Source organism: Sphingomonas abietis (assembly GCF_027625475.1).
Lineage (GTDB): Bacteria > Pseudomonadota > Alphaproteobacteria > Sphingomonadales > Sphingomonadaceae > Solisphingomonas > Solisphingomonas abietis.
Map to the genome: position 1 here is coordinate 3,673,187 of NZ_CP115174.1, position 230,686 is coordinate 3,903,872.

The window sequence follows — 230,686 nt, forward strand, 5'->3', positions numbered from 1 at the left end:
ATCGAGCGTATCGGCGAGGCGATCCTCCTCCACCGGCTTCATCAGATAATCCATCGCCTGCGCCTCGAAGGCGCGGATGGCGTGATCCTGATAGGCGGTGACGAACACGAACAGCGGCGGTTCGACCTCCATCAGCCCCTGGATCACCGAGAAGCCATCGAAGCCGGGCATCTGGATATCGAGAAAGACGAGGTCGGGCTTGTGCGTCTTGATGGCGCGGATCGCTTCCCGGCCATTCAGGCAGGTGTCGATGATCTCGACATCCTCATGGCGCTGCAATCGCAGTTGCAGGCCCTGGATCGCCAGCGGCTCGTCGTCCACCAGGATCGTGCGTATCGTCATGCCAACTCCTTGGGCTCCGTGTCGTATGGAACCTCTATCGTCACCGCAAAGCCACCAGCCGTACCCGGCTGAGCCTCGAAGCGCTGGCGCGGGCCATAAGCCTGCACCAGACGATCGCGAATGTTCGCGAGGCCCACACCCGTGGAAAAGGTGGTCCTAGGCTGCACCTCGTTCAACCCCGGCCCGGTATCGGTCACGCTGATCTGCACGCGATCCCCGACCAGACGAGCGGAAACGGCGATATCCGCGCCTTGTTCCTGGGGCGTAACGGCATATTTGATCGCATTCTCGACCAAGGGCTGCAGCAGCAGCGACGGAATCCGCGTGCCCGCGGCCGCCGGCTCGATGTCGAAATGGGGCCTCAGCCGCTCCTCGAATCGCATCTTCTCGATCTCGAGATAGAGTTTCAGCGTCTCCACCTCCTGTGCCAGCGTCACCTGCGCCGTCGGTTCGTTGACCAGCGTATAGCGCAGAAAGCCCGACAGGCGCGAGAGCATGAAATTGGCCCGCTCGGTCTGCTTGAGCAGCACCAGGGTCGAGATCGAGTTCAGCGTGTTGAACAGGAAATGCGGATTGAGCTGATAGCGCAGCATCGCCAACTGGGCGGCCGAGGCCTGCCCCTCCAGCCTTTGCAGCTGGTCATTCTGCTGTTCCAGCTTGAGATAGAAGTTGATCGCGTAATAGAGCGCGCTCCACGCCCCCAGCACCGCGAAATCGAGCAGGATCGCGCCCAGGAACTGCGCGCCCTCGGGCCGCGTGCCGGGGTGGTAGAAGGTGGCGTTGGACCAGACCTCGATCGTCGAGAAGGCGGCCGAGGCGAACAGCAGCAGCATGATCGAGATCGACCATGTCCAGAAGGGTTTGACGGTCATCAGCTTGCGGAACATCGCGCCCATCAGCAGGGTCAGCGAATAGCCCGTCGCCGTCGCCAGCGCGCTCGGCACGATGAACAGCAGGCCCATATTGTTGGCCACGCCGCCCAGCGAGCGCAGCAGGAAATAGCCCAGCCACCCCGCCGACTGCAGCAGCCAGAAAGCACGATTCTTGTCGTCGAAGAAGGGCCGCGGCGGGCGGGTCGGTCTCGCCATGCGGGCAGTCCTAGCCGGAATGGCGGCAAGAATGAAGCCGCCACAACGACACTTTGACCGAGACATGTCCGCATCAGGGGGGTGTTCGCTTCACCGGCGCGATCCGCTCCGCTCGCCGCACGCCGATGGTGTCACATCGCAAGCGGATACTGGTGCGATACATGCTTAACCGTTTATTTACCTACTAAAGTCTCAACCTTTTCATTCCGCTTCGCTATTCGCGGGCGGTGGTGAGAGGCTCCGATGTCACAGGTGACCCATGATCTCGTGACATTTACAGCGCTTCCGTTCGCCATCGCGGCAACGGGGATCCTGGCGGCCGCGGCGATCCTCATCCTCATCTTCAACAGCAGGATCCTGGCCGGGCTGAAGCGCGACGCCCGCCAGGTGCTGTCCGGCCTGTCCGACGGCATCGTGATCCTCTCCGAAAAGCCGGATCGGGCCTATTGCAACCCTGCCGCGGCGGCGATGCTCGGCCTGTCGCCGGACCCCGACCTGCCGATCGGCTATCATCGCATCCTCGGATCGCGGCTGCTCCGCGACGTCTGCGCCGGGGCGACGGCGGCGCGGCGCGGGGAAATCCTGCCGCCGATCGAGCTGGTCGACGCGTCCGGCCGCTTCCGGTCGTGGCGCCAGTCGCTAATTCATGCCCATGTCGCCGGCACCGCCGTGGTCGGCGTCGTCCTGCAGGACCGTACCGAGGTCCACACCCTCTCTCACCTGCTCGAGGAGAGCCGACGGCGCGATCCGCTGACCGGCCTGGCCACGCCCGAACTGCTGCACGATCGCACCGGGCAGGCGCTGGAGACGGCGGCGCGCACGATGATGGCGGTGGCGATGATCGTCATCGAGGTCGACCAGTTCGAGAAGATCTTCGAGGAGCGCGGCTGGGCGGCGGCCTCGGAACTGCTGATCGAGGCGGCGATGCACGTCTCGGCCTCAGTTCGCGCGATGGACCTGATCGCCCGCGTCGGCCAGAGCCGCTTCGCCGTGGTGGTGACATTGGGCGACTCGGCCAGCCTGCCCGGCGCGGCGGAGCGGTTCCTGAACGCCATGCGCTTCGCCTTCCAGAGTGCCGCGGCAGCCCCCATGGCGATCACCGGCTCGGTCGGCCTGGCCCGCGCGGGCCTGGACGGCTCGACCTCGCTCCGCCTGCTCGAACGCGCCGGCCAGGCCTGTTCGCGCGCACGCTCCGAGGGGGGCGATCGCTGCCGCTTCTACGATCCGCAATCCGATCTCGACACCACGCCGTCCGATCAGGGCCTGATCGCCGAAATTCGCGGCGGCCTCGAACAGGGGCGCTTCGTGATGCGCTACCAGCCGATCGTGACGCTGCGCACCCGCCAGATCGTCGGCTTCGAGGCGCTGATGCGCTGGAACCACCCGCTGCGCGGCGAGCTTTCGCCCCATGAATTCATTCCGACCGCCGAGAAATCGGGCCTCATCCATGCGCTCGGCGATTTCGCGCTGATCCAGTCCTGCCTCGATGCCGCGACCTGGTCGCCGACGATGCAGGTGTCGGTCAACATGTCGGTGGTCGAACTGCTCGAAAGCGACGCCCCGCGCCGGATCATGGCCGCCCTCGCCGGCGCCGAGCTCGCCCCCCATCGCGTCCGCATCGAGATCACCGAGACGGCGCGGATCCCGGATCTCGGCCGGCTGCGCACCGCGATCGACGAGATCCGCACGCTCGGCGTCACCGTCGCGCTCGACGATTTCGGCACCGGCCATTCCAGCCTCACCCATCTCCAGTCGCTGTCGTTCGACTGCCTGAAGATCGATCACCGTTTCGTGCAGGATCTCGCCACGCCCCGCACCGCCTCGATGATCGCCATGCTGGTCAGCTATGCGCGCCAGATCGGCGTCATGGTGGTGGCGGAAGGGGTCGAGACCGAGGCCCAGGCCACCCAACTCGCCGCCATGGGCTGCACCCACGCCCAGGGCTGGCTGTTCGGCCACCCGATGCTCGCCGAAGACCTGCCGGGGCGCGAAGCCGTCAAGGGCTGACCGGCTCGGCGGCACGCCCCGGAGCGTCGGCCGATCCCCCTCTTCCCGCATGAACCCGCGAACGCGGCCGAGGGAACTTGGCCGCGTTTTTTTGCGTGCCGGCGCGAAATTCCACCAAAGTCTTAGTCGATATCCTGCCGGCGCGATAACCTTCTTAGCGCCCGAAGCCCCTCATCCGGGGCCGATCATCGCCTCGCCGATGCCCGAAACGGGCCGCCGGCCGGCATCGGAAAAAGCCGGAAATTCATCACCATATCATTGATATAGAATGACAATTTCCCCGCTCAACATCCATTGCCGCGACGACGGTTGCCACCCGTGGGGAAGGATAACGGCAGCTTCGGCAAAAGCTTTAGGGCCGAATCGCCATGTTAACCATCAAATAACCAAATCCATTTAGGCCTGAGGGGGATCGGGTTACTCGATCGCTGAAGATCGGTACTGGAGACAACCAATGACGGTGATCAATTCCAACTCGGCCGCGTTACGCGCCCAGAACGGCACGCGACTAGCCAACCAGCAATTGCAGACGGCAATGGCGCGCCTGTCCTCGGGCAACCGCATCAACTCCGCGTCGGACGACGCGGCCGGCCTCGCCATCTCGAATTCGATGACGTCGCAGATCAACGGCATGAGCCAGGCGATCAGCAACGCCAATGACGGCGTGTCGATGGCGCAGACCGCCGACGGCTCGCTCGACGAAGTCACCAACATGCTCCAGCGCATCCGCGAGCTGGCGGTGCAGTCCGCTTCGGGCACCTATTCCGATGACGACCGCACCAACATGCAGGCGGAGGTGGGGCTGCTCACCCAGCAGATCACCAGCACGCTGACCAACAGCGATTTCAACGGCGTGAAGATGTTCGACGGATCGGCCGGCGGCGGCACCGGCATCGTCTCGATCCAGGTCGGCGCCAATGCCGGCGATACCATCGACATGGATTTCGGCGCGATCGCCGACACCACCTCGGCCACGTCGGTCGGCACCGTGACGGACGCCAACGCCGCGATGACCACGGTCGATGCCCAGCTCAAGATCGTCAACACCGCGCGCGCCAAGCTCGGTGCCGCCGAGAGCCGCATGAACTCGGTGGTCAACAGCCTGACCGACAATGTCACCAACCTCACCGATGCCCGTTCGCGCATCGCCGACACGGACTTCTCGTCCGAGACGACCAATCTCGCCAAGGCCCAGATCCTGTCGCAGGCCGCGACCGCGATGCTGGCCCAGGCCAACCAGACGCCACAGGGCGTCATGAAGCTGCTGCAGGGCTAAACACCATCGGTGTGATGCCAGTACCGATCGGCTGACACGGTCCCTCCAGGCCGTGTCGGCCACTTCAGCGTTTGCGGCGCCCGTCGCCCAGGCCGGTACACGATCCTTTCTTCCCCCCCGATCCGGCTGCCCAGCGCCCTCGCCATGCCCCGCGCACCGGCGACGAGAAATGCCCGGCAGGCCGCACCGCCGGCCAAGGCGCCGAAATCAGCGCGCGCAGCCCCGAAGCGGGCTTACAGCAGCGCCAGCGTCATGCTCCCCGCGACCAGCGCCAGCACCACCGCGAGCACCGCGACGCCGACCGCGCGCATCACCGCCGCGCGCTCGGCCGCCAAGGCGAGCCAGGCATCGCGTTCGGACGGCGGCCCGCTCATCGCCGGACCACCATGATCCCGATATCGGTCCATGCCTTCATCGGCTTGCACGCGACATAAGGCGGACGCACGCCACTCACGGCGTCGAAGGCGATGCAATAGCGCCCCGTCGGCTCGTCATAGCGGATCACCGCGCCAGCGGTCCGGTCGATCCGCTGGGGTTCGGCGGCGGCCGCCGCGCTGCTCACCGCCGCGATCGACAGCGCGGCGCATAAAAAAGTGGTCGTAAGCATGACTTCCTCTCTCCGGGCGACGGCGACATGGGCCGCGGTCCCCGTGAGTGCATTAGTCATGCCATACAGCCGCCGCCCTGCAATATCAGGATGATGCCCGCCTCATTGTCGTTTCCGGCGCGAAAGGATTGCCAATCCTTGGTCTGTCGCGCCGAAGCTCGGCCCGCACATCGCCGGCGGAACATTCTTCTGCCAGCACCATCTTCTGCCGGCACCATGTCCAGGCTCGTCAGCGCGCACCAGGGCAGCCTGTCGCCGCGCGCCGATGCCGGCTTGACAGCTTTCCCCACCCGAACGATTGGTAGCGCTATCAAATAACAGAGGTGAGGCATGTCGGAAAATTCGTTCTCGGTGGCGGAAGCGCTGCCTGCCGATTGGCGTGAAGGTCTGTGGCTCGGCCGCATCGATCTGGGCGACGGCCCCCTCCCCCTTCTCGTCGCCGGCGGCATCGCGCACGACATGAGCCGCGTCGCCCCGACCGTCTCCGATCTGGTCGCCGCCCGCGCCTTCGATCCCGCCGCCGGCCGGCCGATCGGCGCTCTCGACACGCTCGGCCTGAGCGCGACCGGCACGCCGCGCCTGCTCAGCCCGGTCGATCTGCAATGCGTCAAGGCCGCCGGCGTCACCTTCGCCGTCTCGGCGCTGGAGCGGGTGATCGAGGAGCGCGCGCGCGGCGATTCCACCGCCGCCGCCGCCGTGCGCGGCCGGCTGGAGGAGCGCATCGGCGGATCGATCCGCGGCCTCAAGCCCGGCTCGCCCGAAGCCGACGCGCTCAAGGCGACGCTGATCGAGGAGGGCATGTGGTCCCAATATCTCGAGGTCGCGATCGGCCCGGATGCAGAGATCTTCACCAAGTCCCCGGTGCTCTCCACCGTCGGCTGGGGCGCCGAGATCGGCATCCGTTCGGATTCGACCTGGAACAACCCCGAGCCGGAGATCGTGCTGCTCGCCGGTGCCGACGGCCAGGCGGTCGGCGCGACGCTCGGCAACGACGTCAACCTGCGCGATTTCGAGGGGCGCTCGGCGCTGCTGCTGAGCAAGGCCAAGGACAATAACGCCTCCTGCGCGATCGGCCCGCTGGTGCGGCTGTTCGATGCCGGCTTCACGATGGACGATGTCCGCGCCGCCACCGTCGACCTGCATATTGCCGGCGAGGACGGCTATGTGCTGACCGGCGCCAGCTCGATGGACCAGATCAGCCGCGATCCCGAGGATCTGCTCGCCCAGGCGCTGAGCGAGCATCATTATCCCGATGGCTATACCCTGTTCCTCGGCACCCTGTTCGCGCCGATCCAGGATCGCGACGAACCGGGCCGCGGCTTCACCCACAAGATCGGCGACGTGGTGACGATCTCGTCGGCCCGCCTCGGCCGCCTCGTCAATCGCGTCACCACGTCCAAGGCGGCCCCGCCCTGGCAGCTCGGCATTTCCGGGCTGATGCGCAACCTCGCCGCGCGCGGCCTGATCGGAGTCAATTAAGGTGGTCCAGCCTCTCGTCAGCGGCGATCGCGCCGCCATCTATCCGAGCCTCTCCGGCAAGCGCGTCCTCATCACCGGTGGCGGATCGGGCATCGGCGCCGGGCTGGTCGAGGCGTTCGTGGCGCAGGGCGCCCGCGTCGCCTTCGTCGACATCGCCGAGGCGCCGTCGCGGGCGCTGGTGGAGCGTCTGTCCGGCGCCCGGCACGCGCCGCTGTTCCGGCTGTGCGATCTCACCGACCTCGCCGCCCTGAAAGACGCCATCGCCGGCTTCGAGGCCGAGCTCGGCGGCATCGACATCCTCGTCAACAACGCCGCCAACGACGACCGCCACACCGTCGCCGAGGTAACCCCGGAATATTGGGACAACCGCATCGCGGTGAACCTGCGCCATCTGTTCTTCGCGGCGCAGGCAGTGGTGCCGTCGATGCAACGCGCGGGCGGCGGCGCGATCATCAACTTCGGATCGATCAGCTGGCATCTCGCGCTGCCCGATATCGTGCTCTATCAGACCTCCAAGGCCGGCATCGAGGGCATGACGCGCGCGCTTGCCCGCGATCTCGGCATCCACGACATCCGGGTCAACACGATCATTCCCGGCGGCATCAAGACGCCGCGCCAGGAAGAATTGTGGCATGATCCGAAGGAAGAGGCCCGCATCCTCGAGAATCAATGCCTCAAGCAGCGCGTGCTGCCCGCCGACGTCGCCGCGATGACCCTGTTCCTCGCCTCCGACGATGCCCGGCTCTGCACCGGCCACGATTATTTCGTGGACGCCGGCTGGCGCTGACCGCCGCCATCACCCGTCGTCAGCATATCCACGCCCCCGGATGATCCGATCCGGGGACGGCTGGCGTCAGGCAGCGGCGAACCGCCACGCGATGCGGTGCCGATAGACCTCGCCCGGATCGAGCCGCACGGACGGGAAGTCGGGCCGGTTCGGGCTGTCGGGAAAGGGCTGCGGCTCCAGACACAGCCCGTCCGACTGGCGATAGGCGCGGCCGCCCTTGCCGATCGCCGTGCCGCGCAGATGGTTGCCGGTGTAGAATTGCAGGCCCGGCGCATCGGTGAACAGATCGAGCGTGCGGCCGCTGCCCGGATGGTGCAGCGTCGCGGCATGGCGCGGTGCCGCCATGGCGGTATCGCCATCGCGCAGCACGAAATTATGATCATAGCCGAGCGCGAACGCCAGTTGCGGCTCGTCGCGCGCATCCCGGATGCGGCGGCCGACTTCGGCCGGCGTGCGGAAATCGAACGGACTGCCCGCCACCGGGCGCCGCTCGCCGGTCGGGATCGAGCCCTCGTCGGTCGGCAGATAGGCGTCCGCCGCGATCGTCAGGACATGGCCGAGCGCATTCTCCGCCCCGCCCGCCCCGGCGAGGTTGAAATAGGCATGGTTGGTGATGCCCACCACCGTCGGCCGATCGGTCGTCGCGCTATAGGTGATCGCGAGTTGCCCCGGTGACAGCATATAGAGCACCTCGATCTGCAGCGCGCCGGGATAGCCCTGATCGCCATCCGGGCTGTCCAGCACCATCCGGCACCATGCCGTGTCACCGCCGCCGCTGCCGGCAATCCGCCAAGACTTGCGGTGAAAGCCATCGGCTCCGCCATGAAGATGGTGCGCGCCATCATTGGTCGCCAGCACGTAGTCTCGTTCATCGAGCGTAAATCGCCCCGACGCGATACGATTGGCGTAACGACCTATGGTCGAGCCGAAATAATGCGGGTCGCTTTCGTAAATGCGGCCATCGTCAAAGCCCAGGACGACGTCGTCAATCCGCCCGTCGCGATCGGGAATTTCCAACGCCTGCAAGCTGGCGCCCATGGTCAGGATCCGGGCTCTCGTGCCCGCCATGTCGGCAAGTTCCACGGCCTCGATAGTACCACCATCGGAGCGCTCGCCGAAATATAGAATGTCCGCGGAAAAATGCGGGTCCGGTTGATTGGTTACGTTATCATTCATAACTCGGGCATGTCATTTTGAACGGTGACGGGCAAGTGCCCCAACCTCTCGCAAACGAGAACCTCCAGCATCTTATTGCAAGCCGTTCGCGCTCGATTATCTGGACGAAAATATAGCATTTGGTAATATTTCCGCATATTTCAGGAATCATGACTTGATTCGATCAACAAAATGCGTAGAGACCCCCGCGTTGACGGCGTAGCGCACGAAACGCCGCTGAAAAACCTACCAAAGGAGGACCGCTCCGTGTCCGAAGAACTGAACAACGAAATCCTGAGCCTCACCGCAGACATCGTGGCGGCCCATGTCGCCAACAATCGCGTCGCGACCACGGAGGTTTCCGATCTCATCGCTCAGGTTCATGCGGCACTGACCGGCCTTACCGAACCGAAGAAGGTGGAAGAGCCCGAATTGCAGCCGGCAGTTCCGGTGCGCTCCTCTATCAAGCATGATTACATCGTCTGCCTCGAAGACGGTAAGAAGCTGAAGATGCTGAAGCGCTATCTGCGCACCAACTACGACATGACGCCGGACGAATATCGCACCAAGTGGAAGCTGCCGCGCGATTACCCGATGGTCGCGCCGGCCTATGCCGAGCAGCGTCGCGGCCTGGCCCAGCAGATCGGCCTCGGCCGCAAGAAGACCGAGCCCGGCGCCGCATCGGCCGCCTCCAAAAAGGCCGCGATCACCGACGCCCCGGCGAAGGTGCCGGCCAAGCGCGGACGCAAGCCCAAGGCTGCGGTGCCCGTCGAGGCATGATAAAGCCCCGGTCATGATGATCGGGGACTCGAAGAAGAAGGCCGCCGAGGCTGCCATTGCCGAAGTGACCGACGACATGCTCGTCGGCCTCGGCACCGGCAGCACGGCGGCCTTCGCCATTGCCGGCCTGGGCCGGCGCATCCGCGAGGAGGGGCTGCGGATCACCGCCGCCGGCACCTCGCTCGCCACCGAAGCCGCCGCCCGCGCCGCCGGCATTCCCGTCCTCGCCTTCGACGATCTGGCCGCCGTCGATCTGTGCATCGATGGCGCCGACGAGATCGATCCGGCGTTCCGCGCGATCAAGGGCGGCGGCGGGGCGATGCTGCGCGAGAAGATCGTGGCCAGCGCCGCCCGCCGGATGATCTGCATCGTCGATGCCTCCAAGCAGGTGCCGCAACTGATCCGCCCGCTGCCGATCGAGGTGCTGCCCTTCGCCCACGCCTTCGTCGCCCGCGAGATCCGCGCGCTCGGCGGCGAGCCCGTCGCCCGCCCGACACTGAGCGATCAGCATAACCTGCTGATCGATTGCGATTTCGGGCCGATCGGCGATCCGCAGGCGCTTGCCCGCATACTCGACATGATCCCCGGCCTGCTCGGCCACGGGCTTTTCCTCAGCGAGATCGACACCATCTATGTCGGCGACGAGGCGGGAGTCGAACGCCATGAACGGTGACAATAAACCGTAACGGCTACGGAACCTGTCCTTGCGCCGAACCGTTCCTCGCGGCAGAGCGCACCCATATTTACGAACCTCCGGGGACTCGATTCCATGAGCGATACCGATACCGCAACCCACCCTTCCAAAAACGTGGTGGAGGACGGTTCCATCGATCGTCTCGCCATCGATACCATCCGCACCCTCTCGATGGACGCCGTCCAGAAGGCCAATAGCGGCCATCCCGGCACCGCGATGTCGCTGGCGCCGATCGCCGAGACGCTGTGGACCCAGTTCCTGCGCTACGACCCCAAGAAGCCATTGTGGCCCAACCGCGATCGCTTCATCCTGTCGTGCGGCCACGCGTCGATGCTGCTCTACTCGCTGCTCCATCTCTCGGGCACGATCGAGGTCGACGAGCATGGCCAGCCGACCGGCAAGCCCGCGGTCGGGCTGGACGACATCAAGCAGTTCCGCCAGTCCGGCAGCAAGACGCCGGGCCACCCGGAATATCGCGACACCACCGGCGTCGAGACGACGACCGGCCCGCTCGGCGCCGGCTGCGGCAATTCGGTCGGCTTCGCGATCGCCGAGCGCTGGCTCGCCGCCCACTTCAACAAGCCCGGCTTCGACATCTTCGACCACGACACCTATGTCTTCTCGTCCGATGGCGACATGATGGAGGGCGTGGCGTCCGAGGCGGCGTCGATCGCGGGCCACCTCAAGCTCAGCAACCTCTGCTGGGTCTATGACTCGAACGACATCACCATCGAGGGCGACACCAATCTCGCCTTCGACGAGAATGTGATCGAGCGCTTCAAGGCCTATGGCTGGAACACCATCCTGATCGAGGATGCCGAGGACACCGCCGCCTTCGCGCAGGCGATCGAGACCTTCAAGGCGACCACCGACAAGCCGACCTTCATCGAGGTCCGCTCGATCATCGGCATCGGCTTCCCGACCCGCGCCGGCACCCACAAGGCGCATAGCGACGCCCCCGGCGAGGACGAAATTCGCGGCGCCAAGAAGAGCTATGGCTGGCCCGAGGACGAACAGTTCCTCGTCCCCGAAAAGGCCAAGGCCCATTTCGAGCAGGCGATCGGCCGCAACACCGCGACCCGCGAAGCCTGGGAGAAGTTGGTCGGCGACTATCGCGACCAGTATCCCGATCTCGGCAAGGAACTCGATCTGATGCTCGCGGGCACGCTGCCCGAGGGCTGGGACGCCGCGCTCCCGCATTTCGAGCCCGACGCCAAGGGCATGGCCAGCCGCGAAGCGGGCGGCAAGGTGCTCAATGCGATCGCGCCCGCCATTCCCTGGCTGGTCGGCGGCGCCGCCGATCTCGCGCCTTCGACCAAGACCGACATCAAGGATGGCGGTTCGTTCGAGGCGGGCAGCTATGGCGGCCGCAACCTCCATTTCGGCATCCGCGAGCATGGCATGGGCGCCGCCGCCAACGGCATGGCGCTGAGCTATCTGCGCTCCTACACCGGCACCTTCTTCGTGTTCTCGGACTATATGCGCCCGACGCTGCGGCTCGCGGCGATCATGCAGGTGCCGACGATCTTCGTGTTCACGCATGATTCGATCGGCGTCGGCGAGGATGGCCCGACCCACCAGCCAATCGAGCAGCTCGCCTCGCTGCGCGCCGTCCCCGGCCTCGACACGATCCGCCCGGGCGACGCCAATGAGACCGCTTATGCCTGGAAGGCCGCGCTCGACAGCCAGAAGACGCCCAGCGTGCTGGTCTTCTCGCGCCAGCCGATGCCGACGCTCGACCGCACCAAGTACAATTCGGCCGAGGGGCTGCTCAAGGGCGGCTATGTCGTGACCAAGGACGAGGGCACGCCCGATATCATCCTGATCGCCACCGGCACCGAGCTCGGCCTCGCCGTCGCCGCCGCCGAGAAGCTCGCCGAGGGCGGCACCAAGGCGCGCGTCGTCTCGCTGCCGAGCTTCCACCGCTTTGAGGTGCAGGACCAGGCCTATAAGGACAGCGTGCTGCCCCCGTCTGTCACCGCGCGCGTCGCGATTGAGCAGGGCAGCGAGTTCGGCTGGGATCGCTATGTCGGCTTCGCCGGCAAGACGGTCACCATGTCGACCTTCGGCGCCTCCGCCCCGATCGAGAAGCTCCAGGCCAAGTTCGGCTTTACTCTCGATAACGTCGTCAAGGTCGCCCGCGAGGTGATGGGGAAGTAATTCCCACGTCTGACTTTATGCCCGACCATCGCGATGCCGTCCGCACCAATGAAAGTGGATTCATGACCAGTCGTTTGAAAACTCTTGGCGAGGCCGGACAGGCCGTCTGGCTCGATTTCGTCGATCGCAAGTTCATGGATGCGGGCGGCCTCAAGAAGCTGGTCGAGGAGGATGGCCTGACCGGCGTCACCTCCAACCCCTCGATCTTCGAGAAGGCGATCGGCCATTCGGACGCCTATGACGATCAGCTCCAGGCCGATCTCGCGGCCGCCGACACCACGGTCGAGAGCGCCTACGAAGCGCTGGCGATCAAGGACATCGAGGATGCCTGCGATACGCTGCGTCCGGTCTATGACCGGCTCGACGCCAAGGACGGCTATGTCTCGATCGAGGTCTCGCCCTATCTGGCGATGGACACCGCGCCCACGATCGCGGCGGCCAAGCGGTTGTGGGCGACGGTCGACCGCCCGAACCTGATGGTCAAGATCCCCGGCACCGATCCGGGCGTCCCCGCCATTGAGGAGGCGTTGACCGCCGGCATCAACATCAACGTCACTTTGCTGTTCTCGATCGACGCCTACAAGAAGGTGCTCGAGGCCTATATCGCGGCACTCGAAGCGCGTGTCGCCAAGGGTGAGCCGATCGACCGGATCGCCTCGGTCGCGAGCTTCTTCGTCAGCCGCATCGACGGCGTGATCGACAAGAAGATCGACGCGCTCGGCACCGATGAGGCCAAGGCGGTGCGCGGCAAGGTCGCGATCGCCAACGCCAAGCTGGCCTATCAGCATTATCTGGAGGTTTCGGCCTCGGCCCGCTGGCAGGCGCTGGCCGAGAAGGGCGCGCAGCCTCAGCGGCTGCTGTGGGCCTCCACCGGCACCAAGGACAAGGCCTATTCGGACGTCCTCTATGTCGAGACGCTGATCGGCCGCGACACCGTCAACACCATGCCGCCGGCGACGATGGATGCGTTCCGCGACCATGGCGAGACCAGCAACAGCCTGGTCTCCGACATCGACGACGCCGAGAAGGTGATGAACGAAGCCGAGCGGCTCGGCCTCGATCTCGCCGGCGTCACCGCGCAGCTGGTGGTCGACGGGGTGAAGTCCTTCGCCGATGCCGCCGACTCGCTCTACGGCGCGGTCGCCGACAAGCGCATCAAGTTCCTCGGCGACAAGATCGACGGCTTCAGCGCCGATCTGCCCGCCGATCTGGACGCCGCCGTGAAGGACGCCATCGAGAAGGCGCGCAAGGATGGCTGGTCGCGCAAGCTCTGGGCCGGCGACGCCTCGATGTGGACCGGCGGCGACGAGGGCAAGTGGCTCGGCTGGCTGGCCGCCGCGCGCGGCGAGCAGGTCGATTTCGACGCGCTGGCCGCGCTCGGCCAGGAAGCCCGGAAATATAAGGACGTCGTGCTGCTCGGCATGGGCGGCTCCAGCCTCGGGCCGGAGGTGATCGGCCTGATCCTGGGTTCGGCCTCGGGTTCGCCGAAGCTGCACGCGCTCGACAGCACCGATCCGGGCCAGGTCGCCACCGTCGCCGATGCGATCGATCCGGCCAACACCCTGTTCATCGTCTCGTCCAAATCGGGGTCGACGATGGAGCCCGAACTGCTCCGCGCCTATTTCTTCGCGCGCTGCGCGCAGGCGGTGGGCGAAGGCCAGGCGGGCAGCCGCTTCGTCGCGGTCACCGATCCCGGCTCCAAGCTGGAGGCGGCCGCCAAGCAGGATGGCTTCGCGCACATCTTCTACGGCGATAAGACGATCGGCGGGCGCTATTCGGTGCTCTCGGTGTTCGGCATGGTGCCCGCCGCCGCGATCGGGATCGACGTCGCCGGTTTCTTCGAGACCGTGAAGACGATGGCCCATTCAGTCGGCCCCGATGCGCCACCCGCCTCCAACCCCGGCTTCCAGCTCGGCGCGATCATGGGTGCGGCGGCGGTGGCAGGCCGCGACAAGCTGACTTTGGTCCCCTCGCCCACCCTCAAGCCGTTCGGTTCGTGGCTGGAGCAGCTGCTCGCGGAGAGCACCGGCAAGCAGGGCAAGGGCATCGTCCCGGTCGATCTCGAGCCGCTCGGCGATCCGGCCGACTATGGCAATGATCGCGTGTTCGTGCATCTCCACCTCGAAGGCGACGAGATGTCGGCGGACCACGCCAAGCTCGATGCGCTCAAGGCGGTCGGCCAGCCGATCGTGACGATCACGCTCGCCGACAAGGCCGATATCGGCCAGGAGTTCGTCCGCTGGGAGATCGCCACCGCGGTTGCCGGCGCGGTGATCGGCATCGATCCGTTCGACCAGCCCGACGTCGAGGATGCCAAGATCCAGACCCGCCAGCTGATCGAGGCCTATGAGCAGTCCGGCCATCTCGATCCCGAGACGGCGTTCTTCGAGGATGGCGATTTCGCCTTCTTCGCGCCCAAGCCGGTCGCGGGCGGCGATGCCGTCGCCATCCTGAAGGCCCATTTCGCTACCGCCAAGCCGGGCGATTATGCCGGTTTCCTCGCCTATATCGAACGCGAGGAAAAGCATGAGGCGCTGATCGAGCAGATCCGCGTCGACGTCCGCGACGCCCACAAGATCGCGACAGTCGCCGGCTTCGGCCCGCGCTTCCTGCACTCCACCGGGCAGGCCTATAAGGGTGGCCCCAAGGACGGCATCTTCCTGGAGATCACCCGCGAGCCGGCACAGGATATCGCCATCCCCGGCAATCGCGCCTCGTTCGGCACGGTGCAGCTGGCGCAGGCGCGCGGCGATCTCGATGTCCTCGCCTCGCGTGGGCAGCGGGTGCTGCGGGTGCATCTGAAAGATGAAAAATCCGGGCTCCAAGCGCTGGCCAGCGCGTTGAAGGTTGCAACTCAAGACTAATCTGGAGCAATTTCCTATGCAGATCGGCATCATCGGCCTCGGCCGGATGGGCGGCGGCATCGCCAAGCGGCTGATGAAGCACGGCCACACCACGGTCGTCTATGATCAGGCCGAGAAGGCCGTGTCCGACCTGGCGAGCGCGGGTGCCACCGGCGCCGGCTCGCTGGCGGACCTGGTCGCCAAGCTCGACAAGCCGCGCGCGGTGTGGGTGATGCTGCCGGCCGGCAAGATCACCGAGGAGACGATCGAGACGCTCTCCGGCCTGCTCGAAGCCGACGACATCATCATCGATGGCGGCAACACCTTCTACAAGGACGACATCCGCCGCGCCAAGGCGCTCAAGGACAAGAGCATCCACTATGTCGACGTCGGCACGTCCGGCGGTGTCTGGGGGCTCGATCGCGGCTTCTGCATGATGATCGGCGGCGACAAGGAGACGGTCGATCACATCGATCCGATCCTCGAGGCGCTGGCGCCGGGCCTCGGCAAGATCGAGCGCACGCTCGGCCGCGAGGGCGATCCGATCCGCCCCGAAAAGGGCTACATCCACGCCGGCCCTCCGGGCGCGGGCCACTTCGTCAAGATGGTCCACAACGGCATCGAATATGGCATCATGGCCGCCTATGCCGAGGGCTTCGACGTGCTGAAGAGCAAGAATTCGGAGCGTCTGCCGGAAGACGAGCGGTTCGAGCTCAACCTGCCCGACATCGCGGAGGTCTGGCGCCGCGGCAGCGTGATCTCGTCCTGGCTGCTCGACCTCTCGGCCGACGCGCTCTACGAAAATCACGACCTCACCCAATATAGCGGGCAGGTCGCGGACTCGGGCGAAGGCCAGTGGACGATCGACGCGGCGATGGAGGAGGCGGTGCCCGCCTATGTCCTCTCCGCCGCGCTGTTCGCGCGCTACCGTTCGCGCAGCGACAACACGTTCGGCGACAAATTGCTCTCGGCGATGCGCCACGGCTTCGGCGGCCACGTCGAAATGCCGCAATAATGGCGAAGCAGCCCAAGATCACCCCGGGTGATCCCGCGCCGGCTGCGACATTGGTGATCTTCGGCGGCGCGGGGGATCTCTCGCGCCGCCTGCTCACCCCGGCCCTCGTCAACCTCACCCGCGAGGGTCTGATCGGCGAGGCCCTCGACCTCCTCGTCGTCAGCCGCGGGCCGGACGAGGGCATCCAGCAGCAGCTTTCCGAACATCTCGATCTCGCCGACAAGGCGACCAAGGCGGCCTGGGCCAAGCGCTGCAAGAAACTCTCCTATTTCCAGGGCGAGTTCGACGATCCCGCCAACTTCGAAGGCCTCGCCCAGCAGCTGAGCGGCAACATCGCCTTCTACTTCGCCACCGCTGCCAGCTTCTTCGGCCCGATCGCGCAGAATCTTGCGAAGGTCGGCCTGCTCACCGAGACGGACGGCTTCCGCCGTGTCGTGGTCGAAAAGCCATTCGGCCACGATCTCCCCACCGCCCGCGCGCTCAACAAGACGTTGCTCGGCGTGATGGAAGAAAGCCAGATCTTCCGCATCGATCATTTCCTCGGCAAGGAAACGGTGCAGAACATCATGATCGCGCGCTTCGGCAACGCCTTCTTCGAGGCGATGTGGAATTCGCGCTATATCGATCATATCCAGATCACCGCCGCCGAGACGGTCGATGTCGGCACCCGCGGGGCCTTCTACGACGCCACCGGCGCGCTGCGCGACATGCTGCCGAACCACCTGTTCCAGCTGCTCGCGATGGTCGGCATGGAACCGCCGAACAGCTTCGATGCCGAACGTGTCCGCGACGAGAAGGTCAAGCTGCTCCAGGCCGTCCGCATCCCCACCGCCGACGAGGCGAAGACCGATGCGGTGCGCGGCCGCTACACCGGCGGCACCGCGGGCGGCAAGAAGATCGGCGCCTATCTGAAGGCGGCGGACGTCGCCAAGGGCAGCAAGACCGAGACCTATGCGGCGATCAGGCTGATGGTCGACAGCTGGCGCTGGGCCGGCGTGCCCTTCTATCTGCGCACCGGCAAGGCGATGGCGGCCCGCGACACCGAGATCGTCATCCAGTTCAAGCCGATCGCCCTGGCGCTGTTCCGCAACACCGACATCTCGAAGATTCCGGCCAACAAGCTGGTCATCCAGATCCAGCCCAATGAGGGACTGGACCTGCACTTCGTCGCCAAGACGCCGGGGCCGGTGATCGACACCGCGCCGGTCGAAATGAAGTTCCGCTATGCCGACAGCTTCGATCTCGGCCACCGCACCGGCTACGAGACCCTGCTCTACGACGTGCTGATCGGCGACCAGTCGCTGTTCCAGCGGGCCGATCAGGTCGAGCGCGGGTGGGAGATCGTGCAGCCGATCCTGCGCCAATGGGCCAAGAGCGGTTCACCCGAAGACTATAAGGCCGGCTCGCAGGGGCCTGCCGGCGCCGACGAGCTGATCGAGCGCGACGGCCGCCGCTGGCATCCAGTAGATTGAGATGAACATGGACAAACCCATTCGCCTTTTCGTTTCCGATGTCGACGGCACCCTGGTCCGCAATGACAAGACGCTGGCCAATGCCACGATCGAGGCCGCCCGCCGGCTGGAACATGCCAGCGTCCACATGACGCTGATCAGCGCGCGGCCGCCCTCGGGCATCCTGCCAATGGCCCGCGCGCTGGGGCTGACCGCGCCGTTCGGTGCGTTCAACGGCGGCACGCTGGTGATGCCGTCCGGCGATATCCTGACCGCCCGCCATCTTTCGGCCGAAGCCAGCCGCACCGCGATCGATATCGTCACGGCAAGCGGCGCCGCGATCTGGGTGTTCGCCGACGGCAAATGGTTCGCCTCCGACGACACCAACCCGCACGTGCCCAACGAGAAGCGCGCGGCGATGGTCGATCCGGTGGTCGGCACCGATTTCGAGGCGCTGCACGGGCGCATCGACAAGATCGTCGGCGTCAGCGACGATACCGCGCTGATCGCCAAGCTGGAGGCGGACGAGAAGGCCGCGCTCGGCGAGACGGCCGAGGTCAGCTGCTCGCAGACCTATTATTGCGACATCACCCACCCGCTCGCCAACAAGGGCGACGGCATCATCGCATTGTGCGCCGCGATCGGCGTGCCGCTCGAAGAGACGGCGGCGATCGGCGACATGCCGAACGACATCCCGATGCTCAAGCGCGCCGCCGTGGCGATCGCGATGGGCCAGGCGCCGGCCGAGGTGAAGGCGGCAGCCGGCTGGGTCAGCGCCAGCAACAACGACGATGGCGTCGCCAAGGCGATCGAACGCATCCTGCTGCCCGAAGTGGCGCGGCATCGGCTGTGAGGCCAAGCGGCCGGCCATGAGGCAAGGCCCCCCTTTCCCGCCTTTGCGGGAGAGGGTTGGGCGAGGATCTTCCGCTTCGACGCATCTTCTGCTTCGACGCATCTTCTGCTTCGACACATCTTCTGCTTCGACACAGGCGCCGCAAGGCGAACAGGTACATATACGCCGCCCCATCCGTTCTCCTGCGAAAGCAGGAGCCCAGGGTTACAGGTGGCGCCGCTCTTCACCTGGGCTCCTGCCTACGCAGGAGCACGGCGGATCAGGCTTACTCCGCCGTCACTCCGCCAGCGGCAGGCTGAGCCGCACCAGCAGGCCGCCGAGATCCTCGCTCTCCTCCAGCGCGACCTTGCCGCCATAGATCTCGGCGACGTCGCGCACGATGGCGAGGCCGAGGCCGGTGCCGGGCTTGCCGGTATCGAGCCGGGCGCCGCGCTCGAAGATCTTCTCGCGCTCGGCCTCGGGAATGCCCCGGCCGTCATCCTCGGTGATGATCTCCGCCATCTCGCCGACCTTCTCGACCGTCACGAACACGCGGCCGCCGCCATATTTGGCGGCATTCTCCATCAGGTTGCCGAGCAGTTCGTCGAGATCCTGCCGCTCGACGCGGACGGCGAGGCCACGCGTGCCGTCGAGATCGATCACCGTATCGGGGAACAGGCGATCGACGGCCCGCTCCACCGCCTCCAGCGACGCCCAGACGTCCGCCCGGCTCTGCGCCGATCCGCGCCGCCCGACGGCGCGCGCGCGCGCCAAATGATGGTCGACCTGTCGCCGCATCGTCCGCGCCTCGCGCATCACCGTCTGCGGCAGCTCCGGCGATTGCGCCGTCACCTCGTTCATGATCACGGTCAGCGGCGTCTTGAGCGCATGGGCGAGGTTGCCGGCATGGGTGCGCGCCTCCTCCGCCTGCTTCTCGTTATGGGCGAGAAGGTCGTTCAGTTCCTCCACCATCGGGCGAATCTCGATCGGCAGCTTGACGTCGACGCGGGAGGAACGCCCCGATCGCACCCCGGCGATGGCCAGCCTCACCCGCCGCAGCGGCCATAGCCCATAGACGGTCTGCACCGCCGACATCAGGATCAGGCCGAGGCCGAGGATCGCGAAGCTGCGCAGCATCGTCTTGCGCAGCACCCCGATCTGGTCGTCGAGATCGTCGCGGCTGGCGGCGACCTGGAAACGCCACACGGTGCTCGATCCGGGAATCTTCACGTCGCGCTCGACCACCCGCAGCGGCTCGTCCTTGAACTGCTTGCTGTCGTAATAATGCTCCTGCGACGTGGGCTGGTTGAGGTTCACCGCCAGCGTCTGATCCCAGAGCGAGCGCGACGGAAAAGCATCATGCCCCTTGCCGGAGACCTGCCAGTAGAGGCCCGAATAGGGCTCCAGAAAGCGTTGGTCGGCGAGCGGGCGCAGGAAACGGACTTCGCCATCCGATCCGATGTCGGCCTGCACGATCATCGCGTTCAGCACATAATCGAGATTGCCGTCAAAATTGTTGGTGATCGCGCCGACCAGCACCCGATCGAGCAGGTAGCCGCCGGCCGACAGCAGCAGCAGGATCCACAGCGCCGCGATCCCGATCATGCGCCGGGTCAGCGATCCGGTGGTGCGCGATCCCGGCCCCCACTCCCAGCCCTTGGGCCGCAGGAAGGCAAGGATGCGCAGCGTGTTGAGCAGCGGCCGCCACCAGCGATCGCGCCGACTGGCGGCGGGCGCGGTGGCGGACGGCTCAGGCGGTGGCGGCGTCGGGCTCTTCAAGGCTGTAGCCCAACCCCCGGATCGTGGTGATGATATCCTGGCCGAGCTTCTTGCGGATGCGCGTGACGAACACCTCGATCGTGTTCGAGTCGCGATCGAAATCCTGGTCGTAGATATGCTCGATCAGCTCGGTGCGGCTCACCACCTTGCCCTTGTGGTGCATCAGGTAGCTGAGCAGCTTATATTCCTGCGCGGTAAGCTTCACCGGCTCGCCGGCGCGGGTCACCTTGCCGGAGCGGATATCGAGGCGCACGTCGCCCGCGATCAGCTCGGACGAGGCGTTGCCCGAGGCGCGGCGGATCAGCGCGCGCAGGCGGGCGATCAGCTCCTCGGTCTGGAACGGCTTGGCGAGATAGTCATCGGCGCCGGCATCGAGCCCCGCCACCTTGTCGGACCAGCTGTCGCGCGCGGTCAGCACGAGGACGGGCATGTCCTTGCCTTCCTTGCGCCAGCGATCGAGCACGGTCAGCCCGTCGACCTCGGGCAGGCCGAGATCGAGGATGATCGCATCGTAATTCTCGGTCGATCCGAGATAATGGCCGTCCTCGCCATCGGTGGCGAGATCGACGGCATAGCCCGCGCCTTCCAGCGTGGCACGCAGCTGGCGTCCCAGCGTGGGTTCGTCCTCTACGACGAGAATGCGCATGGCGTGTGGGCCCTTTCCTTGATCGGTCGTCCCATTGTGGCGGGACGAAGCTGAACGGGCAAGCAACGGAACGGTTGCGATATCGTCGGACGGCCGGATTCGGCCGACTTATTGCGGCGAGCGGCCGACCTCGCGGCCGGTGCGGCCATCGACATCCACCCAGGATACCGAGCCGTCGCGCATATATTTGAGGCGATAGCTGCCCTGCCCCGGATCATAATCCGATCCGAGATAATCATAGCCCGGCATCCGGCTATGCCATTGGCGCTGGATATCGCGGAGCGGTGGACCGCCTTCCCGGCGCATTTCGCGGGCGCGGGACTGGTCCGGCGCGCGGCGCTGACCAGCATTCACGGCCGTGGGCACGACCGCGAGCAGGGACAGACACAGGAGGACGCGCTTCATGACCATCGGAGGCTGACATAGCCGATCGGCGTTGAACAACCCGTGAATGTAGGAGCGCTACCGCTTTGCCCCGCCATGTGGCAGCGCTGCATCGGTCGGCGCGTCGCCCGGGGTTACATTTCGGGCCGGCATCTTCTAGCTGCACGATCATGGCTGCACCTGTCCTTTCCTACGAAAATCTCGGCGTCATCCAGGGCTCGGGCTGGCTGTTCCGCCATCTCGACATCCATGTCGGCGCGCGCGACCGGCTGGCGCTGATCGGCCGCAACGGCGCCGGCAAAACGACCCTGCTCAAGCTGATCGCCGGCACGATCGATTCGGACGAGGGCCGCCGCACCATCCAGCCCGGCACCCGCGTCATCGTTCTGGAGCAGGAGCCGGCGATGGCGGGCTTCGCGACGCTGCGCGACTATGCCCTGTCCGCCCCCGACGCGCCCGCCCCGCACGAGGTCGAGGCGATCGCCGACCAGCTCGGCATCGATCTCGATCGCCCAGCCGACACCGCGAGCGGAGGCGAGCGCCGCCGCGCCGCGATCTGCCGCGCGCTGGCGCAGGATCCCGACGTGCTGCTGCTCGACGAGCCGACCAACCATCTCGATCTCGGCGCGATCGAATGGCTGGAGGACTGGCTGTCGCGCTTCACCGGCGCCTTCGTGGTGATCAGCCATGATCGCGCCTTCCTCACCCGCCTCACCAAGCAGACATTGTGGCTCGATCGCGGCGGCATCAAGCGCGCCGAGATCGGCTATGGCGGCTTCGATGCCTGGACCGAGCAGGTCTATGCCGAGGAGGAGCGCAACGCCCAGAAGCTCGACGCCAAGCTGCGTCTGGAGGAGCATTGGCTGCTGCGCGGCGTCACCGCGCGGCGCAAGCGCAACCAGGGCCGCCTCTCCAAGCTGATCGAGATGCGTGCCGAGCGCAAGGCGATGGTCGGGCCGCAAGGCACCGCCGCGCTCAGCACCGGCACCGACGATGCCCGCTCCAAGACGGTGATCGACGCCAAGCATGTCACCAAGCGCTTCGGGGCCGGAGAATCGTGCCGCACGATCATCAACGACCTCACCTTGCGGGTGCAGCGCAAGGACCGGATCGGCATCGTCGGCAGCAACGGCGCGGGCAAGTCGACTTTGCTCAAGCTGCTCACCGGCGAGATCGCGCCCGACGAGGGCAGCGTGACGCTTGCCAAGACGCTCAACGCGGTGATCATCGACCAGCAGCGCAAATTGATGGCGCCCGAAAAGCGCGTCCGCGACGTGCTCGCCGACGGCGGCGACTGGATCGACGTGCTCGGCGTCAAGAAGCACGTCCAGGGCTATCTCAAGGAGTTCCTGTTCGATCCCTCGATCGCCGAGGCGCGGATCGGCACGCTGTCCGGCGGCGAGCGATCGCGGCTGCTGCTGGCGCGCGAGTTCGCAAGGCCGTCCAACCTGCTGGTGCTCGACGAGCCGACCAACGATCTCGACATGGAGACGCTCGACCTGCTGGAGGAGGTGATCTCCGACTATGACGGCACCGTGCTGCTGGTCAGCCATGATCGCGACTTTCTCGATCGCACCGTGACGATCACGCTCGGCCTCGACGGCTCGGGCAAGGTCGATGTCGTCGCCGGCGGCTATGAGGACTGGGTCCGCCAGCGCGCGCCCAAGGCGGCGCCGAAGAAGGCCACCAAGGCCGAGACCGCCATCGCCGCGCCACCGCCGCCCAAAAAGGCCAAGCTCAGCTACAAGGACCAGCGCGACCTCGATCTGCTGCCCAAGGAGATCGAGACGCTGGAAGCGGCGATTGCACGCGACGAGGCGGCGCTGGCCGATCCCGAGCTGTTCGTGAAGAACCCCGCCCGCTTCGATCAGTTGATGAAGGCGATCGAGGCCGCACGCGACCGGAAGGACGCCGCCGAGATGCGCTGGCTCGAACTCGCCGAACTGGCCGACGGACTGAGCTAACGCCTTATACCAACGGCGAAAGGTCGTCAGACCTTGGTGGAAGCACCTCGTCTCGAACCGCCGCCGTTAAGATTCTGGCAACTCTGATTAACGATGCCGGTGAGGCCCGGGGGGGCCGGGAGCCGGTCATGCTACAATCGTTCGACGACTATCGCGATAAAATGCTGTCGATCATGGCGAATGCGGAGGCGCGGTTGGGCCATCATGTCCCGGCCGATACCGCCGCCCTCGATCTCGGCCGTGCCCGCATGTCGCGCATCCTCACCGCCTATCACATGTTCGCCGATCGCGAGCTGTTCGGCCCCTGTATCGGGCGCGACGCCGCACAAGGCCTGCGGATCAAGGCGGTGGCGGCGGAATGTGCGACGCTCACCAGCGATTTCCGGGCGTTCACGCGGGATTGCGCGGCGCGGCCGGTGATCGCCCGCTGGGCGACCTATCGACTCGATTCGCTGGCGATGATCGGCCGTGTCCGCCAGCATCTCGTCAATGCCGAGGCCGAGGCGCGGGTCTGCGAAGTCCAGTCGACCGCCACCCGGCTCGGCTATCGCAGCGCCGCCTGAGGCCGGTATCGCATCGCCACGTCGCAGCGCGCATAACGGCTGCCATGATCCCGCATGATCCCGGCATCATGCACGAAGCCCAGTTTCTCATAGAGATGGATCGCCGAAGCGCATTTGACGCTGGTCAGCAGATAGAGGGTTTCGGCGGCCATCGCCCCGGCGCGCTCCAGCATCGCCGCCAGCAGATACTCGCCGGCCTTGCGGCCCCGCGCGCTTTCCAGGACGCCCATCTTGGTCAGCTCGAACACGCCGTCGGCGATACGGATCAGCGCGCAGGTGCCGACGATGCCGAGCCCTTCGGCCTCGACGAACAGGATCAGGCCGCCACGATCGACGATGAGTTCGCGCGGACGGGTCAGGATCTGGACGTCGTTATCCTCCAGCGCGAACATCGATGAGATCCATTCGGCGTTGATCCGATGGAAATCCTCGGCGAGGCTGTCGTCATATTCCCGGATCGCCAGGCCGGGCATCCTCGCCTCCGGCAAGCCGGAGCCTGATCCCGGTGTCCAGCGCCGCGCCCGCGCCTCCAGCGGCATCGCATCCAGCCCCGCCTCGATCTGTGCGATCTGCGCGAGGAAACTGCCCGAGACCGGCCCGCACAGCTCGCGCACCGCGCCATCCAGTTGCGGCCACATCGCGGTCTTGGCGCGCTGCATCGCGGCCGTACCCGCGGCTGTCAGGACCAGCCTCTTCTGGCGCAGATCGCTGCCCGATCGCTCGGCCGCGAGCAGGCCGATCTCGATCAGCCCCGTCGCCGTGCGCGTGACCGCCGGCTGGCTGATCCCCAGCGCCTCCACCGCGTCGCCCACCGTCAGCGGTCCATAGCGATCGATCGCGGCGAGCAGGGGAAATTGCGCCGGCTGGATATCGATCCCCGCCGCTTGCGCCACCCGCGCCGCATCCCCCTGCAGCCGCTCTGCCAGCCGCTTGAGCCTGCTGCCCAGGAACAATTCGCCAAGATCGGCCAGGATGTCATGCGCCACAGGAAAATCCATACCCTGTTATATTACAGGCTATATATCTCCGAGCGACGCGGAAGGAAAGCCGTGAAACGCTACAGCGTCTTGCCCTCGCGCCCGGCCAGTTCGATCACATAATGCCAGGCCACCCGGCCGGATCGGCCGCCGCGCCCGGTCGCCCAGGCGATCGCGTCGGCGCCGTCGAAGGGCAGTCCAAGCTTGATCGCATAGGCTTCGACCATCGCCAGATAGGTCGGCTGGTCGACATTATGAAAGCCCACCGACAGCCCGAAGCGATCGGCGAGCGCGAGGCGATCGTCCATCACGTCGCGGGCGTTGATCGCGCGCTCCTCCTCGCCATGCTCGCGCGCGACGATGTGGCGGCGGTTGGCGGTGACGTGGAGCCGGGCATTGTCGGGCCGCGCCTCCGCCCCGCCCTCCAGCAGCGAGCGCAGGGTGCGCGGGCCGGCGGTGCCCTCCTCGAAGCCGAGATCGTCCACGAACAGCGCGAAGGCCCGGTCCAGCGGCGCGATCAGATCGAACAGATGCGGCAGGCTGTCGAGCGAATCCGGTGCGACCTCGATCAGCGCGATATCCTTGCCGCCGGCCTGCAAGGCCCCGACGACGGATTTCACCAGCGAGGACTTGCCGGTGCCGCGCGCGCCCCACAGCAACACGTCATGCGCGGGCAGGCGATCGGCGAGGCGATGCGCGTTCCGCAGGATCGCCGCCTTCTGCGCCTCCACCCCGGTCAGCAGATCGAGCGCCAGCGGGCGGAAGGCGCGCGTCGCGACCAGCCCCCCCTCGCGCCATACATAAGCGGGGTGGGTGAGCGGGTCGGCGGCGGGCGGCGGCGGCGGTGCCATCCGCTCCAGCGCGGCGGCGATACGGGCGAGATCGGAAACGTCGGTCATGCCGCGGCCATAGCGGCGCGCGCGCGACACGTCATCCGGGGCTGGCGGGGAGCGGCGCCGTCGGGAGACCGGCGCGCCTTCGCTCGCCACGCAACCGCCCGGCGAGCAGCAGCAGGTCGCGGCCGCAACCGACCGCCAGAAAAACCTGCAATCCGAATATGATGTAGCTGTAGCGCGGCACCGGCTGGACGACCGCATAGACCAGGCCCGCGGCGACATAGTAGATCGCGATCCAGCCATAGCCCCTTCGCCGACGCAGCAGCGACCAGATCAGGCCGATCGCACCCAATATCGCCACGATCTGCGCTTCATAGGCCGGCCCGGCTTCGGGGCTGGTCCACGTCATCGCGCCGAACTCCCACAGATCGGGGAAATAGAATTGGCGGTAATGGCGCAGGCATAGCCGCGCGAAATCGAACGGGTGCCGGCGTATCCAGCTGCGGGTTTCGTCCAACAGGCCGGCCGAATAAGCATATTCGCCGCCGGCCGCGCGCAGCGCGACCAAGCCCGGGCCGCGCAACGTGGGATGCAAGGCCGACAGACGCTTCTCGAATGTCTCGAACGGCGCCGCGCCCGAAACCGCGCCGTCATGATTGGCGAGCGCGATCTCCAGGCCGAAATCGTCCCGCAGCAGGATCCTGTGGCCGAGCTGGCGGTCGTTGCGGATCGCCCAAGGGGTGATCAGAAGCGCCAGCGCCGCTACACAGAGCATGGCGAAGCCGGCCGCCCGGCGCAGCGGCAGCCGCCGCAACGCGCATAGCGCCCAGCACAGATCCACGGCGAGGCCGGCGGACGGGCTGACGAAGAAGGTCGCCGCCGACAGGAGGGCGATGCTGCCCAGCGCCGCCCAACTCCATGCGGGCTTCCGCTCCATGCGCAGCAGGCACAGCAGATTGGCACTGGCGAGGGTCGCCGCCAGTCCGCCCTCCCAATAGCGGAAATCGCCGACTTCCTGCGGCACGAACACCGGCAATATCGCGAGTGCCAGCAGGCCGGCGTTCAGCACCCGCAGATCCTGCCGCAACTCCGTGAAAATGGCCCGCAGCAGGGTGTAGCCGACGATCGTCACGGCCAGCGCCCAGCCGACCAGCGCGAGGTTGGCCAGCGCGCTGCCGATCCCGAACAGCCGCTGGATCGAGCCGGCGATGATGATCGGCACGGGCAGCAGATGGGCGGTCGGCCCCTGCCCGGGAAACAGCGCGTCGGCGATCGTGCCGGTGCGGGCGTAGGCGATGGCGGCGTTCGACGCCTCCTGGAAACCATAAGGCTGCCACAACGCGCCGACCCGCCATAGCCACCACAGGCGAAACACCACCGCCACGACCAGCAGGACCGCCACCGTCCGTCGTGCGGACGACGGGTTTCCGTCATGGCGCCGCCCCGGCAGACCCGACCCGACCATGTTCATCCCGGCGTCGCTCCCCGCTGATCGCAGCGCCAGATTATGGCGGATGCTTAAATATTCGGTGACCACGTCAGGTGTTTTCGCGGCGATGCCCGGCGGAACGGATCGGGGCTGCCCGGCATTGGAGGATCGACCATCTGGAGATATCCCATGAACATCGCCATCCCGCTCGCCTTGCTCGCCGCCACGTCCGGAGCGGGCATGGCCGCTGCCGCCGTGACCGCGACGCCCGCCGATCGCGCCTTCGTCGCCAAGGTCTCGCAGGGCGGCATGTTTGAGGTCGCCGCCGGCAAGCTCGCCGAAACCAGGGGCTCGACCCAGGATATCCGCGATTTCGCCGCTGCCGAAGTCCATGACCACAATCTCGTCGGCGATAAGCTCAAGGCGATCTCGTCGCGCGAGGGCGTGACCTTCCCGGCCCGGCCCAATGCCGAGTTCGCCGCCAAGTTCAGCCACCTCTCCGGGCTTTCCGGCCCCGCCTTCGATGCCGCCTATCTAAGCGAGATGGCCGCGCTCCACGATGCCGACGGCGCCGCCTTCCTGAAGGAATCGCAGGATGGCGGCAGCGCCGCCTATCGTGCATTCGGCACCGAGACCCACCGCATCGTGCAGCGGCACATCGGCGCGATCCACGGGGCGCCGCTTCCGCGCTGACCCCAGCGCCGTCAGCCGGCCGCGGTCAGCCCATAGGCCTTGAGCAGGTCGTAGAGCGTCGGCCGGCTGATGCCGAGCAGGCGTGCGGTCGCCGAGATATTGCCGTCGGCCCGGGCCAGCGCCTCGCCGATCGCCCGCCGGTCGGCGGCCTCGCGCACGGCGCGCAGATTGAGCGCCTCCGGCGCGGCACTGCCGCCGAGATCGAGATCGGCGGCGGTCACCGCCTTGCCTTCCGCCATGATGATCGCGCGCTTCACCCGGTTTTCGAGTTCGCGGACATTGCCCGGCCAGCCCCAGCCGGCGATCGCGTCGGCGGCATCGGGGGCGAGCCCCTTGACCTGCGGGTTGATCGCGGGCGCGTGGCGGCGCAGGAAATGGCGCGCGAGCAGCACCGCATCGCCGGGCCGCTCGGCCAGCGTCGGCAGCGTCACCACCATCTCGGCGAGCCGATACCAGAGATCCTCGCGGAAGCCGCCGTCGGCGACCATGTTGGGCAGGTCGCGGTGCGTCGCGCAGACGATGCGGACGTCGACCGGGATCGCCTTGCGCCCCCCGATCCGCTCGATCACGCGCTCCTGCAGGAAGCGCAGCAGCTTGACCTGGAGCGGCAGCGGCACGTCGCCGATCTCGTCGAGGAACAAGGTGCCGCCCTGCGCCTGCTCGATCTTGCCCTCGACGGTGCGCACCGCGCCGGTGAACGCGCCCTTCTCGTGCCCGAACAGCTCGGATTCGAGCAATGTCTCGGGGATCGCCGCGCAGTTGATCGCGACGAACGGGCCGCGCGATCGCCGGCTGGCAACGTGCAGCCCCCGCGCGACGAGCTCCTTGCCGGTGCCGCTGGCGCCGAGCACGAGCAGCGACACGTCGGTCTGCGCGACGCGCTCGACGGTGCGCGCGACCTTGAGCATGTCGGGCGCGCCGGTGACGATGCTGCCGAGCACGGTGTCGCCGCCCGCCAGCGCCGCGAGCCGCGCATTCTCGGCCTCGAGCGCATGGACGTGGAAGGCGCGCGCGACGATCAGCCCGAGCGTGTCGATGTCGACGGGCTTGGCGTAGAAATCCCAGGCGCCGCGCGCGATCGCCTCGCGCGCACTCTCGCGCGCCTCGTGCCCGGATGCGACGATGATCTTGGTGTCGGGCTTGAGCGCCAGCATCTCGGCCAGCGTGGCGAATCCCTCGGTAGTGCCGTCCGGATCGGGGGGCAGGCCGAGATCGAGCGTCACCACCGCGGGCTCGTGCGTCCGCAGCGCCTCGATCGCGGCCGCGCGGTCGCCCGCGACGATCACCTCATAGGCTTCGTAGGCCCAGCGCAGCTGGCGCGCGAGGCCGGCATCGTCCTCCACCACCAGCAGCCTGGGCTTGGCATCCTCGCTCATGCCGACAGCCTGTCCGCCGACGCATCGGCGATCGGCATGATGATCGCGAAGCGCGTCCCCTCGCCTTCCCGGCTTTCCACCTCCAGCCGCCCGCCCATGCCGGCGATCAGCGCGCGCGCCTCGAAGGCGCCGATGCCGAAGCCGCCGGGCTTGGTCGATTCGAACGGCACGAACAGGCCGTGGCGGACGAAATCGGCCGCCATACCGCGCCCCCGATCGAGCACCGCGACCTCGACGTCCAATCCGCGCCGCTCCACCGACAGCCACACCGGCTCGTCCGGCCCGCTTGCCTCGATCGCATTCTGGACGAGGTGGCCGAGTGCCATCTCCAACCGTGCCGGATCGAACAGCGCATGGACGTCCGCGCGCCCGGCGACCCGGATCGGATGCTGGGCGCGGCGGCGCTCCGCGATCGACTCGAGTACCGCCATCGGTGCGGCCGGATGCGGGGCATCGGCGCGCACCGCCTGCGGCGACAGGCGCTGGAGCAACCCGTCGAGCCGCGCCACCGAATCCTTGAGGGTCGCGACCATGTCGGCGCGGAAATCGGGGTTGTCGGCATGACGCTCCGCATTGCGCGCGACGAGGCCGAGCTGGCTGGCGAGATTCTTCACGTCATGGACGATGAAGGCGAAGCGGCGGTTGAATTCGTGGAAGCGGCGCGCCTCGCTCAGCGCATCCTGGCCCTGCGCCTCGGCCAGATGGCTCGCCGCCTGTCGGCCGGCGACCGCGAGCACATCATAATCCTCCCAGTCCAGCCGCCGATCGGCCGGCGGACAGCCCAGCAGCACCAGCCCCACCAGCCTTTCGCCATGGACCAGCGGGATGCCGGCCCAGATCGTGGCGTCCGCGATCAGCCACGCCGGCGACAATGCGCGTTCCTCCGCGGTGGCGGCGGCACTGGCCGCCGGCGCGCGCAGCGCCGCGCCATCGAGGATACGCGGGGCGCGGCCGATCATCCGGGCGAAATCGCTGGAGGCACCGCCGGACGCGCCATCGGGCCACTCCCCCGCCCCCGCCGGCTCCAGCCGCCCCGAGGCTCCCGGCACCAGCAGCCGCGCCGCCGGCGACGCGGTGATGCCGGCCACCGCCTGCTCGATACGGACGGCCAATTCCTCGCCGGGGCGCACATCGCCCAGCCGATGCGTGAAGCGCAGCCATTCCCCCCGATAATCATAGCGATGCCGGAACAGATGCTTGGCCAGCTGAAGCTTGAGCCAACTGCGCGCACGCCCATGCGGCATCAGCGTCATCGCCGCGAAGGTGGCGCCGAATACCGCGAGCAGGCGCGCCGCCCAGACATAGGCGAGCCCGAGCGGCTCGACCGCCATCATCAGCATCGCGGTCGCCGCGAGATAGAGAAACGCCGCCACGATCGCGAGCGAACGCACCACCACCGCGCGCGACGGGCTCACCACGCCGGAGGCCATAGGCCCGGACGCCATCGAGCCATGCCCCAGGAGGGATGGCGGGCGCGAGATCATCGCGCGCCCGATGGCCAGAGCAGCACGCGCACCGTCTGCAACAGGATCAGCAGATCGAGGAAGGGCGTGTAGTTCTTGGCATAATAGAGGTCATATTCGAGCTTGTTGCGCGCATCCTCCAGGCTCGCGCCATAGGGATAGTTGATCTGCGCCCAGCCGGTGATGCCGGGCTTCACCATATGGCGTTCGGCATAGAAGGGCAGCTGCTGGGTGAGATCGGTGACGAACTGCATCCGTTCCGGCCGTGGGCCGACGAAACTCATCTTGCCGAGCAGCACCACCCACACCTGCGGCAACTCGTCGATGCGGACCATGCGGATGAAGCGGCCGATCCGGGTGACGCGCGGATCATTCTCCTGCGCCCACACCGCCACACCGGCGACCTCGGCATCCTGCCGCATCGAGCGCAGCTTGATGACGTCGAACTCCTCACCGAACAGGCCGACGCGCTTCTGCCGGTAGAAAGCCGGCCCCCGGCTCTCGAGCTTGATCGCGATCGCGGTCAGCACGATCACCGGCAAGGCGAGGATCAGCAGCAACAGGCTCGCCAGGATATCGAACAGTCGCTTGGCGATGGTCGACAGGAAATGGCCGGACGAGAAACCGTCCGAAAAGATCAGCCAGCTGTGGCTGGCGGTGGCGAGATCGACCCGCCCGGTCTCGCGTTCCAGGAAGCTGGACAGTTCGTTGACGTGGACGCCGGTGGTCTTGATGCGCAGCAGATCCTGCAAGGGCAGCGCGTTGCGCCGTTCCTCCAGCGCCAGCACCACTTCGGACGCCTTGAGGTTGACGACATGGTCGGACAGGCTGTCGATCGCGTCGCGATGGATCGCACCCCGCACGACGGCCTCGGCATTGTTCATGCCGACGAAGCCGCACACCACGAAACCGGCGCCGGGCTTGTCGGCGAGCGCCTTGATTCGCGCCGCCCGCGCGCCGGCGCCCAAGACCAGCACCCGGCGCTTGAACGCCTCCGATCCCAGCGCCGAGCCGAGCAGCAGCCGTGCCAGCGTCAGCATCGTCGGCGCGAGCAGCGCGGCATAGAGGGCGTTGGACCGCCACAGCGTCAGCCCCGGCGCGACGAACGCGGCGACCGACATGAAAATCAGCCCGAGCGCGGTCGCCACCATGATCCGGACGCTGGCGAAACGCACCGATTGCAGTGCATCGAGACCATAGACCCCGACCGCGATCATCGCGATCTCGACCGAACAGGCAAAAGTGATGATCGGCCCGATGCGGGTGGTGATCGAGGTGATCGCCATGCCGATCTGCCAGGCGCGCAGCACCCAGCTGGCCTCCGCCGCGCACAGCAGCAGCACGACGTCCACGAAGCCGAGCAGCAGCACGGCGTGGGGTACATAATGCTTGAACAGCCTGATCACGCCGGCGCCAATCCCTCTCGACCGGGCAAACCTAGCCCGCGCGAGAGGGGGTGTCGCCGAAATTGACAAATATTTCCTGAAACCGTTGCGCAACGGTGCGGGATTAAGCGAATACGGCTTATCGCCGCTCGGCGGAAAAACAGCCAGGAAACGCGCAATCATGTCGGAACGCAAACGGATCACGCCTGTCATTTTGTCGGGCGGTTCAGGCACTCGTCTGTGGCCATTGTCCCGCAGCGGGCGACCCAAGCAATTGCTGGCGCTGACCCATGACGACACGATGCTCCAGTTGACCGCGCGACGCGCCTCCGGTGATCGCTTCACGGCGCCGATGGTGGTGGCGAACGCCGCCCATGCCGCGGAGATCGAAACCCAGATGGCCGGCGCCGGTGTCGCAGATTCGACGCTGATCCTCGAGCCTGCCGCCCGCAACACCGCGCCGGCGATCGCGCTCGCCGCCGTGCTGGCCGCGCCGGACGACATCCTGCTGGTGATGCCGTCCGATCATGTCATCACCGATGTCGAAGCCTTCCACGGCGCGATCGAGCGCGCCGTGCCGCTGGTCGAAGATGGCTGGCTCGTCACCTTCGGCATCCAGCCGACCGCGCCCGAAGTCGGCTATGGCTATATCTGCCGGGGCAAGGAGATCGCCATCGGCGTGCAGCGCGTCGAACGCTTCGTCGAAAAGCCGGATCGCGCGACCGCCGAAGCCTATGTGGCCGAAGGGCGCTATAGCTGGAACGGCGGCATCTTCCTGTTCACCGCCGGCGCCTATCTGGCGGCGCTCGACGCCTCCGCGCCCGGCATGGCCGCCGCCGCCCGCGATGCGATCGCGGACAGCCGCCGCGACGGGTTGCGGGTCCACCCCGATGGCATCGCCTTCGGCCGATCGCCGTCCGATTCGATCGACTATGCGGTGATGGAGAAGGCCGAGCGGGTCGCGGTCGTGCCGGTCGACATGGGCTGGTCCGATGTCGGCAGCTGGGATGCCCTGCACGATCTGGCGCTGAAGGACGAGACCGGCAACGCCCACCATGGCGAGGTGATCGCGATCGACACCGAGAATTGCCTGATCCGCAGCGAAGGCCCGCTGGTCGCCGCCGTCGGCGTGAAGGACGTGATCGTGATCGCCACCCATGATGCGGTGCTGGTGGTGCCGCGCGGCGACAGCCAGCAGGTGAAGCGTGCCATCGACGCGCTGAAAAAGGCCAATCACATCACGCTCGACAGACCTTTCTGATCGCCCGTCCGTTGGGACCGGCAACATCAAGGAGACAGTCCATGAAGGAAGTGCGCACGATCGGTCGTTCGGATCTCGAAACCCCACCGCTGATCCTCGGCGGCAACGTCTTCGGCTGGACGATCGATCGCGAGACGAGCTTCGCCGTGCTCGACGCCTTCGTGGCCGGCGGCGGCACGATGATCGACACCGCCGATGTCTATTCGGCCTGGGCGGATGGGCATCAGGGCGGCGAATCGGAGACGCTGATCGGCGAATGGCTCCAGCGCCCCGGCCGGCGCGACGACGTGATGATCACCACCAAGGTCGGCATGCTGCCGATCGACGGGGTAAAGGGCCTGTCGCCCGATCATATCGCGCGCGCGCTCGATGCCTCGCTGAAGCGGCTCGGCACCGATCATGTCGATCTCTACCTCGCCCATCAGGATGATCCCGATACCGATCAGGCGGCCGTGGCGGAGGCGTTCGACGCGGCGGTGAAGGCCGGCAAGGTCCGCTTCGTCGGCGCCTCCAACTTCGATGCCGGCCGGCTCGCCTCGGCGGTCGGCGCGCAGGAAAATGCCGGCACCGCGCGCTACCAGGCCCTGCAGAACCAGTATAACCTACTCGAACGGGCCGATTATGAGGGCGCCGTGCAGGATTTCTGCGTGGCGCACGGCATCGGTATGACGCCCTATTACGGCCTCGCCTCCGGCTATCTGACCGGCAAATATCGCACGCCGGCAGACCTCAAGGGCACGCGCAGCGGCGCCGCGAAGAAATATATGGAGGGCAACGGCCCACGGGTGCTGGCCGCGCTGGACGAGGTGGCGGAGGCGACCGGCGCATCGCACGCGCAAATCGCGCTGGCGTGGATCGCCGCCCAGCCCGGTATCGCTGCCCCGATCGCCAGCGCGACGAGCGTGAAGCAGGTCGAGGAATTGCTCGGTGCGACGACGCTGACGCTTGCCGACGATCAGCTGGCGACGCTGGATGCCGCCAGCCGCGAAACCGAAGCGGCCTGATCGGATTGGTCTGATCGGATCGGTCTGATCGGATCGGCATGGCCCCCGGAAAGCGTGCGAAACGCGTTCCGGGGCGCCGATTCAGTCGGCCAGCGTCAGATCCAGAACGTCCATGTTCGATTCCCATGCGGGATTGGGCAGCAGCATCCGCCAATGCTTGTCGCCGACGCGCTGAACGATGCCGACCATGTCGCGATCGGCATCCCGCCCATAGGCGATCGGCTTCTGCTCATCGCCGAGGATCATCGTCCCCAGGAACACCATCCGCGACGCGCCATCCTGATAGAGCCGGCCCGACGGCTTTTGCAGCCCGTCCAGTTGCACCAGGCGGGTGATGTCGTCGGACGGGCGGACCTGGCAGCGATGCGCGGGATAGGCGATGTAATCGGCGTGGCCCGCCTCCTTCGCGCCGAGCTTGATCACGCGACAGCTATAGAATCCCACGGGCAGCGCCGGATGGTCGAGCGCGGTATCGGGATCGAGCAGCTTGCCCTGCGCGTCGATCTCGGCGCCATGGCCGCTCCCTCGCGCCTTGGTCAGCGCATCGACAAACGCCTTGCGCCATGCCCGCAGCCGCAGATGATCGGGATCGGTGATGACGTCGTGCCAGTCCGGCTGCAGCACCGCGCTGCCGGGCGCGGCCGGCGGGCAGGCCTTGTTATGCGCGCAGCCGGCCAGCCCGGCGATCAGCGGCCCGGAGATCAGCGTCAGGGCGAGCAGGCGGGCGGACATGGTGCGCATGACCGTCCTTTAGCCAGCGATCGCCCGCCCGCGCCAGCGCTTTCGGACAAGGCCGGCCGGGATCGGGATCACTCCGCCGTCCAGCCGCCGTCGATCGAGTAGTTGGAGCCGGTGATCTGCGCCGCCTCGTCCCGGCACAGGAACAGCGCCAGCGCGGCGACCTGCTCGGGCGTGACGAACTGCTTGGTCGGCTGGGTATCGAGCAGCACTTCGTTGATCACCTGCTCGCGGGTCAGGCCGCGCGCCTTCATGGTATCGGGGATCTGGTTCTCGACCAGCGGCGTCCAGACATAGCCGGGCGAAATGCAGTTCACCGTCACGCCGAAGGTGGCGAGTTCCAGCGCCGCCGTCTTGGTCAGGCCGGCGATGCCGTGCTTGGCGGTGACATAGGCCGACTTGAACGGCGAGGCGACGAGCGAATGGGCGGACGCGGTCGAGATGATCCGCCCCCATTTCCGCTCCTTCATGAACGGGATCGCGGCGCGCATCAGCAGGAAGGCCGAGGTGAGGTTGATCGCGATGATCTGGTCCCATTTCTCGATCGGGAAGCTCTCGATCGGCTCGACATGCTGGATGCCGGCATTGGCGATCACGATGTCCGGCCCGCCCAGCTCGTCGTGGCAGCGCTGCACCATCGCGGCGACGGCATCGGGCTTGGTCATGTCGGCATCGCTGTAGAGCGCCTTGCCGCTGGTCGCCTCGAGCGCGGCGCGCTCGGTCTCGATCGCATCGGCATTGCCGAAGCCGTTGATCATCACCTGCGCGCCTTCGGCCGCCAGCGCCTTGGCGTAAGCGAGGCCGATGCCCGAGGTGGAGCCGGTGACGATCGCGGTCTTGCCCTTGAGGAACATGCGAATTCTCCTTTCAGGAAATGCAGGCCAGGAACGGGTTCAGCTGTCGGCGCGGTTGGTGTCGAAGACGACGGTATGGCGGCCGACGATGTCGTGCGCGATCACGCCCGCCTTGCCGATCGTGCGCAGGATCGCCTCGCGCCCCGCGTCCCAATGCTCGATCCGGGTGCGTTCGGAAAATTCATAGTCGCGCGATCCGCCTTCCCAGTCGGTCGCGCGGTAGATCAGCTGGACCAGCGCCACCGCATTCTCATGCGCGATCGCGGTCAGTTCCTTCACGTCGGGATCGTCATGCCATTCGGGGGGCAGCTTGGCGAGCACGCGGGCGGCGACCTCGCGCCGCTTGCGGGTCCGCATCGCCTGATCCGAGATCGCCCGCGTGCGGCTGCTATACTGGATTTCCTTGGCCCGGGCCGCGACATCCATGATCGTGCGCGGCATGACCCCCTTCGACGAAAACAGATCGACCTGGAAGATCAGCATGTCCTCGGTCTGGTTGTCGAGCACATGGCTGAGCGGCGTGTTGGAGACGACGCCGCCGTCCCACCACCATTTGCCGTCGATCTCGACCGGCGGCAGCCCCGGCGGCAGCGCACCGGACGCCATGATGTGGCGATGGTCGATCCGCTCCTTGGTGGTGTCGAAGAAATAGAAATTGCCGCTCTCGATCTCGACCGCGCCGACCGACAGGCGGATCGGCCCGTCATTGAGCAGATCCCAGTCGACCAGCGCGTTCAGCGTCTCGACCAGCGGCGTCGTGTCGTAGAAGCTCAGCGCCTCGATCGTGCCCGGCACCGCCATCATCGGCGGCCAGGCGCGGGGCGAGAAGAACCCCGGAACGCCGGCGGTCGCCACCGCCGTCGCCGACCATTCGTTGAGCAGCTCGCGCATCTGGTCGGTCGCGAAGGGGAAGGGAAAGCTCGGCAGCGCGGAGGTCACCGTCGCCCAGAACGCCTTGAGCCGCTCGACCCGCCGCTCGGGCGGGTTGCCGGCGATCAGCGCCGCGTTGACCGCGCCGATCGAGATCCCGGCCACCCAGTCGATCGGGATGCTCGCATCATGCAACGCCTCGGCGATGCCGCCCTGGAACGAACCCAGCGCGCCGCCGCCCTGGAGCACCAGCGCGACATGCGCGGGCAACGGGAGTGGCGCATTCCTGTCGCGGAGATCGGCGTCCGACATGGCGGCAATCTGTCCCTTCTGCTGCGATGCATCAAGCACAGGTTCATGACCATTTTGCAACGAAGCCTGCGTCGGCGCATTGTCGCTGCGGGCCATCTTGGCGGGGACAGGCGATGAAGCTCGACGATTACCGGACCAGCGACAATGTCGGCGACGAGCGCGACCAGAATTACGGCGGCGGCGGCGGCGGCTTCGGTGGCGGCGGCGGACTGTTCCCGCTGCTGTTCGGCTTCGTCGCCAGCCGCTTCGGCATCGGCGGTATCGTCGTTCTGATCATCGGCGCGCTGATCTTCGGCGGCAACCCGATGGCGCTGATGGGCGGCGGTCAGAATGCGCTGCCCACCGGCAACCAGCCGACGATCAGCCATGACGGCGCCGCCAAGGCCTGCGCCGCCAACGCCGCCAGCAAATTCTCCTGCCAGGTGCTCGCCAGCACCGAGGATACGTGGAGCGCGATCTTCCAGCAGGAGGGCCGCCAATACACCCCCACCGCGCTGATCTTCTACAGCCGCGAGGGCAGTTCCGGCTGCGGCGCCGCGCAATCGGCGATGGGGCCATTCTATTGCCCCAACGACAAGCGCGTCTATCTCGACACCGAATTCTACGACGAGCTGCAGAACAAGTTCGGCGTCTCCGGCAATTTCGCCCAGGCCTATGTGATCGCCCACGAGGTCGGCCACCATGTCCAGGACGAATTGGGCACGCTCGCCCAGGCGACGGCGCAGCAACGCGATGAGTCGACCAAGCAGGGCAATGCCACCCAGGTGCTGATCGAGCTTCAGGCGGATTGCTATGCCGGCGTGTGGGCGGCGCACAATCGCGACCGGATCGAGCCGGGCGACGTCGAGGGCGGCCTGAAGGCGGCGCACGCAATCGGCGACGACACCCTCCAGCAGGAAGCGCAGGGCCGCGTCGTGCCGGACAGCTTCACCCACGGCACCTCCGCCGAGCGGATGAAGTGGCTGAAGCGCGGCATCGACTCCGGCGATCCCGCCCAATGCGATACGTTCAAGGTCGGCGCCGACGGCTGATGGCGGGTGCGGCCGGGGCGGATCGCCATTCAGGGGATTGAAGCGGATCGCCCCGCCTCCATGGACCTACAACCCCGCTCCCCACCCCCGTTCGGCCTGAGCGCAGTCGAAGGCCAAGCCCCACGGTCGCCCCACGCACCTCGCCGCCCGCAACTCGCCCAAAAAAGCGGCATCGAAATCGTCCTGCCGGCATGACGATGACGCGATGACGCCCTATCTCTTGGCCCAGGCACCCAGCCTATTCCCCCCGGCATGTGGCATTGCCGCACCGCCGGTTCGCGTCGCAAGGAGACCCTCATGGATTATCGCAAGCTCGGCAACACCGGGCTCGACATCTCGCCGCTCTGCCTCGGCTGCATGACCTTCGGCGTGGCGGATCGCGGCACCCACGAATGGACGCTCGACGAAGAGAAGAGCCGGCCGCTGATCCGCCAGGCGGTGGAAGCCGGGATCAACTTCTTCGATACCGCCAACGTCTATTCGGACGGCACCTCGGAAGAGATTGTCGGCCGCGCGCTCAAGGATTTCATCCCCCGCGACGAGGTGGTGATCGCCACCAAGGTGCATGGCCGGATGCACAAGGGGCCGAACGGCGCCGGGCTTTCGCGCAAGGCGATCATGAGCGAGATCGACGCCAGCCTGAAGCGGCTCGGCACCGACTATGTCGATCTCTACCAGATCCACCGCTTCGATTACGACGTGCCGATCGAGGAGACGCTGGAGGCGCTCCACGATGTCGTGAAGGCCGGCAAGGCCCGCTATATCGGCGCCTCGTCGATGTATGCCTGGCAGTTCGCCACCCTGCTCCACGTCGCCGAGCAGAATGGCTGGACGCGCTTCGTCACCATGCAGAACTACGTCAACCTGCTCTATCGCGAGGAGGAGCGCGAGATGCTGCCTTTGTGCGAGGCAGAAGGCGTCGGCGTGATCCCGTGGAGCCCGCTCGCGCGGGGCCGCCTGACCCGCGACTGGGACGAGACCACCGGGCGATCCGAGACCGACCAGTTCGGCAAGACGCTCTACGCCCACACCGCCGATGCCGATCGCAAGGTGGTGGAGACGGTGGCCGCGATCGCGCAGGAGCGCGGCGTGCCCCGCGCGCAGGTCGCGCTCGCCTGGGTGCTGGACAAGCCCGAGGTCTCCGCGCCGATCGTCGGCGCCTCCAAGCCCGGTCATCTCGACGATGCGATCGCGGCGCTCGATCTGGAGCTGAGCGACGACGAGATCGCGCGGCTGGAGGCGCCCTACGTGCCCCACGCCGTCGTCGGCTTCGACTGACGCGCCGTCCTGGGCTCCCGCACAGGCAGGAGCCCAGGCGGCATTCCGGCCGTTCATGGACCTCTCTGGCCGGGATTGCGTTGCATTCCCAAAGAGAGAGGATCGCCGATGACCGCCACCACGCTGCGCCGCGATATCGTCACCCGCCCGGTCTTCCAGGCCGTGGAAGGGGTGATGCCCGCTTTGTCGACAACCGAGGCGGAGGCGATCGACGCCGGCGACACCTGGCTCGACGCCGCGCTGTTCACCGGCAATCCGGACTGGAACCAGCTGCTCGCGGTGCCGCCCGCCGCCCTCTCGGACGAAGAGCGCGCCTTTCTCGACGGGCCGGTGGAGGAACTCTGCGCGCTGGTCGACGACTGGAAGGCGACCTTCGAGGATCATGACCTGCCGCCCGCCGCCTGGGATCTGCTCAAGCGCGCGCGCTTCTTCGGCATGATCATCCCCCAGCGCTATGGCGGCCTCGGCTTCTCGGCGCTCGGCCACAGCGAGGTGGTGCGCAAGCTCTCGACCCGCTCGTCCGCCGCCGCGGTCACCGCGATGGTGCCCAATTCGCTCGGGCCGGGCGAGCTGATCATGACCTTCGGCACCGACGCGCAGAAGGATTATTGGCTGCCGCGGCTGGCCGACGGACGCGAAATCCCCTGCTTCGGGCTGACCTCGCCCGAGGCCGGATCGGATGCCGCGGCGATGGTCGATAGCGGCGTCGTCGCCCATGGCGAATGGCAGGGCGAGACGGTGCTCGGCATCCGCCTCAACTGGCACAAGCGCTACATCACGCTCGGCCCGGTCGCGACCATCCTCGGCCTCGCCTTCAAGCTCTCCGATCCCGATCGGCTGCTGGGCGGCGAGGCGGAGATCGGCATCACCGTCGGCCTCGTCCCCACCGATCTGCCCGGCGTCGAGATCGGCCGCCGCCATCTGCCCGCGATGCAGGCGTTCATGAACGGCCCCAACGAAGGCCATGACGTATTCATCCCGCTCGATCACATCATCGGCGGGCGCGAGCGCGTCGGCCAGGGCTGGCGGATGCTGATGTCGGCGCTGGCCGCCGGGCGCGGCATCTCGCTGCCCTCGCAATCGGCCGCCGCCGCCGCCTTCGCCGCCTACACCACCGGCGCCTATGCCCGCGTCCGCTCGCAGTTCAACGTCGCCATCGCCGAGTTCGAAGGCGTGCAGGAGCGGCTCGCGCGGATCGCCGCCAACGCCTATCTGCTCGATGCCGCGCGCCGGCTGACCTGCGCCGGGCTCGACCAGGGCCATCACCCCGCCGTGATCTCCTCGGTGATGAAGCTGCACGCCACCGAGCGGATGCGGATCGTCGTCAACGATGCGATGGACGTCCATGGCGGCAAGGCGATCATCGACGGGCCGAGCAACTATCTCGGCAATTCGTACCGCTCGGTGCCGGTCGCGATCACGGTGGAGGGGGCGAATATCCTCACCCGCTCGCTGATGGTGTTCGGCCAGGGCGCGATCCGCTCGCACCCCTATCTGCTCGACGAGGTGCGCGCGATCGGCGAGCAGGATCGCGCCTTGGCGCTCACCCGGTTCGATGCGGTGGTGTGGAAGCATGTCGCCCATGCGCTCAAGACCGCGATCCGGGCCTTCGCGCGCAGCTGGACCGGCGGCGCCTTCGCGCCTGCCCCCGAAGCCGGGCGTGCCAAGCGCTTCTATCGCCAGCTCTCCCGCTACTCCGCCGCCTTCGCCTTCGTGTCGGACATCGCCTTCCTGTCGCTCGGCGGCGAGCTCAAGCGCCGCGAATTGCTGTCGGCGCGGCTCGGCGACATCCTGTCCGAACTCTATCTGCTCTCCGCCGCGCTCAAGCGCTGGGAGGATGAGGGCCGGCAGGACAGCGACTGGGTGCTGCTGCGCTATTGCATGGAGGCCGGCTTCCTGACGATCGAGCAGCGCTTCGACGAACTGATCGCCAACATGCCGAGCCGCGCGGTGCGCTGGATGCTGAGGATCTTCATCATGCCGTTCGGTCGCCGTCGCCACGGCCCGTCCGACTGGCTGATCCGCAAGACCGCCGCGGTCATCACCACGCCCTCCGCGGCGCGCGACCGGCTCACCGCCGACATCTATCGCGGCCGGGGCGACGATGCGGTGGCGAAGCTCGAACAGGCCTTCACGCTCGTCACCGAGACCCAGCCGATCCGCGATCGCCTGCGCAAGGCGCGCATCAAGGATTGGCACGCGGCCGGCCCCGACCGGCTGTCGGACGACGACCGTGCCCGGCTCGAGGAGGCCGACGCCGCCATCGCCACCGTCATCGCCGTCGACGATTTCGCGGCGGACGAACTGGCGCCGGCAAAGAGCTGACACCCTGTCCTTCGCCGCGCGCCTGCGCTATCAGCCCGCCAAAATAATATCGGAGAGCATATGCAGGCGTTCGATTTCGCCCTCGGCGAACATGCGGACATGATCCGCGACACCACCGCGCGCTTCGCGGCCGATCGGATCGCGCCGATCGCCGCGAGGATCGATGCGGAGGACAGCTTCCCGCGCGAACTGTGGCCGGAGATGGGCGCGCTCGGCCTCCACGGCATCACCGTCGAGGAGGAGTATGGCGGCCTCGGCCTCGGCTATCTCGAACATGTCGTCGCCTGCGAGGAGGTGAGCCGCGCCTCGGCCTCGGTCGGCCTCTCCTACGGCGCGCACAGCAATCTGTGCGTCAACCAGATCCGCCGCTGGGGTTCCCCCGAGCAGAAGGCGAAATATCTGCCCAAGCTGATCTCCGGCGATCATGTCGGCAGCCTTGCCATGTCCGAGGCCGGCGCCGGATCGGACGTGGTCAGCATGAAGCTGCGCGCCGATGCGGTGGAGGGCGGCTATCGGCTCAACGGCACCAAATTCTGGATCACCAACGCGCCTTATGCCGATACTCTGGTGGTCTATGCCAAGACCGCGCCGGACGCCGGATCGAAGGGCATTACCGCCTTCCTGATCGAGAAGGATTTCGCCGGTTTCTCCATCGGCCAGACAATCGACAAGATGGGGATGCGCGGCAGCCCCACGGCCGAGCTGGTGTTCGACGATTGCTTCGTGCCGGGCGAGAATGTGATGGGGCCGCTGAACGGCGGCGCCAAGGTGCTGATGTCCGGCCTCGATTATGAGCGCGTGGTGCTCTCCGGCATCCAGCTCGGCATCATGGCGGCCTGCCTCGATACCGTCATCCCCTATGTGCGGGAACGCAAACAGTTCGGGCAGGCGATCGGCACCTTCCAGCTGATGCAGGGCAAGGTCGCCGACATGGTCGTCGCGCTCAATTCGTCGCGCGCCTATGTCTATGCGGTGGCGCGCGCCTGTGATGCCGGCAGGACGACGCGCTACGATGCCGCTGGCGCGATCCTGCTCGCCTCGGAGAATGCGGTGAAGGTGGCGAACGAGGCGATTCAGGCGCTCGGCGGCGCGGGTTACACGAAGGACTGGCCGGTCGAGCGCTATGCCCGCGACGCCAAGCTGCTCGATATCGGCGCGGGGACCAACGAGGTGAGACGGATGTTGATCGGCCGCGAACTGATCGGCCACGACGCCCCGAGGGCGCAGTGATGGCGGCTGGTCCCCCTCCCCGTGCCGGGGAGGTATCTTTCTGATGGGCGCGCCTCTCACCACTCTTGTCGATCCCTCCTCGGAGGATTTCCGCCGCCGCGCCGCGCACAACCGCGCGCTCGCCGACAGGCTGCGCGCCGACGTCGCCACTGCCGCGCTGGGCGGCCCGGAGGCCTCGCGTGAGCGCCATGTCGCGCGCGGCAAGCTGTTGCCGCGCGATCGCGTCGGCCATCTGCTCGATCCGGGCTCGCCCTTTCTCGAGATCGGCCAGCTCGCCGCGCATGGCGAATATGGCGGCGAGGTGCCCGGCGCCGGCATGATCGCCGGTATCGGCCGCGTCTCCGGCCGGATGTGCATGATCGTCTGCAACGACGCGACGGTGAAGGGCGGCACCTATTATCCGCTGACCGTGAAGAAGCATCTGCGCGCGCAGGAGATCGCTCGCGAGAACCGGCTGCCCTGCCTCTATCTGGTCGATTCGGGCGGCGCCAACCTGCCCCACCAGGCCGAGGTCTTCCCCGACAAGGAGCATTTCGGCCGCATCTTCTTCAACCAGGCGCAGATGTCGGCGCTCGGCATCCCGCAGATCGCCTGCGTGATGGGCAGCTGCACCGCGGGCGGCGCCTATGTGCCGGCGATGTCCGACGAGAGCGTGATCGTGCGCGAGCAGGGCACGATCTTCCTGGCAGGCCCGCCGCTGGTGAAGGCGGCGACCGGCGAGGTGATCTCGGCCGAGGATCTCGGCGGCGGCGATCTCCATGCCCGGAAATCAGGCGTGGTCGATCATCTCGCCGAGAATGACGAGCATGCGCTGACCATCATCCGCGATATCGTCGCCACCCTGCCCGCCGATCGCACGCCCGACATCGCGCTGAAGGAGCCGCGCGCCCCGAAATTCGCTGCCGAGGAGCTGTACGGGCTGATCCCCGAGGATGTCCGCGCGCCCTACGACGTCCATGAGGTGATCGCCCGGATCGTCGACGGGTCCGAATTCCACGCGTTCAAGCCGCTCTACGGCACTACGCTGGTCTGCGGCTTCGCCCATATCTGGGGGATGCCGGTGGCGATCCTCGCCAATAACGGCGTGCTGTTCTCCGAAGCGGCGGTGAAGGGCGCGCATTTCATCGAGCTCGCCTGCCAGCGCCGCGTGCCGCTGCTGTTCCTGCAGAACATCTCGGGCTTCATGGTCGGCGGCAGGTACGAGGCCGAGGGCATCGCCAAGCATGGCGCCAAGCTGGTGACGGCGGTGGCCACCGCCAGCGTGCCCAAGATCACGGTGCTGATCGGCGGCAGCTTCGGCGCCGGCAATTACGGCATGGCGGGGCGCGCTTATTCGCCGCGCTTCCTGTTCAGCTGGCCCAACAGCCGCATCTCGGTGATGGGCGGCGAGCAGGCGGCGAGCGTGCTGGCGACGGTCCACCGCGACGCCGAGAGCTGGACGCCCGAGCAGGCCGAGGCGTTCAAGGCCCCGATCCGCGCAAAATATGAGGACGAGGGCAATCCCTGGCACGCCACGGCGCGATTGTGGGACGACGGCATCATCGACCCGGCCCAGACCCGCGACGTGCTGGGACTGAGCCTCGCCGCCTGCCTCAACGCCCCCGTTGCCGAACGCCCGGCCTTCGGCGTGTTCCGGATGTGAGCGCGCGCACGGTCCACTCAGTCCTCCCCGAGCTTGCCTCGGGGAGGGGGACCGCCCGGCGCAGCCGGGTGGTGGAGGGGCAGGCGCGACCAGAGAATGGCAGCCTCCACCTGCTCCCCCCTCTTCGTCACCCTGAACTTGTTTCAGGGTTCCGCATCAACGCGCCCTTCACGCGGAAGCGGAGGAAGGCCCAGCCCCACGGCCAGGTCTTCCCAATGCGGGTTATGTTGCTCGATCAGGTTGAGTTTCCAGTCGCGATGCCAGCGTTTCAGCTGCTTCTCGCGCAGGATCGCGGCCTCCATGGTGTCGGCCATCTCATAATGGACGAGACGTCGCACGCCGTAGCGCGTCGTGAAGCCCGGCACGCTGCCGCTGCGGTGTTGGTGAAGCCGCGCGATCAGCGCCGAGGTGACGCCGACATACAGCGTGCCACGCGCCTTGTTGGCGAGGATATAGACGCAAGGTTGGCGATCCACCGCAGGTCTCCGGGAAAACCGTCTGGCGGGATGCTGAAACAAGTTCAGCATGACGGAAAGAGGCAACCCAATCCCCTTCCTCGTCATCCTGAACTTGTTTCAGGATCTCGGCTCCAGCGCCCCCTCAGCGTCGACGCCAGGAAAGCCCAGCCCCACGGCAACGGACCATTGCACCCATGATCACCTCCCTCCTCATCGCCAATCGCGGCGAGATCGCCTGCCGGATCATCCGCACCGCGCGGCGGCTCGGCATCCGCACCGTGGCGGTCTATTCGGAGGCCGATGCCGGCGCTCTCCATGTCCGCTCGGCCGACGAGGCGGTGCTGATCGGGCCGGCGCCGGTGCGCGAAAGCTATCTGGTCGGCGCGCGGATCATCGCCGCCGCCCAGGCCAGCGGCGCGCAGGCGATCCACCCCGGCTATGGCTTCCTCTCCGAGAATGCGGATTTCGCGGCGGACGTGATCGCGGCCGGGCTGGTCTGGGTCGGCCCCCATCCGGACAGCATCCGCGCGATGGGCCTCAAGGATGCCGCCAAGCAGCGGATGATCGCCGCCGGCGTGCCGGTCACGCCCGGCTATCTTGGGCCGGACCAGTCGCCGGAACGGCTGCAGGCGGAGGCCGATGCGATCGGCTATCCGGTGCTGATCAAGGCGGTCGCCGGTGGCGGCGGCAAGGGCATGCGGCGGGTCGATGCTGCGCAGCATTTCGCCGATGCGCTGGCCTCCTGCCAGCGCGAGGCGGCTTCCTCCTTCGGCGACGATCGCGTGCTGATCGAGAAATATATCCTGAGCCCGCGCCATATCGAGGTGCAGGTGTTCGGGGACAGCCACGGCCAGGTCGTCCACCTGTTCGAGCGCGACTGCTCGCTCCAGCGCCGCCACCAGAAGGTGATCGAGGAGGCCCCCGCCCCCGGCATGGATGCGGCCACGCGCGACGCGGTGTGCGCGGCGGCGGTGAAGGCGGCGCAGGCGGTCGACTATGTCGGCGCCGGCACCATCGAGTTCATCGCCGACGCCTCCGAAGGCCTGCGTGCCGACCGCATCTGGTTCATGGAGATGAACACGCGGCTGCAGGTCGAGCATCCGGTGACCGAGGCGATCACCGGGCAGGATCTGGTCGAATGGCAACTCCGCGTGGCATCGGGCGAGCCGCTGCCCAAGCGCCAGCACGAACTCGCGATCGACGGCTGGGCGATCGAGGCGCGGCTCTATGCGGAGGATCCGGCCAGGGGGTTCCTGCCGAGCGCTGGTCGAATCGACCATTGGATTATCCCGAGCCCCAGCAGCATCGATGTGCGGATCGAAAGCAGTCTCAACCGTACCGACGTGATCCAGACATTCTATGACCCGATGATCGCCAAGATCATCGTGCATGCCAGCACGCGCACGGCGGCGGTTGATGGGCTGGCAGAGGTATGTGCGGGCACTGAAGTAGCCCCGATCGCAACCAACGCCGGCTTCCTCGCACGGTTGCTCCGTCGCGCCGAGTTTCGATCGGGCGGAGTGACGACAGGCTTCATCGGGAACGAGGAGCGGTCGCTGACGGATCTCACGCCCGTGACAGACAAGCTGAAACGCCAAGCGGGTATCGCCCTGCTCATTCAGAGCGTTCGATCTTTAAACGGCCGAAGCTACGGAACGATTGCCAGCGAATTGGCGGCCCCTTGCGCCGGCAACATATGGCGCGAATGCCTTGGTTTCCGTGTCAATGCCGATCCCGAACTTTCAGCGTCGTTCTTCCTCGACAACAAGCGAGAGACGGTCCCCATGACGGGTGATTGGACGGAGGAATGGATCTCCACGGAACCGGCCGAGGCCGGACTGTATGTTTTCGATGACGGCGAGAAAATTGCCATCAAGACGCGCTACGATGCGAGCGCGGGCGCCTCGCTCTCCGACGGCACCCTCACCGCCCCGATGCCCGGCCGCATCGTCGCGGTCGAGGTCGCGGCGGGCGATGCGGTCGCCAAAGGCCAGCGCGTCGTCGTGATCGAGGCGATGAAGATGGAGCAGGCGCTGCTCGCGCCGTTCGATGGCATCGTCGCGGAGCTCGGCCCGGCGGCCGGCGCGCAGGTCTCCGAAGGCACATTGCTCGCCCGGATCGAGCCGATCGAGCCGGCGGCATAATCCCGCCCGTTCGCCCTGAGCCTGTCGAAGGGCCGCCCTTCGCACAGGAAGAAGGACAGGGCCTCGACAGGCTCAGCCCGAACGGGATCAGGGTCATCGGGATCGAGATCGGGACAATAAGGACGGGAGCCAGGCATGACCGGCAGATATTATGACGAATGGCAGATCGGCGACCGGGTCGAGCACCCGATCCGCCGCACCGTCACCGAGACCGACAATCTGCTCTTCTCGGTGATGACCCACAATCCGCAGCCGCTCCACATCGATGCGGAGGCCGCCAAGGCCAGCGAGTTCGGCCAGATCCTCGTCAACGGCACCTTCACCTTCGCGCTGATGATCGGGCTGTCGGTCGGCGAGACGACGCTCGGCACGCTGGTCGCCAATCTCGGCTATGATGCGCTGGTCATGCCGCAGCCGGTGTTCCTCGGCGACACGATGCGCGCCACCTCGGAGGTGATCGCGCTCAAGGACAGCCGGTCGCGCCCGCAGGCCGGTGTCGTCACCTTCCAGCATGAGCTGATCAACCAGCGCGGCGATGTGGTATGCCGCTGCACGCGATCCGCACTGCTGCACAGGAAACCCGCATGAGGCTCCGCTCCCTGCTCTTCGTCCCCGGCGACCGCCCCGAGCGGATGGAAAAGGCGCTCGGCTTCGGCGCCGATGCGCTGATCCTCGATCTGGAGGATGCCGTGGCGGCCGATAACCGCCCGAGGGCGCGCGACGAGGTCGCCCGCTTCCTGGCCACGGCGGAGCGGCGCGCGACGCTGTTCGTCCGCGTCAATCCGCTCGACGGCAAGGACGTCGACCTCGACCTGAACGTCATCGCCGCCGGCAAGCCGGACGGCATCGTGCTGCCCAAGGCGGAGGGCGCCGTCTCGGTCGAGGCGCTGGCCAATCGCATGGCGGCGCGCGACCTCTTCGTGCCGATCCTGCCGATCGCGACCGAAACGCCCGCCGCGATCTTCCAGCTCGGCAGCTATGGCCCGGTCGCGCATCGCCTCGCCGGGCTGACCTGGGGCGCGGAGGATCTGCCCGCCGCGATCGGCGCCACCACCAGCCGCGAGGAGGATGGCCGCTATACGGCGCCCTATGAGATGGCCCGTGCGTTCACCTTGTTCGGCGCCCATGCGGCCGGCGTGCCGGCGATCGAGACGGTGTTCCCCGCTTTCCACGACGGCGACGGGCTGGCCCGCTATGCCGCGCGGGCGGCGCGGGACGGCTTCACCGGCATGATGGCGATCCACCCCGCCCAGATCGAGACGATCAACGCCGCCTTCACCCCGTCGGCCGCCGCGATCGCCCAGGCCCGCCGGGTGGTGGAGGCGTTCGCCGCCAACCCCGATGCCGGCGTGCTCCCGCTCGACGGCCGGATGATCGACGCGCCGCATCTCAAGCAGGCGCGGCATGTCCTGACGCAGGCCGGCGGGTAAAATCCGGAACATTTTGAGCCCCGGGCGGATTTCCCCCGATAGGTATCACCAGCGGGAGATAGATGTCATGACCGAAGATGGACGCGCACCACGCAAGGCCAACCGGCCGTTCCTGGCCCTGATCGTCGGTGCGATCATTCTGGCGATCGCCGGGATCGTCGTCGCCGGCGGCATCCTGAGCCGCCAGCACCCGACCACCGACACCGCGCCGCAAAAATAGCCGGCGCCATGTCCCGTGCAACGTCTCACCCGGTGCCCCGTGCAGCGCCCGAAGCGCATCGCCGATGTCCTGAAGGGTATCGCCCCGGCGAAGTGGTGGAAGGGACTGGATTCGAACCAGTGTACGCTTGCACGGGCAGATTTACAGTCTGCTGCCTTTAACCACTCGGCCACCCTTCCGCGTTTCCGCCGGGGCGAGGCGCGCCTATTGGCGAATGAGTCCTTGCCTGTCAACGCACGTCCGTGGAAAAGCGCCCACATTATGCGCAAAGGTCATCGTCCATCCGCCGTCTCCTCCGGTCGCGTCCGTCTCTGGGGGCGCCACGCCGTCACCGCGGCGCTCGCCAATCCGGAGCGGACCGTCCGCAAACTCTGGGGAACCCACGAGGCGATCGCCGCGCTGGGCCTCTCCCCCTCCCATTTTCCGGTGCAATATGCCGAAGGCGCCGATCTCGGCCGCATGGTGCCGAACGACGCCCCCCACCAGGGGCTGGTGCTGGAATGCGATCCGCTGCCCGACAAATGGCTGGACGAACTGTTCGAGCTGGCCGCCGGGCCGGACGATCGCCGGCCGATCGTGGTGCTCGACCAGGTGACCGACCCGCACAATGTCGGGGCGGTGCTGCGCTCGGCGGTGGCGTTCGATGCGCTCGGCATCGTCACGCAGGATCGCCATGCCCCCCCCGAATCGGGCGCGCTCGCCCGTGCCGCTTCCGGCGCGCTGGAGACGATGCCCTGGATACGCGTGGTCAATCTCGCCCGCGCGCTCGATGAGATGGCGGACGCCGGCTATTGGCGCGTCGGCCTCACCGGGCATACCGACGTGCTGCTCGGCGAGGCGCTGGTGCCCGGCAAGATCGCGCTGGTGCTGGGGGCGGAAGGCGAAGGCATGCGCCAGAACACCGAGGCGCATTGCGACGTGCTCGCCAAGCTGCCGATCTCGCCGAAGATAGAGAGCCTCAATATCTCCAACGCCGCCGCGATTGCGCTCTACGCCGCGGCGACACGGGGCTGACTCCAGCCCCTCCCTGCGAAGGGAGGGGCCAGTGGGCGCTCAATCCTCTTCGGCGATCGTGACCTTGAGGCCATCGAGCGAGTCGCCGAACGGGATCTGGCAGGACAGGCGCGACGTCGCCGTCCGATAATCGGAACTGTCGAGCAGGTCGTTCTCGTCCTCGCTCATCGGCGGCAACCTGTCGGCGAACGCCGGATCGACATGGATATGGCAGGTCGCGCAGGAGCAGCAGCCGCCGCACAGCGCCAGCAGTTCATCGAATCCGGCATCGCGGATCACTTCCATCACGCTCAGCCCGGCTTCGCCTTCGACGGTGGATTCCTGGCCTTCGCGGGTGACGACGATCAATTTCGGCATAAGTCCCTCGGGATGACGGATGTTTCGGCTGCGGCTATGGGGAAAGCCTGCAATCAAGACAAGAGGACAACCCTTGGGCATCGCCGCCGAACAGCTTCACGCCTCCATGATCGCGCTGGCAGCGATCGAACCGGCGTTTGCGCGCGGGATCGAGCGGGTCGGGCTGCCGCAACCCCGCCTGTCCGAGCGCGGCTACGCGACCTTGCTGCGCACGATCGTGGGGCAACAGGTCAGCGTCCACGCCGCGCGTGCGGTCTGGAACCGCCTGGAGGCGGCGCTCGGCGACCTGACCGACCATGCCCCGCTGCTCGCCGCCACCGACGAGGAACTGCGCGCCTGCGGCCTGTCCCGCCAGAAAACCGGCTATGCGCGCAGCCTTGCCGGTCTGGTCGGATCGGGCGAGCTCGATCTCGCCACCCTCGATGCCAGCGACGAACAGGCGATCACCGATCTCACCCGAATCAAGGGCATCGGCCGGTGGTCGGCCGAAATCTATCTGCTGTTCGCCGAAGGGCGCGCCGACATCTGGCCGGCCGGAGACCTGGCGGTGCAGATCGAGGTCGGCCGCCTGCTCGGGCTGGACGAGCGCCCCAGCGAGAAGCTGACCCGCGAACTGGCCGAGGCCTGGCGCCCGCATCGCGGCGCGGCGGCGATCTTCGCCTGGCATCATTATGCGATGAACGGCAAATCCGGCGCACCGATATGAGCCGCCGCTCCATCCGGGTCGTCGTCAGGCGGCGATCGGCGTCGCGTCGTAGGACAGCGGCAGCCTGAGCCGCGCCGAAAACCCCTCTTCCGAACGGATCAACAGCACGTCGCCGCCATGCGCGCGGGCGATCGAGCGACAGACGGCGAGGCCCAGCCCGCTCCCGCCCCGACCGGATGCCTCGGCGTTCGACGCCCGATAGAAAGGCTCAAACGCGCGTTCCAGCTCGGCTTCGGGCACGCCCGGGCCATCGTCCCGAATGTCGGCGATCGCCGCATCCTCCTCCACCGCCAGACGGATACGCGCGCAGTCGCCATATTTGACCGCATTCTCCACGAGGTTGGCGAGCAGCCGCCGCATCCCCAGCACATCGACCTCGACCGGCGCCGACGCGATCTCCTCCAGCGTCACCCTGCCGCCGATCATCGCCGCGTCCTGCGCCACATCCTCCACCAGCAGCCCCAGATCGAGGCGCTCCCGGACATTGGGGGTGGAGGCATCGCGGATGAAGTTCAGCACGGAGGTGATCATGTCCTCCATCTCCGTCACCTCGCCGGTCATGCCTTCCCGAATCGCATCGTCGTCCACCTCCTCGATGCGGAAGCGCATCCGGGTGAGCGGGGTGCGGAGATCATGGCTGATCGCCCCCACCATCGCGGTGCGATCGTCGACGAAGCTCTGCAGCCGATTCTGCATCACGTTGAAGGCGTGCGCGGCGCGGCCGATCTCGGCCGGCCCCTCCAGCGCGACCAGCGCCGCCGAAGGATCACGACCGAGCTGTTCCGCAGCGGCCGTGAAGCGGGCCAGCGGCCGCACGATGCGGCGCGCGAACAGCCAGCCGAGCGGCGCCACGAGCAGAAAGGCGATCGCGAACCACAGCATCACGCGCCGCTGCCACGCATTGGGAAAGCCCGCCGCGATCGGCTGGACGACCACCCAGCGGCCATCCGCCTGCCGGAGCGCCGCCACGAAATCGCCTTCGACAAAGGGAGCGGGCGCGAGGCCGAACAGCGCACGCGACGGGGGCACGATCGGCAGCGGATTGGCCGTGACGTCTGCCGTGTTTCGGCCACGCCTCGACACTGCCAGCGGCGCCGAGGACGAGGTGGCGGCGGTGGCGCCGTCCCTCGATTGAGCAGGCGCCATGGTGGCGGGCATATCCTGTACCGGGCGCGGTGCCGGGGGCTTCACCGCCGGCACATGGGCGGGCAGGTCGCTGACCGCCCGCTCGACCGACTGGGGTGGAAGCTCCGCTGGCATCCGGCTGGGATCAAAGCCTTCGGTGGGAACCGGCCGAGCCGCGAAGCCGCGCCGGTCCTGCGGCGCCGCGGCGCCCGGCGCCGTGCCATTCGCCCGCCCGCCCGGCTGCCCGCCGGCCTGCCCGAAGGGAGAGACCGGCTGGGGCGAGGGCATGGGCTGACGATCGAGGTCGGAGGGTGACGGCGCACTGCCGCTACCACTACCGGCGCGATCCGGCCGCGTGCCATCGCCCCGCCCGCCGAATCCCGGATCGCCGGCTTGGCCGCCGCGCTCCCGCCCACGATCTGGAAGCCCGCCGCCGGCACCGAAACCCGGGAAGCTGCTGCCCGGAAACACACCGCCCGAAAAACCGCCGCCGGGCGCGCCGCCGCCGGGAAAGCCGCCCCCACCGCCACCCGCCGGCGGGCCGGCCTGATCGACCAGCAGGAGACTGGCCGGCATCATCCGCGCCGCCCGCGAACCGAGCGGATCGGAAGACACCTGCCAGTCGATCGGCCTGAGCAGCGGCCGGATCGGTGACGGCGCCGGCATCTGGCTCGCCGGATGCATCGGCACCAGCGGCAGCGATGGCGGCGCCGTAATCCCGGCGAAGGGCAGCGGCGCGTAGAAAGCCAGCCGCACATCCCGATCCTCCGCCCCCATCCGCATCGCGAGATCATGGCGCGATTGTTCGGAGGTAAACCAGCCGCCGCCCGTCACGTCCGGCGGGCCGGACTGGACGACGCGTGACAGCCTGGCCAGCCCCCCCTCCTGCCGCAACGCCGCGACGATATCGCTCATGCTATGCTGCACCGGGGGCGCAGGCGGCAGCACCAGCGTCAACAGCAAGGTCACCAGCTGCGCGACGATCAGGCCGCCGAACAGCAGCGCCAAGATCTGGAAGACGATCGGCGGCTCCCGCCACGCCCGCCGGCGGACCATGGTGGTCATGACCACCTGCCAGGCGACGAACGGGCAGCCGAGACCATGCCCCGTCCCGATCTCGGCCGGCGCCCTGCCGCATCTGCCCGGTATCGCGAATCTGCCGCCCGTTCCGCCATCCACCGCCGCCCTCTTCGGATTGACCGCCCCTCGTGCCGCATATGCCTTGCCCGCTGATGTCGAAAAATGACGGCCCGGCGGCCGATTATGTTTCAGTATGTGTCGGGAGGTAGCATATTGCCCACATCCTGCGATTTTACAGCAAAACCGGGCTGGCAATAGCCGTCCATGAACGCCACTCTCCTCCACATGGATCTCGCGACCCGCATTCTCATCGTCGACGACGATGCCGGCATCCGCACGCTGATCTCCGCTTTCCTCGACAAGCATGGCTATCAGACCGACGTTGCCGGCAACCCGAACGAAATGCGCGAACAGATGCGCCGCCAGCGTTACGATCTGATCGTGCTGGACGTGATGATGCCCGGCGAAGATGGCCTGTCCGCGCTGCGCCAGTTGCAGCGCGGGGACGGCGCGCCGCCGGTGATCATGCTGTCCGCAGTGGGCACCGACATCGATCGTATCGTCGGGCTGGAGATGGGCGCCGAGGACTATCTCGCGAAACCCTGCAATCCGCGCGAATTGCTGGCGCGCATCCGCACCGTCCTGCGCCGCCGCGAGGGCACCGCCCTAGGCATCGCGGCCCATATCGTCACGATGGACGCCGCCGAAGGGCTCACCCGCTTCGCAGGCTGGACGATCGATCTCGTCGGGCGGACGCTGGCCGATCCCGCTGGCGATCTGGTCGCCTTGTCGGACGCCGAATTCCGCCTGATCCGCGCCTTCGTCGAACATCCCCGCCGCGTGCTGAGCCGGGACCAGATCCTCGATTATTCGACCGGGCATGAAAGCGAACTTTATGATCGCGCGATCGACGTGCAGGTCAGCCGGCTGCGGCGCAAGCTCGCCAGCCATGAGGGTGGCGCCGAACTGATCCGCACCGTCCGCAACGAAGGCTATATGTTCGTCCCCGTCGTCACCAGGGGCTGATCGCCAGCCTGGGAAGGCGCCCTGCCGGCCGCGCGGCGACGCCGGGCCGTGGCACATGATCGCTGGTCGGGATCAGGGGCCGGTGTCGAACACCGTCTCCATCGCGACGAAGGTGGAGGTGCTGGCGACGTGCGGCAGGCTCGATATCTTCTCGCCCAGCACATAGCGGTAACGGCGGATATCGGCGGTGCGGACCTTGAGCAGATAATCGAAACTGCTCGCGATCATGTGGCACTCCTCGACCTCGCGAATCTTGCGGACGGCGGCGTTGAACTCGCGCAATGCCGCCTCGCGGGTATCGGACAGCTTTACCTCGGCGAAGGCGATGTGATCGAGGCCGAGCTTCACAGGATCGACGATCGCGCGGAAGCCCAGAATATAACCCTCCGCGATCAGCCGGCGCATCCGCACCTGCGCCGGGGTCTTGGACAGGCCGACCCGCTGCGCCAGTTCGGTGACGGTCATCCGCCCGTCCTCGGCCAGCGCATCGAGGATCAGCCGATCGAAGCGGTCGATCTGACTGATATTCGCGCCCGGATCATCCATTCTTCCTGCCATGCCCGCATAATATAGGCGATCATCTCCTCGTGGAAGCCAGCAAAGGTCTGATCGCCGCCCCATTTCGCGCTATGACGACTCAGCCCACTCAGGATCGCAGCGAGCCCGCCATGCCAGACACGCCCGTCACGTCCGCCACGCCAGACGCCCCCTTCGCCCGCTTCGCGCCCGCGGTTCGGCCCGCCGATCCGCTCCGCCGTGCGATCACCGCAGCCGCGCGCTGCCCGGAAACCGCGTGCGTGCCCGCCCTCGTCGCCGCGGCCACCCTGCCCGACGCGCTGCGCACCGCCGCCGCCGGCACCGCGCGCATGCTGATCGAGCGGCTGCGCGCCAAGGGGACGCGCGGCGGCGTCCAGGCGCTGGTCCGCGAATATGCGCTGAGCAGCCAGGAGGGGGTGGCGCTGATGTGCCTCGCCGAAGCGCTGCTGCGCATTCCCGATACCGCGACCCGCGACGCGCTGATCCGCGACAAGGTCGGCGGCGGCGACTGGTCCTCGCATCTGGGGGACGGCCGGTCGCTGTTCGTCAATGCCGCGACCTGGGGCCTCGTCGTCACCGGCAAGCTCACCACCGGCGCCGACGATCGCGGCCTCGCGTCCGCACTGGCCCGGCTGGTCGCGCGGGTCGGCGAGCCGGTGATCCGGCGCGGCGTCGATCTGGCGATGCGGATGATGGGCGAGCAGTTCGTCACCGGCCAGACCATCGAGGAGGCGCTCAAGCGCTCGCGCCCACTGGAGACGCGCGGCTTCGCTTATTCCTACGACATGCTCGGCGAAGCCGCCGCCACCGCGGCCGACGCGGCGCGCTATTATGCCGATTACGAGCAGGCGATCCACGCGATCGGCAAGGCATCGGCCGGCCGCGGCATCCATGCCGGCCCCGGTATCTCGATCAAGCTGTCGGCGCTCCACCCGCGCTATTCCCGTGCCCAGGCCGATCGGGTGATGACCGAGCTGCTGCCCGACGTGCGCGCGCTGGCCGCCCTCGCCTCGTCCTACGATATCGGCTTCAACATCGACGCCGAGGAGGCCGATCGGCTCGAGCTGTCGCTCGATATCCTGCAGTCGCTCGCCGAAGACCCCGCGCTCGCCGGCTGGAACGGGCTGGGCTTCGTCGTGCAGGCCTATGGCAAGCGCTGCCCGTTCGTGATCGATTTCGTGATCGCGCTCGCGCGGCGCACCGGGCGGCGGATCATGGTGCGGCTGGTCAAGGGCGCCTATTGGGACGCGGAGATCAAGCGCGCGCAGGTCGACGGGCAGGCCGACTTCCCGGTCTACACCCGCAAGATCTACACCGACGTCTCCTACATCGCCTGCGCGCGCAAGCTGCTCGACGCGCGCGACGCGGTGTTCCCCCAGTTCGCGACCCACAATGCGCAGACGCTAGCGACGATCTACCAGCTCGCCGGGCCGGACTTCACTATCGGCGACTATGAATTCCAGTGCCTGCACGGCATGGGCGAGCCGCTCTATGACGAGGTGGTCGGCCGCGAGAAGCTGGACCGGCCGTGCCGTATCTATGCGCCGGTCGGCACCCACGAGACCTTGCTCGCCTATCTGGTCCGCCGCCTGCTGGAGAACGGCGCCAACTCCTCCTTCGTCAACCGCATCGGCGATCCCGCGGTGCCGATCGAGGCGCTGGTCGCCGATCCGATCGAGGAGGTCGCCGCGATGGCGGTGCCGGGCCTGCCGCACGACCAGATCGCGCTGCCGGCCGACATCTACGGTGCGCGCCGCAACTCCGCCGGCCTCGATCTCGCCGACGAGGCGACGCTGGCGATGCTGGCCGAGGCGCTGACCGAGAGCGCCGGCGCGGCCTGGACCGCCGCGCCTACCGATGGAGAGAGCGAACCGCAGCCGGTGCGCAACCCGGCCGATCATCGCGATATCGTCGGCACCGTCGTCGAGGCGAGCGAGGCCGAGGCACGGGCGGCGATGGCGCGCGCCGCCCTCGCCGCGCCGGGCTGGGCGGCGACCGATGTCGCCGATCGCGCCGCCTGCCTCGATCGCGCCGCCGATCTGATGCAGGCCAGGATGCCGGCGCTGATCGGTCTCGCGATCCGCGAGGCCGGCAAGTCGGCCGCCAACGCGATCGCCGAGGTCCGCGAGGCGATCGACTTCCTGCGTTATTATGCCGCCGAAGCCCGCCGCACGATCGGCCACGAGCAGCGCCCGCTCGGCCCGATCGTCTGCATCAGCCCGTGGAACTTCCCGCTGGCGATCTTCAGCGGGCAGGTCGCGGCGGCGCTGGTCGCCGGCAATAGCGTGCTGGCCAAGCCGGCCGAGGAGACGCCGCTGATCGCGGCCGAAGCGATCCGCATCCTGCTGGCGGCGGGCGTACCGGCCGGCGCAGTCCAGCTCGTCCCCGGGGCCGGCGCGATCGGCGCCGCGCTGGTCGGCGATCCGCGCACCGCCGGCGTGATGTTCACCGGATCGACCGAGGTCGCCCGGCTGATCCAGAAGCAGCTCGCGACACGGGTGTCTGCCGATGGCCGCCCGATCCCGCTGATCGCCGAGACCGGCGGCCAGAATGCGATGATCGTGGATTCCTCCGCGCTGGCCGAACAGGTGGTCGCCGACGTGATCGCCTCCGCCTTCGACAGCGCCGGCCAGCGCTGCTCGGCGCTGCGCCTGCTCTGCCTGCAGGAGGAGGTCGCCGATCGCACGCTGGCGATGCTGCGCGGCGCGGTGCAGGAGACGCGGATCGGCCGCCCCGACCGCCTCGCCGTCGATATCGGCCCGGTGATCACCGCCGAGGCGCAGGCCAACATCGTCCGCCACGTCGAGGCGATGCGCACCGCCGGCCGGCCGGTCGAGCAGGCGGAACTCGGTGACGACGCGACGCACGGCACCTTCGTGCCGCCGACGATCATCGAGATCGGATCGATCAAGGATCTCGGCCGCGAGGTGTTCGGCCCGGTGCTGCACGTCATCCGCTACCGGAGCGGCGACCTCGACGCGCTGGTCGCCGCGATCAACGCCACCGGCTACGGCCTGACCTTCGGCCTCCATACCCGGCTGGACGACACGATCGAGCAGGTTACGCGGCGGATCGAGGCGGGCAATCTCTACGTCAACCGCAACATCATCGGCGCGGTGGTCGGCGTGCAGCCGTTCGGCGGGCGCGGCCTGTCGGGCACCGGCCCCAAGGCCGGCGGCCCGCTCTATCTGACCAGGCTGGTGGCCAATCCGGCGCGGCCGGAACGGGCGGCGCCGGCACCGCGCCCAATACTCGCGGCTTTCGCGGAATGGCTGGACGCGCAAGGCCGCCCCGAGACGGCAGAGACGGTGCGAGCCTTCGGGCGCCAGTCGCGCTTCGGCGAACAGGTCGAGCTTCCCGGCCCGGTCGGCGAACGCAATCTCTACGCGATCCACCCGCGCGGACGGGTCGCGCTTTCCGCCCACAGCGAGCGCGGATTGTGGACGCAGATCGGTGCCGTGCTGGCGACGGGCAATCATGCCGTCATCGACGCCACGCGGGCGCAGCGCGCGTGGCTGGACGGTCTTCCCGCGACCGTGGCCCAGCATCTCACCTGGTCGGACCATGCACTGGGCGAGGCGGGCATTGCTGCCGCGCTGGTGGAAGGCGATGCGAGCGATATCCTGCTGGCATCCCGCACATTGGCCGATCGCGACGGTGCGATCGTGACGATGCAGGCAGGCGATCCGGCAGGGCCGGTGCTCGACTGGCTGATCGAGGAGGTCTCGACGTCGATCAACACCACCGCCGCCGGCGGCAATGCGAGCCTGATGGCCGTCTCCTGATGCCGTGCCCCGAGCCGCTTCCCGCCAGATGACGGGAAACGGCTCGCGACGTGGCGGTTATGCGTTCGGCACGTCCCGCGCCGGGCGGTTCGCCGCGTACAGGCCGAATGCCGCGATGATCAGGTAGCACAGCGCCGGCACGAACAGCGCCAGACGCAGGCCGATATGATCGGCGAATTCGCCGGTCAGCGGCGGGATGATCGCGCCGCCCACGATCGCCATGCAGATGATCCCCGATCCTTCCGCCGCACGCTTGCCGAGGCCTTCGCAGCCGAGCGTGAAGATGGTCGGGAACATGATCGAATTGACCAGGCCGATCGCCAGCAGCGCATAGCCCGAGATGAAGCCGTGGCCGCCCATCGAGATCAGGATCAGCGCGATCGCGGCCGACGCCACGCCGGCCAGCACCTTGCCCGGCGAGATCACGCGCAGGATGTAGGAGCCGATGAAGCGACCGACCATCGCGCCGCCCCAATAGAGCGCGACATGCTTGCCGGCCGAGGCCTGCGGCAGTGCCAGCGTATCGGCCTGCATCAGATAGTTCACGATCAGCGAGCCGATCGACACTTCGGCACCGACATAGAGGAAGATGCACAGCGTGCCGAAGCTGAAGCGCGGCAGCTTGAGCAGGGTGAAGGCCTGGAGGATGCTCTCCTCGGCCGGGGCCGCCTTCAGGCGGTTGCGCTGGGTCCACACCACGCCGGCGAGCAGCGTCAGTGCGATGGCGAGGCCGATATAGGTGTGGGTGACGACGCGCGCTTCGGCCGCGCGGAAGGCATCGAGCGCAGCGCCGGTCAGCGAGGCCGGATCGACCTTCGACAGGCTGCCGAGGATGATGATCGAGCCGATGATCGGGAAGATCGTGGTGCCGAGCGAGTTGAACGCCTGCGCGAAGGTCAGCCGGCTACTGGCTGTCCGCGACGGCCCGAGCAGCGAGATCAGCGGGTTGGACACCACCTGCACGGTGGTGATGCCGGCGCCGAGCACGAACATCGCAGCGAGGAAATAGGCATATTGGCTGGACGCCGCCGCCGGAATGAACAGCAGGCAGCCCACCGTCATGATCAGCAGGCCGATCGAGGCAGCCCGCATATAGCCGGCCCGGGCGACGATCGCCGCGGCCGGGATCGAGCAGATCAGATAGGCCCCGAAAAAGGCCGACTGGACCAGCATCGCCTGGCCGTAGCTGAGCGTGAACAGATCCTTCAGCTTCGGGATCACCACGTCGTTCAGGCTGGTGATGCCGCCGAACACGAAGAACAGCGCGAACACGAAGGTCCGCAATTCCGGCGCATCGATCGCCCCGCCATCCTGTCCCTGTCCGGCGGCCTGACCGGCCCCCTGATTATGATTAAACTGAACCACCACATCGTCCCTTCGAGAAAATGAGGGGGTGCGTCAGCCGGATTGCCGCCGTCCCCTCAAGCCGCGGTGATGCTTCCGTAGCCGATCGAAGCCGTGGCGAGAATGGAAATGACAACGCCGGACCACGGCATCTCGCGGGCGCGCGCGGCAACCCCGCCGCCCGCGCCCGCCCGATCGCGAGAAAGAGCAGAAAAGCCGGGCTGTGGAAGCAAGCGCTGCCACGAACGGGCGCTGCGGGTTCGACGCGCCGCTCGGGGGAGCGAGTGAGCGGCGCGTCACCACCAGTAACGACCGATCGCAGGCTTTCCTAAGCCTTGAGGCGATGCGACTTTAGTAGAAGCCGATCGATCGGCGCTGCCCTATAGGTTGCCTCTATAGTGTCGATTAGCCGGCACCGGACGGTTCGCGCACGCCGGCGTTCATCCTGAGTCCTGCTACCGCAGGGCAAAAGCACGGGCCGATGGATCAACCAGCGTCGAGCAACGTATCATCCCCATGCACAAGCCGCTCCTCTCCTTGGCCTTGGCCGCCCTGCTCGGCGGGCCGGCGCTTGCCGACACCGCGCCCTTCGACCTGGCAGGGCCGGCGCTGCGCGTCAGCGTGACGCATGGCGGCCAGACGCTGCCGATCGCCGAAGTACCGCAGCTGGCGACCGGGGACGGCATTTCGGTGATCGCGGATCTGCCCGACGACCAGTCCGCCCATTATGTGCTGATCGCCGCCTTCCTGCGCGGCTCGACCAATCCGCCGCCGGACAAATGGTTCTTCGACACCGAAACCTGGACGAAGAAGGGCCGCAAGGGCCTGTCGCTCACGGTGCCGGACGGCGCGCAACAGGTCGTGCTGTTCCTGGCGCCGGCCACCGGCGGCGATGTCTCGACGCTGCGCAATGCCGTGCAGGGCCGCCCCGGCGCCTTCGTGCGCGCCGCGCAGGAGTTGGCCCAGGCCTCGCTCGATCACGGCCGGCTGGCGACCTATCTGGATGCCGTCCGCAGGACCGAGCCGGACGATCCCGGCCGCCTCGCGCGGATCACCCCGCTGCTCGCCCGCAGCCTGCAGGTGAAGATCAATGCCGATTGTCTGACCAAGCTGCCTGCGCTCCAGGCCGCCTGCCTGCTCCAGAACCAGGAATCGCTGGTTTTGAACGATGGCCACAGCAATGCGATCACCGATGCGGTCGGCGGGCCGGGCGCCGATCTCGCGCTCCAGCTCAGCGCCACGCCGCAGGGCGGGCTCGGCTATTACAGCCCCTATATCGCCGCGATCCGCGACGTGATCGGCATCTTCAGCTCGATCCACACCGCCAAATATCAATATATCCCGGCGCTGGCGACGCTGGACGGCGACCATATGGGGCTGCTGCTCAACGCGCCGCCCTCCTTCCACAATCCCAAGTCGGTGCTAGTCACCGCCCTGCCGATCGTCGCGCCGGTGCATGTGCCGCCGCTCCAGCTGGTCGATCCCTCGCCCTCGCTGTGCGGGCAGGCGAGCACGCCGCTGCTGCCGATGGATGGCGCGCCGCTGGTCTACGCCACCCGCTACGCGCATGATCTCAGCCTGCGCGTGGCGCTTCCCGATGGCCGCACCGTCGATCTTCCGGCCACGCCCGACGCCGAGCAGGGCGGGCTCGTCATCCATGTCGATGGCCGCCTCCCCGCCGGCTTCAAGACGCCGCTCGACGCCACCGTGCATGGCATCTGGGGCTTCCAGCCGTTCGACGGGCCGAAGGTCACGATCCAGCCGTCACAGGGCGGTCAATGGCGTGTGCCGGCGGATGCGGGGAGCGCGCACGCCGGCAGCATCACGATCAGCGGCGGGGCATCGGCCTGCGTCACCGGCATCACCACGCAAGCGAATGGCGCCGCGCCGCAACCGGCGAAATGGAACGCGACCAGCCCCACCACGCTCAGCGTCACCCTGTCGGCACCGCCTGCGAAGGAGGGCGCCGCCAGGAACGGGCCGCTGACGATCGCCATCGCCGGCCCGGCCGGCAGCCCGACCGATCGGCTGACGCTGTCGCCCCCCGCCCCGCCCGAGGGCATGGCGGTGAGCCTGATCGCCCATGCCATCCAGCGCCCGCAGGCGGCGCCGCCGGTTCCCATCACGCTCGGCAGCGACACCGAGATTCCGGGTGACGCAACCTTCACCTTCTCGCTCCGCGCCGACAAGGGCGGACGGTTCACCGGCAAGGAGACGGTGGAGATCGCCGCCGATTCGGGCGGCGGCACCGCCACGCTGTCCACCGCCAGCGGCCTCAGGCTGGCGGATCGGCAGGTGATGCTGGCGACGATCGAACCGGCCAAGGCGCTCGGCGTCTCCGCCTTCGGCCCGTTGCGCGCGCGCATCGTGCGGGACGGCGCGGCCGGCGACTGGATTCCGCTCGGCACTTTGGTCCGCCTGCCCCGCCTCCGGCAGCTCGACTGTCCGTCCAGTCCCGCGCCAGCGCCATCGGCCCCGGCATCCCCCGCCGCGCCGGTGCCGACGCCGGCACAGACCTGCACATTATCGGGTGACGATCTGTTCCTGATCGCCGCCGTCTCGACCACGCCCGGATTCGAGCAGCCGGCCGAGGTGCCCGATGGCTATCCCGGCACGACGATCGCGATCCCGCATCCCGCCAACGGCGCATTATATCTGCGCCTGCGGGACGATCCGGCCACGGTGAGCAAGATCGGCGGCTGAGCCGGTTCGGAACGACGGATCGCATCGCGACACCGCGCAACAGGCCGTCATTGCAGGCTTTCACGAATCGAATTACGCCTCCGTCATGACCATGACCGCCCTGCCGCTCCTCGCCCTCGCTCTTGCCACCCTGCCCCAGGGGGCCGCCGCCGCGCCGGTCACGCCGATGACGCCCGATGTGGTGGCGAGCTACGATGCCGTCCGCCCGGACGCCGACTATATCAAGCGCGTGGTGATGATCCCGATGCGCGACGGGGTGAAGCTCTACACCGTCATCGTCATGAGGAAGGGCACCGCCAACGGCCCGATCCTGCTGTCGCGCACGCCCTATGACGCCAAGGGATCGACCGAGCGCACCGCCAGCCAGAAGATCACCGAGATCCTGCCGGCGATGGACGCCGACTTCGTCAATGACGGCTATATCCGCGTCTATCAGGATATTCGCGGCCTCTATCATTCCGAAGGCCAGTTCGTGATGACCCGGCCGATCATCGGCCCGCTCAACCATACGAAGGTCGATGAATCGACCGACGCCTACGATACGATCGACTGGCTGGTGAAGCATGTGCCGGAGAGCAACGGCAAGGTCGGCGTGGTCGGCAGCTCCTATCTCGGCTTCACCACGCTGATGGCGGAGATCAATCCGCATCCCGCGCTCAAGGCGGCCGTGCCGCAAAGCCCGATGGTCGATACCTGGATCGGCGACGACGATTTCCACAACGGCGCCTTCCGCGTTCCCAGCCTCGATTATTTCCTCGGCCAGAGCACCGACAAGGCCAATGCCGGCGCCAAGATCGCGCGCGGCGCGGGCGACGACTACGCCACCTATCTCGCCGCCGGCTCGGTCGGCGATTTCGCCCGCCAATGGGGCATCGAGAACGTCCCGTCCGTCCGCAAGGTGATGGAAAATCCGGCCTACACCGATTTCTGGTCGCTCCAGGCGGTCGACAAGTGGATGGCGGCGCGACCGCTGACCGTGCCGACGATGCTGGTCGTCGGCCAGTGGGACCAGGAGGACAGCTATGGCGCGCCGGCGGTCTATCGCGCGCTGGAGCCCAAGGACAAGAATAACGACATGGTGTCGCTGGTGATCGGGCCGTGGCGCCACTCGGGCGTCAACCATTATGGCTATGATCTCGGCGCGCTGACCTTCACCGGCGACACTGCGGAAGAGTTCCGCGCCCACACCATGAAGCCCTTCTTCGATCACTGGCTGAAGGGCGCGCCCGATCCGCACACCCCGCCGGTGCTCACCTATGCGACCGGCGTGAACCATTGGGACGTCTCGCCGAAATGGCCGATGGGCACGCCGACGCCGCTCTATCTCGACGCCGGCCTACGCGCGGGGTTCGCCGCGCCCGGTGCGGAGGGGCATGACGAATATGTCGCGGATCCGTCCAAGCCGGTGCCGTTCCTGCCCCGCCCGGTCGACATGGCGGCCGGCAGCCAGTGGAAGACGTGGCTGGTCCACGACCAGCGCTTCGTCGATGGCCGGCCCGACGTGATCAGCTACCGGACCGGCGCGCTCGACAAGCCGGTCCACATCATGGGGGCGCCGCAGGTCGATCTGTTCGCGGCGACGTCGGGCACCGATAGCGACTGGGTGGTCAAGCTGATCGACGTCGCGCCGGACAGCACGCCGGAGGGGCCGGATCAGGGATCGAAGCCGGCCAATCCCGGCTACGAACTGCCGATCGGCATCGAGATCTTCCGCGGCCGCTACGTCCATAGCCTGTCGCAGCCGGCGGCGCTGACGCCGGGCCAGCCCGAAAATTACCGCTTCGCCCTGCCCAATGTCGATCACGTCTTCCTGCCGGGCCACAGGATCATGGTCCAGATCCAGTCGAGCCTGTTCCCGCTCTACGATCGCAACCCACAGACCTATGTCGACAATATCTTCAACGCCAAGCCGCAGGATTATCGCGCGGCGACGCAGAGCATCTATCACGGTGGCGCCCATGCCAGCGCGATCCTGCTGCCGATCGTCGCCGACACGGGGTCGGCCTCGGTTCCGGCGCCCCTCGGCGTCTCCGCGCCCTGAGGCCAATGGTCATGCCTCCGGCGGACCTATGATCGGGGCGACCGCTCCGTTGTCGCCGGAACGGTCGCCCCTCATGGACCAGGATATCGGGCCGTGCAGCGACTCTCGCTGCACGGCTGACGGTCAGCGCTGCGCCAGATGCGCCTCGATCCGGGCAAGCGTCTCCTCGCCGGTATGGATGCCGATCTTGCTGCGGCGCCACAGGATATCTTCCGCAGTGCGCGCCCATTCATGCTCGACCAGATAGTCGATCTCGAGCGTCGACAGCCCGCCACCCAGATCTTCGAGCTCGGTCGCGTCGCCCAGCACCATGGCGATGCGGGTGCCATAGGCCCGCGCCATGCGCTCGGCATTGTCGGGGGACAGGAACGGCCAGCGATCGCGGACCATCAGCAGGAACGCCTCGAAATCGCCGCCGGGCAGATCGCCGCCGGGCAGCGGCACGTCGCCGGTCCAGCCCTTGCCCATCTTGGGCAGGAACGGCTCCAGCTTCTCCAGCGCATGTTCGGAGAGGCGGCGATAGGTGGTGATCTTGCCGCCGAAGGCGGACAGCACCTGCGGCCCCTCGCTGGTGCCGAGCTTCAGCACATAATCGCGCGTCACCGCCGAGGCGCTTTCGGCCCCGTCGTCGAACAGCGGCCGGACGCCCGAATAGCTGCGGACGATGTCCTTCTCGGAGATCGGCTTGGTGAAGTAGCGGTTCACCGAGGCGCAGAGATAGTCGATCTCGTCCTGGTCGATCTTCGGCGCCGAGGGATCGCCCTCGAACGGCTTGTCGGTGGTGCCGATCACGGTGAAATCGCGCTCATAGGGGATCGTGAAGATGATCCGCTTGTCGTCATTTTGCAGGATATAGGCGTGGTCGCCCTCATACATGCGCGGCACGATGATGTGGCTGCCCTTGACCAGACGCGGCGGCAGTTCGGCATGGGCGCCCGCCAGTTCGCCGAGCACGCGCGACACCCACGGCCCCGCCGTGTTGACGATCGCCCGGGCCGAGACCTCCGTGCCATCGTCGAGCGTCGCGATCCAGCGGTCGCCATCCCGCTTCGCGCCCGTGAAGCCGACGCGGGTGCGGATCGTCGCGCCCTTCTCGGCCGCCGCGATGGCGTTCAGCGCGACCAGTCGCGCATCGTCCACCCAGGCATCCGAATAGACGAAGCCGCGCGCGATATCCTTGAGGCCGGCGCCCCACGGCGTGCCCTCCAGCTTGACGCCTTCGGACTTGGGCAGGCTCGTCTTGCCGCCGATATGATCGTAGAGGAACAGGCCGGTGCGGATCATCCACGCCGGGCGCATATCCTCGACCAGCGGCATCACGAAGCGCAGCGGCTTGACCAGATGCGGTGCGATGCCGAGGATCACCTCGCGCTCGGCCAGCGCCTCGCGGACCAGCCGGAACTCGTAATATTCGAGGTAGCGCAGGCCGCCATGGATCAGCTTGGTGCTGGCCGACGAGGTGTGCGCGGCGAGATCGTCGCGCTCCACCAACAGCACCGACAGGCCGCGCCCCGCGGCGTCGCGGGCGATGCCGCAGCCGTTGACGCCGCCGCCGATGATCAGCAGGTCGATTTCACTCATCTGGGTCATCATCAATCCTCAGGCAGGAATCTTCGAACGGCTGCGCGCGAGCGCGTCCAGCCAGCCTTTCTTGAGATCCTCCCGCTTGCCCTTCTTCATCTGGGGCTCGAACGCACGCTCCTCCTTCCAGGATGCAGCGACGTCCTCCAATTTATCCCACACTCCCACGGCAAGGCCGGCGAGATAGGCGGCGCCGGCCACCGTCGTCTCGATATTGGCGGGACGTTCCACTTTCGTGTCGAGCATGTCGGCGAGGAACTGGCAGAACCAGTCGTTCGCCGCCATGCCGCCATCGACGCGGATCGTGCGCGTCTCCTTGGCGCCGTCCGCCACCATCGCATCGACCAGGTCGGCGGTCTGGTAGGCGACCGATTCCAGCGCGGCGCGGGCGATATGCGCGCCGGTCGCATCGAAGGTCAGCCCGGTGATCGTCGCGCGCGCGTCCGGATCCCAATGCGGCGCGCCGAGGCCGACGAAGCCCGGCACCATGTAGACGCCGTGATTGTCGTCCAGCTTGTTGGCGAGATCGTTGGTGTCGGCGGCGCGATGGATCAGGCCGAGCCCGTCGCGCAGCCACTTCACCGCCGCGCCGGCGACGAAGATCGAGCCTTCGAGCGCATAGGTGGTCTTGCCACCGATCGAATAAGCGATCGTGGTGAGCAGGCCGTTGTCGGACTTGAGCGCCTTGTCGCCGGTGTTGAGCAGCACGAAGCAGCCGGTGCCATAGGTCGACTTGGCGTCGCCGCGCTTGAAGCAGGCCTGGCCGACGACGGCCGCCTGCTGGTCACCGGCCATGCCGCCGATCGGGATCGCCCTGCCGAGCAGCTTCTTGTCGGTTTCGCCGAAGATCGTGCTGTTGTCCTTGACCTCGGGCAGCAGGCTCTCGGGGATGTCGAGCATCTTGCACAGATCGGCGTCCCACTGGCCCTTGTGGATATCGTAGAGCAGGGTGCGCGAGGCGTTGGAGGCATCGGTGGCGTGGACCTTGCCGCCGGTCAGCCGCCACAGCAGGAAGCTGTCGATCGTCCCGAACGCCAACTCGCCCTTGTCGGCGCGCTTGCGGGCGCCCTTCACATTGTCGAGGATCCACTTGAGCTTGGTGCCCGAGAAATAGGGATCGAGGATCAGGCCGGTCTTGGCGCGGACCTCGTCCTCATAGCCCTGCGCCTTCAGCTCGGCGCAGAATTTGGCGGTGCGGCGATCCTGCCAGACGATCGCATTATGAACCGCCTCGCCGGTCTCGCGGTCCCACACCACCACCGTCTCGCGCTGGTTTGTGATGCCGATCGCCTGGATGTCGCCGCCATCCTCCTCGGCGACATCGCCGAGCGTCTTCTTCACGTCCTTCCAGATATCCTCGACGTCATGCTCCACCCAGCCATGCTCCGGATAATGCTGGGCGAATTCCTGGCGGGACACCTTGCGCGGCTTGCCGGCGGTGTCGAAGCTCATCGATCGGGTCGACGTCGTGCCCTGGTCGATCGCCAGCAGAATCTTCTTGGCCATAACAGGCTCCTATCAACACTATGAGATCAGTAGGCGGATCAGTTCGGCCCCGCGACGGGCTTGTTGCGCGGCAGGAAAGGCCGGATCAGCAGATGCTGCAAGCCGCCGCCGATGACGCCGCCGATCAACGGCCCCAGGATCGGGCCCCACCAGTAGCTCGGCAGGCCGGGAAAGGCGGAAGGCCCCCAGCCGAACAGCCAGGCGAAGGTACGCGGGCCGAGGTCGCGCGCCGGATTGATCGCCCATGCCTCCAGATTGCCCGCCGAGGCGCCGATGATCGCCACCAGCAGGCCGATGATCAGCGCGCCGAAATTCGCCTGCGGGGCCATCGTGTTATATTCGTCGGTCACCGCGAAGATGCCGAACATCAGGAAGGCGGTGAGGATGATCTCGTCCAGGAACGCCTTGAACGGCGTGACGGCCAGCCCCGGCGACGTGAAGAAGATGCCGGCCCCGCCGCCGCCCGCCCGCGTGAGATGCTGGGTGGCGGTGAAATGATCGATCACGTTCCAGTAGAGCGCATAGACGATCGCCGCACCCAGAAAGGCGCCGACGAGCTGCGCGGCCCAGTAGGGCACGACCTTCCACCACGGGAACCCGCGGTAGAGGGCGAGCGACAATGTCACCGCCGGATTGGCATGGGTGCCCGAGATCGCGCCGGTCACGTAGATCGAGATGGTGACCGCGATGCCCCAGGTGATGCAGACACCCCAATAGGCGTTCTTGTAAGGGTTGGGATCGTACAGCACGATCATCGCCGCCACCGAGCAGCCAAAGCTGATCACGATCAGAATGGCAATCGCTTCGGCGATCAACTCGCCCAGAAATGCTCGCCGGTTGGACATCCTCGCTCCTCATAGATGCCGCTATTGGCTGCGGCTTATGTTGGAACAGCGCGCGAATCAGCGATCAGTTCCGGAACGAAACGGTTATTCCCTCCGATCGCCGGCCGCCAGCGAAAAAGCGCGCGGATGGTGATGGCACCGGGGCAGAAACCGCAGAAATGCGGCCAAAAGGACGGGGCGACGCCGTGGCGCCGCCCCGCTCCGATCACTTGAAGCGGAAGCCGATGCCGCCCATCGCGTGATTGTCCGCGGTGTGGTTGTCGAACTGCGAACGCACATATTGCGCGCTGACATAGAGACCGCCCGGCACCGCCGAGAACTTGTCGTGCAGGGTGAATTCGACACCGCCGCCATATTGGTAGCCATCGGCATGGCCACGGCTGTCGAAGCCGGTCTGGCCGACCGGCGCGACGAACAGACGGCGCTGCTGCTCGTTGACGTAGCCGCCCTTGCCGAAGACGAGGAAGTCAGGCGTCACGAGATAGCCGACCCGGATATCGCCGCTGAGCTGGTCGCCCTGACGATGGTAGAGCGCGCCGCCACCGGCCACGTTGGTCGAAACCGTGTTCTTGCCGTCGTTCGGGTGCCAGTAGGTGAATTCGGGGCCGATCACGATGCGGTTGGCGACCAGGCCGTCGAAACCGACCGAGCCGCCATAGCCGAACTTGGCGTTGTGGCTGCCTTCGGAGTGGGCCCAGTCATAACCGGCATTGCCCTCTACGCGAAAGCCGCGGAACGATGTGGTGGTGTCCTGGGCCATGGCTGCGGTGGCGACCATGGTGGAGGCCGCGAACAATGCGGCGAACGCAAACTTCTTCATGTTTTTTCCTCGACAAAAAAGCTGTCGGGGGCGGAAACGGCGCGGAAGTGTCCGCGTTCCGTGGGGGGAGCGGGTAACATGGCAGGTGTTGCCGCAATGCAACAACTCCCGATGCGGGGCTTGCGGAACCAGCGACCGGAACGCCCGCACAAGCCAGCGACACATGGCCCTGGCGAAGCAGGGCGACGAGGCGGCATGAGGCCACGCCATAAGCTGACCGCCTCCGCCTTATATCCTTCCTTCCCGGCCCTAAATGAAAAGCATGGCGATGGTCCGTTCGATGAAGGCGATAACCGCGAGGACGATGTTTCCCGGTATGGCCGGGCGGCCAATCATCGTCATGGCCCCGCATCCGCCGCCGGCATGACCGCCGCGCCCGCCCGCTCCGCCGCCCTTGCCCGCTGCACCGCCCTCGCCCGCTCCACCGAAAGTCGCCCCCCGATGCCGAACAACCCCTACCATGACGGACCCGTCACCGATCATTTCGACGGCCGCCGCTTCTTCAATCCCGGCGAGCCGGAGACCGACCGAACCCTGAAGCAGATATGGCGCTGGCGGACGTCGGTGCCCGACAATCCCTGGCCCGGTGCCGTCGCGGTGACGCCGGTCGTTCCCGAGGCCAGCGTCGCCGGCCTGCGCGTCACCATGATCGGTCATGCCACGCTGCTGATCCAGATCGCCGGGCTCAACCTGCTCACCGATCCGGTCTGGTCGGATCGCGCGAGCCCGCTCGCCTTTGCCGGCCCCAAGCGCGTCACCGCGCCGGGCGTGAGGATCGGGGATCTTCCGCCTATCGATGCGATCCTGCTCTCCCACAATCATTACGACCATCTCGACATTGCCACGCTGAAGGCCCTGCACGAACGGCACGCGCCGCGGATCGTCACGCCGCTCGGCAACGATGCGATCATACGCCGCCATATCCCCTCCGCCCGCATCTCCGTGGGTGACTGGGGGGAGAGTTTCGAGATCGCGCCGGGGGCCGCCGCCCATATCGTGCCGGCCACCCACTGGTCGTCGCGCGGCATCCGCGATCGCCGCATGGCCCTGTGGTGCGGCTTCATGCTGCGCGCCGGGGGAAAGCTCGTCTATTTCGCGGGCGACACCGGCTACGGGACCGGCCAGATATTCCGGACGATGCGCGCGCATTTCGGCCCGACCGATCTCGCCCTCCTGCCGATCGGCGCCTATGATCCCCGCTGGTTCATGGCCGCGCAGCACACGAACCCGGCAGAAGCGATCCAGATCATGGCCGATCTGGAGGCGCGGGCCGCGGTCGGCATCCACTGGGGCACGTTCAAGCTGACCGACGAACCGCGGGACGATCCCGCCCTGCAACTCGCCGCCGGACTTGCCGCCAAGGGCATCGATCCTGCCGCCTTCATCGCGTTGCAACCGGCCGACGTCGCAGATTTCGGCTGAGGGCTGTCGCGACAGCCGATCCGCCGGCGACGCCCCCCAGGAACGCCACGCGCGCGGCAGCGGCGGCAGGGAGCTGTTAACCAATAATCGCTACCGCTGCCGTAGCGGGGTTCAGGGGGAACCGACGAGAATTTTCCGGGGGGCGCGGTGAACCAGCGGGGAGAGCAACGGGCGACCGCCCAGCTTCTCGGCTTCGGCCTGCTGTTCTGGGCGCTGTACCTGGCCTACGCCCTGCACGAGACGATCGTGGCCAACGATTTCGGCGTGTTTTTCGAAGCCGCGCATGATCCGCTCGCGATGGTCTACCAGATCAAGCCGAGCAACCCGTTCGTCTATCCGCCGATGACCCTGGTCTGGTTGAAGCCGCTGGCGCTGCTCGGCTGGACTCCCGCCCTGATATTGTGGGTCACGCTGTCGCTCGGCGGCATGGCCTGGGCGACCTACCGGCTTACCGATACCCGTATCGCGCTGCTCGTCCTTGCCAGCCCCGTCATGGCGACCACGCTCGCGGTCGGGCAGTTCGGTGCGATCGTGGGGGCGATGATCCTGTGGGCGGTGCGTTGCCAGGGATGGCGCCAGGGCGTGCTGCTCGGCCTCGCCGCCACGATCAAACCGCAGATATTGCTTGCCGCCCCGATCGTGCTGCTGTTCCGCGCCGACTGGCGGGCGTTGCTGGGCGCGGCCCTGTCGATGCTGGCGATGGTGATGCTGGAACTCGTCACGCTGGGGCCAAAGCTCTGGATCGCATGGCGTGCCGCGATCACCGCCTTTCCGCAGGGCGAGACGCGGATCAAGGCGCTGGCCGGATCGGTCAGCCCGGCCGGCATCGCGCAATTCCATCACCTCCCCGCGCTGCCCTTCCTGCTGGCCGGCACCGTGCTCGCCCTCCTCTGGCTGAGGAAGCGCGCACGGGCCGCCGGCCCCGTCGAGCTCGCGGCGCTGATCGTCTCCGCCAGCATGCTGATGTCGCCCTATATGCTGGTCTATGACCTCACCGCCATGGCGCCCTTCGTGGCGGTGCAGCTGATCGGCCCAAGCCCCCGCGACCGCATCGCCGCGCTGGCCGCCTTCGTCTGCCCCTTCCTGGGCGCCGGCGTGTTGTGGCTGGCCGCAAGGGCCATCTGGAGCCGCGACACCTCCCCGCTCGATCCACATCGCCAAAGGCCAGGCTGAACAACTGCACCGAAGGCTGAAGCCGCTTGGCCCCCTTGCCACGGCACGCCATCGAGCCCGCCATCGGACCCGCCGCTGGCCGGGCGGGAGCCGGCGGGCCGAGCGACGATCGGGAAGGCGGGCCGGTCATTCAGCCCACTTTCCTTCCGATCATCTGTCCTGCGGGGTCTGCGATATCAGTCGCACCGGCCCCAGCATGCCGGACGGCTCCAGCGGCGTCTTCGCCTCGATAATGCCACCGAGCGCCGCGAAACCGCCGCCGGCCGCGGCATTGGTGAAACCAAAAACCTTCGCGCCCGGCTGCTTGTCGCCGACGAGCCGATTGAGCCAGACATTGGCGACCCGTATTTCCAGCTTCAGCCGCCCTGGGTGCAGCGCGTCGGTGATATCGACATGATAGGGCGGCTTCCACGCCGTCCCCGCCAGTTTGCCGTCGATCCGCACTTCGGCAACATCCCCGACGGCGCCGAGATCGAGCATGATCCGCGCTCTGCCGGCCAGCCACTGCCTGGGTATGTCGATCGCCTTCTCGTAGGTGCCGACGCCCGAATAATAGCGGATCGCCGGATCGTCGTTCGCGGTCCACGATGCGAGCTGCGGCAGCGTGATCGCGGCGGGCGCCCCCCAGCCCGGCGTGAAGCTCAGTTTCCACGGACCCCCGATATTGGCGAGCTCCGCCGTCCGCGCCGGTGCCACGGTGGCCGATGCGGCCGGTGCGGCCGGCGCGGGCGTGCGGAAGACGACGAACACCGCCTCATAGGGATCGAGGGTCAGCGGCACGCGCGTCGTCCCACCTCTGACATCGTAGCCGACGGCCTCGGTCTTGCCGGTGTCGGCATGCCACAGCTCAGGCACCCGGCCGGACACCCGGAACTCGGCCACGACCGGGCCGGCCTGGTTGCTCTGGTTGGTCACGAAATAGATGTCGCCGTCGGCAAGGCGTCGATGAGCAAAGCGGATGTCGAATTTCGGATCCGAAGCGGCGTAGTCGAAATCCCTGCCGAGCCCCGCGTCGGCAAGGATGGCTTGCGGCGCCTGCCCCCAATAGATCCGGCCGGCACCGACGTCATGGCGGGTCAGGATATGGCCATCGGTCTCGCCCCACAGCGTATCCGCGATGGTGCGGACGGCAGCGCCGTCCGACGCCAGACTGGGCGAGCCTTGGGGTTTGGGCCCGGTGACGGTCGCGCCGGCAATGACGAGATCGCGGATCTTCCGGATCATCGGCAGCGTCATGCGATCCAGATCGTCTGGCAGCGAGAGCACCGCGTAGGACGCACCGCCCGGAAACACGACCCGCCCGTCCTTCACCGAGGCCAGGCGCAGCAGCGCGTCGGCATTGACATAATCGAAGCCATAGCCTCTCGGATCGGCGGGCGTCCCCGTGCTGCGATAGGGCACGCCGGAGGGCGCGCCTTCGCCGTAGAAATAGAGGATGTCGGCGACCGGCTTGCCCTGCTGGAGCAGGTAGGAACTGCGGCTGAGATACTCGATCCACGGCCGCGCCATCCCGCTCCACGTCTCGTTGCGGGTGAAGGTCTGGCCGAACGGCCCGAGCGTCAGCCCGGGCTTGTGCGTGTCATCGGGCTGGTGCGGCGACGTGTGGATGACGAGGCGGTTGACCCCCATCGCCATATATTTGTCCGCCACCCATTTCAGCTTCCACGGCGTGGTGGTCCACAAAGGCTGCGAAGAGGTGAAGGATTCGGCCGCCACCAGATCCTTGCCGTAGATATGCGAGGTGGAGGCCGTCTCGATGATGTCGGCGGGAAATTCGTCGGCGCGGACGCCCTGATAAGCGGCCGGCTTGCCGCCGAAAGGCATCGCCCAGAACTCGCCCATCGGGATGTCGGTATAGCTTTTGGCGAGCATGCCATCGGCCACGGTCGGCCACGCGGCGCCCGGCGCTTCGCCATAATAGCCCAGGCCATGCTCCTTGGCGAAACGGGTGATCGTGCCGAAATGATTTTCGGCAAGGAGATCCGCGAGCGTTCGCCGGAAATCCCACAGGAAGGCATCGCTGTCCGCGGCGCTGCCGACGACACGTCCCGCCAGTACGGGCAGCCATGGCGTCAGATCATAGCCCCGCCGCGTGCGGAACTCGGCGCTCATCGCCTCGGTCCAGTTCTCGCTGCCGGCCTCCCAACTGTCGGTCAGGAGATATTTGAGACCCCGGTCCCCGATGAGAGGGCCCAGCTCCTTGATGACGGGCGTCATATAGGCGTCGAGATGCGCACGGACATGGGCCGCGTTGAGCTTGTCCACCTCAGGACCGGTCGCTTCGGGAGTGGCCGGGTGATTGACCTCGCCGGTCGGCGAATAGCCCATGCGCAGGACGATCCAGTCGCCCTTGGGAGGCGTCCAGTCGAGACGGCCGTCCTTGCCCATCCTGGCGGTGAGATCGATGATGCCCTTGGTCGGGATTGCGGCGTCGTCCGCCACGGCGGGGCTATGATCGAGATCGATATCCGGCATCACGCCGAAGCCAGCCTTCTCCTCGAACAGGTCGACGCGGGCTCCGGGCACCAACGCCAGCTCGCGCAGCGCGATGCCCTCGGGATGCGGATAGGGCTCCTGCGACACTTCGGGCCGATCGAAAATGACGCGAAACCACTTCGCCGTCGTCGCCTCGAAGGCGAAGGTCCGTTCGCTGGCGGGATTATGCGCCGCGCCGGTCAGCGTGCGGATCGAATGCCAGCTGACGCCGTCATCGCTGGCTTCCACCCGGCCGTTTGGCCCCTCGGCGAAGCGGCCGCCGAAGGGACCGACCATGGACAGTGCCCGCATCGTCTGCGGCGTAGCGAAATGATAAGAGATCCACACCGGCTTGGTGACGCTCGGCGTAGGCAAGGTCAGCCCGTTGTTGAGATCGCCATCGATCAGCGTTGCGAGATCCAGGCCCTGCTCGCTCGATCCCAGTACGGGATGCAGCGCGGCCAGGCTGTCGTCCCCCGTCGGCGCGCGGTAGGCGATCACGGCGATGTCGTGGACATAGCCGCGCATGCTGTTCTCGACCCGACCAAGCGGATCTTTCATCGGGATCGCCTGGAAGGGGCCGGGGATGGAGGGGGGCGGGGCGATCTTCCCCACAAAGCGCTGCCCGCCCTTCACCCGCGTTTCGGACCAGACGACCTTCTTCATGCCGGACTCAGGCGGCACCCAGGGGCCGCCGGTTTCGCTCCAGCCTGGCGCTGCCGCCATGCCGAATTCCAGCCCGAGGCGATCCGCCTCCGATGCCGCGAACTTCAGGTCGTCGCGCCACTCTGGGGTGAGCGCCTTCACCCGGTGATCGACGATCTGCGGCGCCCCCATGTCGCCGTCGAACATCTGCACGCCGCCGAGGCCGACGCGCTTCATCCATTCCAGATCCAGCGTGATACCGGGCTTGGCGATGTTACCGCTCAGCCAGTGCCACCAGACGCGAGGCTTCGCTATCTCCGGCGGTATCTCGAAGTTGGCCCGCAAACTATCTGTCGGCTGCGTTTGAGCCGCCACGGCGGTCGCAGCGCCGATCGTGGTGGCGAGCAGCACCGAGCGCACAGCATGGCCGATCCGCATATGATGGAGCATGACGCTATCCCTTCCGAATCTTGGATGTGGCAAGACCGAGGTCTTGGTCATGCGGCCAGCATATTGCCGTAGCCGATGATGACGGTCGCGAAGACGAGCAGTCCGACACCTGCCCACACCGTGGTGCGGACCCTTGGCGCGGCATCCTTCCACTCGTGGAAGGCGAAGCCCCAGATCGTGCCGAAGATGATGATGCTCGCCATGTGCAGCGTCCAAGACGAAAAGCCGAAGCGCCCCATCTGGCTCTCGCCCATGGTGTAGAAAAAAAACTGGAAATACCACAATGTACCGGCAAGGGCGCAGAGCAGGTAATTCGCGACCAATGGCACCGATCCCGCGTCGCCGCCGTGGCCGAACCATTGACCGGCGCTGCGGTTGCGGACGATCAGCCAGAGACACCAGGCCGCGTTGGTGATCAGGCCACCGAACATGACCAGGCACAAGGTCGGCAGGCCGGTCCACAAGGGCCCGGTGCCGGCCGCGGCCGACAGCGTCTTGATCGGTTCGCCGGCCGTGAGCCCGAACGCGAAGCAGGACGACATGATGCCGGAGAACACCGCCACTGCGATGCCCATGCGGAAGTTGAATTCGGCGATCACCTCCGCCTTGCGCTCCTCCGACAATGCGGCGTCCTTGCGCGCTCCGGCGACGGCCACCACGACGATGCCGGCCATGGTGACGACGAGCCCGAGCAGGATGAAACGCCCCGAGGTCGTCGCGAGCAGCGTGTCGTGCAGCTTGCCCTGAAAGATCGGCGGGATCAGCGTGCCGAACACCGTACACAGGCCCAGCACCACCGCCATGCCGAGCGACAGCCCGAGATAGCGCATGGTGAGACCATAAGTGAGCCCGCCAAATCCCCACAACATCCCGAACAGCACGCACAGGCCGGCGACATGGGCGGGAACCTGCCCGATCACCCCGAACAGGTCGTTGGTTCGGATCCAGGCGAAGAACCAGGGTGCGATCAACCAGGAGAAGATCCCGCCAGTCAGCCAGAAGATCTCCCAGCTCCATCGCTTCACACCCCTATAGGGCACGTAGAAACTGGCAGAAGACAATCCCCCCATCCAGTGAAAGAGGACACCGATTAAGGCATTTCCACCCATCATACTCTCCTCAGTGGCGGCCTCAGGCCGCTCATCTTATGGCAATTCGTTCAATCGAGGTGGAACACGGTCTCCAGCGGCCAGACCACCGGCGCGCCGTCGGCCTCGGTCTCCATCAGGGGCGCCATCCAGTCCCACCACCGGCGCATCACGGGAAGAGACGGCAGATCGTCCATGCCATGGGGGTCGTCGCGCCACAGCACCGCGAACAGTGCGTCCGTCGCGGCATCGTGGTGAATGGAATAGTCCCTGATGCCGGCGGCCTTCAGAGCCTCGACCAGTTCCGGCCAGATTTCGTCATGACGACGGCGATAATCGGCAAGACACCCCGTCTTGAGCTGCATCCTGAAGGCGATCTTCTCCACGGCGTCCTCCGTCAGATGTCGAGGCCGAGCCGATAGACCCGGTTGGCATTGCGTCCGAACATCGCGCGCTGCTCGTCTTCCGAAAAACCGGCGACGATCGCATGATAGGCGTCGAGATAGCGATCGAACGGGGCGAACAGCTTGTCGGTCGGGGAGTCGCTGGCGAACAGGCATCGGTCTGGTCCGAAGATATCGATGGCCTCCAGCAGATAGGGGCGGATCTGCTCCATCGTCCAATCGCGGTAGATGAAGCCGACGCCCGAAAGCTTGGTGCAGACATGCGGATATTGCGCCATCGTCCGCATGCCGTGCCGCCAGCGGGTAATCCCTTCCCGGTCGGACGGAATGGGCATGCCGACATGGTTGATGATCACCGGAATGTCGGGATGCCGCGCGATCAGAGGGGCGAGACCTGCCATCTGCCCGGCATAGCATTGCAGATCGAACGACAGGCCATGGCGGGCGAGCAGGCCGAAGCCGTGCCACCAATCATCGCTCTGGGTGACGTCGGCCGGGCTGTAGGTCCGCATCGGATTGCGGTGCCAGTTGACGATCTGGCGGATCCCGCGAACGTGTGGATGCGCCGCCTGCCGTTCCAGGATCATCTCCGCCTCGGGCTTATCGAGCGGTGCAAAGGCGACGATCGCGTTGGGCATGCCCTGTCCAGCCGCGATACCTTCCAGCCAGCGCGTCTCGTCGAGCGCTTGGGCCGGGTCAGCACCGGCGTCGATGTGGACGATCCCTTTCACATTCCACCGCGCCGCGTCGGCGAGATAATCGTCGAGCAGATAATTGCGTGCGATGCTCTCGGTCGAACCGTTGGGCCCGCCGTCGTCAAACGGTGGATTCAGCCAAGGATAGCGGATGCCGGCCAGATCCCACAAATGGACATGCGCATCGATGAACGGGATGTCGGTCAACAAATCCTCTTCCTCCTCGCCTGCTTCCGTCTGTGGGGAAATCTCGGCGTCATAAACGGTATGCGGGTCAGAAGGTGGTACGTCCACCCGAGGTGTCGAAGGTGGAGGCCGTGGTGAAGCTGCACTCCTCGCTCGCCATGAAACAGATCATCGCGGCGCTTTCGTCGACCTCGCCGAGCCGTCCCATCGGGATCTTGGAGCGCATATAATCGACTTGGCTCTGCGGCAGCTGGGCGAGGATCGGGCTTTCGAACGTCGCCGGAGTCAGGGCGTTGGCGATCACGCCCCTGCCCGCCAATTCCTTGCCGAGCGACTTGGTCAGACCGATCACTCCGGACTTGGAGGCCGAATAGGCCGACGCGTTGGGATTGCCCTCTTTGCCAGCGACGGAGGCGACATTGACGATCCGGCCATAGCCGTTGGCGAGCAGGTGCGGGACAACCGCCCGGCAGCAATAGAACAGGCCGTTGAGATTGATGTCGATCACGCGCTGCCAGCTGTCGATCGGAAATTCGTGAACGGGCGCGGTCGCGCCGGTGATGCCCGCCGAACAGACCAGCACATCGAGCTTGCCGAGCGCAGCGGCGCTGTCCGTAGCGGCCTTCGCCACCGCGGCCGGATTGGACACGTCGAGCGCGACGACGGCGGTGGCGCCGGTCTGCGCGCGCGCATCGGCCAAGGCCTCGACGTTGAGATCCCACAGGACGACCTTGCCGCCCTCCGCGACGATCCGCTTGGCGACCGCCCTGCCCAGTCCTGACGCGCCGCCGGTGACGATCGCGCATCGGCCGGCGAAGCGGGCCGCATAGACGCTCATGCCGTCACCTCGTCGTCGCGGCGGCGCCAGGCGACGACCTGTTGCGTCTGTTCGCCAAGCTTCGCGATGCTCAGCTTCATGGTGTCGCCGGCCTTGAGATAGACCGCGTCGGGCTTCTTGCCCTCCCCGACGCCGGGCGGCGTGCCGGTGATCAGCAGGTCTCCCGGATAGAGGGTGACATATTCGCTGACGTAGGAGATCAGCTGCTTTACGTCGAAGATCATCGTCTTCGTATTGCCGGTCTGCATCCGCTCGCCATTGACGTCGAGCGCCATGTCCAGATCCTGCGGATTGCCAATCTCGTCCGGCGTCACCAACCAGGGGCCGGTCGGACAGAAGGTGTCGTGCCCCTTTCCCTTGCTCCACTGGCTGCCGCGCTGCTTCTGGTTGAAGCGCTCGGACACGTCATTGACCAGCGTGTAGCCCGCGACATGATCGAGCGCATCGGCCTCCGCGACGTAACGGCAGGTCTTACCGATGATCACGCCCAATTCGACCTCCCAATCGCCATGCGTGGCATTGCGGGGCAGCATGACCTCGTCGTTCGGACCATGGAGACTGGACAGGGCCTTCATGAACATCATCGGCTCGGTCGGGATCGGCAGATTGGATTCGATCGCGTGATCCCGATAGTTGAGCCCGATCGCCACGATCTTGCCCACCCCCTTGAGCGGCACGCCATAGCGCGGGGTTCCCGCCACCACCGGCAGCGCGGCGACGTCCGCGGCCAGCGCTGCGGCCAAAGTCTCCGGCGTGAGATCCGTGATCACCGACGACAGATCCCGGATCGCACCGTCGGCATCGACGATGCCGGGCTTTTCCTGGCCGGCAGGGCCATAACGGCAAAGCTTCATGATATGGCCTTCTTCAATGAGTGTAGGGGCGATGCAGGGGAATGTCGGGGTTCAGCTCGACCCCGAAGCCCGGCTTATCGAGCGCGCTCGCGCGGATCCGGCCGTTGACCGGCACCGGCTCGCCGAGCAGCTGCGGCGCGAACATCGGCACCACCTCGCTCGGCCCCGGATGCATCATCAGGAATTCGGCGAAGGGCGAATTATGCCGCGTGATGACGAAGTGGTAGGAATAGACGGAGGAGCCGTGGGGCACCATCATCACGCCCTTGCTGTCGGCATAGTTGGCGATCTTGATGAGCTCGGTGACGCCACCGCACCATCCGACATCCGGCTGGATGATGTCGCAGCATTCCATGTCCATCAGCATGCGGAAACCCCAGCGGGTCGCCTCATGCTCGCCGGTGGTGACGAGAAGGCCGCGCGGCACATTCTTCTTGAGCGCCGCATAGCCCCAATAATCGTCTGGGCTGAGCGCCTCCTCGATCCATTTCAGGCCGGCTTCTTCCCACGCGCGATGCGCCAGGCGAGTCGCATAATCGAGATCGAGCGACATCCAGCAGTCGAGCATCAGCCAGAAATCGTCGCCGACACGCGACCGCATCTCGGTCAGCGCGGCGATATTCTTGTGCAGGCCTTCCAGGCCTTCGGCCGGACCATGGTGGAGCGGTAGCTTGCCACCGATGAAACCCATCTCCTTGGCCAGATCGGGTCGCGCGCCGGTAGCGTAGAATTGGAGCTCCTCGCGGACATTGCCGCCGAGCAGCTTGTAGACCGGCTCCTGCCTCAGCTTGCCGAGCAGATCCCACAGCGCGAGATCGACACCCGAAATCGCGTTGATCACCAGACCCTTGCGACCATAATATTGGGTCGAGAAATACATCTGGTCCCAGATCTTCTCATAGTCGGCCGGATCGCGGCCTTCCAGAAAGCGGGCGAGATGCTTTTCGACGATGAAGCAGGCGGGCTCGCCGCCGGTCGTCACCGCAAAACCAATCGTGCCGTCGGCGGCTTCGATCTCGACTACCAGCGTACCCAAGATGTTGATGCCGAAGCTCTGTCGGGACTGGCGGTATTCCGGATATCGCGACATCGGCGTTGCGATATGATCATCGATCCAGTGGCCTTCGCCCTGATCGTGATAATCGGCGCCGCCGCCACGCACCACGAAGGCACGCACATGGCGGATCAATGGTAAGGGCAAGCTATCCTCCCGCTTTCATACCAAACCGCCGACCGGCCTTTGCCTAGGACGGCGGACGACCTACCCTGTGGTTAGCCGTTGCACTCTTTATATTCCCATTTTATGGAAGCGAAAGCTATTTTATGAGACAAAAGCGATCCCTTGGAGAGGACATGGCCGAAATCGACGCGGCAGAACCCGTCCGCCCCTCGGGCAGCCAGACGCTTTTCCGGGGTCTGGATGTGTTGGAGGCGGTCGCGGATGGAGTCGGCGGATTGCAGGAACTCGCCGACCATCTCGAGCTCACACGCAGCACCACCTATCGATTGGCCGCGGCGTTGGTAGAGCGCCGCTATCTCGCCTCGACGCCCCGGGGAGGCTTTCGCCTCGGCTCGAAACTGCTCGAATTGGGGTCGGCCGCCCATCGCGACATCGATCTGGTCCAGCTCGCGCGCCCTCTGATCGAGGATCTGTCCGCGACGACGATGGACACGGTGCATCTGGGCATCATGGAGGGTGACCGCGCGCTCTACCTGGACAAGATCGCCGGGCGACGGCGGATCACGATCAGCTCGCGGGTGGGCGAGCAGCAGCCATTGAGCCGAACCGGTCTCGGCAAAGCCTTGCTGCTCGACGACAGCCCGGAGCGCTGGCGCGAAATCTATCGTTCGGAGGCCCACGACGCCGACGATGAAACAGTTTCCGCCTTTGTGAGCCGGATGACCGGCTATGCGAGCGCGGGCCACGCCTTCGATCTGGAAGAGAATGACGATCGCGTCCGGTGCGTGGCAGCACCCATTCGCGATTCGTCCGACAAGATTGTCGCCGCCATCAGCGTGTCGAGTGCCGTCCAATATATGGACCCCGAGCGCATGACGGAGATCAGTGCAGACGTTCGCGCGACGGCCGCGGCGATCAGCGAACTCTTCGGATGGACCGGGCCTCAGGGACTGCGGCCCACGCCATCTCGGCACAAATAAAGGATCATCCATGCTGCTTGCAGACAAGACCCTCTTCATCACCGGCGGCTCGGCCGGCATCGGTCGCGCGACGGCGCTGGCGGCCGCCCGGCAGGGTGCGGACATCGCGATCCATTATCTGGGGCACGACGAGGGCGCGCACAGCGCGGTGGCGGAGATCGAGCAGATCGGTCGCAGAGCCATCGCGATCGAGGGCGATGTCTCGGATCCGGCCAGCGCGCGCCGCTTCGTCGAGGAAGGCACGGCGGCCCTCGGCGCGCTCGACATCTTCGTGAACAATGCCGGCATCTGCCCGTTCCACGCCTTTCTCGATATGCCGGGCGAGGTCTTCGAGCGGACGATGAACGTCAATCTACACGGCGCTTTCTACATGGTGCAGGCGGCAGCCAACCAGATGGTGAGGCAGGGCAAGGGTGGCGCGATCGTCGCGGTATCGTCGATTTCCGCGCTGGTCGGCGGCGAATATCAGAGCCACTACACGCCGACCAAGGCAGGTGTGCATTCGTTGATGCAGTCCGCCGCCATCGCGCTCGGCAGGCATGGCATACGCTGCAACTCGGTGATGCCTGGCACGATCCTGACGGATATCAACAAGGAAGACCTCGCAGACGCCGCCAAGCGCCAATATATGGAGGGTCGCATTCCGCTCGGCCGACTGGGCGAGCCCGACGATCTGGCGGGGCCGATCATCTTCCTTGCATCGGATCTCGCGCGCTATGTAACCGGAGCGTCGCTTCTGGTCGACGGCGGCATGTTCGTGAATCTGCAGTGATGAAGGCCGCCTCAGCACTCGACTATCGCGAACTCGCGCGTCGGCGCCTGCCCAAATTCCTGTTCGAATATATCGATGGCGGCTCCTATGCGGAGGTGACGCTGAAGCGCAACATCGCCGACCTGGAAAACATAGCCTTGCGGCAACGGGTGTTGACCGATGTCTCGACACTCGATCTTACGACCGAGCTGTTCGGTCAAAAGCTCGCGCTTCCGCTGGCATTGGCACCGATCGGGCTGGCGGGGATGAACGCCCGGCGTGGCGAAGTTCAAGCCGCGCGTGCCGCCGAGGCGGCCGGCATCCCCTTCTGCCTCTCCACGGTGTCGGCCTGCCCGCTTGACGAAGTCGCATCCGCGGTCACCAGGCCATTTTGGTTTCAACTCTACATGATCCGCGATCGCGCGTTCATGCGGACGTTGATGCAGTCGGCGAAACGGCTCGGCTGCTCGGCGCTCGTCTTCACGGTCGATATGCCGGTGCCGGGATCGCGCTACCGAGATTATCATTCCGGTCTCGCCGGCGCGTCGGGGGTTGCCGGGGATCTGAGACGCATGCTTCAGGCGATCACCCACCCGCATTGGGCGTGGGACGTCGGCATTCGCGGACGCCCCCATCAATTGGGCAACGTCGCGCCGGTGCTGGGCAAGAGCACGGGACTTGAAGATTTCTTCGCCTGGATGAGGAATAATTTTGATCCGACCGTGAGTTGGAAGGATCTCGATTTCATCCGATCCGAATGGGACGGCCCCCTGATCATCAAGGGCATCCTCGATGCCGAAGATGCAAAGATTGCAGCGGAGATCGGCGCTGACGGGCTGGTCGTTTCCAATCATGGCGGACGTCAGCTTGATGGCGTCCCGTCGAGTGCCGCTGCCTTGCCGGCCATCGCCGAGGCGGTAGGCGACCGAATCGCCGTCCTTGCAGACGGGGGGGTCCGTTCGGGCCTGGACGTGGTGCGCATGCTGGCCCTGGGTGCAAAAGGCGTCCTGCTCGGCCGGGCCTGGGTCTACGCACTGGCAGGCGGTGGCCAGGCCGGAGTGGCCCATCTGCTGCGTCTCATCGAGGCGGAAATGCGCGTGGCCATGGCTTTGACCAGCAGCACGACCATTGCCTCGATTAATAGAAGTACATTGGTCTAATCTGCAATTCCCATATCATGGAACCATCAATCATTTGATGAAATATCCTTGCGGGTCATCCTCTTTTCGGTTAGGCCTCCAATCTAGAAGCGGAATCAATCCGCTCGCCAGCGGCGCCAGAAGCGTAACGTGGCAGACAGGGAGAGTATGATGACCGAGGTTCTCCAGTAGACATTGACTACGGCGACACGATCGCGCGGATGCGATCGTTCTATGACCACAAAATAATAACAGCACGACGCAACATGATTGCGCCGTCGAGGGCCATGTTCGCACCATGGCTAAGGGGATGCACATGAAGACCACCAATCTCATAATCATGTTGATGAGCGGCACCGCCTTGAGCTTTTGCGCCCCCGCATTCGCTCAGGCGACCGATGCGGCCGGTGCCGCCGGACCACAAACGTCCGCGACGCCGGCAGCGCCGGCAGCGTTGGCAGCGCCGGCAATCGACACGCACGCAGCCGCCCCCGCCGGTTCGGGCGATTCCGCGATCCAGGAGATCGTCGTGACGGGCTCCAGCATCCGCGGCGTCGCACCGACCGGATCCGCCCTGACCAGCGTAACCCATGCCGACATCGTCGCAACGGGCGCTTCAACCACCACGGAATTGCTGCGTTCGGTGCCCCAGCTCGGCAGCTTCGGCGCGACGGGGAACAACACCGGCGGCAACTCGGCGAACATCGTGGATCAGCCCGCGATCCACGGTATCGGCGTGGGCAATGGCGGCGGCGGCCTCACGCTTGTCCTCGTCGATGGTCTGCGCCTGCCGGGTGCCGGCATCAACCAGACCGCGCCGGACCCAAGCGCCATCCCGCCATCGGCGATCGAACGGATCGAGGTCGTGGCGGATGGCGCGTCTTCGATTTACGGGTCTGACGCCGTCGCCGGCGTCGTCAACTTCATCCTGCGCAAGAATGTGAATGGCATCGAGGCGAACGGACGGGTCGGCTTCGGAGACGGATATCGGACCTATAATGGCAGCGTCCTTGCCGGCAAGACATGGAGCAGCGGCTCCATCATGTTCGACTATGAATATTCGGAGAATTCCGAACTCAATGGGCAGGAACGCCGCTACTATCACATGCAGACGCCATCGACGCTCTGCAACCCGGCCAATGTCACCGTCGGCGGCGTCAATTACGCCCTGTCGGGTACGGGCGCGATGGCTGGCGGCACCAACACGTGCGACGTCAACAAGGCGAATGACCTGTTTCCAGCCCAACATCGCCATCAAGGCCTGATCTCCTTGCGTCAGAAGATTGGCGACAGCATCACGTTTCGGGCCCGCAGCATCTATTCCCGCCGGTCGGTGGACTCGCGGCAGGCTATTTCCGGCAGCAACGTCGCCAGCGGCGGTTTGAGCGTGACCGAGACCGGAGGGCCGTTCTACGATTATGTCGTCGGCCTTGGCGTCCCCGCCGGCCCCCAGGCGGTGACCTATAACCCTTCGGGCGACCTCGGCCAGACCGTCACCAACCGGATCCGAACCGAGACATGGTCGTCGAATATCGGGCTCGACGCGGATCTGTTCAGCGACTGGAAGGGGTCGATCGACTTTAATTATGGCCGCGAGCGCGACCGCATCTGGCAACCCGGCATCAACCAGACGCTGCTGCTTTCGCTGATCGCCAGCGGTCAATATAACCCTTACGGCGTGGGGCCGGCCAATACGGCCGACCTCGTCTCGCAGGTCGGCAACTACCGCACCCATTATTATGGTCAGCAGACCGTGCTGGAGGGCCTCGCCAAGGTCGACGGCACGCTGTTCCAGCTGCCTGGCGGCGCGGTGAAGGCGGCGCTCGGCACCGATCTGCGCCGTGAGCGCTTCGGCGCCACCGTATCGGTCGGCCCGGACGGCACGCCGACCCAGACCACATCGGTGGGGACACGCAAGAGCTATTCCTTCTACGGGGAATTGTTCGTCCCGATCTTCGGCACCGACAATGCGATGCCGGGCTTCCAGAAACTCGATCTGTCCGTCTCCGGCCGGTACGATCATTATGACGATGTCGGCGGCACCACCAATCCCAAGGTGGGCTTAAATTGGAGCCCCATCGACAGCCTGACATTGCATGGCAGCTTCGGCAAATCCTTCCACGCACCAAGCCTCGCCGATGCGGGCACCGCGATCGACACGCGCGTGATCCGCTTTGCCGACTTCACCGGCGCCGGATCGAGCGCCTATTCGATCATCCTCGCCGGCGGCAATAAACTGCAACCGGAAAAGGCGACGACCTGGTCGCTTGGCGGCGATTTGAAGCCCGTCTTCCTGCCCGGCTTCAAGATCAGCGCGTCATACTTCAACATCGACTATAAGAATGTCATCACCTTCCCGGGGTTCAACGTCGTCACCGAGCCCAACAACCCGATCTATGACCGTTATCGGGTCTATGCGCCGACCGCGGCCGAGATATTGGAAGCGACCGCCGGGATGCGCCACGATGGCCTGTCCTATCCCGACGTGACCCAGCTTCCGACCGCGATCTACGATCTGCGTCGCCAGAATTTCGCGCGGCAGAAGATCGACGGCATCGATTTCGACATATCCTATGCCTTCACCAGGGCCTATGGCTCGTTCAACATCGGCGCGGCCGGAACCTGGTTGTGGAAGTTCGACCAGAAGATCAACGGCGACACGGTCACGACCAGCCGCCTCAACACCAATTATGCCGTCAACTTCAAGGCGCGCGCGCATCTCGGCTGGGCGCAGGGGCCGTTCGACGCGACGGCCTTCGTCAACTACATCAACCATTATCGCAATCCGATCGACGACAGCCGGGTCAAGGCTTTCACGACTGTCGATTTCCATGGTGGTTGGAAGCTTCCGCTCGCGGGATTCGCCCGAGATACGCAACTGACCGTGGACGTGAACAATCTCTTCGACAAAAATCCGCCCTATTTCTACGACGCGGGCAACGGCGCTTATGGTTATGATCCGACGACGGCGTCGGCGCTCGGCCGGGTGGTGTCGGTGGGTATCCGCAAAAAATTCTGACGTCCCTTCTGCCCAAGGGCGGCGGCCACAAGCCGCCGCCCTTTTTGTCGATCGCGCCGGGCGGGATCATACGCAAAGGAATGACCGTGAAGACCAGCCTGATACAGGCCTCGCTCAAGCCCGGCATCGGCCTGGCGCTGTTGCTCTCCTCGACGATGCTCGCCGCGCAGGCGCCCGCGCGTTCCGGCACCGCGCTCGCCGAGCGGGTGGATGCGCTCATCGGCAAGATGACGTTGGACGAGAAGATCGCGATGGTGAACGGCACCTTCGGCAGCGCGCTGCTCAAGACCAAGCCGGACGAGAAGCGTAACGGTGCCGGCCATGTCCCGGGCGTGGCGCGGCTCGGTATCCCCGACCTGTTCGAGAGCGACGCCAGCCTCGGCGTCGCCAACGGTGGCGAGATGCGCAAGGGCGACGTCGCGACCGCGCTGCCCTCCAGCCTCGCCACCGCGGCGAGCTTTGAACCGCAGATCGCCTATGTCGGCGGCGCGATGATCGGCGCAGAGGCCCGTGCCAAAGGCTTCAATGTCCTGTTGTCCGGCGGCGCCAACCTCACCCGCGATCCATGGAACGGTCGCAACTTCGAATATCTGGGCGAGGATGTCTGGCTCACGGGCGTCATGGCCGGCGCGAGCATCCAGGGTGTCCAGTCGAACGACATCGTCTCGACGATGAAGCATTTCGCGCTCAACGCGCAGGAGAGCGGCCGCAACGTCCTCGACGCGCGCATGGCCGAAGCGCCGATGCGCGAGAGCGACCTGCTCGCATTCGAGATCGCCAACGAGCGGGGCCAGCCCGGCTCCGTGATGTGCGGCTACAATCACGTCAACGGCGACTATGATTGTGAGAATGCCTTCCTGCTGAACGACGTGCTGAAGCGCGACTGGGGCTTCAAGGGCTGGGTGATGTCGGACTGGGGCGCGGTCCATTCGACGGTGAAGGCCGTCAACGCGGGGCTCGACCAGGAATCCGGGCAGGAGCTCGACACCCAGCCTTTCTTCGCTGCGCCGCTCAAGGCGGCGGTGATGGCGGGCAGCGTGCCGCAGGCGCGGCTCGATGACATGGTGCGCCGCATTCTCCGCACGATGATCGCACACGGTCTCGTCGACCACCCGACGCCGACCACACCACAGGCGATCGACTATGACGCCCATGCCGAGATCGCCCAGCGCGCGGCAGAAGCGGGCATCGTCCTGCTCCGCAACGACGGCCTGCTGCCGCTCGCGGCGACCGCCCGGCACATCCTCGTCATCGGCTCCCATGCCGACAAGGGCGTGCTGTCCGGCGGCGGCTCGTCGCAGGTCCGTTCGGTCGGAGGGTTGGCATCTGAAGAGCCGATGCCCGGTGGCGGGCCGCTCAGCAGCTTCATCAAGGTGAGCTACCACGCCTCCTCCCCGCTCGATGCGATCCGCAAGCGGGCGCCGGGGGCGGAGGTCCGCTATCTCGATGGCGAAGATGCCGAAGCGGCAGCCGCCGCGGCGCGATCGGCGGACATCGTGCTCGTCTTTGCGCACCAATGGCGTACCGAGGCCGTCGATGTCGACACTCTGGCGCTGCCCGATGGGCAAGACGCGCTAATCGATGCCGTCGCGTCCGCCAATCCGAAGACGGTCGTGATCCTCGAGACCGGCGGCGCGGTGCTGATGCCCTGGCGCGACAAGGTCGGCGCGGTGCTCGAAGCCTGGTATCCCGGCCAGCGCGGCGGCCCCGCGATCGCCCGCGTCCTGTTCGGCGAGGTCAATCCCGGCGGGCGGCTGCCGCTCACCTTCCCGGCGAGCGAGGCCCAGGCGCCCCGTCCGCAAATCCCGGGCCTGGCGTCGGTCAAGGCAGCGGCGGCGAGGAATGCCGGCAAACCCGCGATGCTCGATCTGTCGACGGTGGATCTGACAGGTGGCGTCGCCGAATTCACCGTCGACTATCCCGAAGGCGCCGACGTCGGCTATCGGTGGTATGCAGGCCAGGGCACCAAACCGCTGTATCCGTTCGGCTTCGGGCTTTCCTATAGCCAGTTCGCCTATAGCCGGCTGACGCTGGCGGGGGGGCGGACGCCGACGATCAGCTTCCGCGTCACCAATACCGGCAAACGAGCCGGCGCGGACGTGCCGCAGGTCTATGCGAACGTGGCTCTCGGCAAGGGTGCCGCGCTGCCCCGGCTGGTGGGATTCGAACGGGTGGTGCTGAAGCCCGGTGAGACGCGCACCGTCTCCGTCACCATCGATCCACGCCTGATCGCGCGTTACGATGGGACGGCAAGGGCGTGGAAAGTGGCGGCTGGCTCGCTGCCGATCATGGTCGGCACCGATGTGCAGACGCCGGTGTTGAGCGGCACCGTAGCCGTCCCCGCCCTGAGCCTCCCCGCCGAGGCCTCGAACATCTCGAAATGAAAGGTGCCCGGCCCTGATGCGCAGGCGCGCGAGCATGGCGGGTCTCGTCGGCGGATCGGGCAATGCCTGCGATCATTCTCACCACTTTGCCGACGATATCGCACTCCCGCCCGTCCTCGGGTCGAACGGCTGGAGGAGAGACGGGAGGCTGTGTCGGCCATGGTTTTCCAGTCGGTACGCAGCCGGTCTGGCGGGCTTCAGAGCGACGACCCACTGATCCCGCCGTGCAGATTCTCCGGCCCGCCCCTGATCATGCCGACGGCGATCTGCCGCGCGGAACCTCGCGACGCGCTCACACCAGATCACGAAGCGCAACCGTTGGATTGGCAAGGCCAGCGGCATCGGCCCTGGCACCCGTCACGACGAGTGCCTTGCCCTGGGCATAATCCTTGACGGCGTTGACGGCGTCGATGGCCACAACCCGGCCCTGCCTAAGGTAGATGATCGCGAATGAACGCGTCGCAGGATCGCCGCGCACGATCGCCTGGTCATGCCCTGTCGATAGGCCGACGGTCTGCAACTTCAGATCATATTGGTTGGACCAGAACCACGGCACGCTCTCATAGGGCTCGGGACCACCGGTGATCGTGCGCGCGACCGTCATCGCCATGTCATGGGCGTTCTGCACCGATTCGAGCCGGATCGGCATGCCATCGGCATAGGAATTGGCGTGCATCGCGCAGTCGCCGAGCGCGAAGATGTCGGGCAGCGTGGTGCGGCCATGCTGGTCGATCGCGACGCCGTTGCCGCCGCGCGCACCCGCGGCCAGCAGCGGCTCGACCGCGGGGACGATGCCGATCCCGACGATCACCATCTCGCAGGCCAGGATTTCGCCGCCCGCGAGCCTGACCCCGCTGGCGCGGCCGTCCTGCTCCTCGATGCACTCGACCATGGTGTTGAGCCGCACGTCGACGCCGTGCGCGCGATGCTCGGCTTCGTAGAAGCGCGACAGCGACTCGCCCGCGACGCGCGCGAGCACGCGGTCGAGCGCCTCGAGCACGGTGACCCGCTTGCCGAGCTTGGTCAGCACCGCCGCCGCCTCGAGCCCGATATAGCCGCCGCCGATCACGCAGACCCGCGTCGTCGTCGCGAGTTCGTCCCTCATCCGGTCGACATCGGCGCGGCTGCGCACCGAATGGACGCCGGCCAGATGATGGCCGCTGCAGGTCAGCCGCCGCGCATGGCCGCCTGCCGCCCAGATCAGCGTGCCATAGCCGATCGTGCCGCCGTCCTCGGTCGTGACGACATGCGCAGCCGGATCGACCGCAACGACGCGCCGCCCCGTCAGCATCGCCACCTCGCGCTCCTCCCAGAAGGCGGCGGGGCGGATCAGGATGCGCTCGAACGGCTTGTCGCCGGCCAGATAGTCCTTCGACAGCGGCGGGCGCTCATAGGGGGTTTCGGGCTCCTCGCCGACGATCGCGATGCTGCCCGTAAATTTGCGCTGTCGCAGCGCGATCGCCGCTTGCGCACCGCCATGTCCTGCGCCCACGATTAGCACGTCTGCGTGCGCCACAGTGCCTTCCAATGTCATGTGTACACCATCCTTCTAAGCGCTTGCCGGCCGTGCCGCGGCCACCATCTCGATCGGATCGGCGGCGTAGCGTCTCGCGATGAAGGCACAGGCGAACAGCTGGATCTGGTGGAAGAGCATCAATGGCAGGATCGCCACCCCGACCTGCGCAGGGGCGAAGAGGACGCCCGCCATCGGCACGCCCGACGCCAGGCTTTTCTTCGACCCGCAGAATATCAGCACGATCGCGTCTTCGCGGGTGAAGCCGAGGATGCGGCCGGCAACCAGGGTCAACAGCAGAACGACGGCGAGAATGGCGACGCAGCAGACCGCGATCAGTCCGAGCGAAGCCGGCGAAAGGCGGTGCCAGAGGCCTTCGACCACGGCCGCACCGAACGCCGAATAGACGACGAGCAGGATCGAGCCGCGATCGACGATCGTCAGCACCGATTTATGCCGACCGACGAATCCGCCCACCAACGGGCGCAAGGCGTGACCGGCGCCGAACGGCAGCAGCAGCTGAAGCATGATCGTCTCCACGCTGTGCCAGGACAATGCGGCGGCCCCGCCGCCCATCAGCAGCGCGACCAGCAGCGGCGTCACGAAGACGCCGACGAGGTTCGAAAAGGAGGCGCTGCACACGGCGGCGGCGACATTGCCCCGCGCGATCGCGGTGAACGCGATCGAGGATTGCACGGTCGACGGCAGCAATGTGAGGAACAGCAGGCCCGAGGCGACGGGAGGCGCCAGGAACGGCAAGCTCGACACCCCGAAGCCGATCGCGGGAAACACCAGGAAGGTGGTGACGAACACCGCCGCGTGGAGGCGCCAGTTGCTCGCGCCCGCGACGATCGCCGCACGCGAGAGCTTGGCGCCGTGCAGGAAGAACAGCAGCACGATCGCGGCGTCCGCCAGCCCGCTGAAGAAGGGCGCGAACATCCCCCGCGCCGGCAGGATCGACGCGAGCAACACCGTCCCGAGCAGAGCCAGGATGAAGGGATCGACTAGGGTACGGAGGCGGTTCATGCTTTGCTCGTTGACAGCCATGCTGCCGGACAGGCCGGGCGGCACGCGAGGGAGGGAAGCCGGGACGGCGGCGACACGGCGGGAGCGCCGCATGGGCGCACCGGCTTATTGCAGCGACAGGCTCTCGATCATATCGAGCCTCTGCTTGCCGAAATCATCGATCACGATCGGGCCGCTCGCCGAAAATTCCATGATCTTGTCGCTCTTTGCGGAGAAGGCCGGCCAGGGCAACGCATGAGGCGGGTTGGGATCGCTGCGCTTCGCGAACGCCACCCAATAGCCGCTGACGATATCGGCCATCTTCTGGTCGTCCGCCGTCCAGCCGGGGCGCGCCGCCGGCGAGGGCACCGCGAAAACCATCTGCATCTCGTTGTCGTGCCCCGCTCCCGGGACCGTGCTGCGCAACGCCTCGGGCACGTAGCTGAACCGATAGAGCCAGACCGGCAGCCCCCTTGCGCCCTGCTGCTTGGCCCGGCGGCGCGCCGGCTCGACCATCGCCTGTTCGCCCCACAGACGCCCGATCGCCTGTTCGCGCGTCACGCCCGGCGCCTGATATTGCGCGAGCAGCGGTGCCGCCCGATCGCCCAACCTGGCCAGCATCGCGTCCCCTGCCCCCGGCAGCCAGCGCATCAGGCTCTGCTCATAATCATTGGCGCCGACTAGATAGGGAACGGGCGCGGCCTCGCCGAGCCGGAACGCATCGGTGGTATCATGCACGATCAGCTTGCCGTCGCGCACCGGAAAGGCCGGAGCCCGTACCGGCGCATCGAGTATGGTCGCGGCGGGCAAGGCGCGGAGCGCGTTCACGTCGCCGTCGGCCACGCCCTTGCTGCGTGCCCACTGCAGGCCGGCCGCCTCCGCCGAGACCGGCGAGCCGGTCAATGGCTGGAGATGCTCGCTGCTGCCGCCGCTTTCCGAGATCGCCTTGGCGAACAGGCCGCGCGCGAGCGGCGACGTCATCAGGAAATTGACTGACGACGCGCCCGCCGATTCCCCGAAAATCGTGACATTGTCGGGATCGCCGCCCAGCGATGCGGCATTGGCCCTGATCCAGCGGAGCGCGGCGATCTGGTCCATCATGCCGTAATTGGCGAGCGTTCCACCCCGCTGTTCGGCACTCAGGCTCGGATTGGCATAGGTGCCGAAGCGACCGAGGCGATAGTTGATGGTGACGATGACGACACCCTGCCGGGCCAGGGCCCGCCCATCATAGATGGGGAGCGACCCCGAGCCCATGATGAAGGCGCCGCCATGGATCCACATCATCACCGGCAGCCGCTTGTGCGTGCCATGCGGGCGCCAGACGTTGAGATAGAGGCAATCTTCCAATTCCGGATTGGCATAACCGGGCGGCAACGGATTGTGCGCGCTGTCCTGCAGGCAGTCATTGCCGAACGCCTGTGCCGACCGGACGCCACGCCACGCCACGACCGGCTGCGGCGATCTCCAGCGCAACGCTCCGACCGGCGGCGCCGCATAGGGCAGGCCGAGAAAGGCATCGACGTCGTTCTCGCGCACGCCCGCGACGGCACCGCTGGCCAGGTGTGCGACAGGCGGAGCCATATCGGGCGCCGCGGCAGTCGCAACCGAAGCCGGCGCCGCCGCGAGCGGCAATCCGAGGATCGCCCATGTCAGTCCCATGGCCACATTCATCCCGCGCTCCCGCCCCTATTGCTATTGTCCGGTCTGGCGGATTGTCGGGGTGCGATCTTGCCGAGATGCGTCACTTTTGTTGACGACGTACCGTGCCCCACCGCCCTCGGGATCCCGTGGCCACGGCGCCCGCGCGGCGCGAAGCGCGAGTTCAGGCCCGTGCCATAGCCTGGCGCCGTATCGAACAGCGCGATGCCGGCCTTGGGCGCCGGCTTCGGCGTATCGCGCGCGTCGGCCTGGCCGAACGCCGCAGGTCGATGGGATCGCGGATCGATGGGATCGCGGGTGGTGACGATCAACTGTTTCGTCCGCAGGCCTCAAGACTATGACGGCGCTGTCACAGAGCATGATAGGACGTGTCCAGCCACCAAGGATCGTTCATGCGCAAGTTAACCCTGCTCGGCCTCCTGCTTTCCGGTGCGGCGCATGCCGCGCCCGTCTGGCAGGATCGAGCCAAGTCACCGGCCGTCCGGGCCGCCGCGCTCGAGCAGGCGCTGACCACCGACGAGAAGTTGTCGCTCGTCCACGGCATATGGCCGGTTCCGTGGACGCGCGCGCCCGGCGAGGCGCTTCCGGCGGGCGCCGTCCCCGGAGCCGGCTATGTCCCCGGCGTTCCCCGCCTGGGCATTCCGGCATTGACCGAAACCGACGCGTCGCTCGGCGTCTCGAATCCCTCCAACGTCCGCGCCGGCGATTTCGCGACGGCGCTTCCGTCCGGCCTCGCGATGGCGTCCACCTTCGATCCGGACAGCGCCTATCGCGCCGACGCGATGATCGCGGGCGAGGCGCGGGCGAAAGGCTTCAACGTGCTGCTCACCGGCGGGGTCAATCTGGCGCGCGATCCGCGCAACGGCCGGAATTTCGAATATTATGGCGAGGATCCGCTGCTTTCCGGGCTGATGGGCGGCGCCGCGATCCGCGGCGCACAGAGCCAGCATGTGATCGCCACGGTCAAGCATTTCGCGCTCAACGACAGCGAGACCAACCGCAATTTCTCGAACAGCGTGATCGCCGAGGCACCGATGCGCGAAAGCGACCTGCTCGCCTTCGAGATCGCGATCGAACAGGGGCACCCCGCCTCGGTGATGTGCGGCTACAACCTCGTCAACGGTGCGTATGATTGCGGCAATGCGCCGCTGCTCGACGGCGTGCTCAAGGGCGACTGGCAGTATCCCGGCTTCGTGATGTCCGACTGGGGCGCGGTGAAGGCCACCGATTTCGCGCTCGACGGGCTCGATCAGCAATCCGCCGAGGAGACCGACAAGCAACGATGGTTCGGCGCCCCGCTCGCCGAAGCGGTGCGGACCGGGCATGTCCCCGACGCCCGCCTGTCCGACATGGTGCGGCGCATCCTCTATGGCCAGATCGCGAGCGGCGCCTTCGACGCGCCCGTCGCTCCGGGCGGCACGATCGATTATGCGGCGGACGCCGCCGTGTCGCGACAGGTCGCGACCGCGGGGATGGTGCTGCTCAAGAATGATCATGCGATCCTGCCGCTGGCGAGATCGGCGCGCACCATCCTGGTGATCGGCGACTATGTCGAAAAGGGCGTCATGTCGGGCGGCGGCTCCTCCAACGTGATCGGCAAGCCGGATCAGCCGGCCGCGCCGATGAGCGGCGAGACGCTGTTCGCCCAATATGTGAAGGAGCAATATCACCCCTCGCCCCCGCTCGCCGCGATCCGCGCGCGTGCGCCGCAAGCGCATGTGCTCTTCGACAATGGCCGCAACGCCGCGGAGGCGGCGCGCAAGGCGAAGCTCGCCGATCTCGTCATCGTCTTCGGCAACCAGTGGATGACCGAGGACAGCGATGCGCCCAATATCGATCTGCCGCGCGGGCAGGATGCGATGATCGCGGGTGTCGCCGCCGCCAATCCCCACACCGTCGTCGTGCTGCAGACCGGCGGCCCGGTCGCGATGCCATGGCTCGATCACGTGCCGGCGGTGCTCGAGGCCTGGTATTCGGGGCAGCAGGGCGGCGAGGCGATCGCCGACATCCTGTTCGGCGACGCCAATCCCTCGGGCCGCCTGCCGATCACCTTTCCCCGGAGCATCGCACAGACGCCGCGCCCGCCCGTACTCGACGGCGCCGATCTGCCGGACGGAGTCCAGTTCGACGTGCGCTATCCCGAGGGTGCCGACATCGGCTATCGCTGGTTCGCCAAGACCGGCCAGACGCCGCTCTTCGCCTTCGGCCATGGCCTCAGCTACACCCGCTTCCGCTACGCCGATCTGGTGGTGCGCGGCGGCAAGACGCCCACCGCCTCCTTCACCGTCACCAATGTCGGCGATCGTGCCGGCGCCGACGTGCCGCAGCTCTATCTCACCCGCGCCCCCGGCGGCCCGGCCCGGCGCCTGCTCGGCTTCCGGCGGGTGATGCTCGCACCGGGCGCCAGCCAGCGCGTGCAACTGCCCCTCGACGCCCGGCTGCTCAGCCGGTTCGATCCCGCTGCGCACGCCTGGTCGCTGGACGGGGGCACATACCGGATCAGCCTTTCGCAGGCATCGGACGCCGATCAGATCGACGCCGACGTGCGCCTCGCCGCCCGACGGCAGGCGCCATGATCGAAGCGCGACAGGCAAATCCTCGGGCCTTGGCAGACAAGACTTGTACGCAGCGACCTTTATGATGCCCCTCACACTCCGCTTCTCCAGTCACGGGACGATGGCAGCATGACGACGACGCTTACCCGCTTGCGCACCACGCCACTGCGCGCCGACACGCAATTCGGCGCCGAAATCCACGACATCGATCTGCGCACCGCAGACCAGGCGACCAAGCAGGCCGTCGTCGACGAGTTCCAGCGCTCCGGCGCGATCCTGATCCGCGGGCAGGACATGCGCCCCGAGGATCTCGTCGCCTTCGTCGAGATGTTCGGCGTGCCCGAGGATCACACCAACAAGGCCTTCGTGATGGAGGGCCATGAAAAGGTCTACATCCTGTCGAACCGGATCGGCAGCCATCGCGACGGCGTGGGCTGGCACACCGACTACAGCTACAAGGAAGAGCCGGTGATGAGCACGATGCTCTATGCCGTCGAGGTTCCCGAAGTCGGCGGCGAGACCTATCTCGCCGACATGGTCTCCGCCTACAATGCGCTGCCGCCCGAGCGTCAGGAGGAACTGCAAACGCTGCGCCTTCATCACAGCTGGGAATATTTCATGACGAACCGGGAGGATGCCCGGATGGAGATCACCCCCGAACTGCTCGCCGAGAATCCCGACGTCGTGCATCCGCTGATCCGCACCCACCCGGCGGACGGCCGCAAGGCGCTCTGGGTTTCGACCGGCACCGTGAAGGCGGTCATCGGGCAGGAGGATCCGAGCGATCTCGCGGTCCTCGACGAGCTCGTCGATTTCGGGACGCAGGAGCGCTTCGTGTTCAAGCACAAGTGGCAGGTCGGCGACATTCTGATGTGGGATAATCGCTGCACGCTCCACACCGGCTCGGGCTTCGACGACCAGAAATATATCCGCACGATGCACCGCCTCTGGGTGCGCGGCGACAAGCCCTATTGAGGGAGATCCGTCGAGCGGCCGCCCGGTAGGACTATCGGGCGGCCTCTTCTATTTCACGACGTCCCGCCGATATTCGCGTGCGGAAATGCCGTAGCGCTCGCGAAACGAACGGCTGAAATGCGCCGCATCGTTGAACCCCCAGCGGAAGGCGATCGCCGAAATCCCCAGTTGCGCGTGGAGCGGGCTGGTCAGGTCGGCGTGACAGCGTTCGAGCCGCCGGGCCTTCAGCGTCGCCGCAAAATTCATCTCTTCCGCCGCGAACAGCCGCCTGAGATAGCGTGGCGATATGCCGACATCGGCGGCAAGCGATCCGATGCCGAGCTCCGGATCGCCCAGCATCGTTTCCATGCGCTGGAGAATGCGGTGGAGCAGCGCCGCGCGTGCGCCTTCGGCCCCGCCGCGCGTGCGCGCGCCACCATCGGCCGCCAGAATGGCGACGAGAAATTCGATCACCGCGATCTCGACCGGCCTGAGATGATCCGCTCCCAGCGTAGCGAGTTCGAGCGCGGTGGCCTCGAGCAGCCGGGCGAAGACGGCGGGCATCCCCCGCGAGGCATCGAGCACGACGACGCTCGCCTGCAGATGCGCCAGCAAGCGCGGCGCGATCGCCGGATGCGGCAGCCGGACGAACAACTGGCGATGGCGCCGGCCCAGCGTGAGGGTCGACGCGCTGCGCGTGATCCCGCACAGGATCATCCCGGGATGGAAGGGCGTCTCGAACTCGGGCGCGCGCATGACGCCCTGCCCGTCGATCAGCATGCTGAGCCACAGGCCCTCAATCTGTTCGTCGGAGCGGCCCGCAATCTCCTGCGCATCGGCCGTCACCAGCGCGAACTGAATGCCCATCGGCGATACCGCAACCGTGACCGAGCCGTTCATCGGTTCGGGGCCGAGCGGCGTGACCTGCGGCAGCCGCAGCCGCCTCATCGCATCGGCCCACGCCGCGTTGCGCGTGTCCGGCGGCAGATCGGCGGTCGAGAAAATCCAGGCTGGCGGGTCCATTCTCAGCCTCGGGGATAGATGGTGATGATGGTTCCCGCGTTCCGGATTGCGGGCTGCGGAGGCCGGTCGCCCGGCCCCCGCGCTCCCTTCGCTTTAGAAGGAGAAGGTCGCTTTGACATGGAAGGTGCGGCCGATGCCCGGCAACACGTTGGCGTTGGCGTCGGTGTCGCTGTTGGCCATGAAGTAGAGCTTGTTCGCCAGGTTATCGACGTTCAGATCCACCCGAACCGGCCCGCGGACGATATAGGCGCCGATCTTGAACAGCGCGTAGCTCGGCAGGCGGATCGCGCCCGGCAAGAAGCCGCCGGTGTGGCTGGCGTAGGTGCCGCCGCCGGTCACGCCCCAGCCGCCCTTGAAGTCATAGGTGGCGAACAGGCTTCCGCTCAAATCGGGCGAACTGTGGATATAATAGCCATTGGTGAGGCCGACATAGTTGGTCAGCGTGTAGAGATAGCCGCCATAGCCGCCGGTACAGCCCGCATTGGTGAGGCAGGAGGGAAGGGTGATGAACGTCCCCGAGCCGCCGTTCGAGCCGAGCTGCCTGGTCCGCTGATAGGCGCCGTTCGCGGTGATACCGAACCGCCGCGTGACGAGCCAGCGCAGTTCGGCCTCGACACCCCGCGTCCGGATCGCCGAAACGCTCGCCACGCCCGTCGCCGGCGTCGACAGATAGGAGCGCTTCTGATCATAGGCATCGAGCGCGATATAGAGGCGGCCGCCATTCTGCGAGCTCTTGACGCCGATCTCTCGGAGGCTCGATCCGCCCAGATAGGCCCCTGTCGGGATCAGCGTCGGATCGATGGAACCGCCCTGCGTCAACTGGAGCGACTTGCCCTTGGCATAGGTGCCGTAGAAGGTCGCCCAGTTGAACTTGTAGCTCAGGCTCGCATTATAGTTGAACGGCGTGTTCTTGGCGGATTCCTCCGTATAGACGCCGCCGACCTCCGTACCCCGGTTGATCGAGTGGACATCATAGCCATCGACCCGACCACCGAGCGTCAGCGACACGGGGCCGAGCGTCGCATCGGTCACGAAGAAGCCGGCGGCATCGTTGATCTTGCTGTAGATCGAGGTGGCCCACTGATAATTCGAGCCGCTCAGGAAGGGATCGTTGAAACGATCGTCGGCGGTCGCGCCGACCGAGATGTCGCGCCGATCCTCGGAGAGGACGAAATCGTCGAGACTGCCGAGATCGTGCGAGCTGGAATGACGGTAGCTGCCGCCCACCACGGTCTGGATCTTGACCGGGCCGAGGTCGAACTTGAACTTGTAGGTCAGCCGCTGCTCGGTGACGGTCGCGTTGAACACGCTGGCGAAGCCGTAGCTCTGATAGTTGCGACTGCTCAGCGTGTTGATGAAGCTCTCGAACTTGAGCTGGCTGTCATTGTCGAACTTGTAGGTGAGCCCGCCATAGCCGGTGTTCGCATAGGCCTCGTTGATGTCCAGCGCCGGATCGAGATCGGTGTCGCGCGGCGAAAGCTTGACGAGCTTGACCGTCCCCGGATCGAGTTCGGTATAGCCATTGGGCGTCGCGGTGGCCCCGATCGAGGGTGCGTAGAATTGCACCGTGCTGCCCCCGGTCGCCGCATAATATTGGCTCTTGGTGATGAAGGCCGCGCCCGGCGCGACGATCTTCTCGAGCGGACTGCCGGAAATATATTCCTGATTGTCGATCAGATTCTGGGTGACGCGGTTCCAGCCGATATTCTTCAGATAACCGTTGGAATGAAGATATTGATAGGTGCCGCTGAACGACAGATGATCGCCCAGGTCGGTCGAATAGGTTCCCTGCGCGATCTGCGACACAGGATGGTTGCCGCGATAGAAACTGTGGGAATCTTCGATTTTTCCGTACAGCGAAATGCCGCCGTCATTTTCGCCCAGCTTGACCGGAATGGCGAGATCGGCGGTCGCTTCCTTCTGGCGATAGCTGCCGAGCGTGACGGACGCGTCGCCGGTGACTTGCTGAATATATTTGGTCTTGTCGCCGCGCGCGCTCTTGGGGATGAAGTTGAGGAAGCCGCCGACCTGCCCCGAACCATAGATTGGCGACGGTGGCCCGCGCACGATTTCGATGTCCGAGCTGGCGTCTACCGGTGTCGGAAAATTCGCGAAGTTGGAGATGCCCTGGAAGCCGTTGAAATAATTGTCCGCGACGCTGCCGCGGATGGCGATCGCACCGGGAACGCCGAAAAAGCTCCCGGTATAGGTGCCGGCTGCGACGGCGGTGAAGTCGTAGACGCTCTTGATGTTATAGCGCGACAGCAGCTTGTCGGAAATATCGGTGATCGAGCGCGGTGTATCGACCAGCGGCTTGTCCAGCCCGAACAGCGTCGAGCTCTTGTCCTTTTCCATGACGCCCGAAATGTCGTGCGCGCCGGTGACGACAATCGCGGCATGATCATCCTGCTTCGACGCGGATGGCGCGGTGCTCGTGCTGGCATCGCCGGCCGGCGTCACGGATGCGGCCATATCCTGCGCCACTGCCGGCGTCGCGCCGGTCAGCGCTATCGATCCTACGCCACACAGAAAAGTGCTCGCCAAATACCAAGTTTTCATCGCCCGCCCCTTTTTTCTCAAATCCGGGCCTTCCGATTATCCTCATCCCCGCCGCCTCCTGACCGGAGCCGCCGTCACACGCTTGCGGACAGTGTCTGCGAACCTTCGTTGGCGCCGTGTTGTCATCGTTCCGCAACCATCAAGCTACAGGAGTAGCGTTGCTATTCTTGTTGGATAGCGCCCTCCATGTTGCGGCAAATGCCGACCTGCGGACGCCTTTGTTCGCCCCATGAAATCGAATCGCGGCCCTTGCGGAGACGCAACCGCCGCTCCCCGCCCCCCGGCAGGAGCCGAATCCGCCCATCCGGCACATCGCCCGGCGGATAGTGCCAAGAAACCAGACGCTGCGCGCCAAGAATGCCGCCGCCTGCCAGTCTAGCCAGCGTGCGCTCGCAGGCATGACGGATGCCGACGGCATGGAGGGCGGCGGTATGGCGAACTGGTTCATCACGGGCGTTTCGACGGGGCTCGGACGCGCCTTGGCGCAGGCGGTGATCGCGAAGGGCGACACGGTCGTCGGCACGGTTCGTTCGCGAGCAGATGTCGAGGCCTTCGAGGCGCTGGAACCGGGTCTGGCGCATGGCGCGCTGATGGACGTGACCGACGAGGCATCGGTGGCTGCCGCGGTCGAGGCGGCGGAGATCCTGACCGGCGGCCTGGACGTGGTGGTCAACAACGCCGGCCGGGGGTTGACCGGCGCGATCGAGGAGACCGGCCTCGACCAGGCGCGCGCATTGTTCGAGGTCAACGTCCTCGGCCCGATCGCGGTGATGCGTGCCGTGCTCCCTTATATGCGGGCGCGAAAGGCCGGGCACATCGTCAATATCACGTCGGTGAGTGGGCTCGCCGCCTGGGCCGGCACGGGTCTGTATGGCGCGAGCAAGTTCGCGCTCGAATGCATCGGCCGCACGCTCGCGCAGGAGGTGAAGCCGCTCGGCATCCGCGTGACCAACGTCGCGCCGGGCGGACTGCGCACGGAATTCGCGGGCGCGGCGCTCGCCGATGCCGAGGATCATATCGCGGACTATGCCGACACCGCCCATCAGGCCCGTGCGATCCTGATCGGGCATCGTGGCGAGGAACCGAGCGATCCCGTGCTCGCGGCACAGGCGATCATCGCGGCGGTGTCGGCGGCCGAACCGCCGCTGCTGTTGCTGCTTGGCGCGGACGCCCTCAAATATGCCGAATATGAGTTTGCGGCGCTCGCGGCGGATATGGCCCGGTGGCGACCGCTCACCCTCTCAACGGCTTTCGAGGAGGAAGCCCTTCCCTAAGCTCATCCTGCGAAAAGCGCCTTGCGGATGATGGCGTGGACTCCCCAATTGCCGTTGGCTACCTGGCTGATGCCGAAGTCCACGCCCACCGACAGCAGCGAGATCGCCTCGTCCTCGCTCAGATTCCGGATCGTCATCAGGAAGCGGCGCGCCTTGCGGAAACAGTCGCGCATCGCGAGATCGATCGAGGATTTCTTGTAGACGTCGGTTTGCGCGCTGCTGCCCAGTTCCTTGAGATAGTCGGGGTGCGAGAAGCCCAGGATCACCCATTCGTCGCGCGTCTCGATCATCGGGTAATCGAGATCGCGGATATAGGGTTTGCTGGTCTTGGCGGGGTGGAGGATCACCTGGATCACCGCCGTCATCGAACATTCGATCGCGGTCCCGCATAATTCGGAATCGCCCTGGCTGGCGTGCGGATCGCCCAGCGAAAGCAGGCCACCCGCGACCGCCACCGGCAGGAACACGCTCGCCCCCGCACCCAGCCGCCAATTGTCGATATTGCCCCCGAAATTGGCGGGCGGCACCGAATCGACCAGCTCAGCATGCGCTGGTGCCAGTGCGATCACGCCGAAATGCGGGCGCACCGGAATCTCGATGTCGCGCAGCACCTCGAAATTCTTGACGATCGTCTCGGGATCGACCGGGATGCCCGGATAATCGATCCGCTCGTGAACGACCCCGGACGGATCGGTCTGCGGCGTCCAGCGATAATTATAGACGGCGTGCGCGCACGGAGCGCGACCGGGATCGCTCTCCACCTCGAAGATGGTGACCACCTCGCGCGGCTTCGGTTCGGTGAGGAGATCGTTGTAATGGAAGCCCCAATAGGCGGCGGCATTGCTGCCGAAGGCGCGCCCGGCGAAACGCGGGTTGCGGCTGGGCCTGGCATGGAGGTCGAGAATGCGGACCTCCACCACATCGCCCGGCTTCGCGCCCTCTATCGCGATCGGGCCGGTGCAGATGTGGACGCCGAACCCCTCCCCCGGCCCGCGCCCCAGCGCCGACGCGTCCAACGGCCCCGCGCCGCGCCGCTCGATCGTCTTGCCCTCCGCCGTCCAGCGGTACACGCTCTCGGCACCGGGATCGCCTTCGATCATCCGCTCGGCGTCGTCGTTGGCATGGTGGGTGAGCGTCTCGACGGTGACATAGTCGCCCGAACGGACTTCGATGACGGGCTTGAGCGATCGACTGAAATAGCCCCAATGCACCGTATCGGGCCGCACCGGCAGATGATGATGGCGAACCTCCGCCGAACCCGGCTGGGGCTCCACCGGCGCTTCCGTCGATCGCGCCGCTTCCAGCTGCTCCTCGAGCTTCACGTCGCGCGCGTTGGCCGGCCGTCCACGCTGCGGGGCTTCACCGCGCATGTCGCCGAGATCGGGAGACTTGCGATATTCGCGCGGGCTCATCCCATAACGCTCGCGGAATGCGCGGCTGAACGAGGCGCTGTCGTTGAAGCCCCACTGAAACAGGATCTCGGAGATCGAGCGCTGGGTATGCAGCGGACTGCCGAGATCGAGGCGGCAGCGTTCGAGCCGGCGCAGCTTCAGGAACTGACCGAAGCTCTCGCCATAGGTTTCGAACAGCTTCTGCAGATAGCGCGCCGAGATGCCGTGCTCGGACGCGATCTGGTGGATGTTCAGATCGGGATCGGACAACCGCATCTCGATCGACTGGAACACCCGTTCGAGGATCGCCGCCCGGCCGCCCGCAGCCCCGCCCAGGGCCTTGCTGGGGGCCGAGCCGAGCAGCGTCGCCGAGATGAATTCGGGAAGCGCCAGCTCGACGGGCCGCATCTGATCCTCGCTGACATCGACGATCGTGTCGGCGACCGATCGCAATAGCCCGGAAAGCATCCGCCCCATCGCGGTATCGTTGAGCAGATTGCTGATTTCGGTCGGCAGGGGCGTGCGCGATTTGAGCGCGGGCAGGCCATGCGGCACCTTCACCGCCAGCAGGCGATGATCCGACGAAAGCTCGAGCGTCGTGCGGGCACCGCCGCCGCCATAGAGAATATCGCCTTCCGATATCTCCAGGCGCGTGGCGCCGTTGATGGCTGCCATCCGCCCTTCGAGCAGCAGCGCCAGCCAGAGGCACGGGCCTTCCTGGCTGAAATCGATGGCGATCGATTGTGGCGTGCCGGAAATCCGGGCGAACTGAATTTTCTGCCCGCTCGTGAAGCTGACGAGTTCGCCATAGACGTCCGGGTTGGCATCGACGAGATCAATCGACACACGCTGCAGTGCAAAACGCCAGGCGTCGCGGCGCTGTTCGCGCGGATAGGCATTGGTGGTGAAGCGTAAGCCGCTCAAAATGTTCGCCTCGTTACCGTGCCGCGCCGGTCGCATCCACTATCCCGTTAGAATACGGGCCGTTGGAACAATGGTAGGCTGCCGAGCGCGGCGCGGTCAACGGATCAGGCGACGGCCTCCGCCGGCGCCGGCAACGTCACGACATCGCCGCCGGCGACCGGCACGCGCGCGGCCAGATAGCGATGGATCAGCCACTTGTTGAACTGCCCCTGCGCGCCCTCCTGCCAGGAATAGCGGCCACGCGGCGCGTAGCGTGAGCGCAGACCGACCTGCACCATTTCGTCGACATGCATATCCTGCGCGATGATGTGCGCGGTGGCGCGCATGTTCATGTCGAGCTTATGCTCGAACGCCGGATCCTTCATCGCGCCCGGCGCGAACAGCAGGCCGGTGTCCATCTCGAGCGATTCCGGCCCGTTCGGCCGCAGGATCAGATAGATCACCATGTCGCTCATCATCACCAGCGACAGCGTGGGCGGCACATTGGCGAACGTCATGCGGTGGCGCGCCTCGTCGGACAGGCCCGGGAAGATCGGCAGCACCGCGCGCTGCGTGGCGTTGAAGCTCGCGTCCCTGTGGAGCGTACCGTTGAACCGCAGGAAGCCCGCGTCCTCGGGCTGAGATTCGGGGAACTCCGCCTGCCCGGAAGGCACGAAGTCGTGCAGCGGCCCCTGGTGGAGACGGCTGGCGTGATAACCGTCATTGTTATTCTCGAACATCACCTTCCAGTTCCACGGAAGCGTCGGCGCCGGATCGGGCCTGGGGCCTTCCGCACTGGCGAGGTCATAGCCCGCAATCGCTTCGGCGATGCCGGCGAGGCGCGGCGCGAGCGGCGCCGCGTCGCGATCGAAATTGATGAAGATGAAGCCGTTCCAGATCTCGACCGCGAACGGCGGGAGGCTGTGGCTCGCCTTGTCGAAATCGCAGGTGCGTCCCATCGCAGGCGCGCCGACCAGCGTGCCGTCGAGAGCGTAGCTCCAATGATGATAGGGGCAGACGAAGCCGCGCGCGTTGCCGTGCCCCTCGGCGACGAGCATCGCGCGATGCTGGCATACCGCGGACATCGCCTTCACCTGGCCCGCCATCGTCCGCGAGACGATGATCGGCTCGCCGATGATCTGCGTGGTGAAATAGTCGCCCGGCTTGGACACCATCGCCTCACGGCCGACGCACAGCCATTCGCGAGCGTAGAGCGCGTCCTTCTCGAATTCGTAGAAATCGGCGCCCGTGTAGCAGACCGGCGGCAACGTCATCGAATTTTCGAGTTCGCAAGCCGATGCGGCCAAGGAGTCGAAGAAGCTGTCTGGCATGAGGCTCTGGGACATGGTGTCGATCCTGGACGATGCTGCAAGATGGATGAACATTATCCTCTCGCGCCGCCCGCGTCTTGCGCGGTGCGGCACGAGAAGTTGAAAAGCCTACTCGCGGGTGAAGCTCGCGGGCACCGCCGGATCGGCCCCGGCCTTGCCCCACAACAGGATCTCGCTGCCCCACGGATCGCGGAATGCGTGGTTGTAGCCTTTGAACGTCGACCAATAATGGTCGCGCCACAGGATCGTCGCGCCGCGCTCCTCGGCGGCCGAGAGAATCCGCTCGGGCGTGTCGTCGTCGCCGATCAGGATCCAGATGCGCGGCTTGCGGCCGTCCGTGCTCAGCGCGCGCGGCTCGACGCCGGCCGGCTCGGGATGCGGCCGCGCATTGGCGACATCGAAGATGCCGAGGTGGAGATTGCCGATCGCGCTGTCGGTGCCGTCAGGATTGGGGAACTGCCCGCCCGGCACCATGCGGTGATAGACGCCTTCGGGGCGGGCATCGTTCTGCCAGCCGAAAACCTCGGCATAGAAGCGGCCGGCCGCAGCGGGATCGTCGCTCGGCATATCGACGAAGATAAGAGTGTTGGGCGTGGCCATGCGGTCCTCCATTGGAATGTCCCGGCTAGCCTTGGCCCGCCGGGTCGCATCCGGCTTGGCGGATTGCGTCCGCTTTCTTGATCGGGGCGACCCAATCGCCCCCCTTGCAACTCTTGGGGCGCACCCGCGCAAGACCGTTCCGCCGATCGCACCGAGAACCGGACCCACACTACATTCTAGTCGAGCGGGGTATACATGGCGCTGGTCTGCAAGCATGGCGAAACTCGGGCGGATACGAAGCCCAGGGCGATCCATCATCTGAAGGCGACACCGGAGACGGTGCATTGGGGCTATTTTTCCCCCGACATCAAACCGGCGCTGATCGTCCAGAGCGGCGATCTGATCGAAGCCGAGGCGATCACGCATCATGCCGGCGACGCACCCGAACTGATGTTCGACGAGGGGATCGAGCGGCTGTTCACCGAGATCGATCCCTCGACCCGCTCGCCCGGCGTCCACATCATGACCGGGCCGATCTACGTCGAGGGCGCTGAACCCGGCGATATGCTGGAAGTGCGCTATTTCCAGATGACGCCGCGCAACAATTACGGCTCGAACCTCGCGGCCAATTGGGGCCATCTCTATCAGGAGTTCGGCGAGAAGGAGCGGGTGACGATCTACCAGCTCGATCCCAACGCCAACACGGCGAGCGCGCTCTACGCCTACGATTTCCCGGGAAAATATCTGGTGCCCGGGACCATCACCCACTGCCCGGTTTGCGACCGCGAGCCCGCATTGCCGGGGATCACCATCCCGGCGCGGCCGCATATCGGCACGGCAGGCGTCGCGCCTGCGGTCGACGCTCCGGTCAGCACGATCCCGCCCGGCCTTCATGGCGGCAACATCGACAATTGGCGGATCGGTGCCGGCTCGACGATGTATTACAAGGTGCAGGTGAAGGGCGGCCTGTTCTCGATCGGCGATCCGCACGTCAGCCAGGGCGACGGCGAGATTTCGGGAACCGCGATCGAGGCCTCGCTCAACTGCCTGTTCCAGATCATCCTGCGCAAAGATTTCAGCTTCCCGTCGCCGCTGCTCGAGACGCCCAACAACTGGATCGTCCATGGCTTCGGCGCGGATCTCGACGAGGCCATGAAGGGCGCCTCGATGGACATGCTGCACCTGCTCAACGAGCATCAGGGACTGAGCCGCAACGATGCCTATTCGCTGATGAGCGTGGCAGCGGATTTCGGGGTGACGCAGGTGGTCGACGGGACGCTGGGCATCCACGTCCGCATCGACCGCAATCTTTTCCCGCAGAAGGGCGTGACGAAAGATCCTAGCTGACGAGGTCCATCGCCGCCTCGATCTCGGCACGGCCGGGCATCGAGGCGGCGGCGCCGATCCGCTGCACCGACAGCGCGGCGGCGGCGCAGGCGAAGCGGAGCGCCGATTCCATCTGCTGCCCCTCGGAGAGCGCCGCGGCCAGCACGCCGCAGAATGTGTCGCCCGCCCCCGTCGTATCGACGACGGAAACCTTCGGAGCCGGCACCGCAAGCGTCCGGTCGCCGCTCACCGCGACGATCCCGGCCGCGCCGAGCGTGACCACGATCCACTGGCCGTCCCGTCGCAGGAAATCGCGCGCAGCGACGATCGCCGCTTCGGGGTCGGCAGGAACCGCGTCGCCGCAATAGAAAGCAAGCTCGGTCTCGTTGACGACGAGGACGTCGACGTCCGCGAGCAGCAACGCTGCCTCCGCGAGCGCTGGTGCCGCATTGAGGATCGTAAGCGCCTGCGCGCGTCGTGCCTGCGCGAGCATCGCGCCGACGGCCGCGACGGGAAGCTCGAGCTGCGCGAGACAGATATCCCCCGCCCGGCCCGGCCAAGCCTCCGTCGCCGCGACCAGCGCGTTGGCTCCTGCGACGACGACGATCTGGTTCTCCCCATCGCTCGACACGCAGACGTGCGCCGTGCCCGTAGGCCCCGGCAGCCGCGCGATCGCGCTCGTATCGGCACCGGCGGCGGACAGCGCGGCGATCATCATGCCGGCATGGCCATCGGAGCCAACCGCGCCGATCATCCGGGTCGCGACGCCGAACATCGCGCTGGCGGTCGCCTGATTGGCGCCCTTGCCGCCGGGCAGTTCGGCGACGGACAATGCCGAAACCGTCTCCCCCGCACGGGGAAGACGGTCGACACGCGTCACGAGATCGGCATTGATGCTCCCGAAGACGACGACGCTCACGCGACCGCCCTGACGCCGCGCAACGCGGTTTCGCGAACCGTCAGCATCTCGAGCGGGGGCAAGAGCGACAGCAACGCGGCGCCGACGATGAGCGCGGCGCCGATCGCCAGAGTCGGCATCGCGTAGCTGCCCGTCGCACCGAAACCGACGTCCATCAGCCCGGGCGTGATGCCTTGGACGAAGATGACGACGGCATAGAGCGCGCCGGTGATCGATCCGTAGCAACGCAAACCGAAATAGCGCGAGATGAAATAAGGGAGCGCGCCATATTCCGCGCCGAGCCCGATCCCGAGCAGCACGCCGGCCAGCACCAGCGTCGGCGTTCCGTGCCCGAATTCGAGCAGCGACAGGCCGACAATCGCCGACAGATACATCGGCATGACGACGCGCGGGGTCCGCAGTCGATCGAGCGTCCAGCCGGTGACGATCTGCCAGCCCGCCGCGACGAGCGCGAAGATCGCGATGATCATCGTCGCTTCGCCCACGCTGACGCCATGATCGGTGAGCATCGGCACGACATGCGTGAACACCGCCGTCATGCCGCCGCCGCCCGCCGCGACCGCTGCCAGCATGATCCAAAACGGCCGTGTCCGTGCGGCTTGGGACAGGCTCATGCCCTCCAGCTGCACCGGATGGGCCACCGCCGGCCGCGGCGCGTCGCGAATGAGCAGGAACAATGTCGGGAAGCCCACCGCCAGCACGATCCCGCCGATCGCGACGAAGCTGCCTCGCCAGCCGACGACGCCGAGCAGCAGGCCGGCCACGATCGGCATGATCGTCGCTCCGACGCCATTGCCGATCCCCGCGGTCACGCCGAGCATCAATCCGCGCGTCTCGTCGAACCAGTTCGACACGACCTTGCAGAACATCGCGGTCGACGGGATCGATCCGGCGAGCCCGACCAGGCCGAACAGCAGGTAAAACAGCAGGACATTCTGCGTCGACAGCGCGAGGAGTGCGATCGAGCCGGCCAGGAGCAGATTGCCGCCGATCAGCAGCTTGCGCGATCCGTACCGGTCCATGAGCCGCCCCACGATCGGATAGGTGATTGCGCTCACCAGGGCGATGAGCCCGAACACGCCCGATACGGTGGCCCGCGCCCAACCGAAATCGGTGGCGATCGGCACGAGGAACACACCGAAGGTGGCGCTGACGGCTGGCGTGATTCCCACCATATTGCCGATCGTCGCGGCGACCGCGACGCCGGCGGCGCCGCGCCTGGATGATGGCTGGTTCAACGGCTGGCCTCCCGGATAATGCATCACGTCATTAAACGGGAAGAAACCGCTGCCCGAAAGGGCTCTCCCGCCACTCGCAAAATTTCAGGCGCCCCGCGTCAACTCCCTTGCTGGGGCGAGATCGCTACGGACAAGTTTCGCGGCGCTCAGGTCCAAGACCGCCCGGCCGCAAACGACTAGACGTCGGGCCATACAAAGACGGAGACCGACAGCCCATGACTGCCAGCGCACCCGCGGCCACCATGCCGACCCTCTTCATCCCGCACGGCGGCGGCCCGTGCTTCTTCATGGATTGGTCCTCGATGGGTGGTCCGGCGGATACCTGGGACAAGACCGGCACATGGCTGCGCAACCTGTTGTCGACGCTTCCCGAAAAGCCGAAGGGCATCGTCGTGATCTCCGGGCATTGGGAGGAACCGGCCTTCACCGCGTCGACCGCACCGCGGCCCGAGATGATCTTCGACTATTACGGCTTCCCCGCGCACACCTACCAGCTCAGCTATCCGGCCCCCGGGGCGCCGGCCCTGGCAGAGCGGGTCGTCTCGCTGCTCGAGGGCGCAGGCCTCCCCGCCGCGACCGACGCCACCCGAGGCTTCGACCACGGCGTGTTCGTTCCTTTCCTGCTGGTCGATCCGGAGGCGAGCATCCCGGTGGTCCCGCTCTCGCTCAAGCAGGATCTCGATCCCGCCGAGCATCTCGCGGCGGGCCGTGCGCTGGCCCCGCTCCGCGACGAGGGCATCCTGATCGTCGGATCGGGCATGAGCTATCATAATATGCGCGGCTTCCGGACAGCCGCCGCCGTCCGGCCCTCCGCCATCTTCGACGCATGGCTCTCGCAGACCGTGGCAAGCGATCCCGATGCCCGCCGGCAAGCCCTCGCCCAATGGTCGTCGGCACCGGCGGCACGCGAATCGCACCCCCGCGAAGAGCATCTGCTCCCGCTGATGATCGCAGCCGGCGCGGGCGAAGATTCCCCGGGCTCGAAGCCGTTCAGCGACCATGTCATGATGGCGGACATTTCCGCCTTCCGCTTCGGTTGAGGCCCAAAGCCTGACGACATCGGAGAACCCGCGATTATGCTCGCGCGGAGCCCGTCCGATCGCGTAATCCACCATGGCACGCCATCCGTCTGAACGCCTGCTCCAGACCAAGTCCCCGGGGTCCGCAAGCATGATGGAGAGAGGCAGAGAAGGGCTGGACATGCCGTCACGCCAGCAGAGCGTTTGGGCCGCCCTTCTCTCCACCGCTTCGCTTACATGCGGATAGGAGCGACGAATCCGCCGCATTGATCCCAACATATATTATGGCTGATATCGCAATATAAATCAGATAATGGATCGATAGTTAAATGGAGACACTCATTTTCTATCGAAATTACTAGTATATTGTGCAATTAAAAATATCGTTACTGATCCTATCCAAGCATATGGAAAATGTCATCCGCTTGACATTCGGCCGAGACGGCTCTCTTTTCTCGGACGATATCCGCCAAGCAGATTTCGATCTGGAAATTATTCACTTTCCGCGCCCTATCTTTTGACGGATCAGCGCGAAATTTTATCGACCCGCGAGATCATATTGACCGGCCACGCCCCTGGCGTGTTAACCCACGCCTCAGATTGGAACGTGACGGGGACATCCGGTGAAGAAACTGACGCGACGAGACTTTACGGCATCCGGCCTTGGAGCGCTCGCCACACTTTCGGCATCTCCCGGCCTCGCCGCCCAGCTCCTGATCCAGCCTCGCATGCGGGTGATCATCGATAATGATTTTTCCGGCGATCCGGACGATCTGTTCCAGCTGGCCCATCACCTGCTCTCTCCGTCCGTCGATATCCGGCTCATCGTCGGGTCTCACCTCGGTATTAAAGATCCCTTTGATCCCTCCACGACCCAGGCGGCCAATGCCGTTGCCAGGGCCAAGGAAATCCTCAGCCTGTTCCCGTCGAGACCGGCGACGAAAGTCGTCCAGGGCGCCGAGATGGCCATCCGCCCCGGAACGCCCTACCCCCCCAGCAAAGCCGTCGAGGCGATCATCGCCGAGGCGATGCACCATGATCAAAAGATGCCGCTCTATTATTGCGCCGGCGGCGGACTGACCGATCTGGCGATGGCGTGGAAGGCGGAACCCGCCATCAGTAAAAATATGATCCTCACCTGGATCGGAGGCCCCGAATATCCAGATCTCGTCGATCCAAGCAATATCATACCTGATATCGATTATAACCTCAATATAGACATAAAATCCGCGCAAATAATATTCAATGAAAGCGATTTTCAGATTTGGCAGATTCCGAGAGATACTTATCGGAAGATGCTGATTAGCCATACTGAGATCACGGAGCGCATCCGCCCGGCGGGACGAGTGGGACGCTTTTTGGCCGACCATGTGGACAATGTCATCGAATTGGCCGGCCATTATGGTTTCAACCTCGGAGAGACATATGTGCTTGGCGACAGTCCGCTCGTCACCTTGACGGCTCTGCAGTCACCCTTTCAGCCGGACCCGGCATCGAGCAGATATGTCACACGCGCGGCACCTCGGATAAATGATGACGGTACTTATGGACCGCCATCCACCAGCAAGAAGATTCGGGTTTACCGCGACATTGATCAGAGGCTCACGTTCGATGATCTTATGGAAAAACTCCTCATTTATGGAAGATCGTGACATGGGATATCCCTGTTGGGGATATCATTTTGACATTGCTGGATATGGAGTTTTGTCTGCCGCTAACGCATGGGGCGCGGCTTGCGGTGTAAAGCAGGCTCAGGCCTATTAAATCATCTGCCGGGGTGGCGATCGGTTCATTCAACGGCGGAGCAGGGAGGCCGCGGATGCCGGCATCCCCAAACCGCCGAGCCGTCCGATGAACCCTGGATCCTTCTCGTCGCCGGCCAGACGCAGCAGCGCCCATGCGGACGCGGTGGTGGCGGTCACGACCGGCATCCCGGTCACGGCCTCGATCGTATCGACCACCGCATGCGACCGCATGTTCATGCAGGACAGGAATATCGCGTCCGCTTGCGGCATGTGCCCCACGCGATCGATCAAGGATTGCTCCGAAACGGCGGCCAATTCGAAACTGTTGGAGATGCCGAAGCTCGCACTGTCGACGATCTCGAAACCGGCATCTTCGAAGAAGCGATGCTCAAATGCATCGACCTTCTCGTCATAGGGTGAGACGATCAGGATCCGGACTGCGCCCAGGGCCTGAAGAGCGCTGATCGACGCTCCTGCTGCCGTCTCGCAGGGAACACCCGACAAGGCTGCCATTTCGCGAAGAAGGGCGCGATCATATCGAAGCCCCTGAAGGACACTCGAGGCCACGCAACCGTAAAGGAGGGCGTCGGGGCGGCAGCTCTTGAGCTGCTTGACCGCCCTCTGCCCATCGATCCGATCCATCTCGACGATGTTATCCGAAGTCAGCGCATCGGGAAGCAACATGCGGGCGATGTGGAGGCTGGCGGTAGCGGGCAGAGCGCGTGGAAGCCACGGCTCCACCACTGTGTTGACGCTCGGCAGCACGAGAGCCAGACGCATGGCCGCAACCTCCACCATCGAATTCTAGAAGCCGTAAAGGCGCGCCGGATTGTCGACCAGCACGGCCTTGAACTGCTCAGGCGTACACCAGGATGCCAGCAGATCGAGAAGATCCCCGTCGTTCGGCATCGGCTTGCCTTCGAGGAAGGGATGCGGCCAGTCCGTCCCCCAGACGCATCGGTCGGCCGCGACGTCGAGGATGGCCGCGACGGGCGCTGCCAGATCGCTGTAGGGTGGCCCCGCAGAGACGCGATATCCGACCAATTTGGCCCAGACGCGCTGATCCTCGAGCAAGCGCAGCAGGGTCTGGAATGTGGGATGCTGAACGCCCTCCGGGATCGGCGCCTGGCCAAGATGATCGATCACGATCGGCACTGCGAGATCCGGAAGGACTTGCGCCACCTCGGCCAGTTGCTCGCCCTTCACCCACAATTGTACGTGCATCCCCAGCGGCGCGATGCGGGAGGCGATCGTCGGCAGCGCCGAAATCGGGGTTCGGCCTGTCATCACGTTGATCCGCATCCCGCAGATCCCGCCGTCCCTGAGCGCCATCAGCGCTTCGTCGCTGATCTCCGGTTCGATGACGGCGACACCGCGCGCCTGGCCCGCGCCCAGCACCGCGTCAAATGCCTTGATCGAGTCGAGGATGCAGCGATTGTCGGCGCCATAGGGGCTGCCGTTGACGACGACGACCCGCTCGATGCCCACAGTCCGTGCCATACGCATATATCGTTCGACCGACGCGTCGCCCGGATCGTACATCCGGTGCTCGCTCAAGGGATACACATCGGGCGAGAAAATATGGAAATGGCAGTCGGTCGTTCCCGCAGGCGCCTGAGTATGCGGCGTCACCGCCTCGAGCGGATCGGGATCTGTCGGACGCAATTCGCTGGTCATACAATCATCTCTCGAGATATGTCGAAAATGAAACCGGCCTGCCGCGATTATGGGGCCGGCTGATAGATGCTGCCGCGCGCGATCACCGGAGCGAGCAGGCCGTCGTCCAGATAATCGGTCGTCTTGTCGGGATCGAACGGACGGCTCGTCTGTCCGGGATAGCCGATCGCCTCGCGGACGATCGGAGACATGTAATAGCCGCCGGATGCCGCGAGCGCGACCGCGTTGAAGGCCTCGGCATCGTCGTCGTTCAGGCGGTTCGCGGCCGCATCGCCGGCAAGGCCGGAGACCGCCCGAAGCCCCCGCACGAGCGCTTCGGTCAGATCGGGCCGGACGGCGAGGACTTTATCGAGGAGCGCATTTTGCACCTCGACCTGGGTCGCTGCCGGCATGCCCTCGCCTTCGGGGATGAGATAATCTGCGATCCGCGCGAAGGTCTCGCGATCGTCGGACGATAAAGCGCTCATGCTGCGATCTCCTGTTCCCGCCGATGGGCGATCAGGTGCGACACCGCCCGGAAGGCGATGGCGGTGATGGTTGCGGTCGGGTTCGATGCGGACGATGTCACGAAGGTGCTGCCGTCCATCACATAGAGGTTGGGAACGTCGTGCGAACGGCACCATTGATCGACGACGGAGGTTTCCGGATCATGGCCCATGCGCGCCGTGCCCATCAGATGCCATCCGCAGTCGCGCATCAACGATGTGCTGGTGATGTCCGTAGCGCCGGCCGCTCCCATGGCCTCACGCGCCCGCGCCACATGGAAGTCGAGCAACTTCCGGGTGTTGTCGGAATTCTTGTAGATGATTTTGGGAGACGGAATTCCGTCGGAATCGGTCAGCGCCTCGTCGAGCACGACCCGATTGGCGATGTCCGGCAGATCTTCCGCGGTGATGCCCCATTCGAAAGACCGGCCGAAAGTCTGTTTGGTGCTGCGATGGAGGTTGAGGCCCCAATGGTCCTCGATGGCCTTGCCGGTATAACCGGCACGAAGCCCGAGCGGACCGCCCGAGGGCATGACCTGCCATTTACCGCCGCGCAGAAATCCGCGCGAGGGGTCGCTCTCCACAAATTCCAGGGAGTGGATCATCTGCCCCGAAGGCCCGATCCAGCTCTCGAGCGGCTCGTCGAACAGGCCGTTCACCGCAGCATAGGGATGCATCATCAGATGCGTTCCGACCAGACCGGAGGAGTTGGCAAGCGCGCTGTTCGAGCCTTTTCCGGAGAGCAGCAGAAGCCGGGCGGTTCCGACTGCATTGCCGCACACGATCACGACCGAGGCGCGCTGGCGCCGCTCCCGGCCGGCGCGATCGAAATAGACCGCGCCGGTGGCGAGGCCGTTGCCATCGGTCTCGATCTGGCTGACCCGAGCCCCCGTGACGAGGCGAGCCCCCGCCTTCAGCGCGGCCGGCCAATGGGTCAGGTCGGTGGACCCCTTGGCGCCCTCGGGGCAGCCCGTCAGGCAGGTTCCACGGCGCACGCAGGGATTGCGACCATTATAGGCGCGAGAGGGGATATTGTTGGGGCTGGGCCACCAATGCCAGCCGAGCTTGTTCATTCCCTCGGCCGCCTTGCGGCCGGCCTTGTTGATCGGGAGCGGCGGGAGCGGCGGCGCCTTGCCGGGCGGATAGGCGGGATCGCCGCCGAGGCCCGAGACGCCCATCTCGATATCGAGCGCTTCGTAATAAGGCAGGAGATCGGCGTAGCTGAACGGCCAGTCTTCCGCGATGCCATCGAGAGTCTTGACGTGGAAGTCGGACGGCTTGAAGCGCTGCCAGTGCGCGGCGTACAAGATCGTACTGCCGCCGACGCCGTTGAACATCAGCGGATTGACGTCGGAATCCGATGTCTCGATCGGATAGTCTTCTTCCAGATCCCGGACATTGGGATTGGGATGCCAGTCGCGCTGCGCGGTCAATTCCCATTCCGGCTTGTCGCCGGTGAACTCGCCTGGATCTATTTTTCGGCCTTGCTCGAGACAGACGACCTTGAAGCCCGCCTCTGCCAGATGCTTGGCAGCGACCGATCCGGATGCGCCGGCACCGATGATGAGCACATCTGCGATCTCATCGCGGCTACGATCTTCTTTTGCCATGATCCTCTCCTCCAATTCTGTGAGCTGAAAGCCAGAATGTACGGCACGGTTCAGGCGCTCGTTCGAGGCCCCCACCCGCTTCCGTCATTCGCACGTCACGCCGCCGCCGCTGCGGTCTGTTCTTCTTGCGGCGCCACAGCCTCTTCGATGACCAGCAGGTCAGCGATATCCTGGACCATGATCCGATCCTCGACGCCGAGCGCCTGAACCGCCGCGCGGTACATGATCGTGTCCTTGGGACAGGACACGATGAAACCCGACACGCCGTCGAGAGCCAGAGCTTCCTTGATCCGGTTCTCGCTGGGCCGCTCGGTCATGGCGGAATCGTCCATCCAGATCCGGCCGCCGCCCGCACCGCAGCAGAAGCTGTTCTCGCGCGAGCGATCCATGTCCTGGAGGGTGTAGCCAGCCCTGCGGATCAGCTCGCGAGGGGCGTCGAATTCGCCGCTATATCGTCCGAGGTAGCAGGGATCGTGATAGGTCACGACCTTGCCGCCGGCCTGGCGCAGACGAAGCTTGTCCGCGTCGATCAGCTCGACGAGCAGCTGCGTATAGTGCAACACCGTGTAGTGCGCGCCGAGGTTCGCATAGTCCGTGCGCAAGGCATTGAGCGTATGCGGATCGGTCGTCACGATCCGTTGGAAGCTGCACTGTGCCAGGGTGGCGATATTGGCGGTGGCGAGCGTCTCGAAGGCGCCCTCCTCGCCCACCCGGCGGACGTCATTGCCGGAATTCTGCTCGCCTTCATAAAGAATGCCGAAGTCCACGCCCGCCGCGTCGAGCAGGAGCGCGACCTTCCGCGTGATCTCCTGCACCCGAGGATCGAACGAGGCATGGTCGCCGACGAACCAGAGCACGTCGACCGGCTCCTTGCGCGCATCCTTGAGCTTGAACGGCAGCCCTTGCGTCCATTTCGCCCGCTGCTTGGCGGGCTTGCCCTGCGAATTGCCGGTGCGCTGGAGATTGGCCAGCGCGTCCTGCAGCATCGGCTCGACCTCGCCCTCTTCGATCGCCGCGCGGCGCATCTCGATCAGCTTGGTCATCGGCTCGATCCGAACCGGGCAGGCGTCCATGCACGCACGGCAGGTCGTGCAGGCGAAAAGCGTCTCGTCGGAAATGACCCCGTCGACGAGCTGGAGCCCCCCCTCGCATGTCCCGCCCGCGAACATATGGTCGCGCATGTCCATGACGATTTTTTTGGGGCTGAGCGGCAGTCCGGCGGCGTTCGCCGGACAGACCTCCTCGCAGCGACCGCATTCCGTACACGACACGAGATCGAGCTTATGCTTCCAGTCGAGCTGCTCGATCTTCGACACGCCGATCGGGCCGGCCTCCAGATCGATCGCGGGCAGCTCGTCCTTCTTGTCCAAGGCCCGAAAGTAGATGTTCGGGATGGCCGTGAACATATGCCGGTGCTTGGAGCCGGGAATATAGGCCAGGAAGGACAGCACCGCGACGACATGGACCCAATAAGCGACCGCCTGCGCCTGCAGCGCCGCCCCGGGCGACATTCCGCTGGTCTGCAGAAGCTTCGCGATCGACCCCGTAATCGGCCGCCAGGGGGACGGCGCCGAGGTCGCGACCTGATGGAAGATCGCTTCGCACAGGAGGCCGCCCACGACCGCGCCGATCAGACCATAGATCGTCCACGCGTCCTTCTGGTTCGAACTCTTGAACCGCGCGGGCTTGATGACCGCACGCTGATAGATCGCCATCCCGAGCGCGACGAAGACGAGCGCGGCGAAAATGTCCTGCAGCAGGCCAAGCCATGTCGCCTCGCCAAAAGGCGCAAAGGAGAAATGCGGGAAGAAGCCGCCGACGAAGCTCTCGATCGTCACCGTGAAGAGAATGATGAAACCGGAGAACATCAGCGCGTGGAGGGTTCCGGCATAGCGTTTCCGGCGCAGGCGCCGGTGAAGCGCGACGTCGGTCCACAGCCCCTTCAGGCGATCGAGCGGCCGATCGAGGCGCGCGGCGCCCGACGCCTGGAACACGGGCTTCATCACCCGGAAAGAGCGCCACAGCGCGACGGCCAGGAAAATGGCGCTGACGAGTGCCAGGGCTACCGGTCGACCGAGCATGACCTATGCACCTCGCTTCTCGATCGCGCTCTGCAGGGCCGGAACGAAATCGACGCAGTCCACGGTCGCACCATAATGCGCGAAGCGGAAAATCGGCGCATTGGCATCGGTGTTGATGGCGACGATCAGATCCGACTTGGCCATGCCCTCCAGATGCTCCGGAGCGCCGGATACGCCGAGCGCGAGATAGACCCGCGGCTTGACCTTGCGCCCCGATTTGCCGACCTGCCGCTCCTTGGGAAGCCATCCGAGATCCACGATCGGCCGCGAGCCCACGACTTCGCCCTTGAGGATGGTCGCGAGCGCCCGCACCTCGTCGATATTCTCCTTGTCGCCGATTCCACGACCGACGCATACCAGCCGCTCGGACTGGGTGATGTCGATCGCATCGGGGTCGACCGGTGTCTGGTCGACGAAGGTGATCGACGGCGTCGCGAGGGCGGCGGAGATGTCGAGCTCGACGACTTCCACATCGCGGCCGGCGAGCGCCTCTTCCTGAACCGAGCCCGGGGTGAGAGCGACCACGGCAGGCGTCTCGAGCGCGACCGTCGCGATGAGTTTGCCGCCGTAGATCTGACACCGGGCGGTCAAGCTGGCATCGACCATCTCCAGGTCGGTGCAGTAGGCGGCCGTCGAAAGATTCCTGCGCGCGGCAAGATAGGGCGCCTGGTCAAGACCGGCAGCCGTATATCCGAACAGAACCAGATCCGGATTTCGGCTGGACACGACGCTCTCGATAATCGCTGCGTGCGTCGAGGGAATATAGGCCTCCAGAGCCGGATCCACCGCCTGCAGCAGCACGTCTGCGCCCTTGATCTTCTCGGAGGAAAGGGCGGTGCTGCCGATCGAAAGGACTTCCACGACGCCCGACGTCGCGTCCGCCAGGCTTCGCGCTTTGGTCAGCAGTTCAAGGGATGATCCGCCGAGCTCTCCGCCAGCCTGTTCTATGTAAACGAGTATCCGCATCTCAAATCCTCAAACCAGGCTGCGCTCTGCCAGGATGTCCGCGATCGCCGAGGCGACCGCCTCGGCATCGCCGTCGATCATATTGGCGTGATGAGCCCCTTCGGGCGCCGCCAGGGCCGTGATGGTGCCCGATCGGCCTGTCACGATCACGTCGATCGTCTTCGCCTCGATGGGCGTGCCCATCGCCTGACGGAGTTTGCTGCCCGGCACGTAGCGCGGCGGCTGCGAGGCCGATTGTACGCCGAGAACGGCGGGAAACGGCACGTCGAGACGGGACGAGCGTCCGCCGGAATATTCCTGGCGAACGATGACACCCTTTCCACCCGCTTCGATCCCGCTCACCGCGTTGACCGTGGGCCATCCCAGGCAGCCGGCGATAAAGGGCGCCCACTGGCCGAGAACGTCCTCCGTCGTCAGCACGCCGGTCAGAACAAGATCGGCACCGATCGACCTGATCGCCTCGGCGACGACCTTGGCCGCCTCTGCCGTGCTGGTCGGATTATCGAGCTCATAGTCGATGCGTATGCACTGGTCCGCGCCGCGTGCGGTTGCGGTCTGCAGCATGCGGTCCACGCCCTCGCCGGCGATGGCGATCGCGGTGACCTTCGCACCGGCGCGCTCCTTGAGAAGAATGGCTTCCTCGAGCGCGTGGTCATCGAATTCGCAGAGTTTAAGGTCGACCCATTCGCGGTCGATGTCGACGCCGGAGGCGTCGATTTCAACGTCTTCACTCGTGTCGGGCACAAGTCGCATTACGACCAGAACGTGCATGTCGTTTGCCTTTCAAGTCACTCTCCGCCGTGCCCGTCTTATGCAGGATCGGCATCATGATTATACCAGCGCGGCAACCGCCGCAGACGCCACGGCCACATCATCGTCGATCGATCCGCCGGCGGCGCCCACAGCACCGACGAATTCGTCGCCCGTCTTCGCCACCACGCCGCCGCCGAAGATCACCATCGGGTGGCGATGTGACACTTCCAGACCATAAAATGGCGCACCCGGCTGGACATATTCGGTCAGATCCGCGGTATTCATCTGCATGGAAGCGGCGGTGAACGCCTTGCCCTGAGAAATCTCGATGCTCGCCAGGAGGGCGCCTTCCATCCGAATGAACCCGCGCAGGTTGCGCCCGCTGTCGAGAATGGTGATGCTCGAGGCGCAGCCGATCTCGGCGGCTTTTGCCAGACCAGCTTCGAGCGCAGCCTGGATTTTTGCATTCGTCAACGACATCTTGGGCTCCTTCGCGGCACCAGCCGCTCTGTTTTATCGTTTCGATTTTCGAACTTGAACGGCGTGCGGGACATGCGGCGCCGTCAGCGCCTGCCTGTCCGGCCGCCTAATTCCACACACCTCCATCGATCGTGATCGACTGGGCCGTCATGAAGGACGACTCGTCCGATGCCAGATAGACGTAGAGAGGCGCCATTTCTGCGGGCACGGCCTGGCGCCCCAGCGGAACCATCGCGCTGATCGCCTGATTTTGGGCATCCGAACCGCCCATGAAACCGATGGCGGGATCGTTGAAGGGAGTATCGACCCAGCCGGGGCAGACCGCGTTCACCCGGATCTTGTCCTTCGCCAATTCCAGTGCCAGCGTGGTCGTGAAGGCGATCACAGCGCCTTTCGACGATGCATAGGCGACCATCCCGGGGCCGCCACGATAGCCCGCCAGCGACGCCGTGTTGACGATCGCCGCACCCTGCGATTTCTTCAGATGGGGGATCGCATATTTGGCCAGGAGAAACGAACCGCGCGCGTTGACCGCGTAGATCCGGTCCCAAATCTTGACGTCGAAATCCTCGACCTCGCCGGCGTCCTGGATTGCGGCCGTGTTCACGAGCGTATCGAGACCGCCAAGCGACGCGACGGCTGCGGCAACCGCCTGCTCGACGCTGTTCTCATCGGAAATGTCGCACTGGACGAAGGGAACACCGAGCGCTTCGGCGGTCGATTTTCCGGCGGTCGGGTTGACGTCGAGAAGGACGAGCTTTGCGCCTTCGGCGACGAACGCCTCTGCCGTAGCACGACCAATACCCGTCGCCGCGCCCACGAAAATGACGCGCTTGTTGCTCAGCCGATCGCTCATGATTTCTCACTCTCCATCACGCACAATGTTCTACCATTGGGACTTAGATGCCGTCCAAACTCCCGTTGCGACCTTCGCCGAGCCACCGAACGGTATTGGCAACAATTCTGTTGCCGTCATTGTTTCCTATCTATCTCGCTGGTAATGTGGGCGTCAAGGCTTTCTGCGGGAGTGACGAGAGGAGTGACAAGAGAGGTGCCGAAATACGCCAATTCACGGATCGTGATCGGGGTTGCAGAGCGTAGCGGCGGACCTTTTCGGGCTGCGCTTGGCATCGCGCCGAGCGCCGGAAAAGCGGCCGGCGTCTCGCCATCGGCAGTTGACCTTTTCGAAACCCACCGCCTAGGCGTAGACTATTTGTACGGGAGGTCTGTCCTCCCTGACTGAGGCATAGGAATTATACCGATTGGTACAATTGATATGTCGGATGGGCGATAAGGGAAGGAATGTTTCATGGTCGGCATGGCGGCGCGCGCCGAGATTTCGGAGACGGTCGAAAAGAAAGAGACGACCGTCAACGAGGTGGCCAATGCGTTGATGGAAGACATCATCTTCGGACAATTCCGCCCGCGTGAACGTCTGGTCGAAGAGGAACTCGCCGATCGCTATGGGACGAGTCGCAGCTTGGCGCGAAAGGCGCTCGTCGAGCTCGACCGCACCGGATTGATCGAGCGTCGCCCCAACAAGGGCGTGATCGTCAGCGACTTCTCGATTGATGATCTGGAGAAGCTGTATGAAATGCGTCTCATCCTGCAATCCGAAGCAGCGCGTCGGATCACGCGGCCCGTCGCTCCCGCGCTCATTGCCGAGCTGCGCAATATCAACGCGGAGTATGCGGCCGCAATCGCTCAAGGCGATAAGAAGGAAGCCTATCGGATCAATACGCAGTTCCACGAAGTCTTCTATGGCGCATGTGGAAATCGGTATCTGTCCGATGCCATCAGCCAGTATTGGTTGCGGACGACGCCGATCCATTGGTATGTTCTTGGCGATCGGGCCTATCTTCGCAATTCCCATCAAGATCATGCCGACATGATTGACGGGCTCGAATCCGGCGACCTTGATAAGGTTGTGGAAATCGGCCGAGACCATATCCTGCCCGCGCTCGAAGCTTATCGGCAGCTTCACGGACGCCGGTAGCCCCGCGACCTGGATGGCCTCGTCGCGGTGAAAAATCCCTTCCCACTGCGAGGTCACTGACAGATGCAAGTCGAAGAGACATCAACCGCGTCGGCGCCGAGCGATTGGATCGGCAAATCGGAAGAGGCCACGGACGTCGTTTCGAAGAATCCCATCACGGCGGCGGCGGCGACCCTGTTGTCGCGCTCCATCGAGCCGCGCGACGGCGACATCGCCCCCGAGCTCAGTCACTGGTTCAACTTCCTGCCCTATTGCCCGCTCGACCAGACGGGCTCCGACGGACATCCCGCGAAAGGCGGCTTTCTTCCACCGATCGAGCTGCCACGCCGGATGTGGGCGGGCAGCGACATGCAATTCCACCGCCCGCTTTGCGTCGGCCGCGACATTCGACGCGTCTCGACCATCCTCGATGTCACCGAAAAAGACGGCCGCAGCGGCAAGCTCGCCTTTGTTAAGGTGCAGCATCGTGTCAGCGACGCCGGTGGCGATCTTCTCACCGAGCGACAGGACATCGTCTATCGCGAGGCCGTCCAGGCGCCGACCGCGCCGCCCCCACCAAACCCCGCGCCTGCCTCGCCTGCCTGGTCGAGGAAGATCAAGCCTTCGCCGGTTCTTCTTTTCCGATTTTCCGCGATGACGTTCAACAGCCACCGGATTCATTATGATCGGCCCTATGCCGTCGAGACGGAATTCTACCCCGGCTTGGTCGTTCACGGGCCGCTTCTCGCGACCCTGCTGATGTACGAGTTCAAGGAGCGCTATCCGGAGGCGGATATCGAGGGCTACAAGTTCCGTGCCGTCCGTCCCGTCTTCGATCTGGCGCCCTTTTACGTCTGCGGGTCGATCGACCCGACGGGTGATACCGCCCAGCTTCACATTGCCGATGCGGACAATAATCTTTGCATGCAGGCCTCGGTGAGCTGCCGGCAGCCGCTGGCTTAGGCTGAAGCGCGCCCGGGAAACCGGGCTTCACCGCCCCCTCGCCGCGCGCTGAGCCGTCTTCGGCGAAACGGGCAGCCGCTCCTGGGACGCTTCCGGCATAAGCGGCCTCGCGCCATGCTGGGGCAGGCACTCGGTCGAGCGCGCACTGGCCTTCCCCCTCTCCCCGCCGGTCTCCTACGAGGCGACGCTCGCGGAAATTTTCCGGATCAGACCGCGCACCCGGTTGACATAAAATGTTGCACCTTTAATGGTGACAACATAGTCACATAGTTGTTGCCAATCTGAGAGGGTGGCCATGACAAGCGGCGAGATGGACCCGGTGGTCGCGTCGATCGACGACATCCCGCTGGATGTCGCTCGCCTGCGCGGACATTATCGCAAGGTCTCGAGCAGCGTTCCCTTCGACGACCACATCCGCCCCGGACCAGCCGCATGCGGTGGCAAGGGCGCGGGCGGTTCCGAGTGAGTCGGCCAGGATGACGGCCGAGCAATCCCTTGCCGGAGCGGACCCTCGCGATCCCCGAGCGTCGATGATTTGCGGCGATCCGAAGGCGCTGCCGGCCCTACTCATCGCGGCCGGCGAACGCGACGTCCTCGATGGTGACGCGATCAGGATGGCGGAGCGCCAGACGCAGGCGAACATCCGCAGCGAATTTCGATCGCCCCCTGATTCAAGACGCTCTTTTCCAGCACTCGCGAGTGCCACCCCCGAAACCGTCGCAGCGATCGCGAGAATGGCGGACTGCATGAATGCAAAGGTCGATCAGTGACAGACACTCTGGCCCGCGTCGATCCCGAGCAGGACATGCTGATCCGCTTCCGGAAGATCAGCACCTCGACCTTGAGCGATGTCCTTGATGGACTGGGCAAGGCGTGTGTCGTCCAGGGCCTCTTCCGGCGCTCCGGCACTGGGCGGGTCGCGGGTTTCGCGCACACGATCGCATGCGAAGTGGGGCCCCTTGGCGCCTTCAGTCATGGCGACTTCAAGGTTTTCCCGGTTTTCGAAAGCAGCGCCGCGAATACGGTATTGGTGTTCGATCTCGGCGGCGCCGAGGTGTCGACATTTGGCGGCCTCGCAGCCTTGACCGTTCAAAACCGCGGTGGCGCTGCGGCGGTCATCGATGGCGCGTGTCGAGACCTGGACGAGCTCAGGGATGTCGGTCTCACGGTCGCCAGTCGCCATGTCACGCCGGTAACCGGACGTGGCCGCATGAAGATCGTTGGGCGCGACGTGCCGGTGCGGTGCGGTGGCATCACCATCAAGGGCGGCGATCTCATCGTCATCGACGATACGGGCATCGTTTCCATCGAGCCTGCCGACATCCCGACCGTACTCGCAGCAGCGGAAAATATCGAAAAGCGCGACAATGATCTCGCAGCCACCATTTCCTCGAAACAGCCAGTCGATGGAGTCTGACCCTTCGATATACAAAAACCCTATACGCATTTTTGTAACAGTATATAAATGAATAATGGAGGCGATTCGCCCCACAATAATTACATGTTGGATAGTTAAACTATACCAGCAGATCAATTTACGCTGATAAAATAAACATATACTTGGGGAGAATGCCATGAAACGCAGTCGCACTTTGCGAGCCCTTTTCGCACGCCTCCTGAAGGTCTGTGCCCTACCAGCGCTGGCCCTGGCGGCGGTGCCGGCTCATGCAATCGAAATCGAACCCTATGAGTATGTCACGATCCCAAAGGATACGACGCTTCTCGTATTCTACGGATATTATGGAGAGCATACGGCCTATTCGTCCGCTCTTCCGGGCAGCGTGAAGCAGGCATCCGACTTTACCTCGACGACCGCGGCTCTGAAGCTCGCGCATTATTTCGATATCGGTGGCCATCGCGCGTTTCTCAGCGCGGTCCAACTTGGTGGCGGCTTCGAGGAGGCTCGGATCGGCAGCCAAAGGCTGAGCCGGAACAGCGGACGAGGCGACAATATTATCGGAAGCGGATTCTGGCTCAAAGAAGATTCGAAAAATGGATTCTACTGGGCCATCCACCATTATTAGTTTCTGCCGACCGGCGAATATGACAAGCGCGCAGCCGTCAACATCGGCAGTCATCGCTTTGTATTCAACCCCGGAACCTCGGTCCACAAGGATTTGACCAAGCAATTGTCGGTCGATCTGTCTGCCGACATCTATTTCTATGGGCATAATGATCACTCGAATGCCCTTGACCAACGTCTGACCCAACATCCGACGACGGAATGGCAGACCTACCTCAACTACGCATGGAACAAGGGCTTCAACACGTCGATCGGCTACCAGGGCCATCGGGGCGGATCGCAATATCTGGACGGCACTTTCAACGGCTCGATGACCGACTATGATGAAATTCGGTTTGCTGCAGCAAAGTCAGTGAGCCAGCATTTCCAGATTCTCGGCGAGCTGAACCATCAGTTCGCGGCAAATGGCGGATTCCGCCAGAACCTCGGCGCGAGCATCCGGCTCGTCTATATTTTTTGATATCAGAAATATATAAATATTGGCGCATCGCATTTCCTAGCGGACTTCCGCATCACTAGAAAATGTCGACGGCCCAATTAAAATATAAGGAGGGGACGATGCAAATCACCGACAAGCCGCTTGGGCGGTCGACATCTAAGCCATATCGGATAGCCCCGGCCGAATCCTGGATCGCGCTGCTCTTGTTATGGGGCGCATATGCGATCGATGCCATTTCGCGTCAGATGATCTATTTCGTGTTGCCGTCCATCACGAAAGAATATGGGCTGACCGCCGCGCAGGCCGGCCTCTACACGACGATCATCACGATCTCGACGGCGGCTTTGGCTATTCCGGCGATGATGTGGGCGGACAAGGGCGGTCAAGGCTGGCGCCGCAAATATCGTCATCTGCCGATGGTGCTCGGCTATACCTTGTTCACCTTCCTGAGCGGGGTGAACGCGTTGTCGGGCACGATCGGCCTGCTTGTTCTCATGCAGGTGCTTTCCCACGTCTTCGGCGGCGTCGCCGAACCCATCGAAGTGGCGTCCGCCGCCGAGTGGTGGTCGAAAGGTCGCCGCGGCCTTGCGCTCGGCCTTCACCATACGGGATTTCCCTGGGGCGGCCTCATCGGCGGAATCGTCGTCAGCTATATTCTGAGCCGATATGGCTCGGAAAATTGGCGCTACGCCTTCCTTCTTTTCCCGATCCCCGTCATCGTGCTCTTTGCCGCCTATTGGGCCTATGCGACACCCAAGCGCTACGATCGGCTGGTGTCGAAGGTCGTGTCCGCGGGCGAGGGGCACCCGCTGACCGAAGATCTGGCCGACGTCAGCGCGGTCACCCAGGGGGGACTTGGCGAATGCGTCAGAAACCCGAACGTCGGCATCATGGCGGTCGTTTCGGTGATCGCCGTCGTCGGATATTACGGGATCAGCTTCTGGCTTCCCCAGTATCTCGCCTTTGTCGCCCATTACAATTTCGCGCAGGCGGCGGCCTATGGCGTGCTGTTCACGATCACGGGCGGCCTGGGCCAGATTTTCTGGGGATCGGTCTCCGATCGCATCGGCCGCAAACTGACCCTGATGATCGTCTTCGCATGGCTGGCCGTCGGCATGTGGCTGTTCAAATATGCCGGGATCAGTCTGACCGCCCTCATCGCCATTCAGTTGCTCGCCGGCTTTGCCATGAACGCACCTTACACCCTCGTCTATGCGATCGCCTTCGACTCGACGAAGGCGGGGACGCTGGGGATCGCCGGTGCGCTCATCAGCGCGGGTATCTACATCGGCGGGGTCGGGCCCTATATCATCGGTGGCCTGATTTCTGCCGGAGGCGGCGTCGGCGCTGCGGCCGGATACGATACCGCGCTGTATTTCATGGCAGCGTTGATGATATTCGGCCTCCTCGTCACCGCGGCCTTTACCCGCGAGACGACCGGCTGGTTTCGCAGACATGATCGGGCGCTGGTCTCCAGGCGCGCCTGCAACCTGCCGGAACGCTGAGAGCGGGCCGTCGGGTGGTTCCTCCGACGGTCGCCTCTTCGGCGCATGCCCGATCCGGCTGGAGGCCGGATCGGGCATGGTCACATTCGTCGTCCCGCCTCACTGCGATCCCGAGGCGCGATCTTCGTCGATGGCCCGACCGATATCGGACGCGGCGGCCCGTAATTTGGGCAGGATGGAAGCGAGCAGCTTCTGCCGCGCGCCCGCATTGCGCAGCACCAGGCTGCTGATCGCCGCAACCGCCTGCCCGTCCCCCGTCACGATCGGGACCGCGACGGCCCAGATGAGCGACTGATAAATCGTGTCCAGATAGCCTTCGTCGGCGAAGGCATGGCCATCGAGCGATATCTTTCCCAGCTTCTCGGGCAGGCCGGCGAGAAGCCGGGCCTCGTTGCTCCAGCGATCTCCCGCCTTCGCCGCATGCCGCAGAGCATCCTCGCGATCGCCTTCGGACAGGCTGGCAAGCGTCACGAGGCCGACGCCGGTGGCCAGAAGCGGCAGCCTGGCCCCCAGGCGACCGGGGATCGACAGGCCCAATGCCGCCCGATTGGAATAGATGATCACCATGGCATCGCGATCGAACATGGCGAGGTTGGACGGCCACCCGATTTGAACGTGCAACCGGTCGATGATCGGCATCGCGACCTCGAGCAATCTCGATTTCGAATCGAAGCCGGCGCTCAATGTCATGGTGCGGCCTGTGACCTTGTACACCGCGGTGCCGTTCTGGCGGTAGACAAACCCCTCATGGATGAGGGTTTCGAGCATGCGCACGACGGTCGGTTGCGCCATGCCGCACCGCTCGACGATCTCCCGGATCGAGAGCGGCCCGCTTTCGCTGATGACGCGGAGCACGGCCAAGCCGCGCTGGACGGCTCGTACCGGCGCGAAGGAGGTCATGGCTCGAATACCGCTGATATCATGGTTGCATGGTTTAGCCCGGCTCGGAAGCCGGGCCAAGCCGGGCCTCGGGCCAGACGCCTATTCGGCGGCGATGGCAGCCTTCTCCACGCCGTGAACGGCCGCCGACACGATGATCTCCTGCTCGCCATCGTGGCGGTCGATCGACCCACCAGCGGCGGCTGCCATCGCCGGACGCCCGACGAATCTGAACTTGGCGGCAGGGATTGCCTGGTGCAGCTGATCCGCGACGAAGGCGTAGGCGCCCTGGTTGCGCGGCTCTTCCTGACACCAGACAAGCTCTGCCTTTGCGTGGGCTTTCAGCAGCGCGACCACGGTGTCCTGCGGGAAAGGATAAAGCTGCTCGATCCGAACGAGCCCGATATCCGAAAGGCCATCGCGCTTCAGGGCATCGTCGAGCGCATAGAAGATCTTCCCGGAACACAGGATCAACCGCTTGAGCGATTTGCCGGGGATCCTGGGGATCACGGGCTGGAAGGACGTTCCCTCTTGCAGGTCCGCCAGCACCGACTGGCAGCGTTTGTCGCGCAGGAGCGATTTGGGCGCGATCAGGAACAGCGGCTTGGGTGCGGCGCCTCTTTGCTGGCGGCGCAGGAGATGGAAAAGATTAGCCGGAGTCGAAGGGTTGGCGACGATGATGTTCTGGCCAGCGCAGGATTGCAGCAGCCGCTCGATCTTTGCGGAGGAGTGGTCCGGCCCCTGCCCTTCCAGACCATGCGGCAGGGCGATCACGAGCGACGATTGCATGCGCCATTTGGCTTCGGCTGACACGATATATTGATCGACGGCGATCTGGGCGCCGTTGACGAAGTCGCCGAACTGCGCCTCCCAGACGATCAGCTTGTCCGGATCCGCCAGGCTCATCCCATATTCGAACGCCAGAATGCCATATTCGGTCAGCGGTGAGTTGATCGCATCGAATGTCGCCGAAGCAGACGCCGTCTGTGCCAGGGGAATGCTGCTCGCACCGTTCCTGCGATCATGAATGGCAAGATGGCGCTGGGTGAATGTCCCGCGAACGCAGTCCTGCCCGCTCAGCCGAACCGATGTGCCCTCGGCGAGAAGGCTGCCAAAGGCCAGCGCCTCTGCCGTCGCCATGTTGATGCCGGTATCGGCCTGGACGGATTCGAGCCGGTTCTTCAGGAAGGTCGCGACCTTCGGATCGGGTTCAAATCCGTCCGGCAGCGTCGTCATCCGTTGGGCCAATTCGATCAGCCGATCGGCCGGAACCCCCGTTTGGCCGGACGGGTCGCCTCCCTCCCTGGCTGCGCGCGGAAAGGCCTGCATCTGGTCCGTCGCGGAGTTCGACCGCGTATGACCATAATTCTCGAAGGCCTCCGCCATTTGCTTTGCGAACACGGCGCGACGCGCTTCGGCCGACGCGGCGGCCGCCGGCGCTATGCCGGCCACCGTCTCGGCATAGCGTTTGGGGAGGGTCGGATGGGCGTCGACCGCAGCCCAGATTCGCGGTTGGGTGAAACGCGGCTCGTCGAGCTCATTATGCCCGTGGCGTCGATAGCAGACCAGATTGATGAGCGCGTCGCGGCCCGTATGCTGGCGCCATGCGAACGCCAGCCGGGCGATCGCCGAGGCTGCCATCGGATCATCGCCGTTCACATGGAAAACGGGCAGACCATAGGCCTTGCCGATATCGGTCGGGTACGGCGTTGAACGCCCCTCCCCCGGCAATGTCGTGAACCCGATCTGGTTGTTGACCACGAGGTGGATGGCGCCGGCCCCCGTGTACCCCGCGAGGCCGCCAAGCTGGAGCAGCTCGCTGATAACGCCCTGCCCCGCAAAGGCGGCGTCCGTGTGCATCAGGAGCGGCATCACGGCCTGCGGCTGCCCCTGGGCCTGGCGCATTTCCAGGCGCGCGCGCGCGGCGCCCAGCGCGATCGGCGCGACCACGGACAGGTGAGACGGATGAGGAAGGAGGCGGATATCGAGCGCGCCGTGGCGGGTGTCGATCGTCGATGCGAGACCGTTATGGTAGGGGACGTCGCCGGTAAAATCCGCCGACCCGCCACCGACATCCACGCCCTTGATCTCGGCGATGAGCGTCGGGAGAGACTTGCCGAGCACGGTCGCAAGCGTCGCGAGACGGCCGCGGTGCATGCCACCGATGACCACCTCCTTCAGGCCGGCGCCCGCCGCCTGCGCGAGCGCCTCGCGCAGGATGACCATAGAGGCCTCGGAGCCCTCGCTGCCGAACCGCTTCTTGGTCGGCCATTTGGTCTTGATGAAGCGCTCGAACTCGTCGGCGAGAAGGACCGCCTCCAGCGTTTCGCGGTAGAGCGTCTCGTCCGGCTCCGCGAGCATTTCGCGCTCGAACTGCTCGTACAGCCACCGGCGATCGTCGCCATTGACGATATGATCGGCCTCCAGCGCCGCATTGCCACAATAGATTCGCCTGAGGAGGGCGATCGCCTCTGCACCGGGTCGTTCCTGCTTGCCGCCCGCGACATCGATTTCGATGGTCTCGCCTTCGCTGCGGCTTTCGGCCTGGGCGATCTCCAGCGAGGCCCCGCGAGCGACGAGATTGAGAGGATCGAGCGTCGCCTCCACATGGCCACGCGCGCGATAGGCCCGGACGAGGGCGTCGCCGAGAAGGCGGCCGTCGGGGGCGCCCTGTGCCGGTCGGCCTGTCTCGCTCAGCGCGAAATGGGCACGCCAGTCGCCGGGAACGGCAGCGGGATCACCTACACAATAGTTTCCGAGACTGATGGAAAGCACGCCTTCGCTCTCGGTCAGACGGGCGTCGCGCCGCCCACCGCCAGCATCGCCTATGACCCAAGCGTCGACGCTCCGTCGGCGGACGCCTGGACGATCAACGGGACGACGCTGACGGCCGGCGGCGTGTCGGTCCCAGCGATCGAGGTGGATGGGGCTGTCGAAGAGCCGAGCGTTTCTTCAGTGCTGTTCGACATTCGGCTGCACGTTGCCGGCCAGGATGACGTTGATGGATGGGAATCCGTCAGCGTTGACGATCCGACGGTGACGCGAAAGGTCTTCAACACCGTTACGCAGAATACGGCCTATGACGTTGGCATCCGCTACATCCTGCGCGGCGTTCCCAGCGACCGCCTCATCCTTGGTCCGGCGACGGCGGGCGTTTTCCAGACCTCGGGCGATGTCGCGCAGCTGATCGTCAACTCGAAGCCGGACAGCAGCTTCGCGCCAACGGCCGTGATCGACAGCACCGGAGTTGCGTCGACCGTCTCGATCTCTGCTCATAACCGGATCTATCAGGATAAGACCGTGGCGGTGAACGCCGGATCTATCACCGGCCTCGCTCTCGGCACCTATTATGCCCTCTTCTACGACGACCCCGCGCGTGCCGGCGGCGCGGTCACCTATCTCGCCAGCACCGATCCCGACGACGCCCTTCCCGCGACCGCTGCGCACCCGGGGCGCCATTACCTCGGCTACATCACGACCCCCGCGTCCGGGTCTACCGGCGGCTCAACGGGTGGCGGCGGTGGCGGCGGTGGCAACGTCGGCGGCGGCAAAAACGTGAACTCGAAGTAATCGGAGACACCACATGATCGACGCTGTGTCGGTGCCCTTGAGCATCGACCGCGGGGCGCCTCGCGTCTTGCGCATCTCCATCACCGGTATCGACCTTAGCCTGTCCGGTACGTCCTGGCACGCGCAGGTCCGTCTCTACCCCGACGCAGCGGGCGCCCCCGTGGTCGATCTGCCGCAGACGACTGACGGCACCGTCTCGGGCGTCCGGTTGGCGGGCACCGATCTGACAGGCCTGCTGCCCGTATCCTTCCTCGACGTGCAGGTCGCGGGCTCGGTCAACTTCCCCCCGGCGTCGGAGGTCGGCGATAATGCGGATCTCGCCTGGGATCTGTTCGTCACCGTCCCCGGGCTGCCGTCGACGAAGTGGATCGCGGGCCCCGTGGCAGTCGTCGGCACTGTCACAAAGGAGGCCACCCCGGCCCCGCTCGTCGCCGTGCCGCTCAATGGCGGCTCCGATTACGCACTGCAATTCGTGGCCGCGACCGTCTCGATTGGGATGGCAACCATCGACCAGTTGTCCGACCTGGTCGCACGTGCCAAGGCGGAAGCAGATCGCTCCGAGGCCGCGGTCAACTATGGCGGGCTGCGGATCACCAGCATGTCAGTATCGCCTTCGCAAGCGGAGGCCGGCGCCACCGTCGCTACCGTCACGGTCGCGTACACGCTGACGCGCAATCCGACCGCGCAGACCATCAATGGTGGTGCGGTCGCTAACCCGGTGACGGCGCGGTCTGTGTCTTATTCCAATATTGGAGGGACCACGAACTTCGCGCTGGTCGTCACGGATTCCGCAGCGCCCGGCGGTGCGGCGTCAGCAAGCCAGACGGCCTCGATCACATTCCTGAACAAAGGCCATGCCGGCACTATCACCACGTCGAACGGTGCAGCCGTCACCAGCGCCGCGGTGAATGGCATGTCGCAATCGTGGTTCGCCGATGTGGTGGGCCGCACGCTGTCCTTCGCGACGGCCGCAGACGGGTACATCTGGTATTCACAGCCAGCCTCCCTGCCCGATCCGACGGCTTTCAAGCTCGGCGGCTTCGCGGTGACACCAGGAATTGCGACCAGATCGCACACGACCGCAACCGGCCAGACCGTCCTCTATCGTGATTTCTTGCTGTCCGATCTGGTCGCGGCCGGCACCAACGTCCTGCTCGAGGTGATCGCATGACGACCCCAATTTTTTCCAAGCTCAAGCCGGCTGGGGCGTTCGCGCTGGCGGACGCCAGTGACATCGCCGAGACGGCCAATGCCAAGATCATGACAGCCGCCGAGCGCGCGGGGATCTCCGCAGCTCTTCCCCAATCTGGCGGCACCATGACTGGTGTTCTTTCTCTTGGTGGTTTCCGGATTGCAGCAGTCGGCGCGGCAACTGCCGACGGCGATGCTGTAAACCTTGGAGTAATGAACACCGCGCTGTCGGGCAAGATCGACAAGTCTGGCGGCACCATGAGCGGGAATCTCAGCCTTGGCGGGTATCGGATCACGAGCGTTGCCGATCCTATGGCGAGCACCGATGGCGCGAACGCGCAGTGGGTCAGCTCAACGATAAACACCGCGATAACTCAATCCAAAAATGGAATATTGAGAGCCGGTACAAAAACGATCGTTTCCGGCACAGGATCGGCTGGCGGTATCAATCTCAACCTCCAGGCAGGAACGCTATCAATTTCTGCCTCGGGACTCTACGCGGTCGATGGATTGGGCTATACCGCAATCCCTACACAACAATACACAATACCAAACGCATTGAACCTTTTGACTGTCTATCTTGACACAACGACATATCTTTTTGGTGTCGTTTCAAGCAATACGAATGGCCAAATTCCTAGCGGCTGCGTTCCCATTGCCTATTATTTTGCCGGTCAATTCTGGACCGTAGCCGGTGGCGACGAGCCGAATATTTTCGTTGTCACGAATCAAGACGGCTCACCCGCAAGCACTAACGGGGCTTTCAAGGCGACGGCAGATGGCGGGCAATACCTGACCGGTTTGCGCGCAAGCGACGCAATCGAAGGCAATGCGGTGTCCACCTATAATCAGCTTATGGCCTCCACCGCCATGCGCGCCCCATTGCGTCACAGGGTCTCGCGCGCCGGGCAGACGCAGATTTCATTCGGCGACAGCATTACGCAAGGAATTGCGTCCTCTGCTCCGGCGAATGACTACGTCAGCCTAATCGCTGCAGCCGTTGGGGCGACACTAAATAATCAAGGCACGAGCGGCGACCGAGGCCCTGATATGATGTATAAGGTTTTCGGGGTAAATCTCGGCATCGCATCGAACGCCTATTGCACGGTTCAGATTGGCACGAACCATATCTATCAGATATCGGGCTTCGCGCTTAGCGCTGGTGAACGCGCGCTATTCAATCAGGCGCAATTATCGGCTATCTATTGGCTCGGCACCCGCAAGGAAGATCGGGTCGATGGTGGAAGTATTTCGCGGCCAAGCGGATGGGCGGCCGACACGAAATATTCCGGCGTGACGGGGGCAAAGAGCAGCACAAGCGGCGCGGTGATAGACTATCCACTGACAACCTATGGGGGGCCCATCTACGTTTGGAGTCGCGTTGGCAATGCCAACGGAGGGGCCTTCCGGATCGATATCAAGAAGGGTAGTACGATCGTCGCGACGGCGAATGTTTCATGTGCACCGCCTGCTGCGATCAATACGAACAACGGAACGACCACGAGCGTCAACACCACTCGCATCGAGGTTCCGGCCGGGAGCTATACGGTCGAAATCACTGTCACCAGCTCGACCGCCTCGGCCAATGATGTTGGCATCCTCTCGGTTGGGACGCCGAGCGATCATGTCTATTACACGAGTCCGAGCGTGCTGGTCGGTGGTTGTCTGCCTTTCCGGAACGATGACGCACAGTGGCAAACCGCGACATTGACCGCGGATACGATCAAGAACGTGCTGGCGGCGCAATGTGATGGTCTCGACGTTCGCTATGTCGATAACCGATCGGCCATGCAGGACGGCTTGGCGTTGTTTTACAACGATGAGGTGCATCCGGTTGATGCGGGGCACGCGGCTCTCTCGGTTCCCTATATTGACGCCGCGCGCCGCGCGCCGGGCGAATATGTGAAAAGAGGAACGCCGCTATCATCTGCCGGCCCAGGCACGCCTGGAGAAACTTGGTCGCGCGCGGGCTATTGCTATGGCGTGCAGGGAGATGGAACCCTTCAACGGGTCGCGACGGCATCATGGTAAGAGCACTGTTGCATCGCGCTTGACGCTCGAAGCTGCCCCTCAAAGAAGGACACCCCGCCATGACGACCCGAAAGGGGCGCCGCTCGTGAGCGTCGCCAACAGCATGGCCGCGTGCGCGCTCGCATCCGGCCCGCCCGCGCTGTCGCCGCCCAGCTTCGAGGGGCACGACTGGCTCTATATCCTCAACCTCTTCGTCTTCCTCGCCGGTACGGGCGTCTGCGCCATGCTGTTCCTCAAGCTGGCGACCGACAGCGTTCGGTGCCTCCTCGCCCCGGAGAACAGCCCCGATCACGACGGATGGTCGTCGCCTATCCAGCTCTACCGGCGGATCGGCATGCTGTGGTCCTTCGCCTTCGCGTTGCGGTGTTTCGCCGAGATGCAGAGTCTGTGGCGATGGGGACCGCTGGACGCGCACGGCGATGGTCGCGGCATGGCGCTCAAACGGATGCTCGATCCAGTCAGCGCCGACATCGGCTTCCTCGGCCTGGCGCTGCTATTCCTGAGCTTGCCAGGGATCACATACCAGCTCCGCAAAGAGCCGCACCCGATCAACATGTGGATCAGCTTGCCGCTGCTCAAACGACCTGGGGGACTGGTCCTATGCTATTTGGGTTGCGCCATCGCCGTGGTCGTTTTCCGGTGAAGCTCGCGGCCGTCGGGCTCACGATCGGAGCCAGCGCGGCGGTCGCCTCGGATCGCATCGCGCCTGTCCAGCCGATGACGGGCAGCGCACTCGGCTACGAGTTCGACTGGGGCCCGATGATCGCCGGCCTGCTGGCCTGCCTCGCGGTGCGCTTCTACGTCAGCAAAACAGAGCCGGAGCACCGCTGGACGGTCGACGCGCCGGTCACGCTGCTCACCCTGTTCTTCACCTTCGCGTTCATTCAGTCCTTGCGGCCGATTCCGCTTGTTGCGCTCGGCTACGGCACCGGCCTTGGCGCATTCGGTGTCGGCATCATCCGGGTGGCGCTCGCCTTCGTGCAGCGCAACCTCGGCCCGCTCGGCGACGATAGCGACGACGTACCGAAGCCGCCCAGCGCCTAAGAAAAAGGGCCCCGCGGCTTAGGGAACGCGGGGCTCAGTTTACGGACGCACCGCACGGCACCCTCGAAGATGGGCCGCGCGACGGGTGGGGCGCCTTGCGTCTCGATCGCCACCGTACACGTTATTCAGGAGATTTCCATGACCCCACTCGCATGGGGGCGAAAAGTCTCGCCCGCATTCCGTGACCGCGTGCGCGCCATTGCCGACGGTCTCGGCTGCTCGGCCTCCGATCTCATGGCCTGCATGGCATGGGAGACTGGCCGCACCTTCTCCCCGTCCGTTCGCAATGGCGCGGGTTCAGGGGCTGTCGGCCTCATCCAGTTCATGCCGCAAACGGCCGGGCAATTGCACACGACCACGGCCAAGCTCGCGGCGATGACGGCCGAGCAGCAGCTGGACTACGTCGACCTCTATTTCCGCCCCTACCGGGGGCGACTGCACAACCTCGGCGACCTCTATTGCGCGATCCTCTGGCCGGCCGGCGTCGGCAAGCCGGACAGCACGGTGCTGTTCGGCAAGGGCGGCGACAATCCCAAGCTATACCTCCAGAATGCCGGGCTGGATCTCGACCACGATGGCGGCATCACGCGCGGCGAAGTGACCGCGAAGGTTCAAGCGTTGCTGGCTCAAGGCCTTCTGGCAGCGAACGCGGCATGACCGCCCTTTGGCTTGCTGAATAGCACCACCAGCCCAAGGCGCGCCGCCTCCTGCGCAATGTCGGTCTGCCGACGATCCATATACCTCCCGATAGCAGCCAGGACCAATCCATCCATGACGAGGCCTCTGAGCAGGACTCGCTCATCATCGCTCCACGGGCGCCCTGGCATCTTTACCACTGATCACCCCCGGAAAGGAAAAAACCATGTCCATTGCCTCGACCCTCAAGAAGGCCCTCGGCTTCATCGCCGGGATCCTGATTCCCGGCGCATCGGCATCAACGACCGATCTCACGCATGCGATCCAGCAGGAAATCGCCGATGCGTTCGGCACGGCCGCCACGGAACTCGCCCAGAAGCTGGCGCTCGACACGACCGGCATGACCGGATCGCAGAAGGTCTTCGCGATCGTCGACGCGCTGGTCGCGACGGCCGTGGCGCAGGGCATCAAGGCGGACGTCGCCATCATCGAGGCGGTCGCGCTCGATGTCGCCCAGGCCGCTTATCGTGCCACGCTCAAGAACCTCGAGAGCGGGCTCGTCGCGCTCGCCGCATCGATCACCAGCGCCGGCGGTCTCAAGGTCGTCACCACGCTCGTAGTCGACGGGATCGAGGCACTTGCCGCGCCGGCGCTCGTCGCAGCGTAATGCGATCCGCCCGCGTCTTGCAGGCGGCGCCCGTGTCCAAGCCGGACACGGGCGAGCCCGTCATGCAGATCATCACGGATCTCATCGGCGACCCGGCGAACAGCGCCTTCTATATGGAGCGGATTTCACCGGCCCCAGCCGACCGCGATCCAATCCAGTGGGGCGATCGGCACGTCTGGTGGGGAGGCGCTCGCTATCACAAGATCGGCCTGAATTTCGACCCGGCCGCGCCGCTGCATTAAGGCCGCGGGCGGGCATCCTTCGCCGCCGCCGCCATGATCGCGGCAATCCTTTTCCCGATCAGCAGCCACCGCGCCTTGGCTTCGGGATCCTGCGAGGCTCGCCTGATTTCCGTCTCGACGTTTCCCCGCGCGCCGGCATGATGGCGTTGGATAATTTCCAGCGCCATCGCCCAGCACGCCATGTCGGCTGTCATCGCAGGGGCCTCGCCATCATCCTCGACGATCGCCACACCCGGCGACAGATAGACGAGCCCGGTAACCGGGTCGCGACTGCCCTCGTCCGCCTCAACCGCGCTCTGCGTCGCAAGCTCGCGATTCGCCTGCCATGGCGACAGCGGGTTGCCGAAGAGCAGAGCGCGGAAGCGGGGCACTACAGCGCGTCCGTGTACAATTCACGTCGGGCACGATGAAGGCTCGACACTGATTGCTGCTGAGCCTCCGTTAGTGTCATGAGGACAAAATCCCCCGATCTAATCGCCTCGGCGAGAAATCTGACCGCAACCTCACCCTGTGCGAGGATAACGCTAGGAGCCCTGGCAATCTGTTCACCAGTTCGGACAGTGAAAAACCGCTTCACTTCGATCTCAATGCCATAATCGATTAGATGAAAGTCCAGCCGCGATTCTGTTTCACCGCCTTGGTCAGTCGTGAATCGAATGCCTGCATCAATTAACGCTTGCTCGATCAACCTCTCCATAGGGTCAGAAAGTGTCGGCTTGCGGTCGAGCGGGGCGGGTTTGAGAGCGCGGACGGCCGCTGCCGTGCGTGGCTCGATCGCAGCTTGGCCACGCTCCATCTGCCCGATCGAGTTCCGATGGAGACCTAGCGCATCGGCAAACTGCGTCTGGGTCAGCCTGAGGGCTTTTCGCCTAGCCCGCAGTTCGGCATCATCCATGTCATCTCCTATCGGATTGCGGGATTGGGCAGCACTGCAATTGCGCGCGTCAACGTCCCGACAGCATCTCGTAATCTCGCGCGAGCTGCACCGATCCTAGCTGACGCTGCGCCGCCCAAAGAACTCTCGATTCGATTCAAATCTAGCGCTTCTAGTTCCCTGATCTGGTCCCTGATCGTCACCAATTGACGATGTTCGGCCGAGTTACCTCGCATATCCATATTCTATCCTCCCAGAGCGGCCGGCGCCGGGTTGGGGCGGGGTTTGGACCCCTCGCCCCGGTTACTCATCCGATCCTGACTTCGATCTTGAGTGAGAGGTGGAACTTCACTCGTATCTTTTTCAGTTTTCGGATCAACCAGCCGAAGACTGACATCTTCGTCTCCCCGGTTGCCGGACCGGACCATCCGGCCCGGTGCATCTTATATGCACACTGACAGTTCATATGTCAATGGCTTTTGCACATTCACTGTGCATTATTTGTGAATGCCTTCAATCGTCGGGCGGGATGTAGTCGGGATGAAACCCGTCGCCGTCGGCATCGGCGATCTCGTCTGGCCACCAGTCGCGCGACACCTGGATCATCGGCGACTTCTCAAATGCCGGCGGCAGGGTCGGCTCGCGGTCGAAGCCAATACGCAGCCAAGCGCCCCACGGCGCGCGCTCCTGGAAGATCGCGAAGACGTCCCGCGCTGCTGCCCATGCCTGCCGGATCAGGATCGTCCGGTCGGCACTGATATAGCCGATCTGGACGCCGGTCTTCGCATAGACCGCGATGGCGTTCGCATCAGCCGTGTTCTCAGGCTCCGCGCGCAGGGAGACGACGTCGCCCGGCTCGGTGAACATGATTTCCATCTCGCGATTGCCGGTCGGCTCGCCCTTGCGCTTCGGATTGGCGAAACGAGCACCGACGCAGGCGACCGTCAATTCCTCGACCGCCGGCGCAGACGATGCCGCCGCTTGGGCCCTCAGGCGCTCCAAGAGTCGGGCCTTGCCGGTCTCGATCAGCGGCCCCTTCCTCGGCATCAGTAGCTTAGCCAGTCCGTCTCGGCTTCATCAACGGCCTCGAACAGATCGCCTTCCGCCTGCATCGCGGAGAGATGCTTGCGGATATCCTCCGGGCTGCCGTTGCGCGGGAAGCGCCGGTCGGCCTTGGCGCCGTCGACCAGCTGGCCGACGAGGCCATCCCGATCACGCTGGGCGAGCAGCCACGCGCCGAATGTTTCGCCCTGGTCGTTCACCTGCACCATATGTCCTCCGATTCGACCCGCAATATATCGGGACCTATATACCTAACTAGCCGCGAGCCATCAAAAGACTGCGCCTTCTGGCGGTTGTATCTGCCCCCAGCGCTCTGCGATCCCGGCGCAAGCCGCACGAACCTCGTTAAACCGATAGACTGCGTTCGTCGGGGCGGCGTGAACCTGCCCGGTCCACATATCGATGGCGACACACATTTCCTTTTCAGGATCTACGTCACCCAAGCCCTGCTTAACCTTCGTATCAAGATAGCCAAATGAGATAGCACCTTGCCAACACGCCACATCATCGCCGAGCGCCTTGTTCTTCCCATATCGAAAGAACGCAACGCCGAGCTTAGGAACGTTGCGGATGTTGACCCGCTTAAGAAGGAGATCAGGGCTGAAAGAGAGTTGGAATCCATAAATGTCGAGGCCGGGCATTTTGCCCGCTTTCGTCACCTCTTGGACGCGCGCGGGCAGCGTCGGCTGCTTCTCGATAAACCGTTCGATGTAGTCAGCATTGTGCTCTGCTACCTCATTATCGAAATCCGACCCATGAAGGCCATTGCGCAGAATGTCCGCTTGGGTCTGTAGCCGCCCGCCCCCGAAGTCCCCGCTTGACAGGTGCTGCGCAATCGATTCTTTCGCCTCTTGATGCTGGATAACCCGCGCTCTTGGCATGTATTTGCAGCTTCTGAGAATGCTGCGCCGAGCCTGTTCGCTCGCTGCCATGTAATCTGCGAGCCGGTTGGTGGACATACCTGGCTGCTGGCGAACGTTGTGGGTTTTATCGTTGGTCATGCATCTCACCCGGAGAGAAACGATGGCTAGCCTTTATCTTAGCGGGATTGGCGATTGTGGCAAAACGTTGTCGCTCAAGCCGCTTACAAAGCGCGCTGCACAGCACATCGACCCACCCCCCGGCGACATAAGTGGCTATTTCTTAGTCGAAGAGGGCAATGGGGAAACGGCCGTGCTTGCTCGCGTGGATGGCGAGGAAGCAGTGTTGCGGCTTGGGAAGCTACTCGGACTCGTATAGGCCTCAGCCTTCGATTGCCTTCGGCTGGTAAAGAGAGGCGAGCTTCTTTGCTTCATCATCACCTCCCGGAAGAGCATAGGCCTTTTTCAAGATGTATGCGGGATACTTAGTGGGCAAATAGACCTCTCGAAACCACCGCTGATATTCGGCCCAAGCCTCGTTCGGATATGCCCACGCTTCCTGCGGATTGCTAGCACTCTGAGGAAATTCTGAAGGGTAGTAATGGTTGTATTTGATCCGTGGACCGAAACGATGTTCTAGGTTTTGGGCCGTCCAATAGCGGCCCCAAGTACCCCCAACGCTGCCATCTGGAATTGTATGGTCATTTACAGTCAGGCCGGCGTTAATCAAATCGACCGTGAGCCCCGCGCTTTCTTTAAAAATGCTGAAATAGCCAACTGGCACGCTATCGCGCAGCAGCGATACCCGCGCATTAAAGAACTTCCAAGGGTCTGCAGGCGCATAGTTTAGTGCCTGATAGATGAACTGCTGGATACCAAACCGGGCGAAGTGCCGGTAATTTGTTAAAGCTGTGTCGTTTACCTTCTGTGCTTCAAACGCAAAATACTCGACGAAAGCCATGCAAACCACATCGGGGTAAGCATAGTAGGGTGAGCCGCTTTTAATGATCTCGATAAAGAGACGCGGGTCGTTATAGCCGTTTTTAGTCAGATAATCGTGAAAGTAGGCTATGCGGCTGCGAGGAGAAATAAGTCCGCTGGTCATCGCGGCTTCCCACTCTTGAGTGATCTCAAAAACGGTCGCTCTCGCAGCACCAGATACGTTCGCCAGGCCAGTCTGGGTGAGATATGGAATACCGTTCTGCAAAACGCCCATCTCTACCCCGCCAACGGTTCGCTCGACCTCAATGCCGAGGTCTAACGGTAGCTGCGCAGAGGGTGCCGGAGTTGCGCCGGGTTTAACCACTAACTGCCTGTTATTACTAGACAAAGGGGGTGCCGGAGTTACCATTTTTCGGGCTACATCGTCGAAGCTCGCGTCAATCGGCTCAATATCCTTAGGCATTGATCAGATCCTTGTAGGTGAGACGCTTGCCGAGCATTCGGCCGGCCGTGGCTTCAATAAAGGCCATTGTGCCGCCCTGAGCGGTGTTATGGCGGAACGAGAACTCGTTGACGTAGCGGTGCAGATGCTTTGCACTCATGTAGTGGAAGATACCGTAGTGGCCGCGCTTGAGAAGCGCCCAAAAGCTCTCGATACCATTAGTGTGGGCCATATCGCGGACATACTCGCCAACCGAGTGATTGACCCGAATATGCTTGTAGCCTGACGCCTCGATGCCGACGTAGCTCGAATGGCTGTCAGTGACGACGGTAGCGCCGGCCGGGGCGTTATCGCGAATAAAGCCCTGTAGCGTTGCAGCCTTGGTATTGGCGATCGGCATGGCTTTGACAGTCGCCGTGCCACGGATGCCGATAACAGCCACCTTGCCGACAGTCCCGCGACCGGCGTTGAGCTTCTTTCTGGCATGCTTATTCTTCTCGCTGCCGCCGACATAGGTTTCGTCGATTTGGACATGATCGCCCATGTCGCCGCCCTGCTCGCCCAGCCACGTCTCGCGGATGCGCTGGGCGAGAAACCATGCCGACTTCTGCGTGATGCCCAACTCGCGGGCCATCTGCGTCGAGGGGATGCCCTTGCGCGCAGTCGTCATCATGTAGATGGCCATCAGCCACTTGTGCAGCGAGAGGCGGCTTTCGGCCAGCACCGTGCCGGTGCGGACGCTGAAATGCTGGCGGCAATCGCGGCAACGGTAGGGCATGGGCTTCATGCTCTTAACCGGCGAAACTGAGAGGCTACCACAATGAGGGCAGGAAACTTCGCCGGCCCAACGGTTGTGCTCGAAATACTCCCGCGCTGCCTCCTCGTTCGGGAACTGCTGGAAGAACTGATAGAGGCTGACGTTTTCGGGCTGGCTGCTCATGAAACCTAACTAGCCAGAATCGGCATTGCCGTCAAGCGGCTTGGCTAGTTAGGTATATAGTTCCCAATATATCAGCGTCTCGGACCAGTGAGCAGCGTGGCCGCCGGTGCCATGCCGGCCATCAGCAGATCGGCCCATTCCTGCCCGAGTTCGCGACGGCGCTCCATATGTTCATGGCGGTCATAGGCGGCGGCCACCTTGTTCTCCGGCATATGGGCCAGCATTCGTTCGATGGTGTCCAGATCCTCGATGCGCCGTTGCTTTCGCGCCCGCGCCTTCATTGTCGTAGAGAAGGCCGCGCGCCAGCCATGGGGAACGTGCCGACCGTGGAAGCCGACCCGATTGTAGAGATAGCCGATCGCGTTCTCACTGAGCGGATGGTGGCTGTGCCGCTGGCTGGGGAACACGTAGCGGGCTCGCTCCGTCAACCGGCGGATCGTGCGTAGGACATCGACTGCCTGCCATGGGAGCGGCACGAGATGCTCAAACGCCTCTTCGTCCTTCCTCTCGACGACGAGTTTCATGCGGGCCGCCGGCACGCGCCATAGCGGTTGCTGAGGCCCGATGAAGTCTCCGGTCCAGTCAATGCCCTCGAACTCACCCCAGCTCGCTCCGCGCACCACGCCCGGTCTAACGACAGTGAGCGCCAGTAGGCGCGACGCCAACTTCGTCACCGGCGATGCCCCCGACGCTTCGGCCGCAACAAGGACCTCGCGCGCGTCGTCCGGATCGGTGAGCGAGGGCTGCTTGCCCTTCTTGGGGAGCGGCTTGAGCGCGTTCGTCACGACGGCCGCAGGATCGGCCGAGCCGACGCCTTCCGAGATCGCGAAGACGAATACGGCCGACATGCGTTGGCGCAGCCGCTTGGCCGTCTCGATCGCGCCTCGCTTCTCGACCTTGCGCAGCACCTCCAACACGCCAGGCGGATCGATCTCGCTGAGCGGCGTCGAGCCGATGTGCGGGAAGATGTCGCGTTCGAGGCTGTTGATCACGTCGGCGGCATGGACTGGAGCCCAGATCGGGGTTTGCTGCTCATGCCACTGCCGAGCCATCTTCTCGAAGGTGATCGCGGCGCGGGCCGCTGCCTCGGCGCGCCGCTTCTCCGTCTGCACGCCAGGATCTATGTCGTCGCGGAGAAGCCGCCGTGCCGCGTCCCGCTTGTCGCGCGCCTCGGACAGCGAGACCTCGGGATAGGGGCCGAACATCAGCCGGCGCTCCTTCTGTCCGAAGCGGTATTTCATCCGCCAGCTCTTGTGCCCCTTGGTGGTGACATACAGGTGCAGGCCATTGGCGTCGGCCAGCTTGTAGTCCTTATCCTTCGCGGCGGCCTTCCTGGCCTGGGTATCCGTCAGCGGCACGATGCCCCCCCAATTCCTAATCTCGATGCCCCTTACATGCCCCCTGAGGCGTGCGATTGGGTGCATGGGTTTGCGACACGCGATCTACCTGACCGCGAGCGAAACATAGCGATTTCGGGGGTTTCCTGCTAGGGAAAGTCATGGTTAGCAGGGGTTAGCTAGGGGGTTTTTGGCGGAGAGGGTGGGATTCGAACCCACGGTGAGCGTAAACCCACAACGGTTTTCGAGACCGTCCCAATCGACCACTCTGGCACCTCTCCGCGAGAAACGCTGACGGCCTCCGGGGAGGGCGTCATGATCGTGAGGCGCGGCCATTAGCGACAGTCGAGCCGCTTGCCAAGCCGTGAATGCTTGCCTCGCACAATCTATACCCTAGATAAGGTGCATGAACGAAAGCCCCGACATCACAGGCGCCCCGCACAGCGTGCCGGAAGCCCTGCTGGCGGCCCCCAGTATCGTGCATGCACGCTTTTCGCTGGGTGACGTCGTCAAGCACCGGCTGCTCGATTTCCGCGGCGTCGTGTTCGACATCGATCCGGTCTTCGCCAACACCGAAGAATGGTATGAGGCGATTCCCGAAAGCATCCGCCCGTCCAAGGAGCAGCCTTTCTACCATCTGCTCGCCGAGAATGCCGAATCGAGCTACGTCGCCTATGTCAGCCAGCAGAATCTGGTGGCGGATCGCAGCGACGAGCCGGTCGAGCACCCCGCCCTCGACGGGCTGTTCGATGGTTTCGCCGAAGGCCGCTACACGCTGCGCCGCGAGCATCGGCACTAGGCTCGCCAGCGAGCGGGAAACTCCGCCTGCTTTCGATTGACAGACTCAGCCGAATCCCTTAGGCGGCCGGCTTTCCGCGTGGAACCGTGGCGCTTTCGCTCCATCTACCGCGTGCCAGGTCCAGATTGAAGAGAGAGCCATGTTCGCTATCGTGCGCACGGGCGGCAAGCAGTATCGCGTCGCCGCCGGAGACAAGATCGTCGTCGAGAAGATGGCCGGAGAGGCCGGTGACACCATCTCGCTGGGCGACATCCTGTTCGCCGGCAATGACGGTGAATCGCAGGCCACCGATGGCCTCTCGGTGTCCGCCAAGATCATCGCGCAGGCGCGCGGCGAGAAGGTGATCGTTTTCAAGAAGCGTCGCCGCCACAATTACCGTCGCCGCAACGGCCATCGCCAGCACCACACGATCCTCGAGATCCTGTCGGTCGGCGGCACCCAGGCCTGAGCCGCAACGAGCCCGAGGAGTAGAGAGCAATGGCACATAAGAAAGCAGGCGGCTCGTCGCGCAACGGCCGCGATTCGGCAGGTCGTCGTCTTGGCGTGAAGAAGTTCGGCGGTCAGGAAGTGATCGGCGGCAACATCATCGTCCGCCAGCGCGGCACGCGGGTGTATCCGGGCGTGAACGTCGGCATGGGCAAGGATCACACCCTGTTCGCCACCGTGGAAGGCCGCGTGCGCTTCCATGATGGCCGCCTCGGCCGCAAATATGTTTCGGTCGACGCCGTGGCGCTCGCAGCCGAGTAACATGGACGATCAGGGGATCGTCCCAGGGGGCGATTCCGGGTTTTGCGACAAGCGGAACCAAAAGGGAGACGGGTCGCCCCGGCTCCCTTTTTTTGTTTCTCCCTCAAAAATATCTGTCGTCTGCCGGTAACTTAACGCTCGTAGGAGCGTTCCGGGCGGGCGTGGGAGAGGCAAAGAGATTACTGCCATGTTTGCAAGAACCGAACGGCTGCTGCTGCGGCCAGGCTGGGGCGAGGATGCCCCTGCCCTATTCACTGCGATCGCCGACGAGGCGATCATCGACAAGCTTCCGGGCACGTCCTGGCCCTACAAGGCCGAGGATGCCGAAGCCTTCCTGCTGCGTGATCGCGCGCCGGACGATCTGCCCGAGCTGCTGATCTACGCCCGCACCCGCGGCGCGCCGAAGCTGGTCGGCGGCATCGCCCTGCGCGAGACTGAGGGCGAGGAATCGGCGGAGCTCGATTACTGGATCGCGCGGCCCTGCTGGGGCCTGGGCTTCGCCACCGAGGCGGGCCAGGCGGTGGTCGGCATGGCACGGCACGGGCTGCGGCTGAAATCGCTCCGCTCGGGCCATTTCCCCGACAACCCTGCTTCCGGCCGGGTGCTGGAGAAGCTCGGCTTCGTGCCCACCGGCGAGACGGAGAAGCGCTGGAGCAGCGTGCGCGGCGAAGAGGTCGACTGCCTGATGTACGAGCACGCCGCCTGATCCGATCGTGACGCGGCCATGTTCGCAAGGGTAGCGCCCGAAGCCGATTCCGGCTAAGGGCGCCCCTTTCGCGACGAGATGGCCCTTCATCCGGTATGATCCGGAGCGCCGGCTTTCGTCCCAGACGTGTCCGGACCCGCCCATGCATTTTCTCGACCAGGCCAAGATCTTCATCCGTTCCGGCGCCGGCGGCCCCGGCGCGGTCAGCTTCCGGCGCGAGAAGTTCATAGAATATGGCGGCCCGGACGGCGGCAATGGCGGCAAGGGCGGCGATATCATCTTCGAGGCGGTGCCCGGCCTGAACACCCTCATCGACTTTCGCTATACCCAGCATTTCCGCGCGCCGCGCGGCAAGGGCGGATCGGGCTCGAACCGCACCGGCGCGGGCGGCGACGATCTGGTGATCCGCGTGCCGGTCGGCACCCAGCTGATCTCCGACGACGACAACGAGACTGTGCTCGCCGATTTCACCGTCCCCGGCCAGCAGCAGGTGTTCCTGAAGGGCGGCGACGGCGGCCGCGGCAACCTGACCTACAAGACCTCGACCAACCGCGCGCCCCGCCAGCACGGGCCGGGCTGGCCGAGCGAGGAGATGTGGGTGTGGCTGCGGCTCAAGCTGCTCGCCGACGCGGGGCTGGTGGGACTTCCCAACGCGGGCAAGTCCACCTTCATCAATTCGGTGAGCAACGCCAAGGCCAAGGTCGGCGATTATCCGTTCACCACCGTGCGCCCGCAGCTTGGCGTGGTCAGCCATCGCGATCGCGAGTTCGTGGTCGCCGACATCCCCGGCCTGATCGAAGGCGCGGCGGACGGTGCTGGCATCGGCGATCGCTTCCTCGGCCATATCGAGCGCTGCCGGGTGCTGCTCCATCTGGTCGATGCGACCGGCGACGACCCGATCGAGGCCTATCGCATCGTCCGCGAGGAATTGTCGGCCTATGGCGGCGGACTGGACGAGAAGAGCGAGGTGCTCGCGCTCAACAAGGTCGATGCGATCGACGCCAAGACCCGGACCAAGCTCATCAAGGCGCTGAAGAAGGAGAGCGGCGGCGATCCCTTCATCCTCTCCGGCGCCACGCGGGAGGGCCTGCCCGAAGTGCTCGATGCGCTGGTCGATGCGATCGGGCCGGTCGGTCCGTCGCCCGAGAGCGTCCAGACGAGTGAAGCGGACGAAGAGAAGCCCTGGTCCCCATTGTGACAGCGGGCGCTTCCGCCTAAGCGGTCGCTTCCCTTTGCTCCTGTGCCGGCCTTCCGCAACCCGATGACTCGCGCCGATCGTTTCGCCCCTGCCTCCTGCCCGACGCTGGTCGTGAAAATCGGCTCGGCGCTGCTGGTCACGCCCGACGGCCATGTGCGGCGGGACTGGCTGGCGGGCGTGGTCGCCGATCTGGCGGCGCGCCATGCCGCGGGCCAGCGGATCATCGTCGTATCCTCCGGCGCGATCGCGCTGGGCGCGCGGCGCCTGGGGCTGCCGGCCGGCGGGCGGGCCAGCCTGGAGGATGCGCAGGCGGCCGCCGCGACCGGCCAGATCGCGCTGTCGCAATGCTGGGCGGAGCTGCTCGGCAGCCGCGGCCTCACCGCCGCGCAGATGCTGCTCACCCTCGACGATCTCGAGGATCGCCGCCGCTATCTCAACGCCTCGGCCACCTTCGGCCGCCTGCTCGCGTTGGGCGTGGTGCCGGTCGTCAACGAGAATGACACGGTGGCCACCGAGGAGATCCGCTTCGGCGACAATGACCGGCTCGCCGCGCGCGTGGCGCAGGCCGCCGGCGCCCATGGCGTGATCCTGCTGTCCGACGTCGACGGGCTCTATACCGCCAACCCCGGCACCGATCCTTCCGCCCGGCTGATCGAGGAAGTGCTCACCATCGACGACGGCATCATGGCGATGGCCGACAAGGGCTCGGCCTCCGGCATGGGATCGGGCGGCATGGTCGCCAAATTGCTGGCGGCGCGGATCGCGCATGCCGGCGGCGCCCATCTCGCCATCGTCACCGGCCGCAACGATTCGCCGATGGCCCGCTTCGCGCAGACCGGCCATGGCACCGTCTTCCCGGCCCCGGCCCGCGCCGGCGCCCGCAAGGCCTGGCTCGCCGGACGGCTCACCGCGAAGGGCCGGATCTTCATCGACACCGGCGCCGCCGCCGCGCTCGCGGGCGGCGCCAGCCTGCTCGCCGCCGGGGCGACCGGCGTCGAAGGTCCGTTTGCGCGCGGCGACGTGATCGACATCATGGCCGGCGATCATGTCGTGGCCCGCGGGCTGGTCGAATATGACGCGACGGACGTCGCCCGCATCGCCGGCCAGCGCTCCTCCGAACTGGCCGATATCCTCGGCTACGCGCCCCGCGCGGCGCTCGTCCATCGCGATCATATGGTGCTGCTGTGAAGAATCGTCATCGCACGCTGGCGATCACCGGCGGCACCGGCTTCGTCGGCCGCCACCTGATCGACACCGCGCTGGCGCAGGGCCACCTGGTCCGCGCCCTCACCCGCGCGCCCCGCCCGCCGCGCGCCGGCGTCCACTGGATCTACGGATCGATGGAGAAGCCGCTGGCGCTCTCCCAGCTGGTCGCGGGTGCGGATGCGGTGATCCATGTCGCCGGAGTCATCAACGCCCCCGATCGCGAAGGCTTCGCGCTCGGCAATGTCGAGGGCACGCTGGCGGTGGTGGACGCGACCCGCGCCGCCGGCATCCGCCGCTTCGTCCATGTCTCGTCGCTCGCCGCGCGCGAGCCGAGGATGTCCGACTATGGCTGGTCCAAGGCGCGGGCCGAGATCATCGTCGCCGCCTCGGCGCTCGACTGGACGATCGTGCGCCCGCCCGCCGTGTTCGGCCCCGGCGACCGCGAGATGCTGGAGCTGTTCCGCGCCGCGACGCGCGGCATCGTTCCCCTGCCGCCCGGCGGCCGCCTGTCGGTGATCGCCGCGCAGGATCTGGTCCGGCTGCTGCTCGCCGTGCTGCCCGACGACGACGAGAGCCACGCCGCGATCTTCGAGCCCGACGATGGCCGCCCGGCCGGCTGGAGCCATGGCGAATTCGCCCAGGCGATCGGCCATGCGGTCGGCCGCCGGGTGCGCCCGCAGCCCGTTCCGGGCTGGGTGATGAAGGCCGGTGCGAAGCTCGATGCCCTGCTGCGCGGTCCCAACGCCAAGCTCACCGCCGATCGGGTGCGCTATTTCCTGCACGACGACTGGGTCTCCAATGCCGAGTTCCGGCCGCCCGCCCATCTCTGGCGCGCGCAATTGCCGACGATCGACGGACTGGCCATCGCCGCCGACAGCTATCGCGAGGAAGGGCTGCTGCGCTGACGGCCGCCATCGCAATTCCGCCCCGCCATCGCCGCAATCGCTTGGCACGGACGAGGCACGAGATTAAGGACATCACCCCATGACAACGCGCGACGACACCTTCGCCAAGGTGAAGGAACTCATCGACCCCTTCAACAAGAAGGGCATCTCTCTCACCGAGGCGACCCGCTTCGCGCAGGATCTCGAATGGGACAGCCTGACGGTGATGGATTTCGTCGCCGCGATCGAGGACGAGTTCGACATCATCATCACGATGAACATGCAGGCCGAGATCGAGACGGTCGGCCAGCTCATCGATGCGGTCGAAAAGCTCAGGACGCCGGCATGACCGACGCCGGCATCCTTCCCGAAGACAAGCCGATCGACGCGCTGGTCTCCGCCTCCGCGCCGGATCTGCTGTCCAAGTTCGACGGCCTGATCGCCGAGCGCCAGGCGCTGCTGGATACCGGCGTGCGCGATCCCTTCGCGATCGTGATGGAAAAGGTGCTGTCGCCCACCGAGGCGATCATCAACGGCAAGCCCACCATCCTGCTCGGCACCTATAATTATATGGGCATGACGTTCGATCCGGACGTCGTCGCCGCCGGCAAGAAGGCGCTGGACGATTTCGGTGCGGGCACCACCGGCAGCCGCGTGCTGAACGGCACCTATCATCCTCACAAGGATTGCGAGGACGCGCTCAAGGAGTTCTACGGGACCGATCATGCGATCGTGTTCTCGACCGGCTATCAGGCCAATCTCGGCATGATCTCCACGATCGCCGGCAAGGGCGACTACATCATCCTCGATGCCGACAGCCACGCCTCGATCTACGATGGCTGCTGGTTGGGCAATGCGGAAATCGTCCGCTTCCGCCACAACAGCGTCGAGGATCTCGACAAGCGCCTCGGCCGCCTGCCCAAGGGTGCCGGCAAGCTGGTCGTGCTGGAAGGCGTCTACTCGATGTTCGGCGATATCGCGCCGCTGCCCGAGATGGTCGCCGTCGCCAAGAAGCATGGCGCGATGATCCTGTGCGACGAGGCCCACGGCATGGGCTTCTTCGGCGAGCATGGCCGTGGCGTCTACGAGCAGATGGGCGTCGAGCAGGATATCGACTTCGTCGTCGGCACCTTCTCCAAGTCGGTCGGCACGGTCGGCGGCTTCTGCGTGTCGAACCATCCCAAGTTCGAGGTGCTGCGCCTCGTCTGCCGGCCCTATGTGTTCACCGCCTCGCTGCCGCCGAGCGTGGTCGCCACCGCCGCCACCTCGATCCGCAAGCTGATGCATGCCGGCGAGAAGCGCGAGCATCTCTGGAAGAACAGCCGCAAGCTCCACCAGGGCCTGCGCGATCTCGGCTTCAAGCTCGGCACCGAAGAGGCGCAGTCGGCCATCATCGCGGTGATCCTGCCCGATCAGGAGCAGGCCGTCGGCATGTGGCAATCGCTGCTCGAGCTCGGCCTCTACGTCAACATGGCGCGTCCGCCGGCGACTCCGGCCGGCACCTATCTGCTGCGCTGCTCGCTGTGCGCCGAGCATCGCGACGAGCAGGTCGACCAGATCATCGGCATGTTCGCGGCGGCCGGGCACAGCGTCGGCTGCATCCCCGCCTGACGGAATTTACTGTTTCGGTAACCATTCCCGGAATAGAATTGGCAACCATGGATATGGGAGCGCCCGAACCGATCGAACGGGCTGCGTTCAGCGGCAATGGCGGCCGCGACGCAGCACCGCGCGGCTGGCTGTCCCCGGTTAACCTCGCCATCCTGCTCGGCGCGCTGGTCGCGGCCTCGCTGGTCGTGATCCTGATCTTCCAGGCCAGCGCCTCCAACCGCCAGCGCGACGCAGCGCTGGAGCGCGAGCGGCACAGCTATGACGTGATGCTCGTCACCCGATCGGCCGGCGCCTCGATGGCGCGGGCGGAAGCCGCGCTCGGCCGGTTCGCCACCAGCGCCGATCGCGGCATGGGCACCAGCTACTATAACAACTGGACCGATGCCGGCGCCCAGATCAGCCAGCTCGAGGGGCTGGTCGGCACCGACCCGGAAGAGGTCGCGCTGGTCCGCAAGCTGCGCACGCTCTACGATGCGCGCGGGTTGGAACTGGGGCTGACCGCCCAGCGCGCGTATTATCGGCAGGGCTGGCCGGCGCTGCTGCTGTTCAACAATGCCGGCCATTCCAAGCTGATCGCGCAGATCGATCGCACCCTGTCGGCGATCCAGGATCATGAGAGTAGCAAGCTCCAGAGCCGTTTCAACCAGTCGGATGCCGCCGCCCTGCAATCCAACCATCTCGGCCAATTGCTGTCCGTCACCGGGCTGTTGCTGGCCGCCGCCGCCGGCGTGCTCGCGTGGCTGGCGCTGCTCGGCCTCGTCACCCAGCGCCGGGCGCGGGCCGAGGCGGAGGCCGCCGACGATCGCGCGTCGTGGCTGGAACATGCGGTGGCCGAACGCACGCATGAACTGCGCGAGGCCAATGACCGGCTCCACAGCGAGATGGTCGAGCGCGAAGCCGCCGAATCCCGGTTGCGCCAGATGCAGAAGATGGAAGCCGTCGGCCAGCTCACCGGCGGCATCGCGCATGATTTCAACAATATGCTGGCGGTGGTCGTCGGCGGTCTCGATCTCGCCCGGCGCCGGCTCGAAAGCGAGGCCGAGGAGGTCGGCCGCCATATCGACAATGCGATGGAGGGCGCCAACCGCGCCGCCGCGCTCACCCGCCGCCTGCTCGGTTTCGCCCGCGCCGAACCATTGCTGCCGGAAGCGGTCGATCCCGGCCAGCTGATCGACGGCATGTCCGACCTGATCGACCGCACCCTCGGCGAACGGGTGATCGTCACCACCCGGATCGCGCCCGAGAGCTGGCCGGTGTGGGTCGACCCGATGCAGCTCGAAAACGCCATCATCAACCTCGCCGTCAACGCCCGCGATGCGATGAACGGCGCCGGGACGCTGGAGATAGCGGTCGATAACGCCGTGCTCGCCGACGGCGAGGTCGGCCAGGCGAAGGCCGGCGACCATGTCCGTGTCGCCGTCACCGACAATGGCTGCGGCATGACCCCGCAGGTGCTGGAGCGCGTGTTCGAACCCTTCTTCACCACCAAGGAGGTCGGCAAGGGCACCGGCCTCGGCATGAGCCAGATCTTCGGCTTCGTCCGCCAGTCCGGCGGCGACATCGCGATCCGCTCGGCCCCCGGCGAAGGCACCACCGTCTCCCTCTATCTCCCGCGCGGCAACCGGCTGGCGGCCGCGCCGGCGTCACCGACGATGCTGACCAAGCCGATCCCGCCGGCCACGCCGCCCGGCGGGGCGATCTCCACCGCAGAGCCGGTGCTGATCGTCGAGGACGATCCCCGCGTCCGCGTCGCGACCACCGCCGCCATCGCCGAGCTGGGCTATCGCGCGATCGCATGTGGCAGCGGCGAAGAGGCCCTGTCCCTGCTCGCCGAGCATGGCGACGTGCAGCTGATGATCACCGACGTGGTGATGCCCGGCATGACCGGGCCGGAACTGGGCGCCCTGGTCCGTCTGCGGCACCCGCATGTCGGCATCCTCTATGTCACCGGCTATGCTGGCGAGGCCGGCGAAGGCGGCGAGCTGGAGGGTGAGGCGGTGCTGCGCAAGCCGTTCACCGTCTCCGCGCTGGAAAAGGCGGTCGGCGCCGCCATGCTCCGCCTCCGCCAAGCCGATGCCGCCTGAGCGATCTCGACGGCGCGATCCGGGCGGCGCGATATCGCCCGGAAGATCAGCGAACCGCGCCACCCGCGATGAGCTTCGGTAGCAAGGTGATCGCGCCGAGGATCGGCCAGCGCCGCTGCCAGGGGCGGATCGCGATCCGGGTGCCGGCGTGGCGGTTGATCTTCCAGGCGAGATAATCGAGGCCGCCGGCGAAGGTGGCGCTGGCCTTGGCCAGCCGCAGCAAGGTCAGCCGCTTGCCCCGGCGCTGGGTGCGCCGCCAGCCGCGCAGCGCCTGTTCGGGGGACAATCGCGCCGGCGCCAGCTCCCGCGCTGCCTCCAGCACCGGCCCCGAGAAACGTCGATAGCGATCGGGATCGCCATCGACGATGCTGCCGGAGCGCGTGCGCCGCTCGGCTCGCAATTCGGCGGCATAAGTGAGCGCGAAGGCCGCCCGCCACATCTCCAGCGGATCGCCCTGATCGACGGACAGCGTCGGCAGGGTGCGGGCGATCAGCGTCGGCGCCGCCTTGGCCACCGCCGCGACCGCCGCGGCGCGCGCGCCCTCGTCCGCCGCCCAGACCAGGCGCGACGGCTGGGCGAACCGCGCCCAGACCGAGGGATTGTCGGTTTCCGGCCCACACAGGCGGGTGAAGTCGGCCTCGCTCAGCACCGCATATTTGCAGGCCAGCCCGCCCGCCTCGAACGGGAAGACGTTGGGCGGCACCAGCCGGTTCGCCGCCGCCATCCAGCCGCCGCCATAGGCCGCGGGATAATCCGATACGATCAGGTAGAAATCGAGCATCAGCCCGTCGAGCTGCTGCTCGCGCAGGCAGGAGCCGTAGAACAGCACGGCCCGCGCCGCCCGGGGATAGAGCGCCGCCACCGCTGCCGCCAGAGCGACGGCGCGCGCGTCCGCCGCCTCCGCCAGTTCGGCCGCCACCAGATCCTTGAGCATAGCCGGCATCGCGGCGGCCTTCAGGCGGCGAGGCTCAGGAATGGCACCGGCGCGGTCGGCGTCAGCACGATCGGGAAGCCCGCCTTCGCCTCGAACAGCTCGCCGTCGAGAATCACGCTCGAACGCTCGCCCTCGATGCGGATCTCGTCGCCGCGCTCGATATGGACGCCGTTCATCCGCGATTGGCCGAGTCGCCCGAACAGGCTCGCCAGCGTCGCGCCGAGCAGCGATCCGGTCTTCTGCTCGACCATCATCAGCTGCAACGCCCCGGCCTTGTCGCTGTGCGCCTGCTTCCAGCCGAGCACCAGCTTGTGCAGCGTCGTCACGATCATCACCGCGAAGGTGCCGGTCAGCACCCCATGCCGCAGCACCGACACCGAGACGGTGCGCGGCTTGGGCGGCAGGAAGGCGGCGCGGATGCCGAACACCATGGTGAACAGCAACGCGACCGCGGTCAGCGCGTGGCTGATCCCGTTGGGCAGGCCCAGCGGATAGATCTTGTTGCGGCAATAGAGCATCGAATCGGCCAGCCCGGCCCCACCCAGGAACATGCCCAGCACCGGCCGCTCATTGGCGTCGCCGTTGGAGAGCGCGATCAGCTCGCGCGCCACGATATGCGGCGCCATGTCGTCGCGGGCGATGTCGATGATGCGCTGGAGCGCGGACAGCGGATCGCCGACCGCGCCGAGATCGAGCGCGATCAGGTTGGTCTTGCCGTTGGGCAGCACCGCGACGGGCGGCGGCGTCACCCCGAAATGCTCGCCATGATAGAGTTCGGTAAGCGTCGCCTGCACGGTGCCGTCGCCGCCGTTGATGACGAGGATCTTCGGGCGGACGCGCGCGATGGTGCGCAACGCGTCGCCGATCTGCTCGACGCTCTCGACCTCGTAATGGAACACGTCGCGATGTTCGGCACAGAAGGCGCGGATGCGCGGCAGCAGCGAGCGGTTCCCGGTCGAGCGGGGATTGGACAGAAGGGCGACGCGGGCCATCAGCTCTCCGATACCGGGCCGAACGAGCCGCCCGAGAGATAGTTGAGCGTCACCGGCACCACGCGCACGCCATGCGTCACCTCCACCGCCACCTGATCGGGCGACGGCTTGCGCTTGAACATCAGATCGAACAGCGAGACATGCGGGTTGCCGGACATGCCCCCGCCATCCGATCGATCGGTCTTGCCGGATCCGTTGAGATCATGGCGGACGGAGACCGCATAGCGCCCCGGTGCCGACACCGGCACGCATATGTCGACCGCCGCGCCAGCCTGCGGCACCCGGATATCGATGCGCTTCAAATAGCTGCCCTTGTCGAAATAATGATCGGGATCGCCGCCATAGGACTGCACCCGCAGGATGCCGGTACGCGCCTTGAAGCCGGTGACATGCACCAGCATCGCCGTGTCGCCGGCGCTGCAGGCCGCCGCGAACGGCCCGACGGGAGCGGCATATGCCATCGCCGGCACGGCCATCATGGCACCGAGCGTCAAGGCCGCAGCGCGCAACCGCTTTTTGGACATGACCTCGCAACTCCCGGAAGCTATAGGCTCGTGACTCAAGCGTGCGGGATCACCGATCCCTCATGCTCACCACGGGTTGCTAGATCGGCCGCAAATGCGGCCGAAAAAGGGTCATGAGGCGTCCAAACCTTGCCATTTCTGACGCGGATTGATCGTTATCTCGCCCGCCTGATCGCGGTGCCATTGATATCCACGCTGCTGCTCGCGGCGATGCTGTTGCTGCTCGACAAGATGCTGAAGCTGTTCGACTTCGTGGTGCGCGAAGGCGGGCCGGTCAGCGTCGTGTGGAAGATGCTGGCCAACACCATCCCCGAATATATGTCGCTGGGGGTGCCGATCGGCCTGACGCTGGGTACGTTGCTGGCCTTTCGCAAGCTCGCCCTCTCGTCGGAACTCGACGTGCTGCGGGCGCTCGGCTGGAGTTATGGCCGGCTGCTGCGCGTGCCCTATCTCTATGCGATCGGCCTGGCTTTCGTGAACCTGATGATCGTCAGCTTCGCCCAGCCTTATTCGCATTATGCCTATGAGGGGCTGCGCTACGAGCTGCGTTCGGGGGCACTGGGCGCCTCGATCAAGGTCGGCGAGTTCACCAAGCTCGGCAAGAAGGACACGCTGCGGATCGAACGCAGCGCCAATGGCGGCCGCGATCTGTCCGGCATCTTCGTCCACGCCGAGGGCGAAGACGGCAAGACCTACGCCGTCACCGCCGAGACCGGCACCTTCATGGCGACCGACGATCCCGACACCATCATCTTCCGCCTCCACAATGGCGTGCTGGTCAACAACGCGCCCAGCTTCAAGACGCCGCGCGTGCTGAGCTTCACCAGCCACGATCTGCCGATCGCCTTGCCCAAGGTGAGCGATTTCCGCCATCGCGGCGGCGGCGAGAATGACGAGCTGACCGTGCCCGAACTGGTCAAGCTCGGCACCAGCGCCGGCACGCCGGCCAAGCTGCGCGCGCAGAGCAATGCCGAATTCCATTTCCGCATGGTCGAGGTGGTGATCATGTTCCTGCTGCCGATGCTCTCGGTGGCACTGGCGGTGCCGCCCAAGCGATCGACCTCGGCGCTCGGCGTGTTCCTGTCGATCGTGATGATCGTCACCTACCACAAGGTGAACCAATATGCAGCCGCCGTCGCCGCGCTCGGCAAGGTCAACCCGGTGCTGGCGCTATGGGTGCCGTTCGTGATCTTCTCGCTGCTGATCTGGTGGATGTACCACACCCTCGCCCACAAGCCCGGCGGCCAGCCGATCGGCGCGCTGGAGCGGGTCACGGCCCGCATCGCCGGCAGTTTCCGCCGCTGGTTCAGGGTTGGCCGTCGCCGGGAGCGTGCCGCATGACTCCGCAGGAATTCCGCTTCTGGCCCTCGCGCACGCTGGCCTGGTACATGGCCCGTACCTTCCTGGTGCGCTCGGCCGCCGTGCTGGCGGCGCTGCTGATCGTGCTGCTGACGCTCGATCTGCTCGGCGAATCGGGCGACATCCTCGCCTATCCCGGCAATGGCGAGGCCCAGCTGTGGCATTATGCGGCGTTGCGTGGGCCGCAGATCATCGCCTTCCTGCTGCCCTTCTCGGTGCTGCTCGGCACGTTGATCACGCTGGTGACGCTCAACCAGAATTCCGAAGTGATCGCGATGAAGGCCGGCGGCGTCTCCGCCCACCAGATCCTCGCCCCGCTGGTGCTGGCCAGCCTCGGCATCGCCGCGCTGTCCTTCACCTTCAACGAACGGGTCGTCACCCGCTCCACCGCCACGCTCAACGCCTGGCAGGATGTCGATTACGGCAAGGTGCCGGTCAGCCGGGGCACGCCGACCAACATCTGGGTGCGCGACGGCGACGATATCGTCCATGCCGATCAGGTGATCGGCAAGGGGAGCGGCGTTCATCTCACCGGCGTCACCGTCTATGATCGCGACGGCGGCGAACTGCATCACATCTTCACCGCGCCCTCCGCGCGGGCCAAGATCGGCCCCGATGGCGCCATCGCCGGGTGGACTGCGCCCGACGTCACGATGTTCGACGTCGTGTCCGGCACCGAAAGCAAGATGCCGCAATATATGTTCGGCGCGCACATCACGCCCGACCAGTTCACGCTGGCCGACGTCAATGCCGACGAGCATTCGCTGTCCGAACTCGGCGCCGCGGTGAACGATCTCAAGTCCGCCGGCCGCCCCACCGGGCCGCTGGAGACCGGCTGGTGGCACAAGATTTCGGGGCCGCTCTCGTCGGTGCTGATGCCCTTGCTGGCCGGCGTCGCGGCGTTCGGCCTGGCCCGATCCGGGGCGCTGTTCCTCCGTGCCGTCATCGGCATGGCGCTGGGCTTCACCTATTTCGTCGCGGACAATTTCGCGGTCGCGATGGGCAATCTCGGCGCCTACCCGCCCTTCCTCGCCGCCTGGGCGCCCTTCCTGCTGTTTCTGCTGATCGGCGAAACCGTGTTGATTCGAACCGAGGAATAAGCGGCATCCCGCACCGGATTGCGCTTGTCGGCCACGGTGGACGAATATTTAAGTGGAAACCCGTGCGCGCGCCGTCTTAAGGCTCCGCGCAAGACAGGGAGACCATCATGGCGGGCGCGATTCAGATTTTCGAGGTCAAGACGACGGCGGACAAGAAGCGCTTCGTCGACGTCCAGTTCGCCCTCAACAAGCATGATCCCGCCTGGGTGCCGCCCTTGAAGATGGACGCGCTGGAACTGCTCACGCCGGGCAAGAATCCATGGTTCGAGCATGGCCATGGCGACCTGTTCATCGCGGTGCGCGACGGCAAGGATGTCGGCCGCATCTCCGCCCATATCGACCATCTCTGGCTGGACATGCCGCCCGAGCAGGGCGGCGGCAAGGATATCGGCAATTGGGGCCTGTACGAGGCGACCGACAAGGACGTTTCCGACGCGCTGATCGCCCATGCCGAGGCCTGGCTCCGAAAGGAGGGCATGAAGCGATCGGTCGGCCCGATCTCGATCTCGATCTGGGATGAACCCGGCCTGCTGATCAAGGGCCATGACCATTCCCCGACGGTGATGATGGGCCACCATAATCCGCACTATGAAGCGTGGATCGAGGCCGCCGGCTACGGCAAGGTGAAGGATCTCAACACCTACGAAGTCGATATCACCAAGACCTTCCCGCCGCTGATCGAGCGGATCGTCGCCTCCGGCGAACGCAATCCGCGGATCACCGTCCGCACGGTCAACAAGAAGAATTTCAAGGCCGAGGCCGCCCTGATCCTCTCGATCCTCAATGATGCCTGGTCGGGCAATTGGGGCTTCCTGCCGATCACCGATTCGGAAATCCAATATGTCGGCAAGAAGCTGAAGCCGATCGTCTTCAACGATCTGATCCGCATCGCCGAGGTGGAGGGCGAGCCGGTCGCCTTCATGATGACCTGGCCCGATCTCAACGAGATGCAGAAGGATCTCAACGGCAGCCTCTTTCCGTTCGGCGTGGTGAAGCTGCTGTGGCGGCTCAATGGCGGCTTCTCCGGCCGGCCGACGGTGAACACCGTGCGCGTGCCGCTGATGGGGGTGAAGAAGAAATTGCAGGCGACCCGCCTGGCCTCCCAGCTCGCCTTCATGATGATCGAATATATCCGCTCGGATTCGGTCAAGCTGTTCGGCGCCACCCGCGCCGAAATCGGCTGGATCCTCGAGGACAATCAGGGAATGGTGTCGATCGCCGACGCGATCAACAGCCATAAGAACCGGGTCTACCGCATCTACACCAAGGATCTCTGAGCCGGATTATTTGTCCAGGCTGTAGGCGGGGATCGTCGCGGCGATCGGATCGGTGCGCACCTGCACCGCGATCACCAGCCCCACCGCCACCAAGGCCCCCGCGATCACCAGCGCGGTGCGGGTGCCCTGCCCGATCTTCGCGAGCGGCCACACCGCCGCCGCGACGATCAGCAGGAAGGCCAGCATCACCGGCGCCATCGGCGCGCCGACGCCGAGAAAGGCGAGATGCGCGAGCGGGATCAGCGGCGCGACCACCAGCGCCAGCGCCAGCGCTGGGATGGCCGCTCCCCACGGCCGTTGGAAACCGGGATCGGTCCACGCCACGAGGCAGGCCGCCAAGGCGAGGATCAGCGCCGGCCAGGCGAAGATCCACGCGACCAGCGGTGCCCGGCCCTGCAACAGCAAGGCCACGAGCAACAGCATCGCGATCGCCCCGATCCAACCGTTCCACCGCGACACGCCCTCCACCGGAGCCAGCCAGCCGGCCAGCATCCCCATGACCGCCATCGCCACGATCACGAGATGGGGGCCGCCGAGCTTCCAGCCGGCCACGCCCAACAGCGCACCGGGGAGCAATCCCCATGCGCGGTAGGGGAAGCGCCGCAGCGTCAGCCAGCCGATCAACGTGGTCAGGCAGGCCAGCACGGCCTGCATCTCCAGCCGCGGCAACGCCGCGAGCCGATCATAATAATTGGGATGCGCAGCGCTGCCCGAGACGAGATTGAGCACGAGCAGCAGCAACAGCCCATGGGCGATCAGCCACAGGAAGGCGCCGATACCCCCGCCGATGCCGCGCAATGCGAACCCCGCGTGCCGACGGAGACCCAGCACCGCCGCCGCCAGGGCCAGCCCGGCCGCCAGCACGATCAGCCACCCCGCCGCCGGGCTGTAGATCAGCAGATGATGGCCCGCGACATCGAAGAACACGGCGTCGCGCGTCGCGGCCGGCAACATTCTGGCGGTCGCCAGCGCCGATGCCAGATCGAGCGCCTGATCGCCCATATCCTGCAACGCGCGCGGATCGAGCCGATCGGCGGTGGCGCGCGGTGAATGATAATATTCCGGCCGCCCCATGATGGCGAAGTTGAACCCGGGAAGGCCCTGCTCGCGGATCGGCGTGAAATCGGTGTCGTTGGGCATCAGCCGATAGGCCAGCACCGACATCGCATTGGCGACGGGATGGCGCACGGCCTGCCCGAACAGCGCCATCATCGCGCCATTGCCATTGCCGGTCTCGAACATCGTCGCGCGACCGCCGGCCCCCCGCGCCTCGAGGTTGATGACGACCCCGACATGCCGGGCGACTCCGTCGCTCGGCCAGAAGGCGCGTGCGCCCGAAAGCCCGATCTCCTCGCCATCGGTGAACAGCACGACGATGTCGCGCGTCGGCGTCCCCTGCGCCCGGATCGCGCGCAGGATTTCGAGGATCGCGGCGACGCCGACGCTGTCGTCGCCGCCGCCCGGCGATCCCCACACCGTATCCATATGCGCCATCAGCGCGACGGCCGGCCTAGTCCGGTCCCGGCCCGGCAGTACGCCGACGATATCGGCCATCTCGCTTGCCCGGCTGGCCTGCGGATTCCAGCGATGCAGCGTCGCGAAGCCTTCGGGATCGATCAGGTAGCGGCGTTCCTCGGGCACGATGCCGATCGCCCGCAGGCGCTTCTCCAGATAGGCGTGGACCCGCTCGCTGTCGGCACTGGCGGTCGGGTGCGGGCGCATCGCGAGCGCGTGGATGTCGGGCAGCGCGCGCTCTGCCGAAAAGGCGGTCGCCGGCGCCGATGCGGGGACGACCGGTGGCGGCGTGGCCGCCCGCACCCCGATCCAGAGCGACACGACAATGGCGATCAGCAGACAGGCGATCCGCACGGGATGGCTCATGCCGTCGAGGGGCGTCCTGTCGCCAAGCCGCGCGTCGCGTTCGATCGTCAGCGCAACTCTACCCAGGTCGGGGCGTGATCCGACGCCTTTTCGCGGCCGCGCACCGCCTTGTCGACATCGGCATGGATCAGCCGGTCGGCCGCCTGCGGGCTGAGCAGAAGGTGATCGATGCGGAAGCCCGCGTCGCGCGCCCAGGCGCCGGCCTGGTAATCCCAGAAGGTGTAGAGCTTCTCCGGTTCCGGGTGACAGGCGCGGATCGCATCGGTCCAGCCTTGGAACAGCAGCCCGCGGAAGGCAGCACGGCTCTCCGGCTGCATCAGCGCATCGTCCTGCATCGCGCGCACCGAGAAGGTATCGATGTCGGCGGGAATGACGTTGTAGTCGCCGGCGAGGACCACTGGCTTCTCCTCGGCCAGCAACGCGCGCGCGCGCTCCGCCAGACGGGCCATCCAGGCGAGCTTATAGTCGAATTTCGGGCCGGGCTGCGGGTTGCCGTTGGGCAGGTAGAGCGAGGCGATGACGATGCCCGCCACCTCGACCTCGATATAGCGGCTCTGCACATCCTCCGGATCGCCCGCCAGGCCCCGCTGGCGTTCGACGGGCTCGGCACCCCTGGCCAGGACCGCGACACCGTTGAAGCCCTTCTGGCCGTGCCAGGCGACGCCATAGCCGGCATCCTCGAGCGCCTTGAGCGGGAACTTCTCGCCCTCCGCCTTCAGTTCCTGGAGGCAGGCGACGTCGGGCCTGGTTTCATCGAGCCATTCGAGCAGGCGTGGCAGGCGGGCGTTGATACCGTTGACGTTGTAGGTGGCAATCCTCATCGCTCGGTCTTAACCGGCTCACCCCCGCTCCGAAAGGGTCAGATCGAGAAGCTCGATCCGCAGCCGCAGCCCGAAGCCGCCTGCGGGTTCTCGACCCGGAACGCGGCACCGCCCAGCGACTCGACATAATCGACCATCGCGCCGCGCACGAGATCGAGACTGACAGAATCCACCACCAGCGTCACGCCGTCGCGGATCGTGGTCACATCGTCGTCGCCGACCGCATCGGCCAGCCCGAAGACATATTGGAAACCGGCGCAACCGCCGCCGTCCACGGACAGGCGCAGCATCGCCGGTTTGCCGGTCTTGGTCGCGATGGCGGAGACGCGCGCGGCGGCGGCGGGCGAGATGTCGATGTCGGAAGCTTCGCTCATGGTGCGAAGATAGGCACGCCGGAGCGCCGGATCAATCGGCGGCGTCAGGATCTTCCGGGCCGCCCATCGCCACCGCCTGGCCGGCATGGATCGGCATCGTGCGATCCTGCAACGCCGTCATATAGTCGGCGGTCTGGAGAAAGGGCATCGGGTTGACGGCGCGGCCATCGATGCGGACTTCATAATGCAGGTGGCTGCCGGTCGAACGGCCGGTCGAACCGACCAGCGCGATCAGATCGCCGCGATGCACGCGCTGGCCGTCATGCACCAGGATCTGCGAGAGATGGCCGTAGCGGGTCTCCAGACCCTTGCCATGCTCCAGCTGCACGAGATTGCCATAGCCGCCATAGGTGCGCTCGGCGCGGCCGACGATCCCGTCCGCCGTCGCGTAGACGGGCGTGCCGGTCGGCGCGGCCATGTCGAGGCCGGGGTGCATTTCGCCGCCATGGCCACCGAACGGATTGCCGCGCACGCCGAAGCCCGAGGTGTAGCGGAACTGCTGGACCGGCTTCTGCGACGGCACCGCGACGATGCCGCCATGCGGCACGGCATCCATCTTCTTCCACCCATCGAACAGCGAGCGGAACATCGGGTCTGCCTTGTTGGCGAGGCCGGTGTTGGACACCGCATCGAACGCGCCGACCGAAGCGGTCGCCGTCACGGCAGCGGCATCGGTGGCAGCGGCGGGGCTGGCGGCGATCATGCCGGCAGCGAGCAGCGCGGCGGCGGAAATCTTGTGGATCGGGAACCGAACGATCTCGGCGGCGTTCAACAATCGGCTGGAAAACAAGCTCACGATTTTCTTCCACCTTGCACGCGCCACGGGGCTGGAGACAGGCTCCATCCGCAGATTTTCGGGTTTGCCGATCGTGGAATTGCCCCTCCGCTCTCGACCAGGACGGTGTGGCCTGATCAGGTTAACGTCGCAAGAGTCCCGTAATAGTCCAGCGTCAAACCGGCCTGAGCGCGCGCTGAATCGTTAAAGGGCGGCTTCACCACCCCCGAGAAATGGCGGGAAATCAACGATCGCCACAGTTCGGCCGGCACCAGCCGGTCGTTGACGCAGCAGGATTCGAACCATTTCGTCCCGATCGCGACATGCCGGATCTCGTCATGGTAGATGCGGGTGAGGATGCGCGCGGAATGCCCGTCGCCCGCCGCTTCGAAGCGCGCGACGGTCGCCGGCGTCACGTCGAGGCCGCGTGCCTCCAGCGCCATCGGGACCACCGCGAGCCGGGCAATGCGGTCATGCCGCGTCTTGCCCGCCGCCTCCCACAGCCCGTCATGCGCGGGCAGCGCGCCATAATGCGCGCCCGCCTTTTTCAGCCGCCGGTCGAGCAACGCGAAATGCATCGCCTCGTCGGCGCCGACCGAGAGCCAGTCGTCGACGAAGCGGCGCGGCATCCCCTCGCCGAACCGCCCGGCGCAATCGAAGGCGAGATCGATCGCGACATATTCGATGTGCGCGAAGGCATGCAGCATCGCGATCCGCGAACGTTCCGATCCGGCGCGACCGCGCTTGGGCATCCGGTTCGGCGGCAGCAGTGCGAGGTCGGCGGGGCGCGGCGGATCGTCGGGCATGGCCACGTCGAACAGGAAAGCCAGGCGCCCCTGCTGCCAGGCCCGTTGCGCGGCACGCGCGGCGAACGCCTTCTCGATCGGGTCGGCCGTCAGCAGCACCGCACGGCAGGCCTGTGCGATCGAGGTCGCCGATGCGACGCCCTCGCGCCCGATCCGCATCTCTTCGGACACGCTCATCCCTGCGGCAGCGCCTCGGCGGCGGCGAGCACCTGCTCGGCATGGCCCGGCACCTTCACCTTGCGCCAGATTTTGGCGATCCGCCCGTCCCTGTCGATCAGGAACGTCGCCCGATCGATGCCCATATACTGGCGGCCATAGAGGCTCTTCTCGATCCAGGTGCCGAACGCCTCGCACACCGACCCGTCCTCGTCGCTGGCGAGATCGATGGTCAGGCCGTGCTTCGCGGCGAACTTGCCATGCTTGGCGGGCGTGTCCTTGGAAACGCCGATCACCCCGATATCCGCCGCGTCGAACGCCGGCTTGAGCGAGGAGAAATCCTGCGCCTCGCGGGTGCAGCCGGGGGTATCGTCCTTGGGGTAGAAATAGAGCACCAGCGGCCGCCCGCGGGTCTGAGAAAGGGTCAGCGTGCCCCCGTCCGGCGTGGTGAGCGTCACGTCCGGCGCGATGTCGCCGATATCGGGTCCGCTTGCCATCATCTCTCTCCTGCCTGTGCGACGATCCCGGCCCATGCCAGGCGGACGCTCTGCCGCGCTTCCTCCAGCGCCGCAAGCAGCGCCGGCCAGTCCGCCATGCCGCACGCGCGGACCAGGGCGTCGCGCGCGGCCGGGCTCGGCTGCTCGGCGCGCGGGCTGATCAGGCGGAGCGCGACCAGCAGGCGGGTGAGCAGATCATGCGCCGCCATCGATCGGTGCGGCAGCAGCCCGGCCGAGACCAGCGCGCCGATCGCCTCGGGCAGGCGCGGATCGAAGCCGGCCCGGTAACGCAACTGGGTGACATGGACCACGAACTCCAGATCGATCAGCCCGCCATCCATCAGCTTGACGTCGAGCGGCCCGATCGGCGGCTTGTGGCGGGCGATGTCACCGCGCATCTTCACCGCATCGGCGAGCAGCGCCGGGATGTCGCGCGGCGCCGCCAGCGTATCGCCGATGATCGTCTCCAGCGCCGCCCGCCCCGCCGCCGATCCGAACACGACGCGCGCGCGGGCCAGCGCCATATGCTCCCAGGTCCAGGCCCCCTCGCGCTGGTAGCGGGCAAAGCTGTCGAGGCTGACCGCGAGCAGGCCCTGATGGCCCGACGGCCGCAGCCGGGTATCGATGTCGTAGAGCGGCCCCGCCGCCGTCGGCACCGACAGGGCGGCGGTGATCCGCTGCGCCAGCCGATTGAAATAATGGGTCGCGCCCAGCGGCTTCGGCCCATCCGATTCGGCCAAGTGATCGCCGGTGAACAGGTAGACGAGGTCGAGATCGGAGGCATGGGTCAGCGCCGCGCCGCCGAACCGGCCGAGCGCGAGGATCAGCAATTCGCCCTCGGGGATGCGGCCATGGGCCTGCTCGAACGCCTGCACGGTCGCCGCCGCCAACGCCTCCAGCGCACCCTCGGCGATGCGCGCATAGCCGCCTGCCACCGCCAGCGGATCGCGCGCGCCCGAGACGATCTGCACCCCTTCGGCAAAGCGCAACTCGCCCACCTCGCGGCGGACGCGATCCAGCAGCGACTGATAATCCTCGTCGCCCGTGCCGCCGAACCGCCGTGCCAGCGCCGCCACGTCCGGCGGCGCATCGAGCGCGCTCGCATCGATCAGCCCGTCGATTAGCTCCGGCCGGCGCCCCAGCATGTCGGCGAGCGTCGGCGCCAGGCTCAGCACATCGCCGACCAGCGCCGCCAGCGACGGCCGCGCCTCCAGCAGCCGGAACAGGTTGATCGCACTGGGCAGGCGCGCGACGACGTCATCGAAGCGGTTGAACGCCACCGCCGGATCGGGCGCACGCCCCAGCGCCGCCACGAGATGCGGCAGCACCGCCTCCAGCGCATCCTGCGCCGCCGGAGAGCGCAGGGCGCGGGCACCGCCGCCGCGCCACCCGATGATGCGCTGGGCGATCGCGCCGGCATCGGCGAAGCCCGCCTCGCCCAGCACCGCGACGAGCGCATCGCGATCCTGCGGCAGGCGGCCATCCTCCGGCGGATCGAGCGCATCGTAGAGCGCACCGACCATCTCGACATGCGGGCGCAGCGCATCGAGCAGCGCCGCGCCATCCGCCCGGTCGTCAAGCCGCGCCACATTGTCGAGCGCCGCCGGATCGCGCGGCAGGCTGTGGGTCTGCTGGTCCTCGACCATCTGGAGCCGATGCTCGATCGTGCGATACAGCCGATACGCCTCGCTTAATGCCGCGGCCTCCCCCGGGGCGATCAGCCCTGCCGCTTGCAGCGCCGCCAGCGCATCGAGCGTGGCCGGCACGCGCAGCGCCGGATCGCGCCCGCCATGGATCAACTGGTGGATCTGCGCGAAGAATTCGATCTCGCGGATGCCGCCACGGCCACGCTTGAGATCATAGCCCAGGCCGAAACGCTGCCCGGCCTCGTAATGACCGCGAATCCGGCGCGAGAGCGCGCGGATTTCGCGCAGCGCGCCGAAATCGAGTGCCCGGCGCCAGACGAACGGACGAATCTCGGCCAGGAAGCGCTCGCCGAGCGCGATGTCGCCCGATGCCGCGCGCGCGCGGATGAAGGCCGCGCGTTCCCACGGCAGCGCGCTCGATTCATAATAGCTGATCGCCGCCGACACCGGCAGCGCCAGCGGTGTCGCCTCGGGCGACGGCCGGAGCCGCAGATCGATGCGGAAGACATAGCCGTCGCCATCGATCGCCTGCATGATCTCGACCACCCGGCGCGCGATCCGCACCGCCGCCTCGACCGGCTCCTCGCGGGGCCGTCGCGGCAGGGTCTCGGGATCGAACAGCAGGATCGGATCGATATCGGAGGAATAGTTGAGCTCGCGGCTGCCCTGCTTGCCGAGCGCCAGCGCCACGAAGCCGGCCGGTACAGCCTCGGGCGTCCGCTCGCGGATCGCCGCTTCGATCGCGCGACCAAGCGCATCGTCCGCGAAACGGGACAGTCGCCGCGTCACCTCCTCCAGCCCCATCGCGCCGGACAGATCGCCCACCGCCACGGCCAGCGCCAGCCGCCGCTTCTCGGCCCGCAACTGGGCCGCGACAGTGGCGCCTTCGGGCAGCGGCTCGTCGCAGGATGCCAGCGCCGCGGCGATATCGCCCGCGTCGAGCGCCGCCGCGACGGCGGTTTCACGAGCGGCGAGCCGACGCAGATAGGGGGCATAGGCCCGCGCCCGCCCAAGCGCCGCCGCAACGGCCGTGGCCTCCAGGCCGCTCATGTGAATCGGTGGCCGGTCTGCTCGATCGCGCGCAACCCCCGGGAGAGTCCCGCGTTATTCACTTCATGGTCACGCAAGGCTGGAAATCCCTGACAGACGTCGCACCGCCCCAGGATGGGCGTCTGCGCATCGTGTCGCCCCCGATCGAGCATCTCGGCGTGCGCAACGCTCTGCGCGGCGCTTTCCCCTGCAGCGACGCCCCGCCAACCGATTTCGACAGGCTGCTCGCCAAGCTCCGTTGAGCGCGGCACGGCCGCGGAACGACGGGCCAGCATCGTCATCCGGGCCAACAGCCTGCTGCCGATCAGGCTTATCGGCCGGGAAGTTATTTCCCCGCCGCGTCCCTGCTGAGATCATCGACCTGATCCATGATCGTCTGGAGCGCCGTCGTGTTCGGATCGGTGGCATGAGTGCGCCGCGACGGCAATTTGCCCTCGGTCAGCAGCGCTTCCAGCGCGACCCGCCCACGGGCGACGCGGCTTTTGATCGTGCCGACCGCGCATCCGCAGATTTCGGCCGCTTCTTCATAAGCGAAGCCGCCGGCGCCGACGAGGATCAGGGCCTCGCGCTGGGGCTGCGGCAGATGCAGCAGCGCGCGCTGCATGTCGCCGAGCTCGACATGGCGATCCTGGCTGGCCGGGGCGGCGAGCAGCTTGTTCGCGGTGATCTCGTCCCACTCGCCCTTGAAGCGCGCGCGGCGCATCTGGGACAGGAAGAGATTGCGCAGGATGATGAAGGTCCAGGCGCGCATGTTGGTGCCGGCCTGGAAGCGCTGGCGCGCCGCCCATGCCTTCAGCAGCGTCTCCTGCACCAGATCGTCCGCGAGATCGCGGTTGCCGGAAAGCGAGCGCCCGAACGCGCGCAGATGCGGGATCACCTGCGCCAGCTGGACCTTGAATTCGTTATCGGGAAGCGGCGTATGGACGTAGGTTTCCACGACGTCCTCGTCTTCGTCTTCCATGCTGGGCGAGCCCTCGTTCGTCATCGCTGCCCCATGCTCCGTGCCACCAACAATAATGTGGTCCTCCCCTCTAAAATAGGACGCCGAAGCGTCCAGCGCCAGTGCCGCCGCAGGATATTCCATTTTTAGCACTGGCTAATCAGCAGGATGGCCAGAGGCTGAACGAGCAGCACGACATGGCGACGAGATCGACCCGATGAAGGCATTTTCACCTTCATCCGTTTCACCCTCGTCCGAGTTCATCCCCACGCCATGCGATGGTCGTTCTGCCATCGGCCCTCCCCCGATCGTTTCGCATTGCCAACGTCGGGGAAGGGCCGCGAGTTCCCTGTCAGGCCGGAACCGTGGTCGAGTCGAAGAACAGGGCCTGCGCGATCGCCGCCTTCACCGTGGACCGCTGGAACGGCTTGGTGATGAGGAAGGTCGGCTCCGGCCGCGCGCCGGTCAGCAGGCGCTCGGGGAAGGCGGTGATGAAGATCACCGGCACTTCGAACTGGGCGAGGATGTCCTTCACCGCATCGATTCCCGAGCTGTCGTCGGCGAGCTGGATATCGGCGAGCACGAGGCCCGGGCGATGCGCCATGGCCTGCGCCACCGCCTCGTCGCGGGTGACCGCCACGCCGGTCACGCCATGGCCGAGATCGCGCACGATCGTCTCGAGATCCATCGCGATGATCGGCTCATCCTCGATGATCAGCACGTCGGCATGGGTCTGCCGCTCGATCTCGCTCAGCGCTTCGGCGACCAGCGCCTCGACCTCGACGGCCTCGACGCCGATCAGATAGCCGGCATCCTCGCTGGTGAAGCCTTCCATCGCGGTCAGCAGCAGCGCCTGGCGCGAGCGCGGGGTGATCCGGGCCAGCCGGGCCTGGGCGATCGCTTCGGGCGGCGCGGAATCCTGCCCGCCATCGACGCCGGTCTCGACATTCGCCGAACCCCAGATCGCCTGGAACGTTTTGTAGAGGCCGAGCCTGGGATCGACGTCCCGCGGGAAATCCTCCGGCGCCGCGACGATCGCTTCCAGCGTCGCGCGGACATAGGCATCGCCATGTTTCTGGGTGCCGGTCAGTGCGCGCGCATAACGGCGCACGAACGGCAAGTGAGGCGCAAGTTCCTGTCCAAGCGACATGTTCGTTTTCAACTCCTGTGCACAGCCCGTTATAGTCCAGGGCAGGAGCCGCCGTCGAATGCGCCCTCCCCCGAACGACGGCAGCTAATTTCGCGACCGTCATCATACAGGGAACCATCGTGCGACTTTTTTGTTTCCACGGCCACGCGAGGATTTTATCGCAACGCATATGAGTGCCGAAACAATCGGCGGAACGGGCGGCGTTTGGGTTCGGGATTCGCCGTTCGATTGGGCGACAGGGAACGGGGCAGTTGGCGTTGAGCGACATGAAGAAAAGCAAGCGCGGTTCTCAGGAGCCTGCGGGCAGTGGTGGAGACGGCAAGGCCGCGGACCGGGATGTCGGTCACGCGCTGCGTTCGGTGTACGCCAAGACGGTGAGTGAAGACGTTCCCAGCGAATTGCTCGATCTGCTCGGCAAGCTCAGCTAGCGGCGTGCCGCCGGAATCTCCATTGCGTCCCATGTCGTCACCTTCTCCGGCCGTCCGGCTGTTCGCGCGTCTGTCCACCAGCATCAAGATACTGGTCGTGCTGTCACTGGCGCTGCTGCCGCTGGGCCTGATCGCGTCTCTTGCGTCGCTGGAAACCGCCAAGGCCAATCGCGCCAATCGGGAGGCCGCCGCGCACCTGCTCGCCACGGACAGCGCGGAGCGGTTCAACCTGCTGGTCGACCGCACCGCCAGCATCCTGCACGACGCGCAGCGCCAGGGCGTATCCGGCTGCCGCCACGCGGTCGCCGCGATCGGCCCCGGCACCGCCGTCGCGCTGTTCGATGCCTCGGGCAAACTGGTCTGCGCCAGCCGCCCGCTTACCGCCACCCTGCCGATGCGACCGACCGGCCCGGCGCCGATCGTCACTATCGATCCCGACGAGAAGGCGGTGCGATTACTCGCCAGCGGCGCCGAGCTGCCCGGCTGGACGCTCGCGATCCTGCCTGCGGGGCTGCTCGCCCAGACCGCCCATCCCCACGCCCTCGACGGCAGCTATTCGCTGAGCCTCGCCGACGCGGACGGCCGATCGCTCGGCCTCGCCACGATCCAGTCCGTACCCGTCGGCCGGGAGATCCTGTCCGATCTGCCGATTGCCAGCGGCCAGCTGAAATTGTCGATGACGGTCGCCAGCCCGCCGCTCAGCGCCAACGAGATATTGCTGACGATCCTGCCGATCCTGATGTGGATTTCAGGCGCCGCGATCGGCTGGCTGGTCGTCGATCGCCTGATCCTGCGCCCGCTCGAATCGATGCAGGAGGCGATCGACACCTATCGCCTCACCGGCAGCTTCTCGCCGCCGCCGCTGACGACTCCGGCCTTCGAGATCCGCACGCTGGGCCGCGCCTTCCAGCTTGCCGCCCAGACCATCACCCGCCACGAGGTCGATCTGGAAGACGGCCTCGCCCGCCAGACCAAGCTGACCCGCGAGGTGCATCATCGGGTCAAGAACAACCTCCAGGTCGTCGCCAGCCTGCTCAACATCCATGCGCGCGGCGCCCCCACCGTGGAAGCCGCCAATGCCTACGCCACGATCCAGCGCCGCGTCGATGCGCTCGCCTTGGTCCATCGTAGTCATTATGCCGAGCTGGAGGTCAATCACGGCATCGCCTTGCGGCCGCTGATCGGCGAAATCGCGGCCAATCTCCGCAGCTCGCTGTCGGGCGGCATCGTGCCGCCGGTGATCACGCTCAATCTCGGCCTGTTCCATGCCAATCAGGATGTGGCGGTATCGGTCGCGTTCCTGCTGGTGGAGGTGATCGAGACCGCGATGATACGCGTTCCAGGCACCATGATCGCGGTCACGTTGGAGGCGATTCCGGATCGACGCGATCGTGCCCGGCTGGCGATACGCTCGCCCGCGCTCCATCGCGATGCCGCTCCCGTCGACGATCAGTTCGAACTGTTCGAACGCGTGACCGGCGGCTTGGCCCGCCAATTGCGCGCGCCGCTGGAGCGCGGCGAAAATCAGGACATGATCGCGATCGAGATCGCCATCATGGACGGCGCCACGACCGCCTGATCACGGCCCGCCCGGCCCCGCCGCCACGCATGGCATGATCGCGAATCGCAGGATGTCGAAAAAATTTGACGGCGCGGCTGGAACCACCCTCCGTCAACGCCGTTCTACACTTCGGATAGCGACCTTTTGCCCCCCCGCTCTCGCTATCCATCAAAAATGGGCCCGACTGCTCCATCCTCCCCCCGATGGCGCATTCGGGCCCAAATTCTATCTGCTGCATATCCGGCCATCGCCCATGATCCGATCGCCCCTGATCCGCTCGCCATCAGCAGACGGCGGGCCGGGCTGCGCTGATCCGCCCTATCGCGATTTCGGAGCACATGATCGCGTGACAGCGCGGAACTATTGTTTCGGGGACGCATTACCCCCTTGCGACGGCTGCACGCCGTCAAGAAAGGGAGCTTTTCCATGGTTCGCAAGATTGTCACCCTCGGCCTGGTCGCCGGCATGTTCACGCTGGCCGCCTGCAACACCGTTGCCGGCGCCGGCAAGGACGTGTCGTCGGTGGGTCACGCCACCACCAAGGCGGCCGACAGCAACAAGTGATCCGATAGCCCTCACGGGCTCGGGCGAAGGGCGTTGCCGGGAAACCGGCAGCGCCCTTTTTGCGTCCGCCTTAGAGACTCAGGCTTCGGCCAGCGCCTCGCGGGCACGGCGGCGTTCGGTGAACCAGATCATGATCAGCGCGAATTCGTAGAGCACGCACAGCGGGATCGCGAGCAGCAGCATCGACAGCAGATCTGGTGGCGCCAGGACGGCAGCGACCGCGAACACCGCGACCAGGGCATAGCGGCGGCCATTGACCAGTTGCCGCCGGGTGACGATCCCGGCCCGCTCCAGCAGCATCAGCAGGATCGGCAGCAGGAAGGCGACACCGAAGCCGAACAGGAATTTGGTGACGAAGGCAAGATAATTGCCGATCGCCGGCAAGGCCTCCTGCTGGATGCCGCCGACATTGCCCTGAAACTCCTTGCCGAGCAGGAAGTGCAGCGCCAGCGGCATGGCGAGATAATAGGCCATCGCCGCGCCCGACAGGAACAGCACCGGCGTCAGGATCAGGAACGGGCGCAGCGCCCGCTTCTCCTTGGCGTAGAGGCCCGGCGCCACGAAGCGCCAGATCTGGTTCGCCACGATCGGGAAGCTCAGCATGATCGCCGAGAAGAAGGCGACCTTCACATTGGCGAAGAAGGCCTCGAAGATATCGGTGTAGATGAGCTTGCCCTGCCCGGCCTTGAGCAAGGGCTGGACGAGGAAGGCGAAGATGTCCTTGGCGAAATAGAGGCAGCCCAGGAAGGCCAGCCCCAGCGCCAGGAAGCTCCAGATCAGCCGCCGGCGCAGCTCGATCAGATGATCGAGCAGCGGCGCGCGCGAATCGTCCAGATCATTGTCCCCCTCGGCCATGCGATCAGGCCTCGGGCGGCTGGCGTAAGGGGGCCGCCGGCGCCGCATGGTCCGGCACGGGCGTCGCGTGTGCCGGCGTCGATACCGGCGAGGACACGGGCGCCACCGGTTTGGCGGCAAGCGCCACCGCCGGCGTCGGCACCGGCTCGTCCCCGGCTACCGCCGCGTCCGCCGCATGGGCGGCCGGCGCCGGCAAGGCCTCGGGTCCGGCGGGCGCGGGCAGCGGCGCGGTGACGCTGTTCATCAGGTCCGCATGCTCGCGCATGATCCGCTCATTCTCCGCCTTCCACTTCTGCTCCATCTCGGCTAGTTCGGCCTCGCGGACCATTTCGTCCATTGCCGAGCGGAAATGGCGCGCCATCGTCCGGCCCTTGCCGACCCACTGGCCGACGAAGCGCATGGCGCGGGGCAGATCCTTGGGGCCGATGAACACGATCGCGACCAGCGCGACCACCATCAGCTCGGACGGGGCGATATCGAACATCGGCGGATCAGCGCTTCAACGAACCAGCATCACTCGGCCGGACGATCCTCGCGCATCGGCTGGAGATCGCGATCGGCATTGGGCTCCATCGACGGCTGCGCCTTGAGCCGCGGCGGGGCCGGGCGATCGGACGACGAGGTGGATGCGGAATCATCCTCGTTCATTCCCTTCTTGAACTGCTTCACGCCCTTGGCGACGTCGCCCATCAGCGCCGAGAAACGGCCACCGCCGAGCACCAGCACCGCGACGAGCGCGAGTATGATGATATGAATCGGGGACAGGCCCATGATACTTCTCCAAAGGACGATGGCCCTATCTAGTCATCATCGTCGCCGCTTTCCACCTCGACGTGCATCATCATATCCTCGACCGGATCGAGCAGGCCGGCGGCGCGGAGGTCGTCGATGCCTGGCAGGTCGCGCCGGCCCTGCAATCCGAAGTGGGTGAGGAAGCCGGCGGTGGTGGCGTAGGTCAGCGGCCGGCCCGGCACCTCGCGCCGGCCGGCCGGCCGCACCCAGCCCGCCTCCATCAGCACGTCGAGCGTCCCCTTGCTGATCTGCACGCCCCGGATCGCCTCGATCTCGGCGCGGCTGACCGGCTCGTGATAGGCGATGATCGCCAGCGTCTCGATCGCCGCGCGGCTGAGCTTGCGCGGCTCCTCGCGGGTGCGGCGCAGGATAAAAGCGAGATCGGGCGCGGTCTGGAAATGCCAGCGCCCGCCGCGCTCGACCGGCTGAATACCCCGATCGGCATAGCTTTCCACCAGCGCCGCCAGCCCCGCCGCGACGTCGATCCCGTCGCCCGCCGCCGTGGCGATCTCGGCCCTGGTAAGAGGCTGTTCCGCGGCGAACAGCACCGCCTCCACCGCGCGTTCGTGGAGGCCGATCACGCCGCCCTCACCCAGAGAGTATCGAAGGCGCCGTCCTGCCGCAGTGCGATCCGCCCCTGCTTGGCGAGTTCCAGCATCGCCAGGAAGCTCGATGCGCGCGACGATCGCGCCAGCGCGGGATCGAGCGTCGCGGGCAGGAAACGTTCCAGCGCCACCCAGTCCATCGCATGGCCGAGCATCGCCTCGACCCGCTGGAGCGCCGCCTCCAGCGACATCACCGGGCGTCGCGAAACGACGTGCAGCACCGGCTTGTTGCGCGCGGTGACCGCACCATAGGCGGCGATCAGATCGAACAGTTCGGCCTGCCACGCCGCCTTGCGGATCACCTTGAGCCCGTCGGGCGCACCGCGCCCGAACACGTCGCGGCCCAGCCGATCGCGCCCCATCAGCCGCGCGCCGGCCTCACGCATCGCATCGAGGCGTTGCAGGCGCAGTTGCAGCCGCAGTGCCAGTTCCTCGGGGCTGGGCTCGACCTCGGGGTCACGGGGCAGCAGCAGGCCGGATTTGAGATAAGCGAGCCACGCCGCCATCACCAGATAGTCGGCGGCGAGTTCGAGCTTGAGTTGCTTCGCATCGTCGATGAAGGCCAGATATTGCTCGACCAGCGCGAGGATCGACAATTCGCGCAGATCGACCTTCTGCGAACGCGCCAACGTCAGCAACAGGTCGAGCGGCCCCTCCCATCCGTCGATATCGATGGTCAGCGTGTCGTCTTCAGTATGCATGGTGCGATGCTAACAATAATCGATACGGAACCGGGCAGCCATTCTTCACGCTCAGGTTGAAGTTTTCCAGCGTTCGTGCCATATAGTTCAGGCAATCGTCACAGGTTCGACCCTTGCGATACGGACCCCCGTCGTGCCAGCGGCGGGGGTTCAATCGTTTGGGGCCGGGTGCCAGCCCGACCCCGCCCGTCGTGCTACTTGGAGCGAGAAACCTCAATCACCTTGAGGATCAAGGTGGCAAAGGCAAACATCGTTCCCAGAAAGATGCACAAGGTTGCAATCGTCATAGTGCCTTCCTTCTTGCGATGCAGCCACATGATTGTGGCCGCCCCGAAGCTATGGAGCGCCTGTAGACACTCGACAACACGGAGATGTTGTAGCGAGGCGCCCTACAACAGCTGAAATTCAAGCCAGCGCCAGCAGCGAATCGCGCTTCGCCGCCAATGCCTCGAAGCTTTCGTCGGGTGCCCGCGTGGCGATCGTCGCCATCGCGCGCTGGAGGCGCTCCTGGCTCTCGGCCGCGATCGGCCCGAGCGCGCCTGCCACCGCCGCCATCTCCGCCATGTCGCCCGAACAATGCAGCGCGATGTCCGAACCCGCCGCGATCGCGCCGGCCGCCCGGTCGCCGAAATCGCCGGACAGCGCGTGCATCCCGAGATCGTCGGACATCAGCAGCCCGTCGAAGCCGATGCGGCCCCGGATGATGTCCCGCACCACGATCGGCGACAGGCTCGCCGGCCGCTCCGCATCCCATGCGGTATAGATGATGTGGGCGCTCATTCCCATCGGCGCGTCGTTGAGCTGGCGGAACGGCAGGATGTCCTCGGCCAGTTCCTCGTCGCTGGCCTCGATCACCGGCAGCGCCTTGTGGGAATCGAGATCGGAGCGGCCATGGCCCGGCATATGCTTGATCACGCCGACCACCCCGCCCTCGCGCAGGCCATCGATGACGAGGCGGCCGAGCGACGCGACCTGCTTCGGGTCCGATCCCAGCGCCCGATCGCCGACGATCGCATCCGCATCCGGGCGCCGGACATCGAGCATCGGCAGGCAATCGACGGTGACGCCGACCTCGCGCAGCATCGTCGCGATCGCCTTGGCGTTGAGCCGTGCCGCCTCCATCGCCGAGACCGGCGCCTTCTCGTACAGCCGCGCGAACGCCTCGCCGGCCGGCAGCCTGGGCCATTCGGGCGTTGTCATGCGCTGGACCCGGCCGCCTTCCTGATCGATCAGGATCGGCAGGTCGTCCCGGCCGGACAGCGACCGCAGTTCGTCGGTGAGCGCGCGCATCTGTGCCCGCGTCTCGCAGTTGCGGCGGAACAGGATGTAGCCGGCGGGCTCCGCCGAGCGGAAGAAGCCCCGCTCGGCATCGGTCAGTGTCGGGCCGGCAAGGCCGAGGAATGCGGGTATCATGGGATCAGGCGGGTAGCCTTCACCCCACGACGCTGCAAGCCTCGCCCGCCACCTTGAGCTTCGCGCAGATCGACGACGCCTGCCCGCCGGCGGACGCGCGCAGGCGGTAATAGGTCTTGCCATTGACCTCCGCCTTCACGACCATGTGGTTCAGCGCGCCGAGATAGGCATAGCGGCCGGAGAGCGACTTCCATGCGCCATCGGCCTTGGCCTGGCTGTCGAGCGCGCCGAGCTGGATCGTGCCGCCGGATACCGGAGCCGCCGCCGTTTCGGTCTTCGCAGGGGCCGGGGCCGGTTTCGCCTCGGGCTTGGCGGCCGGCACCGGCGCCGTCTTCACCGGAACCTGCTTCACCGGAGCCTGGGCGACTTCGGTGGGCTTGGCGGCAACCGGAGCCGGTGCAGGGGCGGGAGCAGGCGCCGCCTTGTCCTTGGAGATCGGCGCCTCGGGGATCTTGGAGATGTCGATCCGCGCATTGGGATCGGCACCCTCGCTGGCCGCATAAGCGGAATCGCCCTGGCCCTTGACCTCCATGCCGCCCGCTTCCGCCGGCTTGACCTTGTAGGGGCCGGGCTGGGCGGCGATCGTGGTGGCGCTGCCCGACGCCTCGGCGCCGCTGGCCCGCTGCTTGAGCCAGTAGACGCCGCCGACGACGAGGCCCAGTGCGACCAGCGCGACGATCAGGCCGGCAAACAGTCGAGCGGCGGAAACGCCTTCCTCGGCGGTTTCGTCCTCAACCGGCTCGAGCCAGGGCAGGCGGTCCTCGTCCGCATTGCCACCCATGCTGCGCCCCGTATCCGACATCGCCTTACATCTCCTCGGCTGCGGCGACCCCCATGATCGACAAGCCATTTCTTAACACTTGCCCCAGTCCTTCGGCGAGGGAAAGCCTCGCCTGCGTCGTGGCGGGGTCATCCTGCACCAAAAAGCGACGGTCTGGCCGATCATTGCCGCGATTCCACAGCGCGTGGAAGGCGGCCGCACAATCATAGAGATAGAAAGCGACGCGATGCGGCTCGCGGGTGGCGGCCGCCTGCTCGACGATGCGCGGGAACTGCGCGGCGAACTTGACCAGCCCCAGTTCCTCATCGTCCAGCAGGGTCAGATCGGCGCCGGCGTCGTCCAGGCCCAATTCCTTCGCCTTGCGCTGCACCGAGCGGATACGGGTATGGGCATATTGGACGTAGAAGACCGGATTGTCCTTCGACGCTTCCACTACCTTGGCGAAATCGAAATCCATCTGCGCGTCCGACTTGCGGGTCAGCATGGTGAAGCGGACGACGTCGCGGCCGACCTCCTGCACCACGTCGGCCAGCGTCACGAACTGGCCCGAGCGCTTGGACATCTTCACCGGCTCGCCATTGCGCAGCAGCTTGACCATCTGGACCAGCTTCACGTCGAAGCGCTTCTCGCCGCCGGTCAGCGCCGCCACCGCCGCCTCGATCCGCTTCACGGTGCCGCCATGATCGGCACCCCAGATGTCGATCAGCTCCTCGGCCTGCTCCGCCTTCTGGGCATGATAAGCGAGGTCGGTGCCAAAATAGGTGAGCCCGCCCTTGGAGTTGCGAACCGGCCGATCCTGATCGTCGCCGAACTGGGTGGCGCGGAACAGGGTCATCTCCACCGGCTCCCAATCGTCCGGCAGCTTGCCCTTCGGCGGCTCGAGCACGCCCTGATAGAGCAGCCCCTTGGCCTCCAGCGCGGCGAAGGCGGCCTCGACCCGGCCGGCATCCTGCACCGCCGCCTCGGACGAGAAGATGTCATGATGGATGCCGAGCAGCGCCAGATCGGCGCGGATCATGTCCATCATCGCCGCCACGGCCCTGGTGCGGAACAGGTCGAGCCACGCGGCCTCCGGCGCGGCGGCATAGCGCGTACCGAATTCGGCGGCGAGCGCGGCCCCCACCGGCTTCAGATAGTCGCCGGGATAATAGCCCTCGGGGATTTCGCCGATGTCCTCGCCGAGCGCCTCGCGATAGCGCAGATGCGCCGAGCGGCCGAGCGTCTGCACCTGCGCGCCGGCATCGTTGACATAATATTCGCGCGTCACCGGATGGCCGACGAAGGCGAGCAGGCTGGCCAGCGCATCGCCCACCACCGCGCCCCGGCAATGGCCCATATGCATCGGCCCGGTCGGGTTGGCCGAGACATATTCGACATTGACGCGATGCCCCTCACCCGCGGTCGAGCGGCCATAATCGCCGCCCTGCCCCAGGATCGTCGCCAGTTCGCCGCGCCACACATCGGGCGCGAGGCGCAGGTTGAGGAAGCCGGGGCCGGCGATCTCGACCGCGGTGACGCCCGCCACCTGCTCCAGCTTGGCGGCCAGCGCCGTCGCCAGCGCGCGCGGGTTCGAACCCGCCGGCTTGGCCAGCACCATCGCGGCGTTGGTCGAGAGATCGCCATGGCTCGGATCGCGCGGCGGCTCGATCGAGACGGCGCGTCGCGACAGGCCGGCCGGGATCACCCCCTCCGTTTCGAGGCTGTCGAGAATGCGGCCGATCTCTTCGGCGAAGCGGATGTAGAGCGTCACGGTCTTCTTCTGCTGCTGGTGAAGCCCGCGCCCTTAGCGCGCGCTGGCGGCGCGGGCAAATGCGGGACGTCGGGCGGCGGCGGAGAGGACGGCTGGAGCGGGTAGAGGGAATCGAACCCTCGTCACAAGCTTGGAAGGCTAGTGCTCTACCATTGAGCTATACCCGCGCGGCCGCTCCCATGCCTCGGACGTGCCCGCGGGTCAATCTCACAACCACATTCTGGCGCCCGCGTCGGCATCGTCATGCGCCGCGACGGGCCCGGCAGCCCCGTCGATATGGTTGATTCGGCGGCAACCTTTTTCGTCAACCATGCGCCATATGGCGCCCATTCCCGCGTTGATTGGCCAAAAACCGCCAAAATCGATCGCCGCGTTTGCGATTTGATAAGGTGATCATGTCAGGTTGACGCTCAAGAAACCATGAGGCTGTTCTCGCCTGGAGGCCGATTGTCGGGCCACCGCCTGAATCTGAAGATTCTGGCCGCGGCGATCTGTATCTCGCTCGCATGCGGGATGGTCAACCTGCTGGGGCCGCTTGAATTTCTGGCTAGCATCACGCGTGCCAAGCTGCGCAGCCATCCGCCGAGCGGGCAGGTGGTCGTCGTGGCCATCGATGAGCAAAGCATCAACACGCTGGGGCCGACACCCTGGCCTCGCGGGCGCTACGCGGACCTGATTCGTCGCCTGCACAATGCCGGCGCGCGTAGAATTGGCATCGATGCGCTCCCTTGGGGCAGCGACAGCCCAATTGACGACGCCGCATTCGAGAAAGCGCTCACCGATGCGAAGGGTACGGTCATCCTGCCCGTGCGCGTTACCACCGACAATATGACGGGGCGCAACGGCGTCGAATTGCCCCCCAATCGGCTCATCCATCTCGCGCAGATCGCGAGCACCAATCTCGTGGTGAATTGGGACGGCATGGTCTATGATTCGCCCTATACGGTGGACATGGGCGGCGGCAACGTCCCATCGATGGCGAGCGCGCTTGCAACTCGTCGCGGTGATGCCGGCTCCAGCTTTCCCATTGACTATGGCATAGACCTGCGCGCGTTTCCCACGATCAGCGCAGCGGATATTCTCAACGATCGATGGGACGCGACACGCCTCTCGGGCAAAGACGTATTGATCGGCGAAACCGTCAATACCCTGCGCTACGGCGCACCGGAATTCGGCCAGTTGCCGATGGTCTATCTTCATGCGGAGGCGACCGAAAGCCTGCGCGAAGGCAATCCGATCGCGGCAGGCTGGCTCATTCCCGCGCTAATCGCCACGGGCTTCGCGGCTCTTTACCTCTTCGGCCGCCGGCGTCTATTGGCGCGGTTCGTGATCACGGCAGGTTTCGCGCTGTTCGTCTTCGGACCGCTGGCCGCCGACCGGTTGCATGTCTATCTCGAGATCATGCCGTCGTTGGCGTTGCTCACGGCCGCCTCGGTGAGCCGGATCTGGTTCAATCTCCGCCAGACGCTCCGCAACAAGGGCCTCGTCAACGCCGTATCCGGCCAAGCCAATCTCAACGCCTTACGCGAAGTCGGGCCACGCTTGACGCCAACTGTCATCGTCGCCCGCATACTCAACTATGCCGAAGTCACGATTTCGCTGCCGGGCGATTATGAAAAGGACCTCGTCGAACAGATCGTCAATCGTCTGTCGGTCGGCGCGCATAGAAATACCATCTATCAGGCGGACGACGGGCTTTTCATCTGGCTCGCCGATACTGCGAACGAGGAATTCATCGGCGAACAGCTCATGGCGCTCCATGCCCTGTTCCGCAGCCCCGTCGTCGTCGCCGGGCGATTGATCGATCTGGCCGTCACCTTCGGCCTCGATACCGACATCACCCGCTCGCTCGTCCAGCGCGTATCCAGCGCCGTCGTCGCAGCGGATCGGGCCGCCAGCGAAGGGCGTCGCTGGATGACCTATGACCCCGCCGAACTCGAAAATGCCGAATGGAAGATGTCGCTGCTTGCCCGGCTCGATCAGGCGGTGGAGCATGGCGAGATCTGGGTCGCCTACCAGCCCAAGGTCGAGATGGCGACGGGCCGGATCATCGGCGCCGAGGCACTGGCCCGTTGGAGTCATCCGGAAAAAGGCGAAGTGCCGCCCAGCCAGTTCATTCCGGCGGCCGAACGCAGCGGCCGCATCGAGAATCTGACGGCCCATATCCTCGATAGCGCGGTCGCCGCCACCGCTTCCATCCATCGTGCCGGCCACACGGATTTCAGCATCGCCGTCAATCTGTCGGCGCGACTGCTCGACTCGCCGAGCCTGCTGACGATGGTCGCCGATACGCTGGCACGCCATGCCATGGAGCCCCGGCATCTGATCCTGGAAATCACCGAAACCACCGCGATGACGAGCCAGGACGGCATCGTCCAGGCCCTGGAGAAGCTGAGCGCCAGCGGCGTGCGGCTTTCGATCGACGATTACGGCACCGGCTTCTCGACGCTCGACTATCTCAAGCGGATTCCGGCGGACGAAATCAAGATCGACCGCAGCTTCGTGTCGATGCTGGAGAAATCGCAGAGCGACCGAATCATGGTCCACTCGACGATCCAGCTGGCCCACTCGCTCGGCCGTCGCGCCGTGGCGGAAGGAGTCGAGAATGCGGTCGTCCTGAACGAATTGCGGCTGATGCAGTGCGACTACGTCCAGGGCTATTTTACTGGAAAGCCGATGAAATTTTCGGCGCTGATGGAGACGTTGCCCAGCCTGGAGAAACGCGCCATCGCATAATGGTTACCGCCTTGTTAACCACATCGAGTAATGATAAAACTCGTTCGACCGGTCGGCGTACACCGGTTCTTGTTGGACGGGGATTTTATGACCAAGGCTTCGGTGAACGCGGGCTCTCAGAGCCGTTTCGATATCTGGCAGTGGTTCTATGGCAAGCCTGTTCTGGCCTAATTTCGTAGAACGAAATCCAGATGAAAGCCCCGCTTCGGCGGGGCTTTTTATTTGTGCCGAGAGACATACTCCGACCGCATCGTTCACCGGACGATCGGAATGCCAGCCTTCTCTAGTGAAGCGGGCAATTTGACTTGAGATGCGGGACCGCGTGCACGGCAACCCGAACGCAGGCTGCAAGCCCGACCTCACAGACACCTGACAGGCAATGTCTCGTCATCGATAGCCGCGAACTATGCTTCGGCTGTCAGCGGCGCCCCGACTGCCCCACGCCGCGCAACGACACGGCGGTGAGGAACAGCATCCCGGATGCAACGATGGCAAGCAATGGCGAGCCCAATGCTCTTGCGACCGCCCACCCCACCAGCAGCAGCGTCATCATCGCCGCCAATGCCAGAATGGCCTGGCCGAATACGCCGCTCGATGCCGATCGACCGGATACGCCACCAGACATTGCGGTGCAGGCTCTATGATGGTCAAACGGAAGCATGGCGGATAACCTTTCGTCCCGGCCGCGTATAATGCGACGCCGCACGCCCGATCAGTTGGATAATATCGGCACAGCTTTTCGATAATATGGAAAGTCTTCAGGCGATGACGAGCGGTTTCGTCACTTTGGTCGATGCCAATCCGGCCAGGAACTGATCGGTGCAACGATCCCACCCGTAGCGGCGCCCTTCCGTCACGCAGGCCGCCCTGCCGGCCTGCCGCGCCCGATCGATCGCCGATTCCAGACTATCGTCCAGCGCCCCGATCGGCACGGTGCCGCCGAACATGCCGGTGCCGGCCATGCCGATGATATCGATCGGGCCACGCACCGGGAAACCCACGACCGGCACCCCACTCGCCAACGCCTCGATCATGACGAGGCCGAAGGTATCGGTGAGACTCGGGAAAACGAACAGGTCCGCCGCCGCATAGGCCGCGGCCAGCCGCTCGCCGTGCAGCGCGCCGGTGAAAATCGCGTCCGGATAACGCTTCTCCAACATCGCCCGCGCGGGGCCATCCCCGACCACGACCTTGGTGCCGACGACCCGGGCGCTGAGGAACGCCTCGATATTCTTCTCGACCGCGACCCGGCCGACGGAGAGCAGGATCGGGCCTTTCAGCCCGGCCAGTGCGGGCAGCGGCGCGACATCGGGCGAAAAGAGATCGAGATCGACCCCCCGCGACCAGCGGTGCGTATGCGGAAGCCCGCGCTCGGCCAATTCGTCGGCCAGCGTCTCGGTCGCCGCGAAAACACGCGCCGCAGGGCCATGGAAACGGCGCACGATCGGCCAGAACCAGTCCGCCGGCAGCCGGCTGCGCATCGCGACATAATCGGGAAAGCGCGTGTGGAAGGAGGTGGTGAAGGGAATGCGCCTGTCGATGCACCAACGCCGCGCCGCCCAGCCGAGCGGGCCTTCGGTGGCGATATGGATCGCGTCCGCCCCGCTGGCCGCCAGCCGCCCCGCCATCGCGCGGCCGCAGCCGAGCGCGAGGCGGATTTCGGGATAGCTGGGGCATGGCACCGTCTTGAACTGATCGGGCGTGATCGTATCGACATCGTGCCCGCGCGCGCGCAACCGCTCGGTGGTGGTCATCAGGGTGCGGACGACCCCGTTGATCTGCGGCGCCCAGGCATCGCTGACCAGCGCGATCTTCATGCCGTCACCGCCTGGAGATCGGGCTTGCCGGCCTTCGCCGCGATCTTCGCCATCTCCTGAAGACGGATACGCTCGGCCCAGTCGAGGATCTCCATGCGCCCGTCGGCATGTTCGACCAGCGCGGTGCAGCTCTCCACCCAGTCGCCGTCATTATAATAAGTGATGTCGCCGAACTGCTTGATCTCGGCCGAGTGGATGTGGCCACAGACGACGCCGTCCACGCCCCGATCGGCGGCGGCATGGGCCACCACCTCCTCATATTTGCCGATGAACTGGACGGCGTTCTTGACCCGCTTCTTGAGATGCGCCGCAAGCGACCAATAAGGCAGGCCGAACATCCGGCGCACCGCATTGACCAGCGAATTGGATTTCAGCAGCAGGACATAGGCACTGTCGCCGAGGAAGGCGAGCCAGCGCGCATAGAGCACGATGCTGTCGAACTGGTCGCCATGGAGCACCAGCAGCCGCCGGCCGTCCGCGGTGACGTGGATATCCTCGTTGATCAGTTCGATGCCGCCGAAATCGAGGCCGGTATAATCGCGGAACGCCTCGTCGTGATTGCCCGGCACATAGATCACGCGGGTGCCGCGCTTCACGCGCTTGAGGATGCAGCGCACCACATCATTATGTCGTGCCGGCCAATACCAGCCCTTGCGCAGCTGCCAGCCGTCGACGATGTCGCCCACGAGATACAGTGTCTCGCAATCGGTGGACTTCAGGAAATCCAGGAGCAGATCGGCATTGCAGCCGGCGGTGCCGAGATGCGTGTCCGAAATCCAGATCGTCCTGAATTTGAGGCGCTTCCCCTCCTTCTCCGACCGATCATTCTCATGAATCCAATCGGGCAATTTCTTGTCGCGGATGCGCGGCGGCATGCGATCATGACGCGGCTTGGCGTTACGGCGGGCCTCGACGGGCAATTCAGGAAGGGTCGCCATGCGGTGGCCTCCGATAGACAGGCGACCAGCGGCGGCGCCGGCCGTCCGATCCCCTATGATGATTTATCAAGTCAGACCCGTGTCTTCTCTTTTACGGTTTCTTGACTGTGCCGATGTCTCCAAACTGAAACCGTATCTCCGCAAAATCATCGCGGATCGGACGCTCATCGGTCGCAGATCGCGCGCATAGGCGAGCGTCACGAATGAGGAGATGTGGCATGGCGACACGGATGGAAACGGAACAGGTGGCGGGTGCCTATGCACGCTGGGCGCCGGTCTATGATCTGGTGTTCGGGCCGGTGTTCCGCCAGGGCCGCCGCGCTGCGATCGATGCCGCCGAGAAGGTCGGCGGGCGCTTTCTGGAAGTGGGTGTCGGCACCGGCATCTCGCTGCCGGGCTATGATCGCGCCAACAGCATCTTCGGCGTCGATATCTCGGAGCCGATGCTCGCCAAGGCGCGCCGCCGGGTCGACACGCTCGGCCTCCACCATGTCGAGGCGATCCAGGTGATGGACGCGGAGAAGCTCGATTTCCCGGACAACGCCTTCGACGTGGTGATCGCGCAATATGTGATCACCGCCGTCCCCAATCCCGAGCGCGCGCTGGACGAGTTCGCCCGCGTCGTGAAGCCGGGCGGCGAGATCGTCATCACCACCCGCGTCGGCGCCGAACAGGGCCTGCGCGGACAGATCGAGAAGGCGCTGATGCCGGTGACCAGCCGCTTGGGCTTCCGCACCGAATTCGCTTTCTCGCGCTATACCGACTGGGCGGCGACCCGCCCCGACATCACCCTGACCGAACGCCGCGCCCTGCCGCCGCTCGGCCATTTCTCGCTCGTGCGCTTCACCAAGGCCCTCTCGGACAGGACCGTGCAATGACCGGATTTCGCGCGCAGCTTCACGAACAGCGCTGGGACGACCATCGCTATTATCATCACAGCCTGATCAACCAGAGCCTGCATTTCCTGTCGGCCTGCACCTTCCTCACCGCCTATGTGCTGCTGTTCAAGGATCCCGCGATCGCCAGCCTGCTCGGCTGGACGGTGGCGATGATCAGCCGCCAGATGGGCCACTTCTTCTTCGAGCCGAAGGGCTATGACGTCGTCAACGACGCCAGCCACGAATATAAGGAGAAGGTGAAGGTCGGCTATAATCTCGCCCGCAAATGGGTGTTCATGACGATCTGGGCGATGATCCCGATCGGCCTGTGGGTGAACCCGACCCTGTTCGGCCTGTTCGATCAGCCCGCCGGCACGATGGAATGGCTGCGCCACCTCGGCCTCGTCTGGCTGGCGCTCGCCGGCGGCGGGCTCGCCTTCCGCGTGATCCAGCTCTGCTTCTCGCGCGGCGTGATGACCGGGATCGTCTGGGCGACCAAGATCGTCACCGATCCGTTCAGCGATTTCCTGCTTTACCGCAAGGCGCCGGCCCGGCTGCTGCGCGGCGAGCGCTACGAGAATTGGGTGTCGGCGGAAGCCGCCTGACCGGATCGCGCTTCGCCGCTCCGTCACCCCATGCCGGGTGACGGGGCGGCGCTCACATCCGCCCGCGCCGCGCCGCCCACATTTCCTTCAGGATGCTGCGGCGGATCGCCTTGTTGGTGATCGCCGGGTCATGCCACCACCAGCCGTCGGCCTGCATCGCTTCGGCGGCACGCACGAAGCGGGCGACCACCTCGGCGAAATCGGCATCGGTATAATTCAGGCTGAAGATCAGCCGCCCCGTCCCCACCCAGCTGAGCGCGAGCCCCTCGGCGCGGAGATAATATTGCAGCATCCAGTTGTAGCGCGACGGTGTGCGGAACAGCACCGTCCAGATCGTCGAGATGTTCGCCACCGCCACCGGCAGCCCGGCCTCGGCCAGCGCCGCATTGAGCTGCGCGGCGCGCGCGTTCCAGCGAGCGTCCAGCCCGTCATAGAGGCCGCGGCCCTCCACCGTATCCACGAAGCGCAGGAAGGCGTTCATCGCCCCCATCACATAGGGGTGGGCGTTGAAGGTGCCGCGCGCGAAGCAGATATCGACCGGCCGATCGTCGCGGTAACGCTTCATGAGATCGTGACGCCCGCACAGCACGCCGACCGGCAGGCCACCGCCCAGCGTCTTGCCGTAAGTGACCATATCGGGCTTCACGCCGAAATATTCGGCCGCGCCGCCCCGCGCGAGGCGGAAGCCGACGAACACCTCGTCGAAGATCAGGACGATGCCGGCCTTGCGGCAGGTTTCGGCGAGGCGTTCCAGCCAGGCGCCGTAAGCGGCCTTGTCGAAGCCCGCATCGCGGCTGCTGTCGACCGTCGCCGAATCCGACGGCGCGCCCTTGTTGGGGTGCAGGGCCTGCAAGGGATTGACCAGCACGCAGGCGATGTTGTGGCGGCTGGCCAGCACCTTGAGCGTGTTCTCGCTCATGTCGGCGAGCGTGTAGGTGCGATCGGCGGGGACGGGATTGCCGACGCCGGGCTGCACATCGCCCCACCAGCCATGATAGGCACCGCAGAAGCGCACCACATGGCTGCGCTTGGTATGATAGCGGGCGAGCCGCACCGCCTGCATCACCGCCTCGGTGCCGGACATGTGGAAGCTCACCTCGTCCATGCCGGACAAAGCGGTCAGCCGCGCGACATTGTCGGCGACGACCGGGTGGTAACCCCCCAGCACCGGGCCGAGATCGGCGACCTCGGCGGCGCCTTGCGCGATCATCGCCTTGTAGGCGTCGAAGCCGAGCAGGTTGACGCCGTAGGAGCCCGCGACGTCGTAGAAGCGGTTGCCGTCGAGATCGGTGATCGTCACCCCATCCGAGCGTTCGAGGAAGCTGCCGGCCGAAAGATGCCGGCGCACCATATCGCTGAACTGGAAGGGCACGCGATAGGCGCCGGTGAACTGGAGATCGGAAAGGCCGCCGGCGGTCTGCTTGGTCAGTGCCGCGGTCTTGGCGAAGCGCGTGGCGTAGAGATCGGCAAGGCGGGCGAAGCCGGCCTCGCGCTGGCGGGCGACATCCTCGAGCGGCGCATCGGCGCGGAAGAAACGCTGTTCGTCATAGCGCCATGCCGGTATCAACCGGGCGACGCGCAGCGACATGCGGACATGCCCCGCGAGCGATCGATATTTGGCGCGGGACAGCGTGAGACGGGCGCGGCCCTTGGTCGCGCCGACCGCAACCGCGGCAAGGCCGAGGGCGGACAGGATGACGGGCTGTGCGGCGAAGGGGATGCTGGCTTCCATGCGCATAGCACAGTCACATTTATGGTGACGCGATCATGACAAGACGTTCCTGGCTCGCCCGTATCGGCGCGCAGGAGGATCTGAACTTCCTCCTCACCAACCGCATCCCGCGCCGTCTCGCGACGAAGCTGATCGGCTGGCTGTCGCCGATCGAGCAGCCGCTAGTCCGCCGATCCTCGCTCGCTCTGTGGCGGACCTTCTGCGACGTCGACCTGTCGGACGCGGCGGACACCTCGTTCCGCAGCCTCCATCACGCCTTCACCCGCGCGCTCAAGCCCGGATCGCGGCCGGCCGATCCCGATCCGGCGGTGCTCGCCAGCCCGTCCGACGCGATCGTCGGCGCCTGCGGGCGGATCGAGGACGGCATGCTTTATCAGGCCAAGGGGATGCCCTATCGGCTGGCCGAGCTGCTGGGCGACGAGGCGTTGGGCGCCCCGTTCCGCGACGGCAGCTTCGTCACGCTGCGGCTGACGGCGGCGATGTATCACCGCTTTCACGCGCCCTACGATCTCACCGTGGAGGAGGTGCGCTACATCTCCGGCGACACCTGGAACGTCAATCCGATCGCGCTCAAGCGGGTGGAACGGCTATTCTGCCGCAACGAGCGCGCGCCGATCCGGGTGCGCCTCGATCGTGGCGGCCATCACCTGCTGCTGGTGCCGGTGGCGGCGATCCTGGTCGCCTCGATCCGGCTGAATTTCGTCGATGTCGGCCGCCACATCCGCATCGGCGGATCGCGCACCATTCCCTGTGCCGCATCTATTGCCAAGGGCGCGGAGATGGGCTGGTTCGAGCATGGCTCGACGATCATCGTCTTCGCCCCGCCCGGCTTCACCCTGGCCGAGGGGATTGCCGAGGGCCGCCAAATCCGCGCCGGCGAGGCGCTGATGCGGCTGCCCTGAATTCCGCCCTAGCCGTCCAGCATCCGCCGTACCCGCATTGCCAGTTCCTCGAAGGCGAAGGGCTTGGGGAGCAGTTCCACGCCCGGATCGAGCCGGCCATGATGCACGATCGCATCGCGGGCATAGCCGCTGGTGAACAGCACCCGCAGATCGGGGCGGCGCCCGCGCGCCTGCGCGGCAAGATCCGATCCCGTCATCCCGCCGGGCAAGATGACGTCGGTGAACAGCAGATCGACGGTATCGTCCCCGTCGAGCAGCCGCAGCGCGGCGCGCGCATCGGCCGCTTCCAGCACCGCATAGCCGAGCTCGCGCAGGCTCTCGACCGAATTGGCCCGCACGCCATCATCATCCTCGCAGACCAGGATGGTCTCGCTGCCGCCACCCGAGCCTTCGCCCGCATCGGGCACATTCGCCACCGCGGTGCCGCACGCCAGCAGACGGGGCAGATAGATGCGCACGGCCGTGCTCTCGCCCACCCGCGACGCGATATGGACATGCCCCCCGGACTGCTTGACGAAGCCATAGACCATCGAGAGCCCGAGGCCGGTGCCCTTGCCCACATCCTTGGTGGTGAAGAATGGCTCGAACACCCGTGCGACCACCTCCGGGGCCATGCCCTCGCCGCTATCCGACACCGCAATGACGACATGATCGCCCGCCGGCACCTCGCTCTGGCCGGAAATCGGGCTGTCGAGCGACAGATGGTCGACCGCGATGGTCAGCGTACCGCCTCCCTGCATCGCGTCCCGCGCATTGATCGCGAGATTGAGCAGCGCGCTTTCGAGCTGGTTCGGATCGACCTCCACCATCCATTCGCCCGACGCGAAGGTGGTTTCCACCCGGATCGTCTCGCCGAGCGTGCGATGGAGCAGTTCGATCATCCCCTCGACCAGCCGGTCGGGCGCGACCGGGCTCGGCGCCAGCGGCTGGCGGCGGGCGAAGGCGAGCAGGCGCTGGGTCAGCGTCGCGGCACGCTCGGCGCCGGCGGAGGCGTTTTCGGCGGCGCGGCGCAGGCGCGGGGGATCGTCGGGCAGATGGCGCTTGAGCATATCCAGATTGCCGATCACGATCTGGAGCAGATTGTTGAAATCATGCGCGACGCCGCCGGTCAGCTGCCCCAGTGCCTCCATCTTCTGCGATTGGCGCAGCCCTTCCTCCGCCTCCGCGAGCGCCGCGGCCTGCTCCACCTGCGCGGTGATATCGCGCGCGACGGCGTAGATCTCACCGTCGAACGGCACCGCACGCCAGTTGAACGTGCGATAGTCGCCGGAACGCGTCCGAAGCCTGTTCTCGAAGCTCGTCGTAATCTCCCCCGCGAACAATTTGCGCGCTTCGGCGGCCGTTTGCGCGCGGTCGTCGGGGTGCCTCATCCATTCGCCGGTGCGACCGATGATCTCGTCCGCCTCCCAGCCGAGCAGACGGGTCCAGGCGGGGTTGATGCTGATCCAGCGGCCTTCGCCATCGGCGACACCGAGAAGATCGGCGGAGACCTGCCAGATCCGATCGCGTTCGGCAGTGCGCGCGGCAACCTGCTCCTCGAGCGTCTGGTTGAGTCGCTGGGCGGACTGGAACAGCCGCGCATTTTCGATCCCGACCGCCGCCTGCGCCGCGAGGCCCACGGCCAGCCGCTCGATGCGCAGCGAGAACCGGCCGGGCTGCGCATGGCCGAAGAACAGGCAGCCGACGACCTCGCCCGAACGCAGCGAAACCGGAACCGCCATATAGCTGCGCACCGGCGGATGGCCCGCCGGCATCCCGAAATGCGGGCCGGTGCTGCCGTAGCGCGGATCGGCCTGTACATCATCGAGGCGGACCACCCCCTCGCCCCGGAACGACGGCCCGAACAAGGCGGTGCTGCGCGGCATGGGGAAATTCTCGAATGCCGATGCCGCGGCCCCCGACAGCGCATAAAGCTGATAGGCCTGCCCCTGCGCATCGAGGATGGTGTAGAAGAACGCGCCGGTCTCGGCCCCGGCCAGCGTGACGCCGGCATTCACCACCGTCTGCACCAGCTTTTCCAGATCGAGCTCGGCCGCGATCTCACGCGACAGCCGGTTGAGGATTTCCAGCGCGTCGCTTTCGGCGCGCAGCGCTTCCTCCGAGGCGGCGACCGCGGCATGGGCGCGTTTACGCTCGGTGATGTCGATCACCGTGCCGACGAAGCGCACCGCACGGCCGCCTTCGAAATGGGCCGCCCCCTGTGCCGAGATCCAACGCTCGCCCCCGTCCTCCAGGCCGATGACGCGATATTCGATGTCGTAGGCGCCGCTGCCACCGGGGGTCATCGCCGCAATCGCCGCCGCCTCGACCGACGCCCGGTCGCCGGGGTGCAGCGCCGCCAGGAAGCTATCGTCATAGCGGATCGTCGCACCCGGCCGCAGGCCGAACAGCGCCCGGCACCGCGCATCCCAGCGCAGCACGTCATGCACCGGATCATAATCCCATATGCCGACCTGCGCCGCCTGGGTCGCGAGGCGCAACGCTTCCTCGGCCACGTGGCGGGCCGCACGCTCGGCCCGTTCGCGAACCGCGCGGCGGATCACGGCCGGAAGCCGTTCCAGCCGTTGCTTCACGACGTAATCGGTAGCGCCATGCTTCAGCGCATCGACGGCCACGTCCACATCCAACGTACCCGACACGAAGATGAAGGGAATATGCGGCGCCCTCTCCAGCGCGAGCGCCAGCGCAGCCTCGCCATCGAGTCCCGGCACCCCGTCCGCCGCGAGGATGGCATCATAATTCTGGCCCAGCGCTGCTGCGAAGTCCGAACGGGTGGAAACCCGCTCGATCGGGCCGCCTAGCCCTTCGGCGATCAGCAGCGCAGCGACGCGATCGGCATCATCCGTATCGCTTTCCAGGTGCAGGAGACGGATGGGCGCCCCGGCATCCGTCACCGGCACGGCGCTCCCGACCCGGCGTGGCACGGCGCGTGGCGCAGTTCGGGACCGGCGATCCAGCCGCCGCGCCCCGTCAAATCCACTGGCTTCATCATGAAGACATCGGCACCAGAATGGCAGTTCATGATCAGCTCACGCATCCCCCGCGCGGCCGCGGCGAGCATCTCCACGGGCGTGACGTCCAGACGCCTACCCTGCGCGATCTGTTCCCGCAGGGCAATCCGTCTCTCCACCTTTCGGCTTGATCCACAACGACATGCACGCCCCCGGCGCCGATCGGAGGCCCGCGCGGCGCCCCGGCGCTAGCGCGGCGCCTTCACCACCTCGCCGCCCTTGATGACGCCCTTCACATCCTCCAGCAGCCGGATATCGTGGAGCGGATCGCCGGCCACCGCGATCATGTCGCCATAATGGCCGGGGCTGAGCGCGCCGACATCCTTCGATCGGCGCATCAGTTCGGCAGACACCGTCGTCGCCGCCTGGATCGCCTGCATCGGCGTCATCCCGTAGCGGACCATATAGGCGAACTGGCGCGCGCCGAGGCCGTAGCGATAGACCCCCGCATCGGTGCCAAAGCTAAGTTTCACGCCCGCCTTCACCGCCTTGGCGAAGCCGTCGCGCTGTTCGTCGGTGGTCTCCCGATTCTTGCGGAGATATTCCGCCGGCCAGCCCTGCTTGACGCCTTCGTCGTTGATCCAGTCACCGTCATAGATATCCATGTCGAGCCAGACGCCGGCCTGCTTCGCCATCGTGATGCCCTCGTCGTCGATCAGCGAGGCATGTTCGATCGAACGCACCCCGGCGCGGATCGCCGCCTTGATCCCGGCGGCGCCATGGGCGTGGGCGATGCAATAGCTGCCGTGCAACCGGGCCTCGTCGCAGGCGGCCTGCATCTCGTCGGGCGTCAGTTCGAGCGCGCCGGGCTCGCTGCCGAGCGCCAGCACCGCCCCGGTCGCGATCATCTTGATGAAGTCGGCGCCATGCTGGAACAGGAAATCGACCCTGGCCCGCGCTTCGTCGGCATTGCGGACATAGCCATATTGCATGTCGGCGGGGATCTGCACGTCGGGCGCGAAGCCGGTGACGGCACCGCCGCCGCCGGGAATGGTGATGTACGCGCCGGCCACGATCATCCGCGGCCCCTCCACCGTGCCGTTGTCGATCGCATCGCGCAGCGCGACGTCGGTCAGCCCGCGATAGACGCCGACATCGCGCACGCTGGTGAAGCCGGACAGCAGTTCCACCTTGGCGGCCGCCACCCCGCGCAGCACGCTCTGTGCCTCGGTCGATGCCAGCGGCTGGATCGGATCGCCCTCGGCCGATCCGTCGCTCAGATGGGTGTGACAATCGAGCAGGCCCGGCAGCACCGTATAGGCCGACCAGTCGACCACGGTGCCGTCGCCAGGCGTGCCCTGCCACGGGCCGACCGCCACGACGCGGCCGTCGACCACCTTCACCCCCTGATCGGCGAGCGTCCGCCCCCGCTCGGGATCGATCAGATGGCCGGCATGGACATAGACCGTCTCCGCCTGCAGCGGCGCGACGACGAGCAGGCCCGCCGCCGCCAGTCCGTAGAAACATTTCATGCCATCACTCCATCGCCGCCCCGATGCACCGGCATCGGGGCGGCGATCCGTCAGAACTTGTAGCCCGCGCGGATGCCGACGGTGCGCGGCGGCAGGATGACATAATAGTCGGTGAGCGAGCAGGAGCCGCATTCCTGGAAGGATGAGACGTCCGCCTTCTTGTCGAACACGTTGGTGGCGAACAATTCGGCCGAGATCGCCTTCCACTCCAGCCCGGCGGCGAGATCGACCAGCGCATAATCCTTGAGCGTTGGCACCGGATCGTTGACCGCGCCCAGTCGCAGCGCCGAGCTGGCCTTGCTCTGGAAGGTGATCGCGCCCTGGAGATGCGCCTTCACCTCGTCGCCCACCGCGAACTCGTAGCGGGTGGTGGTGTTGAGCTTGTACTTGGAGGCGATCGGCAGGCGCGTGCCCTTGGGGGCGACCACGCTGTTGCCGTCCTCCGCACAGGTGAAGGTCGGATCGTCGACCGCGCAGAGATTGGCGCGCAGCTTGCCGTCGGTATAGGCCGCCGTCGTGAACACGGTGAGACCCGGCGTCGGCACCAGCGTGACATCGGTCTCGACGCCGCGGATGCGGGCATTCGGGCCGTTGTGGATTTCGGTGAAGCTGTTCTGGCCGAGGAAGCTGTACTGGAAATGCTTCCAATTCTCCTGAAAGATGGCGCCGTTCCAACGCACCGTATGATCGGCCCAGCTCGTCTTCCAGCCGACCTCGTAATTGGTCAGGAAATCGGGCTGGTACGGATCGAGATCGGCCCGACGATTGATGCCGCCGGGGCGGAAGCCGCGCGACCAGGTGGCATAGACCATCGCGTTGGGCGTGATCTTCCAGGTCAGGTTCAGGCGATGGATGACACCGTCCCCCTTGGTCCGCTTGGGGCTGATCGAGCCATCCGAATTATAGACGCCGAGATTGGTGCAGGGGCCGAGGCCTTGGGCCGCAGGCGCGAAGTCCCGGTTCACCAGTATCTGGTTGCCGTCTGCGTCGCGGACGATCGCGGTGCCGCCATCCGTCGTGAAGCAGCCCGGCACGCCGGTCCGCGAACTTTCCGCCGCGTTGGTGGGCGCACTTCCGCCGATCGTATAGTTGGGATTGAGCCCGAAGCCGAAGAAGCCGATCAGCGAGTTGTCATATTTATAGTAACGCAGGCCGCCGGTCAGCGTCAGGTTGTGGAGGATGTCGAAGCTCGCCTCGCCGAACGCCGCATAATCCTTGTCGATGCGGTTCTGGTCGGTCAGCCAGAGCGTGCCGGGATGGCCGTTGACCGACACGTCGGAGCCCAGCCCGGTGACCTGATAGTCCTGAACGATGTGGTGGAACTGGCGCTGATAGAAGAGACCGCCCGTGACCCGGAGCCTGTTTTCCTGCGGCGACGAAATCCGCAATTCCTGGCTCACCTTGTTGAAGCTATCCTTGCCGACGATCCGCTGGATCGGGTTGATCGTGTTGCCGGCATTATCCTGAAAAGCGAAATAGTTGGCGAGGCCGCCATAAGACGAATAGAGAACATGGTCATATTGCGTCGCATAGTCGGTATAGTCGCTCGACGAATTGGTCTTCCGCCACAGATAGGCGCCGGCATAGGTCAGATCCCAGTTGCCGATCTTGCCCTCGATGGTGAGCGCGCCCTGCACATAACGGTCATGGCTATATTCGGGCAGGAAATGCTGGACCTCCAGCCCCGGCAGGTTCGGATCATAGCCGAACGAGCCATGATTCTTCTGGTCCTGCCCGAAGACGGTCGCCGTCGCCGTCCAATTGTCGTTGAGATCGACCTTCAGCGCGCCTCGGCCGCCATAGATGTCGACGTCGTTATAGTTCTTCTTGACGAAATCCTTGTTGTCGATGGTGATGCCGGGGTTGTAGCCGGCCGGGACGCCCGGATCCTGCCCGCCCGGCGCGACACCGCCGGTGTAGCCGGGGCTGTCGGCATTCGGCGTGCCGGTGAAGGTCCGCGTGCCGTGGACATTGTCGATATAGCCGGCGTCATGCTCGTAGAAGCCGACCAGGCGCACCGCGACGCGATCGGTGACCGGCACGTTGACGAAACCCTCGGCCTTGCCGCCCTGGCTGCCGTGCGCGACGGTGTTCCCCTCGACGTCGACCTTGCCGTAGAAATGCGAGGTGTCGGGCTTGTTGGTGATGATGCGGATCGTGCCGGATTCGGACGAGGCGCCGTAGAGCGTGCCCTGCGGGCCGGACAGTTCCTCGATGCGCGAGATATCGTAGATGTGGATGTCGAGGGTGCCGCCGATCGTGGTGATCGGCTGCTCGTCGAGATAGACGCCGACCGACGGCAGCGAGCCCGAATGGTTGCCGTCGCCGCCCGAGACGACGCCGCGGATATACACCGTCGTCGAGCCCGGCTGGATCTCCTGATAGGAGACGCTCGGCAGCTGCTTGGTGTAATCGTTGAAATTGGCGATATTGAGCTGCTCGATCTTCTGCGACGTGATCGCCTGGATGCTGATCGGCACCTTCTGGATATTCTCGGAGCGCTTCTGCGCGGTCACGATGATCTCGCCATTGTCCGGCGCGACGACGGGAGCCGGAGCGGCAGGCGCGGTGGCCTGCGCGAAGGCCGGCGCCCCCAGCCCGGCCAATGCGGTGGTCGCGAGAAGCAAAGCCGGTAACGGCCTGTGATCGAACATGGATGCCCCCTTGTTTTATGTATGTCGAAAAGCTGTTCCGCGTTGGAAACAGTGTCAAGCGACCCCCAACATCCTCATTATATTGCGTCGCCGCATGGCAAATCCGTCACAGTGACGGCACCTGCGGATAGGCCTCCAGCACCGGCCCGAGCGCGTCCCTGAGCGGCCCGAGCCAGCGATCAAATTGCTTCCATTGCTCCATCCCGTCGCGGAAGATCGGGCGGCGCACCTGTTCGGACGAGGCGGTGCGCACCGCCCGCCGGGTCTCGTGGAAACGCAGGCAGGCCTCCTCGAACGGCAGCCCGGCATGGGCGAGCAAGGCCCGCGTCTCCGCCTCCTGATCCTCGACCATGCGCTCGTAGAAGACGCGATGGACCGCGCCGGGCAGCACGCCGTCGACATGCGCCATCCACGCCACATAATCGCGATAATAAAGGCCGAGATCGGTGAGATCGTAGGTGAAGGTCTGCCCCTGCGCGAAATGCTGCTTGAAGTTGGACAGGCAGCAGCCGAGCGGATGGCGCCGCGCATCGATGATCGTGGCGTGGGGCAGGATCAGCTTGATGAAGCCGACCTGCGTCCAGTTGTTCGGCATCTTGTCGATGAACAGCGGCCGATCGGTGCGGCGCTGGATGCGGGTGCGTTCGAGATATTCCTCGCCGAGCGCGCCAACCTCGTCCCGACCCAGCGCGCCGACCCGGCCCGGCCCGACGCGCGCCACCATCGCGGCGATATCGGGCAGCTCGGCGGTGCCCTCCACCTGGCTGTGGCTGGCGAGGATCTGCTCGATCAGCGTCGATCCCGATCGCGGCAGCGAGACGACGAAGATCGGATCGCGCGCCGCGCAGCCCCAGCCTGCGCGCTCGGCGAAGAAGGCCGGCGTGTAGAGCGCCCGGTTGCGCTCGACCGAGCGGGTGAGATCGGCCGGATCATAATCGATGATCGCGCGGCGGCCGCGATTGCCCGCGACATAATGAGCGAACGCCGTCTCGGCGTGGCCGGCATCCTCCTCCGCCTTGCCCAGCGCGAATTCCAGATGGAAGCGATCGTCGCCGTCGAGACCGGGCGTGTTCAGCGCGGCGCGCATCGTCGCCCGATCGGCCTCGGTGAAGCGGATGGTCTTGAGGTTGGCGAGGCTCCACCATGCCTCCCCCAGCGTCGGCTGCATCGCGATGGCGCGGCGATAGGCGGCGATGCTCTCATCCTGCTCGCCCAGCGTCTTGAGCATATGGCCCAGACTCATCCACACCTTGGGCTGGTTCGGATAGCCGACCAGCACCTGCCGATAGAGCGCGATCGCCTGCTCATAATCGCCGAGCCGGCTGAGGATCGCGGCCTTGAGGTTGGTATAGGAGGGATGACCCGGCTCCGCCGCGAGCAGCGGATCGACCATCGCCAGCGCCTCCTCCAGCCGCCCCTGCCGGTGCAGCACCAGCGCGAGATTGTGGCGCGCCGCGGTGAAGCCGGGTGCGAGCTCGACGGCGCGCTCGAGCAGGTACGTCGCATCGCGATAGCGCGCGAGGCGGCCGGCGACTTCCGCGAGCATCCGCATCGCGGCGACATCGGTCGGCCGCTGCTTCAGCCGCGCGCGCAAGATGGGCTCGGCGACGTCCAGCCGCCCGTCCGCCAACGCCAGCGCCGCCTCCATCATCTCGGGGTCGGACGAGGCAGCGCGCACACCGGCGAGATAGGCATGGTCCGCGCCCGCTTCGTCGCCCGACAGGCGCAGCACGTCGGCCAGCGCGGTCCACGCCGCCGCCATATCGGGCTTGAGATCGACGGCGCGGCGCAGCGCGGCGATGGCCGCCGGCGCATCGCCTGACTGATAGGCGGTGACGCCCAGTTCATAGGCGGTGGCGGCGGATTGCGGCTGGACCGCCGCCAGCCCGCCCAATGTGGCGCGGGCCTCGGCGAGCCGGCCCGCCATCCGCTCCGCCCGCCCCCGGAGCAGAATGGCCTGCGGCGTGCCCGGTGCCGCACGAAGGATTTCGGTGATCTGGAGCAATGCGAGATCGGGCCGAACGGCGATCAGCCGCTCGGCGTGCGCGAGCGCCTCCTCCAACGATCCCACCGCTTGCGAGCTGCCCGCCACATACCCCCTTCGCCGCCCACTGAATGGGTCGACCCGCCAATGAGAGGGCCGCGACAGCCCCAAGTCAATCAGGATGTTGCAGTGCGAAGGCAATTATCGGACGATCGTGCAACACGCTGACGCGGCCACGCAACAAACCGTCGACGGGCAGGCCAGTCTACGCCAGCAGCGCGTCGATCCAGCGCCGCGCCAGCGCCATCGCCTCGTCGGCGGTGAACACGCTGCGATCGAGGCAGAGTTCCAGCCACAACCCGTCGATCAGCGCGGTGATCGCGACCGCCTCCAGCCGATGATCGCCCTGGCTGCCGCACGCCACCAGCAACGCCTCGATCGCCTGTCGGAAAGCCGCATAGGTCTCGGCATGGGCGGCCGCGACCAGCGGCATCGAGGTGGTCAGACCGAGCAGCCCGAGCCAGGTGGCGAGCAGTTCCTCGTCCATCACCGGCGGCAGGAAGTTGCCTGCCACATAGGCGTAGAGGCGCGCGCGCGGATCGGCGCCCGCTGCCTCCACCGCCGCCAGCAGCGCGGCGCCGACACGATCGGACACCTGCCGGTAGGTGGCTGCGATCAGCGGCTCGACACCCTCGAAATGATGGGTGACGAGGCCGGGCGACACTCCCGCCTCCGCCGCGATGGTGCGCACCGAGACCCCGCCCGCCCCCTGTTTCGCCAGCGCGTGGATGGTCGCATCGATCAGCGCCTGCCGCCGTTCGGCGGGCGCCCGCCTGTAGCCCGCGCGCTGCGTCATTCGGCGGCGAGCGTCGTCAGCAGGCTGTGCCACTGGCGCAGCGCACCGGGGATCGCCGCCACCGGCGACCGCTCGTTGAGGCCATGCGCGAAATCGTCGCTCGGCTTCATGAAGGCACCCGACACGCCATAGCTGGGGATACCGACCGCCCGGAAATAGAGGCTGTCGCTGGCGCCGGCCGACATGCTCGGCACGATCTCCACACCCGGCTGGTTGGCGGCGACCGCCTTCTTCACCGCCGCCATGATCTTCGGGCTGAGCGGCGAGGCGTCGCTGGCGGTCGGATTGCCGAGCACCGTGAACTGCGCATCCGGATCGGCGACGACCTGCTTCAGCGTCGCCTCGATGTCGGGCACCGTCACGCCGGGGAAGATCCGGCAATTGACCGAGACGGTCGCCTTCTGCGGCAAAGCGTTGAGCGCATGGCCGCCGCTGAGCATGGTGGCGACGCAGGTGGTGCGGACCTGGCCGACATATTCGGGCTGCGCCGACAGCGTTGCTGCCGCCGCGGCATCCCTGGGGTCGGCGGCGAAGCGCTTCATCGCCTCGCCGACCGGTCCCGGCGTCCGCTTCGCCATCGCACCGAGATAGGCGATGGTCAGCTCGTTCGATTGCGGCGGGAACTGGTAGGCAGCGATATTGTCGATCGCCTTGGCGACGCGATAGATCGGATTGTCCTTCACCGGGCCGGGGCGGCTGGAATGGCCACCGGGGCTGGTGAAGCTGATCTCGAAATCGGCATAGGTCTTCTCGCCGGCCTGCAGACCATAGAGCAGCGGCTTGCCGTCTTCGGAGAGGGTGCCGCCGCCGCCATCGCCGTTGAGCACGATCTCTGCCCCCTTCAGCTTCTGGGCGAGCGCCTGCGCGGTGTGCATGTCGGTTTCTTCGTCGCCGGACAACGCCAGGATGATCGTCCGCCTGGGTTTGAAGCCCTGCTGCTTCAACGTCGTGAGCGCTGTGATCACCACCGACACGTCGAACTTGTCGTCGATCGCGCCGCGCCCGAAGATATAGCCATCCTCGACCACCGGCTTGAACGGATCGCGGGTCCAGTCCTTCGGATCGGCGGCGACGACATCCATGTGATCGGAGATGATGATCGGTTTCAGCGCCGGGTCGCTGCCCGGCCAGGTCAGTTCGAGCGTCCCGGTCTCGCCGATCGGGGTGAAGACGATGTCCGTTGCGGCGAAGCCGCCCTTGACCAGCGCGCCCTTCAGATAATCGGCATAGACCGGCACCTGATGATTGCCCTGGACGGTCTGGAACCCGATCGACGCCTTGAGCAGATCGAGCGCGCGGGCCGCCTCGTCGGAGGCCGGGGCGGCGGCATGGGCGGCCTGCGAAGAGCCTAGAATCGCAGCGGCCAGCAAGGCTTTTCGGATACGCACCATAGATCCCCCTGATCGTGATTTGCCCGACCGTATCGTGACGGCGCAGGCAGTCAACCGACGACTGTGATCACGGGCGACCGACGGTTGCGACGAGATGCCCCCGGGCGGGGATGAACAAACGGTCATATTGCCCCCATGGCAAGGCAAGTGCGCGCATCCGAAAAGGCGTTCATGGCCACCTATCGTCACGCCATGGGGCATCACGGAGGAAAGAGAGTCGCGATCGGCATCATTGCCGTCGTGGCTGCGCTTTTGCTCGTCGTGATCCTGGCGGAACGCGGCCTGTTCACGCACCTGCCCAACAATGCGCTGCCCGGTGGCGCCCTGCCCGGCATCACGCTGGGCGACGACAGCGACGATCGCGTGCCGGTCGTCACCAGCGTCCGCTCGAATGGCGAGGCCGAGCGGGCCGGCATCCGGGCGGGCGACGAGATCGAATCGGTGGACGGCCATATGGTGCATGACGTCGCCGCATTGCGGACGACCGTGCTGTCCGATCGCACCGATCATCCGCTTGCGCTTCATATCCGGCGTGGGGATGCGCTATGGACGGTAGCGCTCGACCGCGCCGAACCCTCGGCCGGAGGTGAAGCGGCGACGGATACGGGTCATGGCGCAGAAAATCCTTCTGATTGAGGACGACCGGCAAACCGCCGGTTATATCGTAAAAGGGCTCGGCGAAGAGGGCATGACCGTCGATCATGCCGATAATGGTCGCGACGGGCTCTTCCATGCGACCGATGGCGGCTATGATGCGATCATCCTGGATCGGATGCTGCCCGGCATGGACGGCATGGCGGTGCTCGGCGCGCTGCGTGCCGGCGGCATCCATACGCCGGTGCTGATGCTCTCGGCCTTGGGGGCCGTCGACGATCGGGTCGCGGGGCTGACCGCCGGATCGGACGATTATCTCGCCAAGCCCTTCGCCTTCGCCGAACTGCTCGCCCGGCTGCGGCTGATGCTGCGGCGGGGCGGCGTCGGCGCGCAGCCGACCACCAGCCTCGCCTGCGGCGATCTCGACATGGACCTGCTGTCCCGCAAGGTGAAACGCGGGGCGCGGGCGATCGATCTCCAGCCGCGCGAGTTCCGGCTGCTCGAATATCTGCTCCGCCACAAGGAACAGGTCGTCACCCGCACGATGCTGCTGGAAGGCGTGTGGGATTATCATTTCGATCCCGGCACCAACGTCATCGACGTCCATGTCAGCCGCCTGCGCCGCAAGATCGACGACGGCGAGGCCGTGCCGTTGATCCATACCGTGCGGGGCGCCGGCTACCGGCTCGGCACCGAAGGCTGATCGCGCCGGTGCGCGTGCCCGCTTTCCTGCGATCGTCGACCACGCGCTTCTTCGCGCTCGTGTTCGTGATCCAGCTGATCTCGGGCACCGCGCTGCTGATGTTCGTGCGCCACATCATCGCCGACGAGCTGGAGCGCACGTCGCGCACGCTGGTGACCGAACTGCACGACGACCTCGTCGCCGACTATAAGCAGGAAGGATTGTCCGGCCTGCGCCGGCTGATCTCGGAACGGCTGGGTTCCACCCCGGCGCGCGACGCCGCGGTGCTGCTCGACGATCCGGTCGGCAACCAGCTCGCCGGCAACATCGCGGACTGGCCGCCGATCGTGCCGTTCGATTCGGGCTGGCAGGTGGTGACGCTCTACCGGATGGGGCGCGACCACCCCGAACCGATGGGGATCATCGCGTCCAAGCTGCCCGACGGCACCCATCTGCTCGTCGGCCATGTGGTCGAGGGCGATCTGCGCGTTCGCGAGCTGACCGGCGAGGCGATGGCGGCGGCGCTGCTGCTCGCCGTGCCGCTGGCCTTGCTCGGCGCGATCGTGGCGACGCGGGTGATCACCGGCCGGGTCGAGCGCATCGCCGAAACCGCGCGCCGCGTCGGCATGGGCGATCTCTCGCTCCGCGTCCCGCACGATGCCGGGATGCACGATGCGTTCAGCGATCTTGCCGCGTCGATCAATCTCATGCTCGGCCGGATCGAGGCACTGGTCGCCGAACTGCGCGTGGTGACGGATAGCCTGGCGCACGATCTGCGCTCCCCTCTCACCCGGCTGAGCGCGACCGTGGAGCGGGCGCTGCGCGAAACCGATGACGAAGCCGCCATTTCGGCGCTGGAGCGGGTCGGATCGGAAGCCGGGACGCTGCTCGCCATGCTGTCCACCGCGCTGCAGATCAGCCGCGCCGAGGCCGGTATCGGGCGCGACCGTTTCGTCGCCACCGACATCGGCCAGATGATCGAGGATCTGGCCGAGGTCTATGGCCCGCTGGCCGAGGAGCGCGGCTTCCTCCTCTCCGCATCGGGAACCGCAGCAGGCGTGGTGCATCGCGAACTGATCGGGCAGGTGATCGCCAATCTGGTCGATAACGCGCTGAAATATGGCCGGGCAGGCGGCACCATCGCACTCTCGGCACGCCAGGATGAGGGCGCCGTGATCCTGTCCGTCACCGATGACGGCCCGGGCATTGCCGAGGCGCAGCGCGAGGAGGCGCTGCGCCGCTTCGGTCGGCTCGACCCGGCACGCAGCGCGAGCGGTGCCGGCCTCGGCCTTGCGCTGGCGGCGGCGGTGGCCCGGCTCCACGGCGGCACGATCACGCTGGGCGACAATGCGCCGGGCCTTTCGGTTCGGCTGACATTGCCGCAGGACACCGCCTGAACCGCCTGAACCGCCTGAACCGCCTTGTGGCCGGCGCCGGCGCACGGCGAGGCCAGTTCACCTCGTCAACGGCGCCGAAAGGCGATCTGCCCTAGCCGGCCGCGTCGACCCGGCCGGTGCGCTGAAGCTTGCCCCAGCCCACCCACGGCCCGGACAGCGCCGCCGATACCGCGCGCAGCACCACCGAATACATCAGCTGGCGGTAGACGAAGCGCTGGGCGAGCAGCAGATGCGCCGGATAAGGCTGGCGGCGCGGCTCCAGGCGGTAGGCGATCCAGCCGCACAGCAGATCGATGCTGGTGAAGGCGACCCAGTAGATGCCCATGCGCAGCACGTCCGAATGGGTCTGCGCCCAGCCATGCTGGTGGATCCGCACGATCGTGCCGAAAATGCTGATGACCAGCGCCAGATCGATGATCGGCGAGATCACCGCGAACACGATCTGGAACAGCCAGGCCTGCGGGATGCCGACCAGCGCGAGGCCGGCAGGCTTGCGCTCGCGCAGGATCGCGCCATGCTTCCACAGGCATTGCAGCGTGCCGAACGCCCAGCGGAAACGCTGCTTTGCGAGCGCGCGGAAGGTCTCCGGCGCCTCCGTCCAGGCCACCGCATCGACGTCGTAGGCGACCTCCCAGCCGACGCGCTGGATGGCGATGGTGAGATCCTGATCCTCGGCCAGCGTATCGACCGGATAGCCGCCGACCGCATCCAGCGCCGCGCGCCGCCATGCGCCGACCGCGCCCGGCACCACCGTGATCGCATCGAAGCGGGAGAGCGCGCGCCGCTCCAGATTCTGCGCGGTGACATATTCCACCGACTGCCAGCGGGTGACGAGATTGACCCGGTTGCCGACCTTGGCATTGCCGGCCACGGCGCCGATCTTCTCGTCGACGAACCAGCGCGCGAGGCGGGCGATGGTGGTCGTCTCGAACTGGGTGTCGGCATCGAGCGCGACGATCACGTCGCCGCTCGCCAACGCCATGCCGCTGTTCAACGCCACCGCCTTGCCGCCATTCTCCAGCGTCAGCAGCCGGACCCGCGCCTCGTCGGCAAAGGCGGTGCGGACGATCGCGCTGGTGTCGTCGGTCGATCCGTCGTCGATCACGATGATCTCGATGCGGACATCCTCGCTCGCCAGCACGCGGCGTATCGACGTCTCGATCACCTGCGCCTCGTTGAATGCCGGGATCAGCACCGAGACGAAGCGGGTCGGGTCGATCGCCGGCGGCGTCTCCTTGGACTGTTCGTGGCGGGACCACAGCGCCAGCCCCGCCATCAGCAGCGCCCGCATGATGCCGAGCGTGATCGCCACGAAGAACAGCCATTTCAGCACCGCGAGCAGGCCCGCCAGGAACAGGAACATGCCGACGTCGGCGCGCACCGCGATCAGATCCTTGCCGGCGATCGTCGGCATCACCTGATCGCGGTTCAGCCCGACCAGCTGGGAGACGGTGACGAACTTGTAGCCATGCGCCTTCAGCGTCTGAATGATGATCGGCAGCGCCTCCAGCGTCTCCTGGCGATCGCCGCCGGCATCGTGGAGGAGCATGATGTTGCCCGAATATTTGTCGTTGCTCGCGGCCACGCCCTTGAAGGCGTTGCGCAGGATCGTCTGCACGCCCGGCACCTGCCAGTCCTCGGTATCGACGTGGAGGCCGACATTGACGTAACCGTCATTCTGCGCGCGCAGCGCCGGGATGAGTTCGTCGTCCGTGGTGGGTTCGGCGTCGCCGAAATAGGGCAGTCGCAGCAGCCGGGTGCCGCGCCCGGTATAGGCCTCGATCAGCCGCTGGGTGGCGTTCAGTTCGATATTGGTGACGCGCAGGCTCGTCACCGCCATATTGGGATGGGTGTAGCTGTGGTTGCCGATCTCGTGGCCCTCAGCGATCTCGCGGTTGAGCAGGCCGGGATGGCCGACCGCATTCTCGCCGATCACGAAGAAGGTGGCCGGGACGCCCTCGCGCTTGAGGATGTCGAGGACGCGCGGCGTCCAATAGCCGTCCGGCCCGTCGTCGAAGGTCAGCGCGACATAGCCCGGCCGGTAGCCGACCTTGGTGACGACATAGGGCGTCGGCAGCGAATGATATTGCTCGCCCCGGATCAGGCCACGGGAGTCGGTGGTGATGCTGCGCTGGCCGGTGGTCGGCGTGTCGGTGACGCGCAGCACCTCGCCATTGCCCTCCACGTCGACATCGCCGACCGAATGCAGCGTCGAGAGGTCGGGCGGGAACTTGCTGGTCTGGAAGGCCTTCAGCGCGTCCCAAATGCCGGGATCCTCATAGCCCAGTCGCCACAGCGCAACCCCGGCGACACCCACCGCATCGGCGGCGCGCAGCTGGTTCCAGGCGCTCGCCGCGTCGAGCATCCAGACGGTATGGGGATCGCCATCGTCATCGGCGTAGGTGTAGGTGGAGTTGCCGCTCGCCGCGTCGAAACGGATTTGCGCCGCGCTGTCATGTGCGGCCAGCCACGCTTCCTCGACCGAGCTTTCCGCCGCCGGCCCCTTGCTGGGCCAGTCATAGGCATAGTTGCCGATCGCGACGATCGATTTGGCCATGCCGATCCGCGCCACGGCCGACCGCATCTGCTGGACGAACCACGCCTGGCTGGCGATCGGCCCGGGCGCGCTGTCATTCTCATGCTCATCATAGTCCATGATGAAGATGCGATCGGCGAAATGGGCGTAGGCCTTGAGGTTCCAGTCGGTATCGCCCACCGGCACCGTCAGCGTCACCAGCATGTTGCGCGGGCCGAAGCGGGCCTTGGCCTCGGCGATCAGGCGGAGATAGCCGGGCTGGGCGGCAGGCGCCAGCGACTCGAAATCGAAGACGACGCCATCGGCATGTTTGGCAACCAGCGCGGTGTCGAGCTGATCGAGAAACGCCTTGCGCGCCTTGGGATCGCGCAGCATCGCGGTGGTGCCGGCAACGTCCCACACGCCATTCTGCACATTCTGCACCATCGGCAGGATCTTGGGCCGGCTGGTGCCCATGCGGAGCACCGCATCGAGCACACGATCGGGGGTGACGACGACCTTGTGATCCTTGCCGGTCACGAAGATGAGATCGGGGACGAGCCAGTCGATCTGCCCGATGTGCCGCACCAGCGAGGCCTTGGAAGCATCGTCCCACGGCACGTAGAAACCGATCACCTGCTGCTGGACGCTCGACGCCGCCTTGCTGCTGCCGGGCAGCCAGCCGCCCAGCGCCCGCTTGAGCACACGCCCGACCTGCGCGATCTGCGCCGGCAGCGGGCGGGTCTGCGGATGCTCGATGCCGATATCCAGCGCATTGGGCTTGGGCACGTCGACGATGGTGAGCGCGAACACGCAGGCCGTAATGAACAGCGTCAGGATCAGCGCAAACACGGTACGCAGCGACCAGCGCTTGCGCTTACCGCTGGGATCGTAAAAAACCGGCGCTTTCATGCGTCTTCGACCACCATGTTATTTGTCATATCGGAAAACGGCGCCCGACTGGGAGTGGGTAGCCGAGCGCCGTTCCGTCATGCATCGGCGTGACAGGGTCCAGGCCCGCCGACACCCCAATTTCTATGCCGCACATGCCCACCAAGCCGTTGCGACGGAATGAACGATCGGTAATGTCGCCCACTTCCGCTCCTCCAGAACCGACCCGGCGAATCTAACGCTCCGGCACGGTCGTGGGAAGCCTATCAAAAGAATTAGGATTCGGCCGCCTGTCCACCGCAACGGGCCAGCGCGCCCCGCAGGCGCTCGGTCCATTCGGGGCGGCTGATCAGCAGGTCGGGCATATAGGGATCGGGCTGATTGTAGAGCAGCGGCTGGCCGTCGAGCCGGGTCGCGTTGAGGCCCGCCGCCAGCGCGATCGCGACCGGGGCGGCCGAATCCCATTCATATTGCCCGCCGGCATGGATGTAGCCGAGCGCATCGCCGCGCAGCAGCGCCATCGTCTTGGCGCCGGCCGAGCCCATCGGCTTCATCGCGAGGGCAAGCTGGGCGCAGGTCCGCGTCGCGACGTCCGGCGGGCGGGATCGGCTGACCATGACGCCAGGCTCGCCGTGCAGGGCGGCCAGCCGCACCGTATCCGAACGCCACAGCGTCGCCCGCGCCGGCTCCGCCACCGCGCCGACCACCGGCACGCCGTCGATCGCGAGGGCGACATGCACCGCCCAATCCTCGCGCCCTTCGGCATATTCGCGGGTGCCGTCGAGCGGATCGACGATCCACACCCGGCTTTTGTCCAGCCGCGCGCGATCATCGACGCTCTCTTCGGACAGCAGGCCGTCATCGGGTCGCTGGTGACGGATGGCGCGCACGAGGAACGCATTGGCGGTCTGGTCGCCCGCCTCGCCCAGCGCCTTGCCGGACAGCAGCTCGGATCGTCTCAGATCGAGGAGCAGGCGGCCCGCGAAATCCGCGAGCGCCGCGGCGAGATCGATGTCGTTCACCGCCGGGAAAATGGTGGCGGCGGCGCCGGAAAGCAACCGCGCCGGCTCACTTGACCGTTTCGCCGGGATCGACGCCCCACAGCTTCGCCTCCTCGACGAACCCGCCACGCCCCTTGACGTCGAACCGGCACCAGCCGTCCGCGCAGCGGGACAGGGTGCCGATCACGCCCGCCTCGGCCCGCCACAGCAGCTTGGCGCCGTCATGGGGGGCATCCAGCAGATCGACCGTGCCGCCCTTGATCATGCCAGTGCGCTGATCGGAGACGAGGTTGCCGATCATCCAGCCCTCGGCACCGTCGGGATCGCGGATCTTGCGCCAGCCGGGATAGACCTCGAGCACCTGCACCGGCAGGTTTTGCCGCTGGTAGAACCAGTTGACCGGATAGTTGCGCCCCGGCCCGGTGCGCATCCGGGCCTGGCTGGCGGACAGCGATGCCCAATAAGGGGTCTCGCGCTGCGGCGGCGGGGCAGCATGGGCCCATCCTCCGGAAAGGACCGCCACCAGCGCTATCCCCACTATCCCCTTCATCCGCTTCAGCCTTTTTCCGATCGCACGCATGTCGCAGCTCTAGGCTTGGAAAGAGGCGGCAACAAGGGTCGCCCCGGCGCTGGCCCCCGAAGCGCCCCCGCCTCGGCCCGCGTCAGGGCAATCCGGCGAGCCAATCGACCAGCAGGCGACGACCGGCCCGCGCGGCATCGGCGCCGAGCCGCGCATGATCGGCGCGGATCACATCCGCCGAGGTGCCGGCACCGAGGATATAATCGGCGTCCTCCTCGATCCAGCGGCCGATCCCGTCGTTCATGTCCCCCATTTCGGGATGGCATTGCAGCGCCAGCACCGTGGCGCCGAGCGCGAACGCCTGCGGGAAATATTCCGTCTCGGCAAGCAAGGTCGCGCCCGCCGGCACCGTGAAGCCATCGCCATGCCAGTGCAGGATCGGTACGCCCGCCAACGCCGCGAGCGGAGAGTGTCGCCCCGCCTCGCCGATCGAGACCGGCGCGAAGCCGACCTCGCGCACCGGCCCCGGCTTCACCTCGCCGCCCAGCGCCGCCGCGATCAGTTGCGCACCCAGGCAGATGCCCAAGGTCGGGCCACCGGCCATGATCCGCATCGCGATGCGGGCCAGTTCGCCCTCGATCCAGGGATGGGCGTCACGCTCATAGACGGCCATCGGGCCGCCCATCAGGATCAGCAGATCGGGATCGAGGAAATCGATCTCGGCGAAACCGCGATCGCCCGCGAACACGCGATCGATCGCATAGCCCCGGGCGGCCAGCGGCGCGCCGAACGCCGCCAGCCCCTCATGCGCGACATGATGGACGACGAGCGCCCGCATGCTGTGCTCCTCTGACCGATCAGTCGCCGGTCAGGATGCGATCGACCAGCTGCTTCACGCTCGGCACGAAGCCGTTCGAGTAGAACGGATCCTGCTTGAAGCGATAGGCGGCATGGCCGGCGAACATCAGATTCTGCTCGGTATCGCCGCCATGCGCGATGTCCTGCAGCGTCTTCTGGATGCAGAAGCTGCGCGGATCGGCGAGCCGCCCGGTCGAGTTCGTCTCGGTATCCGCCCAGGACGAGAAGCCGCACTGGCTGAGGCAGCCCATGCAATCGGCCTGGTCCTTGCGGACGATCTTCATCTCCTCGGGCGTGACGAAGACGAGCGTGTTGTCCGGCGTCTTGAGCGCGTTGACATAGCCCAGGCCATACCATTCGCGGGCGCGCAGCAGATCGCCGCGCGTCACCCAGAAGCTCTTGCCCTTGACGCCGACGTCGAGCTGGAACTGGTGATCCCCCGCCGCCTCGCCCGAAAAGGCGATCTGGCGCTCGGAGCGCGCCTCGAGATTGCGCAGGAAGGGATTGCGCACCGCCGACGAATAGAAACCGGTCGGCGAGAAGCGGTGGAGCAGGATGTCGCCCTCGTCGAGCGTCATCAGCCGCTGCTTCCACATGTCCGGGATCGGGCTTTCCTGCGTCAGTAGCGGCCGGGTGCCGAACTGGAAGGCGATGCTGCCGAGCTCCGGATTGTCGATCCAATTCTCCCACTCGCGCAGGAACCAGACATTGCCGGCCATCACGATCGGGGTGGAATCGGGGATGCCGCCCTCGCGCATGGTCTCGCGCAGCGCCTTCACCCGGGGATAGGGATCCTCGGGCTGCAGCGGGTCTTCGGCGTTGGACAGGCCGTTATGGCCGCCGGCCTTCCACGGATCCTCATACACCACCGCCGACAGCCAGTCGGCCGCCTTGTGATAGGCGCGCTTCCACAAGGCGCGGAAGGCGCGGCCCGAACTCACGATCGGCAGGTAGGAGACATTGTGGTGCGCCGCGATCTCGGACAGCTTGTAGGGCATGCCCGCGCCGCAGGTGACGCCGGAGACGAGGCCCTTGGTCCGCTCCAGCACGCCCTGGAGGACGCGCTGCGCGCCGCCCATTTCCCAGAGCACGTTGATGTTGATCGCGCCCTTGCCGGACGCGACATCATAAGCCCGCTTGACCTGCTCGACAGCGCCATCGACGGCATATTGGATCAGCTCCTCATGCCGCTCGCGGCGGGTGAGCGCCTTGTAGATCTGGGGGATGATCTTGCCGTCATGATCGTAGCTGTCGGCGTTCACCGCCGACACCGTCCCGATTCCGCCGGCCGCGGCCCACGCGCCCGAGCTCATGTGATTGGTAGCGGCAACGCCCTTGCCGCCCTCGACGAGCGGCCATACCTCGCGGCCGCCATACAGGATCGGCTGCAAACCTTTGAACAACATTCTTCTCCGTTCCGGAGCTGGGGACCCGACCCGCTCTTAGCAGGAACCATCGGCCTCTGCTAATCCTGCGTTAGGATAAGAGAAATGGATCAGGAGACCAGGGCCGGCCGGCCGATCGCCTCGCCATAAAGCGCAGCATAATCGGCGATCATCGCCGCCTCGCCATAACGCGACCAGGCGAGCGTGCGGTTGGCCGAACCCAGCCGGTGGCGGACATCGCGGTTCGCGACCAGCCGGCCGATCGCATCGGCGAAACCGGCGTCGTCGGCGACCGGGACGATGTAGCGCCGGTTCTCCTGCGAAACCATCGAGCGGACATCGCCGACATCGGTGGAGACCACCGGCAGGCCCGCCGCCATCGCCTCGATCAGTGAGATCGGGAATTGCTCGCTGTCGGACGCCAGGGCGAAGATGTCGAAATGGCCCACATAGCGCGACGGATCGGCGAGGAAGCCCGGCAACAGCAGGCGATCGGCCACGCCCTCGGACTGCGCGGTGGCGAGGATCGCGTCCCGCTCCGGCCCCTCGCCGACGATCACCAATCGCCCCCCCGCCCCCGATCGCGCGAAGCCACGGACGAGGCGCGGCAGATTCTTGACCGCGCGCAGGCCGGCCAGCGTGCCGACCACCACGTCGCCCGGCGCGCGGCGGAAACCGGGGATCGCATCGGCGGCAGGCACGCCGTAGCGCTCGAGCGGGATGCCGTTGGCGATGCGACGGATATGGCGCGCAGGCTGATGCCAGTCCCGCCGCGCGATCTTTTCCAGCCGCTCGGACGGGACGACCAGCCGATGCGCCGCGCCCAGCATCGCGCGGCGGAACAGCATGCGCGCCGGCTTCTGCCGCTCCCACTCGTCGGCGTTGAAGCCGTCCTCATGATGGACCAGCGGCGGCAACCGCATCATGCCGGCATAGAGGCGCCGGGCGGCGACGCCGTCCATCGCGCCCCAATTATAGCTCAGCACCAGATCGAAGCCGGCCATGTAGCGCGCCATGTGCCAGTAGCGGCGCGGACCGGGCCTGCCGATCAGCGACGGCGCCTCGCCCTCCCCCGGAAAGGTCACGGCGATCGCCGGATCGATCGCGTCGCGCGCGCCCAGGGCGCCCGGCACCGCGCTCAGCACGACATGCTCGGCGCGATCGCCGAAGGCGTTCATCAGCCGGACGGCACGCGCCTCCTTGCCGCCGAGCGCGAAGGTCGAATGCAGATGCAGGATACGGACGGGCATGATGCGCACGATCTATCACGCCAATCGTGAATTCCTGATGGACGGCCCAGGCTCAGCGCGCCGAACGGACGCGATCGAGCAGCCGGTCGATCGCCGCCACCGCTTCGGGCTCGTCCAGCGTCGGGGCGTGGCCGACATCGGGGACGGTCGTGAGGTCCAGCCCCGGCAGGCGCGACACCATCTCGTCCGCCAGCTTCGCCGAGAGCAGGTCGCTGCGGCCACCGCGCACCAGCGCGAGAGGGCGCCCCCGAAGCGCCGAGAACGCCGGCCACAGGTCCGGCGCGGGCGCATCCTCCGTGACCTGGCGGATCGGCTCGGCGATCCGCATGTCGTAATCGAACACGATCCGGCCTGCAGAGGTCAGCCGGCAGCGGCGCTTGGCGAGCAGCAGCCAGTCCTCCAGCATGTAGCGGGGGAAGACGTCGCGCTCGGTCTCGGCCAGCGCGCGGGCCGCATGGAGCCAGGTCGGCCAGCTCGCGCTCTTGCCGACATAGGAGCGGATGCGCGAAATGCCGGCCGGATCGATCACCGGGCCGATATCGTTGAGCAGCACGCCGGCCAGCCGCTCGGGCGTGGTCAGCGCCATCAGCATCGCGATCAGGCCGCCGAGCGAGGTGCCGAGCAGCACCGCCTTGTCGATCCCGAGCGCGACATAGAGCGCCCCGATGTCCAGCACATAGGTCGGCGGTGTGTAGCTCGCCGAGTCGGGCGACTGCGGGCTTTCGCCGCGCCCGCGCAGATCGACGCAGATCACCCGCCATTCCGGCGACAACCGCTCGGCCAGCGCCTCGAAATCGCGGGCATTGCGGGTCAGGCCGGGAATGCACAGGATCGGCGGGCGCCCGTCGGCCTTGGCGTCCGCGCCGCCGGGATAATCGCGATAATGCAGCTTGAGGCCGTCGGTCGATTGCCACCAGCCGTCCTCGTAGCGTTGCGATACCATGCTTGTCTCCGGGGTGTGGCGCGCCCCATATCGCGGCATGGACTTCTCCCCGCAAGCACGCATCCTCACCCTTGGCGACAGCTTTTACGATCGGGTGGCCCCGGCGGACTTTCCGAGCACGATCCTGCGCTTCCGCAACGATCGGGCGGCGGCCGAGATCGGGCTCGACCGAATGGACGATGCCGGGTGGATCGACCGCTTCGGCCGCTTCCGCGCCTTCGAGGGATCGCTGCCCGAACCGCTGGCGCTGCGCTATCACGGCCACCAGTTCCGCCACTACAACCCCGATATCGGCGATGGCCGCGGCTTCACCTACGCCCAGATGCGCGACGCATCGGGGCGGCTGATGGATCTCGGCACCAAGGGCAGCGGCCCGACCCCGTGGAGCCGTTCCGGCGATGGCCGGCTGACCCTGAAGGGCGGCGTCCGCGAGGTGCTCGCCACCGAGATGCTGGAGGCGCTCGGCGTGAACACGTCGCGCAGCTTCTCGCTGATCGAGACCGGCGAGGCGCTCCATCGCGGCGACGAGCCCTCGCCCACCCGATCCGCCGTGCTGGTGCGGCTGAGCCACGGCCATATCCGCATCGGCAGCTTCCAGCGCCTCGCGACGTTGCAGGACGATGCCGGGCTGGCGGCGCTGACCCGCTATGTGCTGGCCGAGCTTTATGGCGAAGCGCCGGGCGAACAACCGGCGCTCCAGCTCTACGCGCACGTCGTCGAGCGCACCGCGCGGCTGTCGGCCTCCTACATGGCGGCGGGATTCGTCCATGGCGTGCTCAACAGCGACAATATCAACGTCACCGGCGAGAGCTTCGATTACGGGCCGTGGCGCTGGACGCCCTATTGGGACGTGAATTTCACCGCCGCCTATTTCGATCATCAGGGCCTCTACGCCTTCGGCCGGCAGGCGCAGGCGATCCATTGGGACGTGGCGCAGCTCGCCATCGCGCTCTCCCGCATCTGCGACATCGAGGCGCTGGCGCCGATCCTCGATCGCTTTCCGGCGCTGTACGAAGCGGCGCTCGCCGCCGCCCTGCTCAAGCGGCTGGGCGTGATCCCGAAGGGCGAGGCCGAGGACATCGCGCTGGCCGATACCATGGTGCGCGCACTCCAGGCCGGGGCCGTCACCATCGATCGTTTCTTCTTCGATTGGCGCGGCGGCGCGCGGCGGAACGACGACCCGGCCTATCACCAACCCGCATTCGCGCCGTTCGTCAGCGCCGTCGCCGGCTATCGGGCCGCTGCGACCACCGATCACCCCTATTGGTCCGATGGCGCGCCGTGCGCGATGCATATCGAGGAGGTCGAGGCGATCTGGGCGCCGATCGCCGAATCCGACGACTGGTCCTTGTTCACCATGAAAGTCTCGGCGATCCGGCGGATGGGGGATGCGCTGTCTTGACCCCGACACGCAAACCCTGTTGTTGGCGCTTCCAAGAGGACAAGCGCGCGACATCATGTTGATTTCGACCGAGCCCGCCACCGGCGCCGTGATCTGGGAAGGAGCCGAAGGCGATGTCGGCGAGGAGGTCGGCGCTGCCCGCGGCGCCTGGGCCGAATGGGCCGCGCGCCCGCTCACCGTCCGCATCGAGACGCTGCGGCGGGTCGCCAATACGGTGCGCGCGCGCTCGGACGCCTTCGCCGATCTGATCGCCCGCGAGACCGGCAAGCCGCTGTGGGAAGCCCGCACCGAGGTCGAGGCGGTGATCGCCAAGGCCGATATCTCGGTGTCCAGCTATTCCGAACGCACCGCCTCCCGGAAACTGGAAGGACAGATGACCGCCCGCACCGCGCTGCGCCACAAGCCGCATGGCGTGCTGGCGGTGCTGGGGCCGTGCAACCTGCCCGCGCACCTGCCCAACGGCCACATCCTCCCCGCGCTGATGGCCGGCAATGCGGTGGTGTTCAAACCGTCCGAAAAGGCGCCGGCGACCGGCAAGTTCCTGGTCGAATGCTTCCATGGCGGCGGCGTGCCGCAGGGCGTGCTCCGCCTGCTGATCGGCGGCGCGGAGACCGGCAAGGCCTTGTCGAAACATCCCGGCATCGACGGGCTGCTGTTCACCGGATCGGCGCCGGTCGGCCTCTCGCTCCACCGCCAGTTCGCCGAGACCCCCAACAAGATCCTCGCCCTCGAAATGGGCGGCAACAACCCGCTGGTGGTTTGGGACACCCCGACCATCCACGCCGCCGCGATCATCGCCGTCCAGTCCGCCTTCATGACCGCGGGCCAGCGCTGCACCGCCGCCCGCCGCCTGATCGTCAAGGATGGCGCCCACGAACCTTTGCTCGACGAGATCGCCAAGATCATCGGCCGGCTGGTGATCGCCGAGCCGCATTCGAGCCCGGCCCCGTTCATGGGGCCGGTGATCGACAATGACGTGGCGGAATATCTCCAGGAGAAATGGCTCGATCTGATCATGGCCGGCGGCCGGGCGATCACCCATTTGCAGCGCCCGATCCCCGGCCGCCCCTTCCTCACCCCCGGCCTGATCGACGTGACCGGGATCGAGAAGCGCGCCGACGAGGAGCTGTTCGGCCCGATCCTCCAGGTGATCCGGGTGCCCGACTTCGATGCCGCGATCGCCGAGGCCAACGCCACCCGCTACGGCCTGTCCGCCTCGCTGATCACCGAGCAGCCGGCGCTGTACGAGCGCTTCTGGTCGAAGATCCGGGCCGGCGTCATCAACTGGAACCGGCCGACCAACGGTGCCCCCGCCAGAGCCCCGTTCGGCGGCATTGGCCTCTCCGGCAACCATCGGCCGAGCGCCTATTATGCCGCCGACTACTGCGCCTATCCGGTCGTTTCCGGGGAAACCGAACAGGCCCGCGCCTCGATCGGCGTCGGCCTGCGCGACGCATGAGGCACACCGCGATCCTCGCCCTGCTGCTGGTCGTCAGCTGCGCCAAGCCGAGCTTCTATCACGGGCCGAAATCCGATCATTTCAACGGCCGGCGGTTCTTCAACACCGATGGCGAGCAGGGCACCGGTGGCGACGAGAACAGGTCGCTCCCGCAATTGCTCGAAGGCAAGGTGATCGACCGGCACCGCATCTGGCCGGCCTCGGTGCCGGTGACGCCCAGGGTGCCGCCGCGCCAGGTGCAGGGCGAAACCATGCTGGTGACATGGATCGGCCATTCGTCGGTGCTGGTGCAGACGCAGGGTCTCAACATCCTGATCGATCCGGTCTGGGCGGATCGCGATTCGCCGGTGAAGGGCGTCGGCCCGCTGCGGGTTCGCGCGCCCGGTGTCCGCTATGCCGATCTGCCGCATATCGATCTGGTGCTGATCAGCCACGATCATTATGACCATATGGACGAGCATCTCCTCCGCCATTTGTGGCGGCGCGACCGGCCGCTGATCGTCACCGGGCTGGGCAACGACACGCGGCTGGCCAGCTGGGGCATCCCCTCGCAGGCGCGCGACTGGGGCGGCTCCGTCGCCATCCGGCCCGGCATCGCCGTCATCCTCGATCGCGCCCATCACTGGAGCGCGCGATCGACCGACGACAAGAACATGACCTTGTGGACCGGCTTCACCATCACCCTGCCCGGCGGCAATATCTATTATGCCGGCGACACCGGCCCCGGCGACATGAAATGGGCGATCGAAGCGGCGAAACGCGGCCCCGTCCGCTTCGCGATCCTGCCGATCGGCGCGATCCATGCCAGCGGCACGATCAGCGGCAACCATATCGGCCCGGCGCAGGCGGTGCAGGCGTTCCAGCAGCTCCATGCCGGCCGCGCGCTCGGCGTCCATTGGGGCACCTTCGAACTGACCGACGAGCCGATCGACCTGCCCCCCAACCTGCTGCGCCAGTCCCTCGCCGCCGCGCATATTCCGCCCGATCGCTTCCGGGTGCTGGAGGCCGGCGGGCAATGGTCGATCCCGCCCCTCGCCCCAAGCTCTTCTAGCCTCGCCCCAAGATAGCGTCGGTTGCGATGCGGCACGCACAGGCCCATCTGCATCGCATCATGGCATCCTTGCTCGATCCTGCAGCGCGTGGGCGCGTCATCCTCGTCGGAGCCGGCCCGGGCGATCCCGGCCTGCTGACGATCAAGGCGGTGGACGCGCTGCGCCAGGCCGATGTCGTCGTCCATGACGGGCTGATCGATCCGGCGGTACTCGATCATGCTCCGGCCCATGCCCAGCGCATCTCGGTCGCCAAGCAGCGCGCGCGGCACACGCTGCCGCAGGAGGCGATCAACGCGCTGATCATCGCGCATGTCCGCGCCGGATCGATCGTCGTGCGGCTCAAGGGCGGCGATCCGTTCGTGTTCGGGCGCGGCGGCGAGGAGGTCGAGGCGGTGCGCGCAGCAGGCCTGCCCGTCGAGGTGATCCCCGGCGTCTCGGCCGCGCTTGGTGGCGCGGCGGAGGCGATGCTGCCGCTCACCCATCGCGACTGGTCGAGCGCGGTCAGCTTCGTCGCCGGCCAGTGCAAGCCTGTCCTGAGCGACGCCGCAGGCGGCGTCGAAGGGGGGCTGAGCGAGCAGGACTGGTCGGGTCTTGCCGGTAAGGGCCGCACGTTGGTGATCTACATGGGCGTCGCCAATGCCGCCGCCATCGCCGACAAGCTGATGGCCGATGGCGTCGATCCGGGCCTGCCGGTCGCGGTGATCGAGAAGGCGACGCTGCCCGGCCACCGGGCGATCCGCACCTTGCTGGCGGATCTCGGCGACATGGTGGCGCGTGAAAAAGTGCAGAGCCCGGCGATCATCGTCGCGGGCGAGGTGGTGCTGCTGTCGGATGCCGAGAACCGGCTCCAGACGCTGGCCAAACAGGCGGAGAGTTTTGCGTGAAGATCGCGGCATGAAGATCGCTACGGGCAATGATCTGGCGACGGGCGACGTCGTCTGGTGGGACGGCGAAGGCTGGAGCCGCCATGTCGAGGACGCCATCGACGTGGGCGAGGCCGGCGCGGCGCTGATCGCGCGCGAGGAAGCCGCGCGCCGCGTCAACGTGCCCTATGTGATCGATGCGGAACCGACCGCCGGCGGCCCTCGCCCGGCCCATATCAAGGACCGCATCCGCGCGCTCGGCCCCACCGTGCGCGCCGACCTCAACCGCGTGGCGATCGATCCCGCATCGGGAAGCTGGGTGATCTGACATGTACAAATATGACAATTACGACCAGTCGATCGTCGATGCCCGCGTCGAGGAGTTTCGCGATCAGGTCGCCCGCCGCCTGTCCGGCGAGCTTTCGGAGGATCAGTTCAAGCCGCTGCGGCTGATGAACGGGCTCTACCTCCAGCTCCATGCCTATATGCTGCGCGTCGCCGTTCCCTATGGCACGATGGACAGCCGCCAGATGCACATGCTGGCGCATATCGCGCGCAAATATGATCGCGGCTACGGCCACTTCACCACCCGCCAGAACATCCAATTCAACTGGATCGAGCTGAAGGATACCGGCGACATCCTCGCCGAACTGGCGACGGTCGAGATGCACGCCATCCAGACCAGCGGCAACTGCATCCGCAACACCACGTCGGATCAATATGCCGGCGCCGCCGCCGACGAAGCGGAGGATCCCCGCCCCTGGGCCGAGCTGCTTCGCCAGTGGAGCACCTTCCACCCGGAATTCACCTACCTGCCGCGCAAGTTCAAGGTCGCGATCATCGCTTCCGACGAGGATCGCGCGGCGATGCGGCTGCACGATATCGGGCTTCAGCTGGTGAAGAACGACGCCGGCGAGACCGGCTTCAAGGTGTTCGTCGGCGGCGGCATGGGCCGCACCCCGATGATCTCCGCGCTGATCCGCGAATGGCTGCCGGCCGAGGATTATCTTAGCTATCTGGAAGCCTGCCTGCGCGTCTATAATCGCCACGGCCGCCGCGACAACATCTACAAGGCGCGGATCAAGATCCTCGTCCACGAGCTCGGCGCCGCCGAATATGCCCGCCAGGTCGAGGAGGAGTTCCTCCACGTCAAGACGCTCGGCATCGATCCGCCGGCCGCCGAGATGGCGCGGATCAGCGCCTTCTTCGCGCCGCCGGCGTGGGAAGAAGGCCTGTCCGACGCACTCGACCTGTCCGATCCCGATTTCCGGCTGTGGGTCGACCAGAATGTCTTCGCCCACAAGACGCCGGGCTATGCGATCGCGACGATCAGCCTGAAGCCGGTCGGCGGCATTCCGGGCGATGCCACCGCCGACCAGATCGACCTGATGGCCGACCTCGCCGCCCGCTACAGCTTCGACGAGCTGCGCGTCACCCACGCGCAGAACATCGTGCTGCCGCATGTCAAGAAGGCCGATCTCTACGCGATCTGGCAGGCGCTGGATGCGGCCGGTCTGGCGACCGCCAATCTGGACCTGATCAGCGATATCATCGCCTGCCCCGGCCTCGATTATTGCAGCCTCGCCAATGCCCGCTCGATCCCGCTCGCGCAAAAGATCGCGACGCGCTTTTCCGATCTCGATCGCCAGCGCGACCTCGGCGAGCTGAAGCTCAAGATCTCGGGCTGCATCAATGCCTGCGGCCATCATCATGCCGGCCACATCGGCATCCTCGGCGTCGACAAGAAGGGCGAGGAGAATTACCAACTCTCGTTCGGCGGATCGGGCGCGGAGGATGCGAGCCTCGCCAAGATCATCGGCCCGGGCTTCTCCGAAGACGGCGTGGTCGATGCGGTCGAGCGCGCCACCGACGTCTATCTGGCCGAACGCGCCGAGGGCGAGCGCTTCCTCGACACCTATCGCCGGATCGGCCTCGATCCGTTCAAGGAGGCGATCTATGGTTGAGGCACTCCGCTATCGCGACGACGCCGCGCATGAAGAGCCGGCGGTGACGCTCGACGCGTTCCTCGATCAGTCCAACGCCACTGCGGTGCGGTTGGAGGTGGGCGAGGATGCCCGCGCGCTGATCCCCTATCTCGATCGCCTGGCGCTGATCGAGGTCGCCTTCCCCGCCTTCCGCGACGGGCGTGGCTATTCGTCGGCCAGCATCCTGCGCGAAGCGGGCTATGCCGGCGAGCTGCGCGCGGCGGGCGACGTGCTGGTCGATCAAATCCTGCCGATGCGGCGCTGCGGCTTCGACGCCTTCGCGCCCGACAAGCCGCTCGATCCGGCCGCCGTGGAACGCGCGCTGGGCCGCTATCCCACCGTCTATCAGAATGCCGCCGACGGGAGGGCGCCGGCCTGGAAACTGCGCCATGGCTAGTGCCTCGATCCGCCCGCTGGATGTCATCGATACCGCCGCCCGCTTCACCGCGGCTGACGCGATCCGCCTCAACACGCGCTTCGCCGACGCCGCGCCGGCCGAGCTGCTGCGCGCGGTGCTGACCGAGACACTGGCCGGCCGGGTCGCGACCGTCTCCTCGTTCGGGGCGGAATCGGCGGTGCTGCTGCACCTGATCGCCAGCGTCGATCGCTCGACCCCGGTGGTCTTCCTCGACACCCACAAGCATTTCGCCGAGACTTTGGCCTATCGCGACCTGCTCGCCGACCGGCTGGGCCTCACCGACCTGCGCGTGATCCACCCCGATCTCGAGCGCATCGCCCAGCGTGATCCGACCGAACTGCGCTGGTCCTACGATCCCGATGGCTGCTGCGAGATCCGCAAGGTCGAGCCGCTGGCGCGCGCGCTCGCCGGCTTCGATGCGACCATCTCGGGGCGCAAGGCCTTCCAGTCCGGCACGCGCTCGCACCTGCCGCGCTTCGAGATCGACGCCTCGGATGCCGCCGGCCGCCTCAAGATCAACCCGCTGGCGAGCTGGGCCAAGGCCGATCTCGACGCCTATTTCGCCGCCCACGACCTGCCGCGCCATCCGCTCGAGGCGCAGGGCTATCTGTCGATCGGCTGCTCGCCCTGCACCAGCGTCGTCAAGCCCGGCGAGGATCCGCGCTCGGGCCGCTGGCGCGGATGGGACAAGGTGGAATGCGGCATCCACACGCCTGCCGACGACGCCGACCTGCCGAGCTTCTGAACGCCATTTGACCGGTTACGACCGGCTCAACGAAAAGTTTAGACATTTCTGCGACAAGCATCCCCGAACTCTTGTGCTCGGGGGAGCAGTGCCATGTCGATTTCCAGCATTCTATCGAGCCTGACCGGCACGACCGCGCATGGTGCCTTCTCCACCCAATCGGCGACGAGCACCGCGTCCGAGGAATTGCAGAAGCTGTTCTCCAAGCTGCACATGGACGCGATCGCCTCCGCCACCACCGACAGCAGCAGCGCGACCTCGACCGCCGCGACCAGCACGAGCACGAGCACGACGTCCTCGACCTCGGCCTCCGGCGGCGCCCTCACCGACATCGCATCGGGCCTGCGCCATATCCTCGATGGCGGCATCACGGCGATCAAGGACGCCCGCTCGGCCGCCAAGGCGGTGAGCGGCTACACCCATGGTGCCGGCCTCGGCCACCTCGCCGCACAGGCGCTCGACAAGGTCGCCTGACGCCGGGGGCCGATCGACATTCAGCGGATCAGGCTAGGATCCGCGCCTGAAGCGGTCGTCATCCTGAACTTGTTTCAGGATCCCGGCAAAGCTTGGCGCTGAGCGCCCGGAGGAAGCGGGATGCTGCAACAAGTTCAGCATGACGGTTAAAGACGAAACGATCACCCGATATTCAGCCAATTCGAATGTCGATCGGCTCTTGCCCCTTCCGCCTTATTCGTCGTCGCGCACCGCATAGGCGCTCGGATCGGCCAGATCCGAGAAGCGCGTGATCTTGGCGTCGAACTTCACCGGCACCGTGCCGGTCGAGCCGTGGCGGGACTTGGCGACGACGACCTCGGCGATGCCATGCGCCTTGTCCATCTGCCGCATCCATTCCTGGAAGGCGATGTTGACCGGATCCATCTCGCTGGCGTCCGGGCCGGGCTCGGTCGGCTTCTGGAAATTGATGTAATATTCCTCGCGATACACGAACAGCACGAGATCGGCGTCCTGCTCGATTGATCCCGATTCGCGCAGATCGGAGAGGATCGGGCGCTTGTTCTCGCGACTCTCGACCTGTCGGCTGAGCTGCGAGAGCGCGATCACCGGCACGTGCAGCTCCTTGGCGAGCTGCTTCAGGCCACGCGAAATCTCCGAAATCTCCTGCACGCGGTTCGATTCGCTGGCGCGGCCCGAACCGGAGAGCAGCTGGAGATAATCGACGATGATCAGGTCGATCCCGCGCTGACGCTTGAGCCGCCGCGCGCGCGTCCGGAGCGCGGCGATGGTCAGGCCCGGCGTATCGTCGATATAGAGCGGCAGCGTCTCCAGCTCGGCGGCGGCGCGGGCGAGGTTGCGGAACTCGTTCTGGCTGATCTTGCCCATCCGCAGCGCCTCGCCGCTGATCCCGCTATTCTCGGCGAGGACGCGGGTGGCAAGCTGGTCGGCCGACATTTCGAGGCTGAAGAAGGCGCAGCCGGCGCCCAGGCGCTTGCCCTCGGGAATGCCGTCGTCCTTCTCGCGCATCAGCCGCTGCGCGGCGTTGAACGCGATGTTGGTGGCGAGCGAGGTCTTGCCCATGCCAGGTCGCCCGGCGAGGATGATCAGATCGGAGCGGTGGAGGCCGCCCATCTTGGCGTTGAGGCTGTCGAGGCCGGTGGTGATGCCGGCGACATGCCCGCCCGAATTGAGCGCGCGCTCGGCATTCTTGACCGCCTCGGTCGCCGCCTGGAGGAAGCTCTTGGTCGATCCCTGCTCGCCGCCCTCTTCCGCCACCCGATAGAGCGCGACCTCGGCCTGCTCGATCTGGGTCTTGGGATCGACCTCCTCGGAGGTGTCCATCGCGCCCTCGACCATGCCGCGGCCGACCCCGACCAGCGCGCGCAGCAAGGCAAGATCGTAGATCTGCGCGGCGAAGTCGCGCGCGCCGATCAGCGCCGCGCCCGATCCGGTCAGCTGGGCGAGATAGGCCGGGCCGCCCAGCTCGCGCATCGCCTCGTCACCCTCGAACAGCGGCCGCAGCGTCACCGGGTTGGCGATCATGTTCTTGTCGACGATGCGGAGGATCTGTTCGTAGACGCGGCCGTGCAGCGGCTCGAAGAAATGCTCGGCGCGCAGCTTGATCTGCACGTCCTCGCACAGCCGGTTGTCGATCATCAGCGCGCCGAGCAGCGCCGCCTCGGCCTCGATATTCTGGGGCAGCGCGGGCGTGTCGATGGCGGCCGGCGCAGCGGCATGGGGAACGGGCTGAAGCATGACGCCCTTGTCCGCTCTTTCGCGCGACGGCTCAAGGCGACGTTCGACGATATCCACCGTCGCGACGGTGGGCTGTGGATAACCTTGCCGTTCGGCGCCGCGCCCCGCTTCTCCCGTTCGTCCGGAGCGAACCGCGCAGAAGAAGCGGCCCGCGTCCCCCCTCGCCAAGCCCGCGCCAACCCGATAAGCGCTAGGGCGCCATGACGGACCCGCGCATCATCGATGTCTCCCTCGACGAGCGCACGATCCTGTGGCGCAACGCCGATATCGAGCAGGAGCGCCAGGTCGCGCTGTTCGATCTCCTCCACGAGAATCATTTCCAGCCGGCCCGCGTGCCGCCCGACGGCTATGCCGGCCCCTACAAGGTCGGCCTGCGGGTCGAGGAAGGGCGGCTCGCGATCGACATCAACCGGGCGGACGGCAGTCATATCGAGACGATCGGGCTCGGCATGATGCGCTTCCGCCGCGCGATCAAAGATTATTTTGCGATCTGCGACAGCTATTACCAGGCCGTCCGCCAGCATTCGCCGCAGCAGATCGAGACGATCGACATGGCGCGACGGGGGCTGCACAACGATGCGGCAGAACTGCTGCGCGACCGGCTGGACGGCAAGATCGATCTTGATTTCGATACGGCACGGCGACTGTTCACGCTGATCTGCGTCCTTCATATCCGGGGTTAGCAATGGCCGAGATTTCCATGGAAGATGCCGCCGCCGGCGCGCTGGTCGAGGCCGCGCGCGAGGCCGCGCGCCACGCCCACGCGCCCTATTCGCGCTTCGCGGTGGGCGCGGCGCTGCTGATGGCCGACGGATCGGTGATCACCGGCACCAATTTCGAGAATGCGAGCTATGGCCTGTCGCTCTGCGCCGAGACGGTGGCGATCGCGACCGCCAACGCGCAGGGGCGCCTCGCCGACATCGTCGCGGTGGCGGTGATCGGCGGGATGATGGGCGCCGACGGCCTGCCGACCGGCGCCGACGTGGTCGGTCCGTGCGGGCGCTGCCGCCAGGTGATGAACGAGGCGGCGGAGATGGGCGGCCGCGATTTGCCGGTATTCTGCACGTCGGGCGACGGGCGCACGATCGAACGCCACATGCTGTCGGAACTGCTGCCGCATGCGTTCGGGCCGAAGGATCTGGGGCTGGCGTAGGACTGCGGCTTTACGGCTGGGCCTGGTGGAAACCCGCCCCTCTTCTATCGTCATCCCGGACTTGATCCGGGATCCAGAGCCGTCATCGCCGACGCCCCAGGCTCTGGATCCTGACGTTCGTCAGGATGACGACAGGTGGTGGACTGCGGTCATTGGCGCGAGCCCTCTCCCGCTTTTGCGGGAGAGGGTTGGGTGAGGGTCTTCTTCTGCGAGGCAACGACGGCCATCGCCCATCACCTGCCATTCAGAATGAGACAGGCGCGCAACGATTGCAGACATTCCCGAGGAGGCGCAGAAGGCACCCATGGGGCAATATGAATGGGATAGTGGATCACCGACGGTGGCGCAGCGAGTTATCGCTGGCGTCTATGTGGTTGGGTTGCTCTTGTTGAGTGCGAACAGCTACTTCGATTGGCGGTTCTTTGGCTCATACGATCATCTGGCGACGGGGTGCTGGGTAATCACCGGGTTGATATTGTTCATCCGGTTTATGCCGAGGGCGCGTCGGAGCGACTGACCGCTGACGGCCGCCCGGCAGATACCGCCCCACTTGCGGACAACGGCGAGGCAATGCGATCATCGCCATATGCGACGTTTGTTCATTTTTCCGCTCCTTGCGCTTTCTGCGTGCTCGACAAGCGCGGCTTCCAATGACCAATCACCAATTGCGGCAATTGAAGTGCCGACCCCAAGCCGCGACGATCAATCCGATCTCATTGAGATATTGAAACGGGTGGCCCCGAAGCAGGGGTTCCACGTCGACGACGTTAGCCAACAGTGGCGTGAGTTTGCAAGGCAAGCAGAAGACCATCCATCGCCCGCGCGTAAGACGCTCTACGCTGGCGTTTGGAGCGGCAAGAATGATGACGACTTCATCGCAGCGGCTGACGACGGCGGACACAAAGGTAGAAGTTGGATCATCTGCTACTCGGGACATCACCCGGCGGCCGCAAAACGCTTTTGGTTAGAGCTTAAGGCTGCGGTATATCACCGATGGCCAACCGCGCAGCCGATCCCAATCCTCCCGTCAGGCGCGGTGCCGCTCTCCACTGATCTTCAACTCACTTCCTCGGGATACCAGATCATCCGAACCGCCGCCGCGAGGTACGGGCTTCCCGCATCATCCCCGTTGATCGCGGATGGCAGCTAAACAACGACCTTGCCCGAAACCGGACCGTCCCAAATCCACCAGAAGAAGACCCTCACCCAACCCTCTCCCGCGAAAGCGGGAGAGGGCTTCACGCGACGGCAGCGTTTGGGGCGGAAGCAGTCTTTTCATTCTACGTCATCCCGGACTTGATCCGGGATCCCACTTTTTGCGTGTCCAGCCGAAATCCAAGGAGTTGGACCCCGGATCACGTCCGGGGTGACGAGATAGGGCGAAGGGGCGTTTCTTGGGGCGCTTGCCGCCATACGCAGCTCTTCGCCCCCCTTACTCGACCTGGCTCACATCCCGCACCGCGCCGCGCGCCGCATTGGTGGTCATCGCCGCATAGGCGCGCAGTGCTGGCGAGACCTCGCGCTTGCGGCCGAACGGCTTCCATGCTTTCGCGCCCTTGGCCACCATCTCGGCATGGCGCTCGGCGATCACGGCATCGTCGAGGTCGAGGCGGATCGCGCGGTTGGGGATGTCGATCAGGATCGGGTCGCCCGTCTTCACCAGCGCGATCAGCCCGCCTTCCGCCGCTTCCGGCGAGACATGGCCGATCGACAGGCCCGAGGTGCCGCCCGAGAAGCGCCCGTCGGTGATCAGCGCGCAGGCTTTGCCGAGGCCCTTCGATTTCAGATAGCTGGTCGGATACAGCATCTCCTGCATGCCCGGCCCGCCCTTCGGCCCCTCATAGCGGATCACGACGACGTCGCCGGCCTTGACCTCGTTGCCGAGGATCCCGACCACCGAGGCATCCTGGCTCTCATAGACGCGCGCGGTGCCGCGGAAGGTGAGGATGCTGTCATCCACGCCCGCGGTCTTCACGATGCAGCCTTCGGGCGCGAGATTGCCGAACAGCACCGCCAGCCCGCCATCCTTCGAGAAGGGATGCTCGGTCGAGCGGATCACGCCGTCCTTGCGATCGGTATCCAGCTCGTCCCACCGCGCGGACTGGCTGAACGCGGTCTGCGTCGGCACGCCGCCCGGCGCCGCCTTGAAGAAATTGCGGACCTCCTCGCTGTTGGTGCGGCCGATGTCCCAGCGATCGAGCGCATGGCCGAGCGTCGGCGCATGGACGGTCGGCTGCGAGGCGTCGATCAGCCCGCCGCGCTCCAGCTCGCCGAGGATCGACATGATCCCGCCGGCGCGATGGACGTCCTCCATATGGACATCCTGCTTGGCCGGCGCGACCTTGCACAGGCAGGGGACGCGGCGGCTGAGGCGATCGATATCCGCCATCGTGAAGTCCACGCCGGCCTCCTGCGCGGCGGCGAGCAGGTGGAGCACGGTGTTGGTCGATCCGCCCATCGCGATGTCGAGGCTCATGGCGTTCTCGAAGGCGGCGAAGGTGGCGATGCCGCGCGGCGTCGCGGTCACGTCGTCCTGCTCGTACCAGCGCTTGGCGACGTCGACGATCAGGTGCCCGGCCTCGCGGAACAGCTTCTCGCGATCGGCGTGCGTCGCCAGCGTCGATCCGTTGCCGGGCAACGAAAGCCCCAGCGCCTCGGTGAGGCAGTTCATCGAATTGGCGGTGAACATGCCCGAGCAGCTGCCGCAGGTCGGGCAGGCGGCGCGCTCGACTTCGGCGACCTCCTCGTCCGAATAGCTCTCGTCCGCCGCGACGACCATCGCGTCGACCAGATCGAGCGCGACTTCCTTGCCCTTCATGACGACCTTGCCGGCCTCCATCGGCCCGCCCGAGACGAACACCGCGGGGACGTTGAGGCGCAGCGCCGCCATCAGCATCCCCGGCGTGATCTTGTCGCAGTTGGAGATGCACACCATCGCATCGGCGCAGTGGGCGTTGACCATATATTCGACCGAGTCGGCGATCAGCTCGCGGCTCGGCAGCGAATAGAGCATCCCGCCATGCCCCATGGCGATGCCGTCATCGACCGCGATGGTGTTGAACTCCTTGGCGACGCCGCCCGCCGCCTCGATCTCGCGTGCGACCAGTTGCCCCAGATCCTTGAGGTGGACATGGCCCGGCACGAACTGGGTGAAGCTGTTGACCACCGCGATGATCGGCTTGCCGAAATCGCTGTCCTTCATCCCCGTCGCGCGCCACAGGCCGCGCGCGCCCGCCATGTTGCGGCCGTGGGTGGTGGTACGCGAACGATAGGCGGGCATCAGGCGGTCCTCAACGAAATGAGGGCCGCCTTTGCGCAACATACCATCCGATTGTCAATCAAAACCGGACATAAGATTACGTCAGGCGACGTCCACCGCCTCCGGGGCCGGCACGATCAGCGGCGGCGCGGTGAGCAGATCGCCGATCGCCTTGGCGAACGCGCGGAAGTGATCGGACGCCATATGCGCGTCGACGGCCGCCTGATCTGCGTAGAGTTCGTCGAACACGTAGCGACGGTCGCCCGACGCCTCGCGCCAGACATTATAATGATGGTTGCCCGGCTCCTGCCGGGCCTCGGCCGCCACCGCTGCGGCGGCGGACTCGAACCCAGCCTCGCTGCCGGGCTTCACGGAAATCAGGGCGACGACCTTGATCGGCATCAGGCATTCTCCGGCTTGCGCTGAAAGACGGGCGCGCGTTTTTCGAGGAAGGCGGTGAAGGCCTCCTTCGCTTCGGCCGATAGCATGGTCTCGCGAAACAGCCGCCCCTCTTCCTCGATCCGCGCGACCAGCGCGGCAGGATCGCCCTTGATCAGCCGGCGCGTCGCGGCGAGCGCCTGCGGTGGCTTGGTGCCGAGCGCCGCCGCCTTGGCGCGGGCGTGGGCCAGCAGCTGATCGGCCGGCACGATCGCGGTGACGAGGCCGGCCTTGTCGGCGGCGTCCGCCCCCATCGGCTCGCCGAGCAGCAGCATCGCCGCCGCCTTGGCATAGCCGAGCGTCGCCGGTGCGAGCAGGCTGCTGCCCGCCTCCGGAACAATGCCGAGATTGACGAACGGCATCACGAAGCGCGCGTCGGGCGCCGCATAGACCAGATCGCAATGGAACAGCATCGTCGTGCCGACGCCCACGGCGAGGCCCTGCACCGCCGCCACGATCGGCTTGTCGAACAGCGCGATCGCCTTGATGAAGCCGAACGCCTCGGTGCCGCGATCAGGACCGCTCAGGAAATTGGCGATGTCGTTGCCCGCACAGAAGGCGTCGCCATTGCCGGCGATCAACACCGCCGCGATGTCCGCGCGGGACGAGGCTTCGGCGAGCCCCTCGGTCAGCGTCCGGTACATGGCGCCGGTCAGCGCATTCTTCTTGTCGGGGCGGTCCAGCCGCAGCTCGATCACGCCATCGGCTTCGCGCCGTTCGATACCCTCACCCATGCTCCGCTCCTTGACGTTTACGGAAAGCAATAGACCTTTCCGGCAGAGGGGGAAAGCGGGATCGGCGCACGAATATTCCCGCTTGCGCGCCGTAAAGGACACAAAGCGCGACAAGGCGCGACGATCGCGCTAGAGGCGGCGCCATCATGACCACCGACTCCTCCCCCCGCACGCTCTACCAAAAGATCTGGGACGCGCATGTCGTCCAGCAGCGCGACGATGGCACCGCGCTCCTCTATATCGATCGCCACCTCGTCCATGAGGTGACCAGCCCGCAGGCGTTCGACGGGCTGCGCGCCGCGGGCCGCAAGGTCCGCCGCCCCGATCTCACGCTCGCGGTAGCCGATCACAACATCCAGACGACGGCGCGCGTCGATGCGGCCGGCCAGCGCCTGCCGGTCGAGGATCCGCAGTCCGCCGAGCAGCTGGCCGCGCTGGTGCGCAACACCACGGCGTTCGGCGTCGAATATATCGAGGATCTCGCCGCCGAGCAGGGCATCGTCCATGTCGTCGGCCCCGAGCAGGGCTTCACTTTGCCGGGCACCACCGTGGTCTGCGGCGACAGCCACACCGCCAGCCATGGCGCGCTGGGCGCGCTCGCCTTCGGCATCGGCACGTCGGAGGTCGAGCATGTGCTGGCCAGCCAGACCTTGCTGCTCAAGCGCTCCAAGTCGCTCGAAGTGCGCGTCGATGGTCCGCTCGGCCCCGGCGTGACGCCCAAGGACGTCGCGCTGGCGATCGTCGCCAAGCTGACGGCGGCGGGCGGTGCCGGCTATGTCGCCGAATATACCGGCTCGGTGTTCCGCGAAATGTCGATCGAGGGACGGCTGACCGTCTGCAACATGTCGATCGAGGCGGGCGCGCGCGCCGGGCTGGTCGCACCCGACGACACCACCTTCGCCTATCTCAAGGGCAAGCCGCGCGCGCCCAAGCGCGCCGATTGGGACAAGGCGGTCGCCTGGTGGCGCAGCCTCGTCACCGATCCCGGCGCGACCTACGACAAGGTCGTCACCATCGACGCCGCGACGATCGTGCCGCTGGTGACATGGGGCACCAGCCCCGACGACGTGGTGCCGATCACCGGCATCGTCCCCGATCCCGCCGCACTCACCGATCCGGCGCGCCGCGCCGCGGCCGAGAAGTCGCTCGCCTATATGGGCCTCACCGCCGGCCAGCGGATGCAGGACGTCAGCGTCGATCGCATCTTCATCGGCAGTTGCACCAACAGCCGCATCGAGGATCTGCGCGCCGCCGCCGCCATCGCCAAGGGCCGCCACATCGCCGGCAATGTGAAGCAGGCGCTGGTCGTGCCCGGCTCCGGCCTGGTCAAGCGCCAGGCGGAGGCCGAAGGCCTTGATCGCATCTTCATCGAGGCCGGCTTCGAATGGCGCGAGCCGGGCTGCTCGATGTGCCTGGCGATGAACCCGGACAAGGTGCCGGCCGGCGAACGCTGCGCCTCCACCTCCAACCGCAATTTCGTCGGGCGGCAGGGGCCGGGATCGCGCACCCACCTGCTCTCGCCGGCGATGGCGGCGGCGGCGGCGGTGACCGGGAAGCTGACTGACGTGAGGGAGATCGCCTGATGCGCGCCATCGACACCATCGAGGGCAAGGCCTACCCGCTCGGCCGCCCCAATATCGACACCGACATCATCATCCCGGCCCACTGGCTGAAGACGGTGACGCGCGAAGGCCTCGGCAAGGGCGCGTTCGAGACGATCCGGGCCGAGCCCGGCAACGTGTTCGACGATCCGGCCTATGCTGGCGCGCCGATCCTGATCGCCGGCGACAATTATGGCTGCGGCTCCAGCCGCGAACATGCCGCCTGGGCGATGGCGGACATGGGCATCCGCGCGGTGATCGCGCCGGGCTTCTCCGACATCCACTCGGGCAACGCCTTCAAGAACGGCATCCTGACGGTGGTGCTGCCGCAGGAGCAGGTCGATCGGCTGCTCGAGGTGGCGAAGGAGCTGCCGATCGCGATCGACCTCGAGAGCCAGACGGTGACGACCCCCTATCAGGATCGCTTCCGGTTCGAGATCGATCCGTTCCGCAAGGATTGCCTGCTCAAGGGCCTCGACGAGATCGGCATCACGCTGCAACTGGACGATGCCATCGCCGCGCACGAGGCCAAGGCGCATCGCGAGACGCCGTGGGTGGAGGGCGCCGCCCGGGCCGCCTGATCGGTCGCACCGGCTCGGCCGTGGCAATCTCCCGTTCAGCGCCGCTATCGTATCGGTTTCGCTTGAATGGAACGGGGTAACGCCCGATATTGCAACGGCCGACGCCCTTCGTCGGCGATAAGGAGCTTTTCAGATGGCCAATTGGTCTGATCCCCGGACGACAGCGGTGCCCCGCGCCGCAACTGGCGCGCGCGACGCCGCCTTCGATGCGGGGCTGCGGTCCTACATGCTGTCGGTCTACAATTATATGGCGTCGGGCGTGCTGCTGACCGGCATCGTCGCGATGCTGTTCGCGAACAGCCCCTATATGGGCGTGCTGTTCGATCCGTTCGGCCGCCCGAACCTGCTCGGCATGGTGGTGATGTTCGCCCCGCTCGGCCTCGTCATGGCGATGAGCTTCGGGATGCAGCGGATGCAGGAAAGCACCATCAAGGCGCTCTACTGGGTGCTGACGGTGGCGATGGGCCTGTCGCTCTCCACGATCTTCCTGCGCTACACCGGCGGATCGATCGCCCAGACCTTCTTCGCGACGGCGATCGGCTTCGGCGGCCTCAGCCTCTATGGCTATACCACCAAGCGCGATCTGGCGCCGTTCGGCACCTTCCTGACGATGGCGCTGTTCGGCCTGATCGCCGCCTCGCTGATCAACATGTTCGTGCATAGCCAGGGCATGGACCTGATCATCTCGTTCGTCGGCGTGCTGCTGTTCGCGGGCCTCACCGCGTTCGATACGCAGCGGATCAAGAGCACCTATTATGCGGTGCGCGGCACGTCCTTCTACGGCAAGTCGGCCGTGATGGGCGCGTTGCAGCTGTATCTCGATTTCGTGAACATGTTCCTGTTCCTGCTGCGCTTTATGGGCAACCAGCGCAACTGATCCGCTTTCCCCAAACATGACGAAGGCCCGGCGGAGCGATCCGCCGGGCCTTTTTCTTGCACCCGCTCCGCACCATCGCCGAGCAAGCATAAGGGGACTCCGGCAAGGGCGCGCGTTCAGGCAGCCGGTTTGGGCGCGGGCATCGGGCCGTCAAGCGCGAGCGACCGCAGATAGGCAGGGCGGGCCTCCAGCCGGTCCACATAGCCGACGAATGCCGGCCGCCGCTCCACCATGCCGAAGCGCATATAGAAGGACAGGCAGGCGCCGACATAGCAATCCGCCGCCGTGAAATAATCGGCGGCGATATATTCCTGCCCGGCCAGCGCGCCTTCGATCG

At 66.0% G+C, this 230,686-nt stretch carries 208 protein-coding genes and 3 tRNA genes (2 of these 211 cut by a window edge); 101 read left to right on the forward strand and 110 right to left on the reverse strand.

Annotated features, from left to right (window positions below; all coding sequences use genetic code 11):
* Positions 1-342, reverse strand: partial view of a LytR/AlgR family response regulator transcription factor gene (locus tag PBT88_RS17215; RefSeq protein ID WP_270076533.1) — the 5' end (the start) only. 465 nt of this gene lie to the left of the window's left edge; 342 of the gene's 807 nt are visible here — the first part of the coding sequence; its start codon is at positions 340-342; its stop codon lies beyond the left edge, outside the window.
* A complete protein-coding gene (locus PBT88_RS17220) occupies positions 339-1,430 on the reverse strand; it encodes a sensor histidine kinase (RefSeq protein ID WP_270076534.1) in 1,092 nt (363 codons plus the stop codon). The genes PBT88_RS17215 and PBT88_RS17220 overlap by 4 nt, the downstream gene beginning before the upstream one ends.
* A 252-nt stretch (positions 1,431-1,682) precedes the next feature.
* Here PBT88_RS17220 and PBT88_RS17225 point away from each other — a divergent pair, with 252 nt between their 5' ends.
* On the forward strand, positions 1,683-3,437 hold the full coding sequence (locus PBT88_RS17225) for a putative bifunctional diguanylate cyclase/phosphodiesterase (RefSeq protein WP_270076535.1): 1,755 nt from the start codon (positions 1,683-1,685) through the stop codon (positions 3,435-3,437).
* 454 nt (positions 3,438-3,891) lie between these two features.
* Positions 3,892-4,713: a flagellin N-terminal helical domain-containing protein gene (locus PBT88_RS17230; protein ID WP_270076536.1), complete on the forward strand. Its 822-nt coding sequence runs from the start codon at positions 3,892-3,894 to the stop codon at positions 4,711-4,713.
* 233 nt (positions 4,714-4,946) lie between these two features.
* On the opposite strand, the gene PBT88_RS17235 is transcribed toward PBT88_RS17230, so the two are convergent.
* Together PBT88_RS17235 and PBT88_RS17240 are read right to left on the reverse strand one after the other, a co-directional pair.
* Complete coding sequence (locus PBT88_RS17235) at positions 4,947-5,087, reverse strand: hypothetical protein (RefSeq protein ID WP_270076537.1); 141 nt, start codon at positions 5,085-5,087, stop codon at positions 4,947-4,949.
* Positions 5,084-5,320 (reverse strand): hypothetical protein, encoded by a 237-nt coding sequence (locus tag PBT88_RS17240; protein ID WP_270076538.1) that lies wholly within the window; start codon positions 5,318-5,320, stop codon positions 5,084-5,086. Before PBT88_RS17240 ends, PBT88_RS17235 begins: the two co-directional genes overlap by 4 nt.
* A 330-nt stretch (positions 5,321-5,650) precedes the next feature.
* Here PBT88_RS17240 and PBT88_RS17245 point away from each other — a divergent pair, with 330 nt between their 5' ends.
* Together PBT88_RS17245 and PBT88_RS17250 are read left to right on the forward strand one after the other, a co-directional pair.
* On the forward strand, positions 5,651-6,799 hold the full coding sequence (locus PBT88_RS17245) for a fumarylacetoacetate hydrolase family protein (RefSeq protein WP_270076539.1): 1,149 nt from the start codon (positions 5,651-5,653) through the stop codon (positions 6,797-6,799).
* Between the two features lies 1 nt (position 6,800).
* Complete coding sequence (locus PBT88_RS17250) at positions 6,801-7,586, forward strand: SDR family NAD(P)-dependent oxidoreductase (protein ID WP_270076540.1); 786 nt, start codon at positions 6,801-6,803, stop codon at positions 7,584-7,586.
* Between the two features lie 66 nt (positions 7,587-7,652).
* On the opposite strand, the gene PBT88_RS17255 is transcribed toward PBT88_RS17250, so the two are convergent.
* A complete protein-coding gene (locus tag PBT88_RS17255) occupies positions 7,653-8,762 on the reverse strand; it encodes an aldose epimerase family protein (protein WP_270076541.1) in 1,110 nt (369 codons plus the stop codon).
* Between the two features lie 246 nt (positions 8,763-9,008).
* Here PBT88_RS17255 and PBT88_RS17260 point away from each other — a divergent pair, with 246 nt between their 5' ends.
* The 7 genes from PBT88_RS17260 (at position 9,009) to PBT88_RS17290 (ending at position 18,537) form a co-directional block, all read left to right on the forward strand.
* Complete coding sequence (locus PBT88_RS17260) at positions 9,009-9,521, forward strand: MucR family transcriptional regulator (protein WP_270079301.1); 513 nt, start codon at positions 9,009-9,011, stop codon at positions 9,519-9,521.
* 13 nt (positions 9,522-9,534) lie between these two features.
* Positions 9,535-10,194 carry a ribose-5-phosphate isomerase RpiA gene (rpiA, locus tag PBT88_RS17265; protein ID WP_270076542.1) on the forward strand — a complete coding sequence of 220 codons (660 nt, stop codon included), beginning with the start codon at positions 9,535-9,537 and terminating at the stop codon, positions 10,192-10,194.
* Positions 10,195-10,290: 96 nt separating this feature from the next.
* Positions 10,291-12,375 carry a transketolase gene (gene tkt / locus PBT88_RS17270; RefSeq protein WP_270076543.1) on the forward strand — a complete coding sequence of 695 codons (2,085 nt, stop codon included), beginning with the start codon at positions 10,291-10,293 and terminating at the stop codon, positions 12,373-12,375.
* 62 nt (positions 12,376-12,437) lie between these two features.
* Positions 12,438-15,239, forward strand: coding sequence for a bifunctional transaldolase/phosoglucose isomerase (locus PBT88_RS17275; protein WP_270076544.1), 2,802 nt, complete (start codon positions 12,438-12,440; stop codon positions 15,237-15,239).
* A gap of 16 nt (positions 15,240-15,255) precedes the next feature.
* A complete protein-coding gene (gene gnd, locus PBT88_RS17280) occupies positions 15,256-16,233 on the forward strand; it encodes a phosphogluconate dehydrogenase (NAD(+)-dependent, decarboxylating) (protein ID WP_270076545.1) in 978 nt (325 codons plus the stop codon).
* Positions 16,233-17,705, forward strand: a complete 1,473-nt coding sequence (zwf, locus tag PBT88_RS17285; protein WP_270076546.1) for a glucose-6-phosphate dehydrogenase — start codon at positions 16,233-16,235, stop codon at positions 17,703-17,705. Before gnd ends, zwf begins: the two co-directional genes overlap by 1 nt.
* A 7-nt stretch (positions 17,706-17,712) precedes the next feature.
* On the forward strand, positions 17,713-18,537 hold the full coding sequence (locus PBT88_RS17290) for an HAD family hydrolase (RefSeq protein WP_270076547.1): 825 nt from the start codon (positions 17,713-17,715) through the stop codon (positions 18,535-18,537).
* A 276-nt stretch (positions 18,538-18,813) separates the two neighbouring features.
* Here the strand turns inward: PBT88_RS17290 and PBT88_RS17295 are convergent, their stop codons facing one another.
* The 3 genes from PBT88_RS17295 to PBT88_RS17305 all read right to left on the reverse strand — a co-directional run bounded on the left by PBT88_RS17295 (position 18,814) and on the right by PBT88_RS17305 (position 21,346).
* The gene (locus tag PBT88_RS17295) at positions 18,814-20,121 is read right to left on the reverse strand and encodes a sensor histidine kinase (RefSeq protein ID WP_270079302.1); all 1,308 of its coding nucleotides are present in this window, start codon (positions 20,119-20,121) and stop codon (positions 18,814-18,816) included.
* A 145-nt stretch (positions 20,122-20,266) separates the two neighbouring features.
* On the reverse strand, positions 20,267-20,941 hold the full coding sequence (locus PBT88_RS17300) for a response regulator transcription factor (protein ID WP_270076548.1): 675 nt from the start codon (positions 20,939-20,941) through the stop codon (positions 20,267-20,269).
* A gap of 108 nt (positions 20,942-21,049) precedes the next feature.
* Entirely contained in the window at positions 21,050-21,346 is a 297-nt protein-coding gene (locus PBT88_RS17305) for a hypothetical protein (protein ID WP_270076549.1), read from the reverse strand.
* Between the two features lie 149 nt (positions 21,347-21,495).
* On the opposite strand from PBT88_RS17305, the gene PBT88_RS17310 reads away from it, so the two are divergent.
* Both PBT88_RS17310 and PBT88_RS17315 read left to right on the forward strand, forming a co-directional pair.
* Positions 21,496-23,289: an ABC-F family ATP-binding cassette domain-containing protein gene (locus tag PBT88_RS17310; protein WP_270076550.1), complete on the forward strand. Its 1,794-nt coding sequence runs from the start codon at positions 21,496-21,498 to the stop codon at positions 23,287-23,289.
* Between the two features lie 128 nt (positions 23,290-23,417).
* Positions 23,418-23,852, forward strand: a complete 435-nt coding sequence (locus PBT88_RS17315) for a hypothetical protein (RefSeq protein WP_270076551.1) — start codon at positions 23,418-23,420, stop codon at positions 23,850-23,852.
* Here PBT88_RS17315 and PBT88_RS17320 read toward each other — a convergent pair.
* The 3 genes from PBT88_RS17320 to PBT88_RS17330 form a co-directional block, all read right to left on the reverse strand.
* A complete protein-coding gene (locus PBT88_RS17320; RefSeq protein WP_270076552.1) occupies positions 23,834-24,838 on the reverse strand; it encodes a bifunctional helix-turn-helix transcriptional regulator/GNAT family N-acetyltransferase in 1,005 nt (334 codons plus the stop codon). The two genes, PBT88_RS17315 and PBT88_RS17320, sit on opposite strands and share 19 nt — an antisense overlap.
* Before the next feature lie 71 nt (positions 24,839-24,909).
* Entirely contained in the window at positions 24,910-25,728 is an 819-nt protein-coding gene (locus tag PBT88_RS17325; RefSeq protein ID WP_270076553.1) for an ATP-binding protein, read from the reverse strand.
* A gap of 31 nt (positions 25,729-25,759) precedes the next feature.
* Positions 25,760-27,136: a hypothetical protein gene (locus PBT88_RS17330; RefSeq protein ID WP_270076554.1), complete on the reverse strand. Its 1,377-nt coding sequence runs from the start codon at positions 27,134-27,136 to the stop codon at positions 25,760-25,762.
* A 147-nt stretch (positions 27,137-27,283) separates the two neighbouring features.
* Between PBT88_RS17330 and PBT88_RS17335 the strand changes: the two genes are divergently transcribed.
* Positions 27,284-27,787: a DUF4142 domain-containing protein gene (locus PBT88_RS17335; protein ID WP_270076555.1), complete on the forward strand. Its 504-nt coding sequence runs from the start codon at positions 27,284-27,286 to the stop codon at positions 27,785-27,787.
* A gap of 11 nt (positions 27,788-27,798) precedes the next feature.
* On the opposite strand, the gene prsR is transcribed toward PBT88_RS17335, so the two are convergent.
* The 3 genes from prsR to PBT88_RS17350 form a co-directional block, all read right to left on the reverse strand.
* Positions 27,799-29,163 (reverse strand): PEP-CTERM-box response regulator transcription factor, encoded by a 1,365-nt coding sequence (prsR, locus tag PBT88_RS17340; RefSeq protein WP_270076556.1) that lies wholly within the window; start codon positions 29,161-29,163, stop codon positions 27,799-27,801.
* Entirely contained in the window at positions 29,160-30,578 is a 1,419-nt protein-coding gene (prsK, locus tag PBT88_RS17345; RefSeq protein WP_270076557.1) for an XrtA/PEP-CTERM system histidine kinase PrsK, read from the reverse strand. The genes prsR and prsK overlap by 4 nt, the downstream gene beginning before the upstream one ends.
* Positions 30,579-30,643: 65 nt before the next feature.
* Entirely contained in the window at positions 30,644-32,032 is a 1,389-nt protein-coding gene (locus tag PBT88_RS17350; RefSeq protein ID WP_270076558.1) for a TIGR03013 family XrtA/PEP-CTERM system glycosyltransferase, read from the reverse strand.
* A gap of 160 nt (positions 32,033-32,192) precedes the next feature.
* Here PBT88_RS17350 and PBT88_RS17355 point away from each other — a divergent pair, with 160 nt between their 5' ends.
* Positions 32,193-33,272, forward strand: a complete 1,080-nt coding sequence (locus PBT88_RS17355; RefSeq protein ID WP_270076559.1) for a mannose-1-phosphate guanylyltransferase/mannose-6-phosphate isomerase — start codon at positions 32,193-32,195, stop codon at positions 33,270-33,272.
* Between the two features lie 41 nt (positions 33,273-33,313).
* A complete protein-coding gene (locus PBT88_RS17360) occupies positions 33,314-34,276 on the forward strand; it encodes an aldo/keto reductase (RefSeq protein WP_270076560.1) in 963 nt (320 codons plus the stop codon).
* A gap of 81 nt (positions 34,277-34,357) precedes the next feature.
* Here PBT88_RS17360 and PBT88_RS17365 read toward each other — a convergent pair whose 3' ends face one another.
* The 3 genes from PBT88_RS17365 to PBT88_RS17375 form a co-directional block, all read right to left on the reverse strand.
* The gene (locus PBT88_RS17365; RefSeq protein ID WP_270076561.1) at positions 34,358-35,017 is read right to left on the reverse strand and encodes a DUF4893 domain-containing protein; all 660 of its coding nucleotides are present in this window, start codon (positions 35,015-35,017) and stop codon (positions 34,358-34,360) included.
* A gap of 68 nt (positions 35,018-35,085) precedes the next feature.
* Complete coding sequence (locus PBT88_RS17370; protein WP_270076562.1) at positions 35,086-35,868, reverse strand: 3-hydroxybutyrate dehydrogenase; 783 nt, start codon at positions 35,866-35,868, stop codon at positions 35,086-35,088.
* Between the two features lie 39 nt (positions 35,869-35,907).
* Entirely contained in the window at positions 35,908-37,050 is a 1,143-nt protein-coding gene (locus PBT88_RS17375; RefSeq protein WP_270076563.1) for a patatin-like phospholipase family protein, read from the reverse strand.
* Positions 37,051-37,163: 113 nt separating this feature from the next.
* Between PBT88_RS17375 and ypfJ the strand changes: the two genes are divergently transcribed.
* From ypfJ to PBT88_RS17400, 5 genes are all read left to right on the forward strand, one after another.
* A complete protein-coding gene (gene ypfJ / locus PBT88_RS17380) occupies positions 37,164-38,081 on the forward strand; it encodes a KPN_02809 family neutral zinc metallopeptidase (protein WP_270076564.1) in 918 nt (305 codons plus the stop codon).
* Positions 38,082-38,378: 297 nt separating this feature from the next.
* Complete coding sequence (locus PBT88_RS17385) at positions 38,379-39,359, forward strand: aldo/keto reductase (protein WP_270076565.1); 981 nt, start codon at positions 38,379-38,381, stop codon at positions 39,357-39,359.
* Positions 39,360-39,467: 108 nt separating this feature from the next.
* Positions 39,468-41,684 (forward strand): acyl-CoA dehydrogenase, encoded by a 2,217-nt coding sequence (locus PBT88_RS17390; RefSeq protein ID WP_270076566.1) that lies wholly within the window; start codon positions 39,468-39,470, stop codon positions 41,682-41,684.
* Between the two features lie 60 nt (positions 41,685-41,744).
* On the forward strand, positions 41,745-42,914 hold the full coding sequence (locus PBT88_RS17395) for an isovaleryl-CoA dehydrogenase (RefSeq protein WP_270076567.1): 1,170 nt from the start codon (positions 41,745-41,747) through the stop codon (positions 42,912-42,914).
* A 43-nt stretch (positions 42,915-42,957) separates the two neighbouring features.
* Positions 42,958-44,556, forward strand: coding sequence for a carboxyl transferase domain-containing protein (locus PBT88_RS17400; RefSeq protein WP_270076568.1), 1,599 nt, complete (start codon positions 42,958-42,960; stop codon positions 44,554-44,556).
* Positions 44,557-44,699: 143 nt separating this feature from the next.
* Here PBT88_RS17400 and PBT88_RS17405 read toward each other — a convergent pair whose 3' ends face one another.
* Positions 44,700-45,083 (reverse strand): GIY-YIG nuclease family protein, encoded by a 384-nt coding sequence (locus tag PBT88_RS17405; protein ID WP_270079303.1) that lies wholly within the window; start codon positions 45,081-45,083, stop codon positions 44,700-44,702.
* A 125-nt stretch (positions 45,084-45,208) separates the two neighbouring features.
* On the opposite strand from PBT88_RS17405, the gene PBT88_RS17410 reads away from it, so the two are divergent.
* From PBT88_RS17410 to PBT88_RS17425, 4 genes are all read left to right on the forward strand, one after another.
* Complete coding sequence (locus PBT88_RS17410; RefSeq protein WP_270076569.1) at positions 45,209-47,158, forward strand: acetyl/propionyl/methylcrotonyl-CoA carboxylase subunit alpha; 1,950 nt, start codon at positions 45,209-45,211, stop codon at positions 47,156-47,158.
* A 135-nt stretch (positions 47,159-47,293) separates the two neighbouring features.
* Positions 47,294-47,746 (forward strand): MaoC family dehydratase, encoded by a 453-nt coding sequence (locus PBT88_RS17415; RefSeq protein ID WP_270076570.1) that lies wholly within the window; start codon positions 47,294-47,296, stop codon positions 47,744-47,746.
* Positions 47,743-48,588, forward strand: coding sequence for an HpcH/HpaI aldolase/citrate lyase family protein (locus PBT88_RS17420; protein WP_270076571.1), 846 nt, complete (start codon positions 47,743-47,745; stop codon positions 48,586-48,588). Before PBT88_RS17415 ends, PBT88_RS17420 begins: the two co-directional genes overlap by 4 nt.
* A 67-nt stretch (positions 48,589-48,655) precedes the next feature.
* A complete protein-coding gene (locus tag PBT88_RS17425; RefSeq protein WP_270076572.1) occupies positions 48,656-48,808 on the forward strand; it encodes a hypothetical protein in 153 nt (50 codons plus the stop codon).
* Between the two features lie 93 nt (positions 48,809-48,901).
* Here PBT88_RS17425 and PBT88_RS17430 read toward each other — a convergent pair.
* Positions 48,902-48,987, reverse strand: a tRNA-Tyr gene (locus tag PBT88_RS17430).
* Positions 48,988-49,069: 82 nt separating this feature from the next.
* On the opposite strand from PBT88_RS17430, the gene PBT88_RS17435 reads away from it, so the two are divergent.
* The gene (locus PBT88_RS17435; protein ID WP_270076573.1) at positions 49,070-49,822 is read left to right on the forward strand and encodes a TrmH family RNA methyltransferase; all 753 of its coding nucleotides are present in this window, start codon (positions 49,070-49,072) and stop codon (positions 49,820-49,822) included.
* Between the two features lie 39 nt (positions 49,823-49,861).
* On the opposite strand, the gene PBT88_RS17440 is transcribed toward PBT88_RS17435, so the two are convergent.
* Complete coding sequence (locus tag PBT88_RS17440; protein WP_270076574.1) at positions 49,862-50,179, reverse strand: 2Fe-2S iron-sulfur cluster-binding family protein; 318 nt, start codon at positions 50,177-50,179, stop codon at positions 49,862-49,864.
* Between the two features lie 73 nt (positions 50,180-50,252).
* On the opposite strand from PBT88_RS17440, the gene PBT88_RS17445 reads away from it, so the two are divergent.
* A complete protein-coding gene (locus PBT88_RS17445; protein ID WP_270076575.1) occupies positions 50,253-50,885 on the forward strand; it encodes a DNA-3-methyladenine glycosylase family protein in 633 nt (210 codons plus the stop codon).
* A 24-nt stretch (positions 50,886-50,909) separates the two neighbouring features.
* Here PBT88_RS17445 and PBT88_RS17450 read toward each other — a convergent pair whose 3' ends face one another.
* Positions 50,910-53,075, reverse strand: a complete 2,166-nt coding sequence (locus PBT88_RS17450) for an ATP-binding protein (RefSeq protein ID WP_270076576.1) — start codon at positions 53,073-53,075, stop codon at positions 50,910-50,912.
* Here PBT88_RS17450 and PBT88_RS17455 point away from each other — a divergent pair.
* On the forward strand, positions 53,065-53,256 hold the full coding sequence (locus PBT88_RS17455; protein WP_270076577.1) for a hypothetical protein: 192 nt from the start codon (positions 53,065-53,067) through the stop codon (positions 53,254-53,256). The two genes, PBT88_RS17450 and PBT88_RS17455, sit on opposite strands and share 11 nt — an antisense overlap.
* 98 nt (positions 53,257-53,354) lie before the next feature.
* Complete coding sequence (locus tag PBT88_RS17460) at positions 53,355-54,116, forward strand: response regulator (protein WP_270076578.1); 762 nt, start codon at positions 53,355-53,357, stop codon at positions 54,114-54,116.
* Positions 54,117-54,188: 72 nt separating this feature from the next.
* Here the strand turns inward: PBT88_RS17460 and PBT88_RS17465 are convergent, their stop codons facing one another.
* Positions 54,189-54,662, reverse strand: coding sequence for an Lrp/AsnC family transcriptional regulator (locus PBT88_RS17465; protein WP_270076579.1), 474 nt, complete (start codon positions 54,660-54,662; stop codon positions 54,189-54,191).
* Positions 54,663-54,784: 122 nt separating this feature from the next.
* Here PBT88_RS17465 and putA point away from each other — a divergent pair, with 122 nt between their 5' ends.
* Complete coding sequence (gene putA / locus PBT88_RS17470; protein ID WP_270079304.1) at positions 54,785-58,438, forward strand: trifunctional transcriptional regulator/proline dehydrogenase/L-glutamate gamma-semialdehyde dehydrogenase; 3,654 nt, start codon at positions 54,785-54,787, stop codon at positions 58,436-58,438.
* Between the two features lie 57 nt (positions 58,439-58,495).
* Here the strand turns inward: putA and PBT88_RS17475 are convergent, their stop codons facing one another.
* The gene (locus tag PBT88_RS17475) at positions 58,496-59,737 is read right to left on the reverse strand and encodes a sugar MFS transporter (RefSeq protein WP_270079305.1); all 1,242 of its coding nucleotides are present in this window, start codon (positions 59,735-59,737) and stop codon (positions 58,496-58,498) included.
* A 561-nt stretch (positions 59,738-60,298) separates the two neighbouring features.
* Here PBT88_RS17475 and PBT88_RS17480 point away from each other — a divergent pair.
* Both PBT88_RS17480 and PBT88_RS17485 read left to right on the forward strand, forming a co-directional pair.
* Positions 60,299-62,485: a hypothetical protein gene (locus tag PBT88_RS17480; RefSeq protein WP_270076580.1), complete on the forward strand. Its 2,187-nt coding sequence runs from the start codon at positions 60,299-60,301 to the stop codon at positions 62,483-62,485.
* Positions 62,486-62,576: 91 nt separating this feature from the next.
* Positions 62,577-64,526 carry a CocE/NonD family hydrolase gene (locus tag PBT88_RS17485; protein ID WP_407696570.1) on the forward strand — a complete coding sequence of 650 codons (1,950 nt, stop codon included), beginning with the start codon at positions 62,577-62,579 and terminating at the stop codon, positions 64,524-64,526.
* A 123-nt stretch (positions 64,527-64,649) separates the two neighbouring features.
* Here PBT88_RS17485 and glpD read toward each other — a convergent pair whose 3' ends face one another.
* The 4 genes from glpD to PBT88_RS17505 form a co-directional block, all read right to left on the reverse strand.
* Complete coding sequence (glpD, locus tag PBT88_RS17490) at positions 64,650-66,116, reverse strand: glycerol-3-phosphate dehydrogenase (RefSeq protein ID WP_270076582.1); 1,467 nt, start codon at positions 66,114-66,116, stop codon at positions 64,650-64,652.
* Between the two features lie 9 nt (positions 66,117-66,125).
* Entirely contained in the window at positions 66,126-67,613 is a 1,488-nt protein-coding gene (gene glpK, locus PBT88_RS17495; protein ID WP_270076583.1) for a glycerol kinase GlpK, read from the reverse strand.
* Between the two features lie 38 nt (positions 67,614-67,651).
* Positions 67,652-68,458, reverse strand: a complete 807-nt coding sequence (locus PBT88_RS17500) for an MIP/aquaporin family protein (RefSeq protein ID WP_270076584.1) — start codon at positions 68,456-68,458, stop codon at positions 67,652-67,654.
* Positions 68,459-68,663: 205 nt separating this feature from the next.
* Positions 68,664-69,278 carry an outer membrane protein gene (locus PBT88_RS17505; RefSeq protein WP_270076585.1) on the reverse strand — a complete coding sequence of 205 codons (615 nt, stop codon included), beginning with the start codon at positions 69,276-69,278 and terminating at the stop codon, positions 68,664-68,666.
* A gap of 363 nt (positions 69,279-69,641) precedes the next feature.
* Here PBT88_RS17505 and PBT88_RS17510 point away from each other — a divergent pair, with 363 nt between their 5' ends.
* Entirely contained in the window at positions 69,642-70,700 is a 1,059-nt protein-coding gene (locus PBT88_RS17510; RefSeq protein ID WP_270076586.1) for an MBL fold metallo-hydrolase, read from the forward strand.
* 147 nt (positions 70,701-70,847) lie between these two features.
* Positions 70,848-71,873: a glycosyltransferase family 87 protein gene (locus PBT88_RS17515; protein ID WP_270076587.1), complete on the forward strand. Its 1,026-nt coding sequence runs from the start codon at positions 70,848-70,850 to the stop codon at positions 71,871-71,873.
* A gap of 150 nt (positions 71,874-72,023) precedes the next feature.
* Here PBT88_RS17515 and PBT88_RS17520 read toward each other — a convergent pair whose 3' ends face one another.
* The 7 genes from PBT88_RS17520 to rhmD all read right to left on the reverse strand — a co-directional run bounded on the left by PBT88_RS17520 (position 72,024) and on the right by rhmD (position 80,709).
* Positions 72,024-75,443, reverse strand: a complete 3,420-nt coding sequence (locus tag PBT88_RS17520) for a glycosyl hydrolase (protein ID WP_270076588.1) — start codon at positions 75,441-75,443, stop codon at positions 72,024-72,026.
* Between the two features lie 47 nt (positions 75,444-75,490).
* Entirely contained in the window at positions 75,491-76,552 is a 1,062-nt protein-coding gene (gene rhaT / locus PBT88_RS17525) for an L-rhamnose/proton symporter RhaT (RefSeq protein ID WP_270076589.1), read from the reverse strand.
* A 50-nt stretch (positions 76,553-76,602) separates the two neighbouring features.
* Positions 76,603-76,917 carry an L-rhamnose mutarotase gene (locus PBT88_RS17530; protein ID WP_270076590.1) on the reverse strand — a complete coding sequence of 105 codons (315 nt, stop codon included), beginning with the start codon at positions 76,915-76,917 and terminating at the stop codon, positions 76,603-76,605.
* A gap of 11 nt (positions 76,918-76,928) precedes the next feature.
* Positions 76,929-77,837: an amidohydrolase family protein gene (locus PBT88_RS17535; RefSeq protein WP_270076591.1), complete on the reverse strand. Its 909-nt coding sequence runs from the start codon at positions 77,835-77,837 to the stop codon at positions 76,929-76,931.
* Between the two features lie 67 nt (positions 77,838-77,904).
* Positions 77,905-78,654 (reverse strand): SDR family NAD(P)-dependent oxidoreductase, encoded by a 750-nt coding sequence (locus PBT88_RS17540; RefSeq protein WP_270076592.1) that lies wholly within the window; start codon positions 78,652-78,654, stop codon positions 77,905-77,907.
* Complete coding sequence (locus PBT88_RS17545) at positions 78,651-79,508, reverse strand: fumarylacetoacetate hydrolase family protein (RefSeq protein ID WP_270076593.1); 858 nt, start codon at positions 79,506-79,508, stop codon at positions 78,651-78,653. Before PBT88_RS17545 ends, PBT88_RS17540 begins: the two co-directional genes overlap by 4 nt.
* 13 nt (positions 79,509-79,521) lie before the next feature.
* The gene (rhmD, locus tag PBT88_RS17550) at positions 79,522-80,709 is read right to left on the reverse strand and encodes an L-rhamnonate dehydratase (protein WP_270076594.1); all 1,188 of its coding nucleotides are present in this window, start codon (positions 80,707-80,709) and stop codon (positions 79,522-79,524) included.
* A gap of 152 nt (positions 80,710-80,861) precedes the next feature.
* On the opposite strand from rhmD, the gene PBT88_RS17555 reads away from it, so the two are divergent.
* The 5 genes from PBT88_RS17555 (at position 80,862) to PBT88_RS17575 (ending at position 88,961) form a co-directional block, all read left to right on the forward strand.
* Positions 80,862-81,668 carry an IclR family transcriptional regulator gene (locus tag PBT88_RS17555; RefSeq protein ID WP_270076595.1) on the forward strand — a complete coding sequence of 269 codons (807 nt, stop codon included), beginning with the start codon at positions 80,862-80,864 and terminating at the stop codon, positions 81,666-81,668.
* Between the two features lie 10 nt (positions 81,669-81,678).
* Entirely contained in the window at positions 81,679-82,440 is a 762-nt protein-coding gene (locus PBT88_RS17560) for an SDR family NAD(P)-dependent oxidoreductase (protein ID WP_270076596.1), read from the forward strand.
* Positions 82,440-83,579, forward strand: coding sequence for an FMN-dependent L-lactate dehydrogenase LldD (gene lldD, locus PBT88_RS17565; RefSeq protein WP_270076597.1), 1,140 nt, complete (start codon positions 82,440-82,442; stop codon positions 83,577-83,579). Before PBT88_RS17560 ends, lldD begins: the two co-directional genes overlap by 1 nt.
* Before the next feature lie 295 nt (positions 83,580-83,874).
* Positions 83,875-86,577: a TonB-dependent receptor domain-containing protein gene (locus PBT88_RS17570; protein ID WP_270076598.1), complete on the forward strand. Its 2,703-nt coding sequence runs from the start codon at positions 83,875-83,877 to the stop codon at positions 86,575-86,577.
* A gap of 80 nt (positions 86,578-86,657) precedes the next feature.
* Positions 86,658-88,961, forward strand: a complete 2,304-nt coding sequence (locus tag PBT88_RS17575) for a beta-glucosidase family protein (RefSeq protein ID WP_270076599.1) — start codon at positions 86,658-86,660, stop codon at positions 88,959-88,961.
* A 292-nt stretch (positions 88,962-89,253) separates the two neighbouring features.
* On the opposite strand, the gene PBT88_RS17580 is transcribed toward PBT88_RS17575, so the two are convergent.
* The 4 genes from PBT88_RS17580 to PBT88_RS17595 all read right to left on the reverse strand — a co-directional run bounded on the left by PBT88_RS17580 (position 89,254) and on the right by PBT88_RS17595 (position 93,452).
* Positions 89,254-90,495: an NAD(P)/FAD-dependent oxidoreductase gene (locus PBT88_RS17580; protein WP_270076600.1), complete on the reverse strand. Its 1,242-nt coding sequence runs from the start codon at positions 90,493-90,495 to the stop codon at positions 89,254-89,256.
* 15 nt (positions 90,496-90,510) lie between these two features.
* Positions 90,511-91,500: a bile acid:sodium symporter family protein gene (locus PBT88_RS17585; protein WP_270076601.1), complete on the reverse strand. Its 990-nt coding sequence runs from the start codon at positions 91,498-91,500 to the stop codon at positions 90,511-90,513.
* 105 nt (positions 91,501-91,605) lie between these two features.
* Positions 91,606-93,063, reverse strand: coding sequence for a carboxylesterase/lipase family protein (locus PBT88_RS17590; RefSeq protein WP_270076602.1), 1,458 nt, complete (start codon positions 93,061-93,063; stop codon positions 91,606-91,608).
* A gap of 86 nt (positions 93,064-93,149) precedes the next feature.
* The gene (locus PBT88_RS17595; protein WP_270076603.1) at positions 93,150-93,452 is read right to left on the reverse strand and encodes an aldo-keto reductase family protein; all 303 of its coding nucleotides are present in this window, start codon (positions 93,450-93,452) and stop codon (positions 93,150-93,152) included.
* Between the two features lie 81 nt (positions 93,453-93,533).
* On the opposite strand from PBT88_RS17595, the gene PBT88_RS17600 reads away from it, so the two are divergent.
* Both PBT88_RS17600 and PBT88_RS17605 read left to right on the forward strand, forming a co-directional pair.
* Positions 93,534-95,717, forward strand: coding sequence for a beta-glucosidase family protein (locus PBT88_RS17600; RefSeq protein WP_270076604.1), 2,184 nt, complete (start codon positions 93,534-93,536; stop codon positions 95,715-95,717).
* Between the two features lie 108 nt (positions 95,718-95,825).
* The gene (locus PBT88_RS17605; RefSeq protein ID WP_270076605.1) at positions 95,826-96,671 is read left to right on the forward strand and encodes a TauD/TfdA dioxygenase family protein; all 846 of its coding nucleotides are present in this window, start codon (positions 95,826-95,828) and stop codon (positions 96,669-96,671) included.
* A gap of 48 nt (positions 96,672-96,719) precedes the next feature.
* Here PBT88_RS17605 and PBT88_RS17610 read toward each other — a convergent pair whose 3' ends face one another.
* Positions 96,720-97,673, reverse strand: a complete 954-nt coding sequence (locus tag PBT88_RS17610; protein ID WP_270076606.1) for a helix-turn-helix domain-containing protein — start codon at positions 97,671-97,673, stop codon at positions 96,720-96,722.
* Between the two features lie 93 nt (positions 97,674-97,766).
* Positions 97,767-100,217, reverse strand: a complete 2,451-nt coding sequence (locus PBT88_RS17615) for a TonB-dependent siderophore receptor (RefSeq protein ID WP_270076607.1) — start codon at positions 100,215-100,217, stop codon at positions 97,767-97,769.
* A 341-nt stretch (positions 100,218-100,558) separates the two neighbouring features.
* Here PBT88_RS17615 and PBT88_RS17620 point away from each other — a divergent pair, with 341 nt between their 5' ends.
* Positions 100,559-101,506 (forward strand): oxidoreductase, encoded by a 948-nt coding sequence (locus tag PBT88_RS17620; RefSeq protein WP_326521554.1) that lies wholly within the window; start codon positions 100,559-100,561, stop codon positions 101,504-101,506.
* Between the two features lie 2 nt (positions 101,507-101,508).
* On the opposite strand, the gene PBT88_RS17625 is transcribed toward PBT88_RS17620, so the two are convergent.
* The 3 genes from PBT88_RS17625 to PBT88_RS17635 all read right to left on the reverse strand — a co-directional run bounded on the left by PBT88_RS17625 (position 101,509) and on the right by PBT88_RS17635 (position 105,731).
* Positions 101,509-103,821, reverse strand: coding sequence for an acetamidase/formamidase family protein (locus PBT88_RS17625; RefSeq protein ID WP_270076608.1), 2,313 nt, complete (start codon positions 103,819-103,821; stop codon positions 101,509-101,511).
* A gap of 104 nt (positions 103,822-103,925) precedes the next feature.
* Positions 103,926-105,146 (reverse strand): aromatic ring-hydroxylating oxygenase subunit alpha, encoded by a 1,221-nt coding sequence (locus PBT88_RS17630; RefSeq protein WP_270076609.1) that lies wholly within the window; start codon positions 105,144-105,146, stop codon positions 103,926-103,928.
* A gap of 93 nt (positions 105,147-105,239) precedes the next feature.
* A complete protein-coding gene (locus PBT88_RS17635; protein WP_270076610.1) occupies positions 105,240-105,731 on the reverse strand; it encodes a VOC family protein in 492 nt (163 codons plus the stop codon).
* A gap of 195 nt (positions 105,732-105,926) precedes the next feature.
* On the opposite strand from PBT88_RS17635, the gene PBT88_RS17640 reads away from it, so the two are divergent.
* The gene (locus PBT88_RS17640) at positions 105,927-107,018 is read left to right on the forward strand and encodes an acetamidase/formamidase family protein (protein WP_270076611.1); all 1,092 of its coding nucleotides are present in this window, start codon (positions 105,927-105,929) and stop codon (positions 107,016-107,018) included.
* Here the strand turns inward: PBT88_RS17640 and PBT88_RS17645 are convergent.
* Positions 107,011-107,916, reverse strand: a complete 906-nt coding sequence (locus tag PBT88_RS17645) for a ribokinase (RefSeq protein ID WP_270076612.1) — start codon at positions 107,914-107,916, stop codon at positions 107,011-107,013. The two genes, PBT88_RS17640 and PBT88_RS17645, sit on opposite strands and share 8 nt — an antisense overlap.
* Positions 107,913-109,154: an MFS transporter gene (locus PBT88_RS17650; RefSeq protein ID WP_270076613.1), complete on the reverse strand. Its 1,242-nt coding sequence runs from the start codon at positions 109,152-109,154 to the stop codon at positions 107,913-107,915. Before PBT88_RS17650 ends, PBT88_RS17645 begins: the two co-directional genes overlap by 4 nt.
* Before the next feature lie 215 nt (positions 109,155-109,369).
* Between PBT88_RS17650 and PBT88_RS17655 the strand changes: the two genes are divergently transcribed.
* Both PBT88_RS17655 and PBT88_RS17660 read left to right on the forward strand, forming a co-directional pair.
* The gene (locus PBT88_RS17655) at positions 109,370-110,194 is read left to right on the forward strand and encodes a DODA-type extradiol aromatic ring-opening family dioxygenase (protein WP_270076614.1); all 825 of its coding nucleotides are present in this window, start codon (positions 109,370-109,372) and stop codon (positions 110,192-110,194) included.
* Between the two features lie 602 nt (positions 110,195-110,796).
* A complete protein-coding gene (locus PBT88_RS17660) occupies positions 110,797-111,825 on the forward strand; it encodes a nucleoside hydrolase (protein ID WP_270076615.1) in 1,029 nt (342 codons plus the stop codon).
* Between the two features lie 141 nt (positions 111,826-111,966).
* Here PBT88_RS17660 and PBT88_RS17665 read toward each other — a convergent pair whose 3' ends face one another.
* From PBT88_RS17665 to PBT88_RS17705, 9 genes are all read right to left on the reverse strand, one after another.
* Positions 111,967-112,698 (reverse strand): maleate cis-trans isomerase family protein, encoded by a 732-nt coding sequence (locus PBT88_RS17665; RefSeq protein ID WP_270076616.1) that lies wholly within the window; start codon positions 112,696-112,698, stop codon positions 111,967-111,969.
* 24 nt (positions 112,699-112,722) lie between these two features.
* Complete coding sequence (locus PBT88_RS17670; RefSeq protein WP_326521555.1) at positions 112,723-113,595, reverse strand: amidohydrolase family protein; 873 nt, start codon at positions 113,593-113,595, stop codon at positions 112,723-112,725.
* A gap of 47 nt (positions 113,596-113,642) precedes the next feature.
* A complete protein-coding gene (locus tag PBT88_RS17675) occupies positions 113,643-114,062 on the reverse strand; it encodes a hypothetical protein (RefSeq protein ID WP_270076617.1) in 420 nt (139 codons plus the stop codon).
* Entirely contained in the window at positions 114,059-115,690 is a 1,632-nt protein-coding gene (locus PBT88_RS17680) for a GMC family oxidoreductase (RefSeq protein ID WP_270076618.1), read from the reverse strand. Before PBT88_RS17680 ends, PBT88_RS17675 begins: the two co-directional genes overlap by 4 nt.
* A gap of 95 nt (positions 115,691-115,785) precedes the next feature.
* Entirely contained in the window at positions 115,786-117,771 is a 1,986-nt protein-coding gene (locus PBT88_RS17685) for a heterodisulfide reductase-related iron-sulfur binding cluster (RefSeq protein WP_270076619.1), read from the reverse strand.
* Between the two features lie 3 nt (positions 117,772-117,774).
* On the reverse strand, positions 117,775-118,737 hold the full coding sequence (locus PBT88_RS17690; RefSeq protein WP_270076620.1) for an electron transfer flavoprotein subunit alpha/FixB family protein: 963 nt from the start codon (positions 118,735-118,737) through the stop codon (positions 117,775-117,777).
* A gap of 9 nt (positions 118,738-118,746) precedes the next feature.
* On the reverse strand, positions 118,747-119,508 hold the full coding sequence (locus PBT88_RS17695) for an electron transfer flavoprotein subunit beta/FixA family protein (RefSeq protein ID WP_270076621.1): 762 nt from the start codon (positions 119,506-119,508) through the stop codon (positions 118,747-118,749).
* Between the two features lie 60 nt (positions 119,509-119,568).
* Positions 119,569-119,970 (reverse strand): GlcG/HbpS family heme-binding protein, encoded by a 402-nt coding sequence (locus tag PBT88_RS17700; RefSeq protein ID WP_270076622.1) that lies wholly within the window; start codon positions 119,968-119,970, stop codon positions 119,569-119,571.
* Between the two features lie 106 nt (positions 119,971-120,076).
* Positions 120,077-120,826: an SDR family NAD(P)-dependent oxidoreductase gene (locus PBT88_RS17705; RefSeq protein ID WP_270076623.1), complete on the reverse strand. Its 750-nt coding sequence runs from the start codon at positions 120,824-120,826 to the stop codon at positions 120,077-120,079.
* 453 nt (positions 120,827-121,279) lie between these two features.
* Between PBT88_RS17705 and PBT88_RS17710 the strand changes: the two genes are divergently transcribed.
* Positions 121,280-121,966, forward strand: a complete 687-nt coding sequence (locus PBT88_RS17710; RefSeq protein WP_270076624.1) for a GntR family transcriptional regulator — start codon at positions 121,280-121,282, stop codon at positions 121,964-121,966.
* Between the two features lie 53 nt (positions 121,967-122,019).
* On the opposite strand, the gene PBT88_RS17715 is transcribed toward PBT88_RS17710, so the two are convergent.
* The gene (locus tag PBT88_RS17715) at positions 122,020-122,157 is read right to left on the reverse strand and encodes a hypothetical protein (RefSeq protein ID WP_270076625.1); all 138 of its coding nucleotides are present in this window, start codon (positions 122,155-122,157) and stop codon (positions 122,020-122,022) included.
* Here PBT88_RS17715 and PBT88_RS17720 point away from each other — a divergent pair.
* Positions 122,144-122,908 (forward strand): FAS1-like dehydratase domain-containing protein, encoded by a 765-nt coding sequence (locus PBT88_RS17720; protein WP_270076626.1) that lies wholly within the window; start codon positions 122,144-122,146, stop codon positions 122,906-122,908. The two genes, PBT88_RS17715 and PBT88_RS17720, sit on opposite strands and share 14 nt — an antisense overlap.
* 174 nt (positions 122,909-123,082) lie before the next feature.
* Here PBT88_RS17720 and PBT88_RS17725 read toward each other — a convergent pair whose 3' ends face one another.
* Positions 123,083-123,205 carry a hypothetical protein gene (locus PBT88_RS17725; RefSeq protein WP_270076627.1) on the reverse strand — a complete coding sequence of 41 codons (123 nt, stop codon included), beginning with the start codon at positions 123,203-123,205 and terminating at the stop codon, positions 123,083-123,085.
* On the opposite strand from PBT88_RS17725, the gene PBT88_RS17730 reads away from it, so the two are divergent.
* The 6 genes from PBT88_RS17730 (at position 123,204) to PBT88_RS17755 (ending at position 126,875) form a co-directional block, all read left to right on the forward strand.
* Complete coding sequence (locus PBT88_RS17730) at positions 123,204-123,374, forward strand: hypothetical protein (protein WP_270079345.1); 171 nt, start codon at positions 123,204-123,206, stop codon at positions 123,372-123,374. The two genes, PBT88_RS17725 and PBT88_RS17730, sit on opposite strands and share 2 nt — an antisense overlap.
* Positions 123,346-123,678: an alpha/beta hydrolase fold domain-containing protein gene (locus PBT88_RS17735; RefSeq protein WP_270079308.1), complete on the forward strand. Its 333-nt coding sequence runs from the start codon at positions 123,346-123,348 to the stop codon at positions 123,676-123,678. Before PBT88_RS17730 ends, PBT88_RS17735 begins: the two co-directional genes overlap by 29 nt.
* Positions 123,679-123,713: 35 nt before the next feature.
* The gene (locus PBT88_RS17740) at positions 123,714-124,325 is read left to right on the forward strand and encodes an RraA family protein (RefSeq protein ID WP_270076628.1); all 612 of its coding nucleotides are present in this window, start codon (positions 123,714-123,716) and stop codon (positions 124,323-124,325) included.
* A gap of 157 nt (positions 124,326-124,482) precedes the next feature.
* On the forward strand, positions 124,483-124,932 hold the full coding sequence (locus PBT88_RS17745) for a hypothetical protein (RefSeq protein ID WP_270076629.1): 450 nt from the start codon (positions 124,483-124,485) through the stop codon (positions 124,930-124,932).
* A gap of 42 nt (positions 124,933-124,974) precedes the next feature.
* Complete coding sequence (locus PBT88_RS17750) at positions 124,975-125,391, forward strand: hypothetical protein (RefSeq protein ID WP_270079309.1); 417 nt, start codon at positions 124,975-124,977, stop codon at positions 125,389-125,391.
* Positions 125,392-125,615: 224 nt separating this feature from the next.
* Positions 125,616-126,875 carry an MFS transporter gene (locus tag PBT88_RS17755; protein ID WP_270076630.1) on the forward strand — a complete coding sequence of 420 codons (1,260 nt, stop codon included), beginning with the start codon at positions 125,616-125,618 and terminating at the stop codon, positions 126,873-126,875.
* A gap of 99 nt (positions 126,876-126,974) precedes the next feature.
* Here the strand turns inward: PBT88_RS17755 and PBT88_RS17760 are convergent, their stop codons facing one another.
* Both PBT88_RS17760 and PBT88_RS17765 read right to left on the reverse strand, forming a co-directional pair.
* Positions 126,975-127,775 carry an IclR family transcriptional regulator gene (locus tag PBT88_RS17760; RefSeq protein ID WP_270076631.1) on the reverse strand — a complete coding sequence of 267 codons (801 nt, stop codon included), beginning with the start codon at positions 127,773-127,775 and terminating at the stop codon, positions 126,975-126,977.
* Between the two features lie 81 nt (positions 127,776-127,856).
* Entirely contained in the window at positions 127,857-130,361 is a 2,505-nt protein-coding gene (locus PBT88_RS17765; protein WP_270076632.1) for a 2-oxoglutarate dehydrogenase E1 component, read from the reverse strand.
* Here PBT88_RS17765 and PBT88_RS17770 point away from each other — a divergent pair, their 5' ends adjacent.
* The 8 genes from PBT88_RS17770 (at position 130,362) to PBT88_RS17805 (ending at position 137,135) form a co-directional block, all read left to right on the forward strand.
* Entirely contained in the window at positions 130,362-131,324 is a 963-nt protein-coding gene (locus tag PBT88_RS17770) for a hypothetical protein (RefSeq protein WP_270076633.1), read from the forward strand. It abuts the gene before it with no gap.
* 13 nt (positions 131,325-131,337) lie between these two features.
* A complete protein-coding gene (locus PBT88_RS17775; RefSeq protein WP_270076634.1) occupies positions 131,338-132,495 on the forward strand; it encodes a hypothetical protein in 1,158 nt (385 codons plus the stop codon).
* On the forward strand, positions 132,492-134,546 hold the full coding sequence (locus PBT88_RS17780; protein WP_270076635.1) for an SGNH/GDSL hydrolase family protein: 2,055 nt from the start codon (positions 132,492-132,494) through the stop codon (positions 134,544-134,546). Before PBT88_RS17775 ends, PBT88_RS17780 begins: the two co-directional genes overlap by 4 nt.
* A gap of 85 nt (positions 134,547-134,631) precedes the next feature.
* Positions 134,632-135,189, forward strand: a complete 558-nt coding sequence (locus tag PBT88_RS17785; RefSeq protein WP_270076636.1) for a hypothetical protein — start codon at positions 134,632-134,634, stop codon at positions 135,187-135,189.
* Positions 135,186-135,590, forward strand: coding sequence for a hypothetical protein (locus tag PBT88_RS17790; RefSeq protein ID WP_270076637.1), 405 nt, complete (start codon positions 135,186-135,188; stop codon positions 135,588-135,590). The genes PBT88_RS17785 and PBT88_RS17790 overlap by 4 nt, the downstream gene beginning before the upstream one ends.
* 138 nt (positions 135,591-135,728) lie before the next feature.
* On the forward strand, positions 135,729-136,247 hold the full coding sequence (locus tag PBT88_RS17795) for a lysozyme family protein (RefSeq protein ID WP_270076638.1): 519 nt from the start codon (positions 135,729-135,731) through the stop codon (positions 136,245-136,247).
* Between the two features lie 205 nt (positions 136,248-136,452).
* On the forward strand, positions 136,453-136,893 hold the full coding sequence (locus PBT88_RS17800) for a hypothetical protein (protein ID WP_270076639.1): 441 nt from the start codon (positions 136,453-136,455) through the stop codon (positions 136,891-136,893).
* Between the two features lie 32 nt (positions 136,894-136,925).
* Entirely contained in the window at positions 136,926-137,135 is a 210-nt protein-coding gene (locus PBT88_RS17805; RefSeq protein ID WP_270076640.1) for a hypothetical protein, read from the forward strand.
* On the opposite strand, the gene PBT88_RS17810 is transcribed toward PBT88_RS17805, so the two are convergent.
* From PBT88_RS17810 to PBT88_RS17850, 9 genes are all read right to left on the reverse strand, one after another.
* A complete protein-coding gene (locus PBT88_RS17810) occupies positions 137,132-137,506 on the reverse strand; it encodes a hypothetical protein (protein WP_270076641.1) in 375 nt (124 codons plus the stop codon). The two genes, PBT88_RS17805 and PBT88_RS17810, sit on opposite strands and share 4 nt — an antisense overlap.
* The gene (locus PBT88_RS17815) at positions 137,506-138,030 is read right to left on the reverse strand and encodes a helix-turn-helix domain-containing protein (protein ID WP_270076642.1); all 525 of its coding nucleotides are present in this window, start codon (positions 138,028-138,030) and stop codon (positions 137,506-137,508) included. The genes PBT88_RS17810 and PBT88_RS17815 overlap by 1 nt, the downstream gene beginning before the upstream one ends.
* A 492-nt stretch (positions 138,031-138,522) precedes the next feature.
* Positions 138,523-138,957 carry an HIRAN domain-containing protein gene (locus tag PBT88_RS17820; protein WP_270076643.1) on the reverse strand — a complete coding sequence of 145 codons (435 nt, stop codon included), beginning with the start codon at positions 138,955-138,957 and terminating at the stop codon, positions 138,523-138,525.
* A 98-nt stretch (positions 138,958-139,055) separates the two neighbouring features.
* Entirely contained in the window at positions 139,056-139,280 is a 225-nt protein-coding gene (locus PBT88_RS17825; protein WP_270076644.1) for a YozE family protein, read from the reverse strand.
* A gap of 60 nt (positions 139,281-139,340) precedes the next feature.
* Entirely contained in the window at positions 139,341-140,072 is a 732-nt protein-coding gene (locus PBT88_RS17830; protein ID WP_270076645.1) for a hypothetical protein, read from the reverse strand.
* 241 nt (positions 140,073-140,313) lie between these two features.
* On the reverse strand, positions 140,314-141,336 hold the full coding sequence (locus PBT88_RS17835) for a hypothetical protein (RefSeq protein ID WP_270076646.1): 1,023 nt from the start codon (positions 141,334-141,336) through the stop codon (positions 140,314-140,316).
* On the reverse strand, positions 141,329-142,255 hold the full coding sequence (locus tag PBT88_RS17840) for an IS1595 family transposase (RefSeq protein WP_270076647.1): 927 nt from the start codon (positions 142,253-142,255) through the stop codon (positions 141,329-141,331). Before PBT88_RS17840 ends, PBT88_RS17835 begins: the two co-directional genes overlap by 8 nt.
* 71 nt (positions 142,256-142,326) lie before the next feature.
* Complete coding sequence (locus PBT88_RS17845; protein ID WP_270076648.1) at positions 142,327-143,613, reverse strand: tyrosine-type recombinase/integrase; 1,287 nt, start codon at positions 143,611-143,613, stop codon at positions 142,327-142,329.
* 170 nt (positions 143,614-143,783) lie between these two features.
* Positions 143,784-143,873 (reverse strand) — tRNA-Ser (locus PBT88_RS17850).
* A gap of 125 nt (positions 143,874-143,998) precedes the next feature.
* Here PBT88_RS17850 and hspQ point away from each other — a divergent pair.
* From hspQ to PBT88_RS17900, 10 genes are all read left to right on the forward strand, one after another.
* Positions 143,999-144,391: a heat shock protein HspQ gene (hspQ, locus tag PBT88_RS17855; protein WP_270076649.1), complete on the forward strand. Its 393-nt coding sequence runs from the start codon at positions 143,999-144,001 to the stop codon at positions 144,389-144,391.
* Between the two features lie 139 nt (positions 144,392-144,530).
* Entirely contained in the window at positions 144,531-144,839 is a 309-nt protein-coding gene (gene rplU, locus PBT88_RS17860; RefSeq protein WP_270076650.1) for a 50S ribosomal protein L21, read from the forward strand.
* Positions 144,840-144,868: 29 nt separating this feature from the next.
* Positions 144,869-145,138: a 50S ribosomal protein L27 gene (rpmA, locus tag PBT88_RS17865; RefSeq protein WP_270076651.1), complete on the forward strand. Its 270-nt coding sequence runs from the start codon at positions 144,869-144,871 to the stop codon at positions 145,136-145,138.
* A gap of 187 nt (positions 145,139-145,325) precedes the next feature.
* Complete coding sequence (locus tag PBT88_RS17870) at positions 145,326-145,844, forward strand: GNAT family N-acetyltransferase (RefSeq protein ID WP_270076652.1); 519 nt, start codon at positions 145,326-145,328, stop codon at positions 145,842-145,844.
* A 142-nt stretch (positions 145,845-145,986) separates the two neighbouring features.
* Complete coding sequence (gene obgE, locus PBT88_RS17875) at positions 145,987-147,042, forward strand: GTPase ObgE (RefSeq protein WP_270076653.1); 1,056 nt, start codon at positions 145,987-145,989, stop codon at positions 147,040-147,042.
* Positions 147,043-147,105: 63 nt separating this feature from the next.
* A complete protein-coding gene (gene proB / locus PBT88_RS17880) occupies positions 147,106-148,230 on the forward strand; it encodes a glutamate 5-kinase (RefSeq protein WP_270076654.1) in 1,125 nt (374 codons plus the stop codon).
* Positions 148,227-149,153 (forward strand): NAD-dependent epimerase/dehydratase family protein, encoded by a 927-nt coding sequence (locus tag PBT88_RS17885; RefSeq protein WP_270076655.1) that lies wholly within the window; start codon positions 148,227-148,229, stop codon positions 149,151-149,153. The genes proB and PBT88_RS17885 overlap by 4 nt, the downstream gene beginning before the upstream one ends.
* A gap of 79 nt (positions 149,154-149,232) precedes the next feature.
* Positions 149,233-149,481 carry an acyl carrier protein gene (locus tag PBT88_RS17890; protein ID WP_270076656.1) on the forward strand — a complete coding sequence of 83 codons (249 nt, stop codon included), beginning with the start codon at positions 149,233-149,235 and terminating at the stop codon, positions 149,479-149,481.
* A complete protein-coding gene (spt, locus tag PBT88_RS17895; protein WP_270076657.1) occupies positions 149,478-150,743 on the forward strand; it encodes a serine palmitoyltransferase in 1,266 nt (421 codons plus the stop codon). The genes PBT88_RS17890 and spt overlap by 4 nt, the downstream gene beginning before the upstream one ends.
* 47 nt (positions 150,744-150,790) lie before the next feature.
* The gene (locus PBT88_RS17900) at positions 150,791-152,827 is read left to right on the forward strand and encodes an ATP-binding protein (protein WP_270076658.1); all 2,037 of its coding nucleotides are present in this window, start codon (positions 150,791-150,793) and stop codon (positions 152,825-152,827) included.
* Between the two features lie 46 nt (positions 152,828-152,873).
* Here the strand turns inward: PBT88_RS17900 and PBT88_RS17905 are convergent, their stop codons facing one another.
* From PBT88_RS17905 to PBT88_RS17915, 3 genes are read right to left on the reverse strand one after another with little or no spacing between them, the layout of a single operon-like run.
* Positions 152,874-153,770, reverse strand: a complete 897-nt coding sequence (locus PBT88_RS17905; protein ID WP_270076659.1) for a hypothetical protein — start codon at positions 153,768-153,770, stop codon at positions 152,874-152,876.
* Positions 153,771-153,781: 11 nt separating this feature from the next.
* On the reverse strand, positions 153,782-154,753 hold the full coding sequence (locus tag PBT88_RS17910) for a diacylglycerol/lipid kinase family protein (RefSeq protein WP_270076660.1): 972 nt from the start codon (positions 154,751-154,753) through the stop codon (positions 153,782-153,784).
* Complete coding sequence (locus PBT88_RS17915; RefSeq protein WP_270076661.1) at positions 154,753-155,214, reverse strand: DUF2141 domain-containing protein; 462 nt, start codon at positions 155,212-155,214, stop codon at positions 154,753-154,755. The genes PBT88_RS17910 and PBT88_RS17915 overlap by 1 nt, the downstream gene beginning before the upstream one ends.
* Positions 155,215-155,406: 192 nt before the next feature.
* Between PBT88_RS17915 and PBT88_RS17920 the strand changes: the two genes are divergently transcribed.
* From PBT88_RS17920 to PBT88_RS17930, 3 genes are all read left to right on the forward strand, one after another.
* Positions 155,407-156,618: an LptF/LptG family permease gene (locus tag PBT88_RS17920; protein ID WP_270076662.1), complete on the forward strand. Its 1,212-nt coding sequence runs from the start codon at positions 155,407-155,409 to the stop codon at positions 156,616-156,618.
* Positions 156,615-157,736: an LPS export ABC transporter permease LptG gene (gene lptG / locus PBT88_RS17925; protein WP_270076663.1), complete on the forward strand. Its 1,122-nt coding sequence runs from the start codon at positions 156,615-156,617 to the stop codon at positions 157,734-157,736. Before PBT88_RS17920 ends, lptG begins: the two co-directional genes overlap by 4 nt.
* Before the next feature lie 107 nt (positions 157,737-157,843).
* Positions 157,844-159,013, forward strand: a complete 1,170-nt coding sequence (locus PBT88_RS17930) for an N-acetyltransferase (RefSeq protein WP_270076664.1) — start codon at positions 157,844-157,846, stop codon at positions 159,011-159,013.
* Positions 159,014-159,019: 6 nt separating this feature from the next.
* Here the strand turns inward: PBT88_RS17930 and PBT88_RS17935 are convergent, their stop codons facing one another.
* The 7 genes from PBT88_RS17935 to PBT88_RS17965 all read right to left on the reverse strand — a co-directional run bounded on the left by PBT88_RS17935 (position 159,020) and on the right by PBT88_RS17965 (position 167,019).
* Complete coding sequence (locus PBT88_RS17935; RefSeq protein ID WP_270076665.1) at positions 159,020-160,894, reverse strand: M20/M25/M40 family metallo-hydrolase; 1,875 nt, start codon at positions 160,892-160,894, stop codon at positions 159,020-159,022.
* A gap of 47 nt (positions 160,895-160,941) precedes the next feature.
* Positions 160,942-161,715, reverse strand: a complete 774-nt coding sequence (xth, locus tag PBT88_RS17940; protein ID WP_270076666.1) for an exodeoxyribonuclease III — start codon at positions 161,713-161,715, stop codon at positions 160,942-160,944.
* Positions 161,716-161,753: 38 nt separating this feature from the next.
* Positions 161,754-162,089 carry a HesB/IscA family protein gene (locus PBT88_RS17945; RefSeq protein WP_270076667.1) on the reverse strand — a complete coding sequence of 112 codons (336 nt, stop codon included), beginning with the start codon at positions 162,087-162,089 and terminating at the stop codon, positions 161,754-161,756.
* A 31-nt stretch (positions 162,090-162,120) separates the two neighbouring features.
* The gene (locus PBT88_RS17950; RefSeq protein WP_270076668.1) at positions 162,121-162,885 is read right to left on the reverse strand and encodes a M23 family metallopeptidase; all 765 of its coding nucleotides are present in this window, start codon (positions 162,883-162,885) and stop codon (positions 162,121-162,123) included.
* A 116-nt stretch (positions 162,886-163,001) separates the two neighbouring features.
* Positions 163,002-163,847: a ferritin-like domain-containing protein gene (locus PBT88_RS17955; RefSeq protein ID WP_270076669.1), complete on the reverse strand. Its 846-nt coding sequence runs from the start codon at positions 163,845-163,847 to the stop codon at positions 163,002-163,004.
* The gene (locus PBT88_RS17960; protein ID WP_270076670.1) at positions 163,844-164,323 is read right to left on the reverse strand and encodes a peroxiredoxin; all 480 of its coding nucleotides are present in this window, start codon (positions 164,321-164,323) and stop codon (positions 163,844-163,846) included. The genes PBT88_RS17955 and PBT88_RS17960 overlap by 4 nt, the downstream gene beginning before the upstream one ends.
* Complete coding sequence (locus tag PBT88_RS17965; protein WP_270076671.1) at positions 164,323-167,019, reverse strand: bifunctional [glutamine synthetase] adenylyltransferase/[glutamine synthetase]-adenylyl-L-tyrosine phosphorylase; 2,697 nt, start codon at positions 167,017-167,019, stop codon at positions 164,323-164,325. The genes PBT88_RS17960 and PBT88_RS17965 overlap by 1 nt, the downstream gene beginning before the upstream one ends.
* An 8-nt stretch (positions 167,020-167,027) precedes the next feature.
* On the opposite strand from PBT88_RS17965, the gene PBT88_RS17970 reads away from it, so the two are divergent.
* The gene (locus PBT88_RS17970; RefSeq protein WP_270076672.1) at positions 167,028-167,261 is read left to right on the forward strand and encodes a hypothetical protein; all 234 of its coding nucleotides are present in this window, start codon (positions 167,028-167,030) and stop codon (positions 167,259-167,261) included.
* A gap of 83 nt (positions 167,262-167,344) precedes the next feature.
* Here PBT88_RS17970 and PBT88_RS17975 read toward each other — a convergent pair whose 3' ends face one another.
* Entirely contained in the window at positions 167,345-167,980 is a 636-nt protein-coding gene (locus PBT88_RS17975) for a sigma-70 family RNA polymerase sigma factor (RefSeq protein ID WP_270079310.1), read from the reverse strand.
* A 331-nt stretch (positions 167,981-168,311) separates the two neighbouring features.
* The gene (locus PBT88_RS17980; RefSeq protein ID WP_270076673.1) at positions 168,312-169,109 is read right to left on the reverse strand and encodes a response regulator; all 798 of its coding nucleotides are present in this window, start codon (positions 169,107-169,109) and stop codon (positions 168,312-168,314) included.
* Positions 169,110-169,375: 266 nt separating this feature from the next.
* Between PBT88_RS17980 and PBT88_RS17985 the strand changes: the two genes are divergently transcribed.
* The 3 genes from PBT88_RS17985 (at position 169,376) to PBT88_RS17995 (ending at position 171,662) form a co-directional block, all read left to right on the forward strand.
* Positions 169,376-169,537 carry a NepR family anti-sigma factor gene (locus tag PBT88_RS17985; RefSeq protein ID WP_270079311.1) on the forward strand — a complete coding sequence of 54 codons (162 nt, stop codon included), beginning with the start codon at positions 169,376-169,378 and terminating at the stop codon, positions 169,535-169,537.
* A gap of 31 nt (positions 169,538-169,568) precedes the next feature.
* Positions 169,569-171,116: a sensor histidine kinase gene (locus PBT88_RS17990; protein WP_270076674.1), complete on the forward strand. Its 1,548-nt coding sequence runs from the start codon at positions 169,569-169,571 to the stop codon at positions 171,114-171,116.
* A 408-nt stretch (positions 171,117-171,524) separates the two neighbouring features.
* Entirely contained in the window at positions 171,525-171,662 is a 138-nt protein-coding gene (locus tag PBT88_RS17995) for an entericidin A/B family lipoprotein (RefSeq protein WP_270076675.1), read from the forward strand.
* A 78-nt stretch (positions 171,663-171,740) separates the two neighbouring features.
* Here PBT88_RS17995 and tatC read toward each other — a convergent pair whose 3' ends face one another.
* The 9 genes from tatC to PBT88_RS18040 form a co-directional block, all read right to left on the reverse strand.
* Complete coding sequence (gene tatC / locus PBT88_RS18000) at positions 171,741-172,517, reverse strand: twin-arginine translocase subunit TatC (protein WP_270076676.1); 777 nt, start codon at positions 172,515-172,517, stop codon at positions 171,741-171,743.
* 4 nt (positions 172,518-172,521) lie between these two features.
* Complete coding sequence (gene tatB, locus PBT88_RS18005) at positions 172,522-173,001, reverse strand: Sec-independent protein translocase protein TatB (protein WP_270076677.1); 480 nt, start codon at positions 172,999-173,001, stop codon at positions 172,522-172,524.
* A 29-nt stretch (positions 173,002-173,030) separates the two neighbouring features.
* A complete protein-coding gene (locus tag PBT88_RS18010) occupies positions 173,031-173,288 on the reverse strand; it encodes a twin-arginine translocase TatA/TatE family subunit (protein ID WP_270076678.1) in 258 nt (85 codons plus the stop codon).
* A 29-nt stretch (positions 173,289-173,317) separates the two neighbouring features.
* Positions 173,318-173,890, reverse strand: coding sequence for an SMC-Scp complex subunit ScpB (gene scpB / locus PBT88_RS18015; protein ID WP_270076679.1), 573 nt, complete (start codon positions 173,888-173,890; stop codon positions 173,318-173,320).
* Positions 173,887-174,615 carry a segregation and condensation protein A gene (locus PBT88_RS18020; protein WP_270076680.1) on the reverse strand — a complete coding sequence of 243 codons (729 nt, stop codon included), beginning with the start codon at positions 174,613-174,615 and terminating at the stop codon, positions 173,887-173,889. The genes scpB and PBT88_RS18020 overlap by 4 nt, the downstream gene beginning before the upstream one ends.
* Before the next feature lie 405 nt (positions 174,616-175,020).
* The gene (gene nagZ, locus PBT88_RS18025; RefSeq protein WP_270076681.1) at positions 175,021-176,028 is read right to left on the reverse strand and encodes a beta-N-acetylhexosaminidase; all 1,008 of its coding nucleotides are present in this window, start codon (positions 176,026-176,028) and stop codon (positions 175,021-175,023) included.
* 19 nt (positions 176,029-176,047) lie between these two features.
* A complete protein-coding gene (locus tag PBT88_RS18030) occupies positions 176,048-176,830 on the reverse strand; it encodes an SPOR domain-containing protein (RefSeq protein ID WP_270076682.1) in 783 nt (260 codons plus the stop codon).
* A gap of 4 nt (positions 176,831-176,834) precedes the next feature.
* Positions 176,835-178,559, reverse strand: a complete 1,725-nt coding sequence (gene argS, locus PBT88_RS18035) for an arginine--tRNA ligase (RefSeq protein WP_270076683.1) — start codon at positions 178,557-178,559, stop codon at positions 176,835-176,837.
* Between the two features lie 93 nt (positions 178,560-178,652).
* A tRNA-Gly gene (locus PBT88_RS18040) sits at positions 178,653-178,726 on the reverse strand.
* Between the two features lie 280 nt (positions 178,727-179,006).
* On the opposite strand from PBT88_RS18040, the gene PBT88_RS18045 reads away from it, so the two are divergent.
* A complete protein-coding gene (locus PBT88_RS18045; RefSeq protein ID WP_270076684.1) occupies positions 179,007-181,295 on the forward strand; it encodes an EAL domain-containing protein in 2,289 nt (762 codons plus the stop codon).
* 488 nt (positions 181,296-181,783) lie between these two features.
* On the forward strand, positions 181,784-181,939 hold the full coding sequence (locus PBT88_RS18050) for a hypothetical protein (protein ID WP_270076685.1): 156 nt from the start codon (positions 181,784-181,786) through the stop codon (positions 181,937-181,939).
* Between the two features lie 114 nt (positions 181,940-182,053).
* Here the strand turns inward: PBT88_RS18050 and PBT88_RS18055 are convergent, their stop codons facing one another.
* Entirely contained in the window at positions 182,054-183,112 is a 1,059-nt protein-coding gene (locus tag PBT88_RS18055) for a glycosyltransferase family 4 protein (RefSeq protein ID WP_270076686.1), read from the reverse strand.
* Complete coding sequence (locus tag PBT88_RS18060; protein ID WP_270076687.1) at positions 183,109-184,050, reverse strand: UDP-2,3-diacylglucosamine diphosphatase; 942 nt, start codon at positions 184,048-184,050, stop codon at positions 183,109-183,111. The genes PBT88_RS18055 and PBT88_RS18060 overlap by 4 nt, the downstream gene beginning before the upstream one ends.
* A 218-nt stretch (positions 184,051-184,268) precedes the next feature.
* Between PBT88_RS18060 and PBT88_RS18065 the strand changes: the two genes are divergently transcribed.
* Positions 184,269-184,928 carry a class I SAM-dependent methyltransferase gene (locus tag PBT88_RS18065; protein WP_270076688.1) on the forward strand — a complete coding sequence of 220 codons (660 nt, stop codon included), beginning with the start codon at positions 184,269-184,271 and terminating at the stop codon, positions 184,926-184,928.
* Positions 184,925-185,533, forward strand: coding sequence for a hypothetical protein (locus PBT88_RS18070; protein ID WP_270076689.1), 609 nt, complete (start codon positions 184,925-184,927; stop codon positions 185,531-185,533). The genes PBT88_RS18065 and PBT88_RS18070 overlap by 4 nt, the downstream gene beginning before the upstream one ends.
* Before the next feature lie 52 nt (positions 185,534-185,585).
* Here PBT88_RS18070 and PBT88_RS18075 read toward each other — a convergent pair whose 3' ends face one another.
* On the reverse strand, positions 185,586-187,271 hold the full coding sequence (locus tag PBT88_RS18075; RefSeq protein WP_270076690.1) for an aminotransferase class III-fold pyridoxal phosphate-dependent enzyme: 1,686 nt from the start codon (positions 187,269-187,271) through the stop codon (positions 185,586-185,588).
* Positions 187,272-187,300: 29 nt separating this feature from the next.
* On the opposite strand from PBT88_RS18075, the gene asd reads away from it, so the two are divergent.
* A complete protein-coding gene (gene asd, locus PBT88_RS18080) occupies positions 187,301-188,167 on the forward strand; it encodes an archaetidylserine decarboxylase (protein WP_270076691.1) in 867 nt (288 codons plus the stop codon).
* A gap of 8 nt (positions 188,168-188,175) precedes the next feature.
* Here the strand turns inward: asd and PBT88_RS18085 are convergent, their stop codons facing one another.
* From PBT88_RS18085 to PBT88_RS18115, 7 genes are all read right to left on the reverse strand, one after another.
* Positions 188,176-191,091 (reverse strand): PAS domain-containing protein, encoded by a 2,916-nt coding sequence (locus tag PBT88_RS18085; RefSeq protein WP_270076692.1) that lies wholly within the window; start codon positions 191,089-191,091, stop codon positions 188,176-188,178.
* Positions 191,058-191,234, reverse strand: a complete 177-nt coding sequence (locus tag PBT88_RS18090; RefSeq protein ID WP_270076693.1) for a hypothetical protein — start codon at positions 191,232-191,234, stop codon at positions 191,058-191,060. The genes PBT88_RS18085 and PBT88_RS18090 overlap by 34 nt, the downstream gene beginning before the upstream one ends.
* Before the next feature lie 132 nt (positions 191,235-191,366).
* Entirely contained in the window at positions 191,367-192,650 is a 1,284-nt protein-coding gene (locus PBT88_RS18095) for a Xaa-Pro dipeptidase (RefSeq protein WP_270076694.1), read from the reverse strand.
* A 50-nt stretch (positions 192,651-192,700) separates the two neighbouring features.
* Complete coding sequence (locus PBT88_RS18100) at positions 192,701-195,304, reverse strand: TonB-dependent receptor (RefSeq protein WP_270076695.1); 2,604 nt, start codon at positions 195,302-195,304, stop codon at positions 192,701-192,703.
* A gap of 106 nt (positions 195,305-195,410) precedes the next feature.
* Complete coding sequence (locus PBT88_RS18105) at positions 195,411-197,396, reverse strand: tetratricopeptide repeat-containing sulfotransferase family protein (RefSeq protein ID WP_270076696.1); 1,986 nt, start codon at positions 197,394-197,396, stop codon at positions 195,411-195,413.
* Positions 197,397-197,553: 157 nt separating this feature from the next.
* Positions 197,554-198,144, reverse strand: coding sequence for a TetR family transcriptional regulator C-terminal domain-containing protein (locus PBT88_RS18110; protein ID WP_270076697.1), 591 nt, complete (start codon positions 198,142-198,144; stop codon positions 197,554-197,556).
* Positions 198,141-199,535, reverse strand: a complete 1,395-nt coding sequence (locus PBT88_RS18115; RefSeq protein ID WP_270076698.1) for a M20/M25/M40 family metallo-hydrolase — start codon at positions 199,533-199,535, stop codon at positions 198,141-198,143. Before PBT88_RS18115 ends, PBT88_RS18110 begins: the two co-directional genes overlap by 4 nt.
* Before the next feature lie 240 nt (positions 199,536-199,775).
* Here PBT88_RS18115 and PBT88_RS18120 point away from each other — a divergent pair, with 240 nt between their 5' ends.
* The 3 genes from PBT88_RS18120 to PBT88_RS18130 are packed head-to-tail and all read left to right on the forward strand — an operon-like array spanning position 199,776 to position 202,208.
* Positions 199,776-200,171, forward strand: coding sequence for a PDZ domain-containing protein (locus PBT88_RS18120; RefSeq protein WP_270076699.1), 396 nt, complete (start codon positions 199,776-199,778; stop codon positions 200,169-200,171).
* Positions 200,146-200,832 (forward strand): winged helix-turn-helix domain-containing protein, encoded by a 687-nt coding sequence (locus PBT88_RS18125; protein ID WP_270076700.1) that lies wholly within the window; start codon positions 200,146-200,148, stop codon positions 200,830-200,832. The genes PBT88_RS18120 and PBT88_RS18125 overlap by 26 nt, the downstream gene beginning before the upstream one ends.
* A gap of 8 nt (positions 200,833-200,840) precedes the next feature.
* The gene (locus PBT88_RS18130; RefSeq protein ID WP_270076701.1) at positions 200,841-202,208 is read left to right on the forward strand and encodes a sensor histidine kinase; all 1,368 of its coding nucleotides are present in this window, start codon (positions 200,841-200,843) and stop codon (positions 202,206-202,208) included.
* Between the two features lie 91 nt (positions 202,209-202,299).
* Here the strand turns inward: PBT88_RS18130 and PBT88_RS18135 are convergent, their stop codons facing one another.
* From PBT88_RS18135 to PBT88_RS18165, 7 genes are all read right to left on the reverse strand, one after another.
* Positions 202,300-205,635 carry a glycosyltransferase gene (locus PBT88_RS18135; RefSeq protein ID WP_270076702.1) on the reverse strand — a complete coding sequence of 1,112 codons (3,336 nt, stop codon included), beginning with the start codon at positions 205,633-205,635 and terminating at the stop codon, positions 202,300-202,302.
* A gap of 254 nt (positions 205,636-205,889) precedes the next feature.
* Entirely contained in the window at positions 205,890-206,672 is a 783-nt protein-coding gene (locus tag PBT88_RS18140) for a 3'(2'),5'-bisphosphate nucleotidase CysQ (protein WP_270076703.1), read from the reverse strand.
* Positions 206,673-206,682: 10 nt separating this feature from the next.
* A complete protein-coding gene (locus PBT88_RS18145; RefSeq protein WP_326521556.1) occupies positions 206,683-207,138 on the reverse strand; it encodes an SH3 domain-containing protein in 456 nt (151 codons plus the stop codon).
* 139 nt (positions 207,139-207,277) lie between these two features.
* On the reverse strand, positions 207,278-207,973 hold the full coding sequence (locus PBT88_RS18150) for a glutamine amidotransferase (RefSeq protein WP_270076705.1): 696 nt from the start codon (positions 207,971-207,973) through the stop codon (positions 207,278-207,280).
* A 19-nt stretch (positions 207,974-207,992) separates the two neighbouring features.
* Positions 207,993-209,396 (reverse strand): NAD(P)H-dependent flavin oxidoreductase, encoded by a 1,404-nt coding sequence (locus PBT88_RS18155; RefSeq protein ID WP_270076706.1) that lies wholly within the window; start codon positions 209,394-209,396, stop codon positions 207,993-207,995.
* Between the two features lie 92 nt (positions 209,397-209,488).
* The gene (locus PBT88_RS18160; RefSeq protein ID WP_270076707.1) at positions 209,489-210,628 is read right to left on the reverse strand and encodes a glycosyltransferase; all 1,140 of its coding nucleotides are present in this window, start codon (positions 210,626-210,628) and stop codon (positions 209,489-209,491) included.
* Between the two features lie 52 nt (positions 210,629-210,680).
* Positions 210,681-211,571, reverse strand: a complete 891-nt coding sequence (locus PBT88_RS18165; protein ID WP_270076708.1) for an alpha/beta fold hydrolase — start codon at positions 211,569-211,571, stop codon at positions 210,681-210,683.
* Between PBT88_RS18165 and PBT88_RS18170 the strand changes: the two genes are divergently transcribed.
* From PBT88_RS18170 to PBT88_RS18210, 9 genes are all read left to right on the forward strand, one after another.
* Positions 211,570-212,973: a protein adenylyltransferase SelO family protein gene (locus PBT88_RS18170; RefSeq protein ID WP_407696474.1), complete on the forward strand. Its 1,404-nt coding sequence runs from the start codon at positions 211,570-211,572 to the stop codon at positions 212,971-212,973. The genes PBT88_RS18165 and PBT88_RS18170 overlap by 2 nt on opposite strands.
* Before the next feature lie 55 nt (positions 212,974-213,028).
* The gene (gene astD, locus PBT88_RS18175; protein WP_270076709.1) at positions 213,029-214,432 is read left to right on the forward strand and encodes a succinylglutamate-semialdehyde dehydrogenase; all 1,404 of its coding nucleotides are present in this window, start codon (positions 213,029-213,031) and stop codon (positions 214,430-214,432) included.
* The gene (locus PBT88_RS18180; RefSeq protein WP_270076710.1) at positions 214,429-215,499 is read left to right on the forward strand and encodes an MBL fold metallo-hydrolase; all 1,071 of its coding nucleotides are present in this window, start codon (positions 214,429-214,431) and stop codon (positions 215,497-215,499) included. The genes astD and PBT88_RS18180 overlap by 4 nt, the downstream gene beginning before the upstream one ends.
* 44 nt (positions 215,500-215,543) lie before the next feature.
* On the forward strand, positions 215,544-216,368 hold the full coding sequence (gene cobA, locus PBT88_RS18185; protein WP_270079313.1) for a uroporphyrinogen-III C-methyltransferase: 825 nt from the start codon (positions 215,544-215,546) through the stop codon (positions 216,366-216,368).
* A gap of 10 nt (positions 216,369-216,378) precedes the next feature.
* The gene (locus PBT88_RS18190; RefSeq protein ID WP_270076711.1) at positions 216,379-216,675 is read left to right on the forward strand and encodes a DUF2849 domain-containing protein; all 297 of its coding nucleotides are present in this window, start codon (positions 216,379-216,381) and stop codon (positions 216,673-216,675) included.
* A gap of 1 nt (position 216,676) precedes the next feature.
* Complete coding sequence (locus tag PBT88_RS18195) at positions 216,677-218,311, forward strand: nitrite/sulfite reductase (protein WP_270076712.1); 1,635 nt, start codon at positions 216,677-216,679, stop codon at positions 218,309-218,311.
* Positions 218,304-218,729: a DUF934 domain-containing protein gene (locus PBT88_RS18200; protein ID WP_270076713.1), complete on the forward strand. Its 426-nt coding sequence runs from the start codon at positions 218,304-218,306 to the stop codon at positions 218,727-218,729. Before PBT88_RS18195 ends, PBT88_RS18200 begins: the two co-directional genes overlap by 8 nt.
* A complete protein-coding gene (locus PBT88_RS18205) occupies positions 218,722-219,495 on the forward strand; it encodes a phosphoadenylyl-sulfate reductase (RefSeq protein WP_270076714.1) in 774 nt (257 codons plus the stop codon). The genes PBT88_RS18200 and PBT88_RS18205 overlap by 8 nt, the downstream gene beginning before the upstream one ends.
* Positions 219,496-219,588: 93 nt before the next feature.
* Complete coding sequence (locus PBT88_RS18210) at positions 219,589-219,969, forward strand: hypothetical protein (RefSeq protein WP_270076715.1); 381 nt, start codon at positions 219,589-219,591, stop codon at positions 219,967-219,969.
* 213 nt (positions 219,970-220,182) lie between these two features.
* Here PBT88_RS18210 and PBT88_RS18215 read toward each other — a convergent pair whose 3' ends face one another.
* Positions 220,183-221,706, reverse strand: coding sequence for a replicative DNA helicase (locus PBT88_RS18215; protein ID WP_270076716.1), 1,524 nt, complete (start codon positions 221,704-221,706; stop codon positions 220,183-220,185).
* A gap of 200 nt (positions 221,707-221,906) precedes the next feature.
* Between PBT88_RS18215 and PBT88_RS18220 the strand changes: the two genes are divergently transcribed.
* From PBT88_RS18220 to PBT88_RS18230, 3 genes are all read left to right on the forward strand, one after another.
* The gene (locus PBT88_RS18220) at positions 221,907-222,389 is read left to right on the forward strand and encodes a UPF0262 family protein (protein ID WP_270076717.1); all 483 of its coding nucleotides are present in this window, start codon (positions 221,907-221,909) and stop codon (positions 222,387-222,389) included.
* A 2-nt stretch (positions 222,390-222,391) separates the two neighbouring features.
* Positions 222,392-222,859, forward strand: a complete 468-nt coding sequence (locus PBT88_RS18225) for a cytidine deaminase (protein ID WP_270076718.1) — start codon at positions 222,392-222,394, stop codon at positions 222,857-222,859.
* Positions 222,860-223,445: 586 nt separating this feature from the next.
* Positions 223,446-224,009 (forward strand): hypothetical protein, encoded by a 564-nt coding sequence (locus PBT88_RS18230; protein ID WP_270076719.1) that lies wholly within the window; start codon positions 223,446-223,448, stop codon positions 224,007-224,009.
* 282 nt (positions 224,010-224,291) lie between these two features.
* Here the strand turns inward: PBT88_RS18230 and ilvD are convergent, their stop codons facing one another.
* From ilvD to PBT88_RS18245, 3 genes are all read right to left on the reverse strand, one after another.
* Positions 224,292-226,139: a dihydroxy-acid dehydratase gene (gene ilvD / locus PBT88_RS18235; RefSeq protein WP_270076720.1), complete on the reverse strand. Its 1,848-nt coding sequence runs from the start codon at positions 226,137-226,139 to the stop codon at positions 224,292-224,294.
* A gap of 81 nt (positions 226,140-226,220) precedes the next feature.
* Positions 226,221-226,520 (reverse strand): putative quinol monooxygenase, encoded by a 300-nt coding sequence (locus PBT88_RS18240; protein ID WP_270076721.1) that lies wholly within the window; start codon positions 226,518-226,520, stop codon positions 226,221-226,223.
* Positions 226,520-227,290 carry an enoyl-CoA hydratase-related protein gene (locus PBT88_RS18245; RefSeq protein WP_270076722.1) on the reverse strand — a complete coding sequence of 257 codons (771 nt, stop codon included), beginning with the start codon at positions 227,288-227,290 and terminating at the stop codon, positions 226,520-226,522. Before PBT88_RS18245 ends, PBT88_RS18240 begins: the two co-directional genes overlap by 1 nt.
* 146 nt (positions 227,291-227,436) lie before the next feature.
* Between PBT88_RS18245 and leuC the strand changes: the two genes are divergently transcribed.
* From leuC to PBT88_RS18260, 3 genes are all read left to right on the forward strand, one after another.
* Positions 227,437-228,873 carry a 3-isopropylmalate dehydratase large subunit gene (gene leuC, locus PBT88_RS18250; RefSeq protein WP_270076723.1) on the forward strand — a complete coding sequence of 479 codons (1,437 nt, stop codon included), beginning with the start codon at positions 227,437-227,439 and terminating at the stop codon, positions 228,871-228,873.
* Positions 228,873-229,472, forward strand: coding sequence for a 3-isopropylmalate dehydratase small subunit (gene leuD, locus PBT88_RS18255; RefSeq protein ID WP_270076724.1), 600 nt, complete (start codon positions 228,873-228,875; stop codon positions 229,470-229,472). Before leuC ends, leuD begins: the two co-directional genes overlap by 1 nt.
* A 133-nt stretch (positions 229,473-229,605) precedes the next feature.
* A complete protein-coding gene (locus tag PBT88_RS18260; RefSeq protein ID WP_270076725.1) occupies positions 229,606-230,349 on the forward strand; it encodes a Bax inhibitor-1/YccA family protein in 744 nt (247 codons plus the stop codon).
* Between the two features lie 116 nt (positions 230,350-230,465).
* On the opposite strand, the gene PBT88_RS18265 is transcribed toward PBT88_RS18260, so the two are convergent.
* Positions 230,466-230,686, reverse strand: the 3' end of a protein-coding gene (locus PBT88_RS18265) for a glutathione S-transferase family protein (RefSeq protein WP_270076726.1). The gene runs 406 nt beyond the window's last position; only the last 221 of its 627 coding nucleotides appear in the window; its start codon lies off the right edge, out of view; it ends in the stop codon at positions 230,466-230,468.

Excerpts from the sequence above, each read along its gene's own strand:
- PBT88_RS17435 (WP_270076573.1), top strand. The coding sequence starts at position 49,070 with ATGCGCAAAGGTCATCGTCCATCCGCCGTCTCCTCCGGTCGCGTCCGT.
- PBT88_RS17505 (WP_270076585.1), bottom strand. The coding sequence starts at position 69,278 with ATGAAGAAGTTTGCGTTCGCCGCATTGTTCGCGGCCTCCACCATGGTC.
- ypfJ (WP_270076564.1), top strand. The coding sequence starts at position 37,164 with ATGAAGCTCGACGATTACCGGACCAGCGACAATGTCGGCGACGAGCGC.
- PBT88_RS17300 (WP_270076548.1), bottom strand. The coding sequence starts at position 20,941 with ATGCGCATTCTCGTCGTAGAGGACGAACCCACGCTGGGACGCCAGCTG.
- PBT88_RS17745 (WP_270076629.1), top strand. The coding sequence starts at position 124,483 with ATGAAACGCAGTCGCACTTTGCGAGCCCTTTTCGCACGCCTCCTGAAG.
- PBT88_RS18220 (WP_270076717.1), top strand. The coding sequence starts at position 221,907 with ATGACGGACCCGCGCATCATCGATGTCTCCCTCGACGAGCGCACGATC.
- PBT88_RS17825 (WP_270076644.1), bottom strand. The coding sequence starts at position 139,280 with ATGGTGCAGGTGAACGACCAGGGCGAAACATTCGGCGCGTGGCTGCTC.
- PBT88_RS18165 (WP_270076708.1), bottom strand. The coding sequence starts at position 211,571 with ATGGTATCGCAACGCTACGAGGACGGCTGGTGGCAATCGACCGACGGC.
- PBT88_RS17365 (WP_270076561.1), bottom strand. The coding sequence starts at position 35,017 with ATGCGCACCATGTCCGCCCGCCTGCTCGCCCTGACGCTGATCTCCGGG.
- PBT88_RS18100 (WP_270076695.1), bottom strand. The coding sequence starts at position 195,304 with ATGTTCGATCACAGGCCGTTACCGGCTTTGCTTCTCGCGACCACCGCA.
- PBT88_RS17995 (WP_270076675.1), top strand. The coding sequence starts at position 171,525 with ATGGTTCGCAAGATTGTCACCCTCGGCCTGGTCGCCGGCATGTTCACG.
- PBT88_RS17905 (WP_270076659.1), bottom strand. The coding sequence starts at position 153,770 with ATGCCGGCTATGCTCAAGGATCTGGTGGCGGCCGAACTGGCGGAGGCG.
- PBT88_RS17520 (WP_270076588.1), bottom strand. The coding sequence starts at position 75,443 with ATGCTCCATCATATGCGGATCGGCCATGCTGTGCGCTCGGTGCTGCTC.
- PBT88_RS18070 (WP_270076689.1), top strand. The coding sequence starts at position 184,925 with ATGACCGGATTTCGCGCGCAGCTTCACGAACAGCGCTGGGACGACCAT.
- PBT88_RS17965 (WP_270076671.1), bottom strand. The coding sequence starts at position 167,019 with ATGAGCGGCCTGGAGGCCACGGCCGTTGCGGCGGCGCTTGGGCGGGCG.
- PBT88_RS17255 (WP_270076541.1), bottom strand. The coding sequence starts at position 8,762 with ATGAATGATAACGTAACCAATCAACCGGACCCGCATTTTTCCGCGGAC.
- zwf (WP_270076546.1), top strand. The coding sequence starts at position 16,233 with ATGGCGAAGCAGCCCAAGATCACCCCGGGTGATCCCGCGCCGGCTGCG.
- PBT88_RS17760 (WP_270076631.1), bottom strand. The coding sequence starts at position 127,775 with ATGACCTCCTTCGCGCCGGTACGAGCCGTCCAGCGCGGCTTGGCCGTG.
- PBT88_RS17370 (WP_270076562.1), bottom strand. The coding sequence starts at position 35,868 with ATGTTCCTCAAGGGCAAGACCGCGATCGTCACCGGCTCCACCTCGGGC.
- PBT88_RS18215 (WP_270076716.1), bottom strand. The coding sequence starts at position 221,706 with ATGCTTCAGCCCGTTCCCCATGCCGCTGCGCCGGCCGCCATCGACACG.
- PBT88_RS18020 (WP_270076680.1), bottom strand. The coding sequence starts at position 174,615 with ATGCATACTGAAGACGACACGCTGACCATCGATATCGACGGATGGGAG.
- PBT88_RS17460 (WP_270076578.1), top strand. The coding sequence starts at position 53,355 with ATGAACGCCACTCTCCTCCACATGGATCTCGCGACCCGCATTCTCATC.
- PBT88_RS17675 (WP_270076617.1), bottom strand. The coding sequence starts at position 114,062 with ATGAGCGCTTTATCGTCCGACGATCGCGAGACCTTCGCGCGGATCGCA.
- PBT88_RS17570 (WP_270076598.1), top strand. The coding sequence starts at position 83,875 with ATGAAGACCACCAATCTCATAATCATGTTGATGAGCGGCACCGCCTTG.
- PBT88_RS17930 (WP_270076664.1), top strand. The coding sequence starts at position 157,844 with ATGGCGGGCGCGATTCAGATTTTCGAGGTCAAGACGACGGCGGACAAG.
- PBT88_RS17695 (WP_270076621.1), bottom strand. The coding sequence starts at position 119,508 with ATGCACGTTCTGGTCGTAATGCGACTTGTGCCCGACACGAGTGAAGAC.
- PBT88_RS17610 (WP_270076606.1), bottom strand. The coding sequence starts at position 97,673 with ATGGACCCGCCAGCCTGGATTTTCTCGACCGCCGATCTGCCGCCGGAC.
- ilvD (WP_270076720.1), bottom strand. The coding sequence starts at position 226,139 with ATGCCCGCCTATCGTTCGCGTACCACCACCCACGGCCGCAACATGGCG.
- PBT88_RS18260 (WP_270076725.1), top strand. The coding sequence starts at position 229,606 with ATGGCCAATTGGTCTGATCCCCGGACGACAGCGGTGCCCCGCGCCGCA.
- tatB (WP_270076677.1), bottom strand. The coding sequence starts at position 173,001 with ATGTTCGATATCGCCCCGTCCGAGCTGATGGTGGTCGCGCTGGTCGCG.
- PBT88_RS17955 (WP_270076669.1), bottom strand. The coding sequence starts at position 163,847 with ATGAGCGTGTCCGAAGAGATGCGGATCGGGCGCGAGGGCGTCGCATCG.
- PBT88_RS17540 (WP_270076592.1), bottom strand. The coding sequence starts at position 78,654 with ATGAGCGTCTATGCGGCCCGCTTCGCCGGCCGATGCGCGATCGTCACC.
- PBT88_RS17640 (WP_270076611.1), top strand. The coding sequence starts at position 105,927 with ATGGCGCTGGTCTGCAAGCATGGCGAAACTCGGGCGGATACGAAGCCC.
- PBT88_RS18245 (WP_270076722.1), bottom strand. The coding sequence starts at position 227,290 with ATGGGTGAGGGTATCGAACGGCGCGAAGCCGATGGCGTGATCGAGCTG.
- PBT88_RS18010 (WP_270076678.1), bottom strand. The coding sequence starts at position 173,288 with ATGGGCCTGTCCCCGATTCATATCATCATACTCGCGCTCGTCGCGGTG.
- prsR (WP_270076556.1), bottom strand. The coding sequence starts at position 29,163 with ATGAGCGAGGATGCCAAGCCCAGGCTGCTGGTGGTGGAGGACGATGCC.
- PBT88_RS17710 (WP_270076624.1), top strand. The coding sequence starts at position 121,280 with ATGGTCGGCATGGCGGCGCGCGCCGAGATTTCGGAGACGGTCGAAAAG.
- PBT88_RS17680 (WP_270076618.1), bottom strand. The coding sequence starts at position 115,690 with ATGGCAAAAGAAGATCGTAGCCGCGATGAGATCGCAGATGTGCTCATC.
- leuD (WP_270076724.1), top strand. The coding sequence starts at position 228,873 with ATGCGCGCCATCGACACCATCGAGGGCAAGGCCTACCCGCTCGGCCGC.
- rpiA (WP_270076542.1), top strand. The coding sequence starts at position 9,535 with ATGATGATCGGGGACTCGAAGAAGAAGGCCGCCGAGGCTGCCATTGCC.
- PBT88_RS17740 (WP_270076628.1), top strand. The coding sequence starts at position 123,714 with ATGCTGATCCGCTTCCGGAAGATCAGCACCTCGACCTTGAGCGATGTC.
- PBT88_RS18240 (WP_270076721.1), bottom strand. The coding sequence starts at position 226,520 with ATGCCGATCAAGGTCGTCGCCCTGATTTCCGTGAAGCCCGGCAGCGAG.
- PBT88_RS17235 (WP_270076537.1), bottom strand. The coding sequence starts at position 5,087 with ATGAGCGGGCCGCCGTCCGAACGCGATGCCTGGCTCGCCTTGGCGGCC.
- PBT88_RS17830 (WP_270076645.1), bottom strand. The coding sequence starts at position 140,072 with ATGACCAACGATAAAACCCACAACGTTCGCCAGCAGCCAGGTATGTCC.
- PBT88_RS17375 (WP_270076563.1), bottom strand. The coding sequence starts at position 37,050 with ATGTCGGACGCCGATCTCCGCGACAGGAATGCGCCACTCCCGTTGCCC.
- PBT88_RS17275 (WP_270076544.1), top strand. The coding sequence starts at position 12,438 with ATGACCAGTCGTTTGAAAACTCTTGGCGAGGCCGGACAGGCCGTCTGG.
- PBT88_RS18135 (WP_270076702.1), bottom strand. The coding sequence starts at position 205,635 with ATGAAAGCGCCGGTTTTTTACGATCCCAGCGGTAAGCGCAAGCGCTGG.
- PBT88_RS17500 (WP_270076584.1), bottom strand. The coding sequence starts at position 68,458 with ATGTCCAACCGGCGAGCATTTCTGGGCGAGTTGATCGCCGAAGCGATT.
- PBT88_RS17480 (WP_270076580.1), top strand. The coding sequence starts at position 60,299 with ATGCACAAGCCGCTCCTCTCCTTGGCCTTGGCCGCCCTGCTCGGCGGG.
- PBT88_RS17420 (WP_270076571.1), top strand. The coding sequence starts at position 47,743 with ATGAGGCTCCGCTCCCTGCTCTTCGTCCCCGGCGACCGCCCCGAGCGG.
- PBT88_RS17670 (WP_326521555.1), bottom strand. The coding sequence starts at position 113,595 with ATGACCAGCGAATTGCGTCCGACAGATCCCGATCCGCTCGAGGCGGTG.
- PBT88_RS17605 (WP_270076605.1), top strand. The coding sequence starts at position 95,826 with ATGACGACGACGCTTACCCGCTTGCGCACCACGCCACTGCGCGCCGAC.
- PBT88_RS17220 (WP_270076534.1), bottom strand. The coding sequence starts at position 1,430 with ATGGCGAGACCGACCCGCCCGCCGCGGCCCTTCTTCGACGACAAGAAT.
- gnd (WP_270076545.1), top strand. The coding sequence starts at position 15,256 with ATGCAGATCGGCATCATCGGCCTCGGCCGGATGGGCGGCGGCATCGCC.
- PBT88_RS17870 (WP_270076652.1), top strand. The coding sequence starts at position 145,326 with ATGTTTGCAAGAACCGAACGGCTGCTGCTGCGGCCAGGCTGGGGCGAG.
- rplU (WP_270076650.1), top strand. The coding sequence starts at position 144,531 with ATGTTCGCTATCGTGCGCACGGGCGGCAAGCAGTATCGCGTCGCCGCC.
- spt (WP_270076657.1), top strand. The coding sequence starts at position 149,478 with ATGACCGACGCCGGCATCCTTCCCGAAGACAAGCCGATCGACGCGCTG.
- PBT88_RS17585 (WP_270076601.1), bottom strand. The coding sequence starts at position 91,500 with ATGAACCGCCTCCGTACCCTAGTCGATCCCTTCATCCTGGCTCTGCTC.
- PBT88_RS17405 (WP_270079303.1), bottom strand. The coding sequence starts at position 45,083 with ATGCTGAACTTGTTTCAGCATCCCGCCAGACGGTTTTCCCGGAGACCT.
- PBT88_RS17295 (WP_270079302.1), bottom strand. The coding sequence starts at position 20,121 with ATGATCGGGATCGCGGCGCTGTGGATCCTGCTGCTGCTGTCGGCCGGC.
- PBT88_RS17575 (WP_270076599.1), top strand. The coding sequence starts at position 86,658 with ATGACCGTGAAGACCAGCCTGATACAGGCCTCGCTCAAGCCCGGCATC.
- lldD (WP_270076597.1), top strand. The coding sequence starts at position 82,440 with ATGAAGGCCGCCTCAGCACTCGACTATCGCGAACTCGCGCGTCGGCGC.
- PBT88_RS17815 (WP_270076642.1), bottom strand. The coding sequence starts at position 138,030 with ATGGATGATGCCGAACTGCGGGCTAGGCGAAAAGCCCTCAGGCTGACC.
- PBT88_RS17655 (WP_270076614.1), top strand. The coding sequence starts at position 109,370 with ATGACTGCCAGCGCACCCGCGGCCACCATGCCGACCCTCTTCATCCCG.
- PBT88_RS17360 (WP_270076560.1), top strand. The coding sequence starts at position 33,314 with ATGAAGGAAGTGCGCACGATCGGTCGTTCGGATCTCGAAACCCCACCG.
- PBT88_RS18230 (WP_270076719.1), top strand. The coding sequence starts at position 223,446 with ATGCGACGTTTGTTCATTTTTCCGCTCCTTGCGCTTTCTGCGTGCTCG.
- PBT88_RS17975 (WP_270079310.1), bottom strand. The coding sequence starts at position 167,980 with ATGGAAGACGAAGACGAGGACGTCGTGGAAACCTACGTCCATACGCCG.
- PBT88_RS18180 (WP_270076710.1), top strand. The coding sequence starts at position 214,429 with ATGAGGCACACCGCGATCCTCGCCCTGCTGCTGGTCGTCAGCTGCGCC.
- PBT88_RS18110 (WP_270076697.1), bottom strand. The coding sequence starts at position 198,144 with ATGACGCAGCGCGCGGGCTACAGGCGGGCGCCCGCCGAACGGCGGCAG.
- tatC (WP_270076676.1), bottom strand. The coding sequence starts at position 172,517 with ATGGCCGAGGGGGACAATGATCTGGACGATTCGCGCGCGCCGCTGCTC.
- rhaT (WP_270076589.1), bottom strand. The coding sequence starts at position 76,552 with ATGGGTGGAAATGCCTTAATCGGTGTCCTCTTTCACTGGATGGGGGGA.
- PBT88_RS17690 (WP_270076620.1), bottom strand. The coding sequence starts at position 118,737 with ATGCGGATACTCGTTTACATAGAACAGGCTGGCGGAGAGCTCGGCGGA.
- PBT88_RS17635 (WP_270076610.1), bottom strand. The coding sequence starts at position 105,731 with ATGGCCACGCCCAACACTCTTATCTTCGTCGATATGCCGAGCGACGAT.
- PBT88_RS18210 (WP_270076715.1), top strand. The coding sequence starts at position 219,589 with ATGTCGATTTCCAGCATTCTATCGAGCCTGACCGGCACGACCGCGCAT.
- PBT88_RS17910 (WP_270076660.1), bottom strand. The coding sequence starts at position 154,753 with ATGGCCCGCGTCGCCCTTCTGTCCAATCCCCGCTCGACCGGGAACCGC.
- PBT88_RS18195 (WP_270076712.1), top strand. The coding sequence starts at position 216,677 with ATGTACAAATATGACAATTACGACCAGTCGATCGTCGATGCCCGCGTC.
- PBT88_RS18150 (WP_270076705.1), bottom strand. The coding sequence starts at position 207,973 with ATGCGGGCGCTCGTCGTCCATCATGTCGCGCATGAGGGGCTGGCGGCG.
- PBT88_RS17400 (WP_270076568.1), top strand. The coding sequence starts at position 42,958 with ATGGGCGCGCCTCTCACCACTCTTGTCGATCCCTCCTCGGAGGATTTC.
- PBT88_RS18050 (WP_270076685.1), top strand. The coding sequence starts at position 181,784 with ATGGCAAGCAATGGCGAGCCCAATGCTCTTGCGACCGCCCACCCCACC.
- PBT88_RS17780 (WP_270076635.1), top strand. The coding sequence starts at position 132,492 with ATGACGACCCCAATTTTTTCCAAGCTCAAGCCGGCTGGGGCGTTCGCG.
- PBT88_RS18225 (WP_270076718.1), top strand. The coding sequence starts at position 222,392 with ATGGCCGAGATTTCCATGGAAGATGCCGCCGCCGGCGCGCTGGTCGAG.
- PBT88_RS17395 (WP_270076567.1), top strand. The coding sequence starts at position 41,745 with ATGCAGGCGTTCGATTTCGCCCTCGGCGAACATGCGGACATGATCCGC.
- PBT88_RS18060 (WP_270076687.1), bottom strand. The coding sequence starts at position 184,050 with ATGGCGACCCTTCCTGAATTGCCCGTCGAGGCCCGCCGTAACGCCAAG.
- leuC (WP_270076723.1), top strand. The coding sequence starts at position 227,437 with ATGACCACCGACTCCTCCCCCCGCACGCTCTACCAAAAGATCTGGGAC.
- PBT88_RS17335 (WP_270076555.1), top strand. The coding sequence starts at position 27,284 with ATGAACATCGCCATCCCGCTCGCCTTGCTCGCCGCCACGTCCGGAGCG.
- PBT88_RS17685 (WP_270076619.1), bottom strand. The coding sequence starts at position 117,771 with ATGCTCGGTCGACCGGTAGCCCTGGCACTCGTCAGCGCCATTTTCCTG.
- PBT88_RS17330 (WP_270076554.1), bottom strand. The coding sequence starts at position 27,136 with ATGAACATGGTCGGGTCGGGTCTGCCGGGGCGGCGCCATGACGGAAAC.
- PBT88_RS17580 (WP_270076600.1), bottom strand. The coding sequence starts at position 90,495 with ATGACATTGGAAGGCACTGTGGCGCACGCAGACGTGCTAATCGTGGGC.
- PBT88_RS18205 (WP_270076714.1), top strand. The coding sequence starts at position 218,722 with ATGGCTAGTGCCTCGATCCGCCCGCTGGATGTCATCGATACCGCCGCC.
- PBT88_RS17485 (WP_407696570.1), top strand. The coding sequence starts at position 62,577 with ATGACCGCCCTGCCGCTCCTCGCCCTCGCTCTTGCCACCCTGCCCCAG.
- PBT88_RS17230 (WP_270076536.1), top strand. The coding sequence starts at position 3,892 with ATGACGGTGATCAATTCCAACTCGGCCGCGTTACGCGCCCAGAACGGC.
- PBT88_RS17705 (WP_270076623.1), bottom strand. The coding sequence starts at position 120,826 with ATGAGCGATCGGCTGAGCAACAAGCGCGTCATTTTCGTGGGCGCGGCG.
- PBT88_RS17455 (WP_270076577.1), top strand. The coding sequence starts at position 53,065 with ATGGTGGTCATGACCACCTGCCAGGCGACGAACGGGCAGCCGAGACCA.
- PBT88_RS17730 (WP_270079345.1), top strand. The coding sequence starts at position 123,204 with ATGACAAGCGGCGAGATGGACCCGGTGGTCGCGTCGATCGACGACATC.
- PBT88_RS17555 (WP_270076595.1), top strand. The coding sequence starts at position 80,862 with ATGGCCGAAATCGACGCGGCAGAACCCGTCCGCCCCTCGGGCAGCCAG.
- nagZ (WP_270076681.1), bottom strand. The coding sequence starts at position 176,028 with ATGATACCCGCATTCCTCGGCCTTGCCGGCCCGACACTGACCGATGCC.
- PBT88_RS18125 (WP_270076700.1), top strand. The coding sequence starts at position 200,146 with ATGGCGCAGAAAATCCTTCTGATTGAGGACGACCGGCAAACCGCCGGT.
- PBT88_RS17325 (WP_270076553.1), bottom strand. The coding sequence starts at position 25,728 with ATGACCGACGTTTCCGATCTCGCCCGTATCGCCGCCGCGCTGGAGCGG.
- PBT88_RS17800 (WP_270076639.1), top strand. The coding sequence starts at position 136,453 with ATGTCCATTGCCTCGACCCTCAAGAAGGCCCTCGGCTTCATCGCCGGG.
- PBT88_RS17310 (WP_270076550.1), top strand. The coding sequence starts at position 21,496 with ATGGCTGCACCTGTCCTTTCCTACGAAAATCTCGGCGTCATCCAGGGC.
- PBT88_RS17900 (WP_270076658.1), top strand. The coding sequence starts at position 150,791 with ATGGATATGGGAGCGCCCGAACCGATCGAACGGGCTGCGTTCAGCGGC.
- PBT88_RS17665 (WP_270076616.1), bottom strand. The coding sequence starts at position 112,698 with ATGCGTCTGGCTCTCGTGCTGCCGAGCGTCAACACAGTGGTGGAGCCG.
- PBT88_RS17725 (WP_270076627.1), bottom strand. The coding sequence starts at position 123,205 with ATGGCCACCCTCTCAGATTGGCAACAACTATGTGACTATGTTGTCACC.
- PBT88_RS18200 (WP_270076713.1), top strand. The coding sequence starts at position 218,304 with ATGGTTGAGGCACTCCGCTATCGCGACGACGCCGCGCATGAAGAGCCG.
- PBT88_RS18075 (WP_270076690.1), bottom strand. The coding sequence starts at position 187,271 with ATGCGCATGGAAGCCAGCATCCCCTTCGCCGCACAGCCCGTCATCCTG.
- PBT88_RS17560 (WP_270076596.1), top strand. The coding sequence starts at position 81,679 with ATGCTGCTTGCAGACAAGACCCTCTTCATCACCGGCGGCTCGGCCGGC.
- PBT88_RS17840 (WP_270076647.1), bottom strand. The coding sequence starts at position 142,255 with ATGAGCAGCCAGCCCGAAAACGTCAGCCTCTATCAGTTCTTCCAGCAG.
- astD (WP_270076709.1), top strand. The coding sequence starts at position 213,029 with ATGTTGATTTCGACCGAGCCCGCCACCGGCGCCGTGATCTGGGAAGGA.
- PBT88_RS17465 (WP_270076579.1), bottom strand. The coding sequence starts at position 54,662 with ATGGATGATCCGGGCGCGAATATCAGTCAGATCGACCGCTTCGATCGG.
- PBT88_RS17240 (WP_270076538.1), bottom strand. The coding sequence starts at position 5,320 with ATGCTTACGACCACTTTTTTATGCGCCGCGCTGTCGATCGCGGCGGTG.
- PBT88_RS18115 (WP_270076698.1), bottom strand. The coding sequence starts at position 199,535 with ATGGTGCGTATCCGAAAAGCCTTGCTGGCCGCTGCGATTCTAGGCTCT.
- PBT88_RS17890 (WP_270076656.1), top strand. The coding sequence starts at position 149,233 with ATGACAACGCGCGACGACACCTTCGCCAAGGTGAAGGAACTCATCGAC.
- PBT88_RS18055 (WP_270076686.1), bottom strand. The coding sequence starts at position 183,112 with ATGAAGATCGCGCTGGTCAGCGATGCCTGGGCGCCGCAGATCAACGGG.
- PBT88_RS17385 (WP_270076565.1), top strand. The coding sequence starts at position 38,379 with ATGGATTATCGCAAGCTCGGCAACACCGGGCTCGACATCTCGCCGCTC.
- PBT88_RS18030 (WP_270076682.1), bottom strand. The coding sequence starts at position 176,830 with ATGTCGGATACGGGGCGCAGCATGGGTGGCAATGCGGACGAGGACCGC.
- PBT88_RS17440 (WP_270076574.1), bottom strand. The coding sequence starts at position 50,179 with ATGCCGAAATTGATCGTCGTCACCCGCGAAGGCCAGGAATCCACCGTC.
- lptG (WP_270076663.1), top strand. The coding sequence starts at position 156,615 with ATGACTCCGCAGGAATTCCGCTTCTGGCCCTCGCGCACGCTGGCCTGG.
- PBT88_RS17755 (WP_270076630.1), top strand. The coding sequence starts at position 125,616 with ATGATCTATTTCGTGTTGCCGTCCATCACGAAAGAATATGGGCTGACC.
- PBT88_RS17545 (WP_270076593.1), bottom strand. The coding sequence starts at position 79,508 with ATGAAGCTTTGCCGTTATGGCCCTGCCGGCCAGGAAAAGCCCGGCATC.
- PBT88_RS18065 (WP_270076688.1), top strand. The coding sequence starts at position 184,269 with ATGGCGACACGGATGGAAACGGAACAGGTGGCGGGTGCCTATGCACGC.
- PBT88_RS18190 (WP_270076711.1), top strand. The coding sequence starts at position 216,379 with ATGAAGATCGCTACGGGCAATGATCTGGCGACGGGCGACGTCGTCTGG.
- rpmA (WP_270076651.1), top strand. The coding sequence starts at position 144,869 with ATGGCACATAAGAAAGCAGGCGGCTCGTCGCGCAACGGCCGCGATTCG.
- hspQ (WP_270076649.1), top strand. The coding sequence starts at position 143,999 with ATGAACGAAAGCCCCGACATCACAGGCGCCCCGCACAGCGTGCCGGAA.
- PBT88_RS17980 (WP_270076673.1), bottom strand. The coding sequence starts at position 169,109 with ATGTCGCTTGGACAGGAACTTGCGCCTCACTTGCCGTTCGTGCGCCGT.
- PBT88_RS17915 (WP_270076661.1), bottom strand. The coding sequence starts at position 155,214 with ATGGCATATGCCGCTCCCGTCGGGCCGTTCGCGGCGGCCTGCAGCGCC.
- PBT88_RS17425 (WP_270076572.1), top strand. The coding sequence starts at position 48,656 with ATGACCGAAGATGGACGCGCACCACGCAAGGCCAACCGGCCGTTCCTG.
- glpK (WP_270076583.1), bottom strand. The coding sequence starts at position 67,613 with ATGGCCAAGAAGATTCTGCTGGCGATCGACCAGGGCACGACGTCGACC.
- xth (WP_270076666.1), bottom strand. The coding sequence starts at position 161,715 with ATGAGGATTGCCACCTACAACGTCAACGGTATCAACGCCCGCCTGCCA.
- obgE (WP_270076653.1), top strand. The coding sequence starts at position 145,987 with ATGCATTTTCTCGACCAGGCCAAGATCTTCATCCGTTCCGGCGCCGGC.
- PBT88_RS17770 (WP_270076633.1), top strand. The coding sequence starts at position 130,362 with ATGGCCACGCGCGCGATAGGCCCGGACGAGGGCGTCGCCGAGAAGGCG.
- PBT88_RS17450 (WP_270076576.1), bottom strand. The coding sequence starts at position 53,075 with ATGACCACCATGGTCCGCCGGCGGGCGTGGCGGGAGCCGCCGATCGTC.
- PBT88_RS17630 (WP_270076609.1), bottom strand. The coding sequence starts at position 105,146 with ATGTCCCAGAGCCTCATGCCAGACAGCTTCTTCGACTCCTTGGCCGCA.
- PBT88_RS17775 (WP_270076634.1), top strand. The coding sequence starts at position 131,338 with ATGATCGACGCTGTGTCGGTGCCCTTGAGCATCGACCGCGGGGCGCCT.
- PBT88_RS17390 (WP_270076566.1), top strand. The coding sequence starts at position 39,468 with ATGACCGCCACCACGCTGCGCCGCGATATCGTCACCCGCCCGGTCTTC.
- PBT88_RS17990 (WP_270076674.1), top strand. The coding sequence starts at position 169,569 with ATGTCGTCACCTTCTCCGGCCGTCCGGCTGTTCGCGCGTCTGTCCACC.
- PBT88_RS17245 (WP_270076539.1), top strand. The coding sequence starts at position 5,651 with ATGTCGGAAAATTCGTTCTCGGTGGCGGAAGCGCTGCCTGCCGATTGG.
- PBT88_RS17935 (WP_270076665.1), bottom strand. The coding sequence starts at position 160,894 with ATGAGCCATCCCGTGCGGATCGCCTGTCTGCTGATCGCCATTGTCGTG.
- PBT88_RS17795 (WP_270076638.1), top strand. The coding sequence starts at position 135,729 with ATGACCCCACTCGCATGGGGGCGAAAAGTCTCGCCCGCATTCCGTGAC.
- PBT88_RS17315 (WP_270076551.1), top strand. The coding sequence starts at position 23,418 with ATGCTACAATCGTTCGACGACTATCGCGATAAAATGCTGTCGATCATG.
- PBT88_RS17985 (WP_270079311.1), top strand. The coding sequence starts at position 169,376 with ATGAAGAAAAGCAAGCGCGGTTCTCAGGAGCCTGCGGGCAGTGGTGGA.
- PBT88_RS17700 (WP_270076622.1), bottom strand. The coding sequence starts at position 119,970 with ATGTCGTTGACGAATGCAAAAATCCAGGCTGCGCTCGAAGCTGGTCTG.
- PBT88_RS18160 (WP_270076707.1), bottom strand. The coding sequence starts at position 210,628 with ATGCCCGTCCGTATCCTGCATCTGCATTCGACCTTCGCGCTCGGCGGC.
- PBT88_RS17305 (WP_270076549.1), bottom strand. The coding sequence starts at position 21,346 with ATGAAGCGCGTCCTCCTGTGTCTGTCCCTGCTCGCGGTCGTGCCCACG.
- PBT88_RS17410 (WP_270076569.1), top strand. The coding sequence starts at position 45,209 with ATGATCACCTCCCTCCTCATCGCCAATCGCGGCGAGATCGCCTGCCGG.
- cobA (WP_270079313.1), top strand. The coding sequence starts at position 215,544 with ATGGCATCCTTGCTCGATCCTGCAGCGCGTGGGCGCGTCATCCTCGTC.
- PBT88_RS17415 (WP_270076570.1), top strand. The coding sequence starts at position 47,294 with ATGACCGGCAGATATTATGACGAATGGCAGATCGGCGACCGGGTCGAG.
- tkt (WP_270076543.1), top strand. The coding sequence starts at position 10,291 with ATGAGCGATACCGATACCGCAACCCACCCTTCCAAAAACGTGGTGGAG.
- PBT88_RS18095 (WP_270076694.1), bottom strand. The coding sequence starts at position 192,650 with ATGAAATGTTTCTACGGACTGGCGGCGGCGGGCCTGCTCGTCGTCGCG.
- PBT88_RS17960 (WP_270076670.1), bottom strand. The coding sequence starts at position 164,323 with ATGGCAAGCGGACCCGATATCGGCGACATCGCGCCGGACGTGACGCTC.
- glpD (WP_270076582.1), bottom strand. The coding sequence starts at position 66,116 with ATGACCCAGATGAGTGAAATCGACCTGCTGATCATCGGCGGCGGCGTC.
- PBT88_RS17600 (WP_270076604.1), top strand. The coding sequence starts at position 93,534 with ATGCGCAAGTTAACCCTGCTCGGCCTCCTGCTTTCCGGTGCGGCGCAT.
- PBT88_RS17945 (WP_270076667.1), bottom strand. The coding sequence starts at position 162,089 with ATGAGCGAAGCTTCCGACATCGACATCTCGCCCGCCGCCGCCGCGCGC.
- PBT88_RS17290 (WP_270076547.1), top strand. The coding sequence starts at position 17,713 with ATGGACAAACCCATTCGCCTTTTCGTTTCCGATGTCGACGGCACCCTG.
- PBT88_RS17715 (WP_270076625.1), bottom strand. The coding sequence starts at position 122,157 with ATGGAGCGCGACAACAGGGTCGCCGCCGCCGCCGTGATGGGATTCTTC.
- PBT88_RS17355 (WP_270076559.1), top strand. The coding sequence starts at position 32,193 with ATGTCGGAACGCAAACGGATCACGCCTGTCATTTTGTCGGGCGGTTCA.
- asd (WP_270076691.1), top strand. The coding sequence starts at position 187,301 with ATGACAAGACGTTCCTGGCTCGCCCGTATCGGCGCGCAGGAGGATCTG.
- PBT88_RS17510 (WP_270076586.1), top strand. The coding sequence starts at position 69,642 with ATGACCGCCGCGCCCGCCCGCTCCGCCGCCCTTGCCCGCTGCACCGCC.
- putA (WP_270079304.1), top strand. The coding sequence starts at position 54,785 with ATGCCAGACACGCCCGTCACGTCCGCCACGCCAGACGCCCCCTTCGCC.
- PBT88_RS17835 (WP_270076646.1), bottom strand. The coding sequence starts at position 141,336 with ATGCCTAAGGATATTGAGCCGATTGACGCGAGCTTCGACGATGTAGCC.
- PBT88_RS18170 (WP_407696474.1), top strand. The coding sequence starts at position 211,570 with ATGCTTGTCTCCGGGGTGTGGCGCGCCCCATATCGCGGCATGGACTTC.
- proB (WP_270076654.1), top strand. The coding sequence starts at position 147,106 with ATGACTCGCGCCGATCGTTTCGCCCCTGCCTCCTGCCCGACGCTGGTC.
- PBT88_RS17590 (WP_270076602.1), bottom strand. The coding sequence starts at position 93,063 with ATGGCTCCGCCTGTCGCACACCTGGCCAGCGGTGCCGTCGCGGGCGTG.